This window comes from Pseudomonas sp. NPDC099000, assembly GCF_044759925.1.
In the GTDB taxonomy this organism is placed as follows: domain Bacteria; phylum Pseudomonadota; class Gammaproteobacteria; order Pseudomonadales; family Pseudomonadaceae; genus Aquipseudomonas.
The window spans coordinates 113442-339252 of the sequence record NZ_JBIWAF010000001.1 but is presented as its reverse complement, the minus strand read 5'-3'; the positions used below and the strand labels follow the sequence as shown (position 1 = coordinate 339252).

At 58.9% G+C, this 225811-nt stretch carries 219 protein-coding genes and 9 pseudogenes (1 of these 228 running past the window's edge); 106 read left to right on the top strand and 122 right to left on the bottom strand.

The window, feature by feature from the left end; all coding sequences use genetic code 11:
• The 5 genes in view from ACIQV9_RS01705 to ACIQV9_RS01685 are tightly spaced (at most 30 nt apart) and all read right to left on the bottom strand, a layout consistent with a single transcriptional unit that may run on beyond the window.
• On the bottom strand, window positions 1–7 hold the beginning of the coding sequence (locus ACIQV9_RS01705; protein WP_403097309.1) for a DUF2797 domain-containing protein. It extends 824 nt beyond the left edge of the window; the window shows 7 of its 831 coding nt (coding positions 1–7); it begins with the start codon at window positions 5–7; its stop codon lies beyond the left edge, outside the window.
• A complete protein-coding gene (locus ACIQV9_RS01700; protein ID WP_403097306.1) occupies window positions 4–264 on the bottom strand; it encodes a YeaC family protein in 261 nt (86 codons plus the stop codon). Before ACIQV9_RS01700 ends, ACIQV9_RS01705 begins: the two co-directional genes overlap by 4 nt.
• Before the next feature lie 30 nt (window positions 265–294).
• Window positions 295–1164, bottom strand: coding sequence for a rhomboid family intramembrane serine protease (locus ACIQV9_RS01695; protein WP_403097303.1), 870 nt, complete (start codon window positions 1162–1164; stop codon window positions 295–297).
• Complete coding sequence (locus ACIQV9_RS01690; protein ID WP_403097646.1) at window positions 1161–2135, bottom strand: metallophosphoesterase; 975 nt, start codon at window positions 2133–2135, stop codon at window positions 1161–1163. The genes ACIQV9_RS01695 and ACIQV9_RS01690 overlap by 4 nt, the downstream gene beginning before the upstream one ends.
• Window positions 2132–3022: an NAD(+) kinase gene (locus tag ACIQV9_RS01685; RefSeq protein WP_010459816.1), complete on the bottom strand. Its 891-nt coding sequence runs from the start codon at window positions 3020–3022 to the stop codon at window positions 2132–2134. The genes ACIQV9_RS01690 and ACIQV9_RS01685 overlap by 4 nt, the downstream gene beginning before the upstream one ends.
• A 107-nt stretch (window positions 3023–3129) precedes the next feature.
• Between ACIQV9_RS01685 and ACIQV9_RS01680 the strand changes: the two genes are divergently transcribed.
• Window positions 3130–4080 (top strand): DUF1853 family protein, encoded by a 951-nt coding sequence (locus tag ACIQV9_RS01680; protein ID WP_403097301.1) that lies wholly within the window; start codon window positions 3130–3132, stop codon window positions 4078–4080.
• 130 nt (window positions 4081–4210) lie between these two features.
• Here ACIQV9_RS01680 and ACIQV9_RS01675 read toward each other — a convergent pair whose 3' ends face one another.
• The 3 genes from ACIQV9_RS01675 to ACIQV9_RS01665 form a co-directional block, all read right to left on the bottom strand.
• Window positions 4211–5494: an arsenic transporter gene (locus ACIQV9_RS01675; RefSeq protein ID WP_403097298.1), complete on the bottom strand. Its 1284-nt coding sequence runs from the start codon at window positions 5492–5494 to the stop codon at window positions 4211–4213.
• Between the two features lie 30 nt (window positions 5495–5524).
• Entirely contained in the window at window positions 5525–5872 is a 348-nt protein-coding gene (locus ACIQV9_RS01670; RefSeq protein WP_403097296.1) for a metalloregulator ArsR/SmtB family transcription factor, read from the bottom strand.
• Window positions 5873–6137: 265 nt separating this feature from the next.
• Entirely contained in the window at window positions 6138–6698 is a 561-nt protein-coding gene (locus tag ACIQV9_RS01665; protein ID WP_403097293.1) for an NADPH-dependent FMN reductase, read from the bottom strand.
• Window positions 6699–6871: 173 nt separating this feature from the next.
• Here ACIQV9_RS01665 and ACIQV9_RS01660 point away from each other — a divergent pair, with 173 nt between their 5' ends.
• Both ACIQV9_RS01660 and ACIQV9_RS01655 read left to right on the top strand, forming a co-directional pair.
• A complete protein-coding gene (locus ACIQV9_RS01660) occupies window positions 6872–7132 on the top strand; it encodes a hypothetical protein (protein ID WP_094467661.1) in 261 nt (86 codons plus the stop codon).
• A gap of 88 nt (window positions 7133–7220) precedes the next feature.
• Window positions 7221–8114, top strand: coding sequence for a LysR family transcriptional regulator (locus ACIQV9_RS01655; RefSeq protein ID WP_403097289.1), 894 nt, complete (start codon window positions 7221–7223; stop codon window positions 8112–8114).
• Here ACIQV9_RS01655 and ACIQV9_RS01650 read toward each other — a convergent pair.
• The 3 genes from ACIQV9_RS01650 to dnaQ all read right to left on the bottom strand — a co-directional run bounded on the left by ACIQV9_RS01650 (window position 8080) and on the right by dnaQ (window position 12054).
• Window positions 8080–8694 carry a GNAT family N-acetyltransferase gene (locus tag ACIQV9_RS01650; protein ID WP_403097287.1) on the bottom strand — a complete coding sequence of 205 codons (615 nt, stop codon included), beginning with the start codon at window positions 8692–8694 and terminating at the stop codon, window positions 8080–8082. The two genes, ACIQV9_RS01655 and ACIQV9_RS01650, sit on opposite strands and share 35 nt — an antisense overlap.
• Window positions 8695–8708: 14 nt before the next feature.
• Window positions 8709–10964, bottom strand: coding sequence for an Orn/Lys/Arg decarboxylase N-terminal domain-containing protein (locus ACIQV9_RS01645; protein ID WP_403097285.1), 2256 nt, complete (start codon window positions 10962–10964; stop codon window positions 8709–8711).
• 331 nt (window positions 10965–11295) lie between these two features.
• The gene (gene dnaQ / locus ACIQV9_RS01640; protein ID WP_403097283.1) at window positions 11296–12054 is read right to left on the bottom strand and encodes a DNA polymerase III subunit epsilon; all 759 of its coding nucleotides are present in this window, start codon (window positions 12052–12054) and stop codon (window positions 11296–11298) included.
• A 190-nt stretch (window positions 12055–12244) separates the two neighbouring features.
• Between dnaQ and ACIQV9_RS01635 the strand changes: the two genes are divergently transcribed.
• Entirely contained in the window at window positions 12245–12547 is a 303-nt protein-coding gene (locus ACIQV9_RS01635; RefSeq protein WP_403097280.1) for a DUF2388 domain-containing protein, read from the top strand.
• Between the two features lie 111 nt (window positions 12548–12658).
• On the opposite strand, the gene rnhA is transcribed toward ACIQV9_RS01635, so the two are convergent.
• The gene (gene rnhA / locus ACIQV9_RS01630) at window positions 12659–13111 is read right to left on the bottom strand and encodes a ribonuclease HI (protein ID WP_008028618.1); all 453 of its coding nucleotides are present in this window, start codon (window positions 13109–13111) and stop codon (window positions 12659–12661) included.
• Window positions 13112–13201: 90 nt separating this feature from the next.
• The gene (locus tag ACIQV9_RS01625) at window positions 13202–13960 is read right to left on the bottom strand and encodes a class I SAM-dependent methyltransferase (RefSeq protein WP_010459795.1); all 759 of its coding nucleotides are present in this window, start codon (window positions 13958–13960) and stop codon (window positions 13202–13204) included.
• Between the two features lie 65 nt (window positions 13961–14025).
• On the opposite strand from ACIQV9_RS01625, the gene gloB reads away from it, so the two are divergent.
• The 8 genes from gloB (at window position 14026) to fabI (ending at window position 24875) form a co-directional block, all read left to right on the top strand.
• Window positions 14026–14793 carry a hydroxyacylglutathione hydrolase gene (gloB, locus tag ACIQV9_RS01620; protein WP_403097274.1) on the top strand — a complete coding sequence of 256 codons (768 nt, stop codon included), beginning with the start codon at window positions 14026–14028 and terminating at the stop codon, window positions 14791–14793.
• 99 nt (window positions 14794–14892) lie between these two features.
• A complete protein-coding gene (locus tag ACIQV9_RS01615; RefSeq protein ID WP_403097272.1) occupies window positions 14893–16347 on the top strand; it encodes a transglycosylase SLT domain-containing protein in 1455 nt (484 codons plus the stop codon).
• Window positions 16348–16680: 333 nt separating this feature from the next.
• The gene (locus ACIQV9_RS01610) at window positions 16681–18510 is read left to right on the top strand and encodes an extracellular solute-binding protein (RefSeq protein WP_403097269.1); all 1830 of its coding nucleotides are present in this window, start codon (window positions 16681–16683) and stop codon (window positions 18508–18510) included.
• Window positions 18507–20348, top strand: a complete 1842-nt coding sequence (locus tag ACIQV9_RS01605) for an extracellular solute-binding protein (RefSeq protein ID WP_403097267.1) — start codon at window positions 18507–18509, stop codon at window positions 20346–20348. The genes ACIQV9_RS01610 and ACIQV9_RS01605 overlap by 4 nt, the downstream gene beginning before the upstream one ends.
• Before the next feature lie 4 nt (window positions 20349–20352).
• On the top strand, window positions 20353–21426 hold the full coding sequence (locus ACIQV9_RS01600; protein ID WP_010459785.1) for a microcin C ABC transporter permease YejB: 1074 nt from the start codon (window positions 20353–20355) through the stop codon (window positions 21424–21426).
• Between the two features lies 1 nt (window position 21427).
• Window positions 21428–22447, top strand: coding sequence for an ABC transporter permease (locus tag ACIQV9_RS01595; RefSeq protein ID WP_010459784.1), 1020 nt, complete (start codon window positions 21428–21430; stop codon window positions 22445–22447).
• A 1-nt stretch (window position 22448) separates the two neighbouring features.
• Window positions 22449–24059 (top strand): ABC transporter ATP-binding protein, encoded by a 1611-nt coding sequence (locus tag ACIQV9_RS01590; RefSeq protein WP_403097263.1) that lies wholly within the window; start codon window positions 22449–22451, stop codon window positions 24057–24059.
• Between the two features lie 21 nt (window positions 24060–24080).
• A complete protein-coding gene (gene fabI, locus ACIQV9_RS01585) occupies window positions 24081–24875 on the top strand; it encodes an enoyl-ACP reductase FabI (protein ID WP_008152082.1) in 795 nt (264 codons plus the stop codon).
• Between the two features lie 182 nt (window positions 24876–25057).
• Here fabI and ACIQV9_RS01580 read toward each other — a convergent pair whose 3' ends face one another.
• Window positions 25058–25924: a LysR family transcriptional regulator gene (locus ACIQV9_RS01580; protein ID WP_403097259.1), complete on the bottom strand. Its 867-nt coding sequence runs from the start codon at window positions 25922–25924 to the stop codon at window positions 25058–25060.
• A gap of 114 nt (window positions 25925–26038) precedes the next feature.
• On the opposite strand from ACIQV9_RS01580, the gene ACIQV9_RS01575 reads away from it, so the two are divergent.
• Together ACIQV9_RS01575 and ACIQV9_RS01570 are read left to right on the top strand one after the other, a co-directional pair.
• Complete coding sequence (locus ACIQV9_RS01575; protein WP_403097257.1) at window positions 26039–26464, top strand: VOC family protein; 426 nt, start codon at window positions 26039–26041, stop codon at window positions 26462–26464.
• Window positions 26461–27738 (top strand): amidase, encoded by a 1278-nt coding sequence (locus ACIQV9_RS01570; RefSeq protein WP_403097255.1) that lies wholly within the window; start codon window positions 26461–26463, stop codon window positions 27736–27738. Before ACIQV9_RS01575 ends, ACIQV9_RS01570 begins: the two co-directional genes overlap by 4 nt.
• Here the strand turns inward: ACIQV9_RS01570 and ACIQV9_RS01565 are convergent.
• From ACIQV9_RS01565 to ACIQV9_RS01545, 5 genes are all read right to left on the bottom strand, one after another.
• Window positions 27729–28322, bottom strand: coding sequence for a GGDEF domain-containing protein (locus ACIQV9_RS01565; protein ID WP_403097253.1), 594 nt, complete (start codon window positions 28320–28322; stop codon window positions 27729–27731). The genes ACIQV9_RS01570 and ACIQV9_RS01565 overlap by 10 nt on opposite strands.
• Window positions 28323–28396: 74 nt before the next feature.
• Window positions 28397–28975, bottom strand: a complete 579-nt coding sequence (locus ACIQV9_RS01560) for a hypothetical protein (RefSeq protein ID WP_403097250.1) — start codon at window positions 28973–28975, stop codon at window positions 28397–28399.
• Window position 28976: 1 nt separating this feature from the next.
• The gene (locus ACIQV9_RS01555) at window positions 28977–31145 is read right to left on the bottom strand and encodes a molybdopterin cofactor-binding domain-containing protein (RefSeq protein ID WP_403097248.1); all 2169 of its coding nucleotides are present in this window, start codon (window positions 31143–31145) and stop codon (window positions 28977–28979) included.
• Window positions 31146–31169: 24 nt separating this feature from the next.
• A complete protein-coding gene (locus ACIQV9_RS01550) occupies window positions 31170–31625 on the bottom strand; it encodes a (2Fe-2S)-binding protein (RefSeq protein ID WP_010459764.1) in 456 nt (151 codons plus the stop codon).
• Window positions 31626–31955: 330 nt separating this feature from the next.
• Window positions 31956–32801 carry an oxidoreductase gene (locus ACIQV9_RS01545; protein WP_403097244.1) on the bottom strand — a complete coding sequence of 282 codons (846 nt, stop codon included), beginning with the start codon at window positions 32799–32801 and terminating at the stop codon, window positions 31956–31958.
• Window positions 32802–32913: 112 nt separating this feature from the next.
• Between ACIQV9_RS01545 and ACIQV9_RS01540 the strand changes: the two genes are divergently transcribed.
• The gene (locus ACIQV9_RS01540) at window positions 32914–33831 is read left to right on the top strand and encodes a LysR family transcriptional regulator (protein WP_403097242.1); all 918 of its coding nucleotides are present in this window, start codon (window positions 32914–32916) and stop codon (window positions 33829–33831) included.
• Here ACIQV9_RS01540 and ACIQV9_RS01535 read toward each other — a convergent pair.
• Both ACIQV9_RS01535 and ACIQV9_RS01530 read right to left on the bottom strand, forming a co-directional pair.
• Entirely contained in the window at window positions 33828–34982 is a 1155-nt protein-coding gene (locus ACIQV9_RS01535) for an NnrS family protein (protein ID WP_403097240.1), read from the bottom strand. The genes ACIQV9_RS01540 and ACIQV9_RS01535 overlap by 4 nt on opposite strands.
• Window positions 34982–35230, bottom strand: coding sequence for a transmembrane sensor/regulator PpyR (locus ACIQV9_RS01530; RefSeq protein WP_403097238.1), 249 nt, complete (start codon window positions 35228–35230; stop codon window positions 34982–34984). Before ACIQV9_RS01530 ends, ACIQV9_RS01535 begins: the two co-directional genes overlap by 1 nt.
• Before the next feature lie 262 nt (window positions 35231–35492).
• On the opposite strand from ACIQV9_RS01530, the gene ACIQV9_RS01525 reads away from it, so the two are divergent.
• From ACIQV9_RS01525 to ACIQV9_RS01515, 3 genes are all read left to right on the top strand, one after another.
• Complete coding sequence (locus tag ACIQV9_RS01525) at window positions 35493–35990, top strand: VOC family protein (RefSeq protein ID WP_403097236.1); 498 nt, start codon at window positions 35493–35495, stop codon at window positions 35988–35990.
• A 35-nt stretch (window positions 35991–36025) separates the two neighbouring features.
• Window positions 36026–36859, top strand: a complete 834-nt coding sequence (locus tag ACIQV9_RS01520; protein WP_403097233.1) for an AraC family transcriptional regulator — start codon at window positions 36026–36028, stop codon at window positions 36857–36859.
• 175 nt (window positions 36860–37034) lie between these two features.
• Window positions 37035–40721 carry a hypothetical protein gene (locus tag ACIQV9_RS01515; RefSeq protein ID WP_403097230.1) on the top strand — a complete coding sequence of 1229 codons (3687 nt, stop codon included), beginning with the start codon at window positions 37035–37037 and terminating at the stop codon, window positions 40719–40721.
• 17 nt (window positions 40722–40738) lie between these two features.
• Here the strand turns inward: ACIQV9_RS01515 and ACIQV9_RS01510 are convergent, their stop codons facing one another.
• From ACIQV9_RS01510 to ACIQV9_RS01490, 5 genes are all read right to left on the bottom strand, one after another.
• Entirely contained in the window at window positions 40739–41326 is a 588-nt protein-coding gene (locus tag ACIQV9_RS01510; RefSeq protein WP_403097228.1) for a LysE family translocator, read from the bottom strand.
• A gap of 76 nt (window positions 41327–41402) precedes the next feature.
• Complete coding sequence (locus ACIQV9_RS01505; protein WP_403097226.1) at window positions 41403–42911, bottom strand: tripartite tricarboxylate transporter permease; 1509 nt, start codon at window positions 42909–42911, stop codon at window positions 41403–41405.
• A 24-nt stretch (window positions 42912–42935) separates the two neighbouring features.
• On the bottom strand, window positions 42936–43430 hold the full coding sequence (locus tag ACIQV9_RS01500; protein WP_403097223.1) for a tripartite tricarboxylate transporter TctB family protein: 495 nt from the start codon (window positions 43428–43430) through the stop codon (window positions 42936–42938).
• Window positions 43427–44398, bottom strand: a complete 972-nt coding sequence (locus ACIQV9_RS01495) for a tripartite tricarboxylate transporter substrate binding protein (RefSeq protein ID WP_403097220.1) — start codon at window positions 44396–44398, stop codon at window positions 43427–43429. Before ACIQV9_RS01495 ends, ACIQV9_RS01500 begins: the two co-directional genes overlap by 4 nt.
• Before the next feature lie 155 nt (window positions 44399–44553).
• Window positions 44554–45885, bottom strand: coding sequence for a PLP-dependent aminotransferase family protein (locus ACIQV9_RS01490; RefSeq protein WP_403097218.1), 1332 nt, complete (start codon window positions 45883–45885; stop codon window positions 44554–44556).
• An 87-nt stretch (window positions 45886–45972) separates the two neighbouring features.
• On the opposite strand from ACIQV9_RS01490, the gene ACIQV9_RS01485 reads away from it, so the two are divergent.
• The 5 genes from ACIQV9_RS01485 (at window position 45973) to ACIQV9_RS01465 (ending at window position 50465) form a co-directional block, all read left to right on the top strand.
• Entirely contained in the window at window positions 45973–46869 is an 897-nt protein-coding gene (locus tag ACIQV9_RS01485) for a DMT family transporter (protein ID WP_403097215.1), read from the top strand.
• Between the two features lie 233 nt (window positions 46870–47102).
• Window positions 47103–47531 carry a hypothetical protein gene (locus tag ACIQV9_RS01480; RefSeq protein WP_403097212.1) on the top strand — a complete coding sequence of 143 codons (429 nt, stop codon included), beginning with the start codon at window positions 47103–47105 and terminating at the stop codon, window positions 47529–47531.
• A gap of 118 nt (window positions 47532–47649) precedes the next feature.
• A complete protein-coding gene (locus ACIQV9_RS01475) occupies window positions 47650–48270 on the top strand; it encodes a LysE family translocator (protein WP_403097209.1) in 621 nt (206 codons plus the stop codon).
• A 595-nt stretch (window positions 48271–48865) separates the two neighbouring features.
• Entirely contained in the window at window positions 48866–49369 is a 504-nt protein-coding gene (locus tag ACIQV9_RS01470; protein ID WP_403097206.1) for a hypothetical protein, read from the top strand.
• A 271-nt stretch (window positions 49370–49640) separates the two neighbouring features.
• A complete protein-coding gene (locus ACIQV9_RS01465) occupies window positions 49641–50465 on the top strand; it encodes a PDZ domain-containing protein (RefSeq protein ID WP_403097204.1) in 825 nt (274 codons plus the stop codon).
• A gap of 521 nt (window positions 50466–50986) precedes the next feature.
• Here the strand turns inward: ACIQV9_RS01465 and ACIQV9_RS01460 are convergent.
• The gene (locus ACIQV9_RS01460; RefSeq protein WP_403097201.1) at window positions 50987–51295 is read right to left on the bottom strand and encodes a hypothetical protein; all 309 of its coding nucleotides are present in this window, start codon (window positions 51293–51295) and stop codon (window positions 50987–50989) included.
• 124 nt (window positions 51296–51419) lie between these two features.
• Complete coding sequence (locus ACIQV9_RS01455; RefSeq protein WP_403097198.1) at window positions 51420–51638, bottom strand: hypothetical protein; 219 nt, start codon at window positions 51636–51638, stop codon at window positions 51420–51422.
• Between the two features lie 267 nt (window positions 51639–51905).
• On the opposite strand from ACIQV9_RS01455, the pseudogene ACIQV9_RS01450 reads away from it, so the two are divergent.
• The 6 genes and pseudogenes from ACIQV9_RS01450 to ACIQV9_RS01425 all read left to right on the top strand — a co-directional run.
• Window positions 51906–52040, top strand: a pseudogene (locus ACIQV9_RS01450) (LysE family translocator); the annotation flags it as partial.
• Window positions 52041–52123: 83 nt separating this feature from the next.
• Entirely contained in the window at window positions 52124–52615 is a 492-nt protein-coding gene (locus ACIQV9_RS01445) for an arsenate reductase ArsC (RefSeq protein ID WP_403097196.1), read from the top strand.
• Window positions 52615–53304 carry an arsenical resistance protein ArsH gene (gene arsH / locus ACIQV9_RS01440; protein WP_403097193.1) on the top strand — a complete coding sequence of 230 codons (690 nt, stop codon included), beginning with the start codon at window positions 52615–52617 and terminating at the stop codon, window positions 53302–53304. The genes ACIQV9_RS01445 and arsH overlap by 1 nt, the downstream gene beginning before the upstream one ends.
• A gap of 64 nt (window positions 53305–53368) precedes the next feature.
• Window positions 53369–54451 (top strand): bifunctional transcriptional activator/DNA repair enzyme AdaA, encoded by a 1083-nt coding sequence (locus ACIQV9_RS01435; RefSeq protein ID WP_403097190.1) that lies wholly within the window; start codon window positions 53369–53371, stop codon window positions 54449–54451.
• Window positions 54452–54491: 40 nt separating this feature from the next.
• Entirely contained in the window at window positions 54492–55295 is an 804-nt protein-coding gene (locus ACIQV9_RS01430; RefSeq protein WP_403097187.1) for an isocitrate lyase/phosphoenolpyruvate mutase family protein, read from the top strand.
• Window positions 55296–55300: 5 nt separating this feature from the next.
• Window positions 55301–55918, top strand: a complete 618-nt coding sequence (locus ACIQV9_RS01425) for a DNA-3-methyladenine glycosylase family protein (protein WP_403097184.1) — start codon at window positions 55301–55303, stop codon at window positions 55916–55918.
• A 172-nt stretch (window positions 55919–56090) separates the two neighbouring features.
• Here the strand turns inward: ACIQV9_RS01425 and ACIQV9_RS01420 are convergent, their stop codons facing one another.
• The 3 genes from ACIQV9_RS01420 to ACIQV9_RS01410 form a co-directional block, all read right to left on the bottom strand.
• Window positions 56091–57188, bottom strand: a complete 1098-nt coding sequence (locus ACIQV9_RS01420; protein ID WP_403097182.1) for an extracellular solute-binding protein — start codon at window positions 57186–57188, stop codon at window positions 56091–56093.
• 2 nt (window positions 57189–57190) lie between these two features.
• On the bottom strand, window positions 57191–58315 hold the full coding sequence (aguA, locus tag ACIQV9_RS01415; RefSeq protein ID WP_403097180.1) for an agmatine deiminase: 1125 nt from the start codon (window positions 58313–58315) through the stop codon (window positions 57191–57193).
• 100 nt (window positions 58316–58415) lie between these two features.
• A complete protein-coding gene (locus tag ACIQV9_RS01410; RefSeq protein WP_403097177.1) occupies window positions 58416–59300 on the bottom strand; it encodes a LysR substrate-binding domain-containing protein in 885 nt (294 codons plus the stop codon).
• A 276-nt stretch (window positions 59301–59576) separates the two neighbouring features.
• Here ACIQV9_RS01410 and ACIQV9_RS01405 point away from each other — a divergent pair, with 276 nt between their 5' ends.
• From ACIQV9_RS01405 to ACIQV9_RS01395, 3 genes are all read left to right on the top strand, one after another.
• Window positions 59577–59981 (top strand): PaaI family thioesterase, encoded by a 405-nt coding sequence (locus ACIQV9_RS01405; protein WP_403097174.1) that lies wholly within the window; start codon window positions 59577–59579, stop codon window positions 59979–59981.
• A gap of 45 nt (window positions 59982–60026) precedes the next feature.
• Window positions 60027–60515, top strand: a complete 489-nt coding sequence (locus ACIQV9_RS01400) for a GFA family protein (RefSeq protein ID WP_403097171.1) — start codon at window positions 60027–60029, stop codon at window positions 60513–60515.
• 102 nt (window positions 60516–60617) lie between these two features.
• On the top strand, window positions 60618–61406 hold the full coding sequence (locus ACIQV9_RS01395; protein WP_403097169.1) for a MipA/OmpV family protein: 789 nt from the start codon (window positions 60618–60620) through the stop codon (window positions 61404–61406).
• Window positions 61407–61544: 138 nt separating this feature from the next.
• Here ACIQV9_RS01395 and ACIQV9_RS01390 read toward each other — a convergent pair whose 3' ends face one another.
• The 3 genes from ACIQV9_RS01390 to ACIQV9_RS01380 form a co-directional block, all read right to left on the bottom strand.
• On the bottom strand, window positions 61545–62831 hold the full coding sequence (locus ACIQV9_RS01390) for an ATP-binding protein (protein ID WP_403097166.1): 1287 nt from the start codon (window positions 62829–62831) through the stop codon (window positions 61545–61547).
• On the bottom strand, window positions 62832–63539 hold the full coding sequence (locus ACIQV9_RS01385; protein WP_403097643.1) for a response regulator: 708 nt from the start codon (window positions 63537–63539) through the stop codon (window positions 62832–62834).
• Between the two features lie 247 nt (window positions 63540–63786).
• Window positions 63787–64395, bottom strand: coding sequence for a tRNA-(ms[2]io[6]A)-hydroxylase (locus ACIQV9_RS01380; protein ID WP_105345386.1), 609 nt, complete (start codon window positions 64393–64395; stop codon window positions 63787–63789).
• A gap of 162 nt (window positions 64396–64557) precedes the next feature.
• Between ACIQV9_RS01380 and ACIQV9_RS01375 the strand changes: the two genes are divergently transcribed.
• Window positions 64558–65421 (top strand): universal stress protein, encoded by an 864-nt coding sequence (locus ACIQV9_RS01375; RefSeq protein WP_403097163.1) that lies wholly within the window; start codon window positions 64558–64560, stop codon window positions 65419–65421.
• A 146-nt stretch (window positions 65422–65567) separates the two neighbouring features.
• On the opposite strand, the gene ACIQV9_RS01370 is transcribed toward ACIQV9_RS01375, so the two are convergent.
• The gene (locus tag ACIQV9_RS01370) at window positions 65568–66038 is read right to left on the bottom strand and encodes a DUF1289 domain-containing protein (RefSeq protein WP_094467712.1); all 471 of its coding nucleotides are present in this window, start codon (window positions 66036–66038) and stop codon (window positions 65568–65570) included.
• 408 nt (window positions 66039–66446) lie between these two features.
• Between ACIQV9_RS01370 and acnB the strand changes: the two genes are divergently transcribed.
• Complete coding sequence (acnB, locus tag ACIQV9_RS01365; RefSeq protein WP_403097641.1) at window positions 66447–69056, top strand: bifunctional aconitate hydratase 2/2-methylisocitrate dehydratase; 2610 nt, start codon at window positions 66447–66449, stop codon at window positions 69054–69056.
• A gap of 318 nt (window positions 69057–69374) precedes the next feature.
• On the opposite strand, the gene ACIQV9_RS01360 is transcribed toward acnB, so the two are convergent.
• Window positions 69375–70655 carry a serine/threonine transporter gene (locus tag ACIQV9_RS01360; protein WP_403097159.1) on the bottom strand — a complete coding sequence of 427 codons (1281 nt, stop codon included), beginning with the start codon at window positions 70653–70655 and terminating at the stop codon, window positions 69375–69377.
• A 267-nt stretch (window positions 70656–70922) separates the two neighbouring features.
• On the opposite strand from ACIQV9_RS01360, the gene ACIQV9_RS01355 reads away from it, so the two are divergent.
• From ACIQV9_RS01355 to ACIQV9_RS01335, 5 genes are all read left to right on the top strand, one after another.
• Window positions 70923–71306, top strand: a complete 384-nt coding sequence (locus ACIQV9_RS01355; RefSeq protein ID WP_403097157.1) for a tautomerase family protein — start codon at window positions 70923–70925, stop codon at window positions 71304–71306.
• A 71-nt stretch (window positions 71307–71377) separates the two neighbouring features.
• Window positions 71378–71974, top strand: a complete 597-nt coding sequence (locus ACIQV9_RS01350) for a TetR/AcrR family transcriptional regulator (RefSeq protein ID WP_403097154.1) — start codon at window positions 71378–71380, stop codon at window positions 71972–71974.
• Window positions 71975–72075: 101 nt separating this feature from the next.
• On the top strand, window positions 72076–73041 hold the full coding sequence (locus tag ACIQV9_RS01345) for a 2-hydroxyacid dehydrogenase (RefSeq protein WP_403097150.1): 966 nt from the start codon (window positions 72076–72078) through the stop codon (window positions 73039–73041).
• A gap of 144 nt (window positions 73042–73185) precedes the next feature.
• Window positions 73186–74253 (top strand): phosphotransferase family protein, encoded by a 1068-nt coding sequence (locus tag ACIQV9_RS01340; RefSeq protein ID WP_403097146.1) that lies wholly within the window; start codon window positions 73186–73188, stop codon window positions 74251–74253.
• 45 nt (window positions 74254–74298) lie between these two features.
• A complete protein-coding gene (locus tag ACIQV9_RS01335; RefSeq protein ID WP_219093920.1) occupies window positions 74299–75066 on the top strand; it encodes an SDR family oxidoreductase in 768 nt (255 codons plus the stop codon).
• A 61-nt stretch (window positions 75067–75127) separates the two neighbouring features.
• Here ACIQV9_RS01335 and ACIQV9_RS01330 read toward each other — a convergent pair whose 3' ends face one another.
• The gene (locus ACIQV9_RS01330; RefSeq protein ID WP_403097142.1) at window positions 75128–76675 is read right to left on the bottom strand and encodes a TerC family protein; all 1548 of its coding nucleotides are present in this window, start codon (window positions 76673–76675) and stop codon (window positions 75128–75130) included.
• A 556-nt stretch (window positions 76676–77231) separates the two neighbouring features.
• Here ACIQV9_RS01330 and ACIQV9_RS01325 point away from each other — a divergent pair.
• The gene (locus ACIQV9_RS01325) at window positions 77232–78347 is read left to right on the top strand and encodes a Gfo/Idh/MocA family protein (RefSeq protein ID WP_403097140.1); all 1116 of its coding nucleotides are present in this window, start codon (window positions 77232–77234) and stop codon (window positions 78345–78347) included.
• A gap of 479 nt (window positions 78348–78826) precedes the next feature.
• Here the strand turns inward: ACIQV9_RS01325 and ACIQV9_RS01320 are convergent, their stop codons facing one another.
• The 10 genes and pseudogenes from ACIQV9_RS01320 to ACIQV9_RS01275 form a co-directional block, all read right to left on the bottom strand.
• The gene (locus ACIQV9_RS01320) at window positions 78827–79081 is read right to left on the bottom strand and encodes a DUF1652 domain-containing protein (RefSeq protein ID WP_403097137.1); all 255 of its coding nucleotides are present in this window, start codon (window positions 79079–79081) and stop codon (window positions 78827–78829) included.
• A 194-nt stretch (window positions 79082–79275) separates the two neighbouring features.
• Window positions 79276–80772, bottom strand: coding sequence for a PAS domain S-box protein (locus tag ACIQV9_RS01315; protein WP_403097134.1), 1497 nt, complete (start codon window positions 80770–80772; stop codon window positions 79276–79278).
• Window positions 80773–80977: 205 nt separating this feature from the next.
• Window positions 80978–82411 (bottom strand): FAD/NAD(P)-binding protein, encoded by a 1434-nt coding sequence (locus tag ACIQV9_RS01310; RefSeq protein ID WP_403097132.1) that lies wholly within the window; start codon window positions 82409–82411, stop codon window positions 80978–80980.
• Window positions 82412–82449: 38 nt separating this feature from the next.
• Window positions 82450–82551: pseudogene (locus tag ACIQV9_RS01305) on the bottom strand (ABC transporter ATP-binding protein); the annotation flags it as partial.
• Window positions 82552–82581: 30 nt separating this feature from the next.
• Window positions 82582–83487: an AMP-binding protein gene (locus ACIQV9_RS01300; RefSeq protein WP_403097130.1), complete on the bottom strand. Its 906-nt coding sequence runs from the start codon at window positions 83485–83487 to the stop codon at window positions 82582–82584.
• A 251-nt stretch (window positions 83488–83738) separates the two neighbouring features.
• The gene (locus tag ACIQV9_RS01295; protein ID WP_403097128.1) at window positions 83739–85142 is read right to left on the bottom strand and encodes an LLM class flavin-dependent oxidoreductase; all 1404 of its coding nucleotides are present in this window, start codon (window positions 85140–85142) and stop codon (window positions 83739–83741) included.
• Entirely contained in the window at window positions 85142–85579 is a 438-nt protein-coding gene (locus tag ACIQV9_RS01290; protein WP_403097125.1) for an acyl-CoA dehydrogenase, read from the bottom strand. The genes ACIQV9_RS01295 and ACIQV9_RS01290 overlap by 1 nt, the downstream gene beginning before the upstream one ends.
• Before the next feature lie 10 nt (window positions 85580–85589).
• Window positions 85590–86792, bottom strand: coding sequence for an SfnB family sulfur acquisition oxidoreductase (locus tag ACIQV9_RS01285; RefSeq protein ID WP_403097122.1), 1203 nt, complete (start codon window positions 86790–86792; stop codon window positions 85590–85592).
• A gap of 264 nt (window positions 86793–87056) precedes the next feature.
• Window positions 87057–87395: a hypothetical protein gene (locus tag ACIQV9_RS01280; RefSeq protein ID WP_403097119.1), complete on the bottom strand. Its 339-nt coding sequence runs from the start codon at window positions 87393–87395 to the stop codon at window positions 87057–87059.
• A gap of 163 nt (window positions 87396–87558) precedes the next feature.
• Entirely contained in the window at window positions 87559–88122 is a 564-nt protein-coding gene (locus ACIQV9_RS01275) for a helix-turn-helix domain-containing protein (protein ID WP_403097117.1), read from the bottom strand.
• Between ACIQV9_RS01275 and ACIQV9_RS01270 the strand changes: the two genes are divergently transcribed.
• Window positions 88117–89154 carry a DMT family transporter gene (locus ACIQV9_RS01270; protein WP_403097115.1) on the top strand — a complete coding sequence of 346 codons (1038 nt, stop codon included), beginning with the start codon at window positions 88117–88119 and terminating at the stop codon, window positions 89152–89154. The two genes, ACIQV9_RS01275 and ACIQV9_RS01270, sit on opposite strands and share 6 nt — an antisense overlap.
• A 55-nt stretch (window positions 89155–89209) precedes the next feature.
• Here the strand turns inward: ACIQV9_RS01270 and ACIQV9_RS01265 are convergent, their stop codons facing one another.
• From ACIQV9_RS01265 to ACIQV9_RS01255, 3 genes are all read right to left on the bottom strand, one after another.
• Window positions 89210–89569: a hypothetical protein gene (locus ACIQV9_RS01265; RefSeq protein WP_403097112.1), complete on the bottom strand. Its 360-nt coding sequence runs from the start codon at window positions 89567–89569 to the stop codon at window positions 89210–89212.
• Between the two features lie 91 nt (window positions 89570–89660).
• Window positions 89661–90359, bottom strand: coding sequence for a hypothetical protein (locus tag ACIQV9_RS01260; RefSeq protein ID WP_403097110.1), 699 nt, complete (start codon window positions 90357–90359; stop codon window positions 89661–89663).
• A 124-nt stretch (window positions 90360–90483) separates the two neighbouring features.
• A complete protein-coding gene (locus ACIQV9_RS01255) occupies window positions 90484–90864 on the bottom strand; it encodes a PAAR domain-containing protein (protein WP_403097107.1) in 381 nt (126 codons plus the stop codon).
• A gap of 391 nt (window positions 90865–91255) precedes the next feature.
• On the opposite strand from ACIQV9_RS01255, the gene ACIQV9_RS01250 reads away from it, so the two are divergent.
• The 8 genes from ACIQV9_RS01250 to ACIQV9_RS01215 all read left to right on the top strand — a co-directional run bounded on the left by ACIQV9_RS01250 (window position 91256) and on the right by ACIQV9_RS01215 (window position 98121).
• Entirely contained in the window at window positions 91256–91540 is a 285-nt protein-coding gene (locus tag ACIQV9_RS01250) for a DUF3077 domain-containing protein (protein WP_403097104.1), read from the top strand.
• The gene (locus ACIQV9_RS01245; RefSeq protein ID WP_090185231.1) at window positions 91537–91803 is read left to right on the top strand and encodes a short-chain dehydrogenase; all 267 of its coding nucleotides are present in this window, start codon (window positions 91537–91539) and stop codon (window positions 91801–91803) included. The genes ACIQV9_RS01250 and ACIQV9_RS01245 overlap by 4 nt, the downstream gene beginning before the upstream one ends.
• Window positions 91804–92057: 254 nt before the next feature.
• Complete coding sequence (locus ACIQV9_RS01240; protein ID WP_403097100.1) at window positions 92058–94976, top strand: monovalent cation/H+ antiporter subunit A; 2919 nt, start codon at window positions 92058–92060, stop codon at window positions 94974–94976.
• On the top strand, window positions 94976–95320 hold the full coding sequence (locus ACIQV9_RS01235) for a Na+/H+ antiporter subunit C (RefSeq protein ID WP_007986256.1): 345 nt from the start codon (window positions 94976–94978) through the stop codon (window positions 95318–95320). The genes ACIQV9_RS01240 and ACIQV9_RS01235 overlap by 1 nt, the downstream gene beginning before the upstream one ends.
• Window positions 95317–97002 carry a monovalent cation/H+ antiporter subunit D gene (locus ACIQV9_RS01230; RefSeq protein ID WP_403097098.1) on the top strand — a complete coding sequence of 562 codons (1686 nt, stop codon included), beginning with the start codon at window positions 95317–95319 and terminating at the stop codon, window positions 97000–97002. The genes ACIQV9_RS01235 and ACIQV9_RS01230 overlap by 4 nt, the downstream gene beginning before the upstream one ends.
• Complete coding sequence (locus ACIQV9_RS01225; protein WP_403097095.1) at window positions 96999–97487, top strand: Na+/H+ antiporter subunit E; 489 nt, start codon at window positions 96999–97001, stop codon at window positions 97485–97487. Before ACIQV9_RS01230 ends, ACIQV9_RS01225 begins: the two co-directional genes overlap by 4 nt.
• The gene (locus ACIQV9_RS01220) at window positions 97484–97762 is read left to right on the top strand and encodes a K+/H+ antiporter subunit F (protein WP_007935991.1); all 279 of its coding nucleotides are present in this window, start codon (window positions 97484–97486) and stop codon (window positions 97760–97762) included. The genes ACIQV9_RS01225 and ACIQV9_RS01220 overlap by 4 nt, the downstream gene beginning before the upstream one ends.
• Window positions 97759–98121, top strand: coding sequence for a Na+/H+ antiporter subunit G (locus tag ACIQV9_RS01215; protein WP_403097092.1), 363 nt, complete (start codon window positions 97759–97761; stop codon window positions 98119–98121). Before ACIQV9_RS01220 ends, ACIQV9_RS01215 begins: the two co-directional genes overlap by 4 nt.
• 127 nt (window positions 98122–98248) lie before the next feature.
• Here ACIQV9_RS01215 and ACIQV9_RS01210 read toward each other — a convergent pair whose 3' ends face one another.
• The 4 genes from ACIQV9_RS01210 to ACIQV9_RS01195 form a co-directional block, all read right to left on the bottom strand.
• Window positions 98249–98686 carry a DUF3995 domain-containing protein gene (locus ACIQV9_RS01210; RefSeq protein WP_403097089.1) on the bottom strand — a complete coding sequence of 146 codons (438 nt, stop codon included), beginning with the start codon at window positions 98684–98686 and terminating at the stop codon, window positions 98249–98251.
• 224 nt (window positions 98687–98910) lie between these two features.
• On the bottom strand, window positions 98911–99927 hold the full coding sequence (locus tag ACIQV9_RS01205) for an ABC transporter substrate-binding protein (RefSeq protein ID WP_403097086.1): 1017 nt from the start codon (window positions 99925–99927) through the stop codon (window positions 98911–98913).
• Between the two features lie 117 nt (window positions 99928–100044).
• Window positions 100045–100248 (bottom strand): hypothetical protein, encoded by a 204-nt coding sequence (locus ACIQV9_RS01200; RefSeq protein WP_403097083.1) that lies wholly within the window; start codon window positions 100246–100248, stop codon window positions 100045–100047.
• On the bottom strand, window positions 100248–100718 hold the full coding sequence (locus ACIQV9_RS01195) for a hypothetical protein (RefSeq protein ID WP_403097081.1): 471 nt from the start codon (window positions 100716–100718) through the stop codon (window positions 100248–100250). The genes ACIQV9_RS01200 and ACIQV9_RS01195 overlap by 1 nt, the downstream gene beginning before the upstream one ends.
• Before the next feature lie 410 nt (window positions 100719–101128).
• On the opposite strand from ACIQV9_RS01195, the gene ACIQV9_RS01190 reads away from it, so the two are divergent.
• The 3 genes from ACIQV9_RS01190 to ACIQV9_RS01180 all read left to right on the top strand — a co-directional run bounded on the left by ACIQV9_RS01190 (window position 101129) and on the right by ACIQV9_RS01180 (window position 102128).
• Complete coding sequence (locus ACIQV9_RS01190) at window positions 101129–101377, top strand: hypothetical protein (RefSeq protein ID WP_403097079.1); 249 nt, start codon at window positions 101129–101131, stop codon at window positions 101375–101377.
• Window positions 101378–101536: 159 nt separating this feature from the next.
• Window positions 101537–101767 carry a hypothetical protein gene (locus ACIQV9_RS01185; protein WP_403097639.1) on the top strand — a complete coding sequence of 77 codons (231 nt, stop codon included), beginning with the start codon at window positions 101537–101539 and terminating at the stop codon, window positions 101765–101767.
• A gap of 121 nt (window positions 101768–101888) precedes the next feature.
• A complete protein-coding gene (locus ACIQV9_RS01180; RefSeq protein ID WP_403097076.1) occupies window positions 101889–102128 on the top strand; it encodes a DUF2789 domain-containing protein in 240 nt (79 codons plus the stop codon).
• 241 nt (window positions 102129–102369) lie between these two features.
• Here ACIQV9_RS01180 and ACIQV9_RS01175 read toward each other — a convergent pair whose 3' ends face one another.
• From ACIQV9_RS01175 to iolC, 13 genes are all read right to left on the bottom strand, one after another.
• Entirely contained in the window at window positions 102370–103596 is a 1227-nt protein-coding gene (locus ACIQV9_RS01175; RefSeq protein WP_403097636.1) for a methyl-accepting chemotaxis protein, read from the bottom strand.
• A gap of 603 nt (window positions 103597–104199) precedes the next feature.
• The gene (locus ACIQV9_RS01170) at window positions 104200–104604 is read right to left on the bottom strand and encodes a TraR/DksA family transcriptional regulator (RefSeq protein ID WP_007907888.1); all 405 of its coding nucleotides are present in this window, start codon (window positions 104602–104604) and stop codon (window positions 104200–104202) included.
• Between the two features lie 328 nt (window positions 104605–104932).
• Complete coding sequence (locus ACIQV9_RS01165) at window positions 104933–105955, bottom strand: ABC transporter permease (RefSeq protein ID WP_403097074.1); 1023 nt, start codon at window positions 105953–105955, stop codon at window positions 104933–104935.
• A 192-nt stretch (window positions 105956–106147) separates the two neighbouring features.
• Window positions 106148–107713, bottom strand: a complete 1566-nt coding sequence (locus tag ACIQV9_RS01160) for a sugar ABC transporter ATP-binding protein (protein ID WP_403097070.1) — start codon at window positions 107711–107713, stop codon at window positions 106148–106150.
• 70 nt (window positions 107714–107783) lie between these two features.
• A complete protein-coding gene (locus tag ACIQV9_RS01155; RefSeq protein ID WP_010459630.1) occupies window positions 107784–108710 on the bottom strand; it encodes a sugar ABC transporter substrate-binding protein in 927 nt (308 codons plus the stop codon).
• Window positions 108711–108867: 157 nt separating this feature from the next.
• Window positions 108868–109920, bottom strand: coding sequence for a Gfo/Idh/MocA family protein (locus ACIQV9_RS01150; protein WP_403097066.1), 1053 nt, complete (start codon window positions 109918–109920; stop codon window positions 108868–108870).
• Between the two features lie 136 nt (window positions 109921–110056).
• Window positions 110057–111067, bottom strand: a complete 1011-nt coding sequence (locus tag ACIQV9_RS01145) for a Gfo/Idh/MocA family protein (protein ID WP_403097064.1) — start codon at window positions 111065–111067, stop codon at window positions 110057–110059.
• Between the two features lie 32 nt (window positions 111068–111099).
• On the bottom strand, window positions 111100–113031 hold the full coding sequence (gene iolD, locus ACIQV9_RS01140; RefSeq protein ID WP_403097061.1) for a 3D-(3,5/4)-trihydroxycyclohexane-1,2-dione acylhydrolase (decyclizing): 1932 nt from the start codon (window positions 113029–113031) through the stop codon (window positions 111100–111102).
• Between the two features lie 140 nt (window positions 113032–113171).
• Entirely contained in the window at window positions 113172–113993 is an 822-nt protein-coding gene (locus tag ACIQV9_RS01135; RefSeq protein WP_403097058.1) for a TIM barrel protein, read from the bottom strand.
• A gap of 77 nt (window positions 113994–114070) precedes the next feature.
• On the bottom strand, window positions 114071–114196 hold the full coding sequence (locus ACIQV9_RS01130; RefSeq protein WP_403097651.1) for a hypothetical protein: 126 nt from the start codon (window positions 114194–114196) through the stop codon (window positions 114071–114073).
• Window positions 114197–114226: 30 nt separating this feature from the next.
• Window positions 114227–115036 carry a 5-deoxy-glucuronate isomerase gene (gene iolB / locus ACIQV9_RS01125; protein WP_403097055.1) on the bottom strand — a complete coding sequence of 270 codons (810 nt, stop codon included), beginning with the start codon at window positions 115034–115036 and terminating at the stop codon, window positions 114227–114229.
• Entirely contained in the window at window positions 115033–115926 is an 894-nt protein-coding gene (gene iolE / locus ACIQV9_RS01120) for a myo-inosose-2 dehydratase (RefSeq protein ID WP_403097053.1), read from the bottom strand. Before iolE ends, iolB begins: the two co-directional genes overlap by 4 nt.
• Before the next feature lie 134 nt (window positions 115927–116060).
• Window positions 116061–117998: a 5-dehydro-2-deoxygluconokinase gene (gene iolC, locus ACIQV9_RS01115; RefSeq protein WP_403097051.1), complete on the bottom strand. Its 1938-nt coding sequence runs from the start codon at window positions 117996–117998 to the stop codon at window positions 116061–116063.
• 311 nt (window positions 117999–118309) lie between these two features.
• Between iolC and ACIQV9_RS01110 the strand changes: the two genes are divergently transcribed.
• The 3 genes from ACIQV9_RS01110 (at window position 118310) to ACIQV9_RS01100 (ending at window position 121048) form a co-directional block, all read left to right on the top strand.
• On the top strand, window positions 118310–119230 hold the full coding sequence (locus ACIQV9_RS01110; RefSeq protein ID WP_109629879.1) for a MurR/RpiR family transcriptional regulator: 921 nt from the start codon (window positions 118310–118312) through the stop codon (window positions 119228–119230).
• 76 nt (window positions 119231–119306) lie between these two features.
• Window positions 119307–119918 (top strand): glutathione S-transferase, encoded by a 612-nt coding sequence (locus tag ACIQV9_RS01105; protein ID WP_403097047.1) that lies wholly within the window; start codon window positions 119307–119309, stop codon window positions 119916–119918.
• A 26-nt stretch (window positions 119919–119944) separates the two neighbouring features.
• Entirely contained in the window at window positions 119945–121048 is a 1104-nt protein-coding gene (locus tag ACIQV9_RS01100; RefSeq protein WP_403097045.1) for a DNA alkylation repair protein, read from the top strand.
• Between the two features lie 93 nt (window positions 121049–121141).
• Here ACIQV9_RS01100 and ACIQV9_RS01095 read toward each other — a convergent pair whose 3' ends face one another.
• Window positions 121142–121330, bottom strand: coding sequence for a hypothetical protein (locus tag ACIQV9_RS01095; RefSeq protein WP_403097043.1), 189 nt, complete (start codon window positions 121328–121330; stop codon window positions 121142–121144).
• 360 nt (window positions 121331–121690) lie between these two features.
• Between ACIQV9_RS01095 and ACIQV9_RS01090 the strand changes: the two genes are divergently transcribed.
• Window positions 121691–123277 carry an RNA-directed DNA polymerase gene (locus tag ACIQV9_RS01090; protein ID WP_403097040.1) on the top strand — a complete coding sequence of 529 codons (1587 nt, stop codon included), beginning with the start codon at window positions 121691–121693 and terminating at the stop codon, window positions 123275–123277.
• Window positions 123278–123748: 471 nt separating this feature from the next.
• On the opposite strand, the gene ACIQV9_RS01085 is transcribed toward ACIQV9_RS01090, so the two are convergent.
• The 4 genes and pseudogenes from ACIQV9_RS01085 to ACIQV9_RS01070 all read right to left on the bottom strand — a co-directional run bounded on the left by ACIQV9_RS01085 (window position 123749) and on the right by ACIQV9_RS01070 (window position 127864).
• The gene (locus tag ACIQV9_RS01085; RefSeq protein WP_403097038.1) at window positions 123749–125074 is read right to left on the bottom strand and encodes a hypothetical protein; all 1326 of its coding nucleotides are present in this window, start codon (window positions 125072–125074) and stop codon (window positions 123749–123751) included.
• Between the two features lie 41 nt (window positions 125075–125115).
• A complete protein-coding gene (locus ACIQV9_RS01080) occupies window positions 125116–125832 on the bottom strand; it encodes an SLATT domain-containing protein (protein WP_403097035.1) in 717 nt (238 codons plus the stop codon).
• Window positions 125833–126442: 610 nt separating this feature from the next.
• Window positions 126443–126804: pseudogene (locus ACIQV9_RS01075) on the bottom strand (DUF6124 family protein).
• A gap of 487 nt (window positions 126805–127291) precedes the next feature.
• Complete coding sequence (locus ACIQV9_RS01070; protein ID WP_403097032.1) at window positions 127292–127864, bottom strand: cytochrome b; 573 nt, start codon at window positions 127862–127864, stop codon at window positions 127292–127294.
• A 205-nt stretch (window positions 127865–128069) separates the two neighbouring features.
• On the opposite strand from ACIQV9_RS01070, the pseudogene ACIQV9_RS01065 reads away from it, so the two are divergent.
• Window positions 128070–128237 (top strand): annotated as a pseudogene (locus ACIQV9_RS01065) (thermostable hemolysin); the annotation flags it as partial.
• Window positions 128238–128592: 355 nt separating this feature from the next.
• On the opposite strand, the gene ACIQV9_RS01060 reads toward ACIQV9_RS01065, so the two are convergent.
• Both ACIQV9_RS01060 and ACIQV9_RS01055 read right to left on the bottom strand, forming a co-directional pair.
• Complete coding sequence (locus ACIQV9_RS01060) at window positions 128593–128808, bottom strand: DUF4287 domain-containing protein (protein ID WP_403097030.1); 216 nt, start codon at window positions 128806–128808, stop codon at window positions 128593–128595.
• Window positions 128809–129004: 196 nt separating this feature from the next.
• Window positions 129005–129901: a LysR family transcriptional regulator gene (locus ACIQV9_RS01055; protein WP_403097027.1), complete on the bottom strand. Its 897-nt coding sequence runs from the start codon at window positions 129899–129901 to the stop codon at window positions 129005–129007.
• Between the two features lie 133 nt (window positions 129902–130034).
• Here ACIQV9_RS01055 and ACIQV9_RS01050 point away from each other — a divergent pair.
• The 3 genes and pseudogenes from ACIQV9_RS01050 to lldD all read left to right on the top strand — a co-directional run bounded on the left by ACIQV9_RS01050 (window position 130035) and on the right by lldD (window position 134896).
• Window positions 130035–131674 (top strand): annotated as a pseudogene (locus ACIQV9_RS01050) (GMC family oxidoreductase).
• A 196-nt stretch (window positions 131675–131870) separates the two neighbouring features.
• Entirely contained in the window at window positions 131871–133493 is a 1623-nt protein-coding gene (locus ACIQV9_RS01045) for an MFS transporter (RefSeq protein ID WP_403097024.1), read from the top strand.
• Window positions 133494–133747: 254 nt separating this feature from the next.
• The gene (gene lldD, locus ACIQV9_RS01040) at window positions 133748–134896 is read left to right on the top strand and encodes an FMN-dependent L-lactate dehydrogenase LldD (protein WP_403097021.1); all 1149 of its coding nucleotides are present in this window, start codon (window positions 133748–133750) and stop codon (window positions 134894–134896) included.
• A 158-nt stretch (window positions 134897–135054) separates the two neighbouring features.
• Here the strand turns inward: lldD and ACIQV9_RS01035 are convergent, their stop codons facing one another.
• The gene (locus ACIQV9_RS01035) at window positions 135055–135420 is read right to left on the bottom strand and encodes a DUF427 domain-containing protein (protein ID WP_403097019.1); all 366 of its coding nucleotides are present in this window, start codon (window positions 135418–135420) and stop codon (window positions 135055–135057) included.
• Window positions 135421–135715: 295 nt separating this feature from the next.
• On the opposite strand from ACIQV9_RS01035, the gene ACIQV9_RS01030 reads away from it, so the two are divergent.
• From ACIQV9_RS01030 to ACIQV9_RS01010, 5 genes are all read left to right on the top strand, one after another.
• The gene (locus ACIQV9_RS01030) at window positions 135716–137665 is read left to right on the top strand and encodes a DNA topoisomerase III (protein WP_403097016.1); all 1950 of its coding nucleotides are present in this window, start codon (window positions 135716–135718) and stop codon (window positions 137663–137665) included.
• A gap of 116 nt (window positions 137666–137781) precedes the next feature.
• A complete protein-coding gene (locus ACIQV9_RS01025) occupies window positions 137782–138411 on the top strand; it encodes a glutathione S-transferase family protein (protein ID WP_403097014.1) in 630 nt (209 codons plus the stop codon).
• A gap of 51 nt (window positions 138412–138462) precedes the next feature.
• Complete coding sequence (locus tag ACIQV9_RS01020; protein WP_403097012.1) at window positions 138463–138966, top strand: GNAT family N-acetyltransferase; 504 nt, start codon at window positions 138463–138465, stop codon at window positions 138964–138966.
• A gap of 519 nt (window positions 138967–139485) precedes the next feature.
• Window positions 139486–139815 carry a hypothetical protein gene (locus tag ACIQV9_RS01015; RefSeq protein ID WP_403097009.1) on the top strand — a complete coding sequence of 110 codons (330 nt, stop codon included), beginning with the start codon at window positions 139486–139488 and terminating at the stop codon, window positions 139813–139815.
• A 131-nt stretch (window positions 139816–139946) separates the two neighbouring features.
• Complete coding sequence (locus ACIQV9_RS01010) at window positions 139947–140252, top strand: hypothetical protein (protein WP_403097006.1); 306 nt, start codon at window positions 139947–139949, stop codon at window positions 140250–140252.
• On the opposite strand, the gene cynR is transcribed toward ACIQV9_RS01010, so the two are convergent.
• On the bottom strand, window positions 140238–141134 hold the full coding sequence (cynR, locus tag ACIQV9_RS01005; RefSeq protein ID WP_403097003.1) for a transcriptional regulator CynR: 897 nt from the start codon (window positions 141132–141134) through the stop codon (window positions 140238–140240). The two genes, ACIQV9_RS01010 and cynR, sit on opposite strands and share 15 nt — an antisense overlap.
• A 121-nt stretch (window positions 141135–141255) precedes the next feature.
• Between cynR and cynS the strand changes: the two genes are divergently transcribed.
• Complete coding sequence (gene cynS, locus ACIQV9_RS01000; RefSeq protein WP_403097001.1) at window positions 141256–141723, top strand: cyanase; 468 nt, start codon at window positions 141256–141258, stop codon at window positions 141721–141723.
• Between the two features lie 192 nt (window positions 141724–141915).
• A complete protein-coding gene (locus tag ACIQV9_RS00995; RefSeq protein WP_403096999.1) occupies window positions 141916–142575 on the top strand; it encodes a carbonic anhydrase in 660 nt (219 codons plus the stop codon).
• A 12-nt stretch (window positions 142576–142587) separates the two neighbouring features.
• Here the strand turns inward: ACIQV9_RS00995 and ACIQV9_RS00990 are convergent, their stop codons facing one another.
• The 4 genes from ACIQV9_RS00990 to glsB form a co-directional block, all read right to left on the bottom strand.
• A complete protein-coding gene (locus tag ACIQV9_RS00990) occupies window positions 142588–144651 on the bottom strand; it encodes a pyridoxamine 5'-phosphate oxidase family protein (protein ID WP_403096995.1) in 2064 nt (687 codons plus the stop codon).
• A gap of 538 nt (window positions 144652–145189) precedes the next feature.
• Complete coding sequence (locus ACIQV9_RS00985; RefSeq protein WP_403096992.1) at window positions 145190–145537, bottom strand: BON domain-containing protein; 348 nt, start codon at window positions 145535–145537, stop codon at window positions 145190–145192.
• Between the two features lie 75 nt (window positions 145538–145612).
• Entirely contained in the window at window positions 145613–147115 is a 1503-nt protein-coding gene (locus ACIQV9_RS00980; RefSeq protein ID WP_403096989.1) for an aldehyde dehydrogenase family protein, read from the bottom strand.
• Window positions 147116–147199: 84 nt separating this feature from the next.
• A complete protein-coding gene (gene glsB, locus ACIQV9_RS00975) occupies window positions 147200–148108 on the bottom strand; it encodes a glutaminase B (RefSeq protein WP_403096987.1) in 909 nt (302 codons plus the stop codon).
• Between the two features lie 316 nt (window positions 148109–148424).
• On the opposite strand from glsB, the gene ACIQV9_RS00970 reads away from it, so the two are divergent.
• Genes ACIQV9_RS00970 through ACIQV9_RS00955 form a run of 4 tightly spaced genes read left to right on the top strand, consistent with a single transcriptional unit; the run spans window position 148425 to window position 150626 of the window.
• Complete coding sequence (locus tag ACIQV9_RS00970; RefSeq protein ID WP_403096985.1) at window positions 148425–148643, top strand: hypothetical protein; 219 nt, start codon at window positions 148425–148427, stop codon at window positions 148641–148643.
• A 57-nt stretch (window positions 148644–148700) separates the two neighbouring features.
• Window positions 148701–149216: a DoxX family protein gene (locus tag ACIQV9_RS00965; protein WP_403096983.1), complete on the top strand. Its 516-nt coding sequence runs from the start codon at window positions 148701–148703 to the stop codon at window positions 149214–149216.
• 51 nt (window positions 149217–149267) lie between these two features.
• On the top strand, window positions 149268–149891 hold the full coding sequence (locus ACIQV9_RS00960; RefSeq protein ID WP_403096981.1) for a glutathione S-transferase family protein: 624 nt from the start codon (window positions 149268–149270) through the stop codon (window positions 149889–149891).
• A 36-nt stretch (window positions 149892–149927) separates the two neighbouring features.
• Window positions 149928–150626, top strand: a complete 699-nt coding sequence (locus tag ACIQV9_RS00955; protein ID WP_403096978.1) for a dienelactone hydrolase family protein — start codon at window positions 149928–149930, stop codon at window positions 150624–150626.
• Window positions 150627–150782: 156 nt separating this feature from the next.
• On the opposite strand, the gene ACIQV9_RS00950 is transcribed toward ACIQV9_RS00955, so the two are convergent.
• Complete coding sequence (locus ACIQV9_RS00950) at window positions 150783–151403, bottom strand: cell wall hydrolase (RefSeq protein WP_403096975.1); 621 nt, start codon at window positions 151401–151403, stop codon at window positions 150783–150785.
• Between the two features lie 165 nt (window positions 151404–151568).
• On the opposite strand from ACIQV9_RS00950, the gene ACIQV9_RS00945 reads away from it, so the two are divergent.
• Entirely contained in the window at window positions 151569–152420 is an 852-nt protein-coding gene (locus ACIQV9_RS00945) for a CAP domain-containing protein (protein WP_403096973.1), read from the top strand.
• A gap of 31 nt (window positions 152421–152451) precedes the next feature.
• Here the strand turns inward: ACIQV9_RS00945 and ACIQV9_RS00940 are convergent, their stop codons facing one another.
• Window positions 152452–152688, bottom strand: a complete 237-nt coding sequence (locus tag ACIQV9_RS00940) for a hypothetical protein (RefSeq protein ID WP_403096969.1) — start codon at window positions 152686–152688, stop codon at window positions 152452–152454.
• A 207-nt stretch (window positions 152689–152895) separates the two neighbouring features.
• Between ACIQV9_RS00940 and ACIQV9_RS00935 the strand changes: the two genes are divergently transcribed.
• From ACIQV9_RS00935 to yghX, 3 genes are read left to right on the top strand one after another with little or no spacing between them, the layout of a single operon-like run.
• Window positions 152896–154659, top strand: coding sequence for an L-lactate permease (locus ACIQV9_RS00935; protein ID WP_403096966.1), 1764 nt, complete (start codon window positions 152896–152898; stop codon window positions 154657–154659).
• The gene (locus ACIQV9_RS00930; protein ID WP_403096964.1) at window positions 154619–154882 is read left to right on the top strand and encodes a hypothetical protein; all 264 of its coding nucleotides are present in this window, start codon (window positions 154619–154621) and stop codon (window positions 154880–154882) included. Before ACIQV9_RS00935 ends, ACIQV9_RS00930 begins: the two co-directional genes overlap by 41 nt.
• Before the next feature lie 59 nt (window positions 154883–154941).
• On the top strand, window positions 154942–155829 hold the full coding sequence (gene yghX / locus ACIQV9_RS00925; protein WP_403096962.1) for a YghX family hydrolase: 888 nt from the start codon (window positions 154942–154944) through the stop codon (window positions 155827–155829).
• Window positions 155830–155859: 30 nt separating this feature from the next.
• On the opposite strand, the gene ACIQV9_RS00920 is transcribed toward yghX, so the two are convergent.
• Complete coding sequence (locus ACIQV9_RS00920) at window positions 155860–156648, bottom strand: DeoR/GlpR family DNA-binding transcription regulator (protein ID WP_403096960.1); 789 nt, start codon at window positions 156646–156648, stop codon at window positions 155860–155862.
• Window positions 156649–156763: 115 nt separating this feature from the next.
• Here ACIQV9_RS00920 and ACIQV9_RS00915 point away from each other — a divergent pair.
• Window positions 156764–156892: pseudogene (locus ACIQV9_RS00915) on the top strand (serine hydrolase); the annotation flags it as partial.
• 490 nt (window positions 156893–157382) lie between these two features.
• On the opposite strand, the pseudogene ACIQV9_RS00910 reads toward ACIQV9_RS00915, so the two are convergent.
• Window positions 157383–158047, bottom strand: a pseudogene (locus ACIQV9_RS00910) (ATPase).
• Between the two features lie 342 nt (window positions 158048–158389).
• On the opposite strand from ACIQV9_RS00910, the gene ACIQV9_RS00905 reads away from it, so the two are divergent.
• The 4 genes from ACIQV9_RS00905 to ACIQV9_RS00890 all read left to right on the top strand — a co-directional run bounded on the left by ACIQV9_RS00905 (window position 158390) and on the right by ACIQV9_RS00890 (window position 162101).
• Window positions 158390–160066: an MFS transporter gene (locus tag ACIQV9_RS00905; RefSeq protein ID WP_403096958.1), complete on the top strand. Its 1677-nt coding sequence runs from the start codon at window positions 158390–158392 to the stop codon at window positions 160064–160066.
• Window positions 160067–160239: 173 nt separating this feature from the next.
• Window positions 160240–160665 (top strand): hypothetical protein, encoded by a 426-nt coding sequence (locus tag ACIQV9_RS00900; protein ID WP_109629730.1) that lies wholly within the window; start codon window positions 160240–160242, stop codon window positions 160663–160665.
• A 189-nt stretch (window positions 160666–160854) separates the two neighbouring features.
• Complete coding sequence (locus ACIQV9_RS00895; protein ID WP_403096955.1) at window positions 160855–161103, top strand: hypothetical protein; 249 nt, start codon at window positions 160855–160857, stop codon at window positions 161101–161103.
• A 254-nt stretch (window positions 161104–161357) separates the two neighbouring features.
• Window positions 161358–162101, top strand: a complete 744-nt coding sequence (locus tag ACIQV9_RS00890) for a hypothetical protein (RefSeq protein WP_403096952.1) — start codon at window positions 161358–161360, stop codon at window positions 162099–162101.
• A 40-nt stretch (window positions 162102–162141) separates the two neighbouring features.
• Here ACIQV9_RS00890 and ACIQV9_RS00885 read toward each other — a convergent pair whose 3' ends face one another.
• Window positions 162142–162948: a hypothetical protein gene (locus tag ACIQV9_RS00885; protein ID WP_403096949.1), complete on the bottom strand. Its 807-nt coding sequence runs from the start codon at window positions 162946–162948 to the stop codon at window positions 162142–162144.
• A gap of 192 nt (window positions 162949–163140) precedes the next feature.
• Window positions 163141–163341, bottom strand: a complete 201-nt coding sequence (locus ACIQV9_RS00880; RefSeq protein WP_403096946.1) for a YbdD/YjiX family protein — start codon at window positions 163339–163341, stop codon at window positions 163141–163143.
• A 328-nt stretch (window positions 163342–163669) separates the two neighbouring features.
• On the opposite strand from ACIQV9_RS00880, the gene ACIQV9_RS00875 reads away from it, so the two are divergent.
• Together ACIQV9_RS00875 and ACIQV9_RS00870 are read left to right on the top strand one after the other, a co-directional pair.
• Window positions 163670–164275 carry an SCO family protein gene (locus ACIQV9_RS00875; RefSeq protein ID WP_403096943.1) on the top strand — a complete coding sequence of 202 codons (606 nt, stop codon included), beginning with the start codon at window positions 163670–163672 and terminating at the stop codon, window positions 164273–164275.
• Window positions 164275–164763: a copper chaperone PCu(A)C gene (locus tag ACIQV9_RS00870; protein WP_403096940.1), complete on the top strand. Its 489-nt coding sequence runs from the start codon at window positions 164275–164277 to the stop codon at window positions 164761–164763. The genes ACIQV9_RS00875 and ACIQV9_RS00870 overlap by 1 nt, the downstream gene beginning before the upstream one ends.
• Window positions 164764–165029: 266 nt before the next feature.
• Here ACIQV9_RS00870 and ACIQV9_RS00865 read toward each other — a convergent pair whose 3' ends face one another.
• The gene (locus ACIQV9_RS00865) at window positions 165030–166013 is read right to left on the bottom strand and encodes a GlxA family transcriptional regulator (RefSeq protein ID WP_403097633.1); all 984 of its coding nucleotides are present in this window, start codon (window positions 166011–166013) and stop codon (window positions 165030–165032) included.
• A gap of 269 nt (window positions 166014–166282) precedes the next feature.
• On the opposite strand from ACIQV9_RS00865, the gene ACIQV9_RS00860 reads away from it, so the two are divergent.
• The 6 genes from ACIQV9_RS00860 to ACIQV9_RS00835 all read left to right on the top strand — a co-directional run bounded on the left by ACIQV9_RS00860 (window position 166283) and on the right by ACIQV9_RS00835 (window position 171570).
• Window positions 166283–167593, top strand: a complete 1311-nt coding sequence (locus ACIQV9_RS00860; protein ID WP_403096937.1) for a flavin-containing monooxygenase — start codon at window positions 166283–166285, stop codon at window positions 167591–167593.
• 24 nt (window positions 167594–167617) lie between these two features.
• Window positions 167618–168034, top strand: a complete 417-nt coding sequence (locus ACIQV9_RS00855; protein ID WP_017338215.1) for a RidA family protein — start codon at window positions 167618–167620, stop codon at window positions 168032–168034.
• A 155-nt stretch (window positions 168035–168189) separates the two neighbouring features.
• Window positions 168190–168867, top strand: coding sequence for a DUF1028 domain-containing protein (locus ACIQV9_RS00850; RefSeq protein ID WP_403096933.1), 678 nt, complete (start codon window positions 168190–168192; stop codon window positions 168865–168867).
• Window positions 168864–170015 (top strand): acetylornithine deacetylase, encoded by a 1152-nt coding sequence (argE, locus tag ACIQV9_RS00845; protein ID WP_403096930.1) that lies wholly within the window; start codon window positions 168864–168866, stop codon window positions 170013–170015. The genes ACIQV9_RS00850 and argE overlap by 4 nt, the downstream gene beginning before the upstream one ends.
• Before the next feature lie 207 nt (window positions 170016–170222).
• On the top strand, window positions 170223–170438 hold the full coding sequence (locus ACIQV9_RS00840) for a PLD nuclease N-terminal domain-containing protein (RefSeq protein WP_403096927.1): 216 nt from the start codon (window positions 170223–170225) through the stop codon (window positions 170436–170438).
• Window positions 170439–170553: 115 nt separating this feature from the next.
• On the top strand, window positions 170554–171570 hold the full coding sequence (locus ACIQV9_RS00835) for an AbrB family transcriptional regulator (protein ID WP_403096924.1): 1017 nt from the start codon (window positions 170554–170556) through the stop codon (window positions 171568–171570).
• 433 nt (window positions 171571–172003) lie between these two features.
• Here the strand turns inward: ACIQV9_RS00835 and ACIQV9_RS00830 are convergent, their stop codons facing one another.
• The 8 genes from ACIQV9_RS00830 to ACIQV9_RS00795 all read right to left on the bottom strand — a co-directional run bounded on the left by ACIQV9_RS00830 (window position 172004) and on the right by ACIQV9_RS00795 (window position 180938).
• On the bottom strand, window positions 172004–172366 hold the full coding sequence (locus ACIQV9_RS00830) for a DUF6124 family protein (RefSeq protein ID WP_403096921.1): 363 nt from the start codon (window positions 172364–172366) through the stop codon (window positions 172004–172006).
• A 392-nt stretch (window positions 172367–172758) separates the two neighbouring features.
• Window positions 172759–173307 (bottom strand): hypothetical protein, encoded by a 549-nt coding sequence (locus ACIQV9_RS00825; protein ID WP_403096919.1) that lies wholly within the window; start codon window positions 173305–173307, stop codon window positions 172759–172761.
• Window positions 173304–174233, bottom strand: coding sequence for a catalase family peroxidase (locus ACIQV9_RS00820; protein ID WP_403096916.1), 930 nt, complete (start codon window positions 174231–174233; stop codon window positions 173304–173306). Before ACIQV9_RS00820 ends, ACIQV9_RS00825 begins: the two co-directional genes overlap by 4 nt.
• 113 nt (window positions 174234–174346) lie before the next feature.
• Window positions 174347–175804 carry an aldehyde dehydrogenase family protein gene (locus ACIQV9_RS00815; protein WP_403096913.1) on the bottom strand — a complete coding sequence of 486 codons (1458 nt, stop codon included), beginning with the start codon at window positions 175802–175804 and terminating at the stop codon, window positions 174347–174349.
• Between the two features lie 19 nt (window positions 175805–175823).
• Window positions 175824–177461, bottom strand: coding sequence for a GMC oxidoreductase (locus tag ACIQV9_RS00810; RefSeq protein ID WP_403096910.1), 1638 nt, complete (start codon window positions 177459–177461; stop codon window positions 175824–175826).
• Between the two features lie 117 nt (window positions 177462–177578).
• The gene (locus tag ACIQV9_RS00805; RefSeq protein ID WP_403096907.1) at window positions 177579–178508 is read right to left on the bottom strand and encodes a LysR substrate-binding domain-containing protein; all 930 of its coding nucleotides are present in this window, start codon (window positions 178506–178508) and stop codon (window positions 177579–177581) included.
• A 91-nt stretch (window positions 178509–178599) separates the two neighbouring features.
• Window positions 178600–180153, bottom strand: coding sequence for a GMC family oxidoreductase (locus ACIQV9_RS00800; RefSeq protein WP_403096904.1), 1554 nt, complete (start codon window positions 180151–180153; stop codon window positions 178600–178602).
• A gap of 26 nt (window positions 180154–180179) precedes the next feature.
• The gene (locus tag ACIQV9_RS00795) at window positions 180180–180938 is read right to left on the bottom strand and encodes an alpha/beta fold hydrolase (protein ID WP_403096901.1); all 759 of its coding nucleotides are present in this window, start codon (window positions 180936–180938) and stop codon (window positions 180180–180182) included.
• 151 nt (window positions 180939–181089) lie between these two features.
• Between ACIQV9_RS00795 and ACIQV9_RS00790 the strand changes: the two genes are divergently transcribed.
• The gene (locus ACIQV9_RS00790) at window positions 181090–182025 is read left to right on the top strand and encodes a LysR substrate-binding domain-containing protein (protein WP_403096898.1); all 936 of its coding nucleotides are present in this window, start codon (window positions 181090–181092) and stop codon (window positions 182023–182025) included.
• A 70-nt stretch (window positions 182026–182095) separates the two neighbouring features.
• Here ACIQV9_RS00790 and ACIQV9_RS00785 read toward each other — a convergent pair whose 3' ends face one another.
• The 5 genes and pseudogenes from ACIQV9_RS00785 to ACIQV9_RS00765 form a co-directional block, all read right to left on the bottom strand.
• Window positions 182096–182461, bottom strand: coding sequence for a hypothetical protein (locus ACIQV9_RS00785; RefSeq protein WP_403096895.1), 366 nt, complete (start codon window positions 182459–182461; stop codon window positions 182096–182098).
• 56 nt (window positions 182462–182517) lie between these two features.
• Window positions 182518–183333: a diaminopimelate epimerase gene (gene dapF, locus ACIQV9_RS00780; RefSeq protein WP_403096892.1), complete on the bottom strand. Its 816-nt coding sequence runs from the start codon at window positions 183331–183333 to the stop codon at window positions 182518–182520.
• A gap of 105 nt (window positions 183334–183438) precedes the next feature.
• Window positions 183439–183792, bottom strand: coding sequence for a hypothetical protein (locus tag ACIQV9_RS00775; protein ID WP_403096889.1), 354 nt, complete (start codon window positions 183790–183792; stop codon window positions 183439–183441).
• An 87-nt stretch (window positions 183793–183879) separates the two neighbouring features.
• Entirely contained in the window at window positions 183880–184041 is a 162-nt protein-coding gene (locus ACIQV9_RS00770) for a chemotaxis protein CheB (RefSeq protein WP_403097631.1), read from the bottom strand.
• A gap of 383 nt (window positions 184042–184424) precedes the next feature.
• Window positions 184425–184586, bottom strand: a pseudogene (locus tag ACIQV9_RS00765) (general stress protein); the annotation flags it as partial.
• Between the two features lie 232 nt (window positions 184587–184818).
• Between ACIQV9_RS00765 and ACIQV9_RS00760 the strand changes: the two are divergent.
• Window positions 184819–185376, top strand: a complete 558-nt coding sequence (locus ACIQV9_RS00760; protein WP_403096886.1) for an ATP-dependent Clp protease proteolytic subunit — start codon at window positions 184819–184821, stop codon at window positions 185374–185376.
• Between the two features lie 228 nt (window positions 185377–185604).
• Here ACIQV9_RS00760 and ACIQV9_RS00755 read toward each other — a convergent pair whose 3' ends face one another.
• From ACIQV9_RS00755 to ACIQV9_RS00740, 4 genes and pseudogenes are all read right to left on the bottom strand, one after another.
• Window positions 185605–186537: a diguanylate cyclase gene (locus ACIQV9_RS00755; RefSeq protein ID WP_403096883.1), complete on the bottom strand. Its 933-nt coding sequence runs from the start codon at window positions 186535–186537 to the stop codon at window positions 185605–185607.
• Between the two features lie 328 nt (window positions 186538–186865).
• Window positions 186866–187288 (bottom strand): annotated as a pseudogene (locus tag ACIQV9_RS00750) (malate:quinone oxidoreductase); the annotation flags it as partial.
• A gap of 17 nt (window positions 187289–187305) precedes the next feature.
• Window positions 187306–187632: a low molecular weight protein tyrosine phosphatase family protein gene (locus tag ACIQV9_RS00745; protein ID WP_403096880.1), complete on the bottom strand. Its 327-nt coding sequence runs from the start codon at window positions 187630–187632 to the stop codon at window positions 187306–187308.
• The gene (locus ACIQV9_RS00740; RefSeq protein WP_403096877.1) at window positions 187629–187823 is read right to left on the bottom strand and encodes a hypothetical protein; all 195 of its coding nucleotides are present in this window, start codon (window positions 187821–187823) and stop codon (window positions 187629–187631) included. The genes ACIQV9_RS00745 and ACIQV9_RS00740 overlap by 4 nt, the downstream gene beginning before the upstream one ends.
• Window positions 187824–188889: 1066 nt before the next feature.
• Here ACIQV9_RS00740 and ACIQV9_RS00735 point away from each other — a divergent pair.
• On the top strand, window positions 188890–190023 hold the full coding sequence (locus tag ACIQV9_RS00735; RefSeq protein ID WP_403096874.1) for an aminotransferase class V-fold PLP-dependent enzyme: 1134 nt from the start codon (window positions 188890–188892) through the stop codon (window positions 190021–190023).
• Window positions 190024–190290: 267 nt separating this feature from the next.
• On the opposite strand, the gene ACIQV9_RS00730 is transcribed toward ACIQV9_RS00735, so the two are convergent.
• Complete coding sequence (locus tag ACIQV9_RS00730; RefSeq protein WP_403097628.1) at window positions 190291–190539, bottom strand: hypothetical protein; 249 nt, start codon at window positions 190537–190539, stop codon at window positions 190291–190293.
• Between the two features lie 150 nt (window positions 190540–190689).
• Complete coding sequence (locus ACIQV9_RS00725) at window positions 190690–191100, bottom strand: winged helix-turn-helix transcriptional regulator (protein WP_403097625.1); 411 nt, start codon at window positions 191098–191100, stop codon at window positions 190690–190692.
• A 97-nt stretch (window positions 191101–191197) separates the two neighbouring features.
• On the opposite strand from ACIQV9_RS00725, the gene ACIQV9_RS00720 reads away from it, so the two are divergent.
• Window positions 191198–192118: an aromatic alcohol reductase gene (locus tag ACIQV9_RS00720; protein ID WP_403096871.1), complete on the top strand. Its 921-nt coding sequence runs from the start codon at window positions 191198–191200 to the stop codon at window positions 192116–192118.
• Window positions 192119–192173: 55 nt separating this feature from the next.
• Here ACIQV9_RS00720 and ACIQV9_RS00715 read toward each other — a convergent pair whose 3' ends face one another.
• Window positions 192174–192656: an HIT family protein gene (locus ACIQV9_RS00715; protein ID WP_403096868.1), complete on the bottom strand. Its 483-nt coding sequence runs from the start codon at window positions 192654–192656 to the stop codon at window positions 192174–192176.
• Between the two features lie 194 nt (window positions 192657–192850).
• Window positions 192851–193234: a DUF6124 family protein gene (locus ACIQV9_RS00710; RefSeq protein ID WP_403096865.1), complete on the bottom strand. Its 384-nt coding sequence runs from the start codon at window positions 193232–193234 to the stop codon at window positions 192851–192853.
• 600 nt (window positions 193235–193834) lie between these two features.
• Here ACIQV9_RS00710 and ACIQV9_RS00705 point away from each other — a divergent pair.
• The 3 genes from ACIQV9_RS00705 to ACIQV9_RS00695 all read left to right on the top strand — a co-directional run bounded on the left by ACIQV9_RS00705 (window position 193835) and on the right by ACIQV9_RS00695 (window position 197133).
• The gene (locus ACIQV9_RS00705; RefSeq protein ID WP_403096862.1) at window positions 193835–194980 is read left to right on the top strand and encodes a hypothetical protein; all 1146 of its coding nucleotides are present in this window, start codon (window positions 193835–193837) and stop codon (window positions 194978–194980) included.
• A 3-nt stretch (window positions 194981–194983) separates the two neighbouring features.
• Window positions 194984–196516 (top strand): hypothetical protein, encoded by a 1533-nt coding sequence (locus tag ACIQV9_RS00700; protein ID WP_403096859.1) that lies wholly within the window; start codon window positions 194984–194986, stop codon window positions 196514–196516.
• 254 nt (window positions 196517–196770) lie between these two features.
• On the top strand, window positions 196771–197133 hold the full coding sequence (locus ACIQV9_RS00695) for a hypothetical protein (RefSeq protein WP_403096856.1): 363 nt from the start codon (window positions 196771–196773) through the stop codon (window positions 197131–197133).
• Window positions 197134–197314: 181 nt separating this feature from the next.
• Here ACIQV9_RS00695 and mqo read toward each other — a convergent pair whose 3' ends face one another.
• The 3 genes from mqo to ACIQV9_RS00680 form a co-directional block, all read right to left on the bottom strand.
• A complete protein-coding gene (gene mqo, locus ACIQV9_RS00690) occupies window positions 197315–198967 on the bottom strand; it encodes a malate dehydrogenase (quinone) (RefSeq protein WP_403096849.1) in 1653 nt (550 codons plus the stop codon).
• A gap of 319 nt (window positions 198968–199286) precedes the next feature.
• Window positions 199287–199997, bottom strand: a complete 711-nt coding sequence (locus ACIQV9_RS00685) for a GNAT family N-acetyltransferase (RefSeq protein WP_403096846.1) — start codon at window positions 199995–199997, stop codon at window positions 199287–199289.
• Between the two features lie 24 nt (window positions 199998–200021).
• Window positions 200022–200657: a TetR/AcrR family transcriptional regulator gene (locus ACIQV9_RS00680; RefSeq protein WP_403096841.1), complete on the bottom strand. Its 636-nt coding sequence runs from the start codon at window positions 200655–200657 to the stop codon at window positions 200022–200024.
• A gap of 163 nt (window positions 200658–200820) precedes the next feature.
• Here ACIQV9_RS00680 and ACIQV9_RS00675 point away from each other — a divergent pair, with 163 nt between their 5' ends.
• Both ACIQV9_RS00675 and ACIQV9_RS00670 read left to right on the top strand, forming a co-directional pair.
• A complete protein-coding gene (locus tag ACIQV9_RS00675; RefSeq protein WP_403096836.1) occupies window positions 200821–201261 on the top strand; it encodes a hotdog fold domain-containing protein in 441 nt (146 codons plus the stop codon).
• A 167-nt stretch (window positions 201262–201428) separates the two neighbouring features.
• The gene (locus tag ACIQV9_RS00670) at window positions 201429–201914 is read left to right on the top strand and encodes a hypothetical protein (protein WP_403096833.1); all 486 of its coding nucleotides are present in this window, start codon (window positions 201429–201431) and stop codon (window positions 201912–201914) included.
• Between the two features lie 208 nt (window positions 201915–202122).
• On the opposite strand, the gene ACIQV9_RS00665 is transcribed toward ACIQV9_RS00670, so the two are convergent.
• Window positions 202123–203250 carry a diguanylate cyclase gene (locus tag ACIQV9_RS00665; RefSeq protein WP_403096830.1) on the bottom strand — a complete coding sequence of 376 codons (1128 nt, stop codon included), beginning with the start codon at window positions 203248–203250 and terminating at the stop codon, window positions 202123–202125.
• Between ACIQV9_RS00665 and ACIQV9_RS00660 the strand changes: the two genes are divergently transcribed.
• Both ACIQV9_RS00660 and ACIQV9_RS00655 read left to right on the top strand, forming a co-directional pair.
• Complete coding sequence (locus ACIQV9_RS00660) at window positions 203167–203367, top strand: hypothetical protein (RefSeq protein WP_403097649.1); 201 nt, start codon at window positions 203167–203169, stop codon at window positions 203365–203367. The genes ACIQV9_RS00665 and ACIQV9_RS00660 overlap by 84 nt on opposite strands.
• A gap of 190 nt (window positions 203368–203557) precedes the next feature.
• A complete protein-coding gene (locus ACIQV9_RS00655; RefSeq protein ID WP_403096827.1) occupies window positions 203558–204001 on the top strand; it encodes a hypothetical protein in 444 nt (147 codons plus the stop codon).
• Between the two features lie 77 nt (window positions 204002–204078).
• On the opposite strand, the gene ACIQV9_RS00650 is transcribed toward ACIQV9_RS00655, so the two are convergent.
• The 10 genes from ACIQV9_RS00650 to ACIQV9_RS00605 form a co-directional block, all read right to left on the bottom strand.
• Entirely contained in the window at window positions 204079–206625 is a 2547-nt protein-coding gene (locus ACIQV9_RS00650; protein WP_403096825.1) for an RND family transporter, read from the bottom strand.
• Window positions 206626–206655: 30 nt separating this feature from the next.
• The gene (locus ACIQV9_RS00645) at window positions 206656–207717 is read right to left on the bottom strand and encodes a WD40/YVTN/BNR-like repeat-containing protein (RefSeq protein WP_403096823.1); all 1062 of its coding nucleotides are present in this window, start codon (window positions 207715–207717) and stop codon (window positions 206656–206658) included.
• 70 nt (window positions 207718–207787) lie between these two features.
• Entirely contained in the window at window positions 207788–209146 is a 1359-nt protein-coding gene (locus tag ACIQV9_RS00640; protein WP_403096820.1) for a DUF1329 domain-containing protein, read from the bottom strand.
• A 37-nt stretch (window positions 209147–209183) separates the two neighbouring features.
• The gene (locus ACIQV9_RS00635) at window positions 209184–211010 is read right to left on the bottom strand and encodes a DUF1302 domain-containing protein (protein ID WP_403096817.1); all 1827 of its coding nucleotides are present in this window, start codon (window positions 211008–211010) and stop codon (window positions 209184–209186) included.
• A gap of 180 nt (window positions 211011–211190) precedes the next feature.
• A complete protein-coding gene (locus ACIQV9_RS00630) occupies window positions 211191–212198 on the bottom strand; it encodes a YeiH family protein (RefSeq protein WP_403096814.1) in 1008 nt (335 codons plus the stop codon).
• 2 nt (window positions 212199–212200) lie between these two features.
• A complete protein-coding gene (locus ACIQV9_RS00625) occupies window positions 212201–213475 on the bottom strand; it encodes a spinster family MFS transporter (RefSeq protein WP_403096811.1) in 1275 nt (424 codons plus the stop codon).
• Window positions 213476–213536: 61 nt separating this feature from the next.
• On the bottom strand, window positions 213537–215117 hold the full coding sequence (locus tag ACIQV9_RS00620; protein ID WP_403096808.1) for an acyl-CoA carboxylase subunit beta: 1581 nt from the start codon (window positions 215115–215117) through the stop codon (window positions 213537–213539).
• Window positions 215114–216673 carry a class I adenylate-forming enzyme family protein gene (locus ACIQV9_RS00615; protein ID WP_403096805.1) on the bottom strand — a complete coding sequence of 520 codons (1560 nt, stop codon included), beginning with the start codon at window positions 216671–216673 and terminating at the stop codon, window positions 215114–215116. The genes ACIQV9_RS00620 and ACIQV9_RS00615 overlap by 4 nt, the downstream gene beginning before the upstream one ends.
• A gap of 65 nt (window positions 216674–216738) precedes the next feature.
• On the bottom strand, window positions 216739–217449 hold the full coding sequence (locus ACIQV9_RS00610; RefSeq protein WP_403096802.1) for a GntR family transcriptional regulator: 711 nt from the start codon (window positions 217447–217449) through the stop codon (window positions 216739–216741).
• Between the two features lie 5 nt (window positions 217450–217454).
• Complete coding sequence (locus ACIQV9_RS00605; protein WP_403096799.1) at window positions 217455–217679, bottom strand: acetyl-CoA carboxylase biotin carboxyl carrier protein subunit; 225 nt, start codon at window positions 217677–217679, stop codon at window positions 217455–217457.
• A gap of 198 nt (window positions 217680–217877) precedes the next feature.
• Between ACIQV9_RS00605 and ACIQV9_RS00600 the strand changes: the two genes are divergently transcribed.
• The 7 genes from ACIQV9_RS00600 to ACIQV9_RS00570 are packed head-to-tail and all read left to right on the top strand — an operon-like array spanning window position 217878 to window position 225788.
• On the top strand, window positions 217878–218345 hold the full coding sequence (locus ACIQV9_RS00600) for an acetyl-CoA carboxylase biotin carboxyl carrier protein (protein WP_403096796.1): 468 nt from the start codon (window positions 217878–217880) through the stop codon (window positions 218343–218345).
• Entirely contained in the window at window positions 218345–219754 is a 1410-nt protein-coding gene (gene accC, locus ACIQV9_RS00595) for an acetyl-CoA carboxylase biotin carboxylase subunit (RefSeq protein ID WP_403096793.1), read from the top strand. The genes ACIQV9_RS00600 and accC overlap by 1 nt, the downstream gene beginning before the upstream one ends.
• The gene (locus ACIQV9_RS00590) at window positions 219751–221148 is read left to right on the top strand and encodes a hypothetical protein (RefSeq protein WP_403096790.1); all 1398 of its coding nucleotides are present in this window, start codon (window positions 219751–219753) and stop codon (window positions 221146–221148) included. The genes accC and ACIQV9_RS00590 overlap by 4 nt, the downstream gene beginning before the upstream one ends.
• A gap of 3 nt (window positions 221149–221151) precedes the next feature.
• Window positions 221152–222651 carry a hypothetical protein gene (locus ACIQV9_RS00585; protein WP_403096785.1) on the top strand — a complete coding sequence of 500 codons (1500 nt, stop codon included), beginning with the start codon at window positions 221152–221154 and terminating at the stop codon, window positions 222649–222651.
• A 7-nt stretch (window positions 222652–222658) separates the two neighbouring features.
• Entirely contained in the window at window positions 222659–223075 is a 417-nt protein-coding gene (locus ACIQV9_RS00580; protein WP_403096781.1) for a Zn-ribbon domain-containing OB-fold protein, read from the top strand.
• Between the two features lie 8 nt (window positions 223076–223083).
• Window positions 223084–224613, top strand: coding sequence for an AMP-binding protein (locus tag ACIQV9_RS00575; protein ID WP_403096777.1), 1530 nt, complete (start codon window positions 223084–223086; stop codon window positions 224611–224613).
• The gene (locus ACIQV9_RS00570) at window positions 224610–225788 is read left to right on the top strand and encodes a thiolase C-terminal domain-containing protein (protein WP_403096774.1); all 1179 of its coding nucleotides are present in this window, start codon (window positions 224610–224612) and stop codon (window positions 225786–225788) included. The genes ACIQV9_RS00575 and ACIQV9_RS00570 overlap by 4 nt, the downstream gene beginning before the upstream one ends.
• Window positions 225789–225811 lie beyond the last annotated feature (23 nt).

The following is a 225811-nucleotide window of genomic DNA, read 5'->3' as shown; positions in this document are numbered from 1 at the left end:
CAATCAATGGACGGCATCCGATTTGAACAGGATATTCGGCACGCTGATCGATTTCGAACTGCATTCCTGCGGGCCCATGTAGCCGGTACGCTCTTCCTCGGGCAGGTTCTGGATTTCCCAGGCGATCATCGCTTGCAACGACAGTTCGCGTTGCTCGGCGGTGAGTTTGCCACCGTCGGACCATTTGCCGATTTCCACCGCCAGTTTCAGGCTCTGGTAGATATCGTGGGTGATGTTCTGGATCATTTCGTTAAAAGAGGACATCAAGGGCTCCGCTCTTTAATACATAACTGATTAGACGGCCAGTTTACGGCGGTTGTACAAACCACCCAACAAACCGGTCAAGCATCCGACGAGCAACCCGCTGACATGGGCCGCGTTGGCGATTTCACCGAAACCGATCATCGAGACCAGCCCCGACAGGCACAGCACCAGCCACACCAGCATCATCACCAGCACGCCGCGCGGCAGGCGGTAAGCCGGGTTCGGCGACAACAACTGGAAAATCCAGCAATGCCCGAGCAGGCCATACAGCACGCCGGACAATCCGCCAAACAGGGTCGGGCCGCTGAAAACAAACTGGGCGTAGTTCGACACCAGGCTGAAGAGCAAGGTCAGGCCGATCAGGTTGATGCTGCCCTGGCGCGACTCGATGCGCCGCCCCAGCTCCCAATACCACATGCCGTTCATGGCCAGGTGCAGGATGCCGAAGTGGATCAGCATTGGCGTCACCAGGCGCCACCACTGCCCCGCCGCCAGGCTGTCAGCCAAGGGCACAAAGTGGATGTACTCGCCGACGATGCGAAAATCGAGGAAGGTCAGCCAGCGCAGCGTGTCGAGGTTTTCGCCCAGCAGCGTCACCGCACCGACAATCAGGCTCAGCAACAACACCAGCCCGGTTGCCTTGGCATGCCGCAACTGCTCGACGAAACCGGGCCGTTTGGTGGTTTGCGCGACGGGAATGTCCAGCTGCTGATCAGGGTCGCCCGCAGGGAAACGTTCATATAAGGAACGCACGTCTTCGCTGATATTGGCCGGCACCCACAGCACCTGCTCGCCCGATTCTTCGCTGACCCGATGCGGCACCTGCATGCGTTGCAGCAGTTTGACGAACCCGCTCAAATCCACCGCCAGCGGCAGACGTAAAACGGCAACCGCACTCATTGCAACACCTCCGGCCGCTCGACATCGACCCAGACAAATTTGTGGGGATCGAGACGGGTTTCCTGATCCAGGCGATAGGCGACCAGTTTGCCGTAGAGCACCGCACTGTAATCCAGGCAGGCCAGGTTCGGACGGATCGGTGCCGGTTTGCCGCTGCGCCAGTAATGGCCGACGAACAACATCGGCTCATCGACTCCATAACGCAGCAAGGTATTTTTTTCGGTGGACGACAGGGGCGTCTGGGCCACGGGTTCGGGCAAGGCGTCAGGTTGGAACACGATGTCTCCGTAGGTTTGCGGGTCATCTTCCCAGAATTTGGTGCGGAAGAACGAACGCGTCAGGCCATCGCCGCTGGTCATGGTCAGCCCGTGGGGCAGACGCATGTCGGTGCCGCGCAGCAAGCGATCGAACACGGTGCAGGCGAAACTGCCCGGCACGGCCGAGGCCTGGAGGAAATGTTCGTCGACGCAGCCATCGGGGAACAGCGCGCGCAGCGGCTCGATCAGGCCGGAATCCCAGCAGGCGTGCACCACGCGGAAACGTCCGGCATCCACGAACAATGGCAATTCGTAGAACCATTGCTGGAAGTCATGCCAGTCGCCGGGATGATTTTCAAATTGCGTCAGGGTTTCACCCAGCAGGCGCGCGTGACGTGGCGTGTGTTCGCGCACGAACTGCTTGCCGCTGCCCGGCGGCGCCGGTGTGGCCCAGCCGAGGGCGTTGAATTCATGGTTGCCCATGATGCACAGCGCCTGACCGGCCTCAACCATGTCGTGGACGATGTGCAGCGCCTCGCGAATCCGCGGGCCGCGGTCGATGATGTCACCGACGAACACCGCCATACGCGATGGATGCCGCCAGACGCCACCTTGTTTGTGATAACCGAGCCGGTCGAGCAAGTGCTCAAGGGTCAGAGCGCAACCGTGCACGTCACCGATCAGGTCGTAGCTACGCGCGGGATCGAGCATCAGTCGCCTCCACCACCCAACCGACTGCCCCAGCCGAGCTTAGTCCGGCAGACCTCATAGTAGTTGTGGTCGAGCGGGTGAATCAGCCGCAGTTTCTGGGCTTTTTTGCTGATGGTGATGGTGTCGCCCGGCGCGCAGGTGAAATGGTTCTGCCCATCACAGGAGACTTGCGGGTAAATCTGCATATCTTTGGACACAACGATTTTCAGCTCACTGTTGCCATCGACCACAATCGGCCTGCCCGACAAGGTATGGGGGTACATCGGCACAATCACAATAGCGTCGAGCTTGGGATGCATGATCGGCCCGCCCGCCGACAGCGCGTAGGCGGTCGAACCGGTGGGCGTGGCGACGATCAGGCCGTCGGCCTTCTGGCTGCAGACGAACTGGCCGTCGATGTACAGCTCGAATTCGATCATCCGCGTCGATTTGCCCGGGTGCAGGACCACGTCGTTCAGCGCGTCGCCCTGGCCGATGGCCTCGGCGTGGCGGCGGACTTCGGCTTGCAGCAGGAAGCGATTTTCCACCAGGTAGTGGCCGTCGAGCACTTCGGCGACTTTGACTTCCAGTTCATCCGGGCGAATATCGGTCAGGAAACCGAGGCTGCCGCGGTTGATGCCGAGCACCGGAATATTGTGTCGGGCCAGGGCACGCGCGGCGCCAAGCAGGCTACCGTCACCGCCGACCACAATCACCATGTCACATACTTCGCCGAGCATCTTGCGTGACGAGGTTTGCAGGCCATGACCGGGCAGGACTTCGGCGATGGTGTCTTCGAGGATCACGTGCAGGTGACGATCAAGCAGAAACCGTTTCAGTCGGCGGACGGTATCCAGCACCTGCGAACTGCCCAGGCGACCGATGATGCCGATATTACGAAATTGCTCCATGGGGTTCCTGCGCGACGGTGAAAAACACGATTATGGGCGAAAGCGCAGGATAGACAAAATCCTTTCAGCCACAAGGGAGTACTCATGTTTAGGGCTATGCTCGCAAGATGATCCTATTTCCCGATTTGCTCCAGTTACCCCACCAGTTGCGCCACCCCGAAGTGCGCGACCTGGCCTGGGTCATCCTCGCGCCGCCGATGCTCGACATCACCCCGTGGCCGCAACGCCATCCGCTGGCCGGCAGTGACTGGGTACAGGCACCTGAACAGCTGGAACGATGGCTGAAGCAACTCGACCGCGACAGTTATGACCTGCTGCACTGGCTGGCACAGGCCAGGACCCGGCGACTGGGCTTGTATTACGAACGCTTGTGGCAATACGCCGTGCGCCATGCACCGGGTATCGAGCTGATTGCCGCCAACATGCCGATCCGCCGCGAAGGCCACACGCTGGGTGAGCTGGACATCCTGTTGCGCGATCGCGACGGTGTGCACCACCTGGAACTGGCGATCAAACTGTATCTGGGCCCGCAGAATGGCGACGGACGCGACACGGCGCAGTGGCTGGGGCCGGGTTGCCATGATCGGCTGGATCGAAAACTGGCGCACCTGACCCAGCATCAATTGCCGATTTCCGCTCGCCCGGAGAGCCGTGAGGTGCTGGCGGCGCTGGATATTCGGCAGTTCAGCGCGCATCTGTGGCTGGGCGGCTATCTGTTGTATCCGTGGCCAGGACAAGCCGAACCGCCCAACGGCGCGCATCCGCAGCATTTGCGTGGCAGCTGGCTGCATCAGAAGGACTGGGCGGACTTTGTCGTGCAGCGCCCGTTCGGCCGCTGGCAACCCCTGCCCCGCCATGCGTGGCTGGCGCCGGCGCATTACCCGGTGGAACAGACCTGGAACACTGAGCAGTTGGAGGCATGGTTCAGTGATCTGGAGCCTTTGGCCCCGGCGCAGTTGATGGTGCGCCTGATCGAGAATGCGCAGGGGGATTGGGAGGAAGCGGAGCGGTTGTTCCTGGTGGCGGATCTTTGGCCGAATGTGCCGGGTAGTGGCTGAGATTTGTAGCGTCTACGCCGGCCTCTTCGCGGGCAAGCCTCGCTCCTACAAGATTTATGTCGAATGCAAATTCGGCGAACGACACAAAAACTGTAGGAGCGAGGCTTGCCCGCGAAGAAGCCAACCCGGTCTAGATGGACAAACGCAACGCCAACGCCGCCAACGTCACCAACAAAACCGGCACCGTCAACACCACCCCGACCTTGAAGTAATACCCCCAGCCAATCCGGATATTCTTGCGCTGCAGCACATGCAGCCACAACAAGGTCGCCAGGCTGCCAATTGGCGTAATCTTCGGCCCCAGATCGCTGCCAATGACGTTGGCATAAATCATTGCTTCCTTAACAACACCGGTGGCCTGGCTTGCATCGATCGACAGTAAACCAATCAGCACCGTCGGCAAGTTGTTCATCATCGACGACAACAGTGCCGTCAGCACGCCCGTGCCCATGGCCGCGCCCCAAATGCCGTAATGGGCGAACCCGTCGAGCCACCCGGCCAGATACCCGGTGAGCCCGGCATTGCGCAGGCCATACACCACCAGGTACATGCCCAACGAGAAAATCACGATCTGCCACGGCGCTTCTTTCATCACCTTGCGCGTGGAAATCTTGTGGCCCCGGGCGGCGATCGCCAGCAGCAACGCCGCGCACACCGCGGAAATGGCGCTGATCGGAATGCCCAACGGCTCGAGGGCAAAGCAGCCGAGCAGAAGAATCACCAGCACCACCCAACCGGCATAAAACGTCGCCTTGTCGTGGATCGCGGTCGCCGGATGCTCCAGTTGTTCGGGGTCGTAATCCTTGGGGATGTCACGGCGAAAAAACCACATCAGCATCGCCAGCGTGGCGGCGACGCTGACGAAGTTGACCGGAATCATCACCGCAGCATAACGATTGAAGGTGATATTGAAGAAGTCTGCCGAGACGATGTTCACCAGGTTCGACACCACCAACGGCAGGCTCGCGGTGTCGGCGATGAAACCGGCGCCCATCACGAACGCCAACGTCGCCGCCGGGGAAAAGCGCAACGCCAGCAGCATGGAAATCACAATCGGCGTCAGAATAAGCGCCGCACCGTCATTGGCGAACAACGCCGACACCAGCGCCCCGAGCAGCACCATATAAGCGAAGAGTTTGCGCCCGCTGCCCTTTCCCCAACGGGCCACATGCAGCGCAGCCCAGGCAAAGAACCCCGCCTCGTCCAGCAGCAGACTGATGATGATCAGCGCCACGAAGGTGCCGGTGGCATTCCAGATGATCTGCCACACAATCGGGATATCAGCCAGGTGCACTACCCCGAAAATCAGCGCAAGCACAGCGCCGAATGCTGCACTCCAGCCTACGCCCAGGCCTTTGGGTTGCCAGATCACCAGGGTGATGGTCAGGAGAAAAATCAGCGACGCTATGAGCATGCGAAACAGCCTTAAAAGACCAAGCGGGGATTAGCAGCAGCGTACCGGGCGATCACCCATGGCCTGCAAACGGTGGACATCCGTGGCTAGCCACTCTGCGTGATCGGCCAGTGCGCCCTGTAACAGAGTGATCACCCATGGCGATAACTCCGGGTGCAGGCGATAAAAAACCCACTGCCCCTGGCGACGGTCTGCCAGTAGGCCATTGGCGCGCAATTGCGCCAGATGACGGGAGATCTTGGGTTGGCTGAGGTTCAGCCCGGCCGTCAATTCACACACGCACAACTCGCCTTCGCGAGCGATCAACAGTGCGATACGGCTGCGGGTATCATCGGCCAGGGCTTTGAAAATATCGACGGGACTGCGGGAGCTGGACATGCGGGAACACGCCTCTGGACAAACGAGGCGTGAATATATGGAATTTCGAATATTCAGTAAAGCAAAGACTGAAATACCCGGACTCTGTAGTAGCGCCCTGTGGCGAGGGGATTTATCCCCGTTCGGCTGCGAAGCAGTCGTAAAACCTGAACGTACGGTCTATCTGATGCACCGCGTTGCTTGATTTAGCGACTGCTTCGCAGCCGAACGGGGATAAATCCCCTCGCCACAAGGCAGCTGCTACAAGGGATGTCCTGCGCTTAGGTCACACCTTCTTATGCTGTTCGACCCATTTGCCATAAGCATCAATAAACTTCTGCAAGAACGGCCGTACCGACTCGGACAGTTTCCCCGCCTCATCAAACGCCGATCCGGCACCGCTCAGATAGGCTTCCGGCTGCTGCATGCACGGCACATCCAGAAACACCATCGACTGACGCAAGTGATGGTTGGCCCCAAACCCGCCGACAGCGCCCGGCGAAACGCTGATCACCGCCCCTGGTTTGCCGCTCCAGGCGCTCTTGCCATACGGACGCGATCCCACGTCAATCGCATTCTTCAGCGGCGCCGGGACCGAACGGTTGTATTCAGGGGTAACGAACAGCACTGCGTCGGATGAACTCACTTGTTGTCGGAAACTGCTGTAGGCTGCCGGCGGTGAAGCTCCATCGATGTCTTCGTTGTAGAGCGGCAGATCGCCTATTTCGACGATGGTGAGCTTGAGATTGGCAGGCGCCAGGTCGGCCAGGGCCAGCGCAACCTTGCGGTTGATCGATTCCTTTCTCAAGCTGCCGACCAGTACGGCGATCGTGTAGACGTTGCTCATGGAAGATTCTCGACTGTTCGATGGAAAGACTTGTAGTTATAGATGACGAATCACCCAGTGGGCTGTTGAATTCACGCCCCTGACTATTTTTTTCCTGTAGGAAAACTTACTTCGCTTAACCACGGTCTACAGAACCGCAAATTGAGTGATTTATCTCCAGAGGTTCTAAGCAGATGGCAGCAGTACTCGTCGGTCAGTTCCATGCAAGAGACGCGGAAGGCCGCGTTTATTCCGTGCATGAGTTCCAGGAATCCACCCCCTCGCATGACGGCCTCACTGGCTCGGCGCCTGTGACCACCTACAAACTGGCCATTGGCGATCGCGTCAATAAGCTCGACGACAACCAGTTCCTGCTGGTGCAATCGAACATCACCATCGTGCGCGAGCCCGACACCTATGTCGGCAGCCGGCCGGAAATCACCACCGCCTCATAACCCCGCGTTATGAGCAGAAGTCATATGCGCGCACTTGAGTTAGGATTCAGTCACTGACTCCCTCACCTGCTGAACATGGACTTCACGCATGCGTTTACGTCATATCGAAGTGATCCACGCGCTGTTGCAGACCGGTCACCTGGGCACCGCCGCCGAATGGCTGCAGTTGCCGGTGGCCGAGGTCGAAGGCATTTTGCGCGACGCCGAGGATCAGTTGGGTTTCATGCTGTTTTCCAGCGTGCGTGGACGTCTGCAGGCTACGCGCGAGGCGCGGGAGCTTCAGGTTGAAATCGCCCACGTCTACGACGCCCTTGAGCCGGTCCAGCGCCTGGCCAGTAGCCTCAAGCAATATCAGGCGCACCCGCTGCGCATCATTTGCACCCCGCCTCTGGCACAACAATTGTTGCCCCATAGCATCGCGGCCCTGCGCCGACGCCTTCCCGATGCGCCTTGCACCCTGCTGAGCCAACCCACCCGCGAGATCGTCAGAAGCCTACTGCTGCGTGAAAGCGATCTGGGGCTGAGCCTGCATGATCCCGACCATGCCGACATTCATTGCCAGGTGATTGCCCAAGGCAAGCTCCAGCTGTTGGCGCCCCATGGCTGGCTGCAACCCAAGCAGAAGTACATTTCGTTGCAGGATCTGGCTGGCCAGTCGATGGTTGGCCTGGAAGGTCATGATCCGCTGAGCCCGGCGCTCGACAACAAACTGCATGCCTTGCGCCCTGCCCCGGTTATCCAGACGCGGGTGCAGACTCATCAGATGATGCGCAGCATGGTCGAGGCCGGCGAAGGCCTGGCGATTGTCGACCCGTTCACCGCCCTCGGTGCCAAATCGAGCGGCCTGGATGCCTGCCCTCTGGCGCCTGCGGTGCCGATCAGCCTCTATGCCCTGACCCTGAAGAACGGCGAGCCCATGCCGGCCGTTCAGGTGCTGCTGGACATCCTCACGGAACAAGCCGCGGCGATGTTGTCGAGCTGAGCGGGTTTTCCAGCGGATTATCGAACAGGCGATACCAGAACAGCGCCACTTCAGCCGTGTTCGGGTCAATGCCGCGATAACGCAGATGATCGATCCCGCCCACCACAAAACCGCAGCGTTCATACAGTCGACAGGCGCCCAGATTATTGTTCTGGGTCTCGAGCATGATGCCCGGCAGTTTCTTCTTGCGACTCCAGAACTGCGCCACGTCCAGCAACGCCTTGGCCACACCGTGACGGCGCGCCGGCGCATGCACGGCCAACTCGTCGATATGGGCAAAGCCGTTCCAGTTGGTGCTGACCACCAGATGACCGACGGGCTCGTCATCGAGATAGGCCATGAACACCGCACTGTCGGCGGCATCGCGGAAACTGCTGAACTCCTCGGGATCAATGCCATAGCACTTTCGATAAGGGGTGATCGGCGTTACCCGCCACTGCTCCACCGGCTTGCCGATTTCGGCGGCGCCATAGGCCGCAACTTCAAAACTGAAATCGCTGCCCCAGATATAAGGCGCAAAACCCTCATCGGCGACACGCACCGAGAGGCCTGGGTATTTGGGATTCATGATCGGTTGCATGCTGGGAAAGGTCCTCATTCCTTGATGCAATCAACGGTGTAATGCCGTCCATTGCCCTCATCTTCGTGTTGCAGTCCGTGCACATCAGCGACAAACCCGGGGAAGCTACTGTCGAACGTGCGAGCAAACGACAGGTAATCGATGATCGACCGCGTCGACTCGGTGAACCGCTCACCCGGCATGATCAGCGGGATGCCGGGTGGATACGGCACCAGCATCACCGCGGCAATTCGCCCCTCCAGGGCATCGATCGACACCGCCTCCACTTCACCACGCACCAAGTAATCATAGGCGTCAGCCGGCTTCATGGCGATTTCCGGCAACACGGTGTACATGCGTTTAAGGTGTTTGGCCGTGGCATTGCTGCGATAACAGGCGTGCAGTTGATCGCACAAATCCCGCAACCCCATGCCCTGATAACGCGCGACGTTCTGTTGCGCCACACAGGGGAGGCACGTCGACAGGCTGACGTTGGCGTCGTAACTGCGCTTGAACTCCAGCAACTCGGTCAGCAACGTGCTCCATTTGCCCTTGGTAATGCCCATCGAGAACAGCACCAGGAATGAATACAGGCCGGTCTTTTCGACCACCAGCCCGCGCTCCCAAAGGAACTTGCTGACCACCGCCGCCGGAATCCCGCGCTCGCTCAGTGCACCACCCGCGGTCAGGCCAGGCATGACCAGGGTGACCTTGATCGGATCGAGCAACACGTAATCATCGGTCACGCCGCCGAAGCCATGCCAGTCTGCGTCGGGCTGCAGCAGCCAGTCTTCGGTCACCACACAGTCGATGCCTTCCACCGAGGGCGGCTGCCAGATGGAGAACCACCAGTCATCGGCGGCTATGTGCTGGCGCAGATTGGCCAGGGCCCGGCGAAAACTCAGGGCTTCGTCGAACATTTCCTGCAACAGCGAACGCCCGGCCGGGCCTTCCATCATTGCCGATGCGACATCCAGCGATGCGATGATGCTGTACTGCGGCGACGTCGAGATATGCATCATGAACGCTTCATTGAAGCGGTCGCGGTCCAGTTGCCGCGCGCCGCCATCCTGGACATGAATCATCGAGGCCTGGCTGAACGCGGCCAACAGTTTGTGCGTGGAATGTGTGGTGAACACCAGCGGGCTGTCTTCGCTACGAGACGTGCCCATGCCGTAACGCCCGGCGAAGAACTCGTGGAACGCCGCGTAGGCATACCAGGCCTCGTCGAAATGCAGGACCTCGACGCTGTTGCCCAGTTGCTGCTTGATCAACTCGGCGTTGTAACAGAGGCCGTCGTAGGTCGAATTGGTCACCACTGCCAACTTGACCTTGGGCTCACGACCCTGGGTCAGCGGGCTGGCGTCGATCTTCGCCTGAATCGATTCGCGGCTGAATTCGCTCAGCGGAATCGGACCGATGATCCCCAGTTCATTACGCTCCGGGCACAGGTACAACGGGATCGCGCCGGTCATGATGATCGAGTGCAACACCGACTTGTGGCAGTTGCGGTCCACCAGCACCAGATCGTCGCGAGCGACCATGGAATGCCAGACGATCTTGTTGGCGGTCGAGGTGCCATTAATCACGAAAAACGTGTGATCAGCGCCGAAATTGCGGGCGGCCCTGGCTTCCGCCTCGGCTAGCGGGCCGGTGTGATCGAGCAAGGAGCCCAGTTCCGGCACGGATACCGACAGGTCCGAGCGCAGGGTGTTTTCCCCGAAAAACTGGTGAAACGCCTGACCGACCGGACTCTTGTGATACGCCACACCGCCGCCATGACCGGGTGTGTGCCAGGAATAGTTGGAATCGGCAGTGTGTTGCACCAGCGCCTTGAAAAAAGGCGGAAGCAAACCATCAAGGTATTTACGGGCCGCCCGGGCCACTTGCCGCGCCAGAAAGGGCACGGTGTCTTCGAACAGATAGAGAATGCCGCGCAGTTGATTGAGCTCGGCCATGGCATCGGCCGGGGCGTTTTCCAGCGTGACCTGTTCGCCCAGTGCAAAGATCGGCAAGTCCGGCGCACGCACCCGCGCCAGGCCGATCAGCTCAGCCATATTGTGTAACAAATGAGAATGGGCGCTGGCGTCTTCGGCGGCTATCAACATGCAGGAAAGCCCGTGATGGGTCGAAGCGACCAGCCGTCCTTCGGTGTAATCCACCGCCGAAACGATGCTGAAGCCTTCCTGCTCCAGCTCCCGGGCGATGCCACGCACGCGGTCACCGGCGACGGTGTCGGCCTTGATGTCGCGGTGTACGATCAAGACCGGGAATTTCAAATCTTTATACATGAGGCTCAGTGTCCTGAGGCTGCAGACCGTGGCCTGCCAATATGCTCAGGGTAGAGGGTTGAAGCGGATGTGGCGAGCTTCGATGCCCTGAAGCGGGTCAATGAGTGCACCATCATGTGGCCATCAATCTTGATCTGAAATGAAGATGTTGGGCTCAACAAATGACCTTTGATGAGCGAGCTTTTGTGGCGAGGGGACTTGCCCCCGTTGGGCTGCGAAGCGGCCCCCTGCATTCTTTCAGATGCACAGAGTTTGCAGGATTGACGACTGCTTCGCAGCCGAACGGGGGCAAGCCCCCTCGCCACAAAAGCCGTGTCACATCAGCGCTGATTCAAGCCTGCGCCTTGGCCTCGGCCAGTTGCTGCCACAGCGACGGGGCGCCGGCGGACTTGGCGATGGCTTCCAGGCGTGCCACGTGCCGGGCCAGGTCATCTTCACTGGCGGGGATGATTCGGGTCGGCTGGCGATCGGCCGGCAAGCGGCGGATTTCGGTGGCGGAGTTGTCCGCGCCTTCGCCGGAACCGTTGCCGTCGGACGCATTACCGGCCAGCGACAGGCTGGTCTGGCCGCCGGTCATGGTCAGGTAAACGTCGGCGAGAATCTCGGAGTCGAGCAAGGCGCCGTGGAGTTCACGGCCGGAGTTGTCGACGCCATAACGTTTGCACAACGCATCCAGGCTGTTGCGCTGACCCGGGTGACGCTCCCGGGCCATCATCAGGGTGTCGAGGATCGAGCAGTGCTGCGTGATGTCCGCACGATCATGCTGGCCCATCAGGGCGAATTCGTTGTTGATGAAGCCAACGTCGAACGCCGCGTTATGGATGATCAGCTGCGCGCCCTTGATGAATTCGAAAAACTCATCGGCCACTTCAGTGAAACGCGGTTTGCCCACGAGGAATTCATTGGTGATGCCGTGGACGCCGATAGCGCCTTCGTCACTCTCGCGATCCGGTTGCAGGTAAACGTGAAAATGCCGGCCGGTCAGGCGCCGACCGATCAACTCGACACAACCGATTTCGATAATCCGGTGGCCGTCGGTCACCGGCATGCCGGTGGTTTCGGTATCGAGTACAACGGATCTGGTGGCCATCAGTGCTCAGCTCTCAACGGGTCAATCGTGCAAAAGCGGCGATATTAACACGCTCGCGGGATCCGGCGCGCGCACTGCCAGGTGACGGGCGCTCATGCAGTTTTTAACAATGATTAGCAATGTTCATAAAGTCTGGAAGCAGATGGATTGCTAGCGTGCGCCCCTTGCTTACCAGGGGTTCGAATTCGTCATGAAGACTGTACGGTTGGTTTTATTGAGTACCTGCTTGCTGGGTTCCGGCGCCCACGCCACCAGTTTTGTTATCAGCACGGACGTCACCGTGAGCCTGACGCTGAGCTCGACCAAAGGCACCAGCGGCTCGTTCAGCGACGACAAGATCGTGCTGGCGGCCAAGGATGATGCTGCGGCGTTTGTGGCGAGCGAGGGGGGGATTCGAGGAGCGCGGATCGAGGCGGCGTTTTTGCGGATTCGTGGTGCAGTCGCCGAGGAATATTCAGATCAACAACTGGCCACCGCGATCTTGATGCTGTGACGCCCCGTAGGAGCGAAGCTTGCTCGCGAAGAACGATAACGCGGCCTCTCAGTTACACCGCGGCGCCTTCTTCGCGGGCAAGCCTCGCTCCCACAGGGATCGGTGGAATCATCAAGCCTGCTTGTAACCGCGCACTTCATCTACACCACGGTTGGCCAACTGGTCCGCCCGTTCGTTGCCGTGGTGGCCGATGTGCCCGCGCACCCATTTCCAGGTGACGTTGTGGCGGTTGACCTGCTCATCGAGCAGTTTCCACAAGTCAGCGTTTTTGACCGGCTCCTTCGCCGCCGTTTTCCAGCCGCGCTTCTTCCAGTTGTCCATCCACTCGTTGATGCCTTTCATCACGTACTGGGAGTCGGTCACCAGCAGCACATCGCAGGAACGCTTGAGTTCTTCCAGGCCGCGAATCGCGCCCATCAACTCCATGCGGTTGTTGGTGGTGTTGGCTTCGCCGCCCCACAGTTCCTTTTCAACGCCTTTGCACACCAGCAATGCGCCCCAGCCGCCAGGGCCAGGGTTGCCTTTGCAGGCGCCGTCGGTGAAGAGTTCTACGCTATCGCTCATGCCAATCTATCCAGAAAATGCGGTGGCTCGCCGATCAGTGACCGACGATGCCCGAGGCCGGGGCAAACCCGGCCGGGAAATAAGAGTGTATTACGGCTCGATGTTACGACGGTTGACCTTGGCCATAGGTAATGGAATCAGCTTGCCCATCGGTTCACGCCGTTCCTGACGGACAGGTCGCAGACCAACAACGATCTTGCGCGCCACCAATAAATAGAAGCCGCCACCTGACAGTTGCCAGTCACCGGCCTTGCGCTCCCAACCGGCCAGGCGAGCCTGCCAGGCGGGTGAAGCAAGCGGCGGACGATAGCACCCGAAGCGGCGTTTCTCCAGCGCGAAACCCAGCAGGTTGAGCCAGTCGCCGACCCGCGACGGCGAGATACAGCGCGCCTTGCGCAAGCCGTCATGGGCGAACACATGGCGCAAGCCCCAGCTGCTCCAAGGGTTGATCCCGATGATCAGCAAATGCCCGCCGGGCCGCACGCTGCTCGCGGCTTCACGCAGCAAGCCGTGGGGCGACAGGCAGAAATCCAGACCGTGCTGCATCACCACCACATCAGCGGCATGCTCGCTCAACGGCCACGCCTGCTCTTCGCAGACGATCTCGACCCCCGGCAACGGCGCCCCAAGTCGCACATTGCGCTGAACCTGGGGTGCCGACGGCGGCGTCTGGGCCGACGGGCCGTAATGCACCAGGTAGCCACCGAAGAAGCGACCCAGCTCGTCTTCGAGCATGCGCCGCTCTTCGTCCAGCAGAAATTGCCCGATGGGCCCGGACAGCCATTCACGGGCCGCGCTGATCAAATTCAGCCACTCAGGATCGGCCTGAGCGAACGCTTTATCGGTCATTGCATTCTCCAACGCGCCAGGAAGTTCTAAGATGCGCCATTGTTTTCCGCTTGGCGAATCCGACGATGATACAGATCAGTGCCCTGCCCGCCTTCACCGACAACTACATCTGGTTGTTACAAGACCACCGCACCCAGCGCTGCGCCGTAGTCGATCCGGGTGATGCCGCGCCCGTGCAAGCCTGGCTGGCGGCGCATCCGGGTTGGGTACTGAGCGATATCCTGGTCACTCATCACCATCATGATCACGTCGGTGGCGTCGAACAGCTGAAAAAAGCGACAGACGCAAAAGTCTACGGCCCGGCCAGCGAAACCATCCCGGTGCGGGACGTGGCGCTCAAGGACAACGACCGCGTCAACGTGCTGGGCTGGGACTTCGATGTTTTTGCGGTTCCCGGACACACCCTGGGACATATTGCCTATTACCACCGCGGCCTGCTGTTCTGCGGCGACACCCTCTTTGCCGCCGGTTGCGGACGCTTGTTCGAAGGCACGCCCGAGCAGATGCACACTTCACTGAGCCGCCTCGGCGCACTGCCCGAGGATACGCTGGTCTACTGCACCCATGAATACACCCTGAGCAACCTGAAATTTGCCGCAGCGGTCGAACCGGGCAATCGGGACACCGCCGCACGTCTGGAAAAAGTCACCGAGCAACGTGCAGCCGGAATCGTGACGCTGCCCTCTACTCTGGCGCTTGAAAAGCTGACCAACCCGTTTTTGCGTGTCGACGAAACATCCGTTAAACAAAAAGTGGACGAACGGAATGGAACCCAAAACCGGGCTCCGAGTGCGGTCTTTGCGGCTCTTCGGGCTTGGAAAGATAAGTTCTAAGTAGCCGCCTCGTTGGTACAAAAATTCTGAATGGTTGACCGCAGAGGGTGCGCTTTCTAGAATCGCCCGACATTTTTGCCCGGAACATACTTCCAGCCAATGTCGTCATCTATTCGTAAAGCCATCAATTCAGACGCATTGACCCGCTTGGCTCAAGCCATCGCGGTGGCTGTGTCCGCCACTCTGGCGGGCTGTTCCAGCCATGTGCCGCAGACCGAAGCGACACACACTCCGAACATCGCCGCTCGCGCCAAGCAGAAACCTATCTGGCTCAGCGAAAAGCCGACTCCGCAAATTCCACAAGATGTCTGGGAGCGCATGCGCCAGGGCTTCCAGTTGCAGGACAGCCTGGGCGTCAACCCACGCATCGAGCAACAGCGCCTGTGGTTCGCCAGCAACCCGTCCTTCCTTGAAAACGCCGGCGAACGCGGCAGCCTCTACATTCACTACATCGTCGAACGCCTTGAAGAACGCAACATGCCGCTGGAACTGGCGCTGTTGCCAGTGATTGAAAGCGCCTACAACCCGATGGCCTATTCCCGGGCCAACGCGGTGGGCCTTTGGCAATTCATTCCTTCCACCGGCCGTTACTTCAACCTGCGCCAGACCCGTTTCTATGATGGCCGTCGCGACATCACCGCCTCGACCACCGCGGCCATGGATTACCTGACCCGACTGCACGACATGTTCAACGGTGACTGGTTGCTGGCCTTGGCGGCCTACAACGCCGGTGAAGGTACGGTCAGCCGTGCCATCGAGCGCAACGAGAAACTCGGTCTGCCGACCGATTACTGGAACCTGCCGCTGCCAGCCGAAACCCAGGCCTACGTGCCGAAGCTGCTGGCCTTGTCCCAGGTCGTGCTGGCCCCCGAAGCCTACGGCGTGAACCTCAACCCGATCGCCAACGAACCGTACTTCCAGGTCGTCGAAATCAACCAGCGCATGGACCTGTCCAAGGTTGCCGCGGTGGCCAACATCGACGAAGACGAGCTGTTCCAGCTCAACCCGGCCTTCAAACAGCGCACCACCATCGACGGTCCCCAGCATTTGCTGGTGCCAACGTCCAAGGCGCAGCTGCTGACCGCCAGCCTCTCGACCATGCGACCTGAAGAGTTGATCAGCAAGAAGTCGCTCAAGCCGGTGTTCGAAGGTGCTGATGAATCCGAAATCGCCAGCCTCAAACGGGCGTACCGCGTAAAGCGCGGCGACAACCTGGCCGCCATCGCCAAGGCCAACAAGGTCGACGTCAAGGACCTGCAGCGCTGGAACAAGATGACCGGCAAGAATCTCAAGGTCGGCCAGACCCTGGTGATGCAAGACACCGCCAAACGTAGCGGCGGTCGCGTCAACACCGTTGTGGCGGCGAACAGCAAATCCAACAGCAAAGCCGACAAACAGAAGCCGCAGACCCAATACAAGGTCAAGCAAGGTGACTCGTTGTACATGGTCGCCAAGCGCTTCAACGTTGAAATGCAGCACCTCAAACGCTGGAACCCGCGTGTCGGTCAGGCGTTGAAGCCTGGGCAGATGTTGACGGTGTCTTCGCCACGCTAAAAACGAGCCCCTGATTTCAGGGGTTTTTTTTTGGCCTGCAATTTAAGGGCTACTGCACTTGTTAAGTGCTACCCAGGGGCTGTTGTGGCGAGGGGGCTTGCCCCCGTTCGACCGCGCAGCAGTCGCAAACCCTGCGAATGCGGTTGATCTGAGAAAATGTAAGGGGCCGCTTCGCGACCCAACGGGGGCAAGCCCCCTCGCCACATGTTCTGCGATGCACAGGGCTATAGCGCCAGCCGTTAACAGCGCATTAAGCCCCCATCTTTTTCCTGTCGATACAAGCTGTTACTGTACGGCCCACAAAGCCCAAGCCGCCTGGATCGGATCTCTGACTTGAAGCGTCCCCTCCTCTTCCTGATCAGCCTGGCCTTGAGCTCCCCCGCAAGCGCGACGATCAGCGAAAGCCATGGTTATGCGCAGTTCGGCACGCTCAAGTACCCGGCCAGATTTACCCACTTCGACTGGGTCAACCCGCAAGCGCCCAAGGGCGGTACCTTGCGGGTGATGGCGTTTGGCACCTTCGATACGCTCAACCCCTACACATTCAAGGGCTCAAGCCCGGTTTCTACCGCCAATTTCCTGCAATACGGCATCAACGAGCTCAACGAACCGTTGATGGTCGGCACCGGCCAGTACGCACCGTCCGGCGATGAGCCGACCTCAAGTTATGGCCTGATCGCCCAATCGGTGGAATACAGCGAAGACCGCAGCTGGGTGGTGTTCAACCTGCGCCCCGAAGCGCGGTTCCACGATGGCACGCCAATCACCGCCTATGACGTGGCGTTCTCCTACCGTTTGCTGCTCAAGGACGGTCATCCGCAATACCGCACCAGCCTTCAGGAAGTGTTGCGGGTCGACATCCTCAACCCGCAGCGCATTCGATTCGTCTTCAAGCGCGCCGGCAATCCATTGCAGATTCTACGCCTGGGCGAATTGCCGGTGCTGGCGCAGCACTACTGGAAAGGTCGCGACTTCAAGGCCACCACCTTCGAACCGCCGCTGGGCAGCGGGCCGTATCGCATCACGTCGGTAACGCCAGGACGCCAGATCATTTTCGAGCGGGTCAAGGACTACTGGGGCAAGGATCTGCCGGTCAATCGCGGCAAGTACAACGTCGACCGCATGGAAGTCGAGTTCTACCGCGACAGCGATGTGGCCTTCGAAGCCTTCAAGGCCGGCGAGTTCGACATCTACATCGAGCACCAGGCGAAGAACTGGGACAACGGTTACAACTTCCCGGCCGTGCGCCGCGGCGACGTGATCAAGGCAATGATCCCGCACCAGATCCCGACCCAGACCCAGGGCCTGTTCATGAACAGCCGGCGTCCGATCTTCTCCGAGACCAAAGTCCGTGAAGCCATGGGGCTGATGTTCGATTTCGAGTGGACCAACCGCACGCTGTTCAGCGGTGCCTACAAACGCGCCATGAGTTACTACCCCAACAGCGAATTCTCCGCCACGGGCCTGCCGGTCGGTCACGAATGGCTGTTGCTCAAGCCCTATCGCGAGCAGTTGCCCGCCAAGCTCCTCACCGAGCCGTTCAGCCTGCCAAAGACCGACGGACGCGGCATCCCTCGGGAAACCATGCGCAAGGCCCTGGCGCTGCTCGCCGAGGCCGGCTGGAAGCTCAATGGGCAACGGATCGAGAACGCCAAAGGCCAGCCGCTCAAACTCGAGATCCTGTTGGTCAACCCGAACCTTGAGCGCATCCTTCAGCCTTACGTCGAGAACCTCGCCAGCATTGGCATCGACGCGCGGCTGCGCACGGTCGATCGCGCCCAGTACAAACAACGCCTCGATCAGTTCGATTTCGACATGATCCTGATGACGCTCAACCAGACCCTCAGCCCGGGCCTGGAACAATGGCAGTATTTCCATTCCAGCCAGGTCGGGGTCAAGGGCAGTAAAAACTACGCCGGCATCGCCAACCCGGTGGTCGATCACTTCCTCGAACAATTGCTCGCCGCGCAAACCCGCGACGAACAAGTGGCCGCCGGCAAAGCCCTGGACCGGGTCTTGCTGTGGCAGCACTACATCATTCCCAACTGGTACCTCAATTATCACCGCCTGGCCTACCGCAACCGGTTCGCCTTCGTCACCACGCCGCCCTACACTCTGGGCCTCTCCGCGTGGTGGTTGAAATCTTCGGAGAAAGATCGATGAAACCCCTACGCGCCCTGCTCTTGCAGGCCAGCGGTCTGCTGTTCGCCGGGCTGGCCTGCGCCGCCCCGCAACATGCCGTGACCCTGTACAACGAGCCGCCGAAATACCCGGCCGACTTCAAGCATTTCGACTACGTGAACCCCGACGCCCCCAAGGGCGGGATCTTTCGCCAGGCCGGGTTCGGCGGCTTCGACAGCCTCAACCCATTCATCAGCAAAGGCGTACCGGCCGACGACATCGGCATGATCTACGACACCTTGGCCAAACAGGGGCTGGACGAACCGTTCACTGAATACGGCCTGGTCGCCGGCAAGATCGAGAAAGCCCCGGACAACAGCTGGGTGCGCTTCTACCTGCGTCCTGAAGCGCGCTTCCACGACGGCCATCCAATGCGCGCCGAAGACGTGGTGTTCAGCTTCCAGATGCTGACCAAGGATGGCGCCCCGCTCTATCGCGGTTACTACAGCGATGTCGAGGAAGCGGTCGCCGAAGATCCGCTCACCGTGCTGTTCAAGTTCAAGCACACCAACAACCGCGAACTGCCGCTGATCCTCGGCCAGTTGCCGGTGTTGCCCAAGCACTGGTGGGCGAGCCGCGATTTCAACAAGGGCAACCTTGAAATGCCGTTGGGCAGCGGCCCCTACAAGGTGACCGAAGTGAAGGCCGGGCGCTCGATTCGCTACGAGCGGGTCAAGGATTACTGGGGCAAAGACCTGCCGGCCAACCGTGGCTTCTACAATTTCGACGTGTTGACTACCGACTACTACCGCGACAACACCGTCGCACTGGAAGCGCTCAAGGCCGGGCAGTTCGACTATTGGGCGGAAATGTCCGCGAAGAACTGGGCCAACGCCTACAACACTCCAGCCGTCACCGAAGGCCGCCTGATCAAGGAGCAGATCCCCAACGGCAACCCCACCGGTATGCAAGGCTTTGTGTTCAACCTGCGCCGCCCGGTGTTTCAGGACGTGCGCGTGCGTCAGGCGCTGACATTGCTGCTGGACTTCGAGTGGACCAACAAGCAACTGTTCAACGGTGCCTATGTGCGCACCCGCAGCTTCTTCGAAAATTCGGAAATGGCCGCGACAGGCCTGCCCGACGCCGATCAACTGGCGATCCTCGACCCGTTCCGCGGCAAGATCCCCGAGCAGGTGTTCAGCGAAGCGTTCCAGAACCCGATGACCGACGCCAGCGGCATGATCCGCACCCAGCAGCGCAAGGCTTACCAATTGCTGCAAGAGGCTGGCTGGCGGATCGTCGACGACAAGATGGTCGACGCCAACGGCAAACCGGTGACCATCGAGTTCCTGCTGGCCCAGACCGAATTCGAACGCGTGCTGCTGCCGTTCAAGCGCAACCTCAGCGACCTGGGCATTGACCTGGTGATCCGTCGGGTCGATGTCTCGCAATACATCAACCGCGTGCGTTCACGGGACTTCGACATGATCGTCGGCAGCTTCCCGCAGTCCAACTCGCCGGGCAACGAGCAGCGCGAGTTCTGGATGTCCGCCGCGGCCGACAAACCCGGCAGCCGCAATTCCATGGGTCTGAAGGACCCGGTCGTCGATCAACTGGTCGAACAACTGATCAACGCCGATTCACGCAAAAGCCTGGTGGCCCACGCCCGGGCACTGGACCGCGTGCTGCAATGGGGCTATTACGTGATCCCCAACTGGCACATCAAGACCTGGCGCGTGGCGTACTGGAACCACATCGGTCACCCGAAAGTCTCTCCCAAGTACGACATCGGCACCACGACCTGGTGGGTCAAGCCTGACGCAACACCGGCGATAGAAGTCGAAACCAAACTGCAAGCCGACCCTGCGGGCACGGAGTAATCAGATGCTGGCGTATATTTTTCGGCGACTGCTGCTGATCATCCCGACCTTGCTCGGCATTTTGCTGATCAACTTCGTGATCATCCAGGCCGCCCCTGGCGGGCCGGTGGAGCAGATGATCGCCAAGCTCGAAGGCTTCGAAGGCGCCACCAGCCGCATTGCCGGTGGTGGTGCCGAAGTTTCGGTGGCCGGCTCGGCCTATCGCGGCGCGCAGGGCCTGGACCCGATGCTGGTCAAGGAAATCGAACACATGTACGGCTTCGACAAATCGGCGCCGGAACGCTTGTGGATCATGATCAAGAACTACGCCACCCTGGATTTCGGCGACAGCTTCTTTCGCGATGCCAAGGTCATCGACCTGATCAAGGAAAAGATGCCGGTGTCGATCTCGCTCGGGTTGTGGAGCACGCTGATCATGTACCTGGTGTCGATCCCGCTGGGGATCGCCAAGGCGACGCGACACGGCAGCCACTTCGACGTCTGGACCAGTTCGCTGATCATCGTCGGCTACGCGATCCCGGCGTTCCTGTTCGCCATCCTGCTGATCGTGGTGTTTGCCGGTGGCAGCTACCTGGACTGGTTCCCGCTCAGGGGACTGACTTCGAACAACTTTGATGAGCTGAGCACTGGCGGCAAGATCCTCGATTACTTCTGGCACTTGGCATTGCCGGTGACCGCGCTGGTGATCGGCAACTTCGCGACCATGACCCTGCTGACCAAAAACAGCTTCCTCGACGAAATCAACAAACAGTACGTGGTCACCGCCAAGGCCAAGGGCCTGACCAATCACCGCGTGCTCTACGGCCATGTGTTCCGCAATGCGATGCTGCTGGTGATCGCCGGCTTCCCGTCGGCGTTTATCGGGATCTTCTTCACCGGCTCGCTGCTGGTGGAAGTGATCTTCTCCCTGGACGGTCTCGGCTTGATGAGTTTCGAAGCGGCGATCAACCGCGATTACCCGGTGGTGTTCGGCACGCTGTTTATCTTCACGTTGCTGGGGCTGGTGGTGAAACTGATTGGCGACCTGACCTACACCTTTGTCGATCCGCGCATCGACTTCGAAAGCCGGGAGCATTGAGATGAACCTGTCCCCGCTCAATCGCCGACGTTTCGAACTGTTCAAGGCCAACAAGCGTGGCTGGTGGTCGCTGTGGCTGTTTTTGGTGCTGTTCGGCCTGAGTCTTGGCGCGGAGCTGATTGCCAACGACAAACCGCTGGTGGTGCATTACGACAATGGCTGGTACTTCCCGGCGCTCAAGCGCTACCCGGAAACCGCGTTCGGCGGCGAATTCCCGCTGGAGGCCAACTACAAGAGCCCGTACATCCGCGAATTGCTCAAGGCCAAGGACGCCTGGGTGCTGTGGGCGCCGATTCCCTACAGCTACCAAAGCATCAACTACGACCTGAAAGTCCCGGCGCCGGCGCCACCTTCAGCCGACAACCTGCTCGGCACCGACGATCAGGGCCGCGATGTGTTGGCGCGGGTGATTTACGGCTTCCGCATTTCGGTGCTGTTTGCGCTGACCCTGACCATCCTCAGCTCGATCATCGGCGTGATTGCCGGGGCCTTGCAGGGTTTCTATGGGGGCTGGGTGGATCTGGCCGGGCAGCGATTCCTGGAGATCTGGTCCGGGCTGCCGGTTCTGTATTTGCTGATCATCCTGGCCAGTTTCGTGCAGCCGAATTTCTGGTGGCTGCTGGGAATCATGTTGCTGTTTTCGTGGATGAGCCTGGTGGACGTGGTGCGCGCCGAGTTCCTGCGTGGGCGTAACCTGGAATACGTGCGTGCCGCGCGGGCGCTGGGGATGCAGAATGGCGCGATCATGTTCCGCCACATTCTGCCCAACGCCATGGTCTCGACCATGACGTTCATGCCGTTCATCCTGACCGGCGCCATCGGCACCCTGACCGCGCTCGACTTCCTGGGCTTCGGTTTGCCGCCGGGCGCGCCGTCCCTGGGTGAGCTGGTGGCCCAGGGCAAATCCAACCTGCAAGCGCCGTGGCTGGGCATGAGCGCGTTTGCGGTGCTGGCGTTGATGTTGAGTTTGCTGGTGTTCATCGGCGAGTCCGCTCGCGATGCCTTCGACCCGAGGAAGTGAAATGAATCAGGACAATCTGATCGAAGTGCGCGACCTGGCCGTCGAATTCGTCGTCGGCGATCACTGCCAGCGGGTGGTGGAAGGCGTCAGCTTCGACATCAAGCGCGGCGAAACCCTGGCCCTGGTCGGCGAAAGCGGTTCCGGCAAATCGGTGACCGCGCACTCGATCCTGCGACTGCTGCCCTACCCGCTCGCCCGGCATCCCTCCGGCACCATCGAGTACTCCGGGCAAGACCTGCTGAGCCTGAAAGAGAAAACCATCCGCCATATCCGCGGCAACCGGATCGCGATGATCTTCCAGGAGCCGATGACCTCGCTCAATCCGCTGCACTCGATCGAGAAGCAGATCAACGAGGTGCTGGGCATCCACAAGGGCCTGGTCGGCAAAGTGGCGACCAAGCGCACGCTGGAGTTGCTGGAGATGGTCGGCATTCCTGAGCCGCACAAGCGCCTCAAGGCCTTGCCCCACGAGCTGTCCGGCGGCCAGCGTCAGCGGGTGATGATCGCCATGGCCCTGGCCAACGAGCCCGAGCTACTGATTGCCGACGAGCCAACCACCGCGCTGGACGTGACCGTTCAGCTGAAAATCCTCGAATTGCTCAAGGAATTGCAGGCCCGTCTGGGCATGGCGTTGCTACTGATCAGTCACGATTTGAACCTTGTGCGAAGAATTGCGCATCGCGTATGTGTCATGCAGCGCGGTTGCATCGTCGAACAGGCATCGTGCGAAGAGTTGTTCCGCGCGCCGCAGCATCCGTACACTCGGGAACTGCTGGCAGCGGAGCCCAGCGGCAAGCCTGCGACCAACGTGATTGGCCCGCCGCTGCTGCAGGTTGAGGACTTGAAAGTCTGGTTCCCGATCAAAAAAGGCTTTCTGAAAAAGACCGTCGATCACATCAAAGCGGTGGACGGGATCAATTTCAGCCTGCCCCAGGGCCAGACCCTGGGGATTGTGGGAGAAAGCGGTTCGGGCAAGTCGACATTGGGTTTGGCGATTTTGCGGCTGATCGGCAGCAAAGGCGCCATCCAGTTTGAAGGCAAGCAGCTAGACTGCCTGACGCAGGGCGAGGTTCGACCGTTGCGCCGGGAGATGCAGGTGGTGTTTCAGGACCCCTTCGGCAGCCTGAGCCCACGGATGTGCGTGAGCCAGATCGTTGGCGAAGGCCTGCGGATCCACAAGATGGGCACCGAGGCGGAACAGGAACAAGCGATTATTGCGGCATTGAAGGAGGTAGGCCTGGACCCGGAAACCCGGAACCGCTACCCCCACGAATTTTCCGGTGGGCAGCGGCAGAGAATCGCCATTGCCCGGGCATTAGTGCTAAAACCGGCGTTGATTTTGCTGGACGAGCCGACGTCGGCCCTCGACCGCACCGTGCAACGCCAAGTGGTGGAGCTGCTGCGTTCACTGCAAACCAAGTACAACCTGACGTATCTGTTTATCAGCCATGACCTGGCTGTCGTCAAGGCGCTGAGCCACCAGCTGATGGTGGTCAAGCAAGGCCAAGTGGTCGAACAGGGAGACGCGCAAAGTATCTTTGCCGCCCCCCAACATCCGTATACACAGCAGTTGCTGGAAGCCGCTTTTTTGGCACCGGCCACTGCGCAATAACCTGAAAGAGAGGAGCAACACATGGGTTTTCTCGCCGGTAAGCGCGTACTGATCGTCGGTGTCGCCAGCAAGCTGTCCATCGCATCCGGCATCGCTGCCGCCATGCATCGCGAGGGCGCTGAGCTTGCCTTCACTTATCAGAACGACAAACTCAAGGGTCGTGTCGAAGAGTTCGCACAAAGCTGGGGTTCCAACCCTGACCTGTGCTTCCCGTGCGACGTGGCCAGCGATGAAGAAATCGCCAAGGTTTTCGTTGAGCTGGGCAAGAAGTGGGACGGCCTGGATTGCATCGTGCACTCCGTCGGCTTCGCCCCGGGCGACCAACTGGACGGCGACTTCACCGAAGCCACCACCCGTGAAGGTTTCCGCATTGCTCACGACATCAGCGCCTACAGCTTCGTGGCCCTGGCCAAGGCTGGCCGCGAAATGATGAAAGGCCGCAACGGCAGCCTGCTGACCCTGTCGTACCTGGGCGCCGAGCGCACCATGCCGAACTACAACGTAATGGGCATGGCCAAGGCTTCGCTGGAAGCCGGCGTGCGTTACCTGGCCGGCTCCCTGGGCCCGGACGGCACCCGCGTCAACTGCGTATCGGCCGGCCCGATCCGCACCCTCGCCGCTTCCGGCATCAAGAACTTCCGTAAAATGCTGGCCGCCAACGAAGCGCAAACCCCGCTGCGTCGCAACGTCACCATCGACGAAGTCGGCAACGCCGGCGCCTTCCTGTGCTCGGACCTGGCGTCCGGCATCAGCGGCGAAATCATGTATGTAGACGGTGGCTTCAACACCACTGCGATGGGTAGCCTGGAAGAGTGATCTTCTGCTAACCAATAAAAAACCCGCCGGTTCTGGCGGGTTTTTTTATGCCTGAAATTCCAAGCCTGATGCAAATCCCCCTGTAGGAGCGAGCCTGCTCGCGAAGGCGGACTGACATGCAACATAAATGTCGACTGATAGAACGCTATCGCGAGCAGGCTCGCTCCTACAGGGGTCTGTGGTTAGGCTTCCATTTGGGTGAGGCACCGGGCAAACAGCTGCTGGATCGGCTGTGTGCGCTGGCTGTAGCGTTGCAGCAGCACGATTTCGCGGTAGAACGTCAGCTCGCCCAGCGGGATGATCCTGACCTTCGCCCCATGCTCAAGCCATAACCCGGCCTCGGGCAGCAGTGAAACGCCGAACCCGCATTCGACCATCTTCACGATGGCTTCCAGCTCATCCAGCTCCATCGCCACGTGCACATCAATCTGCTGTTCACGCAAAAATCGCGTTATCAGGCGTCCACCGAATGAGTTGCGGTCGTAACGCACGTGCGGGTGGCTCGCGAGGATCTGCAACGGGTCATTGCCCTCAAGGTCCATCGGCACGATCAACACAAACGGTTCCCGGCGAATCACCTGCGCCGACAGTTCCTTGGGCAGTTCGAATGGCGGCTTGATCAATATCGCCAGATCCACCTCACCGGTATCGACCAGACTCAACAAACTCATCGACACGCCCGGCACCAGTTTCGGCTCCAGCAGCGGTGCCTGCTCCCTCAACCGCAAAAATGCCTGGGGCAACAACCCGGTCTGGACCGTGGCCACCGCGCCGATTTTCAACTCGCCACGGTACTCGCTGACATCCTCACTGACGGCCATCCGGCTAAACGTGTCGAGGATCTCCTGCGCCATCGGCAACGCCCGTTGCCCCGCGGCATTGAGAATCGCCTGACGCCCGGTGCGATCAAACAGGCGGATACCCAGCGCCTGTTCCAGATTGCGCATCTGTGCGCTGACCGCCGACTGCGTCAGGCCGATGTGCATCCCGGCGGCCGCGAACGTGCCGTAGCGCGTCACGGCGATGAAGGTTTTCAGTTCGCGCAACATAAGCGTTCTCGATTGATCGAAATAATTTGAGCTCGACGCAAAAACTATCGTCTTTCAATCAAAAATCATAGCGCTAAACTCAGCTTCAACTCCTGAGAACGCGAGGCGAACCCAATGCAACTCTGCCCTTTTCACTTGGCCGTACCGGTTTACGATCTGGCGGCTGCCCGGCGCTTTTACGGTGACATATTCGGTTTGGAAGAAGGCCGCTCGAGTGACCATTGGGTCGACTTCAACTTTTTCGGTCATCAACTGGTGATTCACCTGGCACCGAAAAACGCTTCTCAGGAAGCGGCGCACACCAATGCCGTGGACGGTCATAACGTACCGGTGCCGCATTTCGGTGTGGTATTGGGGATGGCGGAATGGGAGGCGCTGGCCGAGCGTTTGAAAGGCCTTGGAATACGCTTCGTGATCGAGCCGGGCATCCGCTTTCAGGGACTGGTGGGTGAACAAGCCACGATGTTTCTGTTCGACCCGTGCGGCAACGCTTTGGAGTTCAAGGCGTTTAAAAACATCAGCCAGTTGTTCGCCAAATGAACCGCCCGACCCTCGACGCGACCACCCTCAGTGAAGCGGTGGTCAATGGCGATACGACCGCTGCCGCCATCGCCGAATCCTTTCTTGAGTGCATTCAGGCGCGGGAGTCGGATATCCAGGCGTTCGTCTCGTTCGACGAGCAGCAGGTACGCGCCGATGCTGCGCAGAACGCCGGGCGTGGCCTGCTGGCCGGCGTCCCCGTAGGCATCAAGGACATCTTCGACACCGCCGCCTACCCCACGCAATTCTTCTCGCCCATCTACACCGACCATCAACCGTCCCGGGATGCCCACGTCGTGACGCTGCTGCGTCAGGCCGGCGCGCTGATCATGGGCAAGACCCACACCACCGAATTTGCCTACATGCACACCGGCCCGACCCGAAATCCTCACGACCTCGCTCGCACGCCGGGCAGTTCCAGCGCGGGTTCGGCGGCCGGAATGGCGGCGGGTTTCTTCGCTGTGGCGCTGGGCACCCAGACGGCTGGATCGTTGCTCAAGCCGGCATCCTACTGCGGCCTCTTCGCCTACAAACCGTCCCTGGGACTGGTGTCGCTGGAAGGTGTAAAGCCGTTGGCGCCGAGCTTCGACACCGTGGGCTGGTATGGACGATCGGTGCGTGATCTGCACCTCGTGGCACGCGTGTTGATTCCCGGTTTTGTAGTGCCGGACGTCGACCGGCGGCCGCTGCGGCTGGGTTTCTGCCGCACCTCACGCTGGGATCAAGTGGACCCGGAGGTGGCCTGCGCTCTGGAGCAGGCCGCGGATCAGTTGCGCAGCGCCGGCCATTATGTAAGCGAACTGGAGCTGCCCGATGAGTTTGCCGGCGTGTTCGACGACCATCAGTTGATCAACGATTGCGAAGGTGCCCGCTCGCTGGCCAAGGAATTTCAACGCCACCGTGCTCAATTGAGCCCTTCGACACTGGCCATGTTCGAGCGAGCGGCGGCGACAACCTGGGAGCAGGAATCCGCTGCCAAGGCGCGCCTGGCGACGCTTGCGCCCCGTTTGAATGAGCTTTGCCAACCGTTCGACGCCATGCTCGGCGCCTCTTGCGGGATGGTCGCGCCGATGGGCCTGGAAAGCACTGGACCGTCGGACTTCATCAAGTTCTGGGGGGCGTTTGGCTGGCCGCAGGTGAACATCCCGCTGGTGCGCGCCCAACCCATGTTGCCGGTCGGGCTACAGATAATCGGGAAGTTCAGGGACGATCGCCGGCTGTTGAGAACGGCCGCCTATGTTGCTGCAGCGTTGCAAGGCGCCGCTCAACAATGATCCGTGTCGTGCATCGCCTTATCGGCCAGGGCCAATACGTCTTCTGTTATCTGGCTTAGCCGAGCGTCGAACTCGACCTGGCCAATGCTGAAGTGAATGGCAAAACTGCGATTCGCCGTGGCATTGCGCTCGGCGAGTATTTCTTCGAGCCGGGCCTTGATCGCCGACAGCTCGACAACGCTTGCCCCCGTCAACAAGGCGACAAACTCATCGTTGCCCAATCGACCAATCACATCGCTTTCGCGAAAGGCGATACGCAGCACGTCAGCAAACGTTTTCAGGGCGTTATCGCCCTCGGCACGACCGTACAGATAGTTGATTCGCTTGAAATTATCGAGGTCGAAAAACAGCAACGTCCCTGGCAGTCCCAGCTGCTGGCAGGCGTCCATCCCCTGTTGGGCCAGCGCTGTAAATCCGTGACGGTTAGGCAGCAGCGTCAACTCGTCCATGCTCGCCATCTGCACGCCCATCAGTTCTTGCTCGGCCTTGCGGGCCAGGTCACGCAGCAGCTCACGCTCCTGCAGTGGCGAACGTAACGGGTCTGTACAAGCACCGCGCTTGACCGGTTTGCCTGGGATCAGCATGACTCACTCCATTGGCGGATATGTACTTTAGAGTCGTGCATACCCGCTTTGACTCCCTGTTAACGGACCGTCGGTCAACTGCCCTGCACCGGACACGGGCCTCCGGCCTCCGCCCAGAGCTTGAATTGAGTGACGAAAATGTCGTGCGGCACCGGCACTGGCGCCCTTCCCTCACCCGGATTCCAGCCCCAGAGCACCAGTTTGTCTTCACTCACGTGCTTGATCAGCGCCGCGAAATCGCGGTCGCCATTACTGGAGCGATCCTTGATCATCGCGCATAACTTGTCGGCCGGCAGTCCGATCCAGGCCATCTTGTGCGCCGCTGGCGGCAGGCTCCAGTGCGGCGCCCCTGGTGGTGTATTTGGCCCGTAACTGGCGGGCGGGTTGGCCTCGGCATGACAGGTCGCGCAGGGCAACCCCGCTGCGCCCTTGCCGTCCATCCCGCGCACCACGCTCATGGCGTGGGGGATCCCAGCGTCGAACTGCAACGGTGAATCGCCCGGGATATGACAGTTCTGGCAACGCGGGCTTTGAAAGACCTTCTGCACCGTATCAAACGCCTTGATGGCTTCATTATCGTCAGCAAACAGGTCCTCGGCGTAGCCGACCAGGCCGATCAACACCACCGCACCCAAAATCAGATGTCGTTTCATGTCACACCCCCGACAGTTGCAACGGCAGTTCCCGCAAGCGCTGCCCGGTCAGGGTGAACACCGCGTTGGCCACTGCCGGCGCCGTGGGTGGGACACCGGCCTCGCCGATACCACCGGACCTTTCGGTGCTCGGCACGATGTGCACTTCGACCACCGGCATTTCGTTGAGCCGCAGCACCTGATAGTCGTGGTAATTGGATTGCACCACCTGGCCGTCCTTGAACGTCAGTTTGCTGTGCAAGGTAAAACCGAGGCCGAAGGTGATGCAGGATTCCATTTGCGCCGCGATGCTCATCGGATTGACCGCAATCCCGCAGTCCACCGCGCACACCACCCGGTGCACGCGGATTTTCAGGTTGTCCTGTGACACTTCAGCGACCTGGGCCACGTAACTGCCGAAAGACTCATGCACCGCCACACCCAAGGCGTGGCCGTCCGGCAATGGCGCCTTCCAGTTGGCTTTTTCGACGGCGAGGTTCAGCACGCCCAAATGTCGCGGATGCGCCTTGAGCAAGGTTCGTCGGTATTCCACCGGGTCCTTGCCGGCCGCTTCGGCCAGTTCGTCGATCAACGATTCCATGACAAACGCCGTGTGGCTGTGCCCCACCGAACGCAGCCACAACACGCTGATGCCAGTAGTCGGTGAGTGCAGTTCCACCTGATGATTGGCCAGGCCGACGAGGTAAGGGCTGTCGGCAACGCCTTCGACCGAGGTCTTGTCGACCCCGTCCTTGACCATTGTCGCCTCGAGCAGGGTGCCGGCCATGATCGACTGACCGACCATCACATGCTTCCAGGCCATGGGCATGCCGCCAGCATCCAGGCCGACACGTGCCTGATGCAGGAACGCCGAGCGGTAGTAACCGCCACGAACGTCGTCCTCCCGGGACCAGACGGTTTTCACCGGACCGCCTGCCGCCTTGGCGACCTGCACCGCTTCAGCGACAAAGTCCGACGTCGGATTGGCCCGACGACCGAAGCCGCCGCCGAGGAATTCGGTGTGGATTTCAACCTGCTCGGGCTTGAGCCCGGTAATCTTGCCCGCGATCATCTGATCCAGGGTCTGGAACTGCGTGCCGGTCCAGATCTCGCACTTGTCCTTGCTGATTTTCACCGTGCAATTGAGCGGCTCCATCGGCGCGTGGGCCAGGTAAGGCACGCTGTATTCGACGTCGACGGTCTTGGCCGCCTTGCCCAGCGCGGCGGTGGTATCGCCCGCCTTACTGGCCGAGATGCCAGGTGTGGATGCGAGTTTGCGGAAGCTCTCCAGCAGTTTCTGGCTGTCGAGGCCGGCGTTCGGCCCCAGGTCCCAGTCGATTTTCAGCGCATCGCGCCCCAGCTTCGCCGCCCAGTAATGGTCGGCAATCACCGCCACGCCAGTGGGCACCTGCACCACTTTGTGCACGCCCGGCACGGTCAGCGCCTCGGCGCCTTCGAAAGATTTGACGCTGCCGCCAAACACCGGCGAACGGGCAACCATGGCCGTCATCAAGCCATCGAATTGCACGTCCATGCCGAACTTGGCCCGGCCAGTGATCTTCTCCGGTGTGTCCAGGCGCTTGGTGGGTTTGCCGATCAGTTTCCAGTCCTTGGCCTCCTTGAACTTGATCGAAGCCGGGTCCGGTACCGGCAGCTTGCCGGCGTCGTCCGCCAGTTCGCCGTAGGTCGCGCGTTTGTCGCCGGCAATGACCACGCCTGACTCGGTATGAATCGCCGAGGGTGCGACGTTGAAACGCTTGGCGGCCGCATCAATCAGCATCAGGCGCGCTGCCGCGCCGGCCTGCCGATAACGATCGAACTCCATCCAGGTGGAGGTCGAGCCGCCGGTGATCTGCATCCCGCCGAAACCCGCCATGCCGTAGTCCGCAGCGGATGCGGGTGAATGTTCGACGCGGATTTTCGACCAGTCGGCGTCCAGTTCTTCGGCGATCAACATGGTCAGACCGGTCCAGATGCCCTGGCCCATTTCCGAGTGACCGAGCAGTACGGTGACAACGTTGTCATTGCCGATCCGCAGAAACGCATTGGGCGCAAAAACGTTTCCTTCATTCTCCGCCCCCACGGCAAAGCGATGCGCACCGGGAATGACGAACGCCACCACCAGACCACCGCCCAACAGTGCGCTGCCCTTGAGAAAACCGCGACGTGACACAGGATTGATGCTGTTCATGGTGCAGACTCCCCTCAACGTGGCTCAACCGATCTCGGCGGCGCGTTTGACCGCGGCGCGGATCCTTGGGTAGGTGCCGCAGCGGCAGATATTGCCGGAGAGCGCCTGATCGATGTCGCTGTCGGTGGGTTTGGGGATCTTCGCCAGCAACGCGGCGGCGGACATGATCTGCCCGGACTGGCAGTAACCGCACTGCACCACGTCGAGTTCGGCCCAGGCTTGCTGCACCGGGTGCGAGCCGTCGGTGGACAGGCCTTCGATGGTGAGGATTTTTTGCCCGTGGGCCACCGCGGTGGCGGGCGTGATGCAGGAGCGCAACGGCGCGCCGTCGACGTGCACGGTGCAGGCACCGCACTGGGCCATGCCGCAACCGAATTTGGTACCGGTCAGGTGCGCGACATCGCGCAGGACCCAGAGCAGCGGCATGTCCGCGGGGACATCCAACTCCTGATCCTTGCCATTGATGTTCAGGGTCAGCATTGCGAATTTCCTCAGACTCACGGTGTTCTGAAGGGGCGTCGCTGTGACAACGGGATGCCTACGCGCGCCTCGGGTTATCCCTACAGCTAAGCGCAAATTGCCGGGGGAGACCGGTTCATCGACCACCGGTCACATGAAAAAGACTGGAATGGCGCGCTCTGCAGCTGCCGTTGTGGCGAGGGGATTTATCCCCGTTCGGCTGCGCAGCAGTCGTGAAATCAGACGATGCGGTGTTTCAGGCAAACCGCGATCACAGGTTTTACGACTGCTTCGCAGCCGAACGGGGATAAATCCCCTCGCCACAACGGCAGCTACAGACCGTGATGGGGCTTAGAAATCGGTGGACACCGACACTTCGCGCCAGGTCTGCAACTCATCGGCGACGAAGGCGTTCTTGGCTTCGATCGCCGCGACGCAGTCACTGCCCAGCGGCAAGCGCAGCGGTGCCTTTTTCGCTTCCACCAGGGTGATCATGGTCTGGGCGAGCTTGTCCGGGTCGCCCGGCTGGTTCAGGGTCACGGCCTTGGCAATTTTGCGCACCTCACCTGCCGTGCTGTCGTAGTCGGTAATCGTGGACGGGGATTGGACCAGGGAATTGCCCTCGAGGAATTCGGTCCGGAAGTATCCCGGCTCAACCACGGTGACTTTGACTCCCACCGGCGCCAACTCGGCGTGCAGCGCCTCGCTCAGACCTTCGACGGCAAACTTGGTCGAGCAGTAGACGCCAAAGCCGGGGCCCGACGCGTAACCGCCCACCGAAGACAGGTTGATCACATGCCCACTGCGGGCGGCACGCATGTATGGCAACACGGCGCGAGTGATGTTCAGCAAGCCGAAGACGTTGGTCTCGTACACGCGCCGCACTTCATCGGCGCTGGCTTCTTCCACCGCGCCCAGCAAGCCGAAGCCGGCGTTGTTGACCAGCACGTCGATGCGCCCGAAGTGGTCGATGGCAGCCTTGGCGACCGCAACGCCTTGCGCTTCGTTGGTGACATCCAGGGACACGGCGAGCAACGCGGGTTGAGTGCCAAAACGTTGGGTGACGCTGCTGGCATCGCGGGCAGTGGCCACCACCGCGTCGCCATTGGCCAGTGCGGCGGCCGCGATCTTGGCGCCGATACCGCGCGAAGCGCCAGTGATGAGCCAGACACGTTTGAAGGTGTGGGAAGTAGTCATGATCGTGTTCCTTGTTTGGGTTGGGGTGAGCACAAGGTACGCAGGAAGATTGGTCGGAAAAATGCCCTCGTGTTACAAGCACTATGAATCTGTCTTTCATAATGGCGCCGATATGAATCACGATCCTTTCGATGGCTTGACCGAGTTTCTGGCGGTGGCCGAGCACAAAAGCTTCACCCTTGCCGCCACCCGGTTGGCGGTGACGCCCACGGCGGTCAGCCACGCGATCAAACTGCTGGAGCGGCGCACCGGCGTGTTGCTGTTCCAGCGCACCACACGCCGGGTGGCGTTGACCGAGGCCGGCGCCAGCCTGTTCGCCCGTTTGCGTCCGGCGGCCAGTGAAATCGACGAGGCGCTGGCGGTGCTCAGCGGTTTTCGCGACCAACCGATGGGGACGCTGCGCATCACCGCACCACGCCTGTCCGGCGCGTTGTTGATCGAGCCGCTGATGCCGCTGTTTCGCCAGGCTTACCCGCAAGTCAGCCTCGACATTTCGCTGGACGACGCCACGGTCGACTTGATGGAGAACGGTTTCGATGCCGGGATCAGGCTGGGAGAGTCCATCGAGAAAGACATGATCGCCGTGCGCCTGACACCGGACCTGCAATGGTCGGTGGTGGGTTCGCCGGCCTACTTCGCCAAGGCCGGCAACCCGCTCAGCCCGGAAGAACTGACCCGGCATGAGTGCATCGGCTTCCGCTTCGCCAACTCCGGCAGCGCGCATCGCTGGGAGTTTCGCCGCGAAGGGCGAGACTTCACGGTGGGCGTCGAGAGTGGCGTGATCGTCAATGATCGCAAGTTACTGATCTCCGCAGCCCGAAACGGGCTCGGATTAGCTTACGCCTGCAATCTGGAGATCATCGACGAGCTGGCGAACGGTCAGCTGGAGCGAGTGCTGCAGCCGTTTGTGCCGCTGAGTTCGGCGTTGTACCTGTACTTCCCCAGTCGTACCCAGACTCAACCGAAACTGCGCGCCTTCATCGACATGGCCACGCAGTGGATCGCTGATCGTGGTGGCCTCGGGCGTTAGCGCCTCGGCTTGAGCAGGATGCCGGTGTAGTGCATGAGAAACAGTGCGAAAGCGCTGCTCCACAGCAGCGCCGAAAGGCCCAACCCCCACCCGGAAAACGGCACCAAAAACACCCGGCTAATACCGGCGATCACCAGCAAGGCAAACCCCAGCACCACGGAGTTCGACGGCTGCAACAGTCGTCCGGTATGACCCAGGCTGACCCGTGCAATCATCGCCAGAATCAACCCGCCGATACCGCCGACCGCCAAGGCGTGCGTGGCCAGACTTTGTTGCGGCATCAAGCCCGCGTGCCACAACGCCATCGCCAGCGCGGCAACCACCAGCCAGGCATAAGCGAGGTACAGCGACCAGAGCAGCGGCACGCGCCAGATACCCCGATCATGCCAGCGCCACAACCGCAGCCCGTGCAACGCGCCCATCAGCAGAAATAACGTGGCCAGCCAAGGTCTGAGCACATCGTTCAAGCCGCCCGCAAAGGACATCGCCGCGACCAGGCTGCTCAGCAACAACACTCTGGTCGGCCACGCGTGCGCAGCGGGTGCTGCAGGACGGTTCAAGCCACGCTGGATGAAAAAGGGAATGACTCGCCCGCCAATCACCGTCATCAGCGCCGCCACCAGCCACAAGGCTGCCAACACGCCACGCCGTTGCAGACCCGCGTCATCGATCGCGATGCCCCACAACGTCATGGCCTGACAGCTGGCCATTAACGTGATGACCAGCAGTATCGGGGAGTTATCGCGCTTGCCGGCGGCCACCAGATCCCGTCCGATCGCCCAGGCCAGCAGCGGTAGAAACGGCACTTGCAACATCAGCAACAGGCTATCGGGAACGGGCAGTAACCAGGCCAGTCGCGCCAGCAGCCATACCAGCACCAGCCCCATCAAGGGCCAGCCGTTAAGACCGGGGCGCCCTGTCCAGTTCGGCACGGCCGTCAGCAGGAACCCGGCAATGATCGCCGTGGCAAAACCGAACGGCATTTCATGGCGATGCCAGGCCAGCATCCCGCCGACAGGTTGCGCACCGGGCAGTCGTCCGTACAGCCAAAATGCCCAGATCGCCACCGCGATCGCAGCGAACCCTGCACCTGCCAGAAAGAATGGTCGAAAGCCGAGACTGAAGATGGGGGCAGCGGCGAGTCTGCGCATCAGGCCACCGCCCTGGCCAAACCTTTGCTTAACCGATGCTGGGCCAGCAGTCGCATCACGTAGCCGATCTTGAGCAAGGTCGGCCCGATGATGGTCATGGCATGCATCGTCACCAGTGCCACGATTGGCACATGGCCGTCGTAGAGATACGCGCCGTAGATGCCCGCCAAAAGCAGCGCCAGGCCAGCTCCGAGCACGCGACTCGACAGGTGCAGAACGTTCTGAGGATTGCTGAAGAAATCGAACATTTTCCGTACTCCTGAAGCAGTTCAGTTGTACGTTTTACTTATCAAGTCCCGTGCCAGTTTTTTAGTCCTTTCAAATCAGCATCCTGAAGCGACATGAGTCATAACGACTACTTTCGAGAATAGTCTATATGACTCAAACCATTGTCATTTTGACTCCATCGCACCAATACCTGAGGGCAAATGTCGATCTACGGTCCAGTCAATCGACTACAGGCTGGCTACGCTGATAATCCAGCATGAGAATCCGTAGAGGAGCACCGCCATGCAACGCGTGCAAAAACTGACTCCCTGCCTCTGGTTTGACAATCAGGCCGAAGAGGCAGCGAAGTTTTACTGTTCGATCTTCGATCACTCGAAGGTCACTGCCATCACTCATTACGGCAAGGCCGGCCAGGAGGTGCATGGCATGCCTGAAGGCTCGGTGCTGACAGTCAGTTTCGAACTCGATGGGCAGCCCATGACGGGCCTCAATGGCGGCCCGTTGTTCACGTTCAGCGAAGCGATTTCATTTCAGGTCAACTGCCAGACCCAGGAAGAAGTCGACTATTTCTGGGGCTCGCTTTCCGCCCATCCGGAGAACGAGCAGTGCGGCTGGGTCAAGGACAAGTTCGGTTTGTCATGGCAGATCGTGCCGGTCGCGATGATGGACATGCTGAAAGACCCCGACACGAAAAAATCACAACGTGCCATGCAAGCCATGATGCAGATGAAAAAACTCGACATTGCCGCCTTGCAGCGAGCCTTTGACGGCGAGAGCTAATACACTCCGTTGCTGGCCTGCCGAGGACATTGACGATGAAGCCCACCATTGCCAAAGACGCTGACACAGCACCCCGCTTCTGGCGTGACGATGCCCTGCCCTTCATCGAGGCCCGCTCCATCGCCGACGGCCGCGAGGTCTGCTACACCCGGCATTCCCACGAGCACTTTTCCATCGGTGCGATCACCGCCGGGCGCAGCACCTACCTCCATGAGCAAGCGCAATTCCAGGTCAGCGCCGGCACCGTGGTGTTGATGAACCCTGATGATGTCCATGCCTGCAATCCGATCGACGACCAGCCGTGGTCGTACCTGATGCTGTACGTCGAGACGCCCTGGCTGACCGATCTGCAACATCAGCTCGGTTTCAGCCAGGACTCAACCTTCAGGCGGTTTTCCATCACCCACACCCGCGATGGCAACCTGTTCGCCGGCCTCAACAATTTGTACGAAATACTGGTTGATCCCTGGCAGGACGTGTTGTGCAAACACAGTGCGGCGGTGGAGTTTTTTACCGATGTGCAACAGCGACTCAACCCGATCGATCAAGCGCTGCGTGAACCCAATTTCAAGCTGGAACGGGCCGCCGACTACATTCGTGACAACTGCACACACCCACTCAAGCTCGAGGACATTTGCGACGTGGCTCAACTGTCGCCGTCCTACCTGATTCGCGCCTTCAAGCACCATTACGGCATGACGCCCCATGCCTTTCTGGTCAACCGGCGTATCCAGTTCGCCCGTGATCAATTGCGCAGCGGCAAGTTGATTGCGGAAGTAGCACTGGAAGCGGGTTTTGCCGATCAGGCGCATTTTCAGCGGGTATTCAAACAGCACCTGGCAGCGACGCCGGGACAGTATCGCGGCTAAGCCAATAATGTTAATTCGTTAGAACTTTATTAATTTGCATAGCAATTATGCGAACCTCACCCGCTCTAATAAACATACAAAGACATATAACTAAAATGACAGCGCAGCGCCCTCTTATTTAAACTCCCGCCCCAAGCCACACCCAAACTAAACACCAGAAGATGGAGCTTCTCACTTGAGCAATTCATATAACAATCTGTTTAATTCCAACAACCAACAAGAGAAACAAGCAGTCACTGACGTTATTGCCGGTTTCCTCAGTGATGAAGATGTTATGGAAACCATCGGGTGGTCGTGGGACCGCTTATCGGTCACCCGCATGACCGACTCCCACCTGGATAACTTGCATCGCCCCGCCGCAATGTGTCTTTCGAGGCTTATCCGCCATCCTGACTTTTTAAAGATCCGCTCCGAACAATCCATCCCCCCGACAAGTTCTTTTCAAGTCGATGAGTTGGGTCATCTCTATTTCACCCATGAGAACGTCAGCAGCCGCACCGTCGATTCCGACATTGTCACCGTCGGCTACTTCTCTGCCCGTACCGACATCACTCACTCTATCGCCGGTCTTGAATCGTTCGAGGAAGACCTTCAACTGTTGGCAAGCATGGCCAAGTTGACCGGTGGGTGGGTGACCTCCACCGAGAAAATGGCGGTCAGTCAGTGGTTGCGTGTTCACGGCTTGCCACTGCCTGGCACCGTAGAAAGCGCGAAAGAGTTGATCGACTTGATCAATCACTCAACACTGCCGGACAGCCCTGCGTATCAAGATTACTGGCAACTGCTGGATGTCCCGGAAGACTCACCGTTCAAACTTATGGAAGACAGCCGTGCAATCATTCGGCGAGTCTCCGAGGAGCAAACCGCAGGTGAAGTCCCTCTGGTGGCACTGCTTGGCGATTCGCTGAGACTCGAAAGCGGCTCCGCCGATGGATTGCCCACCAGCCAAGGCTACCGTATGGCAAGGCTGATCGACATCGCCGCGTGGGCCTCCGACAACGGGCAAGCGTACATCGAAGCCCTGGGATGGTTCGCCGATGAAACGGGCCCCAAACCCACAGAGCAGTTCATTGAGCAACTGATCATTGCGGCGATACTGCTTGACCTGGACCCCGACGCTGATCGGGCCAATACCACATTTGCCGGCTTCGACCTCTACTCGAAACGTTACTTGCTGGCCAGTCCGGCTGAGGTACGCACGCAACTTGAACGGCATCTGGTTTCTGCATGCAAACTCCATGAACTCTTTGCGCCGCTGGTGGCAGAACTGATCCTCGGCGGCATGGCGCCGGAATATCTGGTCCGTGATCTGCCGCCCGAACTGCGCCTTGGAACGCCCGGCTGGGTTGTATTCACCCAAGCCGTCCATTTTGCCGAATCGATTGTTCCGGGCGCTTCTCGAAGCATGACTTATCAGCACTTGCTCGGGTTCGTACGCGTCTCGGAACTGACCCCGGAACTGACCAAATTGTTTGCCTCGCACTCGACTGATCCGGTGATTACCTGGGCATTGATGAACAGGCTTATTGCCCGGGACGCTGAAGATAATCTGAGTCAGGAGGCCGTCACCCTCGCGCTGGAAGAGTATCGACTGCATGTCGACAAGATGACGAGTGCTCTGAGCAAACTGGACGAGCCACTGCCCCACCGCAAACCTTTAGCGCTGAAAGAACTGACCTCTCAAGTGCCTGAATGCGACCCAGACGAACTCCTGGTCAAGCATCGCGGAACAGGTGGAGGCGCCGGAAGAAAGGTGTCGGTTCTTGACCTTTATATGGGTGATGAACTTGATAGCCAGGATTGGGACCGCTTAACAGGTAAAAGCATTTACCAGACATTTCCTGACTTGACCCGTCTGCACCCCGTGGCTGACTTATATGAACACGCCATTCATAACCATCACAACGCAATGAGGGAGGCGATATCTGCCACGATAAATATCGCATTGTCACAAGTGCGACCGTTGGACAGGCAGTTTATTGAAGATAGCCACTTAGGTATCTATTGCGTACAAGAACACACAACTACCCGTTTTCCGGATCTACCTAACCCCGTAGGGGCTGCTAGACCTCTAACTCCATTGCCTGGTAAAACCGGTCGTTATGGCGTTCTCCTCTGCGCAATACTTGATTCAAAAATTCGCTGCTATCAACTTTTCCCAATGCGAATGGAATGCACGTTTAACGAGGAGCTCAGCGAGATGTTCCGGCCCCTCCTGACGGCGGATGATTTTGCAACCGAAGCAACATTTGTTAATCAGAAAGAACTACTAAGAGCGCCGCTGGACATGCGCGCCTACAAAGAAAACATAGAGCCGCGCAATAACGCGCGCTCTGATCTATTCATTCTCAAGATCGGGGAGCACAAGGCATCGACAAATGGCGCAGACTCCACATCGCCGAATCGCTACTTTCGTTCTGAACGCAAGAAAACTATCAGCACCCTTATTGCTGAGAAGAACCCTCACTTCACCGAAAATGAATTGAAGGAACTGGGGTTCGACTCGACGCAACGCGAAAAAGCAATTAAAAAGAACGATGCTGTATTTAATGTAATTCTAAACCTGATCATTCCGTTCAAAGGCTGCGTAGAGGATCTGACATCGGGGGTTCCATCAAAACAACGGGGCGCCCTTCTGGGTTGCGTTATGGATGCAGCGGTCCTGCTGATTTCCTTCGCCGTGATCGGCGTAAGAATTGCCGCTATCAGCGCCAAAGCCGTGACCCTGGTTTCGAAACTGCTGTCTTCATCCAAAGTCGTGGCCAGCACTGCCGTCAGTCTTTTTAATCCCCTCAGCGGTGTACCGCAACTGCTCAAGGGTGGCGTCAAGTTACTCGGCAGGGGCGTGACGAAACTGAGCGGCAGCGCCCTCTCGGCTTCACACGCGGCCAGACAGCAATTGCGTTATATAACCGGTGCCAACAGCTACAACTTGATCAAGGCCGTCGACCATACCGGCGCGGCGCCCCGGCTTCGCATGTCGCTGGACTCGGTTGCCCATGGGCGTGCGCTGTTCAAGGACGACAGCATTCAGACGGTCGAACAGATTGTCGCCCGTCTGGGGGACAAGAACATTCGCATCCCCGAGGGTGCAAACCACCTCGAACTGGAGCATCTGTTCAATAAAGCGGTCATCGAATCGGCGACCCAATTCAAGCAAGCGCAAGATCTGGAGGCGTTGATCGGCCGAACGGCGGTCGATGACCTGTTCGCGGCTGTCCTGGACAAATCTCAATTTGGCTACACCAGCGCGCGCTCCGCATCGGGTGCCCAGGGTTATGCCGACACGCTGGCGACCTATGCCCAGTTCGAAGTAAAAAACGTCACTTACATGAAGGGCTACCAGCAAAACGTGCTGAAGCAGGATCTGGGCAAAGCGCCGTTTAACCAGGCCATGGCGGAAGCAACGTTCAACCCGAATGGCTTTACGGATAATTCGCAGAGGGCTGGCGCCTGGATTGTGAACGGCTCGACCTCCCCCGGTAATGACGTTGACAGCATCGTTCAGGTGCTGCGCGACTATGCAGGCAACAACAAACCGCTGACCGATCCGGCCGTGATCAAAGAGGTGCACGCACGAATTGCCCCTGCGACCTCTGACGTCGTGCGCATTGCCGTCAATGACAGGAAGTACGCCAGCAACATCAGTGGCTTCGCGGCAATGGAACAGCACCTGAAAACGCTGGACACCGGCCATGAGTACTTCGACAAACATTTGCTGGCAACCGTCGTGGGTTTCCACGGCTTGGGCGACGGCAATGGCCGCACCGGCCGCGCGCTGTATGCCATCAGCCAACTGCGAAACAACCGCTTCACTCCGCTGACAAAAAACGAGTTCAGCTTGCTGCACGGCCTCGATTGAGGTGAATTGCCTGGGGGTCAGGAAACCAGCAGATACACGGCACTTGCCCCCAGCAATAGCGCCATGATCCGGTTGAACAAGCGCATTCCTGCCGGGTTATTCAGATAACCCCGCAGGAAAGTTCCGGCATACACCCAGCACCCCACCGACACGTAGCAAATCACCAGATACACCGCCGCAAACTGCCAGACCAACCGCGCCTCGCCGTCCGCGACGAAGGCGCCCATGCCCGCCACACAAGCCAGCCAGGCTTTCGGGTTGAGCCATTGCATCACCGCGCCGTACAGCATCGACGGTGCCCGGCGCGACTCTTTCGCGTCGATGCGACCATCGTCCGCCGCAAGCTTCCAGGCCATGAACAACAGAAACGCCACGCCCGCCAGTTGCACCACCTGCGTCAACGCCGGCCAAACGCGCAACACCTCATGCAGCCCCAGGCCCATCAACACCAGCAATAAAACAAAACCCAACGTAGCCCCGGCCACATGCCGCTGACTGGCGCGAAAACCGAACTGCGCCCCCGAACTCAACGCGACAATGTTCACCGGCCCGGGCGTTATCGAAGCGACCAACGCAAATGTCGCCATGGAGATAATCAGACTCATCGCACACCTTCTTCAATTCAGGAAAACCAGCGCCCAAGGTACTGAGCGCCCTGCCCTGCGTATTGAAGAAAACTGCCTAATCATCCTCGTGCAACTTGATGCCCCGAGCGTGCAGCAGATGAGGCACGAGCAAGACCAGAAGCGTCAGCGCGAGGAACGACGCGGCGATGGGTTGTGTCAGAAAGATCATCCAGTCGCCCTCGCTGATGGACAACGCGTTGCGCAGCTGTTTTTCAGCCATTGGGCCAAGCAGCATGCCCACGATCACTGGCGCGACGGGGAAATCGAAGCGCCGCATCAGCACCCCACCCCAACCGATTGCGAGCATCAGCAGCAGGTCGAACGAAGAGTGGCGCATGCCGTACACGCCGATGGTGGCGAACACCAGAATGCCGGCGTTCAGGTACGGTCGGGGAATCTGCAACAGCTTGACCCACAACCCCACCAACGGCAGGTTCAAGACCAGCAGGATGACGTTACCGATGTACAAAGAGGCCACGAGGGTCCAGACCAGATCGCCCGAGGTCTGGAACAACATCGGCCCCGGCTGCAGGTTGTAGTTCTGGAACGCGGCCAACAGGATCGCCGCCGTGGCGGAGGTCGGAATACCCAGCGTCAGCAGCGGCACCAGGGAACCGGTGGCGCTGGCATTGTTGGCGGCCTCGGGACCGGCAACGCCCTCGATGGCGCCCTCACCCTTGTTCCCCGCGAACTCTTTCGGAAACTTGCTCAGCTTGCGCTCGGCGGAATAGGACAAAAAGGTCGGGATTTCCGCGCCACCGGCCGGAATCGAACCGAAAGGGAAACCGATCAGCGTGCCCCGCAACCAGGCGGGTATCGAGCGCTTCCAGTCAGAGCGCGTCATCCACAAAGACGTCAGCCGGTGCCGACCGGACGCCTCTTCTTTGTGATACAGCAGGCTGTACAACGCCTCGCCCACGGCAAACAGGCCAACCGCCACGAGCACCACTTCGATGCCGTCGACCAACTCCGGCACGCCCAGGGTGTAACGGGCAATGCCCGAGGTCGAGTCGAGGCCGATCAAGCCGATGGTCAGGCCAATCCCCAGCGAAGCGAACCCCCGCAGCATCGACGCGCCGAGCACCGCCGACACGGTCGTGAAGGACAACACCAGGATCGCAAAATACTCCGCCGGACCAAAGTTGAGCGCCAACGTGGCAACAATGGGCGCAAACAAGGTGAGCAGGACCGTCGCAATGGTACCGGCGACAAACGATCCGATGGCCGCCGTCGCCAGCGCCGGCCCTGCCCGTCCGTTACGGGCCATGAGGTTGCCTTCCAGGGCAGTGACCATGGACGACGACTCACCGGGAGTATTGAGCAGGATGGACGTGGTCGAGCCGCCGAACTGAGCGCCGTAATAGATCCCGGCGAACATGATCAGCGCCCCGGTAGGGTCGACCTTGGCGGTGATCGGCAACAGCAGCGCAACGGTCAGTGCCGGCCCGATTCCCGGCAAGACACCGATCGCCGTGCCGAGCAAGCAGCCAATAAATCCCCACATCAGATTGATCGGGGTCAGCGCGGCGGCAAAACCGATGGCCAGGCTTGAGAGAATATCCACCGTGTTTATCTCCTTGGGCCGGGATCAGAGCCAGGCGTTGATCAAGGGCGGCAGGGAAACCCCGAGCCCGGCGTTGAACAGCCAGTAAATCGGTAGCGTCAAGGCAATGCCGATGGCCAGGTCCCGCACCGGACGGCGACTGCCAAACCCCCTGGCCGAACAGGCAAACAGCAACCCGGCCGCCAGGACGAACCCGATAAGGTTGATCAGCACGGCCACGGCCAACAATCCCGCCGTCACCCAGGCGGCGCCCAGTTTGCCGCCGGGCAGCGCTTTGGCAGACTCGTCATCGTGATCGGCCAACTCGCGAAAACCACCGGTGACGGCCTGATAACACAGCAACAGGCCGACGACGCCGAGGAACACCGCCAATGCGTAGGGATAGACGTGAGCGCCGAGGATGACGAACCCCATCTCCTCAGGAAAGCGGGAGGCGCCTAGCGCCAACACGGCACTGATGGCGACCACACCGATGCCAATCGCCAGTTGTACCGGCACGATTTTACGAGTCTGGTTCATTTCGCAATCAACCCGACCTCGACCAGCATCGCACGCAGCCGCACGTGTTCTTCGTCGACGAATTTGCCGAACTCATCGCCAGTCAGCACGTTGGGTGCCCATTTATTGGTCTCGACATTGGCTTTCCAGCCTTTGCTTTCGGCAGCGGCGAGGACGGCGTCAGTCACTTCCTTGCGCTGCTCGGGGGTGAGGCCCGCGGCACCGTACACACCGCGCCAGTTGCCGATGATCACGTCGTAGCCACTCTCTTTCAGCGTGGGCGCATCGATGCCGGCAACCCGCTCGGGCGCGCCGATGGCGAGCACCCGGAACTGGCCATTGCGGATGTATTGGCCCAGCTCGGCATAACCACCGGTGATGACCTTGATCTGGCCACCCAGTACCTGAGCAACCACTTCACCCCCACCCGCGAACGCCACGTAGTTCACCTTGTTGACGGGAATTCCCATTTTGCTGGCCAGATCGGCGATCCCGATGTGATCGATCGAGCCCTTGGAGCCACCGCCCCACGTGATGCTGGACGGTTTTTCCTTGAAGGCTTTCAGCAAGTCCTCCAGGGTTTTGAACTCGGACTCCTTGCGCACGGCAATCACGTTGTATTCGGTAAACAGCCGGGCGATCGGGGTCACGTCCTTCAAGGTAATTTGCGGTTTGTTCTGTTCAATGCCCGCGACCATGATCGCGCCGACCACCAGCAGCGCATTCGGGTCACCCTTGGTGCTGTTGGCAAACTGCGCCAGCCCGAGCGTACCGCCGGCGCCCCCCTTGTTCTCGAACGTGACGGATTTGGCTGCCTTGGCCTCAACCAGGGCTTTGCCCAGGTCCCGTGCGGTCTGGTCATAACCGCCACCGACCGAGCCGGGGGCCATGAACTTGACGGTGTCCAGCGCAAACACCGGTGTAGTCAGTGCGGCAGCGGTAATGGCTACCACAATGGAGCGGCTGAATCGACGGAGCAATGCGCGCATTAGGAGTCTCCCTATCTTGTTTTTGTGGGTACCGATTGAATCTCGCTCAGGAGCAAACCCAGCTCACTGAACATGCGTCTGTGAACAAGCGTAGGTCATGGTTGTGGTTATTGGCGTCTGGCTAGCGAAGTGATCACACCCAGGCAATGATTTCTCTACGTATAAGCCCCCACCACCCGCTTCACTTTCTCCAGCGCCACGCCAAGCGCGCCCATGTCCACCGAGCCCAGCGCCAGACGGATCGCGTGCGGCACATGGACGGAGGTGGCAAAGGGTTCGGCGGTCGATACCGCCACCTGCTCGCGCATCAACGCCATGGCGATCTGGTCGGCCCGTGCGTCTTCCGACAAGGGCAGCCAGATAAAGTAGGAGGATGGATGGCGCACGAAGTGCAGGCCGGCCAAATGCTCGTCGGCCACGGCCTGACGGGCCTGTGCGTCTGCACGCTTTTGCGCTTCGAGCTGGCTGACGGTTCCGTCATCGATCCACGCACAGGCAATCGCCGTCATCACCCCGGGGGTATTCCAGGTGGTCGCCCTGACCGTGCGCTCCAGTGCGGGCACGGTTTGCAGGGGCGCAGCGATGAATCCGACGCGCAGGCCGGTGGCGACGCTCTTGGAAAACCCTGAAACGTACACCGTTCTTTCGGGGGCCATTTGTGCAATGGGTGGCAGCGAATCCTCCGCCAGAAACGCGTAGGCAGCGTCCTCTATGATGTGCAGGTCATGCTGGCGCGAAATCGCCACCAGGCGTTCACGTTGATCGGCGGCCATCACCCATCCCAGCGGATTGTGCAGCGTCGGCATGGTGTAGACGGCTCGCACCGATCGGCTCCGGCAGAGTTTTTCCAGCGCATCCAGATCCGGCCCGGTGTCAGTGCCAGGGATAGGCATGACTTCCAGATGCAGCGTCTCAGCCAGCACCTTGAACCCCGGATAGGTCAAGGCGTCCGCCGCGATCACATCCCCCGGTTGCAGCAGCGCCATCAGCGCCACCGTCAATCCATGCTGAGCGCCACTGACGAGCAGCACCTGCTCGGCCTGTACCGTCAGCCCGCGCGCCCCCAGATGGCGGGCGACCGATGCCCGCTCGTGCAGGCGCCCCGCATGCGGTTGGTAACGCAGATGGGATTCCAGATCACCGGACAACGCGAGCTGACGCAAGGCATTGCGCAGCAGATCGGCCTGCCCCGGCACTGAGGGGTAGTTGAAATTGAGGTCGATCATCCCCGCCGCAACGTTGGGCTGATGAATGCCCAGGCTGGGCGGCAGCGAAGTCTCCCGGACGAAGGTTCCGCGCCCCGTTTCGCCACTGACGAGGCCCATGGCCTCCAGCTCTGCATAGACCCGGCTGGCAGTGACCAAGGCCAAGCCGTGACTGGCGGCGAGCAAACGGTGAGTCGGCAGGCGCGTACCGGGTGGCAAACGCCCTGAACGAATATCGGCTGCAAAGGCGTCCACCAGCGACTTGTACCGGGAGCGAGGCATAGCGGAATGTATCCATGACAATTTTTTGATTGTATCGATAGTCGGCCATACGATGCGCTGAATGCAACCCGACTGAGTGAACTTAAAATGGAACGCACATCGAAGCTGCAACACCAGACCATGGAAAAAAACACCAGCGGGTTGATCAATGGACTCATCGGCGTGCTGATCTTCAGCGGTTCGCTGCCGGCGACACGGGTGGCCGTCCTGGAATTCGACCCGGTCTTTCTGACCGTCGCCCGAGCCACCATCGCCGGCGTGTTGGCGCTGTGCATTTTGTGGCTGTTCAAGGAAAAGCGTCCTGCGCGACACCAGTTCCTGCCCTTGGTCATCGTCGCGCTGGGCGTGGTGGTCGGGTTTCCGCTGCTGACGGCACTGGCGCTCCAATATGTGACGTCCGCGCACTCCATTGTCTTCGTCGGCATGTTACCGCTCGCGACCGCCGCATTCGGCGTGTTGCGCGGTGGCGAGCGTCCCCGGCCGGCATTTTGGTTGTTCTCGGTCCTGGGCAGCCTGCTGGTGGTCGGCTTCGCCGTGTCCCAGGGCCTGACCGCGTCGCCAACGGGCGACATCCTGATGCTGTTGGCCATCCTCGCCTGCGGCCTCGGTTATGCCGAAGGGGCGAAGCTATCCAAAACCCTGGGCGGCTGGCAGGTGATTTCCTGGGCGCTGGTATTGTCGCTGCCGATTGTGGCCCCGCTAACCTGGTGGCTGACGCCCTCTTCGTTCTCAGGTATCAGTGCGCCGGCCTGGTTGAGCCTGGCGTATGTGTCGCTCTTCAGCATGCTGATCGGCTTCGTATTCTGGTATCGCGGGCTGGCCCAAGGGGGGATTGCCGCCGTTGGACAATTGCAGCTGCTTCAGCCGTTTTTTGGATTGGCGCTGGCGGCCACGTTGCTTCACGAGCAGGTCAGCGTCGGCATGCTGGGGGTTACCGTTGCGGTGATTTTGTGTGTGGGGGGTGCGAGGAGGTTTGCGAGGTAACATTACTCAGGCGCAAAGGTAAACAGCGACCCGCTGCCTTATCGGTATAGGGGCTTGGGTGTCTACAACACCGGCACCCGAGTTGTTTCCTTTTTCAGTATCTATTACTACCGTCTGTCGAAATTTCTCAGCACCTGTAATAAATGACAGTAGACCGCCATTTTCGTTGCGCGTCTTATATAGCTGTCACCGCACATACTAAAATTTAAACACTACGTAAAAGGACTTCCGCAATGAGTACAATAACTCAGAGAGACGCAAGCAATAGTATTACAGCCGACATTACCCTCTACAACGTCCCATATGAAAAATTCGCAACATCAAGCTTCAAATATATCGACATACTGCCAGGCTATTTTCAAGCTACTGAATGGGCAGCTAAAAAATCAGACAACGGCGATCAAACTTTAAGATTCTACATTGTCAACGATCATGGTCCAGGAACACACCTCATAAAGATCAAGGACTCAGGCGATAAATCACAAATACATGTTGTGTATGATCAAGGTGGGCATTTATTTGTTAGTCTCGGCGGAAATTTGACACTCACGATTAGTGAAGACAAAAATAACACCAAGGCTAATTTCGACTTGATGCTAATGCAATATTACACCGAAGACGTCATTCGTATCATCGGGAATTTTGAATTTATCAGTGGCTAAAGCAAACGAGCCCGGCGACATTCGACAAAATTGTACGGCGACTTGCGTCCACCGCTGTACGGGGAAAGCCCCTCGCCGTCCATGATAAAAATACCGCTCTCGCTACCGGAGACCTGTCATGGACCTCGCCACGCTCACGCTGTTTCTCCCCGCCTGCTTCGCCTTGAACATGGCGCCGGGACCCAACAATCTGTTGTCGGTCAGCAACTCGACCCGCTACGGCTACCGCATCTCCTGCGTGGCCGGGATCGGGCGGTTGTTGGCGTTTGCCGGGATGATTGCCTTGGCGTCGGCCGGGTTGGCGGTGGTGCTGCAAACGTCCGAGTTGCTGTTCTACGGCATCAAGATTGTCGGCGCGGCATATCTGTTTTACCTCGCGTGGCAACTGTGGCGTGCTGATCCGGGGGTCGAGAAAACGGTGACGGGAACGTCGGTTGGCGTATTGGCATTGGCGCGACAGGAGTTTCTGGTGGCGGCCGGCAACCCCAAGGCGATCCTGATCTTTACCGCCTTCCTGCCCCAGTTCGTCGACCCGACTCGCGCGGTGACGCCGCAATTCGCGCTCCTCGGCGCATTGTTCCTGATGCTGGAATGGATCGCCATCAGCGCCTACGCCTACATGGGCCTGCACATGCGCCGCTGGTTTGCCGAGCCTCGGGGCAAGCGGATGTTCAACCGTTGCTGCGCGGGGTTGTTGTCGGCGGCGGCTTCGGTGCTGTTGATGGCGCGTCGGGCCTGAGTTCCAGGGCAAATTTTCCGGTGGAGCCGTCGCTCAGCTCGTCTTATGCCCCGCTTCGCGAGCCATTTTTCAGAGCAAGTCTGATACAGTCGTCCCCCGTTAAATTCGTTGACAGGGAGTCAAGCATGGCAACGCCAGCTGCACGAATCACCGACCCGACCAGTTGTCCCATCCCGGGGCACGGTACCAAAGCTATCGCCTCCGGTTCTGCTGATAGGAACTGTGGGTCATCAAACATGCACTCAGCATAGCGCGCGGACTTCATGACTCACAGGCCGCTTATCTCGCGACCTTCGAGTCATGAAGCAACATTTAGTCGATGGTTACCGCAAGGCCGACCTTTCGGAGAGACGCGCCGGCGCGATCTCGCAAACGGTCTTATCAGCGGTTGTGAAAATTGCCGCTAAATGACTGCAATGGCTCGAAAGCTACCCCTCAGAACCATCCCTTCCCGCCCAAAACAACCATCCGCTCGCAATCAGTTTTGTTAAGTTAATAACGACAGATCGGCTCACCCCTGGCCGGCACCGCACAATCATCTAGGGCATTGGCTTATCGGAAATGCCCCGTCCCTTGCAAACGTTAGGCACGCCATATGAGTTTTTCCGAATACTTTGCAACTGACGATGGATCGCTCCCTGAGGTTGAGGTGACGTATTCAGACTCGTCGCTTGTACCGCAGGCATTTCAATATCTGTTCGATCATGGCGCGAAAAATGTCACTGTTGACGGCGGCTATATTTGGATCAAAGCATCCCAAAGAGGGAAGCCATTCTCAGGCCCTCAGGATGCTTTGCTTGTAAGCTCAGGAGCAGCAGAGGCGTTCTACGTCGTTCTCGGTGGGCTGTACGGCACCCGGGGTGAAATACCTGACCTTGGTGTTTATGTTTTCACTAATAGCCTCACATTGGACTATCGGATGGGGGCTCAGTGGGGACAAGATCAGATCTACTCATTGTTGGAGCTACTGCGGCAGCTAAGAGACCTCGGAGGCGTTGTATCTGTCCCATGGTGGGGAGCTGCGGGTGAACACGACTTCCTTGCGGCCCTGGAGAGCCCCGTTCAAATTATTCATACCGAAATTTACCGCGGGTCGTGACAGGCAGAAATCGGCCATGAGCGGTCACTGGAATTTCGTTTGTCCAAGGGGATCGTGCTAACGGGCCGTACGTCGTCGGATTACTAGCTACTGAGGAATCAGCGACGTTCAGGATGTCCACTGTCTACCTGAAAAGCTCTGACGAACGTGACGGATGTCCGCTGCGTCGTCCACTTCGTCCTCGCCCGCTCTATACGGAGTGTATTGAAATCATGTTAAATTGCCATCGCTGAAAATTTGGAATACCTAAACAAGTATAGGGAAGAGAAAAGTGAACAAACACGCAACCAAGTTTATTGCGTTAGCTTTTTTTTATGCCGCGCTATCTGGCTGTGCAAACAACAACCCGTACACAAATCACTACTCCGCTCTGAACGGATCCACTCCCGAAAATATAGCAAAATTTCGATCTACCCCTCCACCAGAAATCCCAGTAGTCGATAACGTAAGCCCTGAGCAAGGACAAGAACGGCTGGATATGTGGGCTCGCAGAGGCTATATAGCTATTGGCAAAGCATCGTTCAACAGCCCCCAACCCATTCCTGAAAAATTTGCAGTCGATCAAGCAAAAGCCGTTAAGGCCGATCTAATTGTCATCAGGAGCCCTCGATACACGGGCAGTTATGCAACTTCGACAGCGGTCGTAAAACCCACGATCAGTACAACAGAAGGATCGGCGCTGCTGATGGGCGCTCCCGGCCGCACCAATGCCATCGTCAAAGGGACGGGGACGACGATCACCACAACCACCGATTACGTCCCGACAACAGAACATCGGGCAGATTACGCCGCCGTTTATTTTATAAAGCGGACAGTCATATTTGGAGTTAACACAGCGGACCTGACGGACAAGGAACGCCAAGAGCGACAGTCAAATTATGGCGTTAGAGCAATCATGCTCACTGATGACTCTCCTGCTTACAATGCAGATATTCTAGTTGGGGATATACTGGAAGCACTTGACAACGAAAAGATAAAAAACACTAATCACTTAAGCACCATGATTGCAACAAGGCTAGGCAAGAAAGTTGATGTCACCCTAAGTCGCAACGGGAAAACAATCACAAAAAGTATTCAGTTTAACAGTCAATCCTGAGGTATCCGGCCTATCTGTTCGTCGAATAATAAGTCCGAAAAGCTTAGGCGCCGCCACGTTATATATAACCAAGCCCTGAGTATTCGGGGCTTGGTAGTTTGTATCATTAACGAATATTCCGCGTGACATTTGCTTCAAGTGGAAGAGCGCTTCTGGCTGTTATCGGTCGCTTGCAAACGTCCGCTTTTGGCCGATTTCTGACCTTCATGACGGGCAGCTGTCGGCCAAAAGCAGGCATTAGACGCGTGTACGAACCCAGCGGCTATTCACTGCTCTAAATCCCGCTGTCTGCCGAAGACGTTCACGGGGCCAACGCCCTATTGCATCGGTCTCGCTGATCCCGTCTCGCACTCCCCGAAAGCATGTTAGGTCAGGGTGCGGGGGCTTCCGGTGTTGATTCCGTACGTCGCACTATCCGGCCATCGACTTCCAGGCCTTCCCAGGGGCTGCCCTGGCTACAGGTAAACTCGAGGCGTAAAAAAGCCCGCGTTGAGCGGGCATCGGAAGTCATCCGAACTAATTCAGGCACCTGATTCAGGGTCACTCGCAGGCATACCGCGAGCTTCCTTATCGTTTTCGTCCTGATCGTCCATCTGTGGGTCGGCGTCAGGGTTATCGACTCGACCGCTCTGTCCAGCTTCTGGATGCTCACTCGACACCGAGTTATTTACATCCACGTCAGTCATGTCTTCGTCGACAGGAGCCTCGTCGTCTGGAGGCAGCGGAACTTCGGGCTCGTCCCTCTTGGGTTCATGGCCGGTTTCGTTGTCCGTCGTGCGCGTTTCGGGCTGCTGTGATTTGTTGCCAGGTGCGTTCTCGTCAATGTCCATGCTGAACCTCCGTACTGATGCGCGGGATGTCCGTGCTGAACATGAGAAACGGCAAAGCGTTACAAGTGCAGCGCAGTGGACGAACGGAGAAGAAAAACCCGGCTCACTGGCCGGGCTTTCTCTCCTATCTCCTATCGTCAGAAAGCGGTGTCTGTTCATCCGCCTCTGGGGTAGTCCTCTCACCAGGATCCTTCCAGTCTTCTGGACGATCATCGTTTGGATTTTTCAACGGATCGTATTTGTTCGGATCGTCTGGATCTAGCGTCGGCTCATCTGAACCTGGCTCAGGCTTGGATGGAACAGAACCTTGTGTTTGGTTTTGAAAACTCGAATCGGTAGACATACCCACCTCACCAATGAGGTCCAGCTTTTCTGGGCCGTAATAGTTTGAATTTGGCAGGTGAAAAGTGTGCGACTGAGCAGATGAGCGGGCAGTAAAAAGCCCAGCGGGCGGCTGAGCTTTTGGAGTTGCACGGACTTGCCCCCCCTCTGCATCACAACTGACCAGTTATTTGCAGCCGACTTGACCAGCGCACGTGGGAATGACGACCGGCAGAGAACGGCCAGTAGCTGACCTTTAAGGTGTCTACAAAATCAGTAGCGATTCAGATCACCCAAGGCGATCCTAATCCTCCCCGAACTCCTACCCCAGTCCATCGACCCGACCCGCGCCGTGACGCCGCAATTTGCACTGCTCGGCGCGTTGTTCCTGATGCTGGAATGGATCGCCATCAGCGCCTACGCCGCAGGTAACGGCACGTAAAAGGGAGTTGGCAACTCGGTCGAGCATCCGTATATTCGGATATCCATATATACGAGCTTTCAGCGATGAGCCCACTCCCCTCTCCCACCAAAGTTCTCTTCATGTGCACCGCCAACAGCTGCCGCAGTGTGTTGAGCGAAGCGCTGTTCAATCATTTGGCTCCCGAAGGTTTTGAGGCAGTGAGTTCGGGCAGTTTCCCCAGCGGCCGGCTCAACCCCCAAGCCGTGCAAACATTGCACACCCTCGGTATCTCGACCGAAGGCCTCTACAGCAAAGACTCCTCGGTGTTCGCCGACTCCCCGCCCGATATCGTCATCACCGTCTGTGACAAAGCCGCCGGGGAAGCGTGCCCGGTGTATTTCGGCCCGGCGATCAAAAGCCACTGGGGCCTGGCCGATCCGTCGGACGTGCATGGCACCGAGCAAGCGATTCAGGCCGCGTTTGACGCCACCGTCAACACGATCAAACAACGGTTTGCAGCCTTCTTCGCGCTGGACCTGAAAAACCTTTCGGACGCCGATCTGAAAACCGAACTGGACCGCATCGGAGCCATTTGATGAACGACGACTTGCCCAATCTCGATCTGGAACTGCTGACGTTTTCAACCGAAAGCACCCACAAACCACGCATCCTGCTGCTCTACGGCTCGACTCGCGAGCGCTCTTTCAGTCGCCTGCTGACCGAGGAGGCCGCACGAATTCTGCGTCTGTTGGGGGCCGAAACGGTGATCTTCGATCCCTCCGGTCTTCCGCTCCCCGACGATGCGCCCAGCGACCATCCCAAAGTCCAGCAACTGCGCGACCTGGTGCTCTGGTCTGAAGGCCAGGTCTGGTGCTCACCGGAACGCCACGGTTCGATGTCGGCGGTGTTCAAGGCACAAATCGACTGGATCCCGCTGACGATGGGCGCGGTTCGTCCGACCCAAGGTAAAACCCTGGCGGTGATGCAGGTCTGTGGCGGCTCCCAGTCGTTCAACACCGTCAATCAACTGCGCGTGCTGGGCCGCTGGATGCGGATGTTGACCATCCCCAATCAATCGTCAGTGCCCAAGGCCTTCATGGAATTCGACGAGGCTGGCCGGATGAAACCTTCGGCGTACTACGACCGTGTGGTGGACGTGATGGAAGAACTGATGAAATTCACGTTGCTGGTGCGTGGCCGCGAGGAATTTCTGGTGGACCGCTATTCAGAGCGCAAAGAGAGCGCTGAAGAGCTGTCGAAGCGGGTCAATCAACGCTCGATCTGAGGCAATGGAATTCCCTGTCGATTTTCCGGTGGAGGCGTCGCTCAACGCGTCTTATGCTCAGCCCATGAACCTACAAAACGCTTTGCTTCCGCCCCACGCCGAGATGGTTCGCGCCATGCTCGAACGAGACACCGCCTACGAGGGGGTGTTCTTTACTGCCGTGAAGACCACCGGGATCTTCTGCCGCCCCAGTTGCACGGCGCGCAAACCCAAGCCGGAGAACGTCGAGTTTTTCGCCCACGCCGATGAGTGCATGTCGGCGGGCTATCGCGCGTGTCTGCGCTGCAAGCCGCTCGACGCTGCCGCCATTGCGCCGGACTGGGTGCAGGCGTTGCTCAAGTCGGTGGACAGCGATCCCGACCTGCGCTGGACCGATGCCCAGCTGGTGGCCGAGGGCATCGAGCCGCTGAAACTGCGCCGCTGGTTCAAGCAGCATTTCGGCATGACCTTCCACGCCTGGCTGCGCACCCGTCGCCTGGGCATGGCCTTGGGCGGGATCAAACAGGGCGATTCCATCGACAACGCGGCGTTCGACTCGGGTTACGAATCCCTGAGCGGTTTTCGCGATGCGTTTCAAAAATCCTTCCACATCACGCCGGGCCGCGCGGCCAACAGTGAGCCGCTGCTGTTCACGCGCCTGACCACGCCGCTGGGGCCGATGATCGCCATGGCCGAACGCCGTGGGCTGGTGCTGCTGGAGTTTCTGGATCGACCGGCGCTGACCCGGGAAGTCGAAGAACTGCAGCACCGTTATGGCTATGCCGTGGCGCCGGGGCATAACGCCCATTTGCAGCAGATTGAAGCCGAGCTGGCGCAGTATTTCGCCGGCAAACTCACCGAATTCACCGTTGCCCTGCACTTGCCCGGCAGCGAATTCGCCCGGCAGGTCTGGGCCGAACTGGCGAAGATCCCCTACGGCCAGACCAGCACCTACGGCAGCATCGCCGCGACACTGGGCAAGCCCGGCGCCAGTCGCGCCGTGGGCCTGGCCAACGGGCATAACCGTCTTTCGATTGTGTTGCCCTGCCACCGGGTGATCGGTGCAGACGGCTCGTTGACGGGCTATGGTGGAGGGCAACCGCGCAAGGCGTTTTTGCTCCGGCTGGAAAAAGCCGCGGTGCAGCTGACCGGACAACTCGCATTCTGATCCCCTGATTTTCTGCAAAAGTCATAAGGAAGGACATTCGATGGACACGCAATTTCATCAACTGCACCACGACGGCTTGCTGATTCTTACCAACGTCGCTGATGCCACCGGGGCGCGCATCGTCGAGCAACTGGGCTGCAAAGCCGTGGCCACCAGCAGCGCGGCGGTGGCCTGGGCGCATGGGTATGCGGACGGCAATGCCCTGCCCCTCGAACGCCTGATATCGACCGTCGAATCCATCGCCCGGGTGATCTCAGTGCCGTTGACCATCGACATCGAGGCCGGTTATTCCGATGACCTGACGCGGGTGGCCGAAGTCGTTGAGGCGGTTATCGCGGCCGGTGCGGTGGGGATCAATATCGAGGACGGCGCGTCCCCGCCGGAGTTGCTGGCACGCAAGATCGAAGTCGCCCGGCAGGTTGCCGATCGGCGCAATGTGAAGCTGTTCGTCAATGCCCGCACCGACGTGTATCTAAGGGGCCTGGTGCCTGCCGAAGATCGCGTCGCCGAAACGCTCAAGCGCGCCGCGTGGTATCAGGCGGCGGGGGCTGATGGGTTGTTCGCGGCGGGCGTCACAGCGAAATATGAGATTGAGGCGCTGTGCCAAGGCACTTCGTTACCGGTGAACGTGCTCGGCCTCCCGGGCCTGCCCTCGCTCGAAGAACTGCAAGCGCTCGGCGTGCGACGCTTGAGTGCCGGCTCGGGCATCGCCGAGTTTCTCTATGGCGCCATGGCGTCCCTGGCCAAGGGTTTTCTGGAAACCGGCAAACTCGACAGCAGCCACCTCAAGGCCTTCACATACGGGGAAGTTAATGCCCTGCTGAAAACGGCTGGAAAAACTTGATCGCCATGCCCGATCCCTATCTGGCCGCGACCACATTTCTGTCGTCCATTGATGACGACTGGCGGCGCCACATCGCCGCCGTTGGCCCCTGCCTGCATGAGCCCCACGCAGCTCGCGACCCTTATGAATCGCTGGTGCGGGCGATTGCCTACCAGCAACTGCACGCCAAGGCCGGGGATGCGATAGTCGGTCGGCTGCTGGCGTTGTTTCCGTCGACGACGTTTCCAAGGCCTGAACAGATTCTGGCGACAGGGTTTGATCAACTGCGCAGCTGCGGGTTTTCCGGGGGCAAGATTGCGACCATTCAAGGGATTGCGCAGGCGCGTCTGGACGGCGTGGTGCCGGATTACGCAACGGCTTTGGCGATGGACGATGAGGCGTTGATCGAGCGGTTGATCACCTTGCGCGGGGTTGGCCGCTGGACAGTTGAAATGCTGCTGATTTACAGCCTGGAGCGCCCGGATATTTTGCCGGCGGATGACTTCGGGGTGCGTGAGGGGTATCGGCGGCTGAAGGGGCTGGAGGTGCAACCGACGCGTAAGCAAATGGTTGAGATCGGCTTGGCGTGGAGTCCGTATCGGACGGTGGCTTCCTGGTATTTGTGGCGGATGACCGGCAAGTAGACCGCGTTATCGTTCATCGCGAGCAGGCTCACTCCTACAATGGAAGTGCGTTCCCCTGTAGGAGTGAGCCTGCTCGCGAAAGCGATTTTCATTCACCGCATCACTCAAAGCCGGGTTACTGGCAGGCAGACCGCGATGACGATTGCCCATGCACCCCATCACTCAAAGCCGCTCACAACCCGGATTTCAACCGACTGAACGCCCGAATCAGCGCGCGGTTGAACGCCTTGCCATTGTCATTCTTGCTGTACAACGAAGCCCGCACCTGCGCCGACGGATACGTCCCCGGATCATTGCGGATCGCCGGATCGATCAACCCGTCCGCCGCCGTGATGGCATTGGCGTAGTGAATGGTGTCAGTGATCGGCGCAATCACCTCGGGGGTCATCAGGTAATCCATCAACGCCAGCCCAGCCTCGGGGTGCGGTGCATCCTTGGGAATGACCATGGCATCAAACCAGATCAACGTGCCCTCCTTCGGTATCCGGTAACTGAGCTTGAACGGTTTGTTCGCCGCCTCGGCCTGCCCGGCGGCGATGGCCACGTTGCCGTTCCACGACATCGCCACGCAGGTGTTGCCGTTGGCCAGGTCGCTGATGTTCAGGTCATTGTCGAAGTAGCGGATGTAAGGCCGGATCTTCGCCAGTTGTTGCTCGGCCCGTTTCAGGTCATCAAGGTTCTGGCGATTGATGTCCAGGCCCATGTACTTCATGACTGCGGCAAACACCTCGTTCGGATCGTTGAGCAGGCTGACCCCACAATCGGCAAATTTCGACACCACCGCCGGGTCGAACAGCATCGCCCAACTGTCCCTTGGCGCATCGGGCAAGCGCTGTTTGATGGCTTCTTCCTGATAACCGACGCCGGTGGTGCCCCAAGCGTAAATTCCGGCGTAACGATTGCCCGGGTCGAACGCCGCCATGTGTTGACGGAACTCTTCCCCGACACCGGCAAAGTGCGGCAGACGTTGCAGATTCAATGTCTGGATCGCCCCGCTCTGGATCGCCCGGGACAGGTGTTGCCCCGCGGTCAGCACCAGGTCATAACCGCTGCGTCCGGTCAGCAGTTTGGTCTCCGCCGTCTCCAGGGAATCGAAGTGATCGACCACCACATGGATGCCGGTTTTTTTCTCGAAATTGGTCAGGGTATCCGGGGCCAGGTACTCGCCCCAGATGTACAGGTTCACCACCGGTTTCGCAGTGTCGGCGGCCTGCACACACCAGGGTGCAAGAACCAGCAATAACGCTTGAGTCAGTTTGTGCAGGCCCATGATTACGCTCCCTGTTTGCTGCGGGCAGGCGCAGCGTATTGCGGCATGGTGATGCACGCGACGTTGCCACCGCCTAGGAGGATTTCCCGAGAGTTTTCGATGCCGACGATTTTGTGTTTCGGGAACAATTCGGCCAGGGTTGCCTGCGCCGCCTGATCGTTGCGATCACCAAACAGCGGCACAACGATCGAGCTGTTGCCGGCGTAGTAGTTGATGTACGACGCGCAGATTTGGGTCCCGGCCTGACGGGTATGGGTGCTGTCTTGCTGATCCAGGCCTTCGGCCTCTTCAGCCGTCCATTCCAGCACATCCGGTTGCGGCAGCTTGTGCACGATCAACTCGCGGCCACGGCTGTCGCGGGTGCTGCGCAGAATGTCGTAGGCCTCTTGGTAAATTTCCCACTGCGGGTCATCGCGATTATCGGTCCATTGCAGCACCACTTCACCGGGGCGCACAAAACAAGCGAGGTCGTCGACATGGCCATCGGTTTCGTCGAACTTGCACCCCCGTGGCAGCCAGATGATTTGCTCGGCACCGAGGTAATCGGTCAGGCGGCGGGTGACTTCTTCCTTGCCCAGATGCTGGTTGCGATTGCGGTTGAGCAGGCATTGCTCGGTGGTGAGGATGCTGCCCTGGCCGTCACTCTGGATGCCGCCCAGTTCGGCAATCAACGGTGCGCGGTAACGGTCGAAACGTTCGATTTCGAGGATTTTGCTGGCGATCTGATCGTCCTTGTCCCACGGGTAGTACAAGCCGCCATCGAGACCGCCATACGCGTTGAACTCGAAGTCGACACCGCGTACTTCACCACTGTCGTCGTTGACCACAAAGCACGGGCCGCTGTCGCGGAACCAGGTGTCGTTGCAGGTCATTTCCACCACGCGAACCTGAGACGGCAACTGGCGGCGGGCGGTGGCGAATTGCGCGGCGGAAGCACACACGGTCACGGGTTCGCTCTGGGCAATGGCGGTGACGATTTGCACCCAGACTTTCTGCGCAGGCTTGGCGCCGTTGCGCCAGACGTCGGTACGTTCCGGCCAGCCGAGCCAGCAACCGGCCTTGGTTTCGAATTCGCCGGGCAGGCGAAAGCCGTCGAGTTTGGGGGTGGAATCGAGCAAACGTGCCATGGTCAGACCTCATCAGCGGGGATTGGAATGACCACAGGCTACGGTCGTCGGCGCCCTCCTCGCCAACGATGATTATTTCGGAATACTTGAATTCAACTCATCAATCGATCAGCTGATCGTTGAACCATTCCAGCATCTGCGCCACGGCCGGACGTTCCAGGCGCACCCGCTCGCACACCAGCGCATATTGCCCCAGCGCGGTCATGCTGGCGGTGAAAGGCCGGACCAGACGACCGCTGAGCAAGTCTTCCTGGGCCGTCAGATTGTCGCCCATGGCCACGCCCTGCCCTTGCACCGCCGCTTCCAGCGCCAGGCCGGCATGGGCGAAATACAGTTGCCGCTGGGGACGCTGATCGCCGGCATGACTGGTGAGCCATGCGGTCCAGGTCTTGCCGTCCTGATCGTCGTGCAACAGGCAGTGGCGCGTCAGGTCCTTCGGGGTTTTCAATGTGCCCTGGTTGAACAGGCCGGGGCTGCACACCGGGAAGAATTGCAGCGCCGGCAAGGGCCGGACGAAGTACGCGCTGCTGTCGACCGGGCCCGTGCCGTAGGTGATGGCCAGGTCGATGTCTTCCCCCGGCGCCGTGGCGTCGATCGGTTGCTCGTAAAGGTGCAAAGTGATGTGCGGATAACGCGCGTAGAAGTCCGTGAGGCGACTCATCAACCACTTTTGCGCGAGCTCGGCGGTGACCGCCAGACGCAACACGGCCAGCGACGACGGGTCGCGCAATTCATCGCAGGCCTCGCCGATCAGTTCGAAGGCTTGCTGCAGGCTTTGCATCAACCGGCCCGCGGCCATGGTCGGGCGAATCTGCCGGCCTTCGCGGATGAACAGCGAGACGCCCAGGTGCTCTTCGAGCTGGCGGATTTGATGGCTGACGGCGCTGTCGGTGACGCACAGCTCGGCGGCGGCCCGGCCGAAATGGGCGTGGCGGGCGGCGCATTCGAAGGTTCTGAGTGCTGCTAAAGAAGGCAGTCGTCGCATGAATCCAGCCCCGGTGATGAAGGCGTCCATGCTGCCTTGGCCATGGGTGGGCGTCCAGCGGGACCGCGTTATCGTTCTTCGCGGGCAAGCCCGCTCCCACAGGGATTGTTGTCGTATACAAAACTTGTATTCACTGAATATCCTTGTGGGAGCCGGGCTTGCCCGCGATGGGCCAGCACATTCACCACAAATCCTGCGGCCCATCACCCTCCCTTATCCACCATGACTTCCCCCAAAACCCGGCGCATGTTGGTGCTTCAACCGGAGGGACTCGCCATGCTCAATGCACTTAAACAAATCAATTCAACCTCGGCGTTCAACCGCTGGGCCGGCTTCGAAGTGACCGCGGCCCAGAGCGGCGAAGCCGAGCTGACCCTGGCTTTTCGCGAAGCCGACATGGCGCAATATGCCGGCTTCCTGCATGCGGGCCTGATCGGCGCGCTGCTCGACACGGCCTGCGGATTCGCCGCCGGGACGGTTGCCGGCAATGTGCTGGCTTCACATTTTTCGGTCAACTGCCTGGCGCCCGCCGTCGGTGAAGTGTTCATCGCTCGGGGGCGGGTGGTGAAGGCCGGAAAAAAACAGGTGTTCGCCCACGCCGAGCTGTTCGCGCAAACCGGTGACCAGTTGAAACTGGTGGCGACCGGCGATGCGATTCTGGTGCCGGTCGACGTTCGCTGACGGTCTAGGCTGTCTTGGGTAAACCACCCCTCGTCGGAGGTTCCCATGCAGCTCGAAGGTTCCTGCCATTGCGGCGCTGTGTCGTTCAGTTTGACCAGCGCCCATCCCTACCCGTATCAGCGCTGCTACTGCTCGATCTGCCGCAAGACCCAAGGCGGTGGCGGTTACTCGATCAATATTGCCGGTGATGCCGCCAGCCTGAAGGTCCGTGGTCGCAAGCATGTCGCGGTCTACCATGCGAAACTCAAGAACGAAGGCGACAAGTGCGCCCATCGCAGCAGCCTCGGGCGGCATTTCTGCTCGGTTTGCGGCTCAGGCTTGTGGGTGTTCAGCCCCGAATGGCCGGAGCTGATTCACCCGTTCGCGTCGGCCATCGACACTCCGCTGCCGGTGCCGCCGGAACACACGCACTTGTTGCTCGACTCAAAGGCGCCGTGGGTGGAAGTCGACAGGCGTCCCGGGGACAAGCAGTTCGACGTCTATCCCGAAGAGTCCATTGCCGACTGGCATGAACGCCTGGGTTTGAGCCGCTAAAGCCGCTTCACAGTCTTTGACAGTTTCCCGACAAAGCTCTCAAAGATTGCCAGCCGGCAGCCGCTTAGCATGGGCGCATCCAACCTCCCCTCGGGTGCTCCCATGTTACGTTCGCTGTCTCTGCCAATGACCTCGCTTTGCCTGCTTTTGCCCACCGACGCTTTGCACGCGCAAGACTGGCAATACACCTTGCGCGCCGGCGCCGCCAGCGTGCCGCGTTACAGCGGCAGCGACGAGCGCGTGGTAGCGCCGCTGCTGGGCGCCAAGGTTGTCAGCCCCTTTGGCCTCTTTCTGGACACGGAAAAGGGTTTGGGCTGGGCGTTTGATGAAGACGACTTCGGCCTGAGCGTGTACATCGGCGCGAGCGATGTGCGCAAGGATCGCAAAACCGGGTTCAATGGCTCGGATGAACTGGACGGCATGGGCTCGATCAAGTCGCGGCCGGCGCTGGGTCTGGACGGCACTTATCACATGGGCCCGATCATTCTCGGTGCCCGTTTTGAGCATGCGCTGGAAAAGGATGATGACGATCACGACACCGATTCATCCTGGAATCGCCTGAAGCTGAGCATCAGCGCGCCGTTTTATGAGGGAGACTACGGCAAGGTCGTGGGCAGTCTGAACAGTCAGTTTGGCGATAGTAATTACGTGCGCACCTGGTATGGCGTCAGTGCGGCGCAGGCTTCGCACAGCCAGTTCAGGGCGCATGACACTCACGGAGGGCTGGTGAGTCGCGGGGCGGAGTTGACCTGGTCGTTGCCGATCGATGATCGATGGAGTGTTTCGACGGTGCTGGCCGTGCAGTATCTGGCGGGTGATGCGGCGGACAGTCCGATTGTTGAGCGGCGGATGCAGGCTTCATTGGCTGGGCAGGTGGTGTACACCTTTTGATGATGGGGTGTTGCTGATGGACTCTTCGCGGGCAAGCCTCGCTCCTACAGGTCCGGAGTCGTTACACAAATTATGTGAGCGACCAAAATCCAGTAGGAGCGAGGCTTGCCCGCGAAGGGGGCTGGGAGAGCAACACAATCAATCCAGATGCGCCCAAGTCATCCGAAACGAAGCCCCGCCCCAAGGCGAATCCGCGACTTCCACCTGCCCGCCATGAGATTGCGAAACCCGTCGGACCAACGCCAAACCCAAACCAAACCCACCCGTGCGGCGATCGCGGCTGGCGTCCAGGCGCGAGAACGGTTCGAAAATTTTCTCGCGCCCGTCCACCGGCACACCCGGCCCATCATCGTTGACCAGCACTTCGTAGCGATCACCGGTACGAACCAACGACACCTCCACCCGCTCATCGGCATAACGAATGGCATTGCGCAGCAGGTTGATCACCGCCCGGGCCATAAAACGCGGCTCGATGCGCACCTCATCGACCTGACACTCGACAATCAACAACTGCACTCCGGCAGCCTCGGCCTCCAGGGCCACGCTGCCGACCACGCTGTCCAGCCAACTGTTGGCCTGGATGTTTTCCCGGGTGATGACCGTGGCGCCGCGCTCTAGGCTGGCGTAGGTCAGCAGCTCGGAAACCATTTCCTCCAGCTCGCCAAGGTCGGCGTACATGTCGGCAATCAGTTCGCGGTTCTGGGTCGGATCGGGTTGTTGCTTGAGTTGGTCCAGCTCAAACGACAACCGGGCAATCGGCGTGCGCAACTCATGGGACACCGCGTTGGTCAGTTCGCGCTGATTGGCGATCAAGCCTTCGATGCGCGCCGCCATCAGGTTGAAGTGCCCGGACAAATCACGAATGTTTGAGCGCTTGGACAGCTGGATCCGCGACGACAGGTCGTTATCGCCAAAACGCTCGGCCGCCAGGCGCAGTTTCTCCAGGTCGCGCCAATGCGGCCTGACCCAGAACATCAGCACGAAACCGATCATCACCGCGATCATCAGATAGGCCGCTGCAATGTAGAACGGCATCAGACTGGGCTCGGCTGGCAGCTTGATGCTGAGCAGCTGCGAACCCTCGTCGATACGCGAGATGAACTGCGTGTACTTGTCGCGAATCACCAGCAGCCCCTGGGCCAACTCGGCTTTCTCCTGATCGGTCAGGGACAGGTGACTGCTCTCGACCAGGCTCAGGCCCAAGCCATAGTAGGGGCGCACCGCTTCCAGTTGGCGCTCCCGGTCCGTCCCGTCCAGATCGCGTAACTGCTCGGCCAGCGACCAGGCCTGGCCACGCACCGCCTCGCGGTTATAGCTCTGCATCTGACCATCAAGAAGCGCATCGAACGTGCGCTCGACCGTTTGCAAACCCAGCACCAGGCCGACCGTCATTACCAGAAACAGCCCAAGAAATAACCGCAGCATTTACAGCTCCCACGCAAACGGATTGAACAAGTAACCCTTGCCCCAGATGGTCTTGATGCACACCGGTTCGCGCGGGTTGTCCTTGAGCTTGCCACGCAACTTGCTGATGTAGACGTCAACGCTGCGGTTAAGGCCGTCAAACGCAATACCGCGCATGCGGTTGAGGATGTCGTCGCGGGATAGAATCTTGCCGGCGGCGCTGGCCAGCAACCACAGCAGCTCGAACTCCATGGTGGTCATTTCGATGACTTCCCCCGCCAGCCGCACTTCGCGACAGCTGCGGTCGATGCTCAGGTTGCCGAACTCCAGGGCGCTGCACACGCTGCTGTCCGGGGTCTGACGGCGTTGCAAGGCACGCAGGCGGGCCAGCAGCACCGGCGGTTTGATCGGTTTGATCACGTAGTCGTCGGCGCCGGACTCCAGGCCGAGGATGTGATCGAGGTCATCTTCCTTGGCCGTCAGGATGACGATCGGCGTGTCGGACACGCTGCGGATCTCGCGGCACACGTGCAGGCCGCTCTGCCCCGGCAGCATCAGATCGAGCACGACAACTTTCGGTTTGAATTCGAGGAAGGCGGCCAGCGCCAGGTCACCGCGGTGAACCTGGCGGACCTCAAAACCATGTTGGGACAGGAAATGCGCGATCAGCCCGGCGAGCTTCTCGTCGTCTTCCACCAGCAATACTTTGCCAAAACCCAGGTTATCCATAACGACCGTCTGCTGCCCCTTGTGTGAAGTGGGCGGCATTATGGCGCCAATCGGTGACGGGACGGTGATGACGGGCAGCAAAAACCGGCCTCTGGGGCCGGTTTTTGGCGATGTTTCATATTCTTAAGAGTTTTTAACAATTCCCATGCAATAGATCGCAACCTGCGGACGGCATCTGTAGGAGCGAGGCTTGCCCGCGAAGGCGATCTCAAGGACCCCTTCGCGGGCAAGCCTCGCTCCTACAAGGTTATGCGGCAGCCGGGACACCGCTGTGAAAACGGAACTCCACGTCCGGCGACTCGATCAATTCCTGCTCGGCAGCGCGAACCCGGTCAATGACCTGGGCAATGTCCTTGGCATCACCGTACTGGTAAGCCAGTTTCAGGTAACCCTGGAAATGCCGCGCTTCGCTTTTCAGCAAGCCGAAATAAAACTTGCCCAGTTCTTCGTCCAGATGTGGCACCAGCGCCTCGAAACGCTCGCAGCTGCGGGCCTCGATGAAAGCGCCGACCACCAGCGTGTCCACCAGTTTGACCGGTTCGTGGCTGCGCACCACTTTGCGCAAGCCCGAGGCGTAACGCCCCGCGGACAGCTGACGCAGCTCGATCTTGCGTTTTTTCATCAGGCGCATGACCTGCTCGTGGTGCACCAGCTCTTCCCGGGCCAGGCGCGACATCAGGTTGATCAGGTCGACATGGGAGTGATACTTGGCGATCAGGCTCAACGCCGTGCTGGCCGCCTTGAACTCACAGTTCTTGTGGTCGATCAGCAGGGTTTCCTGATCGGCAAGCGCGGCCTGGACCCAGCCATCGGGGGTTCGGCAGCCGAGGAACTCGTGAATTTCGGGAAGGATCATGGGGCTCACGGAATAAAAAGGTATAAATCGAAGGGCGCCGATTATACCGGCCTGCCGCAAGACCACCAGCCGCCACCGTTGATATGCATCAAGTACCGGGTTGGCGACGAAGAACTATAGTTGTCCAACGCAGTATTTTTTACCTTCCTGGAGATCCCGATCATGCAAGCCATTCGCAGCATCCTGGTGGTCATCGAACCCGAACACTCGGAAAGCCTGGCGCTCAAACGAGCCAAACTGATTGCTGGCGTGACCCAGGCGCATCTGCATCTGCTGGTGTGCGACCGCAAGCATGACCATAGCGGCATGTTGGGCGTGCTCAAGGCGGCTCTGCTGGAGGACGGTTATAGCGTCACCACCGAGCAGGCCTGGAACGAAAGCCTGCATGAAACCATTGTCGATGTGCAGCAGGCCGAAGGCTGCGGGCTGGTGGTCAAACAGCATTATCCCGACAGCCCGCTGAAAAAAGCCCTGCTGACCCCGGCGGACTGGAAATTGCTGCGTTATTGCCCGACGCCGGTGCTATTGGTCAAAACCTCCAAGCCGTGGACCGGCGGGGTCATTCTGGCGGCTATCGACGTCGGCAATACCGACGGCGAACACCGCACGTTGCATGCCGCCATCATCGATCACGGCTACGACATCGCCAGCCTGGCCAAGGCCCATCTGCACGTGGTCAGCGCCCATCCGTCACCGATGCTGTCGGCGGCAGACCCGACGTTGCAGCTCAGCGAAACCATCGAGGCGCGCTATCGCGAGCAGTGCAGATCGTTCCAGGCCGAGTTCGATATCGATGATGGACACCTGCACATCGAGGAAGGCCCGGCGGATGTGTTGATTCCGTACATGGTCCACAAACTGCAGGCGGCAGTGACGGTGATCGGCACCGTGGCGCGGTCCGGGTTGTCCGGAGCGTTGATCGGGAATACGGCGGAGGTGGTGCTGGATGCGGTGGAGAGCGATGTGCTGGTGCTGAAGCCGGATACGATCATGGATCATCTGGAGGAGATCGTTACTCAGCATTGAGAGGTGCGGCGCCCTTGTGGCGAGGGGATTTATCCCCGTTGGGTCGCGAAGCGGCCCCAGCAGTCTTGCAGCAAAACCAAGCAATCAGGTTTTGCGACTGCTTCGCAGCCGAACGGGGGCAAGCCCCCTCGCCACAGGTTTAAGGCTTAGCCGCCGAAGGCGTCTCTGAGGAAACCGGGCGCGATGTAGCGCTGGTAATGCGCCTCCGACAGCAAAAAGAATTCCCGATCAATGGCGTCGCGCAGTTCCGGCAGGTTCCAGTCGCGAAACTCCGGCATCAGCACCATCCCGTAGGCTTCCAGATTGTTGATCACCCGCGCACCACGGGCAATCAGCTGATAAGCCCAGCAATACTCGGATTGATGCGGCACAAAGCGGATCTTGCGCTGCTCCAGCTGCAAGCGCAGGCGCTGGGGATCGAAAATTTCCAGCTTGCTGGCCATCACCTGGGACAACAGCTGCTCAAGACGCAGCCACACCGCGCGCTTTTCCTCCTCGTTGTAACCATTCCAATTGATCACTTCATGGTGGAAACGCTTGCAGCCACGGCACACCAGGTCACCGTAAACAGTGGAACAGAGGCCGACGCAGGGGGTCTTGATGGTCTGATTGGGCATAGGTAGGCAAAACACGGGAAAGCAGAACAGGCCGGCATGTTAGCCCTTTGTCTAACATTCATCACCCCTCAAAGTTCAGGGGCTAACTTACGTTTATATTTTTTTTGCCGTAGAATCAGCCAGCCTTTTAAGGCGCCAATGTCCGTTAGAAGCTGTTTTCAAAGCGTCACGAGCACAGTCGTTCCTTCAGAGCGGAGTTGGCGAAGGGTTTTTCCAGCGGGGAAAAGCTCTACGCCAACCCTCATCAGCTCCCCGTTCTGCAGGCGTAAAACTTTGAAAGCAGCTTCTGTAAGGAATTGTCGGTAATTCTGGCTAAGTGGCCCACAACGCCACGCAGCGCATGAGTACGGCAATTTCGGGATGAGCGTCCCGGACACCCATTTGGGACCACTGATGAGGGTAATAACTGTGCTTGAAGCCTACCGCAAACATATCGAAGAGCGTGCAGCACTGGGTATCGTTCCCCAGCCGCTAAACGCCGAACAAACTGCAGGCCTGGTCGAGCTGCTGAAGAATCCCCCGGCTGGCGAAGAAGCTTTCCTCGTTGACCTGATCACCAATCGCATTCCGCCAGGTGTGGACGAAGCAGCCTATGTAAAGGCCGGTTTCCTGTCTGCCCTCGCCAAAGGCGAAGCAAAATCCCCTCTGATCGACAAGAAACGCGCTGTTGAACTGCTCGGCACCATGCAGGGCGGCTACAACATCGTGACGCTGGTCAATCTGCTGGACGACGCCGAACTGGCGTCAGTCGCTGCCGAAGAACTCAAGCACACCCTGCTGATGTTCGACGCGTTCCACGACGTCGCTGAAAAAGCCAAGAACGGTAACGTTCACGCTAAAGGCGTGCTGCAATCCTGGGCTGACGGCGAGTGGTTCAAAAACCGCCCTGTGCTGGCCGACAAGATCAGCCTGCGCGTGTTCAAGGTCACCGGCGAAACCAACACCGACGACCTGTCCCCTGCTCCGGACGCCTGGTCCCGCCCGGACATCCCGCTGCACGCCCTTGCCATGCTGAAAATGGCCCGTGAAGGCATCGTGCCTGACGCCCAGGGCGTCACCGGTCCGATGAAGCAGATCGAAGAAATGCGCGGTCAAGGCTTCCCGATCGCCTACGTCGGCGACGTAGTCGGTACCGGTTCGTCGCGTAAATCCGCCACCAACTCGGTGCTGTGGTTCTTCGGCGACGACGTTCCTTTCGTGCCGAACAAGCGTGCCGGTGGTTTCTGCTTCGGCAGCAAGATCGCTCCGATCTTCTACAACACCATGGAAGATGCGGGCGCACTGCCGATCGAATTCGACGTCACCAACATGCACATGGGCGACGTGATCGACCTGTATCCGCATGCTGGCAAAGTCTGCAAACACGGCACTGACGAAGTCCTGACCACCTTCGAAATGAAGACGCCGGTACTGTTGGACGAAGTACGTGCCGGCGGCCGTATCCCGCTGATCATCGGTCGCGGCCTGACCGACAAGGCCCGTGCCGAACTGGGCCTGGGCCCTACCGACCTGTTCAAACTGCCTGAAGCACCTGTCGACACCGGCAAAGGCTTCACCCTGGCACAGAAAATGGTCGGCAAGGCATGCGGTCTGCCAGAAGGCAAAGGCGTTCGTCCTGGCACCTACTGCGAACCGAAAATGACCACCGTCGGTTCTCAGGACACCACCGGTCCGATGACCCGTGACGAACTGAAAGACCTGGCGTGCCTGGGCTTCTCGACCGATCTGGTGATGCAGTCCTTCTGCCACACCGCGGCCTATCCAAAGCCGATCGACGTGACCACCCACCACACCCTGCCAGACTTCATCATGACCCGCGGCGGCGTTTCCCTGCGTCCGGGCGACGGCATCATCCACAGCTGGCTGAACCGCATGCTGCTGCCGGACACCGTCGGTACCGGTGGTGACTCGCATACCCGTTTCCCGATGGGCATTTCGTTCCCGGCCGGTTCCGGCCTGGTAGCGTTCGCCGCAGCCACCGGCGTTATGCCGCTGGACATGCCGGAATCGATCCTGGTGCGCTTCAAAGGCAAAATGCAACCAGGCGTCACCCTGCGTGACCTGGTTCACGCCATTCCTTACTTCGCGATTCAGGCTGGCCTGCTGACCGTCGAGAAGAAAGGCAAGAAGAACGCCTTCTCCGGCCGCATCCTGGAAATCGAAGGCCTGGACAACCTGAGCATCGAGCAAGCGTTCGAGCTGTCCGACGCCTCGGCCGAACGTTCGGCTGCCGGTTGCACCATCAAACTGTCGAAAGAGTCGATCACCGAGTACCTGAACTCCAACATCACCCTGCTGCGCTGGATGATCGGCGAAGGCTACGGCGATGCGCGTACCCTGGAACGTCGTGCTCAAGCGATGGAAGCCTGGGTTGCCAACCCTGAGCTGATGGTTGCCGATGCTGACGCCGAATACGCTGAAATCATCGAAATCGACCTGGCCGACATCAAAGAGCCTGTACTCTGCGCGCCAAACGATCCGGACGACGCCCGCCTGCTGTCCAGCGTTGCTGGCGAGAAGATCGACGAAGTGTTCATCGGTTCGTGCATGACCAACATCGGTCACTTCCGCGCTGCCGGTAAGTTGCTGGATCAGGTCAAAGGTCAGCTTCCAACCCGTCTGTGGCTGTCGCCGCCGACCAAGATGGACGCTCACCAGTTGACCGAAGAAGGCTACTACGGCATCTACGGCAAGGCCGGCGCACGCATGGAAATGCCAGGCTGCTCGCTGTGCATGGGTAACCAGGCACGTGTAGAGCCGAACTCCACCGTGGTGTCGACGTCGACCCGTAACTTCCCGAACCGTCTGGGTGACGGCGCGAACGTCTACCTGGCCTCGGCCGAGCTGGCGTCTGTTGCTTCCATCCTGGGTCGCCTGCCGACCGTCGAGGAGTACATGGAATACGCTGGCAAGATCGACAGCATGGCGGCCGATGTTTACCGCTACCTGTCCTTCGACCAGATCGCCGAGTTCCGTGAAGCTGCTGCGAACGCCAACATCCCGGTCGTTCAAGCCTAACGCTGCAACGCAATAAAAAACGCCGCCCATCGTGAGATGAGCGGCGTTTTTTTATGCCTGTATACCTTTGCACCGTGCAACCCCTGAGCGAGGCTTGCCCGCGAAGGCCATCACGCGGACAAACTGCTGGCTCGGTCATCGTTCTTCGCGGGTAAGCCTCTACGGGGATTGCGAAAGCCCTGAGTCACACAAAAAAAATGTGGGAGCAGGCTTGCCCGCGATGACAGCCTTACAGACAACATAGATGTTGAATGTGCCGGCCTCATCGCGGGCAAGCCCGCTCCCACAGGGTATTCAGCGTGTCTGGACGATCTGCACTCAGGCAGTCAGCGAGTAGATCAACGCCGAAATCGCCACCAGGCCCACCGCCGTCACGAAGACGTTGGACGCCTGGCCTCGGAAGCGCGCCATCGCCGGCACTTTGCGGATGGCGTACATCGGCATCAGGAACAGGATCGCCGCAATGACCGGGCCGCCGAGGGTTTCGATCATGCCGAGGATGCTCGGGTTCAGGGTCGCGACAATCCAGCACACCACCAGCATGAACGCGGCGGTCATGCGGTCCAGCGTCTTCGGCGCCGGGCGCTTGCCGCTTTTTACGATCAAACCTTTGAGGCCTTCGCTGGCGCCGATGTAGTGACCCAGGAACGACTTGGAAATCGCCACGAATGCAATCAACGGTGCCGCAAAGGCAATGGTCGGGTTGCTGAAGTGGTTGGCCAGGTACGACAAGATCGACAGGTTCTGCGCCTTGGCTTCAGCCAATTGCCCCGGCGACAGGGTCAGCACGCAGCTGAAGACGAAGAACAGCACCATCACCACCATCAAGGCGTGGGCTCGGGACAGGATCTGCGAGCTGCGTTCTTCAGCGTGTTCGCCGTAACGACGCTTCTGGTCCACAGCAAATGCCGAAATGATCGGCGAGTGATTGAACGAGAACACCATCACCGGAATCGCCAGCCACAAGGTGTGCAGCAGCGCCGACGGCTCAGGCAGGGTCGACGCCGTGGCCAGGATGCCGCCATTCCAGTGCGGAATCAGGAACACCGCCAGGAACAGCAGCGCCACAATGAACGGATAGACCATCAGGCTCATGGCCTTGACGATCACCTGCTCGCCGCAGCGCACCACGGCCAATAGGCCAAGAATCAGCACCAACGACAGCACCGCGCGCGGCGGCGGCATGATGTGCAGTTGATGTTCGAGGAAACTGCCCACGGTGTTGGTCAGGGCAACGCTGTAGATCAGCAGGATCGGGAAGATCGCAAAGAAGTACAGCAAGGTGATCAACGCACCGGCCTTGATGCCGAAGTGTTCTTCCACCACTTCGGTGATGTCCGCGCCTTCGCGGCCGGACAGCACAAAACGGGTCAGGCCACGGTGCGCATAAAACGTCATCGGGAACGCGAGCACCGCCAGGATCAGCAACGGCCAGAAACCGCCAAGGCCCGCGTTGATCGGCAAAAACAGGGTGCCGGCCCCGATGGCCGTGCCAAACAGGCCGAGCATCCAGGTGGTGTCATGGCGATTCCAGCTGGTGAGAGTCGCTGGTGTCGCCGCTACATAGCGTTCGTCGACGCTATTGGCCTGATCATTCATCCGGTGGGATCTCCGCATTCCGGTCATTTGCTACCCGGTCAGGACGAGTCGGAAAAATCCGACGGGCAGCGCCCTGGCCGAAACAGGGGCGCGATTGTCCGGGATTAATGAACAGAAGCAAAGACTTAGCTGAGGAGTGGTTGTACGGATCAGATTTCGCGGCCTCTTATCAAATAGATGTTCAGAAAACTCTATTTGATAAAGGATGAGCGTCATGTACTTTCATCCGTGACTGCTGACCGGCAGCCCTGATTGCGGAGTTCTCTCATGCCACTCGTTCGCGTCGATATAAAAAAGCATCAAGACCCCACGTTTGCCAAACGTGCCGGGCAATTAATCTACGCAGCCATGCACAGTGCGATTGGTGTGCCGGAAAACGATAATTTCCAGATTCTTGCCGAGCACGATGAGCAACACTTCATCTTTGATCCCGGCTACCTGGGCATCAGTCGCACCGATAACCTGGTGGTGATTCAGATCACTCTGAGCGAAGGTCGCACCGTCGAGCAGAAAAAACTTCTCTACAAAACCATCGCCGAAAGCCTTAACACGGAACTGGCGGTGCGGCTGGAAGATGTGTTTATCAATCTGGTGGAGGTGAAGAAAGAGAACTGGTCGTTTGGCAACGGCATTGCTCAATACGCCCTTTGAGCGGCCTGACACGCGACCCACTGCCCCCTATGATGCAGTCACCCATACACTCTCAACACCTGTGAGCCGCCATGCCTCGAGTCTCCCGCAAACAAGCCGAACTCAACCGCGAGATCATCGTCGAAGCCGCCACGCGACTGTTTCGCGAGCGCGGCCTGCACGGGATCAGCGTCGTCGATGTGATGGGCGCGGCTGGCCTGACCCATGGCGGGTTCTACGGTCATTTCGACTCCAAGGAAGCGCTGGCGAAAGAGGCCTGCACACGGGCGTTCACCCAGTCGATGGAACGCTGGAAGCAGAAAATCGACGACAACAATGACAGCGTCTCAGCCCGCACGAGCATCATCGCGCCCTACCTGTCGGCGGCCAATCGCGACAATCCGGGCGAAAGCTGCCCGGTCACGGCGTTTGCCGGCGACATGTGCCATGAAACCGCCGAAAGCGGTTTGCACCAGACCTACACTCAAGGGCTGGAAGCCATGCTGCAGATGCTCACCCCCTTGATGGGTTCAGATCAGCCCGAAGCCAATCGCCAACAAGCCTTGGTGGATTATGCGTTGATGGTCGGCGCGCTGACATTGGCTCGCGCCACACGCGGGGACGGGTTGTCCGATGAGATTCTTGACGCCGCCCGCCATTTTCTGACCTCGCAAGGTGAATCAGTCTGATCATCGGCGTGTGCAATCCCCGGTCGTTGCTAAACTCCTCTGGAATCAGCAATCTGAAGCAACATTCGAGATCCGACATTCAATACCCACAGGAGCCCAGCATGCCTGCAACCGTTCTGGTACTGGTTGAAACCATCAACGATTACTTGCCGATTCTCGAACATCAGGGCTTTCACCTGATTCTGGCCCCGACGCCGGCCGAGCGCGCCGCCGCCATCACACGGCATGGCCCTCAGATTGATGCGGTGCTGACCCGCGGCCCCCTGGGTTTGTACGCCGATGAAATCGCTGCCCTGCCCAACCTCAAGATCATCTGCGTGATCGGCGCCGGTTACGAACACGTCGACCTGCAAGCCGCCGCCAATCGGGACATCACCGTCACCAATGGCGCCGGCGTCAACGCCTCGTCAGTGGCTGACCATGCCATGGCGATGTTGCTGGCGCTGGTTCGCGACATTCCCCGTTGCGACGCCGCTGTACGCCGCGGCGAGTGGCCGAAGATCATGCGCCCTTCCCTGGCCGGCAAACGCCTGGGGATCCTCGGCCTCGGCGCGGTCGGCATGGCGATCGCCAAACGCGCCGCCGCCGGCTTCGACATGACCGTGAGTTACCACAACCGCCAGCATCGCAGCGACGTCCCTTATACCTTCTGCTCGACGCCGACCGAACTGGCACGTGCTTCGGACTTTTTGATCATCGCCACGCCCGGCGGCCTGGGCACCAAACACCTGATCAACAAACACGTCCTCGACGCCCTGGGCCCCAAGGGGTTCGTCGTGAACATCGCCCGCGCCTCGGTGATCGCCACGGCAGACCTGGTCAGTGCGCTTGAGCAACGACGCATTGCCGGCGCCGCACTGGATGTGTTCGATGCCGAACCTCACGTGCCGGATGCACTCAAGGCGCTGACCAACGTGATCCTGACGCCGCATGTCGCAGGGTTGTCCCCGGAGGCCACGCAAGGCACCGTGGAACTGGTGGGGCGCAACCTGGTGGCATTCTTCTCCGGCAGTCCCGTGTTGACGCCCATTGCCCTGCCGGCCTCACCGAGCAACGTTGTGCCCTGAGGGTCATTCAAACAGGTGTATCAAAAGCAATGATTGCCCGGCAACACGCTCACCTATAAGGGCCGTTCGTGGTTGTGGGTGCCGGGTGCGCGCATTAGATTAGCCAATAATCGCAGGCCTCCAGAATAAGCAGAAGGGATAAGCATGGCGCTTACTGACCAGTCCACCCGTATCCGCACCGGCGAAGAACTCGATGCCAGCCTGATCGATCCGTACCTCAAGGCCCACATTCCGGGCTTGAGTGGCTTGCCTAAGATCAGCCAGTTTCCAGGCGGTGCGTCGAACCTGACCTACCTGCTGGAATACCCGGAGCAGGAGTTCGTCCTGCGTCGGCCGCCGTTTGGCCACAAAGCCAAGTCCGCACACGACATGGGCCGTGAATTTCGCATCCTCAACCAGCTGCGCGACGGTTTTCCGTATTGCCCCAAAGCCTACGTGCACTGCACCGACGAATCGGTGATCGGCGCCGAGTTCTACGTGATGGAACGGGTCAACGGGATCATCCTGCGCTCGGAACTGCCGCCGGAACTGGGCCTGGACTCGGCGCAAACCGAAGTCCTGTGCAAAAGCTTCATCGACAAGTTCGTTGAACTGCATCGTGTCGACTACAAGGCCTATGGCCTGGGCGACCTCGGCAAGCCCGAAGGTTATGTGGCGCGGCAGATCAAGGGCTGGAGCGATCGCTACGAAAAAGCCCTGACCCCGGACGCGCCGAAGTGGGAAGCGGTCAAGGCCTGGCTCAACGACAAGATGCCGGCCGATCACCCGACCTCCAGCATCGTCCACAACGACTACCGCTTTGACAACGTGATCCTCGACCCGAACAACCCGATGCAAATCATCGGCGTGCTCGACTGGGAACTCACCACCCTCGGCGACCCGCTGATGGACCTCGGTAACACCCTCGCCTACTGGATCGAAGCCGCAGACCCGGCGCCGGTGCAACTGATGCGTCGCCAGCCGAGCCACGCCCCGGGCATGTTGACCCGCCGCGAATTCGTCGATTACTACGCCGAACGCTCCGGCATCCAGATCGACAACTTCGACTTCTACTACACCTACGGTCTGTTCCGCCTGGCCGGCATCGTGCAGCAGATCTACTACCGCTTCTTCCACGGTCAGACCCAGGACAAACGCTTCGCGCAGTTCATTCACATGAACAAACTGCTGGAGCAGATGAGCCTGCAAGTCATCCAGAAATCCAGCCTCTGATCGCGGTTCCAACTACATTCCTGGCCCTAATAACAAGGAAACCTCATGTCCAAGACTCAGTTGTTCGACCTCGACGGCAAAATCGCCTTCGTCTCCGGCGCCAGCCGCGGCATTGGTGAGGCCATCGCCAAACTGTTGGCCCAGCAAGGCGCCCACGTCATCGTCTCGAGCCGCAAGCTCGACGGCTGCCAACACGTGGCCGACGCGATCATCGCCGCCGGCGGCAAAGCCACCGCTGTCGCTTGCCACATCGGTGAGATGGAACAGATCAGCCAGGTTTTCGCCGGTATCAAGGAACAGTTCGGGCGCCTGGACATCCTGGTCAACAACGCCGCGACCAACCCACAGTTCTGCAACGTACTGGACACCGACCTCAGCGCCTTCCAGAAGACCGTCGACGTCAACATCCGCGGCTACTTCTTCATGTCGGTCGAAGCCGGCAAACTGATGCGCGAAAACGGCGGTGGCAGCATCATCAACGTCGCGTCGATCAATGGCATCTCGCCGGGCATCTTCCAGGGCATCTACTCGGTGACCAAGGCCGCCGTGATCAACATGACCAAGGTGTTCGCCAAGGAATGCGCGCAGTTCGGCATCCGCTGCAACGCCCTGCTGCCTGGCCTGACCGACACCAAGTTCGCGTCGGCATTGGTGAAGAACGACGCGATCTTGAAGACCGCGTTGCAGCAGATTCCGCTCAAGCGTGTGGCGGATCCAAGTGAGATGGCCGGTGCGGTGCTTTATCTCGCCAGCGATGCGTCGAGCTACACGACTGGGGTTTCGTTGAATGTGGATGGCGGGTTCTTGTCCTGATTCACGGCTCAGATGAACAAAAGACAGCCTCAAGGCTGCCTTATGCCGTGCAAGTTCCGGCTCACTCTTTACGCAACAGCACCCTCGTCACACGCCGCTCTTCGACCTCGACAACGGTCATGCTCCACTCCTGCCAATTGAGCTTGTCTCCAATGATCGGCAGACGATCCAGCAAGCTCATGACCAACCCAGCGAGCGTCTGATAGTCATCAGTCGCTTTAGCCTGGAAGCCAATGTGTTCGCGAATCTGGCTGAGATTCAGCGCACCGCTGACGAGGAAACCGCCAGCCTCGGCAACGATGTTCGGACCTTCAATTTCACTGGCGTCCGGCAGCTCACCCGCGATGGATTCGAGGATGTCGGTCATGGTCAGAATACCCATGAAGTCACCAAATTCGTTCACCACGAACGCGATGTGAGTCGACTCTTTGCGCATCTGTTCCAGTGCGTTGAGAATCGTGAAGCTGTCCAGCAAGTTGATGGCCTGGCGGGCAATGGTTTCCAGGTTGGGCTGGTTACCTGCCAACAACTCTTTGAGCAGCTCCTTCTTGTGGACGAAGCCCAAAGGCTCATCAACGCGTCCCTCCCGGATCAGCGGCAACCTGGAGTACGGCGAGTGCATCAGCAGGGTGCGGATTTCTTCTGGCGAGTCGGCCAGGTCAATGTGGTCGATTTGCGCACGAGGGGTCATGACGCCGCGTATCGGGCGTTCCGCCAACTGCAGCACGCCACTGATCATGACGCGTTCCCGTCGATGGAAAACCTGCTCGGCCTCTGCGCCGGACAGCATGTCAGCGATTTCCTCGCCGAATTCATCGGCCCCCAACTTGTGGCCGCCCAGCAAACGCAAAACGGCATGCGCGGTACGCTCACGCATAGGGCGATGACCTTGCACGCTCTTCTTGCGGCGTGAGCGAGCCACCTGATTGAACAGTTCGATCAGGATCGAGAAGCCGATCGCTGCGTAGAGATAGCCTTTCGGAATGTGGAAGCCAAGGCCCTCAGCGGTGAGGCTGAAGCCGATCATCATCAAGAAGCCCAGGCAGAGCATGATGACGGTTGGGTGCCCGTTGACGAAGTTGGTCAATGGCTTGCTCGCGATGATCATCAAGCCGATGGAGAAAACCACAGCGATCATCATGACCGACAAGTGTTCCACCATGCCCACGGCAGTGATCACAGCATCCAGCGAGAAGACAGCATCCAGCACCACAATTTGCGCAACGATAGGCCAGAACATCGCATAGGCCGCATTGCCTGCACGTTGTGTCACATGCCCTTCAAGTCGCTCATGCAATTCCATGGTGGCCTTGAACAACAAGAACACACCACCGAAGAGCATGATCAAATCCCGGCCCGAGAACGTTTTGTCGAAGACCTCGAACAAAGGTTCGGTCAGGGTGACCATCCAGGAGATGCTGGCCAGCAAGCCAAGACGCATCAACAACGCAAGGGACAGCCCGATGACACGCGCACGATCCCGCTGCTCTGGCGGTAGCTTGTCAGCCAGGATGGCGATGAACACAAGGTTATCGATGCCGAGCACCAGCTCCAGCACGATCAGGGTCAGCAGGCCAAGCCATGCCGTGGGATCAGCAATCCATTCCATGGGAATTATTCAGTCTCTCGTAGAGTGGGGGCGAATGAGTGAATGACAGGAACACACGAACGCCTGCTCGACGGAGCGGATTTGATGTTCTGGGCACGGTCAGTCCTGGAGAAGGACATCGCTGAGCAATGTGCAGCCGGGATTTCGAGGTTTATCGATATTAGAAAACGAGACCTGCGCCGAATAGCGGAGACCGAATTGAAACAGGGTGTGGATTGAAAATAGCGACTGGGAGGCTCCAGGAGGGTGTTCATATAGACCTGAAAGAAATTGGGGATGAGATCCTACAATGTTTCGGAGCGCCTCATACGAGACTAGTTATTTCAGAATCTGACAGAGCGGCAGTATAGATCGGGAATGGCGGCGCACCGAATCCCCTCCCAGCGACTCGCCCCCCCTCCGGCCAGCACCTCTTCCTGACCGCATAGCGCTGTGGTCATTTCGCAGATTCGTCGTACAGACCGATAACGAATTATTATTCCACTAATTGCATATTAGGAATTTATATTCCATAAATAGCCTTCCCAACAACAAAAAATCCCAAAAGGCCCCCGCGATGCGCGAACTCGGTATCGGACTCATCGGCACAGGTTTCATGGGCCGTGCCCACGCCCTGGCCTTTCGCAACGTCAGCGCGGTGTTCGAGCTCCCGCTGAAGCTCAAACTGGCCGCCCTCGCCGACGCCGATCCACACCGCGCACGGCACTGCGCCGACGCTTGGGGTTTTGAAACCGCTCACACCGACTGGCAACAGCTGATCGACGACCCCAAGGTCAATCTGGTCGCCATTACCACGCCTAATCACCTCCACTACCCCATGGCCATGGCCGCCCTCGCGGCTGGCAAAGCGGTGTATTGCGAGAAGCCTCTGGCGGTGAATCTGCAGCAAGCCCACGCCATGCGTCAGGCCGCCAAAGCCGCCGGCGTCGTGACGCGGGTGGGTTACAACTATCAGCACAACCCGATGATCGGGCTGGCCCGGGAGCTGATCGACAACGGCAAACTGGGGCAGATCATCAGTTTTCAGGGGGAGTTCAGCGAAGACTTCATGGCCGATCCTGCTTCGCCGTGGTCGTGGCGCTGCGATGCCGATCACGCGGGTGGCGCGCTGGCGGATCTGGGCAGTCATTTGCTGGCGATGGCGCGCTATCTGGTGGGCGATGTCGAGTCGGTGTGCGCCGACGCTCAAACCGTGCACCGTCAGCGTCCTGCGACGGCTGGCAGCCAGGAGCAACGGCACATTGCAGTCGACGATCAGGTTCACGCGCTGTTGCGATTTGCCAACGACGCATGCGGTACGTTCAGCAGCAGTTGGCTCAAGCATGGCTACAAGAACCACCTGAGTTTCGAAATCAGCGGCACTGAAGGCACGCTGGCGTTCGACCAGGAACGCTTGAACGAGCTGCGGCTGTATCGCGCCGGCCAAGACGGTTTTCAGCGTTTGCTCGCTGGGCCGAACCTGCCGGGTTACGCGGCGTTCAGCCCGGCGGCGGGTCATCAGTTGGGATACAACGAACTCAAGACGCTGGAAGTACATGACTTGGTGATGGCGCTGGCCGGCCTTTCCCAGGGGGGGACTGACTTTGAGCAAGCGTGGGAAGTGGAACGTCTGGCGACGGCGATACGGTTGGCGGCAAGCGAGTCACGCTGGGTCAGGATCGAGGACGTTTGAGGCTCAGGCGCCATGACTTTCGGCACCAGTGATGGTGCCGTGTCACTGCGCATTCAACGCGATGAACAAAGCAACGACGCTGCCGCTCAGCTTACTGAGTGACGCAACGAGTCAGCGTCGTTTGCCGGGTCACTTCCTCGGTCACTCTCGCGTCGCCCATCACATCGGTTTGTTCAGTGGTTTCGCACGTGCGCTCCGGAACAGGCGGTGGAGCGGCGGGCGGTGGAGGTGGCGGACTGGCACAACCGCTGAGAATCGCTACGCAGAAGGCGAGCGACAGAGGCAAAAAAGCACGTTTCCCAAGACTGTTCATAAGCTGTCCCGCGATAAGTCATCGACACTTTCCGCGACCCGACACGCCTACCGCGAAGCCGCGGATTGGTCACAGAAAACAATACCCTCGCATTTCTTATAGCCTAGTCAGCCGCCAATGCCAGCAAGTAAGCCACTTAGCTCCTCTTCAACGCGGAAAACGACAGCTACGAAACCGGGTCCTGCCGCCGATGCAAACTGTTGCTCTCAAGCTCGTAACGCAGCTCCTCAATCAACGACGCGACCGCCTCCGGGCTCCTGAGGTGGGCGACACTCAAACCACTGACCACCAGATCCACCTGTCCCGACACCGGGTGATACAGTTTAACCGTCACCGAGTTGTCACCCGAGACGCTGCAATCACAAGCCAGCGGGGAAAAGTGCTGTTCCAGTTGCGCGCGCAATTGCGTCAGATAAATCATTGCGATTCACCCATGGGCCGGCTGACCCCGTCGACTGAAAACCTGTTGAAGTGGCCAAGCATGCGGCTGTTCCTTAAGCTGTTTCATAGAGGACGCGATACCGACGAAAGCCCGTATCGCACCCTTACAGATTAGGAATTGCCGCGACCCGCCAGAACATCCATTTGCACTGTCTCACCTAGTGCATTTGCACCTTAACGCTGACCTTTGGGCCGCCACTCGCTGGAGAACAAACCGCGCTCTCGCGCCCACACAATCGCCTCGCTGCGGCTGTGCACATCCAGCTTGGAATAAACCGTCGACACATGATTGCGCACCGTGTTCGGCGCCAGTTTCAGGCGAGCCGCGATTTCCTTGTCCGCCAGGCCTTCACAGATCAGCCCAAGGACATCCCGCTCCCGGGCGGTCAGGTCGGTGAAGGACACGCTGGGCAACTGCGGCGAGTTGATGTTCTTCACGTTGGCGAGTTTTTCGATGAGGGTGCGGGTGAACCAGGAGGCGTCTTTCATCACTTCCTCGATCGCCGCCACCAGCTCCAGCTCGGTGCGTTTACGTTCGGTGATGTTCATCAACACCAGCAGGTAGCAAGGGTTGTCCTGAATGTTGACGGTGTCGGCCGATACCGTGCAGTCAATCAAGGTCGAGTCTTTCCTGCGGATTCTGACGTCGACCCGATCAAGGCTTCCGGCCTTCTCCAGCGCCGCAAACAGCCGGGTGCGTGCGCTCTTGTCATCGATAAAGTCGAGCTCTGCAACGGTTTTGCCGAGCACTTCTTCACTGGGATACGCAAGGGTATCCAGGAAGGCTTCATTGACGTCAATCACCACTTGATTCTGCGCATCGCAGACCAGCGTCGGCACCGGCGTCAGGCGAAACGCCTTGGCAAATCGCTCCTCGCTCTGGCGCAGGGCCACCTCGGCCTTGTGCCGCGGCTCCATGTCGACGAAGGAAAACAACATGCAGTCTTCCTCGTTGAACTCCAGCGGTTGACCGGCGACGATCACCTGCTTGCAGCCGCCTTCACGCAATTTCAGCTCGGCCTGCATTTGCGGGATCGTGGCGTGCTCGCGCAGACGCTCGATCGCCAGGTCTCTGTTTTCGACCCCGTCCAGAATGTCCAGCTCATAGGTCGACGCACCGATTACCTGATCACGGGCATAGCCGGTCATTTCCAGGAAGCCCGCATTGACCTTGATGTAACGCAAATCGCTGAGACGACAGATCACCGCCGGTGCCGGATTGGCGTTGAAGGTCTTTTCGAAACGCTGCTCGGCGCTGGCCCATTCCGTGACATCGTCCATGATCAACACCAGCGACTCAGGCTCGCCAGCGCTGTCGGTGAGCACCATGCTGCGCACGTTGTGAACCCAGGTGCGCTCTTCATCGTCGGTCGGTGTCACCTCAACCAGCACATCGGCGAACGTCTCGCCCTTGGCGACGCGGCTGAGCGGGTAGTTTTCCGGCGGCACCGGGTGATTATTGCGATAGCGCAAGGCAAAGCGTTTGGCGTATTCCCTGGCATTGACGCCCAACTCGCTGGTCCGACTGACGCCATGCATGGCCAACGCCGCTTCATTGGCCCACAGAATGGTCTGATCGAGTTCCAGCAGAATCACCCCATCGGACAAACCGGCGATGATCTGCTGCAACTGACGGCGATTGGTTTCGGTGGTCAGGACGTCCTGGCTCATTGGATCTCCACGGTTGCGGCGGCGCAGTGAGGCGCCGCCCTGTGAAGATTACGACCGCAGGGGGGTGGGATAGTGCGAAGCACCTGAAGCTGCATTAGCTGCGTGGCTGTTGTGAATTCAGGCTATGCGGTGTTTCAGGTAAACCGCGGTCACAGGTTTTACGACGGCTGCGCCGCCGAACGCAGCCTCGCAAGCTCGACAGCTGCTACAGCGACCGGGCGAGTCGTTCGGCGAGGGCTTTGGCCTGGCTGGCCACATCAGTGACGGCCGTGCTTTCCCACCACATGCCGCGCAACGGCGGGCCCATGGCGAACAGGCGTTGGGCGACCTGTCCGTCGGCGTCCAGCACGGCGCCATCAACCGCCGCCGCAATCCCCAACGCCAACGGCCCCGGGCGAATCAGCCCGCGCGCCAGCAGTTGCTGCGGCAGCGGCCGGGCCACCCGGCGCCAGTCGTATTCGATACCGCTGGAATTGATCAACGCCGCGCCGCTGACCACCGTGGTTTCAACCTCGCCACGACGGCGGATGCGGATGCTCACCTGCCCTTCGAGCGTCGATTCCAGCCCTTTGAACGATGCCGCCTGAATCCTCAACCGTCCTTCCTTGTGCAGCCGTGCCACCAGTTCGGCACTCAACGGTGGCGAGCGGTGATGATGGCTTTCCCACCAGGGCCGCACATGCCGCACAAACTGTCGGCGCTGCACGTCCGTCGCCTGATTCCACAACCGGCCTATATGCGCCCGCACGGTATCGAGCGGCGCCTGCCAGTCGATGCCTTGAGCGAGGGCGTCCCGGCAATGCCGGCGCAGTTCGCGAACCAGCTGACAGGGCGTGCGAATGCTCTGATCCTCGGCGAGAAAATCCACCCAGGCCGGCGGTTGCCGGCGCACGTGCGGCAGCAAGCCGTGACGGGAAAACACTTCGATCGGCCCGCGATGCCCGGCCTGCTCCAGCGACACCACGGCATCGACCATGGTCAGGCCCGAACCGATGATCAACACCGTCGACTGCGGGTCCAGCCGGCGCATGGCCGCGACATCCCACGGATCCAGCGCCGCGGCGTTCAAGCCGCTGGACTCGGTCTGCGGCGTGCGCGCAGCGGGAAACATCCCCGTGGCCAGCACCGTGTAAGCGCCTTGCAGTCGTTGCCCGTCACTCAGGGTCAGCAGCACCGAGTCGTCACGGGGTTGCAGATCAACCACCTCGGCCTGCACATGCTCGACCCTCGAACCCTTCACCGCCCCCACCGCTTGCGCCTCTGCCAGGCGCTGCTGCACGTACACCCCGAACAGGCCCCGGGGCGGGAACAACTCGCTGACTGGCACATGTTGCTGATCGGACTCCGGCCAGCCACCCGCCGCGATGTGCCCGGTGAGCCATTGGGTCAGGTCATCGGCGTTGTCCGGGTCGACGCTCATGCGTGCGGCATTGCCGTTGAGCGTATGGCCCAGCTCGACCGCGCTGTACGCCTCGCCTCGGCCGAGTTCGGCGCGCGGCTCGATCACCAGCACTGAACGCTGGCCAGGCAATCGCAACAACTGCGCGGCCAGCATCGCGCCGCTGAGGCCGCCGCCTACGATCAGGATGTCCGCGTGGCGGATGGCGTCGGTCGCCTGTCCGCGTTGGGTTTGAGTCATGGCGTTCTCACTGGTCAATGTTTGCCTGAATAGAAATCGTGCAGATGGGCGACAATCCCCAAAATCTCCTGGACGATAATAGGCGCCAAACCCATCGATGGTTCATCGAACAGTACCAAAGTAGGACACGCCATCAACGCGGCTGACTTGCAGGATGGAGTCGGTCGAGCTCATGCGATGTCCCGTTTGAATTCGTTGAGCCAGGTGGGCGCGGACCGAGTGTCCGGGGTGCGTGTGGCTTGCCAGATGAAATGCAGGTTGTGGAAACCCAGCAGACGGCGAACGCGGTTTTTGATCAGGCGTTGCAGCGGTTTTTGCGGGTGGGCGATGGCCCAGTCGCAGAGGCGTCGACGCCAGGTGCCTTGGGGGGCCAGACGACTGTCAATCTCGGTGGCCAGCCGTTGCAGGCCTTCGGCGGACAGCAGCAACCCCGATGGCGCGACTTCGCGGCGATCCCGGCTGGCGCTGCCGGGGCTTTCGGGAAAGGCCAGGGAGTGGCCGCTGTTGAGCCATTGTTCAAGCACGACGGTCAGGCCGTCCTGCCACTGCGTGCCCTCCTCGCTCCACAACTGCGCGCCTTGTGCACGGCGATTCAGGCGTTGCGGGGGCTCTGCAGGGCCGAGCAGTGCGACGAAATCCAGCAGTCTCTGGCCGTGGTTGAGCCAGAGTTGCTGCGCCTGCCGCCCCTGCACGAAGGCATGGGTCGGACGGCTGCGCCACAGCGCTTTGTGCAGCGTTTCGGCGTCGAGGTGGTCCGGCAATGTCAGCAACTCGCCGCCGACGTGTTGAGCAGCAAGTGCCAGCAGCAACAGATCGGGTTCGAAGGCACCGCTGAGTGCCAGCCGCGAGTCGTCGGTGAAACCTTGCTGACGCAAGCCGTCGGCCAACCGCTCGACATCGCGCAAGACGTCGATCCAGCGCCAGACAAACCACTGACCGTGACGCTTGTGACGCAACGCCGGCTGCAACGGGCTGACCTGCGCCCAGTGGCGCAGCTGTTCCAAAGCCTTGGGCAAATCGACCCGCCACTGGGCGGTATCCGCGACTGGCGGACGCTTGAGTTCGTGCACGCTCATGGGTTTGACCTCCTGTTCATGGGCAAAAGCGTGCGGTGGTCCGCCGGGCCGAAGGATTAACGCAATTTCCAAAACACCACAAATCCCCTGTGGGAGCGGGCTTGCCCGCGAAGGCGGTGGATCAGGCAACATCGCTGCTGGATGCACCGGCCTCTTCGCGGGCAAGCCACGCTCCCACAGGTTTCGTGTTGCCAGCGATATTTGTGGACGACACAAAACCCTGTGGGAGCGTGGCTTGCCCGCGATGGCGTCTAGGCAGGCACCGCTTTTTTCTCCTGCTGCCGCAACCCCGCCAGGTCCCGGTATCCACTCCCCGGGTGAATCTCCGGCAAGCGCGCACCCTCGCCAAACAACTTCTCGCGCAACGTCCCCGGCGCGTATTCGGTTTTGTAGACCCCGCGTTTCTGCAACTCCGGCACCAGCAATTCCACGGCGTCGATGAAGGTTTCGTGGGTCAACGCATACGCGAGGTTGAACCCGTCCACGTCGGTCTCCTCGACCCACTCCTGCAGCAAATCGGCAACCGTCTCTGGGCTGCCGACAAACAACGGACCAAACCCGCCGATGCCGACCCAATCCGCCAGCTCGTTAGGCGTCCACACCTTGTTCGGATCCGCCGTCGAAAACGCTTCCACCGCCGATTGAATGGCATTGGTGTGCACATGCTTAAGTGGCTCATCCGGTTTGAACTGGCTGAAATCGATCCCCGTCCAGCCAGAAACCAACGCCATCGCCCCTTCGTAACTGACCCAGGTTTTGTACTCTTCAAACTTGGCTTTGGCCTTGGCGTCGGTCTCGCCGAGGATCACGGTTTGCAGGTTGAAGATCAGGATCTTCGACGGATCACGCCCGGCCTCGGCGGCGCGACGGCGGATGTCGGCCACGGTTTTCTTCAACAACACTTTCGACGGCGCGGCGACAAACACGCACTCGGCATGTTCGGCAGCAAACTGTTTGCCGCGACTCGATGCACCCGCCTGATAAAGCACCGGGGTACGTTGCGGCGAGGGTTCGCAGAGGTGAATTCCCGGCACCTGGAAGTGTTTCCCAACATGCCTGATCTCATGGATTTTGCTCGGATCACTGAAAATCCGTCGCTCGCGGTCGCGCAGGATCGCGCCCTCTTCCCAACTGCCTTCCCAGAGCTTGTAGCAAACCTCCAGGTATTCTTCGGCGAAGTCATAACGGGCGTCGTGTTCGGTCTGGGCTTTCTGTCCGAGGTTCTTCGCACCGCTTTCCAGATACGAGGTGACGATGTTCCAGCCCGCGCGGCCCTTGGTCAGGTGATCCAGCGTCGACAAGCGCCGGGCGAATGGATACGGATGCTCGAAGGACAACGACGCCGTCAGGCCGAACCCCAAATGCTCGGTGACCAGTGCCATTGGCGGGATCAATTGCAGCGGATCGTTGACCGGCACCTGCGCCGCCTGACGAATCGCCGCATCACCGTTGCCGTTATAGACGTCGTAGATGCCCAGTACATCGGCAATGAACAAGCCATCAAACTTGCCGCGCTCGAGGATCTTTGCCAGATCGGTCCAGTATTCGAGGTCCTTGTACTGCCACGAGCGATCCCGAGGATGCGCCCACAGACCGGGCGATTGGTGGCCGACGCAGTTCATGTCGAAGGCGTTGAGACGGATTTCACGGGCCATCAAACAGCGCTCCTGAAGCTTGGGGGATGGAGGCCGTTGAGGCGAAAGTTACCGATAAGGTGGAGTTTCCAGCGCAGCGGATCGTGCAAAGAGCCGTGCAATGCAGTGCGTTGGCCGGTGAGTTCGAATTCGGCGTTGCTGACCGCGTTGAGTGCGTCGGCGCTGGCCAGGTGCGATTCGGCGATGGCGACGCTGATTTCCGTATCGTCTTCGCTGCTGTTCAGGAAGTCTTCGGCGCGTTCGAGCAGTGCGGCGGCGACTTCGATGCGGATGTGCAGATCGCCGAAACGGGCGATGACGTAAGGATCATCCGTGGGTTGTTTTTGCTGGCGAACAAACCGCAGGGTCGCGTCGAGCAGGCTGCGGGCGTTGTGCAAGTCATGCTGACTCTTGGCCAGGAACTGACCGGCGATAATCGGTTGAGTTAGGGCATTCATGGTGGGCTCCTCAGTTCCAGGCGTGGCGCGCGGGCTTCACGCCGTTGAGCAAGTAGTTGCCGATCAGGTGGTATTTCCAGCGTGCCGGGTCGTGCAGCGTGTGGGTCCGGGCGTTGCGCCAGTGGCGGTCGAGGTTGTACTTGCCGAGCACCGAGCGGGTGCCGGCCAGTTCGAAGAGTTTGCTGCTGGCGAGCAAGGCGATTTCCGCAGACAGGACTTTCGCCTGGGCGACCACCACTGAGGCGCGGGCCACCGTGTCTTCATTGGCGTTGAGCAGCGCTGCGTCGATGGCTTGCCCGGCCTTTTTGAGGATCGCTTCGGTGCCGTGGACGCGCCATTCGAGATCGCCAATCGCAGCGATGCTGAACGGGTCCTGCCAGCCATGATCATGCCCACTGTCGATCCATGGCCGTGATTCGCGGGCGTAGCGTTTGGTTTCTTCCAGAGCGCCGACGGCGATGCCGGTGTCCACGGCGGCCTGGATGATTTGCGAGATCGGGCCGTCGGCGGTGGGTTCATCGAACGCCTTGTGGGCCGGGATCACCGCACTGAGCGGGACCTTCACCGCGTCCAGCGTCACGCCGCCGCTGGCCGTGGTGCGTTGGCCGAAACCGTCCCAGCTGTCGATCACCGTCAGGCCGGGGTTGTCGCGCTCGATAAACGCGATGAAAGCCTTGTTCTCTTCATCCACCGCCACCGCTGGCACGATGTGCGCGAACAACGCGCCGGTGCAGTAGAACTTCTCGCCGTCGATCTGCGCGGTGTCTTTGTCGAAACGAATACGAGTTTCGAAGGCGCCAGCGTTTTTGCTTTTGGATTCGGAGAAGGCGTTGCCGAAGCGGTAGCCCTGCAGCACTTTGCCGAAGTAGTAGCGCTTCTGCTCTTCGGTGGCAGTTTGCAGCAAGATGTCGAGGACGCCGAGGTGGTTTTGCGGGATCTGGCCGAGGGATGAATCGGCGGCGGAAATGATTTTGATCACTTCGGCGACTGTCACGTAGGAAACGCCCACGCCGCCGTATGCCTTGGGAACGGTGATGCCCCAGAGACCGCTGGCGGAGAACTCGTCGAGCTCGGCGATTGGCAGGCGTCGCTCGCGATCCCGCACGCTGGCTTCGATGGCGAAGCGTGCGGCGACCTTGTGAGCGACGGCGATGGCTTCGGCGTCAGAGTGGATGACGTGGGCGGTGCGAGGGGGTTGGGCAGAGGCTGTCATGGGCCGACTCCGGATTTCGGGTGAGTACCCGAGATCTCTTTCACAAGTCGTGCCAGAATATCTATTCCTTATTATTCAACTGGTTATGCAAAAAAACATGCATTATCCGATAAAGAATATGCAGCAAACTGACGTTTACCTGTTGCTTGAGCAACAGCATGTAGAGGAACTTGTCAGCGCTCTGGCTTACAGAACGCTGAGCATGCCATCGAAGCAGCAATCAAAACCAACTTATAAGTCCTCTCAGCTTATAAACAGGAACGTTTAGATTGATCTCTCAGCCAAGTGAATTTCATAGGAAACCGGTTTTGACTCCCATCCATTACCACCGCCACCCGGGTAGACCATATACGTAAATGGAACCTTTCCCTGGCCTGAGTAGTTAAGGAAGAATTCTTTTAGCACCACCACCTCTATCTCTTCACCTTCCTGCCCCGTAAGTGTATAGGTGCAGACAGCTTCTTTTTTAATGTGAATATCAACTTCATCACCAGGAGAAGCATCAGACCAACGAGAAATAATAGCCGTCCCGCCCTTTTCGACCGCCGACATCGTGATCACCCCATCGATAGCTTCTTTAATTTTAAGCGGGTCCAAATCCATTTCCTCATTCCTCTAGTACACGTTCGTGAGAAGCGCTTACAGCAGTGAATTTGCACCGCTGATGTTATGAAGCGCTGAACGCTATTGAAAGCTCAATGACGTTTAACGTCTACTGTCAGAAATTACAGGTACACGCTCATTTCCGATGAGCGGTAATCAGGGCTTAGATCACCACGTTTCGCACAAATCGCGCCGCCACCGGCCCATCGTTGCGATAGGCATGGGGCTGGTCGCTGGCAAACATGTAGAACTCGCCGGCCGCGATCTCATGGGGGGTGTCGCCCAGCATCAACGTCAGACAACCTTCGAACACATAGATCTGTTCACTCCACCCCTCCGCATCCGGCTGCGACGGATAAACCTCCCCCGGTTGCAGGCACCACTCCCACTGTTCCACTTCGCGAGTGGCGGTGGCTTTCGACAGCAAGACGGCTTTGCTGCCAGGAATTTTCCCGGCCCAGGCGACTTCGTTGATGCGGCTCGGGTCGCGGGCATCCGGGGCCTGGATCAGATCGCTGAACGCCACGTCCAGCGCTTCGGCCACGCGGTCGAGGGTGGTGAGGCTGACGTTCTTCTCGCCGGCCTCGATGGCCACCAGCATGCGGCGGCTGACCCCGGACTTTTCCGCCAGCGCGGTCTGGCTCATGTCGGCGGCATGGCGCAGGCGTCGGACGTTCTGGCTGACGTGCTGGAGGACCGAAGCCCGCTGGGTAGAATCTTTGTGCACTATATTGCTCACTTGGTGGGGTTGGGCAGTATACTGCGCAACATTCGGCGCATTGTGCGTCTCCCTCAGGTAGCGCGCAAGGTCATGACGTCTGTGAACACCTCTCACACTTCTTCCCGTTTCTCGCGGTTCAGCAAGGCCGAGTGCGTGCTGGTGCTGATCACCATGGTCTGGGGCGGGACATTCTTGCTGGTGCAGCATGCGATGACCGTCAGCGGACCGATGTTTTTTGTCGGCCTGCGCTTTGCCGCGGCGGCAATCATTGTGGCGCTGTTCTCCTGGCGCCATCTGCGGGAACTGACCCTGTTCGAACTCAAGGCCGGGGCGTTTATCGGCGTGGCGATCATGCTTGGCTACGGCCTGCAGACCGTGGGCTTGCAGAGCATTCCCAGCAGTCAGTCGGCGTTTATTACCGCGTTGTACGTGCCCTTCGTGCCATTGCTGCAATGGCTGGTGCTGGGGCGGCGTCCGGGGTTGATGCCGAGCATCGGCATCATGCTGGCGTTTACCGGGTTGATGTTGCTGTCCGGGCCTGCGGGCGCTTCGTTAAATTTCAGTCCGGGTGAAATCGCCACATTGATCAGCGCGGTCGCGATTGCGGCGGAGATCATTCTGATCAGCACCTATGCCGGTCAAGTCGATGTGCGCCGGGTGACGGTGGTGCAACTGGCGACCACGTCGGTGCTGTCGTTCCTGATGGTGGTGCCGACACAGGAAGTGATTCCGGATTTTTCATGGCTGTTGCTGTGCAGTGCGTTGGGCCTGGGTGCAGCGAGTGCGGCGATCCAGGTGGCGATGAACTGGGCGCAGAAAAGCGTCTCGCCGACCCGGGCGACGTTGATTTATGCGGGCGAGCCGGTATGGGCCGGGATTGTCGGAAGGATCGCCGGGGAGCGGTTGCCGGCGATTGCGCTGGTGGGCGCGGGGTTGATTGTGGCGGCGGTGATTGTGAGTGAGTTGAAGACCAAGGGTAAAGATCGCGAAATGATTGAGGAAGAGTTGGAAAGCGAGCCCGTCGACTCAAATGAATGAGCATCACAACCGACGTTCAAGCTTCCAACTTTCTGGAATCAGTCTGCTCCCGCGCTTACTCTGGTAATGACCGGATAATGTCAGCGAGATCATCTCTGGTGAAACCGTTAGATTTTATGGCCGCAGCCACATCGTCCTTGGAAAGTGGGAAGCGCTTGAAGATTTCCTTGAGCGTATCGGCATCAATATTTGACATCCAAAGCGGATCGATAAACGAGCCTCCATATTCCGGCTTCATTGGCACTTCTTCGTGTGCTATTGCACCCTTATGATTCAAGTAAACGACATAACGGTCATGCCCTTCAGGAAAGCTCTTGTCATGATAAAGCGTGGTACCGAGGGGAAGCACATAGTAGTTTTCATCGCCATTCGGCCCTTCAATAAGCAACGGCTCTTTAGTCTTAATCATTTTCATATCGTGCGCCCTCGAAACGTTATTAATCACAACATATGCCAAAACGATCACATTGATCAGAATCAATCCGGCTAGCCACAAAGGAAACTTGTTATTTGTAAACATTCTTTTTGTCATAACGCGCCTCGGTATTCCCTTCGAGCATAGCCTGCAAATCTGCTGGCATAAAAATGCCATCCTGTGTCCATTTCTGTGTGCGGGCTGCCTGCCTCTCTGTCCATGAAAGCCCTCTCATCTCTCGATACTCTGCAGGATTCTGCACGATCGTCTTACCTGAAACCTTGGCCCCCTCAATCGTCACCGTCGTGCAGTTGTTGGTGGTCGGATGATAGTTAGCTGGTAAGACGTAACGTATAGCGGTAGCAGTCTTTTTCCTTAACTCTTTTTTCTGCGCCACGACCCCATCAAAGTGAGCAATCACCGCTTCAGCGTTGGCGTTCTCTAAATAGTAGACAAAACCGGTCGTTGTTCTCCCGAGGCTATTTTCTCCTGAAATATAAGCTTTGAAAGAGGTCCAGACATTTAAAACACCCTCACCTTCACTATCAAAGGTTCCCCAGGTTTTTCCATACCGTCCGAAATCATACGTAATGTCTTTGCTGCCCACGACTACATGAAGCGCCGCATGCCCAAAAAGATGCTCTTCCTTGTCACGAGTGTATGGACCACCGACCAGTAATTCCATGTAGGCACCGGAAACTACCAACTGATTGATTTTCGTAGTTTTGCCTGACGCCCCTACAGTTTTTGCCGTCTGCGTCGTACTCGACGCCTTAGTAGAATCAACCATTAAAGATGTTCCGTATCTTCAAGTTTTGGGAACTTTATGCTGCAGCTTCCCCTCGGGACATTTGGCACATGAACAAATCCATTTTCATCGAGAACGCCGGTGATCACCGCACCATCTGGCAGTGTCAATTCATAGGACTCGTTAGGAATCGGCTCCTCTCTATCATTGAGCAATTGAAATTCGACGAAAGTCTTTTCCTGCAAAAGTTTGCGGAAAATATTACTGACACCGCTGCCCCCAGCATCGCCGACAAATGTATCTGGAGAACCTGCCGTGATTGTGGCGCCGCAGCCGTTAACGATCCCACATGCGCCACATCTTTACCGAGTCCAAAAACGTGTGGGGCGCCCGTTGTTATTGGATTACTACCGTGAAGGGGACAGGAATAGATGTCTCCCACCAAGGCTATCGGGAGAGTGTTAACAAAAATAGGGCTTGAGCCGGTCGAGATGTTTCCGCCGTGACTTCCTGGGTCTCCAAGTCGCGCAACTGGCTTTCCTGCCATGATTTCTCTCCTTTGAACATCAAGAATCGCGAATAGTACATGATCCGCACGATCGATTTTGTGTTGATGTCAGCCCCGGAACATACCTACAAGCAAAGCATCTGTTTCCGGCCTTTGGCCGGTTGACTGCCCTGCCCTCACTCCCTATCCTCGCGCCTGTCACGACTCATTCGTGATCGGGTTTGACGGCTCGGTGGTTCCAAGCGCAGATAGTTCTCCAACTTTGCTCGTGCACTTGCGTGCTCGACGTAAATCTCAATGGTGACTGTGTGCGGGGCACTTTCGAGTGCGCCGGGTACTTGGACCGGTCCGTCAACCTGCACACAGTTGCCACCCAATTCGTTTGACGGCGATGCGGTGGCGGCTCTTTGACTTCCAAGAGGCTCCACCAATGACCGAACCAACCACAAAATCCACCCCCTTCGCCCGCTGCGACCACGTCGACCACCACCTCTTCGCCGTACAACCCGACATCCCGTTACTCGACGCCCTCGAACACGCCGCGGTCTACCTCAGCTGCGCCGAAGCCCTCGCCCATCAAGCCCCCACCGCCACCCGCCCGGAACATAAAGCTTCATTACGCTGGGCCAGCCAGCAAATGCTCGGTACTGCGCGCTCGTTGGTTCAAGCATCCATCGACGGGATGCACGCAACCCAAGCTGGAGGTGATGTATGAACCCGCATATGCCAATGACCAACAATGACTGCGACATACCGGTGTTACTGGTCGCCACTCAAGCGCCGCTGGACGTGTTGCACAGCAATGCGGCAACACGGTTTCTGGCAGTGACGCAAATGATGGAAAGTTTGGCCAGTCTTGATATCACTCAAGCCAAGGGGGCCGATGTGCAGCAACTGGCGCATGCGGCGGCAATGTTGTTGCGTGATGGGTGTGATGTGATGGATGTACTGGGTCGGCAGATTAGGGCGCAGCTCTGACGGTCGTCGTTTGATCGTCGAGATTGATGTTGACTGCCAGGGCCTCATCGCGAGCAGGCTCGCTTGTATGTTTAGACTTGAAGGGGGGGGCGAGTCTGCTCGCGAAGGGGCCGCACCTGCTAAAACAGTCCTTCGAAAACAATGTAAATCAGGCTTTTCCCGTCTACCGTGAAGGATTCTGCGACAGCTTGGCGTTTGGTGATCGGGGAGCTGGCACGTATGATGCTTCACAAACTTCCGCAGATTAGAAGCCTATGTCCCTGATAGTTCTACTGCTTCTGCCTTTTATCGGCAGCTGTCTGGCGGCTTTGCTGCCACACAACGCGCGTAATACCGAATCTTTGTTGGCTGGCCTGGTGGCCTTGATTGGCACCGTGCAAGTTGCCCTCTTGTACCCGCAAATCGCCGATGGCGGCGTCATTCGTGAAGAGTTCTTCTGGCTGCCCAGCCTGGGCCTGAACTTCGTCCTGCGCATGGACGGCTTCGCCTGGCTGTTCTCGATGCTGGTGCTGGGCATCGGCACGCTGGTTTCTTTATACGCCCGCTATTACATGTCGCCGGACGATCCGGTGCCGCGCTTCTTTGCGTTTTTTCTGGCGTTCATGGGCGCGATGCTCGGGTTGGTGATCTCCGGCAACCTGATCCAGATCGTGTTTTTCTGGGAGCTGACCAGCCTCTTTTCATTCCTGCTGATCGGCTACTGGCACCACCGCGCCGATGCGCGACGCGGTGCTTATATGGCGCTGATGGTCACCGGCGCAGGCGGTTTGTGCTTGCTGGCGGGGGTCATGCTGCTCGGCCATGTGGTCGGCAGCTATGACCTGGACAAGGTCCTGGCCGCCGGCGACCTGATTCGCGCGAACCACCTCTACCCTATCCTGCTGCCCCTGATCCTGATCGGCGCCCTGAGCAAAAGCGCGCAGTTCCCCTTCCACTTCTGGCTGCCTCACGCGATGGCGGCGCCGACACCGGTTTCGGCTTATCTGCACTCGGCGACCATGGTCAAGGCCGGGGTGTTCCTGCTCGCGCGGCTATGGCCGTCACTGTCCGGCAGTGAAGAATGGTTCTACATCGTCAGCGGCGCCGGGGCCTGCACCCTGTTGCTTGGCGCGTACTGCGCGATGTTCCAGAACGACCTCAAGGGTTTGCTGGCCTATTCGACCATCAGCCACCTCGGCCTCATCACTCTGCTCCTGGGTCTGAACAGTCCGTTGGCCGCCGTGGCCGCGGTGTTTCACATCCTCAACCACGCCACGTTCAAGGCCTCGCTGTTCATGGCCGCCGGGATCATCGACCACGAAAGCGGCACCCGCGACATTCGCAAACTCAGCGGCCTGATCAAGCTGATCCCGTTCACTGCCACCCTGGCGATGGTCGCCAGCGCCTCGATGGCCGGCGTGCCGCTGCTCAACGGCTTCCTGTCGAAAGAAATGTTCTTCGCCGAAACCGTGTTCATCAACGCCACGGCCTGGGTCGAGATGACCTTGCCAATTGTCGCGACCATTGCCGGCACCTTCAGCGTCGCCTATTCGCTGCGCTTTACCGTTGACGTGTTCTTCGGCCCGACCGCCACCGACCTGCCCCACACCCCGCACGAACCACCACGCTGGATGCGCGCGCCGGTGGAGCTGTTGGTGTTCGCCTGTTTGGTCGTGGGGATTTTCCCGGCGCAAGTGGTCGGCCCCTTGCTGGCCGCTGCGGCCCAGCCGGTGGTGGGCGGCACCTTGCCGGAATACAGCCTGGCGATCTGGCACGGCTGGAACGCGCCGATGATCATGAGCCTGATCGCCATGTCCTGCGGCATCGTGCTGTACCTGCTGTTGCGCAATCAGCTCAAACTCGGGCGTTTCAAATACCCGCCGATCATTGGGCGGTTCAACGGCAAGCGCCTGTTCGAGCGCAGCCTTGTGGTCATGATGCGCCTGGCCCGTCGGCTGGAGCGGCGGATCAGCACCAAGCGCCTGCAAACCCAATTGTTCCTGGTGGTCCTCGCAGCAGTGCTGGCCGGGTTGATCCCGATGCTGCACAGCAGCCTGAGTTGGGGTGACCGGCCGAAGATTCCGGGGTCGATCGTGTTCGTGACCCTCTGGCTGCTGGCGATTGCCTGCGCCCTCGGCGCGGCGTGGCAGGCCAAGTATCACCGGCTCGCGGCCCTGACCATGGTCAGCGTCTGCGGCCTGATGACCTGCGTGACCTTCGTCTGGTTCTCGGCGCCGGACCTGGCGCTGACGCAATTGGCAGTGGAAGTGGTGACCACGGTGTTGATCCTCCTCGGTCTGCGCTGGCTACCTCGGCGGATCGAAGAGGTGTCGCCGCTGCCGAGCACCCTGCGCAAGGCGCGCATCCGCCGTATCCGCGACTTGCTGCTGTCGACCGTGGTCGGTGGCGGCATGGCGTTGCTGTCCTACGCGATGCTGACGCGCCAGACGCCCAACTATATTTCTTCGTTCTACCTCAGCCGCGCCCTGCCCGAAGGCGGCGGCAGTAACGTGGTCAACGTGATGCTGGTGGACTTCCGTGGCTTCGACACCCTCGGTGAAATCACCGTGTTGGCGGCCGTGGCCCTGACCGTGTTCGCCCTGCTGCGACGCTTCCGCCCTCCGAAAGAAAGCCTGCAATTGCCGGCCCAGCAGCGCCTGCTCGCGCCCGACGTCGTCACTGACCTGGTCAACCCGCGTCAGGCCAGCGACACCGCGCTCGGCTTCATGATGGTCCCCGCGGTGCTGGTGCGCTTGCTGTTGCCGATTGCGGTGGTGGTGTCCTTCTACCTGTTCATGCGCGGGCACAATCAACCGGGCGGCGGTTTCGTCGCCGGGCTGGTGATGTCGGTCGCGTTCATCCTGCAATACATGGTCGCCGGCACCCAGTGGGTCGAGGCGCAAATGAGCCTGCGGCCGCTGCGCTGGATGGGCACCGGCCTGCTGTTCGCCACGGTCACCGGGCTCGGTGCGATGGCGGCCGGGTATCCGTTCCTCACAACCCACACCTGGCATTTCGAACTGCCGGTGCTGGGCGACATTCACGTCGCCAGCGCGCTGTTCTTCGACATCGGCGTGTACGCCGTGGTGGTCGGTTCGACGCTGTTGATCCTCACTGCCCTCGCTCACCAATCGGTTCGAGGTCACAAGACCGCTGCCCTGCCTAGATCCGTCGCCACCAAAGGAGCCGTCTGATGGAAGAAGTCATCGCAATCGCCATCGGCGTCCTGGCCGCGTCCGGCGTCTGGCTGATCCTGCGCCCACGGACGTTTCAGGTGGTGATGGGCCTGTGCCTGCTGTCCTACGGCGTCAACCTGTTCATCTTCAGCATGGGCAGCCTGTTCATCGGCAAGGAGCCGATCATCAAGGACGGCGTGCCGCAGGACTTGTTGCATTACACCGACCCCTTGCCGCAAGCGTTGGTGCTGACCGCCATCGTGATCAGCTTTGCCATGACCGCGCTGTTTCTGGTCGTGCTGCTGGCCTCGCGCGGCTTGACCGGGACCGACCATGTCGATGGCCGGGAGCCTAAAGAATGACTGCGATGACGCACCTGATCGCCGCACCGATTCTGCTGCCGCTGCTGACCGCCGCCCTCATGCTGATGCTGGGCGAGAAACACCGGCCGTTGAAGGCCAGGATCAACCTGTTCTCCAGCCTGCTGGGCCTGGGGATTTCCGTGTTGTTGCTGCAATGGACCCAAACCACTGGCGTGCCCGGTTCGATCGGCGTCTACTTGCCGGGCAACTGGCAGGTGCCGTTCGGTATCGTGCTGGTGGTCGATCGCCTGTCGGCGTTGATGCTGGTGCTGACCGGGATCATCGGCGTCAGCGCCTTGCTGTTCGCCATGGCGCGATGGGACGGCGCCGGTTCAAGTTTTCACGCGCTGTTCCAGATTCAGATGATGGGCCTTTACGGCGCGTTCCTCACGGCGGATCTGTTCAACCTGTTCGTGTTCTTCGAGGTGCTGCTGGCGGCCTCCTACGGCCTGATGCTCCACGGTTCGGGCCGGGCGCGGGTGTCGTCAGGGTTGCATTACATCTCGATCAACCTGCTGGCGTCGTCGCTGTTCCTGATCGGCGCGGCGCTGATTTATGGCGTCACCGGCACGCTGAACATGGCGGATCTGGCGCTGAAAATCCCGCTGGTGCCGGAAGCCGATCGCGGCCTGCTGCATGCCGGCGCGGGGATTCTCGCCGTAGCGTTCCTGGCCAAGGCCGGAATGTGGCCGCTGAACTTCTGGCTGGTGCCGGCCTATTCGGCGGCCAGTGCGCCGGTGGCGGCAATGTTCGCGATCATGACCAAGGTCGGCGTGTACACCTTGCTGCGCCTATGGACGCTGCTGTTCTCCGGTCAGGCCGGGGCGTCGGCGTACTTTGGCGGCGACTGGCTGATCTACGGCGGCATGGCGACCATCGCCTGCGCCGGCGTGGCGATCCTCGCCGCACAACGCCTGGAACGCATGGCCAGCCTGAGCATTCTGGTGTCGGCGGGGATCCTGCTGTCGGCCATCGGTTTTGCCCAGCCGAACCTGATCGGCGCAGCGCTGTTCTATCTGGTCAGCTCGACCCTGGCGTTGAGCGCGCTGTTCCTGCTCGCCGAGTTGATCGAGCGTTCCCGCTCGGCCAATGAAATGCCGCTGTTCGACGACGGCGACCTGCTGCCTCGGCCGATGGAATCCCTGCAACCGCCCAAAGGCATCAACCTCGACGACGAACAGAAAGCCGTGGTCGGCCAGGTGATTCCCTGGACCATGGCCTTCCTCGGCTTGAGCTTCATTGCCTGCTCGCTGCTGATCATCGGCATGCCGCCACTGTCCGGGTTTATTGGCAAACTCAGCTTGCTGAGTGCCCTGCTCAACCCGTTGGGGCTGGGTAATGGCGCTGATGAACCGGTGTCGAACGCGGCGTGGGGTCTGCTGGCGTTGTTGATCCTGTCCGGGCTGGCGTCGCTGATTGCCTTCTCGCGGTTGGGCATCCAGCGTTTCTGGACACCCGAAGAACGGCCATCACCATTACTACGCCGCTTCGAATGCGTGCCGATCTTCGTCCTGCTGGGCCTGAGCGTTGCGCTGACTTTCAAGGCCGACCCGCTGCTGCGCTACACCCAGGCGGCCGCTGATGCATTGAACAACCCGCAGCAATACGTCATGGCGGTGCTTGGCACGCGCGTGGTGCCGAGCCCGGAAGCCAGGCCCGCGATGCTGGAGGTGCAGCCATGAAGCGACTGTTTCCGGCACCGTGGTTGTCGCTGGCGTTGTGGCTGTTGTGGCTGGTGCTGAACCTGTCGATGAGCCCCGGCAACCTGTTGCTCGGCGCGCTGCTGGGGTTCTGCGCACCGCTGATGATGCGTAAGCTGCGGCCGCTGCCGATCCGCATTCGTCGGCCCGGGGTGATCCTGCGTTTGTTCTTTCTGGTCGGCCGCGACGTGCTGGTGTCCAACCTCGTCGTGGCCTGGGGGGTGCTCAACGCCGGTCGTCGTCCACCGCGCTCGCGCTTCATCAAGGTGCCGCTGGACTTGCGCGACGCCAACGGCCTCGCGGCGCTGTCGATGATCTGCACAGTGGTGCCTGGGACGGTCTGGTCGGAACTGGCGCTGGACCGCAGCATCCTGTTGCTGCACGTGTTCGATCTGGACGATGAAGCGTTGTTTATCGAGCACTTCAAGTCGACCTACGAGCGCCCCTTGATGGAGATCTTCGAATGAGCGAATTGCTGTCGAACGCGATCCTGCTGAGCCTGTTCATTTTTTCCCTGGCGATGATCCTGACCCTGATTCGCCTGTTCAAAGGCCCCTCGGCCCAGGACCGGGTTCTGGCGCTGGACTACCTATACATCATCGCGATGCTGATGATGCTGGCGCTGGGCATTCGGTATGCCAGTGACACTTACTTCGAGGCGGCGCTGCTGATCGCCCTGTTCGGCTTCGTCGGCTCGTTTGCCCTGGCCAAATTCCTGCTGCGTGGCGAGGTGATCGAATGAGCGCGGAACTGTCTCTTTGGGTTGAAATTCCGGTGGCGATCCTGCTGGTGCTCGGCAGTCTGTTTGCGCTGATCGGCGCCATTGGCCTGGTGCGGATGAAGGATTATTTCCAGCGCATGCACCCGCCGGCACTGGCCTCGACCTTGGGGGCGTGGTGCGTGGCGCTGGCCTCGATCATTTACTTTTCGGCGCTCAAGTCCGGGCCGGTGCTGCACGCCTGGCTGATTCCGATTCTGTTGTCGATCACGGTGCCGGTGACCACATTGCTGTTGGCGCGGGCAGCGTTGTTTCGCAAGCGCATGGCGGGGGATGATGTGCCGGCTGAGGTGAGTAGTCGGCGCACGGAAAGCGGGAGTTAATTCACAAGAATTGTGTTGGATGTCAGGGCCTCTTCGCGGGCAAGCCTCGCTCCTACAGGATCGTGGGAAATCACCAACGTGTGGTCGACCCAAAACCTGTAGGAGCGAGGCTTGCCCGCAAAGCTTTTCAGATCCAGGCAACAGCCAATAACCCCGCGCCCAACACCACACACAGTGGCGAATAGGCCCAGGTATCCAGCCGGGCAAACTTCGAATCCTTGACCTGCTTGAAGAACCCCACCAGATTCGAATCGCCGATCGCCCGGGCAAACATCAGCATCGCAATGGCGCTGATCACCCATTGCAGCGACCAGTGATGCACCGTCGGAAAATACAGACCGACCCGCAGGCACACCAGCATTGCGATCAGCAGCAACCCGACCGCCACCAACAGCGTGGCAAAGCCTGAAGGCTTGAAGGCCGGCCTGGATTCCCCGCCACCCTCTGCCGATATTCGCGGGACCGCAGCCTCGCTTCCCAGCTTGCCTCCCGCCGCCCAGTACAAATGGACCAGGCTGATCAAGAGAAAGATTGCAGCAATCCATTGCGCGACCATTAGGCTCATATTCAAACTTCCAGCGTGAAATGTCGCAGCAGGATGAACCTCCTTGAGCGTTTTTGTAAGGGTATTTGTCATCGACGTGGGTAAAGTGCCGCTCCATGAAATTCGCCCGAACTGATCGCACATTGATGGCCTGGATGTTTTACTGCTGCGTCGTGTTTGTGTGAACGCAGCAGATCCAATGTGGGAGCGTGCCTGCTCGCGAAGGCGGTATCAGCCTCACCGCATCACTTCAACTCTGCAGAGACTTTATCCGCCACATCCTTCGGCACCCACGCCTGCCATACCTCAGGATGCGCCTTCATGAACGCCTCGGCCGCCTGACGTGGCGGGGTGTGTTTTTCGCTCATTTCAGCCAGTGCCTTGTTCAAGGGCTCGATCGGAAAATCGACCTTGCTGAAGAAGTCGGCAATCTGCGGATACTGCTTCTGAAAAGGCGTAGACACGCCAATCGACAGTTTCGAGGCCAGCGAGCGAGTCGGTTTCGGATTGGGGTTGTCAGCGTCCGTCAGGGTTTTCCAGGCTTCGGCATCAAAGGGCGGCTCCTCCAGCTGAATCAACTTGAAGCGCCCGAGCAACGGCGTCGGTGACCAGTAATAAAACAGCACCGGCTTGCCGCGACGGATCGACGAACTGATCTCTGCATCCAGTGCCGCACCGGAACCGCTGCGGAAATTCACATAGCTGTCGTTCAGGCCATAGGCCGTGAGTTTCTGTTTGTTCACCACTTCCGATGTCCAGCCAATCGGGCTGTTGAGGAAGCGGCCCTTGCCCGGGGTTTCCGGATCGCTGAACACATCCTTGTACTTGGGCAGGTCGCTGACACTGCGCAAACCTGGCGCCAACGGTTTGATGCCTCTGGCCGGGTCGCCCTTGATCACATATTCGGGCACCCACCAGCCTTCGGTCGCACCCTTGACCGTATCGCCCAGGCTCACGACTTTGCCCTCGGCTTCAGCCTTGACCCAGACAGGACTGCGACCGGCCCACTCTTCGCCAATGACCTGAATGTCATTGTTGGCCAAGGCGGTTTCCAGGGTGATGGTGGTCCCGGGCAAGGTGTCGGTCGGCAGGCCGTAGCCCTTCTCGACGATGATCCGCAGGATGTCGGTGATCAGGCTGCCACTTTCCCAGTTCAGGTCGGCGAAGTGGATTGGCGCCTGGGCAGCGGATACCGGAACGGGTGAACTCAACACACCCAACGTGGCCAAGGCAACGGCCAACAACCGTCGAAATCCTTTCATGCTTTTGCACCTCGTGCTGTTCACAGCAATAGCAGGATGGCCTGACAGAAGACCGCAAGCCTCTGAATACTCAGTCAACTGACTGTAGTAGAGGTTCCTGCTTTCGAGGGGCGTGATTCAATTTTCGGAAGTTTCCTGCAAGCGTGCCAGCTCTCTTCTTACCATGCTGGCGTAGGCCGCCGGCCGCAGCGTGTAGATCTGTGACGCCACCCAAGTCAGCCAGCCTCCCTGCAGAACAGCCTTGTGCTCGAACAGCCGCCGGGCTTCGACGTGCGCACTGGCCTGGTTCTGTTCGTGGAAATCGGCGCGGGTCAGGGTCATTACTCGCTGGACTTGAACGTCACCAGTTCGCCCTTGCGCCACTTGGCGGCTTTGGCGGTCACGGCTTTCAGGGTTTTGGTCAGGCCTTCCTGCAACTGCTGATGCGCAGCGAAGACCATCACCACGCTATGACCTTCCTTGAACACAATCGCGTGACCCTCTGCGGTGGTGACAAAGGCGTAATCGCCCAGCCCGTAAACCGTCAGTTTGATTTCACGGAACTTGATGTCGAGCTTGCCGCCTTCACGACTGGGCAGAACCGAAGCGCTGAAATGATCGCCGACCTTGAGCTTCAGCCCTGGCTTGTCATCGACCACCAGCGCCTCTTCAGTGTCGATCTCGGCAATGTAAATGCCTTCAGCGTTCTGTTCGGTGATGTAAACGAAACGTGACTGAAACTGTTTAACCAGCTTTGCGCGCAAATCACCCAGCACGAACAAAGCATGCATATCGAGATTACTTACTGCCAAGGAAACATCCCCACATCTGAAAATGATGCCGCACGCAGAAAAAGCGCACAGCAGAAAAAAGCGGCCATGCCGAAGTTTTACCGTAAGACCCGGGTTGTAATCCTGAGCCGAGCAGAGCGCTCATGCCTCGCGAGGTCAGTGAGATTACTGGAATCTCACTCGCGCCGTCCTCTGTGAAAGTCGTCAGATGTTGAAGGAAAACGCCTTTCTTACAGCCAGAGGAAACCGGATTACCAACTTTAGGGAAAAAACTCTTTAAAAAAAGCACTTTTCCGACATATCGCCAGTAAAAAATTGCTTTAGATGAACACCATTCGCCAACCAATGATGGTGATTCTAGAGCAGCGATGCTCACCGAGACTACCCAAAACGACGTACACACGTCGGCAAAACAATGAAAAGGACTTCATATGTGCACCATGACTCACTTCGCTTCCCCTCAGGCAACGCGCGCGAACAGCTGCGCGCCCTTGCACCCGGCGGTGTTCCAGCCCCATGAGTTGCAGCCTGAAAGCCTTCTGCTGCCGCGCTTCCAGGTCGTGCTAGCCGGTAACGCCTTCTTCCATATCAAGGAAATTTCCACGGGTCGTGTAAGAGGTTTCCGTGGCTGCCATAACGAAGCGTGCGCCCTTGCCCGCTCACTTGAGTCTCGCATCTGACGCGCTCGCCTGCGTTCATGTCTATAGACGTTTCGTCATGCCGGCGACTTAACTCAGCCGCCGGCAGGCAACTACTGCCATACTGCCCGACCAATGAAATCCGTCCTCAGGACGGACGGCGTTCAATACAACAACATATTTCCAAGGGAAGGCAGCTACGTGACGGAATTTGATATCGGTGAATTTTTTATCCGGGGCGAAGCCAGAGAGGTCGAAGGCGAATTCCAGGCAGTCATTGTCATGCGTGCCAAACCACCCTTGACCGCGGTGACGTATCACCAGGTCGAGAAGGATCGCTGGTTCAAAACCTCGGATGTCGCCGCCGTCGCCGCCCAGGAAGCTGCCAAAGAGCTGAAACTTGCCGTCGATAACGGTGCATTGAAAGCCTGATCGTCCGATTTGCCGTCTATGCTCTCTCCTGCTTTCCAACATCGCTTTCGAACTCCTGAAGCGCGGCCCCCTCAGATGCAATGAAGCCGCACCTCAGATCGCGACCCGCAAGGAGATGAAGATGGATTCACCTACACACGACTTGAAAGGTTTGTTCGACCAGCTCGGCCTGAACTCCAGCCAGAAAGCCATCGACGATTTCATCGCCAGCCATTCCCCTTTGGCCGACGACAAGAAACTCATCGATGCCGAGTTCTGGACGCCGCAACAAGCAGGCTTTCTCAAAGAACAATTGCGTGAAGATGCCGATTGGGCGCGGGTGGTCGATGACCTGAACCTGCGTATGCATCAGGTTCACTAGCCCGCCTGTCTTCCGACAACGATAAACCTGTGGTGAGGGAGCTTGCCTGTGGAGAGCGGGCTTCTGTGGCGAGGGGGCTTGCCCCCGTTCGGCTGCGCAGCAGTCGTCAATCCGGACTACTCGGTTTGTCTGAAAGGACCTAGGGGGCCGCTTCGCGACCCAACGGGGGCAAGCCCCCTCGCCACAGGCAAGCCTCCCTCACCACAGATGCCCCCTCGCCACAGGTTAATCATCAATTGTTCTATTTCTTGGGACTCTCGGGTTTATAACCCAACCGCAATCCACCCCAATGCCTGCCTTTAAGCATGATCGGCACCGAGAGGTCGTGCATCAGTTCGCCGGTGTCGCGGGTATAGGTCTGCAACAACACAGGCTGTTGATGGCTGCCACAGCGGATGCCGGTGCGGTCGGCGAATTTGCGCTTGGTGCGGTTTTGTACCGTATCAACCTGCGCATCACCGGTCAGCGGCTGACTGAAGATTGTGTTATGGGTGGGCACGTAACCCTGCTGGGTGCAGGCGATGGCAAACACCAGACCTTCATGGCGAGGCAGCACCGGTTCCTGGATGGCGGGCAAGACCTGATCGGTGTAGCGATCGAAGCGCGTCTGAAACTTGGCCGGGCTGGTGTTGGGGATTGCCTGGTAACTGCGATCAAACAGATCATCCAGGCTGACACGACCCTGATCGATGTCCGCTTCGAAGCGCGCAGCAATTTGGCTGGCGCCTTCGCGAGCCAGGTCATAAATCCGTTGGTGGTAGTCATCCAGCCCGACTTCGGCCAGACGCTCGCTGATGGTTTCGGCCTGACCTTCCATTTGCACCGCTGCCTGAGCCAGGCGCTGGGTCTGCTGGTCGCTGACCGCCAGGTCGCTGCGCATCTGTTCGATAGCGTGAAACAGGCTGTCGAGTTGTTCGCGGTTGGTGTCCGCGCCCTTGGCGATTTCCCCGACCTGATGCTCGACGCCGGCGGCCAGGCGCGCAATGTTTTCCAGGTGCTGGCCGGTGTGCTCGACCTGCTCGACACCGATGTCGAGGTCGCTGGACAGTTGCCGGATCTGCTCCACCACCTGCGCCGTGCGTTGCTGGATATCGGCGACCATCTCCCCGACTTCGCCAGTCGCCGTCGCCGTGCGCGCCGCCAGACCGCGAACCTCATCCGCCACCACCGCAAACCCGCGACCGTGTTCCCCGGCCCGAGCCGCTTCGATCGCGGCGTTCAGAGCCAGCAGGTTGGTCTGACTGGCGATGGATTGAATCACCAGGGTGACCCGTTGAATATCGTCACTGCGCAGGCTCAGGGCCTCGATCAGTTCGCGACTGTTACTGGCGCGCTGACTGAGCTGATGCATGCGGCTGATGGACTCGATCAGTTCCGTGCGCCCTGCCGCGCTGCTCTGATGAGCTTCGCTGGCGGCACTGAGGGCTTCGCGACTGAGTTTCGAGGTGGCTTGTTCGGTCGCGATCATCACTTCGGCGTTGCTGACGATTTGCGCCGCCGCGTCGAGTTGCGATTGCAGTTTGTCGGCCAGTTGCTTGACCGAAAAGGCCACGCCCGCGGCCGACAAAGCGTTATGACTGGTGGTGTAGGAAAGATCGCGGGTCAACTCGGCGATGGCGATGGCACTGGCGCCGTCGGCAGGCGTTGCTTTGGGCGTGGCGCGCGAGCGCAGGCGAGGCAGCCAGATCACCAGCACCGCCAGTGGCAGACAAAGGTAAAGCGACCAGCCACCCAGCGCCATGCCGCACAGCAAGAGCATCAGGGCGATGCTTTGCAGGGTTGGCGTCAGCCAAAGGTTTTTCGGCAAAAACACTGGTGCAGGCACTGCCGCAACCAGAGATCCGTCTCTCGTCATCTTCGTCACCCCATGTACCTTCTAATTGTTGTGCCTGCATTAAACGCCACTACAGGGCCATTATCTATGGTCCATTAGTAGTGGGCGTTGCAGCAGATCAATAGAAGTACGCGAGCTTTTCGCAGACGGCAAAAAGCATCGCGGGCAAGCCTCGCTCCTACAGGTTCATCGTGAACCGTGAGAGCGGGATTGCCCGCGATGCGGGGCGCTACGAAATCAGGCCTGACGCTGGTGCTTGTCGATCTGTTCGTGACGCTCTTGAGCTTCGATGCAGTATTTGGTGGTCGGGCTGATCAGCAGGCGTTTCAGGCCGATGGCCTCGCCGCTGTCGTCGCACCAGCCGAAGCTGTCTTCTTTGATGCGTTCCAGAGCCTGTTCCAACTGAGGCAGCATGCGCTGGTCGCGATCGATCGCGTTCACCAGCCAGGTGCGCTCTTCTTCGACAGAAGCAGCGTCGGCCGGATCGGCTGGGGTGTCCAGGCTCTCGATGGCGATGCGGTTCTGTTCGATGCGTTCATGGGTTTCGACTTTCATGTTCTGCAACAGCTCGGAGAAGAAAGCATGTTGCTCGGCATTCATGTAGTCATCCGCCGGCATGGCCAGCAACTTGTCCTTTGTCATTGATATCTCTATAAAAAAACGTGCATTAAGGCGAATTAGGGAGCGTTCCGGTGGACCCAGGTCTGGCCATCGGAAAGGCGCCGTTTATTCCAAGCGCCACCCGGCACTCAATTTACGAGGGCCGGCAGTCTAAGGCCGACTTGAGGCCTCAGCAACTGAAAAGACAGCGAATTTGTCCGACAAAGCCCGGAAAGTGCTCTATGGCAACCTCTGCGGTGGTTATCGGAGTGCGTTTATAGCAAGAAATTCAATCGAGCGGCTGTATAGAGAAGACAAACGGCTGCGCCACGCGGGTCAGGCGTGGCGCATTGGCTGTCCGTTCTACGACTCAGCGCTTGAGTTTACGTTTGTTACGGTATTGGTCGATCACCACCGCTACCACAATAATCAGTCCCTTGATGATGTCCTGAATATACGCATCCACCCCGACAAAGGTAAACCCGCTGGCCATCACCCCGAGAATCAAGGCACCGATCACGGTACCGGTGATGCGCCCAACGCCGCCGGCCAGGCTGGTGCCGCCGATCACCGCTGCGGCAATCGCGTCCAGCTCATAGGACATGCCCATGCCCGCCTGCCCGGTCGCGGCACGCGCCGAGGCCACCACTCCTGCCAGACCTGCCAGCAACCCGGCGATGCTGTAGACGATCACCAAGTGACGCTTGACGTTGATCCCCGAGGTGCGCGCCGCCTGCATATTACCGCCGATGGCGTAGGTGTACTTGCCGTACTTGGTGTAGCGCAGGGCAATATGAAAGATCACCGCGACGACCAGAAAAATGATCACCGGCATGGCGCCATGGCCGATGGCCGTGTAGGAGTCCGAGAGCATGCTCACCGGCTGACCTTCGGTGTAGAACCGCGCCAGGCCACGGGCTGACACCATCATGCCGAGGGTGGCAATGAACGGCGGGATCCCGGTGATGGCAATGATGCTGCCGTTGATCGCGCCCGCCAGCAGTCCCACGCCGAGCCCGGCGATTACCGGAATCCACACGGGCAAGTCAGTCAGTGACGGAAACACCGCCCGGGCGAAATCCGAGGTTTGGGCCAGACTGGCAGCGATCATCGCGGACAGCGCCAGCACCGAACCGGACGACAGGTCGATACCGGTGGTAATGATGACCTGGGTCACGCCAATCGCCAGCAGGCCGATGATCGATACTTGCAGGATCATCAGCACCAGGCGCTGGGAGTTCATCAGGAAGCTTTGGTCGCGCACGATCCAGCCGAAGACTTCGAAGACCAGGCCGATGCCAATCAGCACCAGGAAGATACTCAACTCGGTCGGAAAGCGCCGGCGACTCTTGACCGCTGTCGTTGCTGGTTTGTTTTCCAGTATCGCGTTCATAACCCACCCTTTAAATAAAATGCATGTGGCGAGGGAGCTTGCTTGTGGCGAGGGGATTTATCCCCGTTGGGCTGCGAAGCGGCCCCAAAAGAGTGGGACTGCTGCGCAGTCCAACGGGGATAAATCCCCTCACCACAGAATCCCTGATCACCACTGAACTCTGCTTACCCCTGGACTCTGTTCACCCTTGACTCAATGGCGTACGGACATGCCCGATGCCAGTTGCATGACCCGTTCCTGGGTCGCTTCGCTGCGGTCGAGGGTGCCCATCAGGTCGCCCTCGTGCATGACCATCACCCGGTCGCTCATGCCGAGCACTTCCGGCAGCTCCGAAGAAATCATGATCACCGCCATGCCTTCGCTGGCGAGGTAGGAAATGAGTCGGTAGATCTCGGCCTTGGCGCCGACATCGATGCCGCGGGTCGGCTCGTCGAGGATCAGGATCCGTGGATTGGTCATCAGCCAGCGCGCCAGCAAGGCTTTCTGCTGGTTGCCACCGGACAAGGTATCAATGCACTGCTCAAGCGATGGGGTTTTCACCCGCAGCTTCTTGCACATGTCTTCGCACAAGACCCGCAAGGCTTTCTGCTGGATGAAGCCGTGGCCGGCGTAATGCGGCAGCACCGCCATTTCCATGTTCTCCAACACCGACAGGCACGGGAACAGACCACTGAGCTTGCGGTCCTCGGTCAGCAAGGCGAAGCCCTTCTCGATCGCCATGTGCGGATCGCTGATGCGCACCACTTCGCCGTCGAGGCGAATCTCGCCGCCATCGCTCGGGGTAATGCCGAAAATCGCTTCGGCGACGTTGGTCCGACCCGACCCCATCAGCCCGGCGATGCCTAGGATCTCGCCCGCATGCAGGTCGAAGGACACGCCTTTGAAAATGCCGTCGAGCTTGAGGTCGCGCACCGACAGCAGCAGATCGCCGATCGGCTTTTCGCGCACCGGGAACAACTGGCTCAGCTCGCGGCCGACCATCATCGAAATCAGGCTGTCACCATCCATGCTGTCGGCCCGTTGCAGGCCGATGTAGGCGCCGTCACGGAACACCGCTACTTCATCGGCGATGGCGAACACTTCGTTCATTTTGTGGGTGATGTAGATGATGCCTTTGCCTTGGCTCTTGAGGTCGGCAATGATCGAGAACAGGTGCGCGACTTCCTTGTCGGTAATAGCAGAGGTCGGTTCGTCCATGATCAGGATGTCGGAGTCGTAGGACACGGCCTTGGCGATCTCGACCATCTGCCGTTCGGCGATGCTCAGGTTGCCGACCTGCTCTTCCGGGTCGAGGTTGATCCGCAGGCGTTCGAGCAATTTCGCGGTGCAGCGGTGCATTTCTCGGTGGTCGATCATGTGCAGGCTGTTGAGCTGCTCGCGGCCGATCCAGATGTTCTCGGCGATGCTCATGTGCGGCATCAGGTTGAGTTCCTGGTGGATCATCGCGATCCCGGCCTGCAGCGCGGCCAGCGGCGTTTCGAACACCACCGGTTTGCCGCGAAGGCGCAATTCGCCGGCGTCCGGCTGGTAGATGCCGGCGATGATTTTCATCAGGGTGGATTTGCCCGCACCGTTCTCGCCCATCAACGCCAGGACGGAGCCGGGGCGGACCCGAAGCTGCACGTCGGACAACGCCACCACACCGGGGAAACCCTTGCTGACGTTGATGATCTCCAGCAAGTACGGCTCATCGACAGGTGTTGCGGTTGGCTGGATACCCACCAAAGGGGTGCTCGAAGCAGTCGCTGAAGCGAACATGATCAGGTACTCCATCAGCAAGGTCGCGGTGGCAACCTTGCGTGCTTATTGTTGTTATTGGGCAGACGGGCTATTTGAACGTGTCGACGTTTTGCGGCGTGATCAAGCGGTATGGCACCCACACGGCCTGCTCAACCGGCTCGTTTTTGGCCATTTTCACGGCGGTGTCGATGGAGCCGTCGGCCTGACCTTTCGCATCCTGGAACACCGAGACCGCCAGGCTGCCTTTCTTGATCGCGTTCAAGCCGTCCGGCGTACCGTCGACACCGGCGATCAGCACGCTGCCCTTGTCGACGCCGGCCTGTTGCAGGGCCATCGCGGCACCAATGGCCATTTCGTCGTTGTTGGCCACGACCGCATCGAACTTGCGGCCCTGGGTCAGCCAGTCGTTGACCAGGGTCATGCCTTTATCCCGCAGCCAGGTGCCGGTCTGTTCTTGCTCGATCTTGATGTTCGGGTATTTGGCCAGCACCTCTTTCACGCCTTTGGTGCGGTTGGTGGTGGAGTTGTTCGCGAGGTCGCCCAACAGGATCACGATGTCGCCCTTCCCGCCCATCTTGTCGGCGAGGTATTGCATCTGCATTTCACCGGCTTCCAGGTCGTTGGAGGCCACCGTGACCACGCCTTTGGGCAGTTTCAGGTCATCCGGGCGACGGTTGACGTAGACCAGCGGAATGCCGGCCTTGACGGCGGCTTCGGTGATTTTTTTGGTGGCGGCGGTATCCACCGGGTTGACCACGATGGCATCGACTTTCTGGCTGATGAAGCTTTCGACCTGGCTCAACTGCTTGACCACGTCGCTGCGGGCGTCTTCGAATTGCAGCTGCACGCCATCGGGATAGGACTTGGCTTTCTTGTCCATGGATTCGCGCAGGTAGGTCAGCCAGGTGTCATCGAACTGGGACATGCTGACGCCGATCTTCATGTCGGCGAGTGCAGCGCCACTGGCGAACATCAGAGACAAGGCCAGTGAGGCAAAACGGATCTTGGTCTTCATGAAAAGTCTTTCTCCACATTCTTGTTGGTTTTATGGATGAGGCGTGACGATTTTCAGTAAGCAGGCAAGCGGGAAAAACGTTTAAAACCTGTGCGAGGCAGTTCGCTGGAAATGACTTTATTGGAATATTATTTCCATATCAACTCATTTTAGAATTTTATTCTGATTTGATTCCATGACGCTCAAACGGTCCTAATTTCACCACCTGACGCCGCTCGAAGCTCAGCCGCGCAGCGTCTAGAACGCGGGTGGTCGCCAGTGCATCACGGGCTTCCACAGGCAGTGGGCCACCGCTCTGTAACGCGGTTTGTAGCTGCAAATAGAACTGATTCCAGCAGCCACGCTCCGAAGGCACTCGCTCACGCACGTCGCCCTGTTCGAACCAGCCCCAGCGGCGATGCTCTTCCACGCCCCAACGCTCACCCTCGGATTTCGGCGACAGCCCGGCGAGCGCCGAGGCTTCCTGCCCGTCCAGGCCATCGACGCTGTAACAACCTTGGGTGCCGGTGACACGGAAACGCGGGCCCGGGGTGTTTTGCAGGCAGCTGCCGCCCAGGTGTGAGATCACTCCGTTGGCGTGGGTCAGGGACATAAAGAAGCCATTGTCGAAGGCCTGGTCTTTTTCCAGGTAATCCAGCTCGGCGTAGACCCGGGTTACCGGGCCGAACAGCAGCAACGCCTGATCCACCAGATGACTGCCCAGATCACGCAGGAAGCCGCCGCCACTGCCGTTGTTCACCGATTGCGGCGAGTAACGCTCGATCCGCGATTCAAAACGGGTGACGTCACCCAGCGCACCGGACTCGATGAGTTTGCGCACGGTGAGGAAGTCCGAGTCCCAGCGGCGGTTCTGGTAGACGCTGAGCTGTACGCCCTGGCGCTCGGCCATGGTGATCAGGGTTTGGGCTTGCTGCGCATCGGCCGCAAACGGCTTGTCACAGACCACTGCAACGCCGTGTTCAATACCGTCGAGCACCAGCGCCGGGCGGCCCTTGAGCGGCGTCGACACCACCAGCACATCGATTCCGGCTTCCACCAGTTGGCCGATGCTGTCGAAGGCCGGTACGCCGGGGTGCTCGGCACCTAGCAATTGTCGGCGTTCCGGGGAGCGAGTGACCACGCCCACGAACGTCGCCGCTGGCAGGCTGCTGATCAGCGGAGCATGGAAAAACCGGCCGCCATGGCCGTAACCGACAAGTCCGATGCGCATGAGTGAATTCTCCTTATGATCGTTCCCACGCTCTGCGTGGGAACGCCGCCATGGACGCTTTGCGTCCGCCGTTAAGTGACGCGGAGCGTCACGGGATGCATTCCCACGCGGAGCGTGGGAACGATCTGAATCGGGGTTAGCCGTAGAAGTGGGGGCGGTCAGGGAGTGCGACTTTGACGATCTGGCCGCTGTTTTGTGCTTCGATGCAGGCGTCGGCAGCTACGGCGGCGGCGAAACCGTCCCAGGCTGATGGGCCGCCCACTTGGCCAGCGCGCACGCCATCAATGAACGCCTGCAACTCAACGTCGTAGGCGGCAATGAAGCGATCCTTCCAGTCCATCAAAATCGCGTTCGACAACTTCGCGCCACTGCGCAGTTGAACCTGCGAAGGCTCCGGCAGTTTGGCGATGCCGGTCTCCCCCACCACTTCGCACTGAATGTCGTAGCCGTATTGGCAATTGACGAACACTTCGACGTCGATGCGTGTGCCTTTGGCGGTTTCCAGCAAAACAATCTGCGGGTCTTTCAGATGCGCGAGGGCCCTGCTGCTCTTGCGCGGGAACACCACTTGCACCGAGACGTAATCGTCGTCGAGCAACCAGCGCAACACGTCGAGTTCATGGATCAGCGTGTCGGTAATCGCCATGTCAGTCTTGTAGTTATCGCCCACGGTCGGGTTGCGATGCGCGCAGTGGAGCATCAGTGGTTCGCCGATCTGGCCGCTGTCGATCACCGCTTTCAGTGCGCGATACCCTTCGTCATACGGCCGCATGAAACCGACCTGCACCAGACGCTTGCCGTGGGCCACTTCGGCCTCGACGATGTTGCGGCAGCCTTCAGCGGTGACGGCCAGGGGCTTTTCGCAGAACACCGGTTTGCCGGCAGCAATCGCCGCCAGCACGAACTCTTCGTGGCTCGGCCCCCAGGAGGTGACGAGGATTGCTTCGACTTCCGGCGCCTGGATCAGCGCGTGGCCGTCGGGGTAGACCTCGGCGGTCAGTTTCAGGTCGGACACGACCTTGGCCGCTTGCTGCAGATTGATGTCGGTCACCGCCACGACCTGGCTGTTGAGCAAGGTCTGGCTGCAACGACGAATGTGATCCTGGCCGATGGCCCCGGTGCCGATGACGCCTAACTTTAATGACATGTAAGGACTCCTTGTTGTTCGATTCAGGGCAATCAGTACTGACGGGCCTTGGCCAGTCGTTCGTTCAGGGTCTTGGCCACCGTATTGGTGCGGGCGCTGGTGGAGACTTGCGCGACGCCGACCCGCCACCACGACAGGTAGCCATGAATCATGGTTTTGGGCAGGACCTTGATGTCGATCAGCGTCGACACGGTCTGCAAGCGCGCATCGGCCAGCGCCGCTTGCAGCTCTTCAACGGTGTTCACTTTGTAAGTCTTGCAACCATAGGCCGCCGCGCTCATGGCGAAATCCACCGGCACAAAACCGCCATCGAGCTTGCCGGTGTCCGGGTTACGGAAACGGAACTCGGTGCCGAAGCTGTCCATGCCGTTGCCCATCTGCAAGTTGTTGATGCAGCCGAAGGTCATGTTGTCGAGCAGCACCACGTTGATCTTGCGTCGCTCCTGGATCGAGGTCGCCAGCTCCGAGTGCAGCATCATGTAAGAGCCGTCGCCAACCAGCGCGTAGACCTCACGCTCGGGCTCGGCGAGCTTCACGCCCAATGCGGCGTTGACCTCGTAGCCCATGCAGGAATAACCGTACTCGACGTGGTAGGTGTTCACGCCCTTGCTGCGCCAGCTGCGCTGCAAGTCACCGGGCAGGCTGCCAGCGGCTGCGACGATCACCGCGTCCTCGGCGAGGGTTTCGTTGAGCACGCCGAGCACGCGACTCTGGGTCAGGCACGAGCCGGTCAACTCGATGAATTCGCGCAGGACCGCCGGGTCCATGGGGTCGTTGATTTCCGGGGAGAAGTCTTTGCTCTGGTACTCGATTTGATAGAGCCGATCGACCTCTTCGTCCAGTTGCACCTTGGCCTGGCGCGGTTGATCGCCCCAGCTGGAACGGTAATCGCCCAGAGCTTCGGACAGCGCCAGCAAACCGGTTTTCGCGTCCGCCAGCAATTGCACACCGTCGAGTTTCAAGGCATCACACGGGCTGATATTGAGGTTGAGAAATTGCACGTCCGGGTGCTGGAACAGGGATTTCGACGCGGTGGTGAAATCGCTGTAGCGGGTGCCGACACCGATGATCAGGTCCGCTTCCCTGGCCAGCAGATTCGCGGCCAGGCACCCGGTTTCGCCAATCCCGCCGACGTTCAGCGGGTGGCTAGACACCACCGCACTCTTGCCGGCCTGGGTTTCGGCGAAGGGAATATCAAAGCGCTCGGCAAACGCCTGCAACGCCGCGTTGGCACCGGAATAACGAACCCCGCCACCGCAAATGATCAGCGGCTTGCGCTTGCCTTTAAACAGCGCCAAGGCATCGCCGAGCATCGCGTCGGTGGCCGGACGACGCTCGATTCGGTGCACGCGTTTTTGCAGGAAATAATCGGGGTAATCGTAGGCTTCGGCCTGCACGTCTTGTGGCAGGGCCAGGGTCACCGCGCCGGTTTCGGCAGGGTCGGTGAGCACGCGCATGGCGTGGATCGCCGCAGTCATCAACTGCTCGGGACGGTTGATGCGGTCCCAGTATTTGCTCACGGCCTTGAACGCGTCGTTGGTGCTGATGCTCAAGTCGTGGAACTGTTCGATCTGTTGCAGCACCGGGTCCGGCTGGCGGCAGGCGTAGACATCGCCGGGCAACAGCAGCAAGGGAATGCGATTGGCGGTGGCGGTCGCGGCGGCGGTCAGCATGTTGGCCGCGCCCGGGCCGACGGATGAGGAGCAGGCGTAGATTTTGCGCCGAAGGTTTTGCTTGGCGAAACCGATGGCGGCGTGCGCCATACCTTGCTCGTTGCGGCCTTGATGGACGATCAGGTCGCCGCTGTCCTGCTCCAGGGCTTGACCCAGGCCCAGCACGTTACCGTGGCCGAAAATGGTAAAGATCCCGGCGACGAATTTGCTCTGGATGCCATCAACCTCGATGTACTGGTTATCGAGGAATTTCACCAGGGCCTGAGCCATAGTCAGTCTTGTTGTGGTCATAACCGATCCTTTCAAATGCACCCGATCCCCTGTAGGAGCTGTCGAGTGAAACGAGGCAGCGATCTTTTGATCTTGACAGTGGAAAACAAAGTCAAAAGATCGCAGCCTCGTTTCACTCGACAGCTCCTACAGGGAATGAGTCAGGCCAGAGATTTGTTCAGGTGATCCATGCTTGCGCCGATGGCTTGCTGAATGTCCGTCAGGCCATGGACGCTGTCGGCAAACGGTTCGAACGACAGGTAGCCGCTGTATCCACCGCCGAGCAATGTGTCGATCTGCACGGCATTGCCAAGAATGTCGCCCTCGCCCACCAGCACGCGATGGCCGTCGCGGATGGTCGCCAGCGGAGCCTCGGCATCTTCGACACCGGAGATGTGCACCAGCCCGGTCAATTCGGGGAAAAACTCCTGTTCGCTGGCCAGATGATGGTGAAAGGTGTCGTGGACCAGGCGGAACACATCCAGCCCACCGACAACCTTGATCGCCTCCACCGCCGTGCGTTTGAGGCGCAACGAGCATTCCTCGAAGCCCAGCGGCTCGATGAAACCGAGAATGCCGTGATCGCGCAAAATCGGCGCCAGTTCACTCAAGGCGGTGCGAAGACCTGAAGCGCGCTCGGTTTCATTTCGCCGGTCGGCGCGATCATTCAGTGGACACATGACCAAACCCTGCGCACCGCAATCCCGGGCATAAGCCGCCAGTTTCAAGGCCTGCGCCCGGCGCTCGTCATTCCACACATCGAACGGATACAGCGCGTTGATCGACAGCACGCTGATGCCTTTGGCTGCGCACAACTCTCGGACGCGTTCGGGCGCGGAGCCGTCTTCGATCTCGACGTCCTTGAGGTCGTTGCGGATCTCGATGGCGTCGGCCTTGAGGGCCACCGCCAGGTCGATGAACGCAGGCAGGGACAAACGTGGGGCGACCATACGGTTCAGGGCGAAACGCAGGGGTTTGCTCATGATTGTTGTTCTCCGCACAGGTGAATCATTTGGCTGTCGGCATGCTGAATTCAGGGCCCTTGGCGATGCTGTCGTCGCTAGCGAAGCACGACACGCGCTTGCACCTCGCCGGTGGCCGGGTTGAAGACATTGCTGAACCGCTCGCTGCCGCTGTCTTGCACTTGACCGTCGATGTAATGGCCGATGACCAGGGCGTCGCTCATTGTTCTTGTTCTCCGTGCAGAAAAGTCAAATCAGAGGTCGAGCAGCCAACTGTGCTGCGGATCGTTGTGGAACTGCCAGACCCGTTTCGGGCCGGCCATCACGTTCAGGTAATACGACTCGTAGCCGTAGGGCACGCTGACCGGGTGATAGCCCTTGGGCACGACCACGAGGTCGCTGTTTTCCACGGCCATGGCTTGATCGATGCTGCGGTCGTCGGTGTAGACGCGCTGGAACACGAAGCCCTGGGGCGGGTTGATCTGGTGGTAATAGGTTTCTTCGAGGAAGCTCTGGTGCGGCAAGTCGTCGGTGTCGTGTTTGTGCGGCGGGTAGCTCGACGAGTGTCCCGACGGCGTGCGCACTTCCACCACCAGCAGCGAATGGGCGGGCTCGGTGTCGGGCAGGATGTCGCAGACGTAACGGGTGTTGGCGCCCTTGCCGCGCACGCTGCGCTTCATGGTTTCGGGTTTGATCAGACGTGGGCCGAGGCCTTTTTCGGTTGAGCCCGGTGCGGCGCAGACGGCGATCTGCACGTCGCTCAACGCAACGACTTGAGCCTGACTGCCGGGGGGCAAGTACGCGGCGAACGGCGATTTGTCTTCAAACACCGACTGGCGATCGCCAAGGTTGTCCCAGTCGAACGCGCCCTGCCCCGGCGCTTCGCCCTTGATGCTGACGCGGCCACTGAGCAGCACCAGGCACAGTTCTTTATCGCCTGCCGCCACCGGCAGGGTTTCGCCCAGGCTCAAGCGGTAAGCGGCGAAGCCGACGTATTCCAGTTCACCTTTACCCAACTCGACCATGGTCCGGCCACGGGCGTTGCTTTTGACCAGCAGGCTCATAGCGCAATCCTCTCGTCTAGCAAGGCACGCAAGGTGTCGTAGCCTTTTTTCGCGTAGACGTAGCTCGGCGCCACGGCCGGGTCTTGTTCGGCCTCGACCACCAGCCAGCCGTGATAATCGTTGGCCAGCAACACATCAAGGAGTGCGGCGAAGTCGATGTCACCATCGCCCGGCACGGTGAAGGTGCCGTTGATGATGCAGTCGGGAAAGCTCCACAGGTTGTTGCGCGCCAGTTGCACCACCGGTTTGCGCACGTCCTTGAAATGCACGTGGCAGATGCGTTCGATGTGTTTGCGCAAAACGTGCAACGGCTCGCCGCCGCCCATGTAGCAATGGCCCGAATCGAACAGCAGACCGACTTCACTGCCGGTCAGCGCCATCAGTTTGTCGATGTCTGCCGGGGATTCGACGTAAGCGCCCATGTGGTGGTGATAGGCCAGGCGCACGCCTTGGGACAGGGTGAAACGCGCCAGCTCGGTGAGCTTGTCGGCGTAGTCCTGCCAGGCTTGGTCGGTGTGGAAACGCGGGCGTTCCACCAAGGGAATTCGCTGGCCCTGGATCGAGTCGGCCACTTCACCGTAAACCAGCACCTTGGCGCTGTTCTTCGCCAGCAGCTCGACATGACTGCCGATGGCATCGATTTCTTCGGCCACCGAACAGCGGGCCAGACGGCTGGAATACCAACCCGACACCAGCGCCAGATCGTAAGGCCGCAGCACGTCACCGACGCCTTTGGCATCCTTGGGGAATTTTCCGTTGAGTTCGAAACCTTCGTAACCGATTTCCTTGCCTTCGCTCAGGGCAGTGCTCAGCGGCGTCTCGCCACCAAGGGACGGCAAGTCGTCGTTGCTCCAGGAGATCGGGTTGATGCCAATTCGGATAGCGGGCATGGCTGCACCTTTTGTTGTTTTTTAAATTTCCGTTGGGTCTGAGGCCGTCTTCGCGGGCAAGCCTCGCTCCTACAGATCACCGCAATACCGTAGGAGCGAGGCTTGCCCGCGAAGAACGATAACGCGGTGCTGCGTCATGCGCGGGCGGTGCGCCAGGCGTCGATGAGTTCGACGAAGGTGTCCTGCACCTGGCGGATCAGTGCTTCATCGTCGATCTCACCGGCCAGCCATGCGCGACTCGGTTCCTGGAAAATCGTGCGGCCCACGGCGAAACCTCGGCATGTCTGGCTCTGCCTCGCCTGTTGAAACCCTTCGGCCAATGCCGCCGCCGGCGCATTCAGGCCCAGCAACACCACACCTCGGCAATACGGATCACGCTCCTGAATCAACTCATCAAGCTGCTTCCACTCCTCGGCGCTCTGCGCTTCGATCTTCCACCACGCCGGGTAAATCCCCAGGTTGTAGAGGCGTTTCAGTGCGCGATACAGCACGTCCGGATGCGTCGACGGATGATCCTTGGGCGGGATGATTTCCAGCAGCAGTTCATGGCCGCTGACCTGGGACGCTTCATACAACCCCTTGATCTGCGCTTCCTGTTCCAGGCGCAGCAAAGGCTCATCATCAGGATGGAACTGCACCAGGCACTTGATGATTTGCTCTTGCGGCCAGGCAATCAGGTTGCTACCAATCGAACGTCCATGTTCAAACGCCAACGGCCGCGACCCCTGCACTTCCACAGGCCGAGCCACCCACCAGCCACGACCGGTAGCGGCGTTCAGCGAGTCCTGGCCGAAACGTTGATCGGCCAACAACCCGACATCAGCCTCGATCCCTTGCTCACGCAAATCCGCTTCGACCCGCTCCACGGCTTTGATAAAGAGTTGTTTGAGTTCGCAAATGGCGTTCAGATCGCGACCGCCCTTGTGCGCCAGTTCCACCAGTTGCCCACGATGATCAAAGGCAAAGATGAACAGCTGCCGCCACTGTTTGCGCGGCACGCTGACCTGATGCAAACGCTGCAACACCGCGTCCTGATCCGGCCGGGTAATCGGCACCGGGCTGTTGAGCAGGTAATCGAGTTCGGCACGGGTCGGCATCGCCGGGGCGCAGGCATGGCGAGACACCACCAGCCCGCCGCAGGCATTGGCTAACTGGCAGCAGCGTTCATCGCTGGCGTCTTCCAGCCAACCACTGAGAAAGCCCGACATAAAGGCATCGCCGGCCCCCAACACGTTGAGCACTTCCACCCGAACGCCGGGATAAATCGCCCCGTCTTCAAGACGCACCGGAATCACCCCGTGAATCACCGTGCAACCCTGCGGCCCGAGCTTGACCACCAACGTGGCATCGCTCAAACGCCGGACATTGCGCAACGCCGTGAGCAAATCCTCCGAGCCGCCCGCAATCAAAAACTCTTCTTCAGTACCCACGATCAGGTCGAAACGCGGCAGGATTTTCTGCACATGCTGGCTGACGTTCTGATCAGCAACAAAGCGCGTCGCCCCGTCCGCCTTGCCCGCCAGCCCCCACAACACCGGGCGATAATCGATGTCCAGCACCCGTTTGACGTTGTGCTTCTCGGCGTAATCCAGCGCCTGGATGCTCGCCTTGTAGACGCCGTCGGTGGAGAAATGGGTGCCGGTGATCAGCAAGGCTTTGCTGGAGGCAATAAAGGCTTCGTTGATGTCCTCGGCCCGCAGCGCCATGTCGGCGCAGTTTTCGCGGTAGAACACCAACGGAAAGGTTTCGCGGTCCTTGAGGCCCAGCAGGACCATGGCCGTCAGGCGTTCCGGATCGACTTTGACGCCGCTGACGTCACAGCCTTCGCGGGCCAGGGATTCCAGCAGGAACCGGCCCATGTGGTCGTCCCCTACCCGGCTCAACATCGCCGATTTCAGGCCCAGCCGCGCGGTGCCGAAAGCGATGTTGGCGGACGATCCCCCAAGGTATTTGGCGAAGCTTGAAACATCCTCGAGCCGCGCCCCGACTTGCTGCGCATAGAGGTCGACGCCAAGGCGCCCCAGGCAAATCAGATCCAATTGACGCCCACTGGCAAAACGAGTCTGGCCCATGCTGGCTCCTGTTATTTTTATCAGCCTGCGTTCGGGGCGATGGAGGCGCCGAACGCTCTTGGTGGGATGCAGACTAAAACGACCGGGACCGAACAATCAATAATTATTCCAAATAATTTTTACGTGGAATATTTTTTCCAATAAACTTTTACAAAAGCATTCCAGACACAGTGCATCGTTTCAGCAAACCTCACGCCGGCCGCAAGCTCAAGATTTTATTCCGGCCTACCCTGTAGACTGCGCACAGCCAACCTATTGTCAGGGGACGACACACAAGTCAGCCCTATAAGAACAAGCCAGAAGGATTCCCTATGTCCCGCACCGATCAGCCGGCTACGACCGAGAGCACGCCCGACAGCGATCTCGTCAGCCCCCCGATCAATGCCGAGCGTCTGCTGCAGCTGATCACCAACGAATACGAAAGCCTGCCGCGCCAGCTCAAACGCATCGCCAGCTACATGAGCCAGCAAAGCGACCGGATCATGGTCGACCGCATCAGCGACATCGCCCGCGAGTGCGAAGTGCACCCGTCAGCCATCGTGCGGTTCTCCCAGCGCTTCGGGTTCAGCGGTTTCAGCGAAATGCAGGCCCTGTTCCGCGAGGCGTACACGCACAAAACCACGCCAGTGCAGAACTACCAGCAGCGCATTCGCAGCATGATCGCCAACAAATCGCAGAAAGCCAGCGGCGGCGACCTCGCCCGCGAGTGCATCGACGCGACCCTGTCCGGCATCGAGCGACTGGGGCAAGAGCTCGATGACGAAGCCTTCGACAAAGCCGTCGACCTGGTGGTCAATGCCGACAACATCTACGTGGTCGGCGTGCGCCGCTCCTTCGCCGTCGCCGATTACCTGGTCTACAACCTGCAACACACCAACAAACGCATCCACCTGGTCTCCGGTCTCGGCGGCAGCTACCGCGAGCAAATGCGCAGCGTGCGCGCCAATGACCTGGTGATCGCGATCAGCTTCACGCCCTACGGCAAAGAAACCCAGCACTGCCTGCGCATCGCCCAGCACAATCAGGCGAAAACCCTGATCATCACCGACAGCAATCTCTCGCCGCTGGCCAAACGCGCCAACACCGTGCTGCTGGTCAACGAAGGCAGCTCGTTCGCCTTCCGCTCGCTAAGCGCGACCTTGTGCCTGTGCCAGGCGCTGTTCATCGCCGTGGCCTATCGACTGGAACTGAAGGTCGACGAGATCCACGAGCAGGTCGGTTTCGAAGATTAGCCCCGCGCCGTTTGCACGTTGCCGAACCTCAGCTAAGGTAGTCCATCCCGACATGGACACCTGAAGGAGCGGCGCAATGAAACTGATCGGCATGCTGGATTCGCCCTACGTGCGGCGCGTGGCCATTTCCGCCAGGCATTTGGGCATCGACCTGGAGCACGAATCGGTTTCGGTGTTCCGCCACTTCGAGCACTTCCAGCAGATCAACCCCGTGGTCAAGGCGCCAACCTTGGTGCTGGACGACGGCGAAGTGTTGATCGACTCGACGCTGATCATCGACTACCTCGAAGCCTTGGCCGGCCCCGGCAAAAGCCTGATGCCCAGCGACCTCAAACAGCGACTGCGCGCATGGCGCCTGATCGGGCTCGGGTTGGCAGCGTGCGAAAAGTCAGTGCAGCTTTACTACGAACGCAACCTGCGCCCCGCCGAAATTCAATACCAGCCGTGGGTCGAGCGGGTTGAAGGCCAACTCGCCGCAGCCTATACAGCGCTTGAGCGCGAGCTGGAAAAACAGCCTCTGGCAAACGGCGCCTTGATCGGACAAGACGGCATCACCCTCGCCGTCGCCTGGAGCTTCACCAACCTGGTGACACCGGATCAAGTCGATGCCTCACGCTTTCCTTTAATCGCCGAACTCACCGCCCAGGCAGAAAAGCTTGAGGCCTTCATCAGTACCCCGATAACCTGACCGGCCCCCCTCGAACGGACCCGACCATGACCGCCGCCGAACAACCTGCCCCGGCCCTGAAGGAAATTTTCAACGCCGAACGCCTCAACCACATCGCCACCGAAATGACGGCGGTCTACCCCGAGTTCAACTCCAAAGCCTTCCTGAAAATGGCCAACGACGGCCTCGCCGACCTGTCGATCATGCAACGCATGGCCCGCGTCAGCGAATGCCTGCACGCCGTGCTCCCGCTCGACTACGACGAATCCCTCGAAGTCCTGCGCGCCCTCGCCCCCCGCCTCAACAGCGGTTTCGTCAGCATCTCCCTGCCGCATTACGTGGCGATGTATGGTGCGCATGATTTCGAGCGCTCGATGGACGCGCTCAAATACTTCACCGCGTTTGGGTCGGCGGAATTTGCGATTCGGTATTTTCTGCGCAGCGATCTGGAGCGGTCGTTGGCGCTGATGCACGAATGGTCTCGGGATGAGAATGAGCATGTTCGGCGGCTGGCCAGTGAAGGCAGTCGACCGCGATTGCCGTGGTCGTTTCGGTTGGAGCAGATTCAGAGTGATCCGGCGTTGGCGGCGGGGATTCTCGATAACCTCAAGGCGGATAACAGCCTTTACGTGCGCAAGTCGGTAGCCAATCACCTGAATGACATCACCAAGGACCATCCGGAGTGGGTGTTGGACTTGATTGAGGGGTGGTCGCTGGAGAACAAGCACACGGCGTGGATTGCCAAGCATGCGTTGCGTAGTTTGATTAAGCAGGGGAATCAGCGGGCGCTCGCGATTATTGGGGCGAGTGGTAAGGCTGAGGTTGAGATTATTGGGGTGAAGGTGGAGCCGGCGGTGATTCGGTTGGGGGAAAAGATTACGTTGTCGTTTGCGGTGAAATCCACGGTGGCGGAGAGCCAGCGGTTGGTGATTGATTATGCGATTGACTACGTTAAAGCCAATGGCAGCACTTCGGCGAAGGTGTTCAAGCTTAAGGCGATGACGCTACCGGGCAAGGCGACTGAACAGGTCAGCCGCAGTCAGCAGATCAAGGAGCTAACCACTCGGAAGCACTATGTGGGCAAACACGCAGTGCACATCCTGGTGAATGGCGAACGCCTAGCCACCACCTCCTTCGAAATCCTCGCCTAACTTTTTTGTAGCAGCTGCCGAGCAGCGCGAGGCTGCGTTCGGCTGCGAAGCAGTCGTAAAATCAGACAACGGGTTCTTTCAGAAAAACCGCGTTTACCGGATTGCGAAGACCACGCCCTCAATCGCAGCCTCGCCCTGCTCATCACCCGCAAAAAATTCAGGCACCGATTGCCTGTTAAGTAAATCCACCCCGCTCTTCCCAGCCCCATCTTGCCAGCACATCAAAAATGGCAACATCGCCTGATGGCCGCGCTTTATTTTGTCTTTTTCGTGGGTGTGCATCTGGTGTGAACACCGATCTGACACTGTCCGACTTCTTCCTTGAGCTGTTCAGATGCGTACTGACATGCCTCCAGATTCTCGTACTCAGCATGATCAATCGATACAACGGGCGACGCGCCTGTCTTTGAAATACAAAACGCCCGATGCAATGCTTCGGGCGTTGGGGTGAAACAGGTGTAAATCTATTTCAGGACTAGACATGTCCACATCGGGTCGCTTGAAGGACTTTGCGACAGGCAGCAATCGGTCAACTGCGAACGCGCACCGCGTCTGAGATGCTGCCGTCCAAAACTGCCGTAGACAGGCTGATGGCAAGTTGGTAGCGTGAAGCCGCCGCGTTGAATATTGAAAGGATATCGAATGTCACTAAAAGACTTATTAGAGCGAGGCTATTTCCCGAAAGAATTACCTAGCCCTCCGTTCACCACAACGCCCTTTGCAAATATTGTAGCTGCACCAGTCGCCCCACTTCCTGCTGATTTCGCGAATGGAGCAGATCCAAAATACAAGCAGTTACCGACGTCAAAAATAGCTAGATACTCTCATGCCCGTGGCGGACTATTACGACGTAAATTGGGAATATGTAACCCACTACACTATTATCTTCTCGCTAAGGAAATAGTTGATAACTGGGCGACTATATCCCCCATGGTTTCTGGAACTGCCATTGCCGCAACCGCCCCCGAATTTAAAACCTCGGGTCGCGCAATCGAAGGCCGGCACTCTCACGGTGCACGGGCAATACTTGCTCAGAAGAATCGCTTGGGTAGAAGATTTTCATTAGAAACAGATATAAGTCGTTTCTATAGTAGCATTTACACCCATTCGATACCTTGGGCTCTTCATACGAAGGCTGCCGCCAAGGCAAACCGAAGTCGGACGACCTTACTTGGAAACAATCTCGATTATCTTGTAAGAATGGGGCAGGATGGACAAACTATCGGAATCCCAATTGGCCCTGACACATCGCTGGTTCTAGCGGAACTTCTTATGCAGCGATGCGATGCTGAATTAATCGCAAAAATTCCAAAGCTAAAAGGCCACCGATTTATTGACGACTATGAGCTAAGCTTCTATACCAGAACGGAAGCTGAAGATGCGTTTCATCTACTTGAAAGAGCGCTAAGCGATTATGAACTGGCTTTAAACCCAAAGAAAACCAGGGTTCTTGAGTTACCTTTACAATTTGAAGCATCATGGGCAACCGAGCTTCGAAGTCATAATATTCGGACATCAGTATCTGGCCAAGCAGTTGATATGGAAGCACTTATTAACAGGGCTTTTTATTTGCATAAGCTATTTCCAGATGAAGCAATCTTAAGTTACGCAATTGCCAAACTTAGAGCAGTTGTTTTGCATTCGAGCAATTGGGAGTTATTTCAGCGACTGTTACTTCTTTGCGTTATGCCAGAGCCAGCGACATTTCCCTATGCTATTGACCTTATAATCAAATGGGTGAACGCCGGTTTCTCTGCGACAATTCCAGAACTACATGAAGTAGTTAACTCAATAATTACTACACATGCGCCACTAGCGCATTCCAGCGAAGTTTCGCATGCGCTGTGGGCGAGCATCGCCCTTAAAGTCAAACTCACGACCGAGGCCGTTTCGGCGCTGTCGCTGGCAGATGATTCGGTTGTGGCGCTGATGGCATTAGATTGTGAGAGTAGAGGGCTTATGACGGCAGTGCTCGACAAGTCCAATTGGGAAATCCATATGACTCCGGCTGGACTATATGAGGAGCATTGGCTTTTATCCTACGAGGCAAATATTAAGGGTTGGCTGCCTTCAGTAGGCGGAGGTGACCACGTTGCAGCTGATCCCAATTTTGGATACTTAAAAGCGTCCGGCGTCTACTTCTACGACACGTCTCCTTTGGTCGCCTTCCCTATTCCGGCTCCGACACTACCAACTCCAATACCAACATCCACAGCACACTCACCTTGAGTGCAACAATAATGATGTTTAACTTCTCACCCAAAGCAGATGCGCTTTCATAGTATATATCCAGGGTAATATTATCTACGCTATTATCGAAAGACATCAAATAAGGGGTTGGCAAACTTTCAGAAGATGGCCACCCCAAAATGCAACGAATATTTATACACAGCTCTGTCAACAAAACAACAAAAAGCAATGGAACCCTTAAAAATTTCCATATTAATTATTTGAATACGAAAAAATCAGACGCACATGTAAACACGTCCAGCAGCAATTGTTCCAGTGATCTAATACTGACCAGCCAAACAATTCTTTTGCTGGGTCGAAACTGGCTTCAGGTTGTCGCACACCTCCCTCTCTGCCCTCTGCAAAACCGACTGTGAATTCGAGTATAAAAACAATCCATCCACCAATAATGGTTCTAACCGATGACTCGGGGTGAGGCTACATTACGCCGCCCCCACCACCGATTAACCGTCATATTATCAGTGGGCCTGCCATACTATCGCTAAACATTTTTATTCTTCCATCTTGAGAAATTTTTATAGCCAATCCATTTTCCGCCAATAAAGCAGCCACTGTCTCCCCCGTACCTTTGACGCCTTTAACAGGTTTCTTTGAAATATCAATGAAGGAACCATATGAAACAAGATCGCCTTGTTTTGTAAAAACTGTAGCACCATCACTGGAAAGAATGCGCAGCAAAGTTTGGGTGTGCTTTTCATTCATTATAGACAACGGCTTCATCGTAAAACCATTCTCAGACAACAACAACGAATTAACAGCATCCGAGTCAAAAGGAATCCAAATAATTGAACTTAAGCGTCGCCGAGAAAGATATAGAATAAAGTATAAAAGACTCTGAACAAAAGGCTCATCCACGCCCAACGTAACACGGATTACTTCTGCAATTTTATTCAAGTCACGAACACGCCACCCGTTTTCTTTATAGTTAAATTCCACACCTTCAGATCCGACAATCGAAAACTCTGATTGACTTGTAACTCTGAACAATACATCACCACCCTTGATAGTTTTGCTTAGAGTGTAATCATCAACAAAAGAACCAAGCGATTGACGAGAGGAATCAACCACAAACAAATTTGAAACTTTCAAAGTTTGATCCGCAACGAAAAAAGATGTCTGCCCGTCGGCCAAATACCAAAATCTCTTATCGAGCTGATTAATTGGCGACAACGCTCTCCCGCTTACCAATTGATAAAGATCGCCCTGACGCTCTTGATCACTCTTCTTCGAAAACGCATGTATGGACCGTGTAAGCACTAACCCCGTAGTAAACCCTCTACCTTCAAATTGCGTCGTTGATAGTTGGCCAAACAATCGAATAAGGTATTGAATGTACCTGTAGTCAAAGCTCCCTTTGCCAAAATGCTTAGCAATAGCAAGTTCAACCAAATCATCCCCAAACTGCTGCGGTCTAACAATTAATTTCTTTATTGTTGCACTACTTAATGTTAACGCCAAAGCAGCTTCAAAATTATTAAGCAGCTTTTCCAAACCGGAAAAATATGCGCCTGACAAAATCAGCGAAAACGAAGCTTTTACCTCCTCCCCCTGAAGAATTCGCCCGAGTAAAACTACAGTCTTCCCGTCATCTACTACATAAACACCACGATTAACATTGTCTAGAATGTCTATACCATGGTGCATTTTTACACCAACAATCGGACGCGAGTCGAATCTAACTAAGCAGCCAAAAAAACGGCGCACAGCGCCTAACAGATAGGGAAGCGCGTGCTTTTCATATTTTTTGTAGTCTAAATAATCTGCGAAATCTATCATCGTGTTTTCGAGTAATCCAATTTAAGAGTTATAGTAGCTAGTCAAACAACCAATGGTTTAAGATAAGGAGTCAAAACACACGTAACCCCTAACATATCCAAAATAAACAAGATTTGAAACGCAATGAATGAGACCGGCACAATATATGGTATAGCGTAAATAGTGACTGCACGAATCCGTTGATAAACTCTAGAGACACCAGTTATATGGTAATCATCCTTCATTTCAAGCGAGGCGAGTGAAAAATCAACCCGTGTATGATTTTCAGAATCAGTAGATATGAGATTATATCGATCATGGAACTTGTCGAGTGGAATGCTTATACCACTTAATTTTGACTGCTTCATCTCCGTCCTGAGTTCCCTTATCAATTCTTTTATCTTGTCTCCACATTCATTTAAAGTTTGAGAGCGAACTTCATATCTAGCAGTAGAGTTTATGACCGAATAAACCAAAACTGCAACTGCGAGAAAAATCTGCAGCATATTCAAAACCTTGGAACTGAATGCAATACTCACATCTGAGTTCTGCACCAAGGGTATAAAAATCAGGCCTAGCGATAGCATTGTAGTAGTAAAAAACGAAAAATTACTCTGCCTTTTTAAGCGCACAGAAGCATTGAATCTGCATCTAGCAGTCACGCGCATGCTATTCAGAAGCTTCTCCGCAGGATCATCTATATTTTTTTCTATAGGCCCTAAGCTAAAAAGCCATGAAAAGATAGTACCGACCGCCCCCCAAACTCTTTTTAAACACATGAAGATCTTCTTTAGTAGATTAATAGATTTTAAATGAATCATTTGGCATGAAACGCTCACTCCACTCTTAGCAAAGATAACACAGTCGCAGTTACTATTCATATCAAAAAGCCATTAGCCAAAGCAACGTGCCTTATAGGTCAAAATTTTCAGAGGCTGCGGAACCCAGTTGGTAAAACTGGAGAACATATCACTTTCCTGAGGGCATAAAAAACCACGCAGTTCATTAACCTAAGCGTCTAAGAGTGGAGGCCGAGGTCAGAAGCGAACCGGCGAAGGTGAATTTGCAATCCATTGAGCGGACGTAGTTACCCCGACACTTGCCGGGCTCGAGCGGCAGCAATGTTAGCTGCCCGCCACCGCAGGTAGTGATCGGCCATAGGCAGCTAATCAGACGTGCCAGGAAACCAAGTTCAACTCCATAAAAAAAACGCGATTCAACCATTCGAAATGGATTTACTTATTCCCGTAACTTTAGGCAGCGCGAGCCCGCTCGAACGCTGCCTCACGCTGCTCGTCAGCTACTAAGAAAAGAAATCAGGCGTTAACTGATCCTAGATTTTACTTCCTCTGTGACGACGGGCGAACCGCTCGCCACAGAGTTTTTGTATTACTCCTTCACCTCAACCTTATCCAACGCCTGATTCACCGCCAATTCCCCCAACATCACCACCTGCGTAATCCCCAGCAGCGTCTTGCGGTGCGAGTTATCCAGCAACGCCGCAAAATTGCTGAGCATGGTCGTGGCCGAGCCCAGTGATTCGCTGGCGTTGGCCAGCAGGGATTCGGTGTCGTACTTGGGGTTGGCGAGGAACATGGGTTCGGGTTCGTGGGTGCTGGCCATGATGTTTGCACCTGGATTGAGGTAGTGGTCGAGGGCGCGTTCGGCGGCTTCGTGGAGTTTTTTGGAATCGAGGGATTCGTAGGGGATGCCGGATTGGTGTCTGGTGGGTTTGGTGTTGGTTTGATCATAGTAAAACTCCGATGCTACTTAAAAAGGAGCCATCGCCCTCTCGCTACCAAACGGAGGGTGGCGGCCATACGGAGGTTGGTAGACCGGGCATCGGAACCGGCGCTCCCGAAGGAGCCCTACGCATGGCCACCATAAAATCGCAGTCCTGAGAAAGGACCACCGAAGGTGACGCTATGCGTCGATGCTGTGGGTCTACCAAACCCATCGCTGTTTTTCAGCGACGGGACCACGATAGAACCCACGCCCTAGACGCACAAGCCGGCGGATTCTGGCGTACGCGTAGGTAATGACGCAAGGCGTTGTAGCCGTTGGGACGTAACACTGAGTGTCTTTAAACGTGAGCCTTGAAACCTGTTTAAGTGCATCAACAATCGAGCAAAACATCCATGCCTGAATATGGGGTGTCAGGTCTGGCGTCATCGCGGGCAAGCCCGCTCCCACAGGGCTTGTGGCGAATTCGACGTCGTGGGTGCATCGGGTTCGGGTTTATCGCTGGCGCTGGTTGATGGGATTACTGGATCGGCCCGGCAGCATCCGCGTCAGGGTGTTATCCCGCACCCAATAGTGATGAAACAACCCCGCCGCTGCGTGCAGGCCAATCAGCCAGTAACCCGCGCCGCCGAGCAGTTCGTGCCAGTACTTGAATTGCTTGGCCAAATCCGGATCCATCGCCACCGGCGAGGGCAGGTAGAACTCGAAATAGGGCATCGGTTTGCCGCCGGCCGAGAGCATCAGCCAGGCCAATAACGGCGTGGCGATCATCAATACGTACAACGCCAGGTGCATCAGGTGCGAAACGCCGGTCTGCCATTTGGGCAGTGCCGGGGCAATCGGTGGCCGAGGCGTCAGGCGGCCGAGCAAGCGCACCCACACCAGGGCGAAGATGCTTAAGCCGAAGAGGCCGTGCAGCCCGAGAAACATGGCTCTCAACGGTTGGCCCTTGGGCAGCAGGCCTTTGATTTCGATGCAGGCGTACACGCCCACAAACAACGCCAGCATCAGCCAGTGCAAGGTGATTGAGAGTTTTCCGTAGCGTTGTACTGCTGAGTCGCGGGTCATAACGGGCCTCTTGAATGTCATTGCCGGCTGCCGAGTCATTCATGCGGCCGGGGTCCGGTGTGTCACCGCACCGACGGGCCACACCCTGCCCGCCGAGTCTTAAGGCAATCTGAAGACAGCGGCTTATGGTCTTTTTGCCACCTTCAGACTCCGTTAAGAAATGCCTCGGATACTCCTCCCACACTTACCCGGGAGGCGTCTTCCAATGCCTGACTTTGAATGGAATATTCCTCTACCCCTGCGCTTCGGCCAGGCCGAGACCCCGCCGATGAACCTGGCCAGAGCGTTGCCGGACGACGTCGAGCGGCCTGTCTTCGAAGCCTTTATCCAGCAACGTTTTCGTAAGGCTCACGGCGCCGATATCCGTCATTTCAGAGCGGGCGCATCACGCTGGTCAACCGCCCGGAAGGCGGCTTGCGCGCGACGCTGTCCATTCCCGACATCCAGCCGCGAGACCCGCTACAGCGCACCACGCGCGAGTGGCCGCCGAATGCTTGAGGATCTCCGGCAGGGGCTTGCGGTGTGAGTTCTCCAGCAATCCTCGGCTGAATGCGGTGTGGCAGATCGGTCGCCATCGCGAGCAAGCTCGCTCCCACAAGGTTCTGCGTCGACCACAACACTCAAAACCAACACCGCCCCCCTGTAGGAGCGAGCCTGCTCGCGATAGCGGTGGCACATCCAGCCTTGAAGTCATTGCCATGCCACTTTGCAAGCCGTTTACAGTTCCCTCACTTTTTAACGCTCGCCGAATAATGCGCCACCAACGCATTGGCATGCCCATGCCCCATCCGGTGCTCATCCTTCAGCCAAGCCACCATTTCCATATGCTTCTTGCCGCTCACTGTCCCGAGCAGATCCAGCCAATGGCTAATGGGCTGCCCATACTTTTTCTCGATAGACGGGAAGTACGACGCCGGGCCTTTCACTTTTGTCTCTTCGCTCATGCTGCAAGCTCCCTTTTTCACGACGGAGTGTCGGTGGACGCTCCTTGTCTTCACCCAACGATTGAAGGCCAGGATGGCTGCGCAGTCCAGTCGGAACACATCTGTGTAGGAGCGAGCGGTGCGGCGATCCGACTTGCCCGCGAAGAACGAATACGCGGTGTGTCAGGCCTGTCGCCTTCGCGAGCAAGCTTCGCTCCTACTGGGGAACTGGGCCTCGCAGCAAGTCCTGCTCGCGCTCACACAACTCCACCACGTAATCCCACATCACCCGCAATCTCACCGACTTGTGCAGCTCCCGACGCGTGCTGATCCAGTAGCTGCGCTCAATGCTCTCATCCGCAAACAGCGGCACCAGCTCCGGATCGGCGCTGGCCATGTAGCACGGCAGCACCGCGATCCCCAACCCCGAACGCGCCGCCTGTTGCTGGGCGATGACGCTGGTGCTGTGGAAGACCACTTGGGGATTGCGGCAGAAGCTGTTGAGGAACATCAGTTCCTGGCTGAACAGCAGGTCGTCGACGTAGCCGATCCACGCGTGGCGGCCGAGGTCTTCGCGGCTGTGCAGCGGGGGTGCCTTGTCGAGGTAGGCCTGGCTGGCGTAGAGCGCCAGGCGATAGTCGGTGAGTTTGCGCGTGACCAGCATGTCGGCGGCCGGGCGTTCGAGGTGGATGCTGATCTCGGCTTCGCGGTTGAGGATGCTGACGAAGCGCGGCACCGCCACCAGTTCCACTTCCAGTCCGGGGTAGCGTTCGAACAGCCCGTTCATGCGGCTGGCGAGGAACATGATGCCCAACCCTTCGGTCACGCCAACGCGGATCTTGCCCAGTGGTGCGGTGGACTGGGTGATTTCTTCCTGGGCCAGCAACGCGACATTTTCCATGGCTTCGGCGTGTTTGAGCAGTGCTTCGCCGGCCGGGGTCAGTTCGTAGCCCTGAGCATGTTGGACAAACAGCGCAGTGCCGAGGCTCTTTTCGATGGCCTCGATGTGCCGGGCGACGGTGGCGTGGGTGGTGTTCAAACGGCGGGCGGCGGTGAGCAAACGCCCGCTGCGCTGCAATTCGAGAAAAAACCGCAGGTCATTCCAGTCGAACATAAGTCGTCCTTGGTTCTACGCTGTGTGAGGCGCTGTCTGAAAACGCACAGCGGCTGCGCAAAAACTAACATTCTTTTGACGAAAGCTAACAACTAGGATGACCGACAACAAGAACAACAATACGAGGTCAGGGATGCAGACTTCCCTTGATGAATTCGACTACATCGTGGTCGGCGCGGGGCCGGCCGGTTGTTTGCTGGCCAATCGGCTGTCGGCCGACGCGCAACACCGCGTCTTGCTGCTCGAAGCCGGCGGCCGCGATAACTATGCGTGGATTCACATCCCCGTGGGTTACCTGTTCTGCATCGGCAACCCGCGCACCGACTGGTGCTTCAAGACCGAAGCGCAACCCGGCCTGCAAGGTCGTGCCCTGAGTTACCCGCGCGGCAAAGTGCTGGGTGGCTGTTCCTCGATCAACGGCATGATCTACATGCGGGGCCAGGCCGGCGACTATGACGGCTGGGCCGCTGACGGCAATCCGGGCTGGCGCTGGAACGACGTGTTGCCGCTGTTCAAGAAAAGCGAAAACCATTTTGCCGGCGACTCGGAATTTCACGGCGCCAGCGGCGACTGGCGGGTCGAGCGTCAGCGGCTGTCGTGGCCGATTCTGGATGCGTTCCGCAGCGCCGCCGAACAAAGCGGCATTGCCAGCATCGATGACTTCAACCAGGGCGATAACGAAGGCTGCGGCTATTTTCAGGTCAATCAGAAAGGCGGAATTCGCTGGAACGCGGCCAAGGCGTTTCTCAAACCGATCCGCCATCGCGCCAATCTCACCGTGCTGACCGACGTCGAAGTGGACCGTGTGCTGCTGGAAAACGGCCGTGCCTCAGCGGTCAGCACCCGTTACCAAGGCCAGCCGAAAACCTTCAAGGCGCGCAAGGAAATCGTGTTGTGCGCCGGCGCCGTCGGCTCACCGAGCATTCTGCAACGCTCCGGTATCGGCCCTCGCCCGCTGCTTGAAAAACTGGGGATCGGCGTGGCCCACGAGCTGCCCGGCGTTGGCGGCAATCTGCAGGATCACCTGCAACTGCGGCTGATCTACAAACTGGAAAATGCGCGCACCCTGAACCAGATCGCCGGCAGCGTGTGGGGCAAGATGGGCATGGGCCTGCGTTATCTGTACGACCGCAGTGGCCCGCTGTCGATGGCGCCGAGTCAGCTCGGAGCGTTTGCCCGCTCGGGGCCGGAACAGACCTCGGCCAATCTTGAATACCACGTGCAGCCGCTGTCGCTGGAACGCTTCGGTGAACCGCTGCACGCCTTCCCTGCTTTTACCGCGTCAGTGTGCGACCTCAGGCCGCAAAGCCGTGGACGGGTGGAGATTCGTTCCGCTGATCCGCAGGAAGCGCCGCTGATTCAGCCCAATTATTTGAGTCATCCAGAGGATCTGCGGGTCGCCGCCGATGCCATTCGCCTGACCCGACGCATCGTCGCCGCCCCGGCCCTGCAAGCGTTCAAACCGGTGGAGTACCTGCCCGGTGACAGCTTGCAGACTGAAGAAGAACTGCACGAAGCCGCTGCGCGGATTGGCACGACGATTTTCCATCCGGTGGGCACCTGCCGCATGGGCAACGATGTGGAGGCGGTGGTCGATGCCGAGTTGCGCGTTCACGGGATTCCCGGATTGCGCGTTGCTGATGCCTCGATCATGCCGCGCATCACCTCGGGCAATACCTGTTCGCCTACGCTGATGATTGCCGAAAAGGCTGCGCAATTGATCCTCAACCCCGGCGCAGGGAGCCTTACCCCAGAGAAGGAACTGCTAACTAACGCCTGAATCACACCCGTAGGAGCGAGGCTTGCCCGCGAAGAACGATGACGCGGTGTATCAGGTCTGACGCCTTCGCGAGCAAGCTTCGCTCCTACAAAGATTGATATTCACCCGCTTTATGGATACGCGGCGCCAGCCCACAAGACCGGCGCCGACAGTGGAACAACAAAAACAATCACTGTGAGGGATACCGATATGTCAGAACATGTTCAGCCCCTGGATGCCACGCTCAGCGTCGACACCAGCCCCGACACCCGCAAAGTCATTTTCGCGTCGTCACTCGGGACAGTGTTCGAGTGGTACGACTTTTTCCTCTATGGCGCCCTCGCGGCGGTGATCAGCAAGCAGTTTTTCGCCGGGGTCAACGACACCACGGCGTTCATCTTTGCGTTGATGGCCTTCGCTGCCGGTTTCATCGTGAGGCCCTTCGGCGCCTTGGTGTTCGGCCGGTTGGGGGACATGATCGGGCGTAAATACACGTTCCTCGCGACCATCGTCCTCATGGGCCTGGCGACCTTCTGCGTCGGGCTGTTGCCGACTTATGCGAGCATCGGCATCGCCGCGCCGATCATCCTCGTGGTGCTGCGCATGCTTCAGGGCCTGGCCCTGGGCGGTGAGTACGGCGGTGCTGCGACGTATGTCGCCGAACACGCGCCGATGGGTAAGCGCGGTTTCCACACCAGCTGGATTCAGTCCACCGCGACCCTCGGCCTGTTGCTGTCGCTGCTGGTGGTGCTCGGCTGCCGTTATTTCACCGGCGACCAGTTTGAAGTCTGGGGCTGGCGCATTCCGTTTCTGTTTTCCATCGTGCTGCTGGGCATCTCGACCTGGATTCGCTTGAGCCTGCACGAGTCGCCGGCCTTCGTGAAAATGAAAGAGGAAGGCAAACTCTGCAAGTCGCCGCTGCGCGATTCCTTCGGTAAATGGGAAAACCTCAAAGTGGTGCTGATCGCCCTGTTCAGCATCAACGCCGGGCAAGCCGTGACCTTCTATGCGGCGCAGTTCTACGTGCTGTTTTTCCTCACCCAGTTCCTGAAAATGGACCCGGCCCTGGCCAACAGTCTGCTGATTGTCAGCGTGATTATCGGCGCGCCGTTCTTCATCTTTTTTGGCTGGCTGTCGGACAAGGTCGGGCGCAAACCGGTGCTGATGATCGGCCTGCTGCTGGCCACCGCGCTGTACTTCCCGATCTTCAAATCCATCGCCCATTACGCCAACCCGGCCATCGACCAGGCCAGCCATCAGGCCCCGATCACCGTGCTGGCCGACCCGGCCACCTGCACCTTCCAGTTCGACCCGGTGGGCAAGGCGAAATTTGACAGTCCGTGCGACAAGGTCAAAACCTTCCTGGTGAAACAGGGTCTGCCCTACACCAGCCAAGCGGCACCGGCCGGTAGCGGCGTGCAGGTCAGCGTCGGTGACGTGAAACTGGATGGCTTCGACGAAGCGGCCCTGCGTGGTGCGGTGACATTGGCGGGGTATCCGTCGCAAGCCGATACGCAACAGGTCAACAAGGCCATGATCGTGGCGCTGATGGTGGTGCTGATCATTATTTCCGCCATGTGCTACGGCCCGCTGGCGGCGCTGATGGTCGAATTGTTCCCGACCCGCATCCGCTACACCTCGATGTCCCTGCCGTACCACATCGGCAATGGCTGGTTTGGCGGGTTCCTGCCGACGGTGTCGTTTGCGTTGGTGGTGTATACCGGGGATATCTTCTATGGGCTGTGGTACCCGGTGGTGATTACCGCGGTGAGCCTGGTGGTGGGGATGATCTTCCTGCGTGAGACGAAAAACGTGGATCTGGATACCAACTGATAGCGACCGCGAAATAACGCCCCGCGCTGCGGTGATACTGTTCACTCAAGCCCGGGGCGACACATTTGTGGCGAGGGGGCTTTTGTGGCGAGGGGATTTATCCCCGTTCGGCTGCGAAGCAGTCGTAAATCCAGACAACTCATTCAGTATGAAAGAACGCTGGGGCCGCTTCGCAGCCCAACGGGGATAAATCCCCTCGCCACAGGTAAGCTAAACGATCTTTACAGCCCCGACACTCACCAGACCGAGGCCCCATGATCATTTCATCCGCATCCGACTACCGCGAGGCAGCACGCCGCAAACTTCCGCGTTTTCTGTTCGATTACATCGATGGCGGGGCGTATGCCGAGCATACGCTGCGGGCCAACAGCGCCGATCTGGCGGGCATCAGCTTGCGTCAGCGCATTCTGAAAAACGTCGAAACCCTGAGCCTGGAAACCACCCTCTTCGATCAGCCCCTTTCAATGCCCATCATATTGGCGCCGGTCGGCCTGACGGGCATGTTCGCCCGCCGGGGTGAAGTGCAGGCGGTCAGAGCGGCGCAGAACAAAGGCATCCCGCTGTGCCTTTCAACGGTGTCGGTGTGTTCGATCGAGGAAGTCGCGGCGCAGAGCCAGCAATCCATCTGGTTTCAGCTGTACGTGTTGAAAGACCGGGGCTTCATGAAAAACGCCCTGGAGCGGGCGAAAGCCGCCGGGGTGAAAAACCTGGTGTTTACCGTCGACATGCCTACCCCGGGCGCCCGCTACAGGGATGCGCATTCGGGCATGTCCGGGCCTTTTGCATCGTCGCGACGAATGCTTCAGGCCATCACCCGACCCGACTGGGCGTTCAACGTCGGCGTCATGGGCCGCCCGCACGACCTGGGCAACATCTCGAAGTACCTGGGCAAAGCCGTCACGCTCGAAGACTACATGGGCTGGCTGGCCAATAATTTCGACCCTTCGATCAGCTGGAGCGATCTGGAGTGGATTCGTGATTTCTGGAAAGGCCCGATGATCATCAAAGGCATCCTCGACCCGCAGGACGCCAGGGACGCGGTGAGCTTTGGCGCGGATGGCATTGTGGTGTCGAACCACGGCGGGCGACAGCTCGACGGCGTCCTCTCCACCGCCCTGGCATTGCCGCCGATCATGCAAGCGGTGGGCAATGACCTGACGGTGCTGGTCGACTCGGGCATCCGCTCGGGGCTGGATGTCGTGCGGATGCTGGCCATGGGCGCCAAAGGCGTATTGCTGGGGCGCTCCATGGCCTACGCGCTGGCGGCCGATGGTCAACGCGGGGTGGAGAACATGCTGGATATTTTCGCCAAGGAAATGCGCGTGGCCATGACGCTGACGGGGGTGACTTCGATTGGGCAGATTGATGAGTCTACGTTAGTCGAAGCGGTACGAATGGGCTAAACACTGACGCTGAAAACGCCCCATCTTCTGTAGGAGCTGTCGAGTGAAACGAGGCTGCGATCTTTTGATCCTGTTTTTAAAGAAGCAAAGTCAAAAGATCGCAGCCTCGTTTCACTCGACAGCTCCTACAGGGGGCCGCCGTGGCATTTTCGCGAGCCTCACTCAACGTCTTTGAGCAGCTCAAACTTGACTTGATCGGGATAGAACGCCACATACCCGCGAATCTGTTCGACCGACACCTTGGGGTCTTCATAGCGCCACACCGCGTTGGCGCCCTCATGCCCCGGGATCTGCAAACTGTAATATGTGGCGTCGCCCTTGTACGGGCAATAGGTCGTGTGGTCGGTGCGAGCGAAATACTTTTCGTCGATGTCCTCCCAGGGCACGTAATACACCGGAGGATAATTGGCCTCCAGCAGCACCAGTGCACGCGAGGAGGCGGCCACCTGAATACCATGAAACTTCACCAGCAGGCTGCCCGGCTGCTCGGCGATGGTGATGACAGGACTGGGACCGGTGCTCATGGAATGCATTCCTCATGACGGTGATGGACCTGTGGGGCAAGATTTACGCCCCGCTCATGTAGCGAGGGAGCTTGCTCCCTCTCAGCTGCGCAGCGGCCTCAGAATCTGAGACTGCGAAGTTTCAGGTATAACCCAAAATTCGTCGGCACGACGGCCTCGCAGCCGAACGGACCTTTTTGACTGCCGCAAACAAACGCAACAGCTTTGCTGTACATCCATACAGATAATGATTGATCCATTGCTCATCACCGGCCATTCTGTGCGCCTCTTGCACACTTGATGAACGATGGTGGTTATGCAGCTGTACCTCTGTGAAAAACCTTCCCAGGCCAAAGACATCGCGGCGGTACTCGGCGCCAAGCGTCGGGGCGACGGTTGCTGGCTGGGGACGGGCGTCACGGTGACCTGGTGCATTGGCCATCTGCTCGAAACCGCGCCGCCGGACGCCTACGACGCGCGCTACAAGCGTTGGGTGCTGGCAGATCTGCCGATCATTCCGGAAAAATGGAAGATGACGGTCAAACCGCGCACGGCCAGCCAATACAAGGCGGTCAAACGCCTGCTCAGCGAGGCGGATGAGCTGGTGATTGCCACCGACGCCGACCGTGAGGGCGAGATGATTGCCCGGGAGTTGGTCGAGCATTGCCGCTATCGTGGGCCGATCCGGCGACTGTGGCTGTCGGCGCTGGACGACGCGTCGATACGCAAGGCGCTGGCGGCGCTCAAACCGGGGGCCGAGACCTTCAGCCTTTATCATTCGGCGCTGGGACGTTCCCGGGCCGACTGGTTGATCGGGATGAACATGAGCCGCTTGTTTACGTTGCTGGGCCGTCAGTCCGGTTATCAGGGCGTGTTGCCGGTGGGCCGGGTGCAAACACCGACCTTGCGGCTGGTGGTGGATCGCGACCGCAGCATTGCCGATTTCGTGCCAGTCGCCTATTGGGCCATCGACGTGCAGCTGTTGCACGACGGCACGGCGTTCACCGCCCAGTGGCGCGCGGCATCCGACGTCTGTGACGATCAGGATCGCTGCCTGAATCAGGCGCTGGCCCAGCAAGCGGCTGCCGCCATCAGCAGCGCGGCGAGTGCCCGAGTGATCAAGCTGCGCACCGAGCGGATGCGTGAGGTTGCGCCGTTGCCGTTCGACCTGGGCACCTTGCAGGAAGTCTGTTCGAAGAAGCTCGGGCTCGGCGCCCAGGAAACCCTCGACATCGCGCAGGCGCTCTACGAAACCCACAAAGTCATCACCTACCCGCGCAGCGATTGCGGTTTCCTGCCGCTGAGCCAGCACAGCGAAGCCCCGGGCATTCTCGCCGCGCTCCGGCAGGCCGATCCGTCCCTGAACGCCTTGAACGATCACCTGGAGCCACAGCGCCGCTCACGCGCCTGGAACGACGCCAAGGTCACCGCTCACCACGGCATCATCCCGACGGCCGCGGCAAAGCATCTTGATCGACTGGTGGGCAAGCAACGTGCGGTCTACACCCTGATCCGCGCGCGTTATCTGGCGCAGTTCCTGCCCAACCATGAATACGACCGCACCCAGGCCGACTTTGACTGCGCCGGTGAAGCCTTGCGCGCCGTCGGCAAGCAAATCGTCGAACCCGGCTGGAAACGCGCCCTGCCCGAGGCGCTCGCCCCGGCCAAGGGTCGTGAGGCACCGGCGCCGCAAACGCTGCCGATGTTGGCCGAAGGGCGTGACTGCGCGATGGCCGACGTGAAGCTCAAGGATCTCTGGACGCAACCGCCAAAACCGTTCACCGAAGGCGACCTGATCAAAGCGATGAAGAACGTCGCCAAACTGGTGGAAGACCCGCTGCTCAAACAGAAGCTCAAGGACACCACCGGCATTGGTACCGAGGCGACACGCGCCTCGATCATCCAGGGCCTGCTCGACCGCGGTTACCTGGTCAAGAACGGCAAGGCCCTAGCCGCGACTCCGGCCGCCTTCAGCCTGATCGATGCGGTGCCGCGCGCCATCGCCGATCCCGGCACCACGGCCATCTGGGAACAGGCGCTGGACATGGTGCAAAGCGGTGAGATGAGCCTGGAGGAATTCGTCACCAAGCAGGCCGCGTGGATGAGCAAGCAGGTCGCCCGTTGCGCGGGCCTGAGCCTGACCATCAGTGGGCCGGCGAGCCCGGCCGGTCGTGGCGCCACCCCGTGGAAAAACAAACGAAAGTCCGCCAAGCGCAAGCCGTCGACAGGCGCCAAACGCACGGCGAAACCGGCCAACAACGCTTAAAGGCACTTCGAATGGACCGTGATGGTCTAGTGTTCTTCAAGCCCGGCGATGGCCCCATTTTCTGAAAAGGCATCGCAGCCACGTTTCACTCGACAGCTGCTACAGGAACCTTGTTTATGATTATCGTGCACCACCTGAACAACTCCCGCTCCCAACGGATTCTCTGGTTGCTGGAAGAACTGGCCATTCCCTATGAGCTGAAGCGCTATCAGCGTGACCCGAAAACCAATCTGGCCCCGCCGGAATTGAAAGCGATCAACGCCCTGGGCAAATCGCCGGTCATCGAAGATGGCGCGCAGAAACTGATCGAGTCCTCCGCGATCATCGACTACCTGATCCGTCGTCATGGCCAAGGGCGCCTGCAACCCGATCCGTCTACTTCCGCCTACGACGAATACGTCCAGTGGCTGCACTTCGCCGAAGGCTCGGCCATGCTGCCGCTGATGTTGAACCTGTACGTCGGGCGCCTGGGTGAAGCCGGTGCGCCGCTGCATCCTCGTATCAACTCCGAAGTCGCCAACTACCTTGGCTACCTCGATACGGCGTTGAGCCAGTCCGATTACCTGCTCGGTGACGCGTTCAGCGCTGCCGATATCCAGATGAGCTTTATCGGCGAGATTGCCCGGGCTCAGGGCAAGCTGGGCAACTACCCTCATGTAGCGGCCTGGGTTGAACGCTTCCAGGCACGTCCGGCTTACGCCGCGGCGTTGAAGACAGGTGGGACGTACGACTTCGCGCCCCACTGAGTGATCCCGAAAGGGCCACGGACGGCCCTTCGATCTGGAGGAGAACCCGGCATGCCCTCGATGGAACTGCACGCCGCACACCGCGACGACCTGGAAACGATTGAAAACCTGATGCAGTTCTATATGCACGACTTCAGCGAGTTTCTGCCGCTGAAACTCGGTGAGCACGGTTTCTTCAATATCCAGCCGAAACAGGATTACTGGCGTAACCCCGCAACCCGGCCGTTTCTGATCAAAGTGGATGGAGAGCTTGCTGGTTTCGTGACGGTGGACGACGACGTTCATATCGAGGGTGCCGAGCACAACATCGGCTACTTGTTTATCAGCCGGCGCTTTCGTGGCCAAGGTGTCGCGAAGTTTGTCGTTTCCACCCTCTTGAGCCGGTTCCCCGGTCAATGGCAGATTTTCCACATCGACGCGAACCCGCCTGCACGGCGATTCTGGGCCAAGGTGATGCCCGAGCTCGCGGGCGATGAATTCACCCTGCATCAACGGTCGGTAGACGGTTATCCCTGCACCTTCTATCGCTTCCAACACCTGCTGCCATCGTCCTGACCGGGGCGTTGCGGCGCTGCTTTTTAATTCCAAAGCGCTTTGTCCGACAATATGTAGTGACTGAAAATAATCACTACATAACGGTTGACGCCTCCGATTTGCCCTTGCATGATGCAGACATCTCCCCGATCGGGAGTACAGCAACATGTTTGAGCAAGCTCGTCTGACCGCCGAGCTGTTTTTCCCGGATACACGCTGCCCACAAGGCAGATTGAAGAAGCTGACCTGGCCCGAACGTCCAGTACAAAGACGAGAAGCGCTGGCGATCAATCCTCATGAAGCTTGTGGCCGACCCTCAAAAGTCGGCGGTGGCCTCCAGGTTTTCGCTGCTTCTCTTCGTTGTGACGCTATTGCGTAGCAGTTATTCAACACGACTACATGCAACAGACGCGAGACCCCGTCGAATTGACGGCCGACCGCTGACGTCCTGGTTTCGGTGCCAGGGATCAACTAACCGATGGGCTACCTGTATTAGCGAATCAACTTTGAAAGATCACCAAATTGGTCAAGGGGCATATTATGAATCTGAACAATCAACCTACTATCGATGAACTGGCTCATCTGTTCGCGGCGCAAAAAGACAGCCACGACAGCCACATTCTGTGGATCAGCAAATCGGGCCAGGTTCAAATCGACTGCCTGTCGCCGCACTCCCATGAAGCGGAGTTCGACCAGAACAACCAGAACCTGCTGGCCCGACTGAAAATGTACCGTCGCGGCCAGGGCTATGTCGGCAAGAAAGCCGCGGCAGACAAGGACTTCATCGGTAATGTTCTGCAAACGCTGAAACAGGCGTGGGCTTCGATGCAGAACAAGAACGAAGTTCGGGTGATTGACCGGTTCTACTGATATCCCCCACTGCTCATCAATAAAAAAGGCCCCGCTCGTCATATCGAGCGGGGCCTTTTTTTGTTTGTCTCGTGCGCCGCAAATGCAGCTATCGTTAAGCGTATTCGCTGCTGTGCCCTTGGAGACTTGCGATGAAAAATGCGCTGACATTTCTGTTGTTGCTGTCCACCGCAACGATTGCTCAAGCAAACAAGATCGAAGGTGTTCCCTCGTTCGATGTGGAATGCCCCGGGAAAATCATCGTTCACGCGGATCAGGACGGACCGGTGTTGATCAACAACGTAGAAGCCGAAACCAAAGCCATGATCAAAGAGCGCAGCTTCGAAGCCAAAGGTTCAGGCGTCACGCTCTCGATCGTCCTCGCCGATGACGACTCGGTGACTGTGAGCTCCACGGGCAAGACCTCCAATGGCGTCTGCCAATCACTGGACGACTGACTCCGTCGCCACCGCGCCCAACACCAGATTCATAAACGCCACCGACGCCGCGCTGTGATAGTTGTTCTTGCGCCGAAGCAAAGCCGCCCCGCGAGTAGGCGCCTCCCCCCGTAATGGAATTCTGCGCAGTGCCCGGTCCTGGGTGGCAATAGGCTCCGGAAGGATAGTGGCAATGGCCGTGTGCCGAATCACCTCCAGCAAGGTGCTCACCGAGTTGACCTCAATCACCACCTTCGGTGTGATCTGCTCCTGGGCAAAATATTCATTGATGCGGGTGCGGGTGACGAAGTCCGTCGCCAGCAGCGCAAAGTCCAACTGCGCCACCTCTTCAGCGGACAACGCGACCTGGCGTTCATATAACGGGTGATCCCGCCCTACCATCACCCCAAGGGTTTCGGTAAACGCCGGGATCGATTCGATGTCGGCATTTCTCACCTGGGTAAACGCGATGGCGATATCCAGCGAGTCATCCGCCAGCCCCGCCTCGATGTCATCCATCGACAACTCGAAAATCTGCAGGTGGATGTTGGGAAACCGTGCCACGTAATCGCGTACCAACGGCCCCACCAGATACGCCATGAACGTCGGCGTCATCGCCAGGCGCAAGGTGCCGCGCGACAAGTCCTTCACGTCATGCAGCGCCCGTTTGCCGGCTTCCAGTTCCACCAACACTCGACGAGCACATTCGATGTAGGCCTCGCCCGCATCGGTCGGCTTGACCGTGCGCGACGTTCGATCGAACAGGCTCACACCCAGGGTTTCTTCCAGCTGGCGGATCTGCTGGGACAGGGTCGGTTGTGAAACGTGCAGCGCCTCGGCGGCGCGGGTGAAGCCGCCGTGGTCGGCAACCGCCAGCAGATAACGCAGATGTCTCAGCAGCATGGGAACACCATCTATAGGCCGGGCTTATGCGCAGCATTGTATATGGGTCTTGGACGCTATGGATCAATCGGCAGAAGATTGCTTCACACCCAAGCAACCCAACGCCTACAGGAGAAACACCATGCAACAATCCCACGCCTACAACGATCCAAGCCTGGCCCTGACCACCTCGATCCTCGATGCGAAGGCCCGGAAAAATCTGTCCTGGCAGGACCTGACCGACGGCACCGGCCTGGGTATTGCCTACGTCACCGCCGCCCTGCTCGGCCAGCACCCGCTGCCGGAATCCGCCGCCAAAGTGATTGGCGAAAAACTGGACCTGGACGCCGACGCCGTGGCCCGCCTGCAAATCATCCCGCTGCGCGGCAGCCTCTCGGGCGTACCGACCGACCCGACCATCTACCGTTTCTACGAAATGATCCAGATCTACGGCACCACGTTGAAAGCCCTGGTTCATGAGCAATTTGGCGACGGCATCATCAGCGCAATCAACTTCAAGCTCGACATGAAGAAAGTCGAAGATCCGGAAGGCGGCCACCGCGCCGTGATCACCCTCGATGGCAAGTTCCTGCCACTGCGCCCGTTCTAATCACACATCTCCCTGTAGCAGCTGTCCTGTGGCGAGGGGGCTTGCCCCCGTTCGGCTGCGAAGCAGTCGTGAAACCTGCAAGCACGGTGTCTCTGAAGGAGTGCTGGGGCGGCTACGCCACCCAACGGGGGCAAGCCCCCTCGCCACAGGACAGCTGCTACAGGCATCTGAATAACTTATGAGGACGTCACCATGAAAGCGCTCATCGAAGGTTTCTTGAAGTTCCAGAACGAAGCGTTCCCGCAACGCACCGATCTGTTCAAACACCTGGCCACCACCCAGCATCCCGGCACGCTGTTCATCACCTGCTCTGACAGTCGCGTTGTGCCAGAACTGCTGACCCAGCAAGAACCCGGAGAACTGTTCGTGATCCGTAACGCCGGCAACATCGTGCCCTCTTACAGCCCGCACCCGGGCGGTGTCTCGGCCACCGTCGAATATGCGGTCGCGGTGCTGGGCGTGACGGACATTGTGATCTGCGGCCACTCGGATTGCGGCGCCATGACTGCCATCGCCAAGTGCAAATGCATGGATCACCTGCCGGCCGTCAGCGGCTGGTTGCAACACGCTGAATCCGCCAAGGTCATCAACGAATCCCGCCCTCACGCCGATGACGCGGCGAAGGTGAGTTCGATGGTTCGGGAGAACGTCATCGCGCAACTGGCTAACATCCAGACACACCCGAGCGTGCGCCTGGCCCAGGAAAAAGGGCAGTTGAACCTGCATGGCTGGGTCTACGACATCGAGACCGGTTCGGTCGACGCGCTGGAGGCCGGCAGCCGCCGCTTTGTGTCACTGGCCGAACACCCGACCACCTGCGCCGTGTATGGCAAAGCCGTCGAAGCCGCTTGATGGGTGGCCGGACTAAATCTCTAACACCAAGGGCTCATCACCCTTGGCCGGCACTGCGCAGCAAATCAGTACTTCCCCTGGCGCCGGCAGCTCGGCGGGCAGGTTCAGATAATGCACCTGCCCGCTGAGCAACCGGGTGCGGCACGTCCCGCACGAGCCGCCACGGCAGCTGAAATCCGGGTTCACGCCTCGGCTTTCAGCCAGTTCCAGCAAACTCCCGCCACCCGGCTCCCAACGTGCCTCCTTGGCCGAGCCTGAAAACACCACTTTCACCGGGCTGTCCGCTGCCGGCACCTGTGCCGGGGCCGGACTGAGTTGGTCGCGCAGACGGACCAACGTGGAAGGCCCGAACGTCTCTGCGTGAATGCGCTCGTCGCCGATGCGCAAGGCCCGCAAGCTGTCGTAAATCCCTTGGGTAAATGCACCGGGTCCGCACAGGTAGAAATCGTAATCGTCCAGCGGCAGCAACGCCTTGAGCAACTCGATATCGACCCGCCCCGCCACCTCGAAATCCTCACCTTCACGGGCATGATCCTCGGGTTGGCTGAGCAGGCGCAGCGCCCGCACCGAGTCCTTGGCACGGGTGGCCAGTTCGTATAACTCATCGCGAAACCCCAGCTCGGCGAGGCTGCGGGCACTTTGAATGAACCAGGTCGGTCGAGTGCGGCGGATGCGTTCGCCTTCGTAGATCACTTCGCGCAGCATCGACAACAATGGCGTCACGCCGACTCCGGCAGCCAGCAGCACCAGCGGCCGTCGCTCATCCGCTTTCACCGTGAACCGGCCCTGAGGCGCGCGGGCTTCAATGAGATCGCCCTCGCGGACACGTTCGTGCAGATGCGATGAAATCAACCCGTCACGCTTGACGCTGATACGGAAGAAACTGTCCGACGGTGCGCTCGACAGGCTGTACGTGCGCACCAAAGGCGCCTGCCCCTCAGCCAGGCAAAAGCGCACGGGCAAATGCTGCCCGGCCTCGAAGCGCGGCAAGCCCGCGTCGTCGGTTGGCTCCAGGTAAAACGAACGAATGCTGGTGCTTTCTTCAACGATGCGGGTCACCCGCAGCAACCGCCATTGATCGCGCAGGGCGTCGGCCTGCAAACGCCCTTCGGCCTGCTGCCAACTGCCGGTCATCAGGCTGTTGGGGGAGAATCCTTCGAATTGCCAACGTAGCGACAGTACGCCAGCGCGGCGCACGACGTGCTCCACGGTCATTCGCCAGAGCCGTTCGGCGCCCTGGAACGCCGCTATTTCCGGGCCTTCCAGGATGATCTCAGTGCGCCCCGCAATTTGCAGCACATCACCCGATTCGAAATCGACGAACAGCAGACCCACCCGTGGATTCAGCAGCAGATTGCCCAAGGTATTGAAGTGCAGGTTGCCGGCGAAATCGGGGATCGTCAGCACGTTGCCTTCTACCCGTACGAAGCCGGCATTACCGCCGCGGTGCGAGACATCCACCGAACGTTTTGTCGGGTCGCCATCAAGGTCTACGTAGCTGGTAAGGAAAAAGGTATCGGCGTTGCCGATGGTCGCCCGGGCGGCTTCGTCGAGCTCATCAAATCGCTCGACCTCCACCGCAGACGAAGCGCGGCCCACTGACCCGGGGTCGACGGCACGCAGTTGAATGTATTGCGGGCAATTGCCGAAGGCGTGTTCGACGGCCACGGCAAAACCGTCTTGGGTGGCGGCACTGATGCGGCCATTCATTCGGTTGCGCCGACGGGTTTTCAGATCGATACCGAGCAGCCCCACCGGAGCGCCGACCTTGAGCGTCGGCCTGACGGGATCGCCCTCGGCGGGCAGGTGTTCGAGTAACAACTGACGGGGATCCGGCGAATGCGCAAATCCGGGTGGCCCTTCGATCAGGGTCGCCCATGGCACGCCGTACTCATCGACGGCGCCCACCAGCAAATACGGCAGCTGCGCGTAAAACAATTGATGCTGCTCGGGCAGGTAATCGCGCACAACCTTGCGCCCGAACACCTCCATGCGTTCGGCCACACCGACGCTTTCCTGCAACTGCCGCTCGCCCGCGTGCCAGGGTGACGCGCCCTGCTCCTGCGACTGATTCATGACGACCTCTACGCCTTCGTAAACAGGTGTCTATCGCCCGCAAGCCTGTGCTGGCTTTTGTGGCTCAGACGTTCAAGCGTAGTTCGCCGTGTCGGCCTATGGCGGGTCGTCGGATGTACGGAGCAGATGAAGGGCGTACCGGATCAAGGCCCTTGAGGGGTTTCATACCACTGGCGAGACGGCGTCGGGAAACGCATTTTCTGCCGGATATGCGCAGCGTTCGCGGCGCTGCTCAGCTGTTCCAGCAGCAGGAAAGCGACTGCCGTTGCCGTGCCGGGGCCGCTAGAAGTGATGAGGCGGCCATCGACCACCCACGGGCCAGTCGACGAAACGGGCACCAGTTTCAAGCAGCTGGTTTTTACGCTTGCCACCCACCTGGTGACAGGTCGTGGCGTCTTTGCCTTTCAGCACCCCGGCAACGCCCAGGCACACCGACGATACGTACCCAAAAACCGCAATCCATTGTTGCTTGAGCTGAAATGCCTGCGCCGAGGCGCTCCCGGTTCACGGGAGCGCTGCGCTCACAAGGTCGCCCTGATCAGTGGTCGTCCTGATCTGACGATGATGGCCGACGCTCGGTGGTTTCTTCGGCGTTGGGCGGAACTGGATTACTGCCCGGCGTGAACACGTGGGTCAGCAAGTCCCGGGCATCGATTTCGACGACACCCGGGACCGTGCGGGCCAGTGCAACCACCTGTTCACACTGGCGGTGCGTGTTGACGCGACCGCTCAGCGAGACCGTGCCCGCATGGGTTTTGACATGGATATTCATGCCAAGGGCCGACTCGGCCCTGGTCAGGGCAGATTTAACCCTGGCGGTAATCCACGTGTCGTGCACGACCGTTTCCAGCTCGTGGGAGTAATTCCGAAAAGAATGAAGTTTCATGACGCAGCCCTCACTCAAGACACAGACGCAAACACACCTTAATTATAGTGCGATCGTTGCCTGTGCCAGGAATGCTCAGCGTTTGACCGACAGATCCGTCTGGGTCATGCGACTGCGAATGGTGAACACCCCGTCTCCCGAAAGAATGGCGCTGCGGGCAAACAGGCGACCGCTCTCCCAGTTCGAAAGCCCCAGTTCAGGCTTGTTCAGCGCATATTGGCCGTCGACCCAGCGGGTAATCCCGTTGCCCACAAACGGTGCGTTGACCGCGTTGTAGAAACGCTCATGCGCCGCCCCGTCTTCGCTGATCAGCGACACGGTAAATTGCGGGCTGTAGCGATTGAACAAGGCGATGGCGCTGTCCAGGTCGTCAACGATCTTGAGGCTGACTTCCGGGGTCTCTTCCCATTCCCACTCGCGGCCCAACTGATCCTCGGGCAACGGTTCGGCCAGCGCTTCGGTCTGGTAGCCTTCGGCGCGATACACCTCAACGCTGCCGGTCTGCCATTCAGTCGGCAACCACGGCTCGCTGCCCTCGACGATATGCAACTTGCAGCCCTGGCCCCGAGCGGTGCCGGCCTGCTTGAGCGCGTCGAGGAACAACGGCACCAGTTCAGCGGCGCGGTCGCGCTGGATCAGGCAGACATTCAGGGTGTTGCAGACCTTACGGTCCAAGGAATTGCGCACCACGGCGGCAAAGCGCTGGGCGTCAGCGTCTTGGTCGGCGATCAGCCAGGCGCCACCGGTGCCGTGCAGGCTGACGGCGGTGCCGGCCTGTTGGGCGATGCTGCCCAGTTGACTGACCGCGCGACCCGAACCTCGGGCTACGGCCAGGGACAAACGCCGATCGGCGAACATCGCCCATCCGGCGGCGTGATTGACGCTTTCCACCAAGGACACCGCGCCGGTCGGCAAACCGGCGTCGCTGAGGGCCGGGTTCAGCGCGTGAGTGACGATGGCCTGAGCGGTGCCCAACGCATCGCTGCCAATGCGTAGCACGGCGGTGTTGCCGGTGCGTAACACACCGGCGGCATCGGCGAACACATTCGGCCGGCCTTCGAACACAAACGCGACGATGCCCAGCGGCGACACCACTTGCTCGACTTTCCAGCCGTCGTGCTCGACGCAACTGATGACCTTGCCGCGAGTCGCCGACGCATCGCGCCAGGCGCGCAGCCCGGCGATCATGTCGCGACGCATGCGCTCATCGGCCAGCAGCCGTGTGGTGGATCGTCCACGGGCTTTGGCGCGTTCGATGTCAGCCAGGTTCGCAGCCTCGATCAACGCCCAGCAATCCAGGTTTTCCAGACGTTGGGCGAAGAGATCGAAGAACGCGCTGATCGCCTGATCGGAGACGCTGGACAGCGCAGTGAACGCCGCTTCCGCGCGCTCGATGGCGACGGCCGCCGCTTGCTGGTCAGCCACCGGAATCAGCAACAACTCGCCGCTGACCTGTTCCACCAACAGGTGGTCCCCGGGCTGAAAGCGCGCGGCCAGTTCGGGGCTGACGACAGTGACACGATTACCGGCAAAAGGGATCGGCGTGCCAGCGACTAGACGTTCGAGCGCAAGAGACATGAAGCGGTTTCACCATGCAGGGGGCGGCTGGAAAATGTATAGGAAAATCCACGGAGCGTCATTAACCGCGCCGGTCCGAACGCCTCAGAACACCGACCAGCCAATCCGCTGGCTCAGCAGTTCCAGCGCCGCCATGCCGGCCAGCGAGTTGCCGGCGGCATTCAGTTCCGGGGACCAGACGCACACTGTGAACTGCCCCGGCACCACCGCGACAATCCCCCCGCCCACACCGCTTTTGCCCGGCAAGCCGACGCGGTAGGCGAAGTTGCCGGCTTCGTCGTACAGCCCGCTGGTGGCCATGATCGAGTTGACTTGCTGGGTCTGGCGGGCGGTGAGGATCTGTTCGCCGCTGTGTTTGCAGAACCCGTCGTTGGCCAGGAAGCAAAACGCCCGGGCCAGGTCCACGCAATTCATGCGCAGCGCGCAATGGCTGAAGTAGCTGCGCAGCACGGCCTCGACGTCGTTGTGAAAGTTGCCGAAGGATTGCATCAGGTACGCCATGGCCGCGTTGCGCGCGCGGTGCTGGTATTCGGATTCGGCGACCTTGCCGTCCACCATGACCTGCGGGTTGCCGGACAGCCGACGGACAAAGTCGCGCATCGACAACGCCGGCGCGGCGAAGCGTGACTGGTTGATGTCGCAGATCACCAGGGCGCCGGCGTTGATGAACGGATTGCGCGGGCGGCCGCGCTCGAATTCCAGCTGCACCAGCGAGTTGAACGGCTGACCGGAGGGCTCATGACCGAGGCGCTCCCAGATCGCTTCGCCGGAGTGATCGATGGCCTGCACCAGGCTGAACACCTTGGAAATGCTCTGCACCGAGAACGGTGTCTCGGCATCGCCCGCGCAATACAACTCGCCATCGTTGCCATACACGGCAATGCCCAACTGATTGGCCGGCACCGTGCCGAGGGCGGGAATGTAGTCAGCCACCTTGCCCTGACCGATCAGCGGCCGGACAGCGTCAAGGATCTCGTTCAACAGCGCTTGCATGCCGGGTTCCGAAGTCTCGCCCCGTGGGATTGCGGGGACACGGAGGCTAGACGCTATTGGCTGGCGCTGGATCACAGATTGCTTAAACACCTCCCTCAAAATCACCAACATCCCTGTGGGAGCGGGCTTGCCCGCTCCCACAGGGATGCGATGGTGCCTGTGTATCGGAGTGTGTACAGACGCCCTTGTGACACACCCCATCCATAAAACCCCGCACCAACGACACATCGCAGATACACCCGCTTGATGAACTGTGCCTGTCGATCGGCCAAGCCGATCAAAGCGCTCAACTCACTCAATGCTACGGAGTATCACCATGTTCAAGCTCTCGACTTCCTCCCTCACCCTCGGCCTGGTCATCGCAGGCGGCCTGGCTCTGTCCAACGTGGCTTCGGCTTCGGAATCCGAGGCGTTCAGCATGAAACAACTGGCCCACGGCTACAGCCAGGTCCAGGCCGACACCGCGGAAAAGCCTGCTGAAGGCAAATGTGGTGAAGGCAAATGTGGCGAAGGCAAGTGCGGTTCCGGCGAGTAATTCATTGCCGCGGGGCAATTACTGCCCCGCACACCTGACTGAACGGAGATCAAGCTCATGAACACCTCACTTTCATCGGCCGTCAAAGGCCTGCACCTGAACCTCGACCGTGCCGGCAGCTGGCTCGCGCCTTTGACGCTGCGGTTGTTCATCGCCTGGGAATTCTTCGAGTCGGGCCTGGAAAAATGGAACGGCGAGAACTGGTTCGCCGACATCCAGGACGCTTTCCCGTTTCCGTTCAACCACGTGCCGGCCACGCTGAACTGGGAACTGTCGATGTGGGCCGAGCTGATTTGCGCCCTGGCCATCCTGGTGGGTCTCGGAACGCGGGTGTCGGCCATTATTCTGATCGTCGTCACCATCGTCGCGACCGCCGCCGTTCACTGGCCGGCCGATTGGTCTACATTGAGTGAGCTTGCTCAGGGTTACGCCATCAGCAACAAGGGTCACGGCAACTTCAAACTGCCGCTGATCTACCTCGCCGCCCTTATGCCGTTGTTGCTCTCGGGTGCCGGCAAGCTCAGCCTGGATGCACTGTTGGCTCGATTCTTCTGGCGTCGCCATAACCGTTGACCGACCAGAGCCCGGCGCGTCCTCCACTCCCATAAACACGGAGCATTCGCCATGAGCCTCACTCTCTACGGTTTTGACGGCAGTACGTATGTGCGCACAGTGAAGATGTTGCTTGCGGAAAAAGGTGCGGATTTCGACCAGTTGCAGGTCAATGTGATGAAAGGCGAACCGCACTTGCCCGAACACCTGGCACGCCATCCATTCGGCAAGGTGCCGGTCATCGATCACGACGGTTTCCGCATCATTGAAACCGACGCGATCGTGGCCTATCTGGACGAAGTCCTGCCGGGCCCTTCCCTGACTCCCGACAATGCCCACGACCGTGCCCGCACACATATGGTCATGGGAATTTATGATTCTTATGGCTACGGTGCGCTAGGCTCGGTGTTCGGCTATCACTTGTTCCCCGATTTCATCGGTGGGAAGAACGAAGAATCCCGTCGCAAAGGCATCGAGACCTCGAAAATGGTCCTGCGTGAATTGATGAAAATCAAAGGCTCCGATCCTTTCGTCGCCGGCCAGGATCCAAGCCTGGGTGACTTTTACCTGGCACCTGCCTGTGCTTACATGGCGATGACGCCGGATGCACCGCAGGTGTTTGCCGTCAACGGCTTCGATGACTGGTGGAAACGGATTCAGGCACTGCCAAGCTTTCAGGCCACACCACCGCAGTAAGCTACATCCCTCTCACTTGTGTAGACAGGAGCCACCATGAGCGTGACCACCCAATGGATCGAGATCGACAGCGACGAAGGCACATTCGGCGCTTACCTGGCCATTCCGCATACCCGCAAAGGTCCGGGGATCGTGCTGATCCAGGAGATCTTCGGCGTGAATGAACACATCCGCTCGGTCGCGGAGCAATACGCCGCCGATGGTTACCTGGTGATTGCACCGGACCTGTTCTGGCGCAACGGCCACCGGATCGAACTGACTTACGACGAAGCCGGCTGGAAACGCGCCGTCGAGCTGATGAACGCCACCGACATCGACAAGGCACAGGCCGACATCAAACTGGCCATCGACGCGCTGGATGCGCAACCTGGTCTGGACGGCGGCATTGCTTCCATCGGTTACTGCTTTGGCGGCTTGCTGTCCTACCTCACCGCCACCAATGGCCTGGTGGATGTAGCCGTCGCCTACTACGGCGGCGGGATCCAGAATCATCTGGACCGCGCCGATGAAATCGAGGTGCCGTTGCTGATGCACTTCGGTGAACAGGACAGCCACATTTCACTGGAAGCCGTGGAAAAAATCGCCGAGCGTTTCGAGAACAATGACAACGTGGAAATTGTCGTGTACCCGGAAGCGGAACATGGTTTCAACTGCTCGCATCGCGACAGTTACAACCAGCGTGCAGCGGCTGAAGCGCATGGCAATACGTTGATCTTTTTGGGGCAGGAGCTGTAAAGCCTGACGCCAACGCAAAAGGCACCTTTATCAAACAATGAAGGTGCCTTTTTTCTGCCTGTGATGGCCCCGTTGTGGTCATTGCAACCCTTCTCTACCTCTTCTGAGAAAGCTGCGTCACTCCTTCGCAAGGCGATATTCGACGTGGTTCCCCCCCTACTTCGCCGATCCATCATGCGGTTTGTAAAACCGGAACATCTTGGTTTCAAAGGTTTTGGTGTACGCCCTGGACCAGTCCGGTTTCACCGTGCGGTCATGAAAATACATCGCGCCACCGGTGCGGTCCGACAGCTGTTTGTTCAGCGCCTTGCGCGCGATTTCCTTGGCGAGGGCATATTGGGTTTCTTCCTGGACCGTGTCCGATTTCCCATCGCACCACCACGAAAACTGGCAGCTCTTGGTTTCGGAGCCTTGCTTGACCACCGCGCACACGGTGTCGGGGAAACCGGCGTGGCCGAGGCGGTTCATCACCACGTTGGCGACTGCTTCCATTTCGGCGGTGTCTTTGCCTTTGGCTTCCCAGTAGATGGAGCGGGCCATGCAGGTAATCGCGTCGTCCAGCGGGGACTTGCCGGCCGGGTCGACGGCCTGGACTTCGGACTGAGTGATCGCTTCGGATTTCGGTACGGGCAGATCGCCGCCCTTCTCTGCGGCCTTGTGCTCAAGCACTTGGGCCTTGTCTTCAGCCACTTCTTTTTTTTGCTGCTGGTCGTCGGCAATAACCTGGCCTGCGACAAGGGTAACCACGAGAAACGCAACGGACCATTTGAAGGACATGATGGAGACACTCTGTGTGGCGTCGAGGGAAGCGCCCGTCTGGCGACTTGGCTTCAGTGTAGTAGCCAAATCATGTCAATCGCTGGCAACAAAGCGCAAAAAGGCATTGCGCGGCATGGGGTGGAATCGCGCATCATGGGCGCAGTCAATTCAAGGGAGAATTCCATGCGCGTCCTGTCATCCGCTGTGCGTTTTGCCGTGTTGCCGCTGGGGCTGGTATTCGCCGCCAGTGCCATGGCGACCGAAGAGACGCAACTGGTCGAGTCAATCAACGCTTACCGCAGTCAGGTGCAGCGTTGCGGCAGTCAGGTGTCACCGGAATTGCCACCGCTGACGAGCGATCCGCGTCTGGTGTTATCGGCCAGCGGGCCCGTCGATTTGCAGCAGGCCATGGCCCGGGCGTCGTACCCGATGGTCAACGTGCAGGCGATTACCATGTCCGGGCCGCGTGATGCGCAGTCCGCCATCACGGCGATCAAGGAGAGCTTTTGCCAGGTGGTGCTGGATTCACAGTTCGTCGACGTCGGTGTCAGCCACGAGGGACGCGACTGGCGCATTGTGCTGGCGCGACCGCTATTGACCGCGCGCCTTGGCGACGCTGCGGTTGAAGGCCAGAAGCTCCTGGAAATGCTCAACGCCGCGCGTACCCAACCCCGCCAGTGCGGCGGTCAACCGTTTGCCGCGACCACACCGCTGGCCTGGAACGCAACACTGGCGACCGCAGCCCAGGAACATACCCGGTCCATGGCCAATAACAATTTCTTCGACCACAAGGGCCGCGACGACCGCACCCCGGGGGATCGCGCAGAACTGGCGGGTTACAACTATCAGGAAGTCGGCGAGAACATCGCCGCCGGGCAAGACACTCCGCGCAAGGTCGTCGATGGCTGGCTGGCCAGCCCCGGTCATTGCGCCAACCTGATGAACCCGAAATTCCGCGAACTGGGCGCGGCCTATGCGGTTGATCCAAAGAGTGACGCCGGGATTTACTGGACAGCCATGTTCGGTACGCAATAAGGGCGATGGTCAGAGCGGTGGTTCACCGCTCTTACAACGTATGCTGACTATCGCCGATGGCTTTGGCTTTTTTGATTGCCCACGCCATGGCGTCTTCCATGTCCAATAGATGCGGACGTGGTTCATTGTCCTCTTTGATGATCGAGCCGTCCGGCCGATAAACACCGATGAACATCTTCAGGGAGCCGTCCCTCAATATCTCGGCTTTCACCTCGATCCTGCATCCGTTGGAAAGCGTTTCCTTGTGTTCCTCATGCCGTTCAGTCATCGCTGTCTCCCTCTCGTGGTGAATAGACAGGGTTTGCAGTCATTCTTTCTGAGCGTAGTAGAAGTTCGACCGGGACAATGACGGGCACTGATACAAGGTATTAACGCCGACCAACCTTACAGGACAGCGGCGTAATGCCACCTATACTCCATTCCACCAACCCCGCCTGGGGACTGCACTACCAACAATAAAAAGCAGAGGTGGAACATGGTCTGGCAGCAAATCTACGATCCCTTCGGTAACCCGGTGCTTTCAACCATCATGGCGGCAGTGCCGGTGGTGGTCATGCTGGCATCCCTGGCGTTTTTCCATATCAAGGCGCATCTGGCGGCCTTGCTGGCCCTTGGCTCGGCTTTGTTGATCGCAATCTTTGCCTTCGGCATGCCCGCGGACATGGCCGGCTCGGCGGCACTTTACGGCGCCGCCAACGGCCTGCTGCCGATTGGCTGGATTGTGCTCAACATCATCTTCCTGCATCGGCTGACCACCGAGAACGGTTCGTTCAAAGTGTTGCAGGATTCCCTTGCGCGCATTACTGACGATCGACGCCTGCAACTGCTGCTGATTGCCTTCTGCTTCGGCGCCTTCTTCGAAGGGGCTGCCGGGTTCGGCACGCCGGTGGCGGTGACCGGGGCGATTCTGATCGGGCTGGGCTTCTCGCCGCTGGCCGCCTCCGGCCTGGCGTTGATTGCCAACACCGCGCCCGTGGCGTTCGGTGCTCTGGGTACGCCCATCATCACGCTGGCCAAGGTCACCGGCCTGGATGAAATGGAGCTGTCGATGATGGTCGGCCGGCAGCTGCCGTTCTTCTCGGTGCTCGTGCCGTTCTGGTTGATCTGGGCCTTTGCCGGCTGGCGCAAGATGCTGGAAATCTGGCCGGCCATCCTGGTCGCCGGGGTCAGCTTCGCCGTGCCGCAGTTCCTGGTGTCCAACTACCACGGGCCGATGCTGGTGGACGTGATTGCCGCGCTGATCTCCATGGCGTGCCTGACCGGTTTCCTCAAGGTCTGGAAACCGGCCACGATCCACACCTCCGCCGCCCTGTCCGGGCGCGTCGACAACTCGAAAATCGACGAGGAGCATCAGCAAAAACCCGAGGCCAGCGGGGCCTTTGCCAGCGATGCGAAACCGGCGGTGATGCGCGCGTGGATGCCGTGGATCATCCTCACAGTCTTCGTGTTCGCCTGGGGCACCCAGGGCTTCAAAAACATGTTCGACACCCGCCCGGCGATTGATCCGGCCACCAACTCGGCCAAGCTCGACCCACAGGGCAAACCGATGCGCGAAGCCAACCCGATCTTCGCCCCGGTCGTGACCTTCACCACCATTCACCAGCAGATCGAGAAGGTGCCACCCGTGGTTCCCGCGGCAAAAACCGAGGAAGCGGTCTACAAGTTCACCTGGTTGACCAGCACCGGCAGCGGCATCCTCCTCGCGGCGATCGTCGGCGGCCTGCTGATGGGCTATTCCATCCCGCAACTGGCACGCCAATACCTGCGAACGCTGTGGGTGGTGCGTTACTCACTCATCACGATTGTGGCGATGCTCGCGCTCGGCTTCCTCACCCGCTACTCGGGCCTCGACGCCACCATGGGCCTGGCCTTCGCCGCGACCGGCATTTTCTACCCCATGTTCGGCACCCTCCTCGGCTGGCTCGGCGTGGCGCTGACCGGCTCGGACACCGCCTCTAACGTGCTGTTCGGCGGCTTGCAACGAGTGACCGCCGAGCAACTGGGGATCAGCCCGGTGCTGATGGCGGCGGCCAACAGTTCCGGCGGGGTCATGGGCAAGATGGTCGACGCCCAGTCGATCGTGGTCGCGTCCACGGCGACTCGCTGGTATGGGCATGAAGGGGAGATTCTGCGTTATGTGTTCTTCCACTCGATTGTGCTGGCGATTCTGGTCGGTGGATTGGTGACGTTGCAGGCTTATGTGGCGCCGTTCAGCAGCATGGTGGTGGGCGGGCATTAGACACAACGCTTCGCTGTCGCGGCGCGAGGCCGATAATCCCGTCTGGCTCAAGCAACAAGCGGGTGATCGGCCGACCCTGCTGCGCAGCAATGATTTGAACATCCAGGCGACCGTGGGCGCGGGGCTGGCGCGTGAAGTGTGGCTGGTGGTCCACAGCGACGTCCGGCACACCCCGTCGGTGCAGGCGGTGATGGGTTTTTTGGCGTCCTGTTTCGAAAACTGAGTCAGTGCGCCAAACACTGCTTTACTGATTCAGATCCTGAACCAACGGGAATCGCGCCCATGGAACGTCTCACCGCCAAAGACTTCGCCCCGGAACTGCTGGAGCTCTACGACTACTACGCCCACGGCAAGATCAACCGGCGCGAGTTTCTTGATCGAGCGGCGCTGTTCACCCTGGGCGGATTAACGGCCAGTGCCCTCCTCGCCGCCCTGAGCCCGAACTACGCGCTCGCCGAGCAGGTTGAATTTACCGACCCGGACATCCTCCCTGAGTACATTTCCTATCCATCGCCCAAGGGCCACGGCAATGTTCGCGGCTATCTGGTGCGCCCGGCCAAAGCCACCGGCAAGGTGCCGGCGGTGCTGGTGGTGCATGAAAACCGTGGGCTCAATCCTTACATCGAGGACGTCGCCCGGCGCGTCGCCAAGGCGGGGTTTATTGCGCTCGCCCCCGATGGCCTGAGTTCGGTGGGCGGCTATCCCGGCAACGATGAAAAAGGCAAGGAGTTGCAAGCGACTGTCGATCCGGAAAAGCTGATGAATGACTTTTTCGCCGCCATTGACTGGTTGATGAAAAACGACAAGACCACGGGGAAAGTCGGCATTACCGGGTTCTGCTATGGCGGCGGCGTCTCAAATGCCGCCGCTGTGGCTTACCCGGAACTGGCGGCGGCCGTGCCCTTTTATGGCCGTCAGCCCAAGGCCGAAGATGTGCCGAAAATCAAGGCACCGCTGCTGCTGCATTACGGTGAACTGGACAAGGGCATCAACGAAGGATGGCCGGCGTATGAAAAAGCGCTGAAAGCCTCAGGCAAGACCTACGAGGCCTACATTTACGCAGGCTGCAATCATGGTTTTCATAACGACTCCACGCCTCGCTACGATGAAGCCGCGGCGAAACTCGCGTGGGACAGGACTGTGGCCTGGTTCAACAAATACCTGGTTTAGGGTTGGCTGCCTTGGTGTGCAGGCTTGGCTTCACGCGTCGGCCTGCACCACTTCAATTCCCAGTTTCCGGTAATCCCCGACATCGCCCGACGCCACGTGCTGCTCGGTAATCAGCGTATGCACGCGGTTGCACGGCGCGACCACGAAAGGCTCAACCGCACCGAGTTTGTCGGCCGTGGTCACGGCTACCACGTGGGAAGCGCTGTCGAACAACGCCTGCTTCACCGGCACTTCATCAAAATGCAGCGAGCTGATGCCCACGTCCGGGTGAATCGCGCAAACCCCGGTGAACAGCAGATCCGCCTTGATGCCCTGAATCAGGCGCAAGGTTTCATGCCCGCTGGCAGACATCGTCGCCGGATTGAGTTGGCCACCGGCCAGAATCACCTTGATGCCTCTGTACTCAGCCAACGTGATCGCAATCATCGGCGACGCCGTAATAGCCGTGATGCAAATATCCGCAGGCAGCGATCGCGCGATCTGCAGCGTGGTGCTGCCGGAATCGAACATCACAATCTGGCCGTTTTGCACGCGGCGTGAAGCGAGTTGCGCCAGGTGGGTTTTCACTTCATCGGTTTCCCCGACGCGGGTGAAGAAATCCTTGCCGGTGTCCTTGGGACGAGGCAGCGCGCCGCCGTGCACGCGCTGTACCAGACCGGCGCTGTGCAACTCCGACAGGTCGCGGCGAATGGTATCTTCCGAAACGGCGAAATGCTGGCTCAGTTCCGAGGCCATGACCTTGCCGTCGCGCTCGAGGATCAAGAGGATTTTCTGTCGCCGAACGGAAGGAAACTCGGTTGCCGAATGCTGATCTTGCATGTTTATGCCTGACTTTGCGTGTTTGTGCGAGATTAGCCAAACCGTTGCGCAAACACAATCGCGGTTTTGTTTTCTGGCAAACTCCCCGGGCGTCTCCCTCCAGAGCAGTCAGCCCATGCATCTCGCCCTTGTCTCAAACGGTTCACTCCTCACGCCTGACCCGCCCGACGTCACCGTGCCGTGGTGGAGTTTCACCAAGACGGTACTCGCCGCCGCAGCGCTTTCGCTGGTGCGTGATGGATTGGAGCCGGACCGGGCAGCGTCGTTGCGGTCTAACGCTGCGTTGATGGCAGCCGCACGGCGAGTTGCGCGGTTTTTGATGAAAGTGGCAACGAAGGCGCCGTAGAGGCCGAGGTCATGCGTCACTTGATAAGCGCGGTACTTGAATAAGTCTGAAAATCATCTGGCCAGCCTGCCTTACAAAGGGGGCCGTCAGACCTCGATGTGTGGGAATTCACAATACCGTGTGGCGAGGGGGCTTGCCCCCGTTGGGTCGCGTAGCGGCCCCAAAAACCTGCAACCGCGTTCATTCAGGCAAATCGCGTGCACTGGATTCACGACTGCTGCGCAGCCGAACGGGGGTAACCCCCCTCGCCACAGGTACGGGGTCGGTCAGGCCAATGTGTGGAGATCATAAAGTGCTGTGGCGAGGGGGCGGTCAGACATCTATGCATGGAGTTCACCAATACATTGTGGCAAGGGATGGCGGATACATGGATCACTTTGACTGTGCGTCAGTTGCTCGCTACTCGCGCCCCTTTTCCAGCCGTCACCAACGCCTTCAACGACGCATCAAACTGCTTCAACGCATTCAGCTGCACCGCATTTTGCTGGTCAATCTGCGCAGCAATTTCCCTGGCGGCTTTGCCATGAACCCAGACCGAAGGCATCTGCTGTTCACGTGAGCCTTCAGCCTCACCAATGTATTGCAGGTTCGAGTCGTAGAACTTGGCCAGGAATCGCGCTTCGACCTGGTTGTTGCGCTTGGACACCAGGCGGCTGTAGGTGTCCAGCATCACCACCACATCGGGATGGGCTTGCACCAGGGCGTCGAGACTGTCGTAGACCGTTACGGAGGCGAATTGTTTTTGCAGCGAGCCCATCAGCCAGTTGATCGCAAGTACAGGATCGGAACTGTTGACGAAGGCGTTGCTGATGCGCGAATCCAGCGCAGGATTCTTCGCCCCGTTCAGCGCGACAGAATGGTACTGCTCAAGGTATTGGATCGTGTTAAGGGTGTTTTCGCTGTAGAGCACGCCCACCGATTGAGTGTGCTGCAAGCTGGCGGTGCTGTCGGCCATCGGCAGGAAATGGCAGGACGGGGCGGCCAGGCCGGCACGGTGGCGGCAACACTGCCGGTCAATACGGCGACAAGGGCCAGCAAGTTAGAGATTCTCATCGCGCAGGTTCCTTCAGAGGCGACTTTGGTATGACGCTATCCTCCTCTCATGACAAAAAAACAGAACTTGCATTCCTTGATGGTGATTATTGATTAAACGAATGGGTGCGAAGTGAGGCGTCAGGGTTAACTCAGCGCCTGTTCCTGAGGTTGAACGTGATGGCGAGTGGATATCTGCGCGAAGCCGATTATGCTTCAGGAAACCTTGCAGCGATGCGAGGCCGTCAACCTGTGTGCATGCTTCGCGCAATCCGTAATCCGACGACATCAGCCCAAGGGCCTGGGTGCGGCAAAGAGGTAATGAGGTACTCCGGCCTATAACAAGAACGACGGAGAAGACTCATGGCCGCAATCGACAACACCTCCACGGGCAGCGCGCCCCACCACGGCATCACCAAGGAAGAGCGCAAGGTCATTTTTGCCTCGTCCCTGGGCACTGTGTTCGAGTGGTACGACTTTTATCTGTATGGCTCCCTGGCAGCGATCATCGCCAAGCACTTCTTCGCCGGCGTCAATGAGACAACGTCCTTCATCTTCGCGCTGCTCGCGTTCGCCGCCGGCTTCGCGGTGCGCCCCTTCGGCGCCATCGTGTTCGGTCGACTGGGCGACATGATCGGGCGCAAGCACACCTTCCTCATCACCATTGTGATCATGGGCATTTCCACCGCCATCGTCGGTTTTCTGCCCGGCTACGCGACCATCGGCGTGGCGGCGCCGATCATCCTGATCACCTTGCGCCTGTTGCAAGGCCTGGCGCTGGGCGGCGAATACGGCGGCGCGGCGACCTACGTCGCGGAGCATGCGCCGAAAGGCAAGCGCGGTTATTTCACCTCGTGGATTCAAACCACCGCGACCCTGGGCCTCTTCCTTTCACTGCTGGTGATCCTTGCTTGCCGGACGATCCTCGGCAACGAAGCCTTCGAGGCCTGGGGCTGGCGGATTCCGTTCCTGCTGTCGATCCTGCTGCTGATTGTCTCGGTGTACATCCGCTTGCAGCTCAGCGAGTCGCCGGTGTTCCTGAAAATGAAGGCTGAGGGCAAGTCCTCCAAGGCGCCGCTGACCGAATCCTTCGCCCGCTGGGACAACCTGAAAATCGTGATCATGGCCCTGCTAGGCGGTACGGCCGGCCAGGCGGTCGTCTGGTACACCGGGCAGTTCTATGCGCTGTTCTTCCTCCTGCAAACACTGAAGATCGACGCACAGACCGCCAACTTGCTGATCGCCGGATCGTTGCTTATCGGCACGCCGTTTTTCGTCATTTTCGGCAGCCTGTCCGATCGCATCGGCCGCAAGGGCATCATCATGGCCGGCTGCATCATCGCGGCGCTGACCTACTTCCCGATCTTCCATGCGTTGACCCAATACGGAAACCCCGACGTGTTCGTCGCGCAGGAGAAGAACCCGGTCACGGTGATCGCCGATCCCGACCAGTGCTCGTTCCAGTTCGACCCGGTGGGCAAGGCCAAATTCACCAGTTCCTGCGACCTCGCCAAGACCGTGCTGGCGAAGCGGGCCATCCCCTACAAGAACGAGAAAGCCGAACCGGGCACCGTCGCGCAAGTGCGCATCGGCGACAAGGTGATCCAGAGCTTCGAGGGCACCGGCATGCCGGCCGCCGACTTCAAGGCCAAGAACGACGCCTTCGTCGCCAACCTTGGCACCTCACTCAAAGAGGCCGGTTACCCCGAGAAAGCCGACCCGGCCAAGACCAACTACCCGATGGTGCTGCTACTTCTGACCATCCTCGTGATCTACGTGACCATGGTCTACGGCCCGATCGCTGCCTGGCTGGTGGAACTGTTCCCGGCGCGCATCCGCTACACCTCGATGTCGCTGCCCTACCACATCGGCAACGGCTGGTTCGGCGGTTTCCTGCCGACGGTGGCATTCGCCATGGTCGCGGCCACGGGTGATATCTACTACGGCCTCTGGTACCCGATTGTCATCGCTGTGATGACCGCCGTTCTGGGCATATTCTTCATGCCGGAAACCAAGGATCGGGAGATTCATCACACATAAAGCCGGACACTTGCCCTCTCGTGAGCGAGAGGGCAATCCTTTTTATCGCGCGGTGATGGATCAAATGCCGCAGCAGCTCAAAAACGAATTGAACCCCACGCCTCATCGTGTTTTCGAAACCCTATAAGCGCCGATCTTTGATCATGAGCAGCGCCATTGGAGAGGAAATCCCGATGAACCGTAGATTGCTGTTTCTGCTCGCCAGCCTGAGCCCCACGCTGGTATTCGCTGAAGGCTGTGACGTCCTGACCCGATCCCAAAGCCCTTCCGTTCCGGTGGTCGAGTCCCATAGCTGTTATGAGTACGAAGGCATGCCGGTGAACGCCATCGATTGGTCATGCAGCAACGAGAGCAAGGAGATGCTCAGCAGCACCAAGAAAAAAGTCGAACAGTGCGACGACCATTACCAGGCCACCTGCATCGCGACGCTGACCCAGGAATCCCTGGCCAACCCTCACTCCACCAGCAAGGACAAGAACAGCAAGTCGCTGAATATTCCCGACAACGCCCAAGTCACTACGTATTACTACGGCGCGGAACACTTGAACCAATCGAAAATTGATTGCGAATCGGGCGGTGGTCACTGGAAAGCGAAGTGATGTCGCTGGCTGATACGTAGCCGTTACATCTCGCCATTCGCTGTATCCGCGTTGTTACCTTACCGACCGAGTTGTCACTTCTGCGGTGCCCGGCAGGCCAATAGAGTATTGGCTTCGGTGTGTTGGCCGGGTCGAGAACGTCTCGACCCGGCTTTCCGCCGATCCCCCCATCACGGAAGAGGTGACACCATGAGTTTCGTAACCGTTGAAAAAAACCAGAGCAGCGCCCCGTCGGAAGCCGATATGAAAAAGGCCATGACTGAATCTGGCGGCAAACCCGGGGAAGTCACCGGGACCAACGCGGCCCGGAAGCTGACCTACACCGGCACGGTCAATCACACTGTGTATGAGAACAAGCTGATCGAGATTGCCAAGGGCAAACGGACCAGCTGGAACTTCGTCTGGGCCGACGCGAAGGTGAGTAGCCCGGCGGCATGAGGCCACGGTGGGGCGGTCGAACGGCCGCCCCACTGTTTCAACTCACAGATCCCCTTGATACAACCCGGTTACGCAGACTGTTACCTCGCCGGTTAAACCGCCCTCCCCGCTGTAACGCCAAGACACTTCGCCGCCCTCGATCCTGCGCCTACTGTGAAGCCGTCAATGTGTTTAGAGGGTGCTGCCCGATCACTTGTCGGATTCACTGCCCGCTGCCCATTGATTGCCTAACACAACCAAGGAAGAGGAAAGCCATGAGTAAGTCGAGCGCAGTAAGCAAGCAAGCTCTGCAACTTCACAATGATGTGCAAGAGGCCCTCAAATCGTTCCAGAGTCTTGCCCCCACGGCTCTGAAAACGTCGGACTATAGCAAGGTGTTGACATCGACCCTGGCGGCCACTCAAAAGTCCGTCACGATCGAAATCGCACCCGATGACCTGACGCTGCTCAAGCAGTCAGGCTACAAGTTGTGCTTCGCCAAGAAAGTCGGTAACGAAGCCTATAACGTTGTCTGGCAGTCCTATGACAAGTACCTGAGCAACAATGGCTTCAGCTGGACCCCGCAATACCAGCTCTTCGGGTCCAATACTTTTCAGGCTGACGTGACGGTGAAGGTGTCGACCAACATCGTCACGATCGGCCTGGGACAACAATCGATCCTCAGCCCGGAAGGCTTGCTGGGTAATGCGGTGACCGGCGGCCCTGACATCTCCATCACTCTGGATAACGAATACGGTCCGATCCACCCCGGCATCAACCAGTTGTCGGTCGGTATCGACGGCAAGCAGGTCAGCACGCCGATCTACGTTGCCACCAACCAGGTGGTCACCGGCAATACCGTCTTGACCCCTGTCGAGACCATTCTCGTGTGGTTCGAACAGAACGTGCAGACCAGCACCATGTTCAGCACGTCGCGGTCCAAGGCGATCGAAATCGACCTGACGGTCGTTAACGATGCAACCCGTCTCTACGAAGACGGTGCATGGAAAACCGTGTAATCGTCGCATCGAGGGGCAACCCCGCGGTTGCCCCTTCTACTCAGGAAACATCACCGCCGCCCCGGGCAAAATAGCCCGTCAACGACCGACAGATCGACTCCGCCAGATCTTCCTGAGTCGCGATGCCATAAGGTCGATTGCGATCGAACTGCTCGGACCAGCGGATCCGCCCCTGAGCGACATCAATCAGGCGCACCGACGTCCGGACACGGCTCGGTTCCACCCGTACGCTGCCCTCAAGGGAATAGTTACCGCGCCCGGCCCGAACAGCGTCCAGTGCCTTAATGCTGCTTCGCGGCACCTTCATCAACACATGGTTACCATTGCTTTGCGTCTGCTCGAACGACTCGAACAGCCGGCAGCTCAGCTCTTCGCACAAGCCCCGGGTAAAGTCATCGCCGTCGCGGGTGATGCAGGTAAACGGCTGAATCTGCAGGACAGGATGGCGAGTCGAGGTGCTTTTAGGCCTGAGCCGCTGGTAAGCCAGCCGATAACAACCGGCCGGTATGCTCAGACGGACCGGGTCTTGCTGCCCCAAGGTGGCGTAATGCGTCGCGAGCTTGCGCCGCAACCGGCCCACCTGGACGCGCACCACTGGATCGTCGCCCGTGCAGTAAACCGCCGGATCACGGCGGAACACCGCAATGCCGATGGCATGCTCGGTGAGCGGGGTGTCGGAAAATTGCAGATCGTGATCGACCAGGAAACGCAGCAAACTGCCCATGCGCCTGGACTTGGCAAACACCGGACTGGCCAGCAACAACGCCAGCACCCGCTCTATCTCTTCGCGATCGAGTGGCTCGGGAACACCCTCGGCACTCGAATGGCCTACGTGCTTGATCACCATTGCCTGCCTCCTTGCAGGTTACCGACAATCGCTCGCCACCCCTGTTAGAAGTGGATATTGATACTGAAGTCGTACTCCATGGCCACGCGCAACGCCCGATTCCAAGAAGGCTAGGACGCTGCAACGTCGAAGCTTAGCAGCCGTTACGCAATGGCGAGGAGATTGTGGTGATCAGCGCATTCCCGGCGGCGTTCAGCAGCAACGCGTCGTGCATTGCTTGCCGCCGTAGCGGGCTTCCTGACGCTCACGAAGAAACGCCGAATGGCTCATCACCGGCTCGTCCGGGTGTTTAAGCGCCATCTGAGCGACATAGTTGTCGTAATCGGGGACGCCGACCATCAAACGTGCGCTCTGGCGGAGGACGCGGGCGGCTTGCTGCAGTTTACGGAACATGGCAACGCTCTCATTGTGATGGGGGACGCGCCCATGAAAGCGCACTTATGTATCTGGAATGTGTCCGTTCGGCCGAGATATGTATCGGAACCTGTAGGAGCCAGGCTTGGCGGCGAAGGCGTACTTGAGAGCGCCTTCGCCGGCAAGCCTGGCTCCTACAGGTCCAACTCTGATCCGTAGTTTTCTGCAGCTTCTGATGCTGTACCAAACCCGCCCCTCGTCCAACAATGAGCGAAGCACGGCCACAGTTTGTTAATATCCACGCGCTTTTTTCGTCTGACTCATCAGGCGCTACAGATTTCCCGTCGCAACACAGGAATGCTTTTCCATGAGTACGTTGTTTACCCGTCGCACGGTCCTGCGCGGTATGGGCTTGTTGAGTCTTGGCCTGCTCGCCGGCTGCGATGACAGCCCCAAGTTGTCGTTCAAGTACGGCAAAGACCTCAGCGACAAGATCATGGGACGTACCTTCAAGCTCAAAGATGCCCAGGGCGAAACGAAGATGCTCACCAGTTATCGCGGCCTGATGCCGATGGTGTTCTTCGGTTTTACCCAATGCCCGGCGGTCTGCCCCACGACCCTGGCCCGCGCAGCGCAAGCCAAAAAACTGATGGGCCGCGACGGCGAGAAGCTGCAGGTGATCTTCATCACCCTCGACCCGGAACGCGACACGCCGCAAATGCTCGACGCCTACGTCAAAACGTTCGACCCGAGTTTCGAGGCGCTGCACGGCACGCTGGAAGAAACCGCCGCCACCGCCAAGGAGTTCGGCGTATTCTTCGAAAAGATCCCGAGCGGTTCGACCTACACCCTTTCCCACACCGCGACCAGCTACGTCTTCGACTCCCGGGGCAACTTGCGCCTGGGGCTGTCCGCGTCCCTTACGGCTCAAGAGTGCGCAGAAGACCTGCTCACCGTCATGGAAGTCTGCTAATGAATTCGATCCTCGCAAACACCGCTTTCTCGCGACGTGTAAAACAAGCGGTCCTGGGATGCGCCCTGATCGGCATGGCCTGGCAGGTATCGGCGCAAACAAAAGTGGACGACGCCTGGGTTCGCGCGACCGTTGCCGGCCAGCAGTCGACCGGCGCCTTCATGACCCTGCAAGCCGACAGCGACAGCAAGCTGCTCAGCGTGCAATCGCCTATCGCCAAAACCGTTCAAATCCACCAATCCAGCATGAAAGACGATGTGATGAGCATGCGTCAGGTCGAGTCCGTCGCGCTGCCGGCCGGCAAGCCGGTGAGCTTTGATCCCCACGGCTACCACGTGATGCTGATGGACCTGACGACGCAGGTTAAGGAAGGCGATAAAGTCCCGCTGATCCTGACTGTGGAAGGCGCCAAGGGCGAGAAAGAGACGATTAAGGTGGAAGCCGAAGCTCGGGCACTTGGCATGGTTGATCACAGCAAGATGCATTAACGCTGTTCACCCAGTGCGGGCATCCACATGTCTGCCCTGACGGGGTTTTTGTGGGGGGTCACTTGTGGCGAGGGGATTTATCCCCGTTGGGCTGCGAAGCGGCCCCCAGCGTCCGTTCAGACAGACCGAGTTGTCCGGATTTACGACTGCTTCGCAGCCGAACGGGGATAAATCCCCTCGCCACAAAAGCCCCTCCTCACAGGTTTATGCTCGGCTGAACATTGTCTTCGTTAGACGGCATCACAGTTTTTCAGGGCGAGCGACTCTTATTTAACGAGTCGCTTTTCCTTGGAAGGCCTGTAGCCGAAATACGAGCTGTAGCACTTGCTGAAATGGCTCGGCGACACAAAGCCACACGCTACCAGCACGTCCACCTGGGACAGCTCCGTATGCTGCAGCAGCCGCCGCGCTTCGGTAATTCGCAGCTCCATGTAATACCGCTGCGGCGTGGTGCCCAGTTGCTCCTTGAACAAACGCTCGAGTTGTCGCCGCGAACGGCCGGCGTAAACCGCCAGTTGCTCCAACTCCAGCGGCTCTTCGAGGTTGGCATCCATCAACTTCACCACCTCGCGCAATGGCGCACTCACACAGACATTTTCCGTCGGTTTGATACGCCGGTAGCGCGACTCCTCGAACGCCAGAATGTCCTCGATCCCCTCGACAAGCGCTTTGCCGTAAAGGCCTTTGATCCAGTCCAGCGCCATGTGGAAGGCTCCGGAAGGACTGGACGCCGTCAGACGGTCTCGATCGATGATGTAGGGCTCGCTGCTGACCTGCGTCGCCTTGCAGAAATCGGCGAGCGCGGGGCGATGTTCGGGGTGAATCGCGCAACGGTAACCCTCCAGCAAACCGGCCTTCCCCAAAAACCATGCACCGTTCCACAGCCCGGCCAGGCTGACACCCTGGTCCGATGCCGTGCGCAACAGACTGATCAAGCCTTCGCTGGCCTTCAGTTCTGTCCGGTAGCCGCCGCAGATCACCAGCAGGTCCAGCGCTTTGACCGCGGCACAATCGATACGGGCATCGGGCCGAATGACCAGGCCCAGATCGCTGACGACTTCGCCGTCGTTCAAACCGAATGTGCCGGAAGAGAACGAATCAGGTCTTAGCAAATTCGCCGTAACCACCGTATCCAACGCCTGGGTAAACGCCGGCAGCGAGAAATGTTCGAGCAGCAGAAAGCCTGCGCGGACCGTTTGCCGGGTCCCATCAGGGTGTTCATTCAGATAGCGAAGGTTTTTGCCCTTCATGCCTCCGCTGAATTGGCGTCGTTCGATCAATGCTCGACCCACTCCATTACGTTACCGAACCGGTTGTCTGGTGCGTTGATAAAGCGCCATGTTAACCCGCAGCGCCACTGCGGCGTATCCACTCGAGCGCCAGAGAGGGCTCTGCCTCAGTTATTTATACTCAAATGCCAGCTTAATAATATTTTACCGATACCAGGGTCATCCCTAGTCTTGAGCCCAAGAAATGGCAGGCCGTTCGCGACCTCACTCCAACTTCGAAGGGTATTGAGATGACCACTGAAAAAATAAAAACGGATACGCTGATTGTTGGCGCCGGTCAGGCTGGCGTGGCCATGAGTGAACACTTGAGCAAACTCGGGGTGCCGCACCTGGTGCTGGAGCGCAACCGTATTGCCGAGCGCTGGCGCACCGGGCGCTGGGATTCGCTGGTGGCGAATGGTCCGGCGTGGCACGACCGCTTTCCCGGTCTCGATTTTGACGACCTCAGTCCCGACGAATTTGCCCCGAAAGAACGCGTCGCCGATTACTTCGAAGCCTACGCCAAGAAGTTCAATGCCCCGATCCGCACTGGCGTGGACGTACTGAATGTCGAGCGCAATGTCGGTCGCCCGGGCTTCACCATTGAGACCTCGGAAGGTGTGATTGAAGCCAACCGCGTCGTGGCCGCCACCGGGCCTTTCCAGCGTCCGGTCATCCCGCCGATTGCGCCGAAAGATCAGCCTTTCATGCAGATCCACTCGGCCGACTACCGCAACCCGGCGCAATTGCCTGAAGGCGCGGTGCTGGTGGTCGGCGCGGGTTCGTCCGGCGTGCAGATTGCCGATGAATTGCAGCGTGCCGGGAAGAAGGTTTACCTCTCGGTCGGTGCTCACGACCGCCCTCCTCGCGCTTACCGCAACCGTGATTTCTGCTGGTGGCTGGGTGTACTGGGGGAATGGGATCAGGCGGCGATGAAACCGGGTCGCGAGCACGTGACCATCGCAGTCAGCGGCGCCCATGGCGGGCGCACGGTGGACTTCCGTGGGCTCGCCCATCGCGGCATGACGCTGGTGGGTTTGACCCAATCGTTCAACGGTGGCGTGGCGACGTTCCAGCCGAACCTGGCCGACAACCTGGCGCGTGGCGATGAGAACTATCTGGCGCTGCTGAATGCCGCCGATGCCTACATCGAACGCAATGGCCTGGACCTGCCGGAAGAACCGGAAGCGCGCCATACCTTCCCCGATCCAGAGTGCGTGACGAACCCGATTCTTGAACTCGACTTGGCCAAGGCCGGCGTGACCTCGATCATTTGGGCCACCGGTTTTGCCACGGATTACAGCTGGCTCAAGGTCGATGCCTTCGACGCCAACGGCAAGCCCCAGCATCAGCGCGGCGTGTCAAGCGAGGCTGGCGTGTATTTCCTCGGCCTGCCGTGGCAGTCCCGTCGCGGGTCGTCGTTCATCTGGGGTGTCTGGCATGACGCCAAGTACGTGGCAGATCACATCGCCATTCAGCGCTCTTATCTCGACTACCACGATGCGGCGCAACGCAAGGCTGAACAGGCCCCGGCCGCCCTTAAAACCACGGTCAGTGCCTAAGCCTTTTTCTGTCAGGAGCTAAAAATGTCCACGCCAACCCACACCCGTATTCGCATGTTCAACACCAAGGAAACCTACCCGAACCAGAGCCTGGACAACGACCTGTGCCAGGCAGTCCGCGCCGGTAATACCGTTTATGTTCGCGGTCAGGTCGGGACTGATTTCGAGGGCAGGCTGGTGGGTCTGGGTGACCCGCGTGCCCAGGCCGAACAAGCCATGCGCAACGTCAAGCAGTTACTGGAAGAGGCTGGCAGCGACCTCAGCCATATCGTGAAAACCACGACGTATTTGATTGACCCGCGGTATCGCGAGCCGGTGTATCAGGAAGTCGGGAAGTGGCTCAAAGGCGTGTTTCCGATTTCTACTGGCCTGGTGGTTTCAGCGCTCGGACAGCCGCAGTGGTTGATGGAGATTGATGTGATTGCGGTGATTCCTGAGTAAAGAAGTAGACCGAGTCGCGGCCTTCGCGAGCAAGCTTCGCTCCTACGGTAGATCTCGATTTCATGCACGACCCCGATCATCTGTAGGAGCGAGCCTGCTCGCGATGAGGTCCGCACAGACACCTCATTTGCCAAGGCCACCAAGGAGCAAAACCCATGACCTTCTCCATCGCCGCCCGTTGCCCCGAAACCGGTCAGTTCGGCATCGCGATCAGTTCCTCCAGCATCGCCGTCGGCGCCCGTTGCCCCTGGCTGCTGCCGGGTGTCGGCGCGGTCTCCACACAAAACATCACCCTGCCGTCATTAGGCCCGGAAGTCCTCGCCCTGATGGAGCAAGGCCTGGCGCCCGCCGAAGCGCTGGACAAGGGGTTGACCCGCAACGGCTACAGCCAATACCGCCAGATCACTGCCATCGACCACCTCGGCCAGACCGCGCATTTCAGCGGCGCGCAGACCCTGGGTAACCACAACGCCGTCTGCGGTGAACAATGCGTCGCCGCCGGCAACATGCTTGCCGACCGGTCGGTCATCGAGGCCATGGTCGAAGCGTTCGAGCACGGCGAAGGCCAACTCGCCGACCGCTTGCTCGCCGCCATGAAAGCCGCCATCGCCGCAGGCGGCGAAGCCGGGCCGGTGCATTCGGCGGCGATGGTGGTGGTCGGTGAACTGACCTGGCCGATCATCAATCTGCGGGTCGATTGGGCGGACGAAAATCCGATCGGCCAGCTGGAAAAACTCTGGGACGCTTATCGTCCACAAGTTCAGGACTACATCGACCGCGCCCTCGCCCCCGACAGATCCCCTGGCTACGGCGTCGCTGGAGACGACCGATGAGCAGCAGGCGCGATTTGCTGAAAACCCTGGTGGCCTTCGACACCACGAGCCGCGAATCCAACCTGCACCTGATCGAGTTCGTCCGCGACTACCTCGCGGGTTTCGACGTGCCTTGCGAACTGGTCTACAACGAGCAGCGCAGCAAGGCCAATCTGTTCGCGACCATTGGCCCGGCGGATCGGCCGGGCATCGTGCTGTCGGGACACACCGACGTGGTGCCCGTCGACGGCCAGCCGTGGACTGTTGCGCCGTTTGAACTCACGGAGCGCGATGGAAAATTGTTCGGGCGCGGCACGGCGGACATGAAAGGCTACATCGCTTGCGTACTCGCCCTTGTTCCGTCGCTGGTGAACGCCCGGTTGCGACTGCCCGTGCACATTGCGCTGTCTTACGATGAGGAAGTCGGCTGCCTTGGCGTGCGCTCGTTGCTGGCGGAGTTGGAGCAGCGCCCGGTCAAACCGATGCTGTGCATTATCGGTGAGCCGACCGAACTCAAACCGGTGCTCGGCCACAAAGGGAAACTGGCAATGCGCTGTGATATTCACGGCGAAGCGTGCCATTCGGCGTATGCACCGCTTGGCGTCAACGCCATCGAATACGCCGCTGAACTGATCGGTGAACTGGGGCGGATCGGCAACCGACTCAAGGCGCCCGAGCATCACGATGCGCGGTTCGATCCGCCATTCAGTACCGTGCAAACCGGAGTGATTTGCGGTGGTAAAGCATTGAACATCGTCCCCGCCGATTGCCGCTTCGACTTCGAAATCCGCGCGTTGCCCTCGCATGATCCGGGTGAAGTGGCGCAGGCGTTGAAGGCCTATGCCGAGCAACAGGTGTTGCCGCGCATGCGTGCCGTGAGTGAACAGAGCGAAATTCGATTCAGCCAGTTGTCGGCGTATCCCGGATTAGCGACTGATGCGCACAGCGAAGCGGCTGAGTTGATCGCCATGTTCTGCGGCTCCCGAGCATTCGGCACCGTGGCCTTCGGCACCGAGGGCGGCCTGTTCCACGCCGCCGGTATCCCCACCGTCGTTTGCGGACCCGGCAGCATGGACCAGGGTCACAAACCCGACGAATTCGTCAGCCTCGAACAACTCACCGCCTGCGATGCCATGCTGCAACGGATGCTGCTATCGATCACTGAATAGCAAAGATTTCGAACACCCAAAAATCCCTGTGGGAGCGGCGGTGCGACGATTCGACTTGCTCGCGATGAGGCCCTTACAGCCAAAGCTGATTGAACTGACAGCCCCATCGCGAGCAATCCTGCTTCCATCTCCCCACACAACCTCAAAATTTAATGAACCCTGCCCAGCCTCACCCACCTAACGAAAGGACTATCTGGAGGGTGACCCATGCAAATCGAAACAATCTGGATCGTACTGACAGCCGTTCTTCTGCTGATCGAGCTATGGGCAATCAACCGAGTGCGCAAAGCCGAAGGCAAATCGAGCAACAAACTCTTGTGGATCGTGGTGATCGTGTTTGTGCCGCTGATTGGGGTAGTGGCGTGGGCATTGGCTGGACCGAAACACACCGAACACGACCCGCATTCACCGCAGGCCAGGTAATGATGTTGGGAGGGTTCGCGGATACGCGCGTACTTGACGCCTCACGTCGTTAAGTGGGAAAACAGGCACGGCCCAAATGGAAGCGTTGGCGAACGACACGAATCAAGGAAGACTCATGAAAACCCTAGTGTGTTTGCTGATCGCCACTGGCGTCGGCACCGTGTTGCAATACGCCGGTATCCCCCACGGCCTGTTGCTGGGCTCGATACTCGCGAGCGCGTTGATTGCCAGCAACCTGCGGCTCTCCCCCACCCTGCCCTTCGGCCTTGGCTACGTGCAAATCGTGCTGGGGATCGCGACCGGTCTGATGTTCACCTCGTGGGACAACCACACCGTGGCGGCCATGTTGCCCAGCCTCGGATTCATGCTGCTGTGCCTGATGGTCCAGAGCTGCGTGGCCGGTTTCTGGTTGTTCAGGGTTTCGGGCTGGAACCTCAAGGACTCGCTGTTATCCGTGTACCCGGGCGCACTCGCCGCCGTCTTCGACTTGATCGAGTCTGAACGTGCGTCCAGCAAAGTGATCGTCGTGCACCTGGTCCGACTGTTGTCGATCACCTTGCTGGTCAGTTTTTGCATTCCCGGGCATGTCGACGTGGCGCTTGCCCAGAGCAGCGCGCTGGACGTGAGCACGGCGCTGACCCTGCTGTCGCTGATCGCCTTGTGTCTGTTGCTCGGCCGCGTGCTGTTGAGCGTCGGCGTGCCGGCGCCGTTCATGCTCACCGCCATCGTGCTCACCGCCGCCTGCATCAAGCTGGGCTATCTCCAGGCGTTCCACCTGCCGCAATGGAGTGTCGACTCCGCCTCCGTGCTCATCGGCGTGCTGATTGGCTCGAAATTCAAGGACATCTCCTTCGCCGAACTGGTCCGCCATGGCCGCGCCGGGCTGCTCGCCGTCGGCCTCATGTTGCTGATCGCCGCAGCGTTTGCCGGTGTGGCCGGGCGGGTGCTGGGCAGCGATCCGCTGTCGTTGTGGCTGGCGTACATGCCGGGCGCCATCGAAACCATCGCCATCGTCGCGTTCAGTGGCGGACTGAACGTGGTGTTCATCCTGACGCATCATCTGGTGCGGATGGTCGTGCTGCACTTTGCACCAGCGCTGATCGTGCAGGCGCGGCGCTGGCGGGCAGAGTGATTGCCAAACACAAACCGCCAACGCCTCCCGATGTGGAGGCGTTGTGCTTTTGGCTGACGGGAGGAAGGGACTAAACGGGAGAGATCGTGGCCAGCGCACCAATCAAAATGGTTAACACCAGAAATCCACCGAGGAAAATTGCCATCTTGCCCATAGGGCCTCCTACATTATGAGTTTACGGTGCAGTGACTGCGCGACTGCGGACCGTGCTGTCATTGTGAGCGTGCGGGTGGGTGCATTACAGAGGCAGATGGCGAAGGAAAATACGGATCAGATCGATTAATCGGCAGCTACCGAGCAGCTCATTGTGGCGAGGGGGCTTGCCCCCGTTGGGTTGCGTAGCAGCCCCAAAATCTCGGCACCTATTGAAGATTTTTGGGAGCGCTCCGCACTCCAACGGGGGCAAGCCCCCTCGCCACAGGGGATTGGTGATTTACGCCTTCGGCTCGACGTTATCCAACGCCTGGTTCACGGCCAATTCTCCCAGCATCACCACTTGCGTGATCCCCAGCAGGGTCTTGCGGTGTGAGTTGTCCAATAGCGCCGCGAAATTGCTGAGCATGGTGGTGGCCGAGCCCAGGGATTCGCTGGCGTTGGCCAGCAGGGATTCGGTGTCGTACTTGGGGTTGGCGAGGAACATGGGTTCGGGTTCGTGGTTGCTGGCCATGATGTAGGCGCCCGGGTTGAGGTAGTGGTCGAGGGCGCGCTCGGCGGCTTCGTGGAGTTTTTTCGAATCGAGGGATTCGTAGGGGGATGCCGGATCGGTGTCCGGTGGGTTTGGCGTTGGTTTGATCATAGATGAAACTCCTGGAAGAACTAATGAGGAGCCATCACCCTTCGCTACCAAACGTAGGGTGGTGGCCATACACAGGTTGGTAGACCGGTCCAGGAACCCGGCGCCCCCGAAGGAGCCCTGCGCATGGCCACCATAAAAAACAGAGATGAAAACGATCTCTGCAAAAGGTGGCGCCATGCGCCTGGACATACCGGGCTACCAAACCCGATCACTGTTTTTCAGTGACCGAGGAACGATAAAACCCATGCCCCAGACGCACAAGCCGGCGGATTCTGTCTTACGTGTAGGGGGTGGCGCAAGGCGTTGTAGCCTCGATGCGGTAACAGCAAGCTTCGTTTAAACGAGTCTGAGTTTTTTGTTTAAACAGGCTGCGGGTAATCCACATTCGATCGTCATTTCAACAACCACCGCGACATCAACCGCGTCGTCAACGGCATCAGCCAATACACCATGTTGAACGACACCAACCCGGCAACCGTGACCTTGAATACCCAGGCCGGCAATCGCAGATCAATCAGCTCCAGCACCACCGCCAACCCCCAAGGCAGAAGAACGGTCAACGGCAAAACAATCATCCAAGACAGCAACCACTGCTTCCATCGCGCAACAGTCGCCCGCCCCTGCACCGGTTCAAACCAGAATTTCGAATCATCGTCAGTACGGTGATAGTCCTGCCGCAACCAAGGCAATGACTCGCGCAACAGCGCATGACGAACCTGAGATTCCAGCCACGCCACAACGTGCCCCTTGCTGACAAACCGCAGAATGATCGCGTAACGCAGGTGCGAGCCAACAGGCATGACCACGTCCGTCGCCAGGTAACCCGGAAACTGCCGGTGGGCGTCGATGGCCTTGCTCATCCATTGCTCATACAACGCCTGATGCTGCGGATTGACCTCATGCACAATCACGCTGACGCCAATCTCGGCGTCGAAGCTCATGGTTGCTGCCGCCGGAGCAGCGCCCGCTGGTAGATGCTTTCGCGCGCCAGAATCATCGGGTCATGACTCGGTGCAATGCCGTCGGTCAAGCGCCCAGGGTTGAAGTCGAGGCGCTGTTGGACGGATTGTTGCTCCCCGGCCGGGACAAGCGAATCAAGGGTCAGAATCCCCAGCTCAACTTCATCATGGCTGCGCGACCATGGGATCGAACCGTCTTCGATGGCATCCCCGGGCGCCGCCAGTTGCACCACCAGACGCAACTTCACAGCCCCTGTGCCCAACCGAGCGCTGATTTCATCCTGCAAATAATCGGCAGGCATCGCGGCGGCTTGCTGCTCGCTCAAGGCAGGCTCCACTCGCAACGGTTCAATCCGGTAGCGTCCGACATGTTCTTCACCCTGACGGTTGGTGAACACCAGAGCGTTGATGCCGAAGTACTCGACAGTGGCGTAACTGCTCGGCGCGGGCTTGGGTGTCTGAAGAAAATGCTCGGCTCGGGGATGGCTGGCCAGAAAGGTTTGCAGCGGCAGCGGGTCCGGCGGCGTGGCGACATTGGCGGCGATGCCTTGCAGAAAACTCAGGAAGTCTTCGGGTGTGGCCACCGGAAAGCCGTCGAACGAATGGGTCACGATATCCGTGGACTCGCCGTCCGGCAGGGTAAAACGAACGGCCAGGCCATGAGGGCTGGCCATCGGATCGCCGTCCTCGGTGGCGGGTACGCCGCTGAAGTTGGAGAACCGCAGCAACACCGGCACCGGTTGCCCCTGCAAATGCGCAGCCCGACTCAATACCGGGGCGGGTGGCGACGCCATAAAGGTTCCGCTGAGCAACACACCCTTGGCATGGGTCGCACGAAAGCCCGGGTGGTGGCCGAACGTCGCGGTCAGCGCGTCAAGTAACGCGTCGTAAAGTCTGTCCTTGGACATGGGGGCACTTCTCATGGGTGACACATCATTCTCGTGGGCGGCAAAGGCAGAGGACGCGGTCAGCGTCCCCGCCAGCAGCGCGCCGATCAATAATCGGCTGGGCCGCATTAAATTCAGCCCTTACGCATGCCGGGATTGAGCGCGATGTGTTTGTACTCGACAAAATCATCCATGGCCGCCACGCCGTTGAGGCGCCCCTGCCCCGACTGTTTGAAACCGCCCTCTTCAAACTCGTCGTAGACCACGGCCCAGTCATTGACCCACACCGTGCCCGCCTCCAGTTCGCGGGCCACCCGCAATGCGCGGTCGACATCGCGGGTCCAGACACTGGCCGCCAATCCAAACTCGCTGTTGTTGGCCAGTTCGATGCCTTCGGCTTCGCTGTCGAACACCTGCAACGTCAGCACCGGCCCGAAGGTCTCGCGCTGGACGATGGCCATCTCGGGGTCGCTGACCCGCAGCAGCGTCGGGCGATAGAACGCGCCCTTGGCCAACGGCCCCTCGGTCACCGGGCCGCCGCGAACGATGACTTGGGCACCGGCGGTAATCGCCTCTTTCACGATTTGATTGACCCGCTGCACGTTGGGCTTATCGATCAACGGCCCCATCTCGCTGGCCGAATCGGCGGCGGGCCCGACCCGCACCGCTTCCAAACGTGCGGCCAGTCGCTCGGTCAATGCCGTGGCGATATCCCGTTGCACCAACAGCCGCGAACCGGTCATGCAGAACTGACCGGCGAATACCGTCAGGGCTTTCACCAGGGTGGGCACGGCGGCGTCGAGGTCGGCGTCGTTGAACACCAGCATCGGCGTTTTTCCACCCAGTTCCAGGCCGAAACGCTTGAGGTGCTGGGCGCCCGCGGCTGAAATCGCCCGACCGGTGCTGGTGCTGCCGGTGAAGCTGATCACCGGAACACGCGGTGATTCCACCAAATGGATCGAGCCCGCCGCGCCCTGCTCGCTGAACAGATTGATCACGCCACGTGGCAACGACAACGCCTCGCTCATGATCCGGGCGACCAGGCAGTTGGTCTGGGCGGTTTGCCCGGGCATTTTGATGACTGTGGTGCAACCGGCCGCGAGCGCCGGTGCCAGCGAGCGAATCATCAGCACCACCGGCGAGTTCCACGGCACGATGATGCCCGCCACGCCCACCGCCTGACGAATCACCAGGGAAATCCTGCCGGGTTTTGGCTCGGCCGCACGCCCGTATTCGGCACGCGCCTGGGCGGCGTAATAGCGCAACTTGGAGGGCACCATGCCGACTTCAAACTCGGCTTCGGGTCGAATCTTGCCGTTCTCCAGTGCCAGGGTGTCGATCAGCTCATCGGCGTTGCGCTCGAAGGCATCCGCCAGCTCCAGCAATACCTGAGCGCGCAACTGGCGATCATCTTTCCAGGGTGATTCGGCAAACGCCCGTTGCGCGGCCTCGATGCCTGCTTGCGCTTCGTTCAAGCCGCCTTCGGCGTATCGGCCAATCAGCTCGTAAGTCGCCGGGTCGATGGAGTCTTTGTAAACACCGGAGTCCAGCCATTGGCCGTCGATCCAGTTCAATACCGGGGTGCTATTCATAGGGGCAGATTCCTTTGGGTCAAGCGTAGAGACGGGCAATGTGCTCGGCGGTGGCAATCACGGTGATGTTGGTGGCGACCGAGGGCACGTCGGGGAAGATCGACGCGTCCACCACGCGCAGCCCCTGCACACCGATGACTCGCGCTTGCAGGTCGACCACCGCCAGGGCATCCCCCGGCTTGCCCATCGGCGCCGTCGAGGTCGGATGGTGATAGGTGTCGAGGCTGGCTTTGACGCTGGCCAGTAAAGCCTCGTCCGAGTCATTGCCTTGACCGGGGTTGAGCTCGGAATGGATCAACGCATTCAGCGGCCCCGTGCTGCCGATTTTCCGGGCCAGACGGATGCCATCCAGCAGGCGCTGGCGGTCCTTGGGCTCGGCGAGAAAATTCAGGTCGATGCTCGGTGCCACGAACGGATCGCGGCGGGCCAGGGTCACCTTGCCCCGGGACAGTGGTCGCGTCAGGGCGACGGCGAGCACGAAGCCGACGCCGGTCGGGCTCTGATCATGAGGAAACAAGTGGGTGGCGGTGATGTGCAGGTCCAGCTCGCCATTCTCGGCGGAACGGCTGTGCGTCCAGAGCTTGGCGCCGATGGCGGGCGACTGGCTGCCGATTGCGTCAGGCTTGGCGGCATAAGCGTTGTAATAGAACGGGTGATCCACCAGGTTCTGCCCGACTGGTAGCTCGGCGACTTGTGGAATCTGCAACGCACGCAAGTCCTCGCCAGGCCCGACGCCGGAACGCAAGAGGATCGCGGCGCTGCCGTAGCTGCCGGCCGACAGGATCACTTCACCGGCCAGCAGCTTCACACCATTGGCCAGCTGCACGCCGATCGCACGCTTGCCGTCGAACAGCACTTTGTCTACCAGGCTGTCGGTCTGGATCTGCAGGTTGTCGCGGGCGCGCACCTCGTCGGTGAGGTACGCCATGCCGGTGTTGACCCGCACGCCGTTGACGATGTTCATCGGGTACGGGCCCACGCCATGGGCGTCAGCACCGTCGAAGTCCTCGATCACACGGTAGCCATTGGCGAAGGTCGCGTAGATGAACGCGCGCTGCATTGGGGTGACATCGGCCTTGCCGAGTTGATGCACCGGCAGCGGCCCTTCATGGCCGTGCAACGCGCTGGCACCGCCGCTGTGGGTTTCCAGTTTTTTGAACGACGGCAGCAGTTCTTCGTAGCTCCAGCCTGGCAAATCCCAGCGCTTGAAATCGGTGGCGCGGGCACGGATGGCCACCGCGCCGTTGATTGCCGAACTCCCTCCCAGCACCTTGCCGCGCAAGGCGCCGATGGGGTGGTCGATGTAGCCCGGTCGGGTCTTGTACCCCCATTCGAATTCAGGATTGGCGTTAGCGCCGACGATGTCGCTGCTGGCCACGATCTCGGGGTAATTGTGCGGGCCGTAGCCATGGCCGGCTTCGAGCAATAACACCTGACGCGTGGTGTTCTCACTCAAACGACGGGCCAGCACCGCGCCCGCCGAACCACCGCCAACTATGATCACATCAACCGGCGCGCTATCAGCCCCACGCTTGCCAGCCATACCGCTGGATTCCAACGCCTGCGCCAAACCACTGCCCGCCGCCAACGTCGCAGCGGCCACAACTCCGCCGGCCAGAACCGCCCGGCGAGCAGGATTGTCAAGGGTACTCTTCATCCGTTTTCTTCCCTGTCAGACGTCAGAATGCGTCTGTTGGGGAAAAGCATATGGGAGCACGCGCCGGCTCATAAGCCACTGAAAAACGATTCCACGTTCCGTTTTTTTCGAACGAAATCAACTCGGTGGCGACGCGTGATCTGCGAGCATCTGCTCCCACACCGGCGGGTTGCCGATCTGTTCGATGAGGAAGCTGGTCAGCGCATGCAGCTTGGGCGACGCTCGCTGGGATTGCCGGTAGACCGCCGAAATATTGCCGCCACGCGGGGCATAAGGTGCCAGCACTTCTTCGAGCTCACCGGCCACAATCGCCTGCGCCGCCAGGAAGGTCGGCAGAATCGCCAGACCCATGCCGGCCTTGGCGCCTTCCATGAGTTGATGGCCATTGTTGGTGCGCATCCGGCAGCGCACACGGAACGATTCCAGGGTGTTGTTCACCGGTAGCGTCCACATGCCGTGGGGTTCGCGATTCACATAGAGCATGGCGAAATGTCGGGACAGCTCTTGCGGGGTTTGCGGTGTGCCGTGAGCGGCCAGGTACTCCGGGCTCGCGCAGATGATGTGACGGTTGGGCGTGATGGTCTTGGCGACCAGCGAGGAGTCCGGCAACTCGCCAATGCGGATGGCCGCGTCATAGCGTTCTTCGTGCAGATTGACGTGGCGGTCATCGAACTCGATATCCAGCCGCAACTCCGGGTAACGCACGGCGAAGGACGACAGGATCGGCGTCAGGTAGCGAATGCTGAAGGCCATCGGCGCGGCAAGCCGCAGCACGCCGCGCAAGCTCGATTGAAACGCCTGCACCGCGTCTTCGGCGTCTTCGACATCGGCCAGAATTCGCACGCAATATCGGTAAAACACATCGCCCGACTCCGTCAGCCGGGCCTGACGCCCCCGCTCCAGCAAGATACTGCCCAGGCGTTTTTCCAGTTGCTGGATCCGCAGGCTGACCATGGATTTTGCGATACCCAAACGCCGAGCGGCTTCGGAAATACTGCCGGTGTCCACCACCATGACGAAAGAATGCATCTCGGACAGCTTGTTCAAGTTTTGTAATCCAGAGAAAAATCGGGGGCATGCCCAAATGCCAGCCAGTTAAGCCGTAACGCAGGCTTCGCCAGCTGCTACAAAGTCTGCGTTACGGCTTAACTGGCTGACGGGATTGTTTGATGGCATCGGCCAGCTTTTCCGCCGTCATGATGACAGTCGGGTTCAAGTTGATCAGCGGGATCTCGGGGAAGATGGAAGCATCAATCACGCGTAGCCCTTCCAGTCCATAAACGCGCCCTTCCTCGTCCACCACGGCGCTTGGGTCATCCGGCAAGCCCATCGGCGCCGTCGAGCAAGGATGCTGCAAGGTTCCCACACCTTTTGCCAGCGCCGCACGAATCTGCTCGTCGCTGTCGTCAGTCGCTGGGCCTGGATAGAGTTCTTCCACGATCAGGCTCTTGAGCGGTTCGGTGTTGGCCAGTTTGCGGGCCAGACGGAAGCACTCGATCATCCGGTTCATGTCATCTTCAGTGGTCAGGTGATTGAGTTCGATAACAGGTGCGTCTTGGGGAGCTCGACTGTTCAAACGCAAGCGACCGTGGGATGTGCAATGCATCAATTCCAGCCCCAGCGAAAAAGCGACGCCGGTTGGACTGATGGCGGGATCGAGCAGATGCGAGGGGGAAATACCGATGTCCAGTTCTTTATCCGAACCAGCGTAGGACGAGTGGGTCCACAACTGCGCCCCCACCACTGGACGATCCTGCCCCTTCAACGCGTCTATACCGCTGAAGTTCATCCAGAAGAACGCATGATCGAGCAGCCGAACACCGACCGGTGCGTCTTTTACCAAAGGAATATCCAACGCTTCAAGGTCTGCCCTGGGGCCGATGCCTGAACGCAAAAGAATCGCGGCAGACCCATAGGCACCCGCGCTCAGGATGACTTCTTGGCCGTGGACTTTTTCACCGCCCGCCAACAGCACCGACTGCACCTTGCCGTCTTCAAACAGCACCTTGTCTACAAGGCTTTGATCGAGGATCGACAGGTTGTGGCGAGCGCGTACTTCACGCGTGAGGTAGGCCATCCCGGTGTTGACGCGAACGCCGTTGATCACGTTCATGGGATTAGGGCCGGCGCCGTTATTGGCCTCGGGGTCGTTGAAGTCGTCGACTTTGTTGGCGCCGCACGCACATGCCGCCTCCACCATCGCGCGCTGTACCGGGGTGATGTAGTCCAAGGACATCTGGTGAATCGGCAGCGGCCCGTTGCGGCCATGCCATTTATCTTCGCCGTGGGCGGTGCGCTCCATTTTTTTGTAATACGGCAGCACCTCTTCAAAGCTCCAGCCTTTCAGGCCTCTGGCGGTGAAGCGCGCAAAGTCAAAAGGCAACGCTCGGCAGGCAACGGCGCCATTGATGGCAGAACTTCCGCCCAGGACTTTTCCACGCGGGGCGTAGACCCCCTGCGGTTGCTCGACCGGGGTTGCGAAGTAACCCCACTCGTAACGTTTATCACCGTTGGCGGCGATGATGGTGCTGCTGTAGATCTCTGCCGGGTATTCATCGGGGTCAAAGGCTCGACCCGCCTCAACCAGCAGAACACTCAGTTGTGGGTCTTGCGACAAACGCGCCGCCAAGACGGCACCGGCAGAACCGCCACCCAGAATGACGAAGTCGAATACGTTGCTGTGCACAATCATCTTTATTTCCCTATCGATAGCGACGATCAGCGCGTGGTGTTGAGTGCTTCGGTAATGACCCTGGCCACGTCGGCAGGTCGAGACTGATGCGGCACATGGCTGGTCGGGAGCGCCGTCGTTGTGGCATTGATTTTCCGGGCGAGTGCGCGCTGCAAGTCAGGTGCAATCATGCGATCGCGCTCACTGACGATGTACCACGAGGGCTTCTGCTTCCAGGCGGCCACGCTGATGCGCTCGTCGAACGCCTTGGAGTTGATGGCGCCTTGCGTGGCGGCCATCACCCGACCCTGCACAGCGGGCACGTCCGGGGCAAAATCCTGCTCGATACCTTGTTGCGTGAGCGACAAATACCCGGCCTTGTCAGCCACAAATTCGGCCATGCCCGGCGACGGCGGATAGCCCTTGCCGACCTCGGCCGTGGTCTGCCCGACGTCCGGGACGAACGCGGCCACGTAGACCAGCGCCGCCACCTTGTCGCTCGCACCGGCCACGGTGATCACGCTCCCGCCCCACGAATGCCCGACCAGCACCACCTTGCCCGGCGCCGCTTCAATCGCACGGCGGGTCGTGGCCACATCATCGGCCAGCGAATTCAAACCGTTCTGCACCGCCCGTACTTTCACCCCTTTGGCCTGCAGCAACGTGATCACCTTGGCCCAGTCAGAACCGTCGGCAAACGCCCCATGCACCAGCACAACGGACGGATCGTTTGCAGCATTGGCGTAGCCCACCGAACCCAGTGTGGCCAAACCCAAAGACATCGCGAGAATCGTCCTGCGTAACATCTGAAGCTCCTTAAATGAACCCACCGAACGGCGGCAATCTAGGCGCTTCGCTGTCTTGTGAACCAGTCCCGAAAAACGGGTTTGTCTTTCCCATCCATTGGATGATCGTTCTTGTATAGTTGGGCTCTTTTGGCCGAATGGATGCCGCCCGGTGCTCGATCTCAATGACCTTCAGTACTTTGTGATGGTGGTGGACCACGGCGGCTTCGCGCCGACCGCACGGGCGCTGGGCATCCCGAAATCCAATCTCAGCCGCCGCATTGCACTGCTTGAAGAACGCTTGGGCGTGCGCCTGATCATCCGCAACACCCGCAATTTCAACGTGACCGAATTAGGCCAGACGTATTACGCCCATTGCCGCGCCATGCTCAAAGGGGCAGAAGCCGCCGAAGCAGCGGTGGCCATGACCCGTTCAGAACCCGGCGGGCTGCTGCGCGTCACCTGCCCGACGGTATTACTGGAAGAATGCGTCGGCGGCATCATCACGCGATTCATGGCCATGCACCCGCGTGTCGAAGTGCATCTGGAAGCCAGCGACCGTCAGGTCGATGTGGTCGCCGAAGGCGTTGACCTGGCACTGCGAGTCCGCCCGCCTCCCCTCCAGGATTCGGGCCTGGTCAACCGCGTCATGTCCCAGCGACCGCAATGCCTGGTGGCCAGTCCCGCGTTATTGAATCGCCTCGGTGAACCCCAGGAACCGGAAGAGCTGTCACGCTTCCCCAGCGTCCATCACGGCAGTCCGCAACGTGATTACAGCTGGACGTTGTTCCATCAAGATGGCGCGGAATTTACGATTCAGCACCGTCCGCAACTGATTACCAAGGGATTGCCGATGCTGCGGTGTGCGGCAATAGACAGCGTTGGTATTGCACAGATGCCGATGTCGCTGGTGCATGACTTTATCGAGCGCGGGCAACTGGTGGTGGTGTTGCCTGATTGGGCGCCGCGGACTGAGATGATATATGCCGTGTTTGCGAGCAGGCACGGGATGCTGCCGTCGATGCGGATGTTGCTTGATTTTATGGTGGAGCAGTTCAGGTTGCTGGATGATCCGGCGCGGGGGATGCGCGGGGTTCCAGTGGGTTGATGTCTTGTTTCAGGGTAGTTGCCCGTGAACCCGAAGGATCTGGATTCCGGGCACAAAAAATCCTTAATCGCTACGCTGCCAGCTCGACGTAACTCGACTCACCTCCTCCAGTCGCACCCGACAACCAACCCCATACAAATGTCAGGGTAGTACGTCCGCGGTGATCAACGCCGACTGTGCCACGAGACCAGCCGGCAAGAATCTCGCCATCCGTGGTCAAGCACTGATAAAGAAGCTCGATAGTATCGGGGCCAGTCACACGCCCGACCTGATTACCGATACGGATATGCCCGCCTTGGTAAGTGCCCGAAATGGCATCGCCCTCGACATGGTACAGAAATACAGTGCCGCTACCGGATAGCCCGTGGGCGTTTTCCGCTACCGTGAACCGGCGATTGTTCAAACGCTTGCTGACTTGAGAAAAGGGAGTTTCCATAAATATCGCGTCCTTTAGTTGAGATGTTCCATTCAATCCTTCAATTGCCCGACCCGTTACCCATTTGACCAGTTGCCCGTGAGTGTTCCCGAAAAAGTCGTCTCTACTGGCCCACTGAGCAACACCGATCCCACGCCATCCCATTGAACGGTTACGGTGCCACCATCACATTCAACCTCAACGCAATCGTCTAACAAACCACGACGAATTCCGTTAACAACGGCGCCACACGAGCAGGAACCTGAACCGAGCGGAATACCGCCCCAGCGTTCCCAAATGCGCAACCGGATATGCTTTCGGTCAATGATCTGGGCGAAATGCACGTTCGTTCTGAGGGGAAACAGAGGGTTTGTTTCAATGGCCGGTCCGATTGTCGCAATATCAATCGCCGTAAGATCATCGACAAAATAAGTGCAGTGCGGATTTCCCATGCTGCATGCAGTTGGACCACCATCCAGGGGTAATACAGCGGTATCCATTTCCTGAGCCAGCGGAACGTCCGACCACCCAAAAAGCGGCTTCCCCATGTTGACCGAAATGGCTCCGGTGGAGGTTCGTTCGCAAGTGAGTAGCCCCCGGTTGGTTCGGAACGCTATCGACATGGAATTCGATTCGCGCATCAGCATATCCGCGGCACCACGCGTTGCGCTGCCACACACATCCAGCGTGGAGCCATCTGCATTCCAAAACCTCAAGCGCGCATCGGCATCATCGCAATCGAGCACCACTGCGAGTTGATTGAATCCAACGCCGCGGTTCCGATCACCCATTCGCCGAGCCATGGAGCCTGTCACTGGATTGGCCGAGTTTCGCGAGTCCACCACAACGAAGTCATCGCCGTTGGCGTGCATTTTGTGAAATCTCAGTGGCATAAATAGATCCTGGCGAGGAGACATTGGGATTAATTGGCGGATGAAGGCAATCTAACTTCACAGGACTGCGCTGTCATCACAGTATCCCGAAGGGTTCAAGTCGCACTATTTATCGTCATCATGACCAAAGAATTTGGGATCGAGCACCAACGCGCGCAACGGCTTCAGGCGTTTTTCGGCGAGATCGGCCTGGCGGGAGCATTCAGTGGAGTCCCCGGCGGCACCCACAGCCGTTGCCTGTTCAGCCATTTGGCGCAACAGCAGGATCCTTTCCTCCACCGCCCTCAAGGTGTCCCAAAGTCCCGTGTCGATCGCCTCATTGACCTCACAAATGAGCGACTTCATCGAAAAGGCATGACCTGTGTGGCAAGGAAATCTGACGATGGAGCCTTCCTCGATTTGCACGAGGACGCCGTGAAAGTCCGGACAGGTGAATTGGGACACTTTACCTAAGCCCATGCCCCCCCGCTTCGAGACCGTTCCTTTTCAAGGAGATCACGTTCTCGATGACATGCCGGTCTCTTACCTCGTGAATGGATTGGCCAGCTATTGGGCTTCCCACCGCTTGGGAGAGCTCGGTGGCAAGTTCTGCCGTTGAGCCGATAACGTCGATGTCCACGCGGGGAGATCAGCGGGTAGATGTTCAAACAAGGCGATCAGCGCCTGAACGCCACCTGCAGAGGTGCCGATGACGACGATATTGCGCACACTTGCATCAAGTTCATCCGTCACAGGGCGCTCTTATGGCGCTTCTCCGGTGAAACTTTCGAATATCGAAATCAAGCCCCGAAAGATTCGGGGCTTGATTGGATCAGACGTCATCAGGACTTACGTCCTCCACCACCGCTCATGCCATCATCATGGCGGCCTGTTCCAGAGGACTTATCTCGGTCATCGGCAAGATTTCCGCCGCGCCCGCTTCCTTGCCCACCGGTGGACGATTGGTCAGCCTTGTTGGATTGTTGTCCGCCTGAAGCCTGGCCGCCTTTTTGGCCGGGTTTGGACATGTTTTCCTTATCGTCGGCAAACTCCCCTCCGCGGTTTGTACCCTGCCCGCCTCCGGACATGCGGTCTTTATCGCGCGATGGTTGCCCGCCGGAAGCTTGACCACCTTTTTGGCCTGCTTCAGACGCCCGTTGTGGATCGTTGGCAACGTTTCCGCCAGACGCTTCTCCGCCTTTCTTGCCGGCTTCTGAAGCCTTGTCCCGGTCATTGGAAAAATTGCCTGGATTGTTGTTTCCTGTATTGGCCATTTTGGTTCACCTCTACATCGTTAGCACGAGCATGGGCCCGTACAATTCGGAGGACGCACAAAACGGAAAGTTTGAACGGAAATACGGGGCTTACGACGAGCGGATCGGGGCGTTTGGTTCCATTGAAAATGGCGTTCATTCGACTGACGGCTGTTCACACCAAATGGTCGATGTTTACTAGACTTAATAACGCTCGGAAGCCCTCCCTGCATCACACTCAGTAGGTCAATCGATGACTGAACACATCGTGCATTTTCATTGCCAGATCGACCAGGCGACGACCGAACGCTTCAGGGATTGCTGCCTTGACGCCATCGACCAGGGTGCCACCTCCCTTCTCTTGAACCTGTCCACTTGCGGGGGTAGCACCAATTTTGGCTTCACGCTCTACACATTCCTGAAGTCATTGCCCGTTCCGCTTTGCGCAATCAACGCCGGCAATATCGAGTCGATGGGCATCATCATGTTCCTGGCGGCAGGTCGTCGCATCACATCACCTCATGCACGCTTTCTGATACACCCGATGAACTGGTACTTCAGTCAAAAATCCGTCGACCATCAACGACTGCGGGAATACCTGTCCAGTCTCGACAATGACCTCGCGCGCTACGTGCAAATCTTCATGCTCGAAACCGCTGACGCAGCGACCAAACTCGATATTTTTCATTGCTTGTCCGCGGAGGAAAAAGTCATCGCCGCACATGAATCGCTGGCCTATGGCATTGCTCACGAGATGAAGCAGATGGTGTTTGCCGATGATGTGAAACACTGGAAAGTCAGTGGCGGATGATCGATCTGAAAAACTTTTGTCAGCCTTAGGCCCCGATCTGAATTCCAGACACAAAAAAGCCCACTGACCGTTACCGGTTCAGTGGGCTTTTTACTGCGTGACACGTTGAAACCAGCTACCGGCCAATTGCTACCGGCCACAAACGGACCTGGGCGCCCCTCAACGAGGCCTTTAGGGCGCGACATGATGTTGAACAAAGGCCATTTTCTCCAGAGTTTCGTACAGAACCTAAAGATTAAAAAATTGGTTTCTACCCCGTTCTTTAGCTATGTAGAGAGCTTTATCGGCTCGGGCCAGTAGTACGTTATACGGCTGCAGCGGACCAAATATCTGTACTGAAAAACCAACACTTATAGTTAAGTATCCTGTGCTGGAAGCGGAGTGCGGTATTCTCAAGTCTCGCACTACTTGGCATAGAGTTTCGACGTGCCGAGCTGATTGGTCTTTCGTCATGCCGTTGAAAAGAACTACAAATTCTTCACCGCCATACCTGGCTGCAAAATCAGAGCCTCGCTGGAAAGACTTATTCAAACTATCAGCGACACGCATTAATGCTACATCGCCAGCTTGATGCCCATAAATATCGTTGAATGACTTGAAGTTATCAACATCAATCATGGCAAGCGTCAATGAGTCGCTATTGCGGCATGCAATTTTACATTGAATTTCGAATTGCGTATCAAAAAAACGACGATTGTAAATTCCTGTCAGCCCGTCCTTTATGGATAGTTGTTCGAAGTGTGATTTCATTTCCTCAAGGGACTGATGTTCGTCGCGAAGTTGCTGTTGTATTAGCATGCGAGATGTTACATCTTTTTGTATACCTAAAAAATTGGTTACAACTCCACTTTCATCATGAATTGGAGAAATGCTCAGCTCATTCCAAAACATCGTTCCATCCTTGCGGTAGTTCCGCAATGTTACGAGGCAGTACTCACCTTTCTTAACGGCTTCGTGAATAATTTCAAGTTCAGGCTGTTCTTGATCGTTTTTTTGTAGGTATCGGCAGTTAATGTTAGTGATTTCTTCAAACGAGTAACCGGTCATGCGCTCAAAAGCAGGATTCACAAAAATCAGCGGATTGTCGTCAATACAATTATCGGAAATGGTGATGCCATCTCGCGAATCCATAACTGCCTGTTTAAGAATTTCAATCTTCATGCAAATTCCGTTAGTAGGATTCAATGGAGAAGCGCTGTTTTAAAAGGGTATAGCTATCTAGACAACACAATTATTTTACTTGCTTGATATATGAGTGTAGTCATTGAAAAAATACAATGTCTGTTTTTTATGCTTTCGATAGCCGTTGCGATTGATTTCAGTCAAAAGCTCCGCAGAGATGGCCTTGGCTGGCTGATTGCGTCGACCGGTTGAATCCACAGCCGAAAGCTCACACGTCGAACGAGATGAATCTACCCCTTGCAGAAAACCACTCCCCACAAAGCCCACTGACCGTCACCGGTTCAGTGGGCTTTTGACAGGCCTCTAGTTACAGAGCCATATCCGTCGCAGCATTAGCCTTCGGCGCCTTCGCCTTATCAGCATCAGCCGGAGCAGCAGCCGGAGCTGCCACGTGACCAATCGCCGGCGACGGAGTCAGTTGCAGCACCTCGGCGGTGTAAGCCCACTCCTGCGCAACCTTCTCAGGACTGCCATTCAGCTGAGTGCCATAGCTCGGCACGATCTGATGCAGTTTCTCCTGCCAAGCCGGCGAAGCCACCTTGTCTTTGAACACTTTCTGCAGCACGGTCAGCATGATCGGCGCAGCAGTCGATGCGCCCGGCGATGCGTCCAGCAGGCCGGCGATCGCGCCGTCCGCAGAAGCAACGATTTCAGTACCCAATTTCAGCACGCCACCCGCCGCTTCATCACGCTTGATGATGTGCACGCGTTGGCCGGCTTGCCCGATGCGGATTCCGAAGCGCGAGCCTAGGTAGAAAGGTGCGGCTTCACAGTAACTTCGAGCATGTCCACCAGTTCAGGGTCCATGTAGCGAAAGTCGTCGGGAATATCCAGAGAGTGAATCCGCTTGTGTTCAAGCAGGCGAGCGTACTCAGCCTGCAGGCGATTCAGGTGTTTGCGTTCCATGACAAAAATGACATCGGCCCAACGAATATCCGCTGCGTCGATGGGTTTGCGTGCATTCGGGCTAGTGCCCGCTGAACGGGCACTGAAGCCAGGTCGACGGCGCCAGATTGCTTCCGCAGTAGGGCTACGCCATTGGTTACGGCTGCAGACGAACAGGAGGTTAGTCACTCTAGATCCAACAATTGGCGGGTGTTGCGGATGGGATAGCTCATGCCGAGTTGGCGTGCCCTGACCAACTTGTCGGCACGGGTGTACAGCAGCTTCCAGTTCTTTTCCGGCTTGAACTTCAGCGGACGGACCGCTTTGTCATTGTCGCATTTACGGGCCTGTGTGCGTCTCCAGGCGCGGGTTCTTACCATGGTCATGTCCTCGTGAGTACCGGGTTCAGCAGCCGCGGTAATACGAGTTGCGATTATGGTAAGCGTGAATCGAGGGAGTGGCTAGTCTGGTGCAGTTATCGAATTCCAACGGCGGCAATTTCTGGGCCGAGAGCAGACGTAGACGAGTCAGCTTTGGGTCGATTGCAGTCCTTCGCGACAGGCTGCAATCGGGCCAGAAGCAGACATTTCAGGAAAGGATTAGGGGCCGGCTAGAGCGTTCATCCGGTTTTCGATATGAAGATGGCAAGCAATATTCCTACGTTCGACAATAAGCCAACAAACTCAAACATTAAGCTGCGTAGAAACTGCCAGCCGGCGCTCTCTCCTCGTGTTCGATCACACCAACAGACTAATGCTGCGGCAATCCACACACCGGGGTAACTACACACATACCAAAACCACGTTAACGCTTCTGGACTAGGTTGAGAGTGAAGCCAAAGGAAGAAAAACACCAAGTACACGGCGGATATCAGCATCCCGCCTATCTTGGCAGGCCCAGATCCACCCATTGCTTGCATCAGGCCCAGCGTGAGTAGCCCAGGTCCTGAGTACCACAAGAACCTTCCCAAAGTGCCCGCTTGACTAAGGTCTGCCAGAGCAACGCCCAATGCCAAGAAAAAACATGTACTGACAAAAAATGACTTTTGCCAATTGCCGACACTTAAGCCAAATCGCATACATGCCCTCATGGCTTGGATTTTTCGAAGCTCCCTCTAGCGTTTGTATCACATTAGGCCCAACCAGAGCTCACCCTGCAAAAGGTAGATACGCCCGGCCAAAGTATCCTTGAGGAACAATGTCCGCTATGGGTCGGCTGCTGCCCTTCATAACTGGTCGTTATCGACCGAACGTAATGAGGTAGCAATCTTTAGGTCCACCCTCCCCCAACTCAGCAGCCACCTGCGGGCATTGCTACGTCCAGTAATCGACCTGGTGATGCCAGCCGCTCGACAGAAGTCGCAATTCAATCCCGAGCAATCTTGTCATTTGCCAAGGCTTAGGGCAGGGTCGATACCACTGACATCTCTGCCAAAGGAGTCAACCCATGTCAAAGGTATATCCCAGTATCGATCCCGAGGGGCTGGTCGAGTACTCAGTGGTCTACACCGACCGCTCGCTCAACCACATGTCGCAGTCATTTCAAGGCGTGATGAAGAACATTTCCAGGACCCTGAAACAGGTCTACAACGCCCAGGCTGTTGCGGTGGTCCCGGGCAGCGGCACATTCGGCATGGAAGCGGTGGCGCGACAGTTTGCCACCGACCAGCAATGCCTGGTGATACGCAACGGCTGGTTCAGTTATCGCTGGAGCCAGATCCTTGAGATGGGCAACATCCCGGCGGCCACCACGGTGCTGAAAGCCCGACCGGTCGACACGGGTCGCCAGGCTGCCTACGCCCCACCCCCTCTGGACGAAGTGCTGGCAGCCATTCAGGTGCAGAAACCGCAAATTGTCTTCGCCCCCCACGTTGAAACCTCATCAGGGATTATCCTGCCCGACGAGTACCTGCGAGCCGTCGGCGACGCCGTGCATGCGGTGGGTGGCCTGTTCGTGCTGGACTGCATCGCCTCAGGCACGCTTTGGGTCGATATGCAGAAATGCGCAGTCGACCTGCTGATCAGCGCACCGCAGAAAGGCTGGAGCGCCTCCCCTTGCTGCGCCCTGGTCATGCTCAGTTCTTTGGCCCTCGAGCGCATCGAACTGACGCAAAGTAGCAGCTTCGCCTGCGACCTGAAAAAGTGGCTTCAGATCATGCAGGCCTACGAACAGGGCGGACATGCCTACCATGCGACCATGCCCAGCGATTCCCTCGCGCGATTTAACGAAGTGATGAAAGAGACGCAAGCCTACGGTTTCGACAAGGTCCGCGGCGAACAACAGGCGCTGGGCGATCGGGTGCGCGCAATGTTGGCCGGCAAAGGCATCAAAAGCGTAGCCGCAGCCGGCTTTCAGGCCCCTGGCGTAGTGGTGAGCTACACCGATGATGCTGAGATCAAGAGCGGTAAGAAATTTGCCAACCACGGCCTGCAGATCGCCGCCGGAGTACCCTTGCAATGCGACGAGCCGGCCGACTTCCAGACCTTCCGCATCGGTCTGTTCGGACTCGAAAAGCTGCACAATATCGAGCGCACGGTCAGCACCCTCGAGCAGGCACTGGACGAGGTGATGGTTAACTAAACCCTCATCTTGCCTGCGGCAGATACCGAACTTGTGAACTCCAGGAACGCATCCTGCCTTGGGCACTGCCAGCCCCATGGCGCTGATCTTCGACGAATATGACGCTGGTCGCCCGGACGTCATGTTAGAACCATAAGGGAAATCCGCCGCATACCAACAATGTGAGTGACTGGTTCTGGCCGGAAGGGGTGGTTAGTCGTTTGATAGCCATCGAAGGCAATACGGCCTGAGGAAGCTAGGGCGTAAAGCCCTAGCGGATAGCAGATGTCACTTTTTCTTTTTCGCCGGCTTTTCGGCCTTGTCTGATTTCTTAGCCTTTTCTGGCTTGCTATCAGCTTTTTTTGCAGATTTCTTTGGTTCGGCATCTTTTTTCTTGTCTTTCTTTTCGGAAGATTTCGAAAGAGCCGAAGCCGCAGCTGATTTCTTTGCCGGTGATGACTTTTTGTCTTTCAATTCCTTGCTGGTGTTCGAAGCATCACCTTTGCTTTTCTTCTCGTCTTTAGCCACGTTGACCACCTCTCGGAGTATGCCGGTATTGGCAGATTGCCTGTGCGATTCATCCACAAGCTGATCATTAGGCGAGCGCGTCCAAAGGCGGTTCAAATTTTTTGATGCGTTGAGATAGGCTTTGGATGAAGCACGGAGGTCTGGGGCTCACCGACAACTCTACTCGGGGGATTGATTTTCAGCATCGAAGCGGACTCTTGCCCTGCGAAAACCTTCGGCGTTTTCCAGGAGCCAGGTCCACAGCGGCACCATGCGCGCCAGAAAACTGCGCCCCAGCGGCGTCAGCTCATAATCGACCCGTGGCGGCACCTCGCCGTGGTCGAAACGCACAATCAACCCGTCACGTTCCAGTTGCCGCAGGCTACGGGTCAGCATGCGTTGGGTGACGCCTGGCAGGCGTCGGCCGATTTCGGCGTGACGCAATTTTCCCGCTACGCCCAACGTATGGGCAATTCCTAGCGACCAGCGATTGCCCGCGTGTGTCAGCACTTCGCGTTTGAGTCCGTCGTCCTCGGCACTGAGCGCATCGCACGCGGCCTGGGACTGGCGGATGACCTCTTCTTCACTCATTTCGTTATGCGGTATCACGCATGTGCCTTCTTTTTAACGTTAACCAAGGGTGCCAGGATAAAAACACTGATGACTGATGAATCCTTGGGAGTGACAGATGCCACCGCACAATCCTGCAAAAACCGACAACATCCTGGTTCTGGGTGCCGGCGAGCTCGGCATGGCCGTACTTCGCGAGCTGGCTGCACGTTCGGCCGCCAGCATCACGGTGATGCTGCGTCCCTCGACGCTCTACAGTGTGTCTGCAGATAAACACCAAACGCTCCTGGAACTGCAAGCTCTGGGCATCGAGGTACTGCCGGGCGATGCGGTCAATGACTCCGAGGATCAGCTCGCGGCGATGTTCAGCGGTTTCGATACCCTCGTCAGCTGCCTCGGCTTCGTCGCCGGTGCCGGGACGCAACTCAAACTGGCCCGCGCCGCGTTGCAGTCAGATGTGAAGCGTTACGTGCCATGGCAGTTCGGCGTGGACTACGACGTCATAGGCCGGGGTAGCCCGCAAGACCTGTTTGACGAGCAACTGGACGTGCGCCAATTGCTGCGCAACCAGTCTCGCGTGCAATGGCTGATCATTTCTACCGGGATGTTCACCAGCTTCCTGTTCGAACCCTCGTTTGGCGTGGTCGACCTGAGCCAGAACACCGTACGCGCCTTGGGCAGTTGGGACACCGCCGTGACAGTCACCACCCCGGAGGACATCGGGCGGCTGACAGCCTCGATCTTGTTCGAGCCAACGCTGGTCAACCAGGTGGTCTACACCGCTGGCGATACCCTCACCTATCGGCAACTGGCCGACACCGTAGACCGCTTGCTCGACAGAACGGTCGAGCGCGTCGAATGGACAGTACCTGCGCTGAAAGCGGATCTCGTCGCTGCTCCCAGCGATCCGGCCCGTAAATACCGGGCAGTTTTCGCGCAGGGCAAAGGCGTCGCGTGGGACAAGGCCCGCACCTACAACGCCGAACGGCAGATAGAAACCACCACCGTTGCCCAATGGATCGAACAGCATCTGCTCTGACAGGACAGCAGTTCGCAACACCCTGACGCCGCTTGCGGAGGGCCGACTCGTCGTCCTATTTGAACAATCCGCGAAGACCATCAATGACTTGGTGGATGGAAGGTCCCTGGATGGCGGGTGGCGTTGGGCTCTCGCCAAATTCGCGCCAGATGAACAGCGTCAGTTCTGCTCCGTCAGTCAGTGATTGAGCGTTTTCAGCTGTCGCGAAGGTCTCCAGGAGTCTGTATCTCGCATCCTTCCAGAACAGTTCTTCGACCCAGTGATACACCGGGATGAAATGGAAATGAATGGGATAGCCAGGAACATGGCCGAATCGACTGATGTAGATCCACTTCGGCTTTAGTTGCGATTCAATGGCTTTCTGAACGGCTGCGAGCAGGCCACCCAACTCGGCCAGGGCACCGCCCGGAAGGTCGGCAAGCGAGTTGGCGTGAGTCCGCGAACCCAGCATCAAATAACCCGGGAGCGCGGATGACATGTGATGATTGAGTAGCCAATGATCGGTTTCATGAATGATGAATCGGGGTGCAATGTCCATGTGCGTTGGCGTCCTTCGTCGATCGGTTACACAGAATATCAAGGCATCGTGGTTACGTCGGCTAGAGGGTGAAAGCAGACATGTGAGCCGAGATGAATTGGCCCCTTGAAAAACATTGCCCACAAAAAAGCCCACTGACCGTTACCGGTTCAGTGGGCTTTTTACTGCCTGACGCGTTTAAACAACGCCCTCACCTACTCCTGCGGATCGACCTGATCCAACACCCGATTCACCGACAACTCTGCCAGGGAAATCATCTGTTGGATGGCTAGTGCCATGTTGCATTGCGGGCCGGTGAGGCTGAACGCCAATTCGCTGGCCATTACGTTGGCCGAAGCGAGGGTTTCGCAGCTGTGGGCCAGGAGGGTTTCTTTGTCTACTTCGGGGGCGATGGTGAAGATTGAACTGGGACGGCGGTCGGCCAGTTTTGGTTTTGAGGCTGGTGGCGCAAGGTAGTGATCGAGCGCGCGGATAGCGGCGTCGTGGAGTTTTTTTGAGTTGAGGCAGGAGTATGGAGAAACCGGATCGGTTTCTGGGATGCTCGGTTCTTCAGGGGTATCTGTATCGTCATCAATCATGTCGGAACACTCTATGGATTTGAGTCCCTCCGGATTTGCTACCACACAAATAAGGAGGCGACTGTACACGGGGTGGTAGACCGGTCATAGAAACCCGGCAGGCCGAAGCCTCCCATGCACAGCCGCCACAAAGCAGCCAGCATAAAAAAACGCCCTGAGGCGTTCTGGGTCTATGAAGTATCCGGGCTACCACACCCGTTCGCTGAATTGGCAGCGACGGGGGAAGGTTAGCGAGGTGGGTTCCGAAGCGCAAGCCCGGCGAATACCGGACAAATGTGAAACACTTTTTTAGAGCCTTCAATTTTGGTTGGGGTGTCTACTACGGTAGGAAGGGAAGTAGACACCACGATAGCAAATGGGTAGTGTCAGTGATGGAGATCGCGCTTTTTATTAATCAAGTACTTATGGAGTGGCTAGTGGCAACGAAATTACACCTACGATTAGCGGGGCGCCACTCGAATAAAACCGCTAAAACGGCCTTTATTTCTCATTTAGCATGTCAGCTTTTATGATTCCAGCATGAACACACAAATTTGCCACGCACTAAATCATTCATCCGCCGCCTACAAAATACTCAACTAAACAAGTTTGAGGACAAAATTGAAAACTCTTACGATAAAGTCAGATCTATCATTATCCTTAATTGAGGAATACCTTTCCGACATAAAAAGCTCAGCCGAAATAAAGATACGGCTTCCTACAGACATAAAACACGGTGGCGGCATCGGAGTTGAAGCGTCTTTAATTCAGTTGATTGCTACTTGGTCTAGAAGACAAGACGAACCGATTTTTCACACCTACGTTGATAATAACGACCGTGAAAAGGGGTTTTCGAAGATCTGTGAATCATTTTTTGGCATTGCAGCACTTGCTTTATCAAGAAGAATTTTTTGTGTAGACGGAAAGACTCAAGTTAATAAGTCAGAAGCGCTAACCCCCGCAAAGCCGAGGATGGAAGCGCTTAAAAAACTTGATTTCCAACACGCATTTAAAGGTTTCAGAGTAAACTTACCATGTATTAAGAGTGGAGTTTTTTCAGGTCTAATCGAGCCTCTTTACAACAATGATGATGTAGCAAATCAAGCCAAATTTAAAGAAATAATCTCAAAATCCCTAGAAGTTGCCGCGCCTCAAAAAACAACTAATAGAACAATAAATGATGACATAAAATCCAGGATAGGCCTAGCCGCCAGACAACTATTCTTGAACACAGACCAACACGCGAGAAATGATGAGTTCGGCAATGAATATCTACGCGATTCACGGGGAATATTAATCAACGTGAGCAGTTACACCAGAGCTGAATCATCATCCATATCAGAACAAAATAAAACTTTAGAAAGTTATCTTGATGCCACATTTCAAAATATTAAAGATGAAGACAGGTTGCGTTTTTTAGAAATATCTATATTAGATAGCGGTCCTGGCTTTTCGGGTCGCTGGCTCAGCAAAAACTCGCGATCCATTGATTTTAAAGATGAATCGGAGGCAATATTATGCTGCTTCAAAAAACATTCCTCTACGAAAAACAGCGCCTCCTCTGGAAACGGTTTGGATATAGTACTAAACGTACTTCATGAGCTGAATGGCTGGTTTAGATTGCGTACAGGAAGAGCTATTGTAGAAAAAGCTTTCTCGTCAAAAACTTCCTCTTACGAAATCACCACACAAGATATAAAGCAGGCTGACGCCTACGCCTGCGGCTCTGTTTTTACCTTTGTAATCCCTTTACATAAGGATAATTGAGTAATGTTTAGTTTTGAACTCAATTTCATTAAGCAAGGTGAGCCAACTAAAGCCCTCGTGATATTCTCAGATTCAGAAACCTTAGACGAATCTGAGTATGTGGAATTTTTTGAGAATGCTTTCAAAAAACATTTACGACCAGACCAAGTAATTTATATTTTCCCAGGTTACATATGCGAAAGAGTCGAAAACCTATTCAAAGACGGTAGCCTCGCCTTAAATAGCGCTAACCGCTTTGGAGGAAATGTTACTTTCTCCCTAATGCATTACAATTACAAAGGGGTTTTTGAGTGCCTAAACAACACGCTTTGGAACGAAGAAGAACTTCTTGAATTTAGAGCCAAGGTATGTAAAGAAGGGCTCCTAATTTTATCTAAAAAGAATGGCGTTATAGAGTTAGCACCACCAGGGACCACTTTCAAAAAGCCATCCGAGCGAGAAGACAAAGAATTCCTATCTGCATCAAGACTATGCTCTGGATCCTGCGAAGAGAGCTTCGTTTCCTTTTCTATGCTACCGATGTTACCAGATGACATCTCAGGAATAAGACTCGCACTCTTAGACACTCAATCAATCTCATATATCATCAACAACATCTCCCTGACGCTAACAAAATTCGGTCTACCCGTAAATTTTTCGCATAAAAGTTTCAGCTCTTACTCTGGAATAGAAAAAAACAAACCGGACAACCTAAACACTACAATAGTTGTAATATCTGCATCCACCACGAACAGCCTTATGCGTGAACTTGAACAAACTTGGGGTATTAGCAAAGATAAAATAACAGTTATCTTATCTTACACGAATGACGAGCGAGTTCTCTCAGACGTTTCAACACTTTCCAGCAGAAAAAACAAAAACGACAGCTCAGACCGACATGTAAAACGCATCGGGGAGCATTTTACTGCAGAGATCCTCGCCCCAAAAGCTGTTGTAATAAAGAAAATCCATGGAAAAAAAATATCACAAACTCCTTTCAAAGAGCTGCACAACCTGAATTCTTTTCGCTGCCACAAAACAAAACCTAACCAAACGGTACGAAGAGAATTTAATATAGAACTGGACTTAGGCCCTAAGCTTACACTCGAAAAAATTAAAACTTGGCTTTCAAGTCTTGCAAAAAACCACATACCGGCAAGTACCAAATGGATCATTATAGACAAGCAAGATCAAGTTAGTGAAGCGCTAGCAAGTGAAATTATAAAAAAAATCGGAAGAAACAAAACATCAATAAAAGTTGTCGACTTTAGAGAAGTTATAAATATTGACTTCGGAAATTCCAAAGACGCTCTTGTGGCCTTCGCCCCCGTAATAGGAAGCGGAAATGTATTCATGGCTCTCAATCGAGACTTGCGAATTGCAAAGCACGACGGGATGAGAATATTTTCCACCCTGGTCCATTTATACAAAGGGAAAATCAAAAAGATCAATTTAAAAAATCGCTTATATATGGCCCAAACTTCAGTCAATATAAATTTTTCGCGCGACATGAAATCAATACTCCAGCACGCTATGATAACTCCACATGGGATCTAGAAAGCAAATTCATTGCTAGTTTTCAAGAAGAGCATCACTTTTGGGAAGAACGATATAAAATCCTTAGTCGTGGAGCAGTCGGACTCAATGGCTTTATTGGCATAAGCGGAATCGGCCCATCCAAGAAATTAGCTTTTTCTAGGCATTTCGCTTTTTGGGATTTCGATTACAAAGAAGACACTGTTTCGCCAGAAGCAGTATATTTTATGGTCGCGTCAATATTGCAGTGGGCTAGGGATAGTAAGGACCTCGACATGGCCGACTCACTAGATGGAGATATTTATCAACAATCAGTATTGGACCCTGAAGTATTTGTTCGATATAACGATCCGTTGCTGCAGTCCTGCATATGGCGTGCTGCAAGCCCTTCAGAGCTTGACTACTCTTCAGACGAAATACTGAGCGGCCAGTTTGTAGATATACTTTTTCGACTACTTGAACACCACAACAACGAAAAGGGAGAGGCTTCCATTGACTTGCTCATCGGGATATCTATTGAAAAAATAAAAGTCAGCAGAAAATCCATAAGAAGGATAAACAAAAAGGTGCGGGAGCTAGCTAGCACAAATGGACATTTAGCTCCACTCTCAACAAAATTCGAGATATTAAGCGAGTAATACTCGGAGATAATATCTCCGTATTCAACGACTTGCTCGACAGGCCATAGTCAACTTATACTTGCATCATTTTCTGTTCGCTAAAATGATCTCGTTAATAGAAGTTGTGATGACACCACAAGCATAAAAAAAGCCCACTGACCGTCTCCGATCAGTGGGCTTTTTCTGATTACGCTTCTACTTACAAAGCCATATCACTAGCAGCATTAGCCTTCGGCGCCTTCGCCTTGCCAGCATCAGCCGGAGCAGCAGCCGGAGCCACTACCTGACCAATCGCCGGCGGCGGAGTCAGTTGCAGCACCTTGGCGGTGTAAGCCCACTCCTGCGCAACCTTCTCAGGACTGCCATTCAGCTGAGTGCCATAGCTCGGCACGATCTGATGCAGTTTCTCCTGCCAAGCCGGCGAAGCCACCTTGTCCTTGAACACTTTCTGCAGCACGGTCAGCATGATCGGCGCAGCAGTCGATGCGCCCGGCGATGCGCCCAGCAGACCGGCAATCGAGCCGTCCGCGGAAGCAACGATTTCAGTACCCAACTTCAGCACGCCACCCGCCGCTTCATCACGCTTGATGATTTGCACGCGTTGGCCGGCTTGCCACAGGCGCCAGTCTTCGGCTTTGGCGTTCGGGAAGTATTCTTTCAGGGCGTTGAGGCGGTCTTCGTCAGACAGCATCAGCTGGCCGGCGAGGTACTCGACCAGCGGGTATTCCTTGATGCCGACTTTGGTCATTGGCCACACGTTGTGCGTGGTGGTGGTGGTCAGCAGGTCCAGGTACGAGCCTTCTTTGAGGAACTTGGTGCTGAAGGTCGCGAATGGGCCAAACAGGATGACGCGCTTGCCGTCCAGGACACGGGTGTCCAGGTGCGGAACCGACATTGGCGGTGCGCCAACGGAGGCTTTGCCGTAGGCCTTGGCCAGGTGTTGCTCGGCGATGGTCGGGTTCTCGGTCACGAGGAACGAGCCGCCTACCGGGAAGCCTGCGTATTCCTTGGCTTCAGGAATGCCGGACTTCTGCAGCAGGTGCAGTGCACCGCCGCCCGCGCCGATGAAGACGAACTTGGCGTCGGTTTCGGACTTGGTGCCGTCTTTCAGGTTTTTGTAGCTGACGCGCCAGGTGCCGTCGTCGTTCTTGGTGATGTCTTGCACTTCGCTAGACAGTTTCAAGTCGAACTTCGGTGTGGTTTGCAGGTGCGCGACGAACTGGCGGGTGATCTCGCCGAAGTTGACGTCGGTACCGATCGGGCTCCAGGTGGCCGCGATTTTCTGGTTCGGGTCGCGCCCTTCCATCATCAGCGGAACCCACTTCTTGATCACAGCCGGGTCTTCGGAGTACTGCATGCCCGCGAACAGCGGGCTCGCTTGCAGGGCTTCGTAGCGCTTCTTCAGGAACTTGATGTTGTCATCGCCCCACACAAAGCTCATGTGCGGCGTGGAGTTGATGAACGAACGCGGGTTTTTCAGCACGCCTTGCTGAACCTGCCAGGCCCAGAACTGACGGGAGATCTGGAAGGCTTCGTTGATTTCAACGGCTTTCGGGATCTGTACGTTGCCCTTGTCGTCTTCCGGGGTGTAGTTCAACTCGGCCAGGGCGGAGTGGCCGGTACCGGCGTTGTTCCAGCCATTGGAGCTTTCCTGGGCGACGCCGTCGAGGCGCTCGATCATTTCCATCGAAGTGCCAGGCTCCAGCTCGTTGAGCCAGACACCCAGGGTCGCGCTCATGATGCCGCCGCCGATCAGCAGTACATCGACTTTCTTTGCCTCTTCCGCGTGAACGGACGTGATCCCCATCGACAAAGCCAGCCCCAGCAGGGCCGTGTTCATTTTCTTAAACATCTGTAGCACCTATGATAAAACGCCATCCGCCCTTCCATCTCCACTTACGGGGCTCCTGATTCACGGCATTCAGGCAGGATGTCGTGGGTGCTCGTACATGAAGATTGGAGGGTGGGCACACAAGGCCGACGTGTCTCCATCGACCTCAGTTTATATGTCCCTACTGAACTGACTTTTTATCATTATTGGCTTCAGCTACTTGAGCGACATTGATCCTGTTGGCACGTCTCCTGGACGGGCAAACTGAATAGGTCAAACCAAGTTGGCGCGCAGAATATCATGGCTCGGCGACTGTGCGCTCCCGAAAGGACTTATGAGTCTAGTCCAGACGGGGCTCGTTCGCGGCGTCCTGACCCAAACGATTCAGCACAAACACCTTGGCGTTGTGGGTCATTTGGTCCAGATGCCGGTCGCGTTGCTTTTCGGCATCGACCATTGCGCGCTTTCCGTGTTTTTGCAGCAAGTAGGTATGTATCTGCCGGACCTCTAGAGAACTGTAGATAAATGTGACATCCAACAGCCCCATCAAGCCTTCGCTGCTGTGGTCGCGGGTGTTCATCAGCACTTGCGTGCCGCGCACGCCCAGTACCTGGAAACCCATCGACTCGAACCACGGCACCTTGGCCACGGCGCAGGTCAGTTCGGCGTGGGGGTAGCGGTTGATCATGTCTTGCAACATGGACCGCGCGACGCCGCGGCGACGATGACCCGCATCGACGGCCATGTAGGCGACGCCGCAGGCTTCGGGATCATCCTTGACCGGCAGGTACAGCAGAAAGCCGATGACCTTTTCAGGGTCTTCATCGTCGGTGGCGACGATCAACTCGACCGCAATGCCCTTGGTCCCGCCGAGTGCTTCCAGGTACAGATGCACTTCGTAGCCGACCGCGTACTGATACACGTTGTACAGCGGGTTGCTCGGCGCGATGCCGACCATGCTGATGTCGGTCAGGTTGTCGACGACCATCTGCAGGATCTGGCTGTTGATGTGCTCCGGGCATGGGGCGTTGAAGTGGGTGAGTTGCGGCATTGAAATTCTGACTCCGGGATCGCTTTACTGGGTATCGGCGGGGCTATTGTCACAGATTGATCGCCACGCCGCTTCTGCCAGCAATTCCCTGTAGGCCTTCGGGCTGGCGACCACCCTCCCCGACAACCATGCCCGGCAGTAACTGTCTGCCTGGCCGATGATCAGCGACGGCAGCAATTCGGCAGGAAACACTCGCAGCACATCACGTCGGCCGGGCTCTGCCAGCCATTGGCCGAGTTTCTGGTTACGGGTTTTGTTGCGGGTGGCCAGTTCTTCCTTGAACGGGCCTTTGGTGACGGCAAATCGCGCGTGGTACTGGAAACGTGCCCACTCGGGCTGGCTGTCGACCCAATCGACGTAGCTGTGCACCAGCGCGTGCACGCCCTCTTCCGTCGTCTGTGCCTCGGCGAGGTAGTTGTCGCGCAGCAGTGCCTGGTCGTCCAGCGCGGTGAAAAACAGCGCGGCGACCAGGCCTTCCTTGTTGCCGAAGTGATGGTAAATCGCGCCGACGCTGGTATCGCATTCGGCGCGGATCATTTCGATGGTCGTGGCTTCGAGCCCTTGTTCGTTGAACAGGGCCAGGGCTTTTCTGAAGATGTCGCGCTTGAGTTCGGCTCTTCTGCCGGGGTAGCTGCGCTCGAGTATATCTGCGGTTTCCATGCGGGATACAGGCCAGAAAAATCCATGACAAGGCAGACGGCTGCCGATGAGAAAGCTGCGCTAGGTTGACAGATTTCCTCGCGACAGAATACTGTTCCGTCACAGAACAATATTCCGTTACGGAACATAATTCTGTAAAACCACTCCTCAGCGAGGCTTCAAAATGAGTCAGTTTCTCAGCATGTTTAAAAGCGCCGGCCCAGAAGCGTTCAGCAAGATGGCCTGCCAGGTGGCGCCTTACTTCAGCACCATCAATCCGCTGATTTCCGAGTTGCGCCCCGGTCATGCCACGGTGCAGGTGCCGTTCAGCAAGGCGATCACCAACCACTTGGGCTCGGTTCATGCGATTGCGTTGTGCAACGCCGCCGAGCTGGCTGCCGGGACGATGACCGACGTGTCCATTCCCGCCGGTGCGCGCTGGATTCCAAAGGGGATGACGGTTGAGTATTTGGCCAAGGCCAAGAGCGATGTGACGGCGGTCGCCGATGGTGAAGCGGTAGATTGGCAGACTGAAGGCGACAAGATCGTGCCGGTGGATATTCATGACGCCGAAGGCAAGAAGGTGTTCACGGCGCGGATCACCATGAACGTGAAGCTCGCTTAAACGCCCGCCTGCCTGTAGCAGCCTGCGTCCGGCTGCTACACAATTGCGCAACCCGCCGTCGTTCTTTCAACGGGCGCCAGGCAACCGCCGATAATCCCGCCGCGACTAAAGTTGTGCCCCCGACCGCCGACTCCTTCCTGTGAGCCCATCCCACGAAGGACCGTAAAATGTACTATCCCCGCGAAGCCGAAAAAGATCACCTGTTCAACCGGGTGATCCTGCTCACCGTGGCCTGCTGCGTGGTGCTGATCCTCGCCGGCATGGCCCGGCACGAGGGCATTGCCTACGCCGCCATCCGCTTGAGCCCCGTGGAGACAACCGGCACGGTGACGCAGTTGGACAGCATCCTCATGAACAGCGACGGCAAAGTGATCCATTACCGCTACACCGATCACAACGGCCAGGCGCACGACGATCAATACGTTGACGAGCGCTACGCACAGAAAACCGCGTACGAAACCGGTGGCAGCATTGACCTGCTTTACTCGCGCTGGTTACCGGGACAGAACAGCATTGCCCGCGAATTGAACGGCAATCGTCCGGGGTTTTACATCATGATGGGTGGGATGTTGCTGGCGTTGATGTTCCTGGGGATTTCGGCCAGGACGTTGGGACGAATTTATGCGATGAAGGAAGAAGACCGGTTTTATTGAGTCATGCTGTTCACTTAAGACCATCTTCAGTCGAGCAAGAATTTGTGGCGAGGGGGTTTGGCGAAACGTCGCACCGCCCCGGTCTGTCTGAATGGACACTGGGGCCGCTTCGCAGCCCAGCAGGAGCAAGCTCCCTCGCCACAGGTTGTTCAGCGCTCGTTGTATCGCGTGAATGCTTTCAAGCAGGGCCGAAAACCTTTCTGCGCCCCTACTCCGAAACAGCCACCTGATTACGCCCGCGCGCCTTGGCTCGATACAGCGCTTTATCCGCGTTATTCAGCAAACTTTGAAAATCGTTGTCGCCGATATCCATGGCTGCCACACCGAGACTCGCCGATATACGGTGAACCGGCCCGGTCATCAATCCACCCATAGACTGGATCAGTTGCTCGGCGATGTTAAGGGCGACTTCAATGGACGTGTCCGGAAGCAAGATCGCGAACTCTTCGCCCCCGAGCCTGCCGAAGACATCGGTATCGCGGAAGGACCGGTTGATGATCACGCCCATTTGCCGCAACACCTGATCCCCGACCTGATGACCGTAGGTGTCATTGATGTGCTTGAAGTGATCCATATCCAGCATCACCGCGCACAGCGGTAACCGGTTGTGTTTGCAGTCATGGAACAATTGCTGGGCATGCTCGAAAAAAGCGCGGCGGTTTTTCAGGCCGGTGAGTTCATCGGTTTGTGCGGCGTAAGTGGCAATGCGATGGGCGCGTTCCATTTCGCGGGTTAACTGGAAGGCGGTTTCCAAGGCTTCGGACAGTTTGCGTGTCGCGCTGGCCACGAATGAGGCGAACACAATCACAGCCAGCGCCATGCCGACCTGGATCGCTGACGATTGAAACAGCAGCCAGACAGTACACGGCAACAACACAAGGCCAATGGACGCTAACGTCATGTACCGATAAGCCGAATAACACGACACCGCACTGACCGACATGCCGACGGCAAAGAGCATGACCAACGCCTGGGCCAACAGGTCGTTTGCCGACATGACCGCAAAAGCGCCCGCCCCCCAGATACCGGCGGACAACACCAGCGTGAACCCGTATTTCTTCTCCCAGCGTTGCGGGGTGCGCTCATTTTCCGGGCAGCGAAACCAGGCCACGAACATCAGGATGCGCAGCAACGACGACGCGGTCAGCAGTCCTATCCAGGTAAAAATGACGGAGTGATCAAATCGCTCCCAGCACAGCCCGCACAGCATGATCGCCGCCAGAAAACTGCCGAAAATCGCAGGAAATGACTGGTGGAAAAGCTGATGCAATCGATCACTGCGCACCTGCGCTGCGATGAAAGTATCCTGGTCGTGCCGAAATCCTGGGCCACCCATTTGATCCGCCTGATCATGATGCTGCGACAAAAAAAGCGATTGTGGCACCCTGCCACTCAGGCAAACAAACAATTACGACTCGTGGGTACCCTCACATTCACGGTAATGCGCCCTTAAAGCTTCAGTGACAATCGCCAGAAAAGTAATAGCACAAAGTGAGCCACCCCCACGCCCTGTAGTCATCAAGCCAAATGACATTGCGCCGCCAACGTGCAACGCGTTCGTACTGCTACGCTTTTGAAGCCTCCAATGAAATCAGGCAATTAATCACCCATACGGATCCACTTGACTGTTGAGGTTGCGCAATGTGAGAGCCCAATTTATCAGCGCCGTCATTACCCTGACCATGATCGGAGTGACGACGTATGGATTTATGGAATGGAAAGCTGGCGAGAGTGCACGCCAGGAGGCGGTGTGCAAGACAGCGCAACAGCACAAGGAAGCGGTGGAAGTTCGAGCGCGTGCGATGGCTGCCGGGCTGTCTGTCGATGCTTACGCCGAGGCCGAGAAGGCGGAAGTCGGCAAATTGGTCAGCTCCCTGGATACCGCGAAGAATGATGCCGAGGTTGAAGCCGTCATAGACGCCCACGCTGCCGAGTTGCAGGCGCAGGACGCCGCAACCGACGCGGAGCTGAAAAACCAGGGGAGCCAGCAGTTCCTCGAACAGAAGTTCAAGGAACAGCGGATAACCACGGATATCAAGCAGGAAATCGAACGCGCCGAGAAGGCGGTGGCGGATGCCTGTAGTTAGTGCAGGCGGCAGTTTGTTTCCTGTCTATCGCGTTTAAGCGGGTGAAAGTCTCACCCGCTGCCCCTTGAAGATCACCACTAAACGGGCACCTTACCCTCGCTACACCGTTCAGAAACGCATTGCCCGATACCCTGCGTTCCCTCGGCACCCGACTGTTCAAGTGCCATCTCCTCCACCGGTTTGCCCAGGACGTGATGAGTGCGCAACAGAAAATGCGACAAAGCCGGGATCAGTATCAGGGCGCCCAACATGTTCCACAAAAACATGAAGGTCAGCAGAATGCCCATGTCCGCCTGGAACTTGATCGGCGACCAGACCCAGCACACCACGCCAGCGGCCAGGGTAATCCCCACCAGGCCCACCACCCGGCCGGTAAATGACACGGCGTTGCGATAAGCCTGCATCAACGGCAACCCCTGACGCTGGTATTGCAGTTGGACACTGAGTAAATACAGCGCGTAGTCCACGCCGATACCGACACCCAGCGCGATCACCGGCAGCGTTGCCACCTTGACGCCGATGCCCATGACCACCATCAAGGCCTCGCAGAGGATCGAGGTCAGCACCAGTGGCAGCAAGGCCACCAGGGTGGCGCGCCAACTGCGGAAGGTGATCAGGCAGAACAGCGTCACCGCCGCATACACGTAGAGCAGCATGGTGCGGTTCGCCTCGCGCACCACAATGTTGGTGGCCGCCTCGATACCGGCAGTGCCGGCCGCCAGCAGAAACTGGCGATCCTCGGTGCTGTTTTCCTTGGCGAATTTATCGGCGATAGCGACCACGGCGTCCAGCGTCTCGGCCTTGTGGTCCTTGAGGAAGGCGATCACCGGCATCAGCGAACAATCGGTATTGAACAATTCCGGGGAATTGACCGAGGCTTGTTGCGCGGCGTAGTTCAGCACGTTCTGGTTGCGCTGGATGCTGTTGAGCTTGGGATTGCCCTCATAGGACCCCGCCGTAATCTGCCGCACCGCATTGACCAGCGACGCCGTGGCCTGCACCCCGGAATACTGCTGAAGCTCCCAGGCCAGGCGGTCGGCGAGGACCAGCGTCTGGTAATTCAGGCAGCCTTCGGCCGGGGTCTTGATCATCACGGCGAAGAGGTCGCTGGACAGCGCGTAATGTTGAGTGATGAAGGCGTTGTCGCGGTTGTAGCGCGAATCCGCACGCAACTCCGGGGCACCGCTGTCGAGGTCGCCGATTTTCAGGTGCAGGCTGACCACAAAGCCACCGATCCCGAGCAAGGCAGCGAAGAGGACGGCGCCAGTGGCCCACTTCGGTGTGGTGAAGCGGTCCAGACTGTCCCACAGTTTGCCAAAGCCTTTGTGAGCACTCGCCCGTGTATCGATTGCCAGCGCACGCTCGGCCGCCTTGGCACCGACGCCGACAAAAGACAGCGCCACCGGCATGAGCAGCAACGACGTGAAGATCAGCACCGCCACGCCGATACTGGCGGTGATGGCCAAATCCTGGATGACCGGAATGTCGATCAGCATCAGCACGGCAAAGCCCACCGCATCGGCCAGCAATGCGGTGACGCCCGCGATGAACAGACGGCGGAAGGTGTAGCGCGCCGCCACCTGTTTATGGGTGCCACGGGCGATGTCCTGCATGATGCCGTTCATCTTTTGCGCCGCGTGGGACACGCCGATGGCAAAGATCAGGAACGGCACCAGCACCGAGTAAGGATCGATGGCATAACCCAGCCAGGCCACGATTCCCAGCTGCCAGACCACCGCGATCAGCGAACAGCCGACCACCAGCAAGGTGCTGCGCACACAGCGGGTGTAGAGATAGATGATGACCAGCGAAGTGACCACGGCCAGACCGAAGAACATCATCACCTGTATCAAACCATCGATCAGATCGCCGATCAGCTTGGCGAAACCGATCACCCTGACCTTGTAGTGGCCCTTGCCCTCCTCCCCGGCCTTGCGCGCCGCGCTATCGCCGGCAAATTCGAGCTTGTCGCGTAATTGTTCTTCGAGCATCCGCGAAAACTGGTGGTAGTTGATGCTCTGGCCGGTGGCCGAGGCTTTGTCCAGCAGCGGCACGATCAGCATGCTCGACTTGAAATCACTGGCGACCAGGCTGCCGACGATGCCGGCACGGGTGATGTTCTGTCGCAGCTGTTCGATGTCCGAGGGCGAGCCCTGATAGCTGTCGGGCATCACCGGGCCGCCTTGAAAGCCTTCTTCGGTGACTTCAGTCCAGCGCACGGCCGGCGTCCACAGCGACTTCATCCACGCGCGATCAACGCCCTCGGCGAGGAACAGTTCGTCGTTGACCTGCTTGAGGACGTTGAGGTATTCGGGGTCGAAGATGTCGCCCTGGGTGTTTTCCACCACCACCCGCACCGAGTTGCCCAGGCCGCGCAGCGACTGGCGGTTCTCGAGGAAATTCTGAATGTAGGGTTGGCTTTGCGGGATCATTTTTTCGAAGCTGGGGCGCAACTCCAGGCGGGTCGCCGCCATGTAGCCCAGCACCAGCGTGGCCAGGGTCATGAGCACGATGAACAGCGGGCGGTAGTTGAACACCAGCCGTTCCAGCAGATTGCCGGAGCGCCGATCAAAGTCATGCAGATCGCGGATCACGGGCATGTTGTCTTGCTTGGTAATGGCCATGTCTGAGTACTCGCTCTTGGATTCTGGCTCTTATTCTTTGGAAAGCGCACGGACACCACGGCTGCCCACCACGATCAGCGAACCATCGCTGGCGAGGGCGGCACCGGCCACGGGTGACGGGTTTGGTTGTGGCATCAATTGCAACCGGGCGTTGTCGGCATGATCGGCCAGCATGTGCCCCGCCTGGGTGAACAGCCGATAGTGACCCTGGGCATCTATGGCTGCCGCGGTGACGCTGACCTGCAGACCCGTGTCGAACGCCGTCCAGTCCAGACCGCCATCGGTGCTGCGCAACACATTGCCGCGCAGGCCGTAGACGATCACTTCGCCAGGCTTGCCGACGACACCGAAAAAGCTGCCCTGGTACGGGGTGCTCAGAGCGACGAAGCGCTGCTGCGTGCCGTCCCATTTCAGTACCAGGCCTTGCTCGCCGACGATGTACAGCGCATCGCCGGTGGACGCGATGGCGTTCAAGTGAAAATTCTGCGGGTTATCGGTGCGGTCCTGAAAAGGCGTCCAGCTCTGGCCACCGTCGTCGGTGCGCAGGATCAGGTTGAACACCCCGACCACGTAGCCGACCTTGTCATCGGCGAACCAGACGTCGAGCAAGGGTTTGTCGGCGCCCTCCTCGACCAGCCGTTGACCTTCAGCGACCAGCAGCGGCCATTGTTCGTTGGACGGCTCGGCATTTGCCAGCGCCGCATAATGCTTGATCAGCATGGCACCGATCTGACGACCGTCCAGTTGCTTTTTCCAGGTCACGCCCGCGTCACTGCTGTGCAAAATCAGGCCATCGTTACCGACCGCCCAGCCTTGCTGAGGACCAGGAAAGTACACGGCGTTCAGGTCGCTGCTGACCGGCACATTGGCCTGCTGCCATTGCTGGCCGGCATCATCGGAATAAAGAATGTGCCCGCGCTGCCCGACCGCCACCAGACGCTGCCCGGCATTTGCGACGTCCAGCAACGGACTGCGCACCGCCAGGGCACTGGGCTTGGCGGGCAGGTCCAGCACATCGACGTAGCCGGAGGCCTGTGCAAGCGTCTGCCACACCACCAACATCAGCGGCGCAAGCGTTTTGAATAAACACATGGTGCGTCCTCTTGCCAAAGCAGAAGCCGGCGCTCTACCGCAACCGGCCCAGACTTTTGTTGTGCGTGACTTAGCGAACGCCATTCCCGGCCAGCGCATCCGGCGACCACTGCGACTTGGAGAGCGGCGCGATGTATTTGATGCCGCCGTAGGCGCCCGACAAACCGTTGATGTTGTACGTCCCGCCCACCAGGTCATAGATCACGTGCGGCGTGGTGTTGGGCGTTGTCACGTCGTAGCTTTGCGAGAGGAAGCTGAAAGAGCCGCGGTACAGTTGGCCGCGGGCATCGTACTGGTCGGAGGCCAGAGCCACCCAGCTGTCCTCGTCCAGATAGAAGCGGCGCTTGGCGTAGACGTGACGGGCACCCGACTTGAGCGTGCCTTCCACGACCCACACACGATGCTTCTCCCAGCGCACGTACTGCGGCGCCAGGTGGTTCGGGGTGGTCAGGGCTTTCGGGTCCTTGATGTAGCTCAGTGCGTAGGTGTTGTACGGCACGATCATTTCCTGCTTGCCGACCAGTTTCCAGTCGTAGCGATCCAGCGCACCGTTGAAAACATAGACGTCGTCATAAGTGCCGGAACCGGCAGTGCCCGGGTTTGGCGTGTCGTAGGCCAGGGTCGGTGCCAGCTTCACCCGGCGTTGCCCCGGCAAGTACTGCCAGGCGCGGCGTGCCTGCACCAGCGGGTTGGCCGCGTCCTTGAGCATAATCGCCTCGCCCGCACGGCGCGCAGGGCCGGTGTAATACAAGCGGGTCTGGAAGTAGGTGTCCTTGCCATCGATGACCTTGCTCGGGTCTTCGAAGATCGGGAACGAGTTGACGATTTCGCCGCTGGTGGCCAGGTTTTGTGCGCCTGAAGAGTCGACGTTCCAGGAATCGTACTTGGTGGAATACGCAACGCCCTGATAACGCAGCAAGTGGTTCCACATGGCCTCGGCCCCGGACTGCGGGATCGGAAACGGCACGCCCGGCAGGACGTTTTCGATGGCATTGCCACCTTCCAGCGACTTGGCGCCGGTGGCGTTTTTCAAGGTGTTGTCCAGCACACTTTGCGGCAATGCCACGCTGCGGTGAGTTGGATAGACCTCAACGCGAAAGCCAGGAAAACGCGTGGCCAGTTCGACGGTGACGGCGGTCAGCTGATGCTTGTACTGGGCGACATTCTTGCCATCAATCACCAGCAGCGGCTTCTCGTTGGCATAAGGATCGGGACGAAAGCTGTCACCGGCCTTGAAACCCGCCGGCAGACTGGTCAGCCCGCCGGTGTAAGCCGGAATGGAGCCATCGGCATTGCCGGCTTTTTCGGCGCCGACAGCAGTCAGGTTGTTTCCCAGTCTGGCGGCGTCGGCGGCGGGTACGGCAGCCTGGACAAGACCGGCAAAGGACAGCGCCAAGGAAGCGCTCAACAGCGTGTTCATACATTTCATGGTGTCGTTCTCCTGATTGTTTTTAAGCAATCGCGAATCAGAAAGTTGTCTTGAAGGTGGCCGTGACCATGCCGCGATCCTTGAGCTGCGCCGGGGTCCCGCCGAAGGCGGTGGTTTGACCGGGCACGCAGTTGTACTGGCCGTTAGCACCGGGTGCAGCGCCGTCTCCTTGACTGCCAGCGCTGCCTGGCGAACTGCAGGTGTCAAATGGACCGAAGTTGTCCACGTATTTCAGGTCGAAGCGGTACTGGTTGCGCACATCAAAGCCGACGCCGACCGAGTAGCTGCCGGAGTCTTCGTTGCCGCCCAGTTGCACGGCGGAGTTGCCGTTGAGGCCGACGTTGTAGGTCATCGGCAGGTACATATCGACGCCCGGGAACACCTGGTACCAGGTCGGGTTGAAGTTGACGCCGATGATGTAGTTGTCCTTGGTGACCTCGTCGGTACCGTGGTACCAGTCCTCGCCCTTGAACATTTGCTTGTTGTCGGTCACTTTCAGCCAGCGGCTGTAGCCGAGTTCGACCAGCAACGAAGAGCTGTCCCACAGCGGCGTATCGCCAAAGGTGGTCAGGCCGTTGAGCACCGCGTGCACGGTGTTGCCGCGGGCCACGCCGTCGTCGCCGTTGAAACTACCGATGAAACCGGGCACGCCCGCGGCGGCCGCAGCCGGGCTGACACTGCCCGGCACGCTGGCCAGCGGCATGTTTTCGCGGTAGTTGAGGTCGAAACCGACGCTGACGTCGCCGACGCTTTTCGACAGGCTGATGCCATAGATGTCGATGTCATCGACGTAGAACTGGTTGTAGCTGCCGATGTTGCCGGAGATCAGCTGTGCCGGGCCGACGGCAGTCGGTTGCAACACCAGGTTAGGCAGGATGTCGGAGGTTTTGCGGTAGTAGAAACCGAGGGTGCCGTCCAGCCATTCCGGGCTCCACTTGGCCATCAACCCGAAGTCGCCGCGCTTGTCCGGGGTGAAGGTGTGGCCATTGCTCAGGCGCAGGAATTGGTTGGCGCCGAGCGGTCCTGGTGTACCGAAACGCGGATTCAAACCACCGATCAGCGACAGGTTATGCCCGCCATTCTGGATGCCGTCGTTGAAGCCCAGATAGGTTCCGGACTCCGGCAGGCGCGAGGCGTCCCAGTCGAGGAAATACTGCGCGCCGAGGGTCAGTTCCGGGTTGACCGTGAAGCTGGCGGACAGTTGATTACGCGGGATGAACAGCTCTTTGGCTTCGGTGCCCGGCACTGCCAGCGCCTTGGTGATGTCCAGACCGGACTGGCCATAACTGTTGCCGTGGGCAAAGGCCAGGACACTTTCGCCCCAGTACTGCGTGTGCTTGCCGGCCTTGCCACTGAGGATCGAGTCCTCGCCGATTTCCATGCTGCCGAACACAAAGGCATCGAGGATCTCGGCCGACGGGCCGTTGTAGTAGCGATCGACGTAACCACTCACGTGGCGCGAGTCAGGTCTACCGCTGTTGATCTGGTTGGTCGACGCGTTGTCACTGCCGACATTGTCATAGGCATGGTCGTACCAACTGTTGGCACTAACGCGAAAACCCATCTTCTTCTGGTAGGACACGTCCAGCTCGGAGAGCACGTCCAGACGCTGGGACACCGGACTCCCGGACGAGAAGTTGCGGTTACCGTCGTTGTTGTTCCAGGAATTGGCCAACTTGCTGTTCGGGCTTTCAACCCGTTGCGCATAGTTGAACTTGAAGGTGTTGTCGAAACGCACCGCCCAGTCTTCACTTCCGGTATTGAGTTCAAAGGCATGAGCCGCTGGCAACGCAGCGACGAACAGCGCCGAGGCCAGCAGGGTCGGCTCCCACACACTCACACCAGTCATTTTGTTTATTCGCATACATTGGCTCCGATTTTTTTTGTTGTTGTTTTTGTGTTTATGAAAAAACAGCTGGCCACCCAATCCGGGCGCAACAGTGCTCACCACTCTTATCCCCATCAGGGGAGCGTTCGATTCATTCAAAGTGACCCAATCAATACCGCCGGAGTCAGCACACCCCGTGGTATTGGATGACCCGACTCAACTACCGAGCCGTATCAACAGCAACACCAGTCCCAGCAAAAACACGGTTTCACCGACCATCAACAAAATGGGTTTGAACCCCACCGTGGCCAGCTCCTTCAACTGGATTTTCATCCCCAGCGCACTGATCGCGACCACCAGGCACCAGCTCGACAATTGATTGCCCAGGGTCTGCACCGCTGAAGGCAGCCAACCGAAACTGGTCACCGTGGCCAGGGCGATAAACGCCACGGCAAACCAGGGCAGCAACGGTGGTCGTTCACCGGTGCCCTGCCCGCCCTGAGCTCGGGTGATCAATACTGCGCAAACGATGACCGGCAGCAGCATGGCGATGCGCATCAGTTTCACCACCGTGGCGGTATCGCCGATGTCATGGGACATGCTGTACCCGGCACCGACCACTTGAGCGACGTCGTGGATGGTGGCGCCGAGAAACACCCCGGCCTGCAGCGGGTCCAGGCCGAGCGCCCGGGCGATCACCGGGTACACAATCATTGCCAGGGTCGACAGCGCGGACACGCCAATGACTGTGAACAGCGTCGCGCGCTCCTTGGCATGATGAGCAGGCAAAGCCGCCGCCAACGCCAGCGCCGCAGACGCCCCGCAAATCGCCGTGGCACCACCGGACAACAGACCGAACAACACGTTGAAGCCCAAGGCGCGGGCCGCCAGCATCGACACCAGGATTGTGACCACCACCGACACCACGACGATCAACACCGGATGCCAGCCGAGCGCCGCAATCTGCTCCAGAGAGATGCGCATCCCGAGCAAAGCCACGCCGACCCGCAGCACTTCTCGGGCGCTGAAATCGATACCCGGTTTACTCGGCCCCGCCGCCAGAAAATTCATGGCCATGCCGAGCAGGAGTGCCAACAGCATCACCGGTGCGTGGTACTGGTCTGCCAGAAACCGCGCCGCAATCGCGACGACGATACTGGCCAGGACGCCCGGCAGGTGCTGGCTGACAACCGACTGAAACTGAATGACGGCGGATCGGGACATGACTAGACCTTGATTCCCATGGCCGGCAGCGAACGCGTGCTTTCACGCTTGATCCGCGCCGCCACATAAAAGAACAACCCGCCCAGCACCAGCGCCAGAATGTCGCTGACCAGCAACACATGGGTCAGCGGTGAATCCACGCCGGCCGTGGTCAACGAATCGCTGATCCAGCCGACGACAAACGTGCCCAGTGCCACCGAAAACAGGTTCAACAGCAGCATCGAGCAGCCCATGACCGTCGAACGCATGCGCACCGGCACGGCCCCTTGAATCGCCGTGGTCGCCGCACCGTAAAGCGACATCAACATGAAAATGCCGACCGCCATTCCCACGTAGAACAGTGGCGAGTCCGTCGGCACCAGCCGATAGGCGATCATGAACGGCGCACTGACCAACATGAGCAGCACCAGCACGCTGGCGTGGCCGCCCTTGAAGCGCGGGGCCAGGCGGTCGCTCAAAATGCCTCCGGCCAAGGCGCCCAACGAACCGAAAACGATCTGCATGACACCCATGGTCGTGGCAATCGTGGCCGGGTCCATTCCCCGCTCGCGGGCAATCCAGAGTTGCGCGAACGAAATGCCCGGATAGACCAGGTGAGCCAACACAAAACCGGCCACGGTGTAGCGCACGACACGGTTGCGGTTCAGTTCACCGAGCACCGCGGCCAGCTGAGTCTTGAGGGGCGCACCGCGCTCTTGCACCGTGGCGTTGCTGCGTTTGTCGCGCATCAGCAGCAACGGCAAGCCGATGACCAGCCCGGCGACACCGAGGAAATAAAACGTGGTGCGCCATCCATGGGTGGCACCCAACGTGCCCGCCAACAAAAAGCTGCAGCCGATGCCCAACGGAATGCCCAGGTAAAACAGTCCCATCGCCGTACCCCGGCGCTTCTCCGAGAACAGCTCCATCAACAGCGCCGTGGCCGCAGGCACCAATGCCGCTTCACCAGTGGCCACCAGAAAACGCGCGGCAACCATTTGCTCGAAGTTCTGCACGAACCCGGAGGCCACGGTGCAGGCGCTCCAGACCAGCATGCCGGCGCCAATCACCCGTGGACGGCTGTGACGGTCGGCCAGAGCGCCGAGAAACACTGCCATCACGCCATAGCTCAACACCCAGACCGCGCCGACCAGAAAGCCGTACTGAGCGTTGTTGATCGCCAACTCGCCAGTGATTTGCGGGGCGAAGCCCAGCAGAATATTTCGGTCCACCTGGGCCAACAGGTGAATCACCATCAACGTTGCCAAAACGGCGCAGGGACTCTTTTTCCAGAACATCGTCTGTACCTTTGAGTTGTTGTTATGAAGGTAAGGCCGGATGCCGCTCGTCCTGCCAGGACTAACGCATGGTCCGCCGCTTCGGCCCAAGGGAAAGTGCGGTAATGCGATACGCGTCACCCACCCAGTTGCACAGCAGTGGACGCGTACTGTCCGGTTCAATGATGTCAATCACGCCGAAGCGTTCGGCGGTACGCAGCGGTGAAGCCAGGGCCTGGTAATGGGCCTCCAGTTCCTTGCGACGTGCCAGCGGATCATCAGCCGCTGCGATGTCCTGCTTGTAGGCGGCCGCGACTCCACCCTCGATCGGGATCGAACCCCACTGCGCCGAAGGCCAGGCAAACCGGTGCGGCAATGCCGTACCCGTCGGGCCATGCCACGGACTGACCATGGCACCGGCGAGCCCGACACAGCGGCGTAGCACGATGGTGATCACCGGCACACTGGCCTGTTCGATTGCATGCACGGCCTGCATAGCCGCGCTCAAGGTGCCCTGCATTTCAGCCTCTTGCCCGGTCATCACACCGGGCTGATCCACGAGGTAGATCAGCGGCAAATGAAAGGTGTCGCACAGGTCGATGAAGCGGGTCTGCTTGAGCGCCGCCGCTCGTGTCAACGCACCGCCGCCGACGCGCGGGTTGTTGCAGATAATCCCCACCGAATAGCCGTTGAGACGGGCAAACGCGGTGATGGTCGAGGCGCCGAAATCCGGGGACATCTCGAACAGGCTGTCTTTGTCGACCAGCGACTTGAGAATCTTGTGCGGATTGAAAATCTTGCGCCGGTCATGGGGAATGGCGTCGTTGAGCCAGGCGTCACGGCGACTGGGAGCGTCCGTCGAGGCCACGCGCGGTGGCTGTTCCCAGACATTGCCCGGCAGATAGGACAGGAAGCGCTTGGCCAGATCCAACGCCTCGGCATCGCTATTGGCGGCCAGGTTGATCATGCCGCTGTGACGATGCACCTGGTCGTAGCCGCCGAGGTCGTTCTTGTCGATGTCGACCCCGAACGCCTGCTTCACCACGGGCGGACCCGCCGCGAACACCTGGCTCTGCCCCCGCACCATGATCGACAGGTGCGAAGCGGCGACCCGCAGCGCACCCAGTCCGGCGCAGGCACCATGGGCAATGCCGACGACCGGCACCGCACCCAACAGATTGGTGATCGGCAACAGTGCATAACCCGGAATCTTGGTATGACCAAGCTTGTCGAGCAGCTTCACACTGCCGCCCGCGCTGTCGATCATGCGAATGATCGGCAGCTTGTATTCCCAGGCATAACGGTCGGCGTAAATCCACTTTTCAGCGACCGCCGCCTCCGACGAACCACCGCGAATGGTGAAATCATCCGCTGCGACCACGGTGCGCCGCTGCTCGATCGTGCCCACGCCAACCACCGCCGTGCTCGGTGTGGCGGAGGCAATCCTGCCTTCCGGCGTGTACTTCACGGCACCGGCCAATATGCCGAATTCCTCGAAGCTTTCGCCTTCCAGCAGGTGGCCGATGCGCTCACGCGCCGTGAGCTTGCCCTGGGCGTGATGCTTCTGCACCGCTTCCGGGCCACCCAACGCATAGGCGACTTCCCGACGCGCGCGGATGTCAGCCAGTTCCAGCGACCATTCAGGGGCAACAGGCGTGCTCATGATGATGTCCTCTCCAGGCGCGCGAGATAGTCGTCGCGCAGAATGTTTTTCACGACCTTGCCGGCGTTGTTGCGCGGCAGAGCGTCGACGAACTCGATCAGGCGCGGCTTCTTGTAGCCGGCGATCAGTGCAACGCAATGACTGCCCAGTGCCTCGCTGTCGACCGTGGCGCCTTCGCGCCGCACGACAAACGCGGCAATCCGCTCGCCCCACTCCGCATCCGGCAACCCCAGCACCGCCACTTCGACGACTTGCGGATGGCTTTCCAGTGCGTCCTCGACTTCCCGGGCATAAACGTTGAAGCCACCGGAAATGATCATGTCCTTGTTGCGCCCGACGATAAAAAGGAAGCCCTGCGCATCGAGGTAACCGAGGTCGCCCGTGTAGTACCAGCCATCGCGGATAGCCTCGGCTTCCAGATCGGGACGACGCCAGAACGCCACTTCGCCAATGCCGTCAGTGGCAATGGCGATCTCGCCGATTTCACCCGCCGCCAGTTCTTGACCGTGAACATCGCGCACGGTGATCTGCACATTGGCGGTCGGTTTGCCGCAGGAGCGCAGCACACCGTCTTCCGCGTGTTCGTGCGGATAAAGCACCGCCAACGGCTGGACCGCCTCGGTCATTCCGTACTGCTGACGCATCACCGGACCGAAGCGCGCAATCGCCCGGCGAATCAGGTCGACGGAGGTCGGCGCCGTGCCGTAATGAATGCACTTGAGCGACGACAAATCGGCTTCGACGCCGCTGTCGAGTGTGTCGAGCAGGCGCGTGAGCATGGTCGGCACACACATCATTTGCGTGATGCGATGGCGCTCGATCTGCTGCAGCGTTTCCAGCGGTTCGAACTTCTCCAGAATCACGTTGCGCGTACCTCGCAAGTAGCAGGGCAACAGGTGAACGCCGGCGGCATGGGTCAAGGGGCCGACGTGCAACATCGCATCGTCTACGCCGAGGCCGTATTCCATGGCGTAGAAGTGATTGGTCAGGCGCTCGTACCAACGCTTGACGGTATAGGTCACACCCTTGGGCTTGCCGGTGGTCCCTGAGGTATAGGCGATACGCAGCTGCGTGTCCGCCGACACCTGAACATTGGGCGCATGGGTCGGCATGGAAGCGAGCACCTGGCGGTAATCCAGCACGTGTGGCGCCTGCCAATCAAGCCCGATCACGTGGCGCAGACTGGCCACTTCGTCGCGAACACCTTCGCCGATCTCGCGGAACTCCGGCCCCGCCACCAGCACGCTTGCGTCAGCGTCATTGAGGATCGCGACCTGTTCGGCCAGCGTATGCCGGGCATTCAGCGCAACATAAACCAGACCTGCTTTCTCGACCGCAAACACACTCTCAATTGCCTCGGGCGAGTTATTGAGTAAAACGGCCACCCGCTCCCCGACATGCAGCCCCAGGGAAATCAGCGCATGGGCCAGACGGTTACTGCCCGCCTCCATGTCGTCATAGGTCAGGCAGTCGTCCCCGAATATCAGGGCGGTGCGGCCACGGTGCTGGCGGGCGGCCCAACTGAGCATTAATCCTGCGGTACGTTTTTTTGTCATGGTCTTTTTTGTCTTATTGTCGACAACTTGACACAGCACTTGGGAGTGTTGTGCCCCCGTGTGGTTTATTCCAACTGATTCGATGCGGCTTGATGGGAAGCGTTGATCAGCTCAACCATCATTTTCGCGGCAACGACGCTGCTGTTTTCTCGGAGTGCCTCGACCAACTGACGCCAATACGTGACCGAAGCCTGTCGGCGCTCTGGTGAACGCAACCCCAGGCGGGTGTAGCGCGCGGTCTGGATACCCAATGCCCCCATGAGTTCTGCCAGCTGTTTGTTGCCGCAGGACTGGAACAGAAGCGTGCTCAGGCGATAACTGCCCTGCGCGTATTCATCCAATGAATCCGATTGCGCGGCAATCAGTTCAAGCCGGATGACGATGGCGTCCATCTGATTCACGACAGACGCATCAAGGTCCACCAGGTACTTGGCCAACAGCCCGGCCAGTACGGCGCGGATCTCGAACAGGTTGTCGATCTCCTGCCGGCTCAATGAAGTCACATGCGCGCCACGCTGCGGCACGATGGTCACCACACCGACCTTCTCGAGAATGCGCAGGGCTTCGCGAATCGGACCACGGCTGACCTGAAAGTGGTCGGCCAGTTCCTGCTCGCGCACCGAATCGCCCGGCCCGTATTCACCGCGCAGAATCGCAAGCGTGATGCTTTCGGCAATCTGCTCCGGCATCGTCAACACGCGCTGGCGACCAGCCCGCATGATACCTATTGCACTACCGCCCTTGGCGGCCGACGCCGAACCTGCATTCATTGACATAGACTTCAATCGCACTCCATAAGCAAAACGTCCTGGCCATCTTTTACCACTTCGCCCTCGGCCACGAGAACGCTGACCACTCGACCCGATTCCGCGGCCATCAAGGGGATTTCCATTTTCATGGACTCCATGATGACCAGCGTCTGATCTTCTTCAACGACATCCCCTTCGCGGACATGGATCTGCCACACCGTCCCAGCGACATCCGATTTAACCGCGATTGTACTCATTCTCGCCCCCTCCAAAACATAACTGTTTTCTGAAATCGCCGGGCCCTTGGCTGCCGCACGCTACGCTTTTTCTATCAAGTACTGCGCAAACGTTCCGGGTGATGGTCAGCACATTACGTGATTGTCTGATTGTTGACAATCCTACGTATGAATGTTTTTATCGGTCAAGGCAATTCGAACAACAAGAGGCCCTGAGGCATGTCGCTCACACATAAAGAAGCACGAAGAATCCTGGAGATACTGGATCACACCCGGCATCTGGACTTCCTTGAAGTCCGCGTCGGTGACACCACGTTGACGGCCAGCAAGTCCGGCACGCTGCAGCGTTCGCTGGAGCCTGTGCAAAGCACCGCGTCTGCAAAAACGGCGCAGCCGGCGCCTGCCGTGGTGGTCGCGAGCGAACCCGAAGTGACCGCCGGTCAGGTCGGCGTGCGCGCCACCATGATGGGCACCTTCTATCGCAAGCCCAGCCCCGACCAACCGTCGTTTGTTGAAGAGAACGCCACGGTGGAAGCCGGCGCGCCCCTGTGCCTGGTCGAAGCCATGAAGCTCTTCAACACCCTCGCCTGCCCGGTGAAAGGCCGTGTGGTGCGCATCGTCGCCCAGGACCTGCAGATGGTTCAGCGGGATCAGTTATTGATGATTATTGAACCGGAGACTCGCTGATGAGCAGCATTCCCGTGGCAACCCGCGACATTCGCCGGGTATTGATCGCCAACCGTGGCGAAATCGCTGTACGCATCGTGCGTGCCTGCAAAACCCTGGGCATTGAATCGGTCGCGGCCGTCTCCGAAGCCGACGTGGACAGCCTGGCCGCCCGCCTCGCCGACCAGTACGTGATCATTGGTCCACCGCCCGCCGCGCAAAGTTATCTGTGCGCCGAGCTGCTGGTGCGCACTGCACTGGAACACCGCTGTGACGCCATCCACCCGGGTTATGGTTTCCTGTCCGAGCGTTCGCATTTCGCCCAGGCCTGCGAAGACGCCGGGCTGGTGTTCATCGGCCCATCGGCTGAAATCATCGACTCAATGGGCGACAAGATCACCGCCGTCGGTCTGGCCGAAAAAGCCGAAGTACCGCGCGTACCGGGCTCCGATGCCGTGGCCGATGCCGAGACGTCCCGCCGCATCGCCAGCGACATTGGTTATCCCGTGCTCTTCAAGGCCACCGCCGGCGGTGGCGGACGCGGCATGCGCATCGTGCGCAGCGATGAAGAAGCAGAAGCGGCTTTCCGTTCGGCCTCGTCAGAAGCGCAAGCAGCCTTTGGCGATCCGACCCTGTACGTCGAGAAATTCATCGAGCTGGCGCGCCATATCGAAATCCAGATCATGGGTGACCGCCATGGCAACGTGGTGCACCTGGGCGAGCGAGAGTGCTCGACGCAGCGCCGCCACCAGAAACTGATCGAAGAAGCGCCCTCTCCCAGCCTCGCGCCGCAAACCCGCGAACAAATGGGTGAATGCGCGGTACGTCTGGCCAAAAATGTCGGCTACTTCGGCGCGGGCACGATCGAATTCGTGGTCGATGACCGCGACGGCAAATTCTATTTTCTGGAAATGAACACCCGCATCCAGGTCGAGCACCCGGTGACGGAAATGATCACCGGTTTTGACCTGGTCGCCGAGCAGATCCGCATCGCCGCCGGCCTGCCGCTGTCGTTCAGCCAGGCCGACGTCAAGCTGACAGGCCATGCCATCGAGTGCCGGATCAACGCCGAAGACCCGGACCGCAACTTCCTGCCAAGCCCGGGCCAGGTCAGCGAATGGCAACCGCCCAAAGGCAAAGGCGTGCGAGTCGATACCCACTGCTACAGCGGCGCCACCGTGCCACCGTTTTACGACTCCCTGCTGGCCAAACTGATCGTGCATGCGCCGACCCGCAGCGAGGCCATCGTGCTGATGCGCAAGGCACTGGAAGACATGAAAGTCGTGGGCCTCTCGACCACCGCAAGCTTCCATCACGCCGTGCTCGACCATCCGGATTTCGTCGCCGGCCTCGTCACCACCCGCTGGGTTGAAGACGTCTTCGTACCCGCTCGCAAACAGGCGTTGAAACAAGCCAAGGAGCGCGCATGAGCATGACAACGTTGGTCGATGTCAGCCTGAGCGACGGGCAGACCGCAACCTGGGGCGGCGCCGCCAGCAGCCCGATGCTGCTGGGCACGATGAACTCGCTCGGGCACGCACGGCTTGCTGCCATCGAGGTATTGAGCCCGGCAGTGATCGCGCAATGCATCAGCCGCGGCGAGAACCCGCTGCAACGGGTCGCCGCATTGCGTGAGCGCGCCAATGCCATGCCTTTGCGCGCCACCGTGAACCTGTTGCCCGACCACGGCCATCTCGATGTGCTCGCCGGTGAAGCGCTGGACACCTGGCTGCGACTGCTCGCCAAATCCGGCATCAGTGAGGTCGTGCTGATTGATCCGCTGCTGGACCTTTCGCGTCTGGGTAATGCCGTGCAAAAGGCCCAGGCCCACGGCCTGATCGCCATCGCCGCCCTGCCCTACGGGGACGACCCCGAGCGTTGCGACGCCTACTATTCGGCCTGCGCCGCACGCCTGGTCCTGACCGGTGCGCAGCGCATCATGCTGCGCGACGAAGCCGGTTTGCTGCATGTCGAGCGCCTGCCCGGTTTACTGTCGGCCCTGCGCAGCGGCGTGGATGGTAAACCGCTGGACCTGCACACGCGCTGCCACACCGGCCTCGGCCCGCAGGTGGCGCTGGAAGCGATTCGACTGGGCATCGACCGCCTCGACGCGGCATTGCCCGCTGTCGCCAACGGCGCATCGACACCTTCGCTGGCCTTGCTGATCCGCTCGGCGGCGCTTCTTGAACTGCCGCTGCAAGCACCGGATCAGGACCGTATGAAAGACGCCCAGTCTCAGCTCGCGGCCGTGGCGGACCAGGAAGGATTTGCCGAAAGCCTGCCTTGGGCCTTCGACCTGGCCCCTTACGAACACCAGTTGCCAGGGGAAATCGCCGCCCAAGCCATGCAAGCGTTGCGTTTACGCGGACGGCTGGCGGAGCTGTTCGAGTTTGCCCGCGAATGCACGCGCATTCGCCAGGAACTGGGCCATCCGCCGATGCTGCAACCTTTCGCACAAGCCATCGCAAGGCAGGCCCTCGAACACCTCGATGCCGCCCCACGTTTCGCCACGTTGCAGCCTGCTCTGCGCCGTTGGCTGCAAGGCTGTTACGGCCCGATCGACACGTCTTTGCTCAGCCTGCAACAACGCATCGGCGCCGTCGCGAACCCTGACCGTCCAGCCAACTTGCCCGCCACTGAAGACGCACTGGCGGCAATAGTCTGCGGCTGCCCGGCACTGCCGCCCCTGCAGAAACTTCACTACGAGGTACGCACACCCGAGCAAGCCCTGACACACGGGCTGCTGCAACGCTGGCCCGACTACAGCGTATTGAGTGTCACAGGCCCCGGCCTGTCCATCCATCTCGAACACAGCAAGGGGTGATTTGTGCTGAATCAACTACGTGAACAAGTGAACGCGGAATTCGCCCGTACCGGCAAACGCCGGCGTATCCATCTGGTCGATGCCACCCTGCGCGATGCGCATCAATGCCTGTGGGCCACGCGCATGCGCACCGAGCACATGCTGCCGATGGCCGAGCGCCTGGATAACTTGGGTTTCGACGCGATTGAAGCCATTGCGCTGGTGCAGTTCGACGCCAGCGTGCTGTTTCTCAACCAGAGTCCGCTGGAGCGCCTTCGCCTGCTGTCCGAGCGCATCCGCCACACGCCGCTGCGCGGGATTGTGCGCAGCAATATGCTGCGCAGCTTCTACCCCGAGCCGGACGATTTGAGCGAGCTGTACGTCGAGCGCCTGGTCGCCAACGGCGCACGCGATATCGGCTTCCTCGACTCCCTGCACTGCTGGGACAACCTGGTGCCGTCGATCACCACGGCCAAGCGCCTCGGCGCCACCACCAACCTCGCGATGATTTACAACCTGGCCCCCGGCTACGACGCGCCGTTCTACGCCGCCAAGGCGCGCGAGGCCATCGAGCGCTTCGACATCGACGCCTTTACCTTCGGCGACGCGGGCGGCAGCCTGACCGTGGAGCAGGTACGCCGCATTGTGCCGGCGATCAAAGCAGTGATTGGCGACCGTCCGCTGGAAGTGCTGACTCATTGCCTGAATGCAACCGGTTCGCTGGTGGCCATCGAAGCCGCCGTGCACGGCGCCGACCGTTTGCTGTGTTCTATCGATCCGCTGGCCAACGGCAACGCCGGGCCCTCGGCGCAGATGCTGGCGCGCAATCTGCGCGAGATCGGCTTCGAGGTCAGTTTCGATGACCGTGCGGCAGACGACGTCGGCGACTATCTCGCCGGGATCGCCGAGGAGAACGGCTTCCCCGTGGGTGCCCCGGCGGAATACGACCCGGCGCACTTCGTCACTCAATACGCCGGCGGTGCAATGTCCAATCTGCAATCGCAGCTGCAACTCGCGGGCATCGCCGACAAGCTGCCGGTGGTGCTCGAGGAGATCGGCCGCGTCCGCGTGGAACTGGGCTCGCCGGTTATGGCAACGCCCTTCCCCGCCATGATCGCCGCGCAGGCTGTGATGAACGTGCTGAGCGGCGAGCGTTACAAAGTGGTGCCGGACGAAGTGAAGAAATACGTGTGCGGCTATTTCGGCGCGCTGCCACTGCCGGTCGATCCAGACATCAAGGATCGAGTCCTGGCCAACGGTTCCCGCGAAGTGGCTGAAACGCCTCCAGTGCTGTCGCCAAGGGTTCCGGAGTTGCGTCGTCGCTACCCCGATCTGTCGGATGACGAACTGCTGCTGCGCGCCATGTACGGCGACGAAAAAATCACCGGGCTCGTACCGACCGTGATCGATGACACCTTCAGCGTGCGTCGTCCACTGCACGAACTGATTGCCGGTCTGGCCAAGCTCCCGGAACAACGTCATGTGCACATTGCCATGGCCGGCTTCGAACTGCGTACTCACTGAGGCTGCCATGTCGACTCCTCTTTCTGCACGGCCCTTGCCGCAACCCACCAGCGAAACGGCCGCCTATTGGGCGGCCGCCCAGGAGCAACGGCTGGTGATCCAGCGTTGCACCGGCTGCGGCCACTGCCAGTTCTACCCACGAGCGTTCTGCCTTGAGTGCCTGTCCGACGGACTCGAGTGGGTCAATGCCAGCGGTCACGGCCGCGTCTACAGCTACACGGTCTGCCGGATCGCGCCCTCGCCGGCCTTCGAGTCGCGGTTGCCCTATGTCGTTGCGCTGATCGACCTCGATGAAGGCGTGCGCACGCTGGCCAACATTCTCGATGCCGACCTGGATCGCATCGCCATCGGCGCCCGCGTCGGCGTTTGTTTCGAGTCCGTCAGCGAGTCCTGCACGCTGCCCCAGTTCACTCTTTTGGATTAGCCGCCACCATGGAAATGATTACCGACCACTTCGATGCCGGCGCCGATCGCCACCCGGATAACGTCTGCCTGCAAGGCACCGGTTTCAGCCTCACCTACGCCGAGGTCCAGGCCGATTCCCATGCCATCGGCCACGCCCTTACGCTGTTGAGACTCCGCTCACCCCATGTCGGCGTGCTCGCGCCCAATCATCCCTTGAGCTTCGTTGCCATGCTCGGCGCCTTGCGCGCAGGTGCGACCTTCGTGCCGCTGAATGCCCGCGATTCGATCGACAGCCTGATCTGGTTCATGAGCTTTACCCAGCTGTCCGTGCTGGTGCTGCATTCCCAATACGCCGAACACGCCGATCGCATCCGCGCGGGTGTGCCGACGCTGATAACCGTGATCGGTCTGGACAAACCCATCGACGGGCTGAGCATCGCCGAGTGGTGTCGTGAACACGCCGGCCAACGCTGCACCGTGCGCCAGTCCCTCGACGACACCGCCCTGATCAAGTCTTCGGGTGGCACGACCGGTCGGCCGAAAGCGATCATGCAAAGCCATCGCGCCCTGCTGGCCTGCTACCGCATCAGCAACCAGTTCATGCCGCCGGCGAAAAGCCCCGCGCACTTGGTCGTGGCACCGTTGACCCATGCTGCCGGTGCCACGGCCATGGCGTTGTCTAGCTTCGGCACCCGCAATGTCATCGCGCCGTCCGCCGACCCGGGTGCCGTGCTCGAAACCATCGAGCGGGAACGCATCACGCACCTGTTCCTGCCGCCGACGCTGATCTACCGTCTGCTGTCGCACCCGGATGCCAAGACCCGCGACTGCTCCTCACTGGAATACGTGATCTACGGCGCGGCGCCGATGTCCGTCGACAAACTGCGCGAAGGTATCGCGTTGTGGGGGCCGGTGTTCGTTCAAGCCTACGGCCAATCCGAAGTGCCGGGCGTCATCACGATACTGACCCGTGAAGATCACATGCGCGACGGCAAGCACCTGGGTTCCGCCGGCCGTCCTACCGGCGCCTGCGAAGTGGCGCTGATGGATGAGGAAGGACGGTTTGTCGAGTCCGGCGAACGCGGCGAGATCGTCGCCCGTGGCGAGCTGGTCGCCCCGGGTTACTACGACAATCCGCAAGCCAATGCCGAGGCTCGCCGGTTCGGCTGGCACCACACCGGCGACATCGGCGTGTTCGACGAAGGCGGTTACCTGTACATCGTTGATCGCACCAAGGACATGATCATCTCCGGCGGGTTCAACATTTACCCGAGCGAGATCGAACAGGTGATCTGGGCGCATCCGGCGGTGATGGATTGCGCCGTGGTCGGCCTGCCCGATGCGGACTGGGGTGAAAAAGTCATCGCGGTCATCGAACTCAAGGCGGGTGCCAGCGCGACGGCCGAGGAGTTCATCGCGGTCTGCCGGGAAAAACTCGGCAGCCTGAAAACACCCAAGCAGGTGTTGTTCTGGGAGAGCCTGCCGCGCAGCCCGGTGGGCAAGGTGTTGAAGAAGGACGTGCGTGCACAACTCGTCGCGCAGGAGCCGCAACCATGACGTTCGACACGTCCCGTCTGCCCGACCGCTACGCCATCGTCGGCGTCGGCGAGGCCGGTCTTGGCAAGGCGCAGCCGGGAGACACCGCGCTGTCACTGCAATGCCGGTCTGCCCGCGACGCCTTGCTCGATGCCGGGCTGACGTTGGCCGATGTCGACGGCGTGTTCGCCCATTGGGACGACCGCGCCAATGCGCTGTTGGTGAGCGAGTACCTGGGCATCACGCCGCGTTATGTCGACAGCACGGTGGTGGGCGGTGGTTCGCCGCTCACTCATCTGATTCACGCCATGGCCGCGATCGAGGCAGGTTTGTGCTCGGTGGCGCTGGTCACCTACGGCAGCACCCAGCGCCTGGATCACAGTCGCAGCCGGGGCGGTGTGATCAGCGACCCGCGCTCGCCGTCGGGGCAATTTGTGGCGCCCTACGGCGTACTCAGCCCCATCAGTTGGTATGCGATGCTCGCGCAGCAATATTTGCATCGCTATCAGGCCAGCGAAGAAGACCTCGGCGAAGTCGCGATCAACGCACGGCGCTGGGCGCAGTTGAATCCACAGGCCACGCTACGCAAGCCGCTGACGATGGAGGAATACCTGGCCTCGCCGCTGATCTCGGACCCGTTGCGCAAGGCCGACATCTGTCTGGTCAGCGACGGTGCCGGTGCGATAATCCTCACCAAAGCCGACCGCGCGCGCACGCTGGCGAAACCGCCGGTGTTCATTCGCGGATTCGCCGACACCTATCTGCATCACGTCACACCGCTCGGCTCGACCGACTGGCTCGACCCTGGCGTGATCGGCGGCTGCGCCGAGCGTGCGCTACAGATGTCCGGCATCGAGCGCGACGACTTGAGCATGGTGCAGATCTACGACGCCTTCACCATCAACGTGCTGGTGGCGCTCGAAGCCATGGGTTTCTGCGCACCCGGTCAGGCCGGAGCGTTCCTGCGCAGCGGCAGCGCAGCTCCCGGCGGCGCATTGCCGGTGAACACTTCGGGCGGTGGATTGGCCTTTAATCACTCCGGCCAGTTCGGCATGCAACTGATGATCGAGTCGGTGCGTCAGCTACGTGGCGAGTGCGCCGAGCGTCAGGTCGCCAATGCCAACAGTTGTCTGGTCCAGGCCAGTGGACTGCTGATGTCGGCGTTTATGACCCTGGTGCTGGCAAACGGTGATTGACGATGACTACGCGGCCAACTCCC

What these genes read in the sequence shown, in the direction of transcription:
- ACIQV9_RS01320 (WP_403097137.1), bottom strand. Translation starts at nt 79,081, where the DNA reads ATGATTTATCTGACGCAATTGCGCGCGCAACTGGAACAGCACTTTTCC.
- ACIQV9_RS01570 (WP_403097255.1), top strand. Translation starts at nt 26,461, where the DNA reads ATGAACCGCCCGACCCTCGACGCGACCACCCTCAGTGAAGCGGTGGTC.
- ACIQV9_RS01420 (WP_403097182.1), bottom strand. Translation starts at nt 57,188, where the DNA reads ATGGGCCTGCACAAACTGACTCAAGCGTTATTGCTGGTTCTTGCACCC.
- ACIQV9_RS01335 (WP_219093920.1), top strand. Translation starts at nt 74,299, where the DNA reads ATGTCCAAGACTCAGTTGTTCGACCTCGACGGCAAAATCGCCTTCGTC.
- ACIQV9_RS01425 (WP_403097184.1), top strand. Translation starts at nt 55,301, where the DNA reads ATGCCCGATCCCTATCTGGCCGCGACCACATTTCTGTCGTCCATTGAT.
- ACIQV9_RS01510 (WP_403097228.1), bottom strand. Translation starts at nt 41,326, where the DNA reads ATGAGTCTGATTATCTCCATGGCGACATTTGCGTTGGTCGCTTCGATA.
- ACIQV9_RS01020 (WP_403097012.1), top strand. Translation starts at nt 138,463, where the DNA reads ATGCCCTCGATGGAACTGCACGCCGCACACCGCGACGACCTGGAAACG.
- ACIQV9_RS00890 (WP_403096952.1), top strand. Translation starts at nt 161,358, where the DNA reads ATGAGTAAGTCGAGCGCAGTAAGCAAGCAAGCTCTGCAACTTCACAAT.
- ACIQV9_RS01200 (WP_403097083.1), bottom strand. Translation starts at nt 100,248, where the DNA reads ATGACCCTGACCCGCGCCGATTTCCACGAACAGAACCAGGCCAGTGCG.
- ACIQV9_RS01675 (WP_403097298.1), bottom strand. Translation starts at nt 5,494, where the DNA reads ATGCTCATAGCGTCGCTGATTTTTCTCCTGACCATCACCCTGGTGATC.
- iolC (WP_403097051.1), bottom strand. Translation starts at nt 117,998, where the DNA reads ATGGGCCAGACTCGTTTTGCCAGTGGGCGTCAATTGGATCTGATTTGC.
- gloB (WP_403097274.1), top strand. Translation starts at nt 14,026, where the DNA reads ATGATACAGATCAGTGCCCTGCCCGCCTTCACCGACAACTACATCTGG.
- ACIQV9_RS01310 (WP_403097132.1), bottom strand. Translation starts at nt 82,411, where the DNA reads ATGACTCAAACCCAACGCGGACAGGCGACCGACGCCATCCGCCACGCG.
- ACIQV9_RS00875 (WP_403096943.1), top strand. Translation starts at nt 163,670, where the DNA reads ATGAGTACGTTGTTTACCCGTCGCACGGTCCTGCGCGGTATGGGCTTG.
- ACIQV9_RS00960 (WP_403096981.1), top strand. Translation starts at nt 149,268, where the DNA reads ATGAGCCTCACTCTCTACGGTTTTGACGGCAGTACGTATGTGCGCACA.
- dapF (WP_403096892.1), bottom strand. Translation starts at nt 183,333, where the DNA reads ATGCCACTGAGATTTCACAAAATGCACGCCAACGGCGATGACTTCGTT.
- dnaQ (WP_403097283.1), bottom strand. Translation starts at nt 12,054, where the DNA reads ATGGCCACCAGATCCGTTGTACTCGATACCGAAACCACCGGCATGCCG.
- ACIQV9_RS01090 (WP_403097040.1), top strand. Translation starts at nt 121,691, where the DNA reads ATGTCACTAAAAGACTTATTAGAGCGAGGCTATTTCCCGAAAGAATTA.
- ACIQV9_RS01670 (WP_403097296.1), bottom strand. Translation starts at nt 5,872, where the DNA reads ATGTCCAGCTCCCGCAGTCCCGTCGATATTTTCAAAGCCCTGGCCGAT.
- ACIQV9_RS00865 (WP_403097633.1), bottom strand. Translation starts at nt 166,013, where the DNA reads ATGAAGGGCAAAAACCTTCGCTATCTGAATGAACACCCTGATGGGACC.
- ACIQV9_RS01250 (WP_403097104.1), top strand. Translation starts at nt 91,256, where the DNA reads ATGACCGAACCAACCACAAAATCCACCCCCTTCGCCCGCTGCGACCAC.
- ACIQV9_RS01560 (WP_403097250.1), bottom strand. Translation starts at nt 28,975, where the DNA reads ATGAAACGACATCTGATTTTGGGTGCGGTGGTGTTGATCGGCCTGGTC.
- ACIQV9_RS00680 (WP_403096841.1), bottom strand. Translation starts at nt 200,657, where the DNA reads ATGGAAACCGCAGATATACTCGAGCGCAGCTACCCCGGCAGAAGAGCC.
- ACIQV9_RS00965 (WP_403096983.1), top strand. Translation starts at nt 148,701, where the DNA reads ATGAACACCTCACTTTCATCGGCCGTCAAAGGCCTGCACCTGAACCTC.
- ACIQV9_RS01575 (WP_403097257.1), top strand. Translation starts at nt 26,039, where the DNA reads ATGCAACTCTGCCCTTTTCACTTGGCCGTACCGGTTTACGATCTGGCG.
- ACIQV9_RS01605 (WP_403097267.1), top strand. Translation starts at nt 18,507, where the DNA reads ATGAAACCCCTACGCGCCCTGCTCTTGCAGGCCAGCGGTCTGCTGTTC.
- ACIQV9_RS01660 (WP_094467661.1), top strand. Translation starts at nt 6,872, where the DNA reads ATGGCAGCAGTACTCGTCGGTCAGTTCCATGCAAGAGACGCGGAAGGC.
- ACIQV9_RS01220 (WP_007935991.1), top strand. Translation starts at nt 97,484, where the DNA reads ATGAGCGAATTGCTGTCGAACGCGATCCTGCTGAGCCTGTTCATTTTT.
- ACIQV9_RS01530 (WP_403097238.1), bottom strand. Translation starts at nt 35,230, where the DNA reads ATGTTCGATTTCTTCAGCAATCCTCAGAACGTTCTGCACCTGTCGAGT.
- ACIQV9_RS00815 (WP_403096913.1), bottom strand. Translation starts at nt 175,804, where the DNA reads ATGAATAGCACCCCGGTATTGAACTGGATCGACGGCCAATGGCTGGAC.
- ACIQV9_RS01070 (WP_403097032.1), bottom strand. Translation starts at nt 127,864, where the DNA reads ATGACCCGCGACTCAGCAGTACAACGCTACGGAAAACTCTCAATCACC.
- ACIQV9_RS01615 (WP_403097272.1), top strand. Translation starts at nt 14,893, where the DNA reads ATGTCGTCATCTATTCGTAAAGCCATCAATTCAGACGCATTGACCCGC.
- ACIQV9_RS00970 (WP_403096985.1), top strand. Translation starts at nt 148,425, where the DNA reads ATGTTCAAGCTCTCGACTTCCTCCCTCACCCTCGGCCTGGTCATCGCA.
- ACIQV9_RS01595 (WP_010459784.1), top strand. Translation starts at nt 21,428, where the DNA reads ATGAACCTGTCCCCGCTCAATCGCCGACGTTTCGAACTGTTCAAGGCC.
- ACIQV9_RS01255 (WP_403097107.1), bottom strand. Translation starts at nt 90,864, where the DNA reads ATGGCAGGAAAGCCAGTTGCGCGACTTGGAGACCCAGGAAGTCACGGC.
- ACIQV9_RS00840 (WP_403096927.1), top strand. Translation starts at nt 170,223, where the DNA reads ATGCAAATCGAAACAATCTGGATCGTACTGACAGCCGTTCTTCTGCTG.
- ACIQV9_RS01210 (WP_403097089.1), bottom strand. Translation starts at nt 98,686, where the DNA reads ATGAGCCTAATGGTCGCGCAATGGATTGCTGCAATCTTTCTCTTGATC.
- ACIQV9_RS00675 (WP_403096836.1), top strand. Translation starts at nt 200,821, where the DNA reads ATGAGTCAGTTTCTCAGCATGTTTAAAAGCGCCGGCCCAGAAGCGTTC.
- cynS (WP_403097001.1), top strand. Translation starts at nt 141,256, where the DNA reads ATGCAACAATCCCACGCCTACAACGATCCAAGCCTGGCCCTGACCACC.
- rnhA (WP_008028618.1), bottom strand. Translation starts at nt 13,111, where the DNA reads ATGAGCGATAGCGTAGAACTCTTCACCGACGGCGCCTGCAAAGGCAAC.
- ACIQV9_RS01280 (WP_403097119.1), bottom strand. Translation starts at nt 87,395, where the DNA reads ATGGATTTGGACCCGCTTAAAATTAAAGAAGCTATCGATGGGGTGATC.
- ACIQV9_RS00740 (WP_403096877.1), bottom strand. Translation starts at nt 187,823, where the DNA reads ATGGTAAGAACCCGCGCCTGGAGACGCACACAGGCCCGTAAATGCGAC.
- ACIQV9_RS00855 (WP_017338215.1), top strand. Translation starts at nt 167,618, where the DNA reads ATGTCCACGCCAACCCACACCCGTATTCGCATGTTCAACACCAAGGAA.
- ACIQV9_RS01160 (WP_403097070.1), bottom strand. Translation starts at nt 107,713, where the DNA reads ATGTTCGCTTCAGCGACTGCTTCGAGCACCCCTTTGGTGGGTATCCAG.
- arsH (WP_403097193.1), top strand. Translation starts at nt 52,615, where the DNA reads ATGAACGACGACTTGCCCAATCTCGATCTGGAACTGCTGACGTTTTCA.
- ACIQV9_RS01540 (WP_403097242.1), top strand. Translation starts at nt 32,914, where the DNA reads ATGAATCACGATCCTTTCGATGGCTTGACCGAGTTTCTGGCGGTGGCC.
- ACIQV9_RS01130 (WP_403097651.1), bottom strand. Translation starts at nt 114,196, where the DNA reads ATGAGCGACGCCCTGGTCATCGGCCATTACATCGACGGTCAAGTGCAA.
- ACIQV9_RS01495 (WP_403097220.1), bottom strand. Translation starts at nt 44,398, where the DNA reads ATGCGCGCATTGCTCCGTCGATTCAGCCGCTCCATTGTGGTAGCCATT.
- ACIQV9_RS00610 (WP_403096802.1), bottom strand. Translation starts at nt 217,449, where the DNA reads ATGTCAATGAATGCAGGTTCGGCGTCGGCCGCCAAGGGCGGTAGTGCA.
- mqo (WP_403096849.1), bottom strand. Translation starts at nt 198,967, where the DNA reads ATGTTTAAGAAAATGAACACGGCCCTGCTGGGGCTGGCTTTGTCGATG.
- ACIQV9_RS00580 (WP_403096781.1), top strand. Translation starts at nt 222,659, where the DNA reads ATGTCGACTCCTCTTTCTGCACGGCCCTTGCCGCAACCCACCAGCGAA.
- ACIQV9_RS00645 (WP_403096823.1), bottom strand. Translation starts at nt 207,717, where the DNA reads ATGTGTTTATTCAAAACGCTTGCGCCGCTGATGTTGGTGGTGTGGCAG.
- iolE (WP_403097053.1), bottom strand. Translation starts at nt 115,926, where the DNA reads ATGCCCGCTATCCGAATTGGCATCAACCCGATCTCCTGGAGCAACGAC.
- ACIQV9_RS00775 (WP_403096889.1), bottom strand. Translation starts at nt 183,792, where the DNA reads ATGGGCTTAGGTAAAGTGTCCCAATTCACCTGTCCGGACTTTCACGGC.
- ACIQV9_RS01535 (WP_403097240.1), bottom strand. Translation starts at nt 34,982, where the DNA reads ATGCGCAGACTCGCCGCTGCCCCCATCTTCAGTCTCGGCTTTCGACCA.
- ACIQV9_RS01525 (WP_403097236.1), top strand. Translation starts at nt 35,493, where the DNA reads ATGCAACGCGTGCAAAAACTGACTCCCTGCCTCTGGTTTGACAATCAG.
- ACIQV9_RS01685 (WP_010459816.1), bottom strand. Translation starts at nt 3,022, where the DNA reads ATGGAGCAATTTCGTAATATCGGCATCATCGGTCGCCTGGGCAGTTCG.
- ACIQV9_RS01375 (WP_403097163.1), top strand. Translation starts at nt 64,558, where the DNA reads ATGCAAGCCATTCGCAGCATCCTGGTGGTCATCGAACCCGAACACTCG.
- ACIQV9_RS01350 (WP_403097154.1), top strand. Translation starts at nt 71,378, where the DNA reads ATGCCTCGAGTCTCCCGCAAACAAGCCGAACTCAACCGCGAGATCATC.
- ACIQV9_RS01165 (WP_403097074.1), bottom strand. Translation starts at nt 105,955, where the DNA reads ATGAACGCGATACTGGAAAACAAACCAGCAACGACAGCGGTCAAGAGT.
- ACIQV9_RS01300 (WP_403097130.1), bottom strand. Translation starts at nt 83,487, where the DNA reads ATGAGCGTGCACGAACTCAAGCGTCCGCCAGTCGCGGATACCGCCCAG.
- ACIQV9_RS00570 (WP_403096774.1), top strand. Translation starts at nt 224,610, where the DNA reads ATGACGTTCGACACGTCCCGTCTGCCCGACCGCTACGCCATCGTCGGC.
- ACIQV9_RS01385 (WP_403097643.1), bottom strand. Translation starts at nt 63,539, where the DNA reads ATGGATAACCTGGGTTTTGGCAAAGTATTGCTGGTGGAAGACGACGAG.
- ACIQV9_RS01105 (WP_403097047.1), top strand. Translation starts at nt 119,307, where the DNA reads ATGAAACTGATCGGCATGCTGGATTCGCCCTACGTGCGGCGCGTGGCC.
- ACIQV9_RS01215 (WP_403097092.1), top strand. Translation starts at nt 97,759, where the DNA reads ATGAGCGCGGAACTGTCTCTTTGGGTTGAAATTCCGGTGGCGATCCTG.
- ACIQV9_RS00980 (WP_403096989.1), bottom strand. Translation starts at nt 147,115, where the DNA reads ATGTCTCTTGCGCTCGAACGTCTAGTCGCTGGCACGCCGATCCCTTTT.
- ACIQV9_RS01295 (WP_403097128.1), bottom strand. Translation starts at nt 85,142, where the DNA reads ATGGCCCGTGAAATCCGTCTCAACGCCTTCGACATGAACTGCGTCGGC.
- ACIQV9_RS01285 (WP_403097122.1), bottom strand. Translation starts at nt 86,792, where the DNA reads ATGACAGCCTCTGCCCAACCCCCTCGCACCGCCCACGTCATCCACTCT.
- ACIQV9_RS01445 (WP_403097196.1), top strand. Translation starts at nt 52,124, where the DNA reads ATGAGCCCACTCCCCTCTCCCACCAAAGTTCTCTTCATGTGCACCGCC.
- ACIQV9_RS00880 (WP_403096946.1), bottom strand. Translation starts at nt 163,341, where the DNA reads ATGTTCCGTAAACTGCAGCAAGCCGCCCGCGTCCTCCGCCAGAGCGCA.
- ACIQV9_RS01470 (WP_403097206.1), top strand. Translation starts at nt 48,866, where the DNA reads ATGAGTTTTTCCGAATACTTTGCAACTGACGATGGATCGCTCCCTGAG.
- ACIQV9_RS00990 (WP_403096995.1), bottom strand. Translation starts at nt 144,651, where the DNA reads ATGAATCAGTCGCAGGAGCAGGGCGCGTCACCCTGGCACGCGGGCGAG.
- ACIQV9_RS00605 (WP_403096799.1), bottom strand. Translation starts at nt 217,679, where the DNA reads ATGAGTACAATCGCGGTTAAATCGGATGTCGCTGGGACGGTGTGGCAG.
- ACIQV9_RS00930 (WP_403096964.1), top strand. Translation starts at nt 154,619, where the DNA reads ATGTGGCGCCGTTCAGCAGCATGGTGGTGGGCGGGCATTAGACACAAC.
- ACIQV9_RS01430 (WP_403097187.1), top strand. Translation starts at nt 54,492, where the DNA reads ATGGACACGCAATTTCATCAACTGCACCACGACGGCTTGCTGATTCTT.
- ACIQV9_RS01480 (WP_403097212.1), top strand. Translation starts at nt 47,103, where the DNA reads ATGAGTACAATAACTCAGAGAGACGCAAGCAATAGTATTACAGCCGAC.
- ACIQV9_RS01475 (WP_403097209.1), top strand. Translation starts at nt 47,650, where the DNA reads ATGGACCTCGCCACGCTCACGCTGTTTCTCCCCGCCTGCTTCGCCTTG.
- ACIQV9_RS00695 (WP_403096856.1), top strand. Translation starts at nt 196,771, where the DNA reads ATGGCCGACTCACTAGATGGAGATATTTATCAACAATCAGTATTGGAC.
- ACIQV9_RS01360 (WP_403097159.1), bottom strand. Translation starts at nt 70,655, where the DNA reads ATGAATGATCAGGCCAATAGCGTCGACGAACGCTATGTAGCGGCGACA.
- iolD (WP_403097061.1), bottom strand. Translation starts at nt 113,031, where the DNA reads ATGACCACAACAAGACTGACTATGGCTCAGGCCCTGGTGAAATTCCTC.
- ACIQV9_RS00665 (WP_403096830.1), bottom strand. Translation starts at nt 203,250, where the DNA reads ATGGGTGGCCCAGGATTTCGGCACGACCAGGATACTTTCATCGCAGCG.
- ACIQV9_RS01665 (WP_403097293.1), bottom strand. Translation starts at nt 6,698, where the DNA reads ATGAGCAACGTCTACACGATCGCCGTACTGGTCGGCAGCTTGAGAAAG.
- ACIQV9_RS00950 (WP_403096975.1), bottom strand. Translation starts at nt 151,403, where the DNA reads ATGTCCTTCAAATGGTCCGTTGCGTTTCTCGTGGTTACCCTTGTCGCA.
- ACIQV9_RS01645 (WP_403097285.1), bottom strand. Translation starts at nt 10,964, where the DNA reads ATGTATAAAGATTTGAAATTCCCGGTCTTGATCGTACACCGCGACATC.
- ACIQV9_RS01045 (WP_403097024.1), top strand. Translation starts at nt 131,871, where the DNA reads ATGTCAGAACATGTTCAGCCCCTGGATGCCACGCTCAGCGTCGACACC.
- ACIQV9_RS01325 (WP_403097140.1), top strand. Translation starts at nt 77,232, where the DNA reads ATGCGCGAACTCGGTATCGGACTCATCGGCACAGGTTTCATGGGCCGT.
- ACIQV9_RS01625 (WP_010459795.1), bottom strand. Translation starts at nt 13,960, where the DNA reads ATGACCGATAAAGCGTTCGCTCAGGCCGATCCTGAGTGGCTGAATTTG.
- ACIQV9_RS01175 (WP_403097636.1), bottom strand. Translation starts at nt 103,596, where the DNA reads ATGATCGCGACCGAACAAGCCACCTCGAAACTCAGTCGCGAAGCCCTC.
- ACIQV9_RS01205 (WP_403097086.1), bottom strand. Translation starts at nt 99,927, where the DNA reads ATGAAAGGATTTCGACGGTTGTTGGCCGTTGCCTTGGCCACGTTGGGT.
- ACIQV9_RS01485 (WP_403097215.1), top strand. Translation starts at nt 45,973, where the DNA reads ATGGAACGCACATCGAAGCTGCAACACCAGACCATGGAAAAAAACACC.
- ACIQV9_RS01380 (WP_105345386.1), bottom strand. Translation starts at nt 64,395, where the DNA reads ATGATCCTTCCCGAAATTCACGAGTTCCTCGGCTGCCGAACCCCCGAT.
- ACIQV9_RS01340 (WP_403097146.1), top strand. Translation starts at nt 73,186, where the DNA reads ATGGCGCTTACTGACCAGTCCACCCGTATCCGCACCGGCGAAGAACTC.
- ACIQV9_RS01565 (WP_403097253.1), bottom strand. Translation starts at nt 28,322, where the DNA reads ATGCTGATCCCAGGCAAACCGGTCAAGCGCGGTGCTTGTACAGACCCG.
- ACIQV9_RS00670 (WP_403096833.1), top strand. Translation starts at nt 201,429, where the DNA reads ATGTACTATCCCCGCGAAGCCGAAAAAGATCACCTGTTCAACCGGGTG.
- ACIQV9_RS00720 (WP_403096871.1), top strand. Translation starts at nt 191,198, where the DNA reads ATGCCACCGCACAATCCTGCAAAAACCGACAACATCCTGGTTCTGGGT.
- ACIQV9_RS01150 (WP_403097066.1), bottom strand. Translation starts at nt 109,920, where the DNA reads ATGCGCATCGGACTTGTCGGTTACGGCCATGGCGGCCGGTTTTTCCAT.
- ACIQV9_RS00685 (WP_403096846.1), bottom strand. Translation starts at nt 199,997, where the DNA reads ATGCCGCAACTCACCCACTTCAACGCCCCATGCCCGGAGCACATCAAC.
- ACIQV9_RS00625 (WP_403096811.1), bottom strand. Translation starts at nt 213,475, where the DNA reads ATGTTCTGGAAAAAGAGTCCCTGCGCCGTTTTGGCAACGTTGATGGTG.
- ACIQV9_RS01680 (WP_403097301.1), top strand. Translation starts at nt 3,130, where the DNA reads ATGATCCTATTTCCCGATTTGCTCCAGTTACCCCACCAGTTGCGCCAC.
- ACIQV9_RS01260 (WP_403097110.1), bottom strand. Translation starts at nt 90,359, where the DNA reads ATGGTTGATTCTACTAAGGCGTCGAGTACGACGCAGACGGCAAAAACT.
- ACIQV9_RS00940 (WP_403096969.1), bottom strand. Translation starts at nt 152,688, where the DNA reads ATGACTGAACGGCATGAGGAACACAAGGAAACGCTTTCCAACGGATGC.
- ACIQV9_RS00710 (WP_403096865.1), bottom strand. Translation starts at nt 193,234, where the DNA reads ATGATTGATGACGATACAGATACCCCTGAAGAACCGAGCATCCCAGAA.
- ACIQV9_RS01520 (WP_403097233.1), top strand. Translation starts at nt 36,026, where the DNA reads ATGAAGCCCACCATTGCCAAAGACGCTGACACAGCACCCCGCTTCTGG.
- aguA (WP_403097180.1), bottom strand. Translation starts at nt 58,315, where the DNA reads ATGGCACGTTTGCTCGATTCCACCCCCAAACTCGACGGCTTTCGCCTG.
- ACIQV9_RS00870 (WP_403096940.1), top strand. Translation starts at nt 164,275, where the DNA reads ATGAATTCGATCCTCGCAAACACCGCTTTCTCGCGACGTGTAAAACAA.
- ACIQV9_RS01635 (WP_403097280.1), top strand. Translation starts at nt 12,245, where the DNA reads ATGAAGACTGTACGGTTGGTTTTATTGAGTACCTGCTTGCTGGGTTCC.
- ACIQV9_RS01455 (WP_403097198.1), bottom strand. Translation starts at nt 51,638, where the DNA reads ATGTCTACCGATTCGAGTTTTCAAAACCAAACACAAGGTTCTGTTCCA.
- ACIQV9_RS00635 (WP_403096817.1), bottom strand. Translation starts at nt 211,010, where the DNA reads ATGCGAATAAACAAAATGACTGGTGTGAGTGTGTGGGAGCCGACCCTG.
- ACIQV9_RS00600 (WP_403096796.1), top strand. Translation starts at nt 217,878, where the DNA reads ATGTCGCTCACACATAAAGAAGCACGAAGAATCCTGGAGATACTGGAT.
- ACIQV9_RS01490 (WP_403097218.1), bottom strand. Translation starts at nt 45,885, where the DNA reads ATGCCTCGCTCCCGGTACAAGTCGCTGGTGGACGCCTTTGCAGCCGAT.
- ACIQV9_RS01035 (WP_403097019.1), bottom strand. Translation starts at nt 135,420, where the DNA reads ATGAGCACCGGTCCCAGTCCTGTCATCACCATCGCCGAGCAGCCGGGC.
- ACIQV9_RS01655 (WP_403097289.1), top strand. Translation starts at nt 7,221, where the DNA reads ATGCGTTTACGTCATATCGAAGTGATCCACGCGCTGTTGCAGACCGGT.
- yghX (WP_403096962.1), top strand. Translation starts at nt 154,942, where the DNA reads ATGGAACGTCTCACCGCCAAAGACTTCGCCCCGGAACTGCTGGAGCTC.
- ACIQV9_RS01100 (WP_403097045.1), top strand. Translation starts at nt 119,945, where the DNA reads ATGACCGCCGCCGAACAACCTGCCCCGGCCCTGAAGGAAATTTTCAAC.
- ACIQV9_RS01405 (WP_403097174.1), top strand. Translation starts at nt 59,577, where the DNA reads ATGCTCAATGCACTTAAACAAATCAATTCAACCTCGGCGTTCAACCGC.
- lldD (WP_403097021.1), top strand. Translation starts at nt 133,748, where the DNA reads ATGATCATTTCATCCGCATCCGACTACCGCGAGGCAGCACGCCGCAAA.
- ACIQV9_RS01225 (WP_403097095.1), top strand. Translation starts at nt 96,999, where the DNA reads ATGAAGCGACTGTTTCCGGCACCGTGGTTGTCGCTGGCGTTGTGGCTG.
- ACIQV9_RS01315 (WP_403097134.1), bottom strand. Translation starts at nt 80,772, where the DNA reads ATGAGCCAGGACGTCCTGACCACCGAAACCAATCGCCGTCAGTTGCAG.
- ACIQV9_RS01135 (WP_403097058.1), bottom strand. Translation starts at nt 113,993, where the DNA reads ATGAGCAAACCCCTGCGTTTCGCCCTGAACCGTATGGTCGCCCCACGT.
- ACIQV9_RS01550 (WP_010459764.1), bottom strand. Translation starts at nt 31,625, where the DNA reads ATGCTGACCCTGAACATCAATGGCAAGGATCAGGAGTTGGATGTCCCC.
- ACIQV9_RS00575 (WP_403096777.1), top strand. Translation starts at nt 223,084, where the DNA reads ATGGAAATGATTACCGACCACTTCGATGCCGGCGCCGATCGCCACCCG.
- ACIQV9_RS00900 (WP_109629730.1), top strand. Translation starts at nt 160,240, where the DNA reads ATGAACCGTAGATTGCTGTTTCTGCTCGCCAGCCTGAGCCCCACGCTG.
- ACIQV9_RS00810 (WP_403096910.1), bottom strand. Translation starts at nt 177,461, where the DNA reads ATGAAGAGTACCCTTGACAATCCTGCTCGCCGGGCGGTTCTGGCCGGC.
- ACIQV9_RS01265 (WP_403097112.1), bottom strand. Translation starts at nt 89,569, where the DNA reads ATGAAAATGATTAAGACTAAAGAGCCGTTGCTTATTGAAGGGCCGAAT.
- ACIQV9_RS01110 (WP_109629879.1), top strand. Translation starts at nt 118,310, where the DNA reads ATGTCCCGCACCGATCAGCCGGCTACGACCGAGAGCACGCCCGACAGC.
- ACIQV9_RS01410 (WP_403097177.1), bottom strand. Translation starts at nt 59,300, where the DNA reads ATGCGACGACTGCCTTCTTTAGCAGCACTCAGAACCTTCGAATGCGCC.
- accC (WP_403096793.1), top strand. Translation starts at nt 218,345, where the DNA reads ATGAGCAGCATTCCCGTGGCAACCCGCGACATTCGCCGGGTATTGATC.
- ACIQV9_RS01055 (WP_403097027.1), bottom strand. Translation starts at nt 129,901, where the DNA reads ATGTTCGACTGGAATGACCTGCGGTTTTTTCTCGAATTGCAGCGCAGC.
- ACIQV9_RS00640 (WP_403096820.1), bottom strand. Translation starts at nt 209,146, where the DNA reads ATGAAATGTATGAACACGCTGTTGAGCGCTTCCTTGGCGCTGTCCTTT.
- ACIQV9_RS00905 (WP_403096958.1), top strand. Translation starts at nt 158,390, where the DNA reads ATGGCCGCAATCGACAACACCTCCACGGGCAGCGCGCCCCACCACGGC.
- ACIQV9_RS01695 (WP_403097303.1), bottom strand. Translation starts at nt 1,164, where the DNA reads ATGAGTGCGGTTGCCGTTTTACGTCTGCCGCTGGCGGTGGATTTGAGC.
- ACIQV9_RS01435 (WP_403097190.1), top strand. Translation starts at nt 53,369, where the DNA reads ATGAACCTACAAAACGCTTTGCTTCCGCCCCACGCCGAGATGGTTCGC.
- ACIQV9_RS01400 (WP_403097171.1), top strand. Translation starts at nt 60,027, where the DNA reads ATGCAGCTCGAAGGTTCCTGCCATTGCGGCGCTGTGTCGTTCAGTTTG.
- ACIQV9_RS01555 (WP_403097248.1), bottom strand. Translation starts at nt 31,145, where the DNA reads ATGAACAGCATCAATCCTGTGTCACGTCGCGGTTTTCTCAAGGGCAGC.
- ACIQV9_RS00835 (WP_403096924.1), top strand. Translation starts at nt 170,554, where the DNA reads ATGAAAACCCTAGTGTGTTTGCTGATCGCCACTGGCGTCGGCACCGTG.
- ACIQV9_RS00725 (WP_403097625.1), bottom strand. Translation starts at nt 191,100, where the DNA reads ATGAGTGAAGAAGAGGTCATCCGCCAGTCCCAGGCCGCGTGCGATGCG.
- ACIQV9_RS01085 (WP_403097038.1), bottom strand. Translation starts at nt 125,074, where the DNA reads ATGATAGATTTCGCAGATTATTTAGACTACAAAAAATATGAAAAGCAC.
- ACIQV9_RS01500 (WP_403097223.1), bottom strand. Translation starts at nt 43,430, where the DNA reads ATGAACCAGACTCGTAAAATCGTGCCGGTACAACTGGCGATTGGCATC.
- ACIQV9_RS00590 (WP_403096790.1), top strand. Translation starts at nt 219,751, where the DNA reads ATGAGCATGACAACGTTGGTCGATGTCAGCCTGAGCGACGGGCAGACC.
- ACIQV9_RS00760 (WP_403096886.1), top strand. Translation starts at nt 184,819, where the DNA reads ATGACTGAACACATCGTGCATTTTCATTGCCAGATCGACCAGGCGACG.
- ACIQV9_RS01650 (WP_403097287.1), bottom strand. Translation starts at nt 8,694, where the DNA reads ATGCAACCGATCATGAATCCCAAATACCCAGGCCTCTCGGTGCGTGTC.
- glsB (WP_403096987.1), bottom strand. Translation starts at nt 148,108, where the DNA reads ATGCAAGCGCTGTTGAACGAGATCCTTGACGCTGTCCGGCCGCTGATC.
- iolB (WP_403097055.1), bottom strand. Translation starts at nt 115,036, where the DNA reads ATGAGCCTGCTGGTCAAAAGCAACGCCCGTGGCCGGACCATGGTCGAG.
- argE (WP_403096930.1), top strand. Translation starts at nt 168,864, where the DNA reads ATGAGCAGCAGGCGCGATTTGCTGAAAACCCTGGTGGCCTTCGACACC.
- ACIQV9_RS00945 (WP_403096973.1), top strand. Translation starts at nt 151,569, where the DNA reads ATGCGCGTCCTGTCATCCGCTGTGCGTTTTGCCGTGTTGCCGCTGGGG.
- ACIQV9_RS01245 (WP_090185231.1), top strand. Translation starts at nt 91,537, where the DNA reads ATGAACCCGCATATGCCAATGACCAACAATGACTGCGACATACCGGTG.
- ACIQV9_RS00820 (WP_403096916.1), bottom strand. Translation starts at nt 174,233, where the DNA reads ATGTCCAAGGACAGACTTTACGACGCGTTACTTGACGCGCTGACCGCG.
- ACIQV9_RS01395 (WP_403097169.1), top strand. Translation starts at nt 60,618, where the DNA reads ATGTTACGTTCGCTGTCTCTGCCAATGACCTCGCTTTGCCTGCTTTTG.
- ACIQV9_RS00795 (WP_403096901.1), bottom strand. Translation starts at nt 180,938, where the DNA reads ATGTTACGCAGGACGATTCTCGCGATGTCTTTGGGTTTGGCCACACTG.
- ACIQV9_RS01145 (WP_403097064.1), bottom strand. Translation starts at nt 111,067, where the DNA reads ATGTCATTAAAGTTAGGCGTCATCGGCACCGGGGCCATCGGCCAGGAT.
- fabI (WP_008152082.1), top strand. Translation starts at nt 24,081, where the DNA reads ATGGGTTTTCTCGCCGGTAAGCGCGTACTGATCGTCGGTGTCGCCAGC.
- ACIQV9_RS01590 (WP_403097263.1), top strand. Translation starts at nt 22,449, where the DNA reads ATGAATCAGGACAATCTGATCGAAGTGCGCGACCTGGCCGTCGAATTC.
- ACIQV9_RS01080 (WP_403097035.1), bottom strand. Translation starts at nt 125,832, where the DNA reads ATGTGTTTAAAAAGAGTTTGGGGGGCGGTCGGTACTATCTTTTCATGG.
- ACIQV9_RS00885 (WP_403096949.1), bottom strand. Translation starts at nt 162,948, where the DNA reads ATGGTGATCAAGCACGTAGGCCATTCGAGTGCCGAGGGTGTTCCCGAG.
- ACIQV9_RS01010 (WP_403097006.1), top strand. Translation starts at nt 139,947, where the DNA reads ATGAAAAATGCGCTGACATTTCTGTTGTTGCTGTCCACCGCAACGATT.
- ACIQV9_RS01190 (WP_403097079.1), top strand. Translation starts at nt 101,129, where the DNA reads ATGTGCACCATGACTCACTTCGCTTCCCCTCAGGCAACGCGCGCGAAC.
- ACIQV9_RS01390 (WP_403097166.1), bottom strand. Translation starts at nt 62,831, where the DNA reads ATGCTGCGGTTATTTCTTGGGCTGTTTCTGGTAATGACGGTCGGCCTG.
- ACIQV9_RS00800 (WP_403096904.1), bottom strand. Translation starts at nt 180,153, where the DNA reads ATGATTGTGCACAGCAACGTATTCGACTTCGTCATTCTGGGTGGCGGT.
- ACIQV9_RS00920 (WP_403096960.1), bottom strand. Translation starts at nt 156,648, where the DNA reads ATGCAAGATCAGCATTCGGCAACCGAGTTTCCTTCCGTTCGGCGACAG.
- ACIQV9_RS01460 (WP_403097201.1), bottom strand. Translation starts at nt 51,295, where the DNA reads ATGGACATTGACGAGAACGCACCTGGCAACAAATCACAGCAGCCCGAA.
- ACIQV9_RS01015 (WP_403097009.1), top strand. Translation starts at nt 139,486, where the DNA reads ATGAATCTGAACAATCAACCTACTATCGATGAACTGGCTCATCTGTTC.
- ACIQV9_RS01155 (WP_010459630.1), bottom strand. Translation starts at nt 108,710, where the DNA reads ATGAAGACCAAGATCCGTTTTGCCTCACTGGCCTTGTCTCTGATGTTC.
- ACIQV9_RS01700 (WP_403097306.1), bottom strand. Translation starts at nt 264, where the DNA reads ATGTCCTCTTTTAACGAAATGATCCAGAACATCACCCACGATATCTAC.
- ACIQV9_RS00895 (WP_403096955.1), top strand. Translation starts at nt 160,855, where the DNA reads ATGAGTTTCGTAACCGTTGAAAAAAACCAGAGCAGCGCCCCGTCGGAA.
- ACIQV9_RS01345 (WP_403097150.1), top strand. Translation starts at nt 72,076, where the DNA reads ATGCCTGCAACCGTTCTGGTACTGGTTGAAACCATCAACGATTACTTG.
- ACIQV9_RS00755 (WP_403096883.1), bottom strand. Translation starts at nt 186,537, where the DNA reads ATGAAGATTGAAATTCTTAAACAGGCAGTTATGGATTCGCGAGATGGC.
- ACIQV9_RS01355 (WP_403097157.1), top strand. Translation starts at nt 70,923, where the DNA reads ATGCCACTCGTTCGCGTCGATATAAAAAAGCATCAAGACCCCACGTTT.
- ACIQV9_RS00860 (WP_403096937.1), top strand. Translation starts at nt 166,283, where the DNA reads ATGACCACTGAAAAAATAAAAACGGATACGCTGATTGTTGGCGCCGGT.
- ACIQV9_RS00715 (WP_403096868.1), bottom strand. Translation starts at nt 192,656, where the DNA reads ATGGACATTGCACCCCGATTCATCATTCATGAAACCGATCATTGGCTA.
- ACIQV9_RS01030 (WP_403097016.1), top strand. Translation starts at nt 135,716, where the DNA reads ATGCAGCTGTACCTCTGTGAAAAACCTTCCCAGGCCAAAGACATCGCG.
- ACIQV9_RS00955 (WP_403096978.1), top strand. Translation starts at nt 149,928, where the DNA reads ATGAGCGTGACCACCCAATGGATCGAGATCGACAGCGACGAAGGCACA.
- ACIQV9_RS01235 (WP_007986256.1), top strand. Translation starts at nt 94,976, where the DNA reads ATGGAAGAAGTCATCGCAATCGCCATCGGCGTCCTGGCCGCGTCCGGC.
- ACIQV9_RS01240 (WP_403097100.1), top strand. Translation starts at nt 92,058, where the DNA reads ATGTCCCTGATAGTTCTACTGCTTCTGCCTTTTATCGGCAGCTGTCTG.
- ACIQV9_RS01095 (WP_403097043.1), bottom strand. Translation starts at nt 121,330, where the DNA reads ATGCACACCCACGAAAAAGACAAAATAAAGCGCGGCCATCAGGCGATG.
- ACIQV9_RS00850 (WP_403096933.1), top strand. Translation starts at nt 168,190, where the DNA reads ATGACCTTCTCCATCGCCGCCCGTTGCCCCGAAACCGGTCAGTTCGGC.
- ACIQV9_RS00735 (WP_403096874.1), top strand. Translation starts at nt 188,890, where the DNA reads ATGTCAAAGGTATATCCCAGTATCGATCCCGAGGGGCTGGTCGAGTAC.
- ACIQV9_RS00650 (WP_403096825.1), bottom strand. Translation starts at nt 206,625, where the DNA reads ATGGCCATTACCAAGCAAGACAACATGCCCGTGATCCGCGATCTGCAT.
- ACIQV9_RS01025 (WP_403097014.1), top strand. Translation starts at nt 137,782, where the DNA reads ATGATTATCGTGCACCACCTGAACAACTCCCGCTCCCAACGGATTCTC.
- ACIQV9_RS00785 (WP_403096895.1), bottom strand. Translation starts at nt 182,461, where the DNA reads ATGGAAACTCCCTTTTCTCAAGTCAGCAAGCGTTTGAACAATCGCCGG.
- ACIQV9_RS01290 (WP_403097125.1), bottom strand. Translation starts at nt 85,579, where the DNA reads ATGAATGCCCTAACTCAACCGATTATCGCCGGTCAGTTCCTGGCCAAG.
- ACIQV9_RS00630 (WP_403096814.1), bottom strand. Translation starts at nt 212,198, where the DNA reads ATGTCCCGATCCGCCGTCATTCAGTTTCAGTCGGTTGTCAGCCAGCAC.
- ACIQV9_RS01580 (WP_403097259.1), bottom strand. Translation starts at nt 25,924, where the DNA reads ATGTTGCGCGAACTGAAAACCTTCATCGCCGTGACGCGCTACGGCACG.
- ACIQV9_RS00620 (WP_403096808.1), bottom strand. Translation starts at nt 215,117, where the DNA reads ATGAGCACGCCTGTTGCCCCTGAATGGTCGCTGGAACTGGCTGACATC.
- ACIQV9_RS00995 (WP_403096999.1), top strand. Translation starts at nt 141,916, where the DNA reads ATGAAAGCGCTCATCGAAGGTTTCTTGAAGTTCCAGAACGAAGCGTTC.
- ACIQV9_RS01060 (WP_403097030.1), bottom strand. Translation starts at nt 128,808, where the DNA reads ATGAGCGAAGAGACAAAAGTGAAAGGCCCGGCGTCGTACTTCCCGTCT.
- ACIQV9_RS00615 (WP_403096805.1), bottom strand. Translation starts at nt 216,673, where the DNA reads ATGACAAAAAAACGTACCGCAGGATTAATGCTCAGTTGGGCCGCCCGC.
- ACIQV9_RS00830 (WP_403096921.1), bottom strand. Translation starts at nt 172,366, where the DNA reads ATGATCAAACCAACGCCAAACCCACCGGACACCGATCCGGCATCCCCC.
- ACIQV9_RS00825 (WP_403096919.1), bottom strand. Translation starts at nt 173,307, where the DNA reads ATGAGCTTCGACGCCGAGATTGGCGTCAGCGTGATTGTGCATGAGGTC.
- ACIQV9_RS00700 (WP_403096859.1), top strand. Translation starts at nt 194,984, where the DNA reads ATGTTTAGTTTTGAACTCAATTTCATTAAGCAAGGTGAGCCAACTAAA.
- ACIQV9_RS00935 (WP_403096966.1), top strand. Translation starts at nt 152,896, where the DNA reads ATGGTCTGGCAGCAAATCTACGATCCCTTCGGTAACCCGGTGCTTTCA.
- ACIQV9_RS01330 (WP_403097142.1), bottom strand. Translation starts at nt 76,675, where the DNA reads ATGGAATGGATTGCTGATCCCACGGCATGGCTTGGCCTGCTGACCCTG.
- ACIQV9_RS01545 (WP_403097244.1), bottom strand. Translation starts at nt 32,801, where the DNA reads ATGACTACTTCCCACACCTTCAAACGTGTCTGGCTCATCACTGGCGCT.
- ACIQV9_RS01600 (WP_010459785.1), top strand. Translation starts at nt 20,353, where the DNA reads ATGCTGGCGTATATTTTTCGGCGACTGCTGCTGATCATCCCGACCTTG.
- ACIQV9_RS01230 (WP_403097098.1), top strand. Translation starts at nt 95,317, where the DNA reads ATGACTGCGATGACGCACCTGATCGCCGCACCGATTCTGCTGCCGCTG.
- cynR (WP_403097003.1), bottom strand. Translation starts at nt 141,134, where the DNA reads ATGCTGCTGAGACATCTGCGTTATCTGCTGGCGGTTGCCGACCACGGC.
- ACIQV9_RS01180 (WP_403097076.1), top strand. Translation starts at nt 101,889, where the DNA reads ATGGATTCACCTACACACGACTTGAAAGGTTTGTTCGACCAGCTCGGC.
- ACIQV9_RS00985 (WP_403096992.1), bottom strand. Translation starts at nt 145,537, where the DNA reads ATGAAACTTCATTCTTTTCGGAATTACTCCCACGAGCTGGAAACGGTC.
- ACIQV9_RS01370 (WP_094467712.1), bottom strand. Translation starts at nt 66,038, where the DNA reads ATGCCCAATCAGACCATCAAGACCCCCTGCGTCGGCCTCTGTTCCACT.
- ACIQV9_RS01170 (WP_007907888.1), bottom strand. Translation starts at nt 104,604, where the DNA reads ATGACAAAGGACAAGTTGCTGGCCATGCCGGCGGATGACTACATGAAT.